This is a genomic window from Cellulomonas alba (genome assembly GCF_030362835.1).
GTDB lineage: Bacteria > Actinomycetota > Actinomycetes > Actinomycetales > Cellulomonadaceae > Cellulomonas > Cellulomonas alba.
Window position 1 is genome coordinate 1 of sequence record NZ_JAUCGQ010000004.1, and the last position, 162,443, is coordinate 162,443.

Sequence of the window (162,443 nt, forward strand, 5' to 3'; positions counted from 1 at the left end):
CGGAAGCTAAGCCCTTCAGCGCCGATGGTACTGCACCCGCCAGGGTGTGGGAGAGTAGGACGCCGCCGAACACCCTTCAGAAAGAGCCACCCCACACCGGGGTGGCTCTTTCTGTTTCCCCGGGATTGTTGCCGGCGCTCGATCGGCGCGTCATTCGCCGGGCATGAAGTTGCGGCGAATGCCGCCGCGGCGTTCGATGCCACCTGATGCCGTGGCGCGTCGCCGGCACCGACGTACGCGAGTGCCTCGGCCGCGTTCCAGCGACTTCGTCGAGCGCGTTTCAGGTGGGTCAAGCCCCGGCGGTCCGATGATTTCCTGGGCGCGACATCGGCGCTGAGTCGGGGCGTTCTGGCGGGCGTTCAGTCGGCCAGGAAGATGACCGCACCGAGAGGCGGGATGCGGACGGACGCCGAGTACGGGCGGCCGTAGTGGGGCACGTCCTCGGCGTCGATGGCGCCGAGGTTGCCGACACCCGAGCCGCCGAACTCGACCGAGTCGGAGTTGTAGATCTCGCGCCATCGGCCGCCGCGCGGGAGGGCGAGGCGATAGCCCTCGTGCGGGACGCCGGCGAAGTTGACCACCACCGCCACGGGGGGGACGTGCTCGCCCTTCCGGATGTACGCGAGGGTGTTGCGGAACGCGTCGTCGGAGTCGATCCACTCGAAGCCGTCGGGGGTGTTGTCGAGCTGCCAGAGAGCGGGGTTGGCCCGGTAGACGCGGTTGAGCTCGCGCATCGCGTTCTGGACGCCGCGGTGGCCGTCGTCCTCGAGGTTCCACCAGTCGATGGAACGCGACTCCGCCCACTCGTCGCGCTGGGCGAACTCCGAGCCCATGAAGAGGAGCTGCTTGCCGGGGTGCGTCCACATGTAGGCCAGCAGCGCGCGCACGCCGGCGAGCTTCTGCCAGTGGTCGCCCGGCATGCGCCCGTAGACGGAGCCCTTGCCGTGGACGACCTCGTCGTGGCTGATCGGCAGGACGTAGTGCTCCGAGTACGCGTAGACCATCGAGAAGGTGATCTCGCCGTGGTGGTACCGGCGGTGGATCGGCTGCTCCTGCAGGTAGCGGAGCGTGTCGTTCATCCAGCCCATGTTCCACTTGAGCCCGAACCCGAGCCCGCCACCGTCGGTGGGCGCGGTGACGCCGGGCCACGCTGTGGACTCCTCGGCGATCATCATGATGCCGGGGGTGCGCTTGTAGGCGGTGGCGTTGGCCTCCTGGAGGAATGCGATCGCATCGAGGTTCTCGCGGCCGCCGTACTTGTTGGGGCGCCATTGGCCGGCCTGCCGCGAGTAGTCGAGGTAGAGCATCGAGGCGACGGCGTCGACGCGCAGGCCGTCGACATGGAAGTCCTCGAGCCAGTACGTCGCGTTCGCGACGAGGAAGTTCCGCACCTCGGCGCGGCCGAAGTTGAAGATGTAGGTGCCCCAGTCGGGCTGCTCGCCGAGCAGGGGGTCGGGGTGCTCGTAGAGCGGCGTGCCGTCGAACCGCGCGAGCGCCCAGTCGTCCTTGGGGAAGTGGCCCGGCACCCAGTCGACGATGACGCCGACGCCGGCGCGGTGGAGCGTGTCGACCAGGTAGCGGAAGTCGTCCGGGTGGCCGAACCGGCTCGTCGGGGCGAAGTAGGACGTGACCTGGTAGCCCCACGAGCCGCCGAACGGATGCTCCGCGACGGGCAGGAACTCGACGTGGGTGAAGCCGAGGTCGACCACGTACTCGGTCAGCTGCTCCGCGAGCTCGCGGTAGGACAGGCCCTGGCGCCACGAGCCGAGGTGGACCTCGTAGACGGACACCGGGCCGGTGTGCGGGTCGCGGCCGCGGCGTTGCGTCATCCAGTCGTCGTCGCTCCACGTGAACGACGACTCGACGACGACGGACGCGGTCGCGGGCGGGATCTCGGTCGCGCGGGCCATGGGGTCCGCCTTCTGGCGCCAGCCGCCGTCCTGGCCGAGCAGCTCGAACTTGTAGCGGGCGCCCGCGTCGACACCGGGGACGAACAGCTCCCAGACGCCGCTGTCGCCGAGCGAGCGCATCGCGTGCGTGGCGCCCTGCCAGTAGTTGAAGTCGCCGACGACGCGGACGGCGCGCGCGTTGGGCGCCCAGACGGCGAACGCCGTGCCGCGCGCGTCGCCGAAGACGCTCGGGTAGGTGTGGAGGTTGGCGCCGAGCACGGTCCAGAGCTGCTCGTGCCGCCCTTCGCGGATGAGGTGGCGGTCGAGCTCCTGGACGGTCGGGAGGTAGCGGTACGGGTCGTCGACGACCGCAGGCGTGCCGCCGTACGTGACCTCGATGCGGTAGTCCGGAACGGTGTCCGTGTCGAGCAGCGCGACCCAGATGCCGTCCTGCTCGTGCGTCGCCTCGATGCGGCCGTCCGACGTCACGACGACGACCTTCTCGGCCAGCGGCTTCAGCGTGCGGACCGTCAGGCCGCCGTCGGCGAGGTGGGGGCCCAGGATCCCGTGCGGGTCGTACCACGCACCGTGAGCGACGGCGGCGAGCACCGAGCTGTCGACGGGGACCGGGGAGAGGGCGGCGTCGGTCATGGTCCTACCCAACCACCGTCGGTGCGTTGCCGCAGATGGTGGCGCCGGGAGGGTTCGACGAAGTGCCGGCCGACCCGCGTCGGGATCAGGACCGGGCGGCGAGGAGGCGGTCGAGGCCGGCGAGAGGGATCGGGAGCCAGTCGGGGCGGTTGCGCGCCTCGTAGACGGACTCGTACAGCGCCTTGTCGAGCTCGAGCGCGGTGAGGAGCAGGCTCGTCGCGTCGGGGCTCAGGTCGTCGGTGGCGGACTGCGCGTAGCCGGCGCGGAGGGCGGCACGGGCCGGTGCGGTCCAGGCGTCGGCGTCGGCGTCTCGCAGACCCCCCACCGCGGCTGCGTAGTCGATCGAGCGGAGGATGCCGGCGACGTCGCGGAGCGCGAGGTCCGGTCGCGTGCGGAGCTCGAGCGGGGCGGCGGGCTCGCCCTCGAAGTCGAGGACGTACCAGCGGTCCGGCGAGCGGAGGACCTGGCCCAGGTGCAGGTCGCCGTGGACGCGCTGCCGCGGCGGTACCCCGGGCAGCGCGCGCACGGCTCCGAGGACGGCTGCCACGCCGTCCGCGTACCCCGCGAGGCGCGGGAGTGCCGCCGTGGCCCAGGCGAAGCGGTCGGCGATCGACGCGGCGACGTCGGCGGGGCTCGCCGGCGTGACGGGGTACGCCTCGCGCAGGGCGGCGTGCAGCCCCGCGACCGTCGCGCCGAGCTCGAACGTCAGGTCGGCGAACGGCCGACCCGTCCGGGCCAGGTCGCAGGCGAGCTCGAAGCCGTCGGCGGCGCCGGGGACGAACTCGGCGAGCACGCCGAGATGGCCGTGCCGGTCGGTCGCGCGCGACACGGCGGCGTCGGCGGACGCGCGCGGCACGGTGTGGGCTGGGGAGGTGGCAGGCGTGGCCGCGTCGACCGAGGCGGCGGGGATGCCTTCCGGGAAGGTGGCCGGTGCCGAGGTGTCGGGGGAGGGGGCGCGGGGCGAGGCGGGGGAGGACCAGTCGCCCTCGAGCCAGGCGATCGGCGCGGGGACGTTCGGCCAGCCGAGCGCGGCGAGCCGGCGGGGGACGTCGATGTCGGGGTTGTCACCCGGGGCGAGCGTGCGGAGCACCTTGAGCATCGCGGTCGGCGCAGCGCCGGGGGCGGCCGCGAGCAGCACCGAGGTGTTCGACTGCTCACCCGTGATCGCGCGGGCGGTCGCCGGGTCGACGTCGAGCGACACCCCGGGGGTGCGTTCGGCGGTGTCGAGCCACGCCGCCACGAACCGGGGATGGGCCGCGCCGTCGACGACCGCACGCCCGCCGTCGCGGGCGAGGACCGCGATCGTGCCGGGGGCGTCGATCCCGGCTCCACGCGGTGCGACCACGACCGGCACCTGCAGGAGGTGCTCGGCGAGGTCGCGTCGGGCGCGGACGAGCAGCACGCGGACGGCGCCCTCGGCGGGCGGCGTGCCGGCGACCTCGCGCGCATCGGCCTCGGGCTCGTCGTCGAGGTGCAGTGCCTCGGTGACCGTCAGCTCGACCCCCGTCGCGCCCTTGAGCGGGAACCAGCGCCGCACGGCGAGCCACTCCGTCAGGGACCGCAGCAGGAGGACGTCGAGCTCGTCGGCGGGCCGTCGCACGAGCCGGCTCATACCACCGCACCCGTGTCCGGCTCGAGCGGCCCGACCTCGATCCAGTAGAAGTCGCGCGAGCCGAGCGTGAACCGGGCGATGCCGTCGGCGCCCACCTCGCCGAGCGGTGCGCCGCCGAACACGTCACGCAGCGGGCGGCCCGCCAGGTCGGGGACCGTGACGGCGCCCGCACGCGCGGTCGACGCGAGGTTGGCGACGACGAGCAGCGTCTCGTCACCTGCCGTCCGCGTGAAGGCGAGGACCGCCTCGTTGTCGCACGGGACGATCGTGAGGTCGCCGAGGCCGAGCGCCGGGTGGGCGCGACGGACCGCGAGCATGCCGTGGACCCAGTGCAGGAGCGACGTGGGCTGCGCGAGCTGCGCCTCGACGTTCGTGTGGCCGTAGTGGTGCACGAGCGACTGCACGAGGGGCAGGTAGAGCTTGCCGGGGTCGGCCGTCGAGAAGCCCGCGTTGCGGTCGGGCGTCCACTGCATCGGCGTGCGCACCGCGTCGCGGTCGGGCAGCCAGATGTTGTCGCCCATGCCGATCTCGTCGCCGTAGTACAGGCACGGGCTGCCGGGCAGGGACAGCAGCAACGCGTGCGCGAGCTCGATCTCCTTGCGGCTGTTGTCGAGCAGCGGTGCGAGGCGTCGGCGGATGCCGACGTTGGCACGCATGCGGGAGTCCGGCGCGTACCACCCGTACATCGACGCGCGCTCCTCGGTGGAGACCATCTCGAGCGTCAGCTCGTCGTGGTTGCGCAGGAACGTCGACCACTGGGCGCCGCGGGGGATCGCCGGGGTGTCGGCCATGATGTCGACGATCTGCGTGGCGCGCTGGTCGCGGATCGCGAAGAAGATGCGCGGCATCACGGGGAAGTGGAAGCACATGTGGCACTCGGGCTCGTCCTCGGTGCCGAAGTAGGCGACGACGTCCTCGGGCCACTGGTTGGCCTCGGCGAGCATGATGCGACCCGGGAACTCCTCGTCGATCATGCGCCGCACCGTGCGCAGGAACGCGTGGGTCTCGGGCAGGTTCTCGCAGTTGGTGCCCTCGGCCTCGAACAGGTACGGCACCGCGTCGAGGCGGAACCCGTCGACGCCCGCGCGCAGCCAGAACCGGGCCACGTCGAGCATCGCCTCGACGACGCGCGGGTTCTCGAAGTTGAGGTCCGGCTGGTGGCTGAAGAAGCGGTGCCAGAAGTACTGGCGGCGCACGGGGTCGAACGTCCAGTTGGACGTCTCGGTGTCGACGAAGATGATGCGCGCGTCGGGGTAGCGCGTGTTGTCGTCCGACCACACGTAGAAGTCGCCGTACGGGCCCTCGGGGTCGGAGCGCGACGCCTGGAACCACGGGTGCTGGTCGCTCGAGTGGTTCATGACGAGGTCGACGATGATGCGCATGCCGCGCGCGTGCGCCGCGGTGACGAGCTCGGTGAAGTCCGCCATCGTGCCGTACTGCGCCGCGATCGCCGTGTAGTCGGCGACGTCGTAGCCGCCGTCACGCATCGGGCTCGGGTAGAACGGCGGCAGCCAGATGCAGTCGACGCCGAGCCACTGCAGGTAGTCGAGCCGGTCCACGAGGCCCCGGAGGTCGCCGGTCCCCGCGCCCGACGAGTCGGAGAACGAGCGGAGCATGACCTCGTAGAACACCGCGGTGCGGTACCAGTCGGGGTCGTCCGACAGGCCCGAGCCCTCGACGCCCGGCACGTGCGGCTGCCGGCCGACGGGCAGGCCGGTGAGCGCGAGCTGCGCCGTGCTCGGCGGGGGCTCGCGACGGACGGACGGGATCGCGGTCGTCACGCACCTCCGACGTGGACGACGTGCGCGACCCGGTACCACGGGTCGAGCCGCACGTAGGCCTGCTGACCCCACGCGTACGTCTCGTCCGACAGGACGTCGCGCACGAGGGTGGTGCGGGACGGGTCGAGGCCGAGGCTCGAGAGGTCGACGACGCCCTCGCGGGCGTTCTCGGTGTCGAGGTTCACGACGACCGCCACCGTGTCGGCGACGCCCGTCGGGGAGTGCTCGGCGTCGAGGTGCTTGGCGAACGCCACCAGCGAGTCGTCGGTGGTCGGCAGCACGTGCAGGTTGCGCAACTGGCGCAGCGCGGGATGCGCCGCGCGGATCTCGTTGAGCCGGCGCAGCAGCGTCGCGATGCCGAGCGGCTCGGCGTCGACCCAGTCGCGCGGCTTGAACTCGTACTTCTCGTTGTCGATCTGCTCCTCGACACCCGGCCGCGGCACGTTCTCGACGAGCTCGTAGCCCGAGTAGATGCCCCATGTCGGCGAGCCGAGCGCGGCGAGCACCGCGCGCACCGCGAACCCGCGCACGCCCGTGGCCTGCAGGTACGGCGGCAGGATGTCGTGCGTCGTCGGCCAGAAGCTCGGCCGCATCCAGGAACCCTGCTCGCCCGAGACCTCCTGGAGGTACTCCTCGAGCTCGTCCTTGGTGTTGCGCCACGTGAAGTACGTGTACGACTGGTGGAAGCCCACCTTGGCGAGCGTCTGCATCATTGCCGGCCGCGTGAACGCCTCCGACAGGAACACGACGTCCGGGTGGGACGCGCGGACGTCGGCGAGCAGGCGCGCCCAGAAGTCGAGCGGCTTGGTGTGCGGGTTGTCGACGCGGAACGCCGTGACGCCGTGGTCGATCCACACCTGCAGCACGCGGCGGATCTCGTGCTCGATGCCGACCGGGTCGTTGTCGAAGTTCAGCGGGTAGATGTCCTGGTACTTCTTCGGCGGGTTCTCGGCGTAGGCGATCGAGCCGTCGGCGCGCGTGGTGAACCACTCCGGGTGCTCGCGCACCCAGGGGTGGTCGGGGCTGCACTGGAGCGCGACGTCGAGCGCGACCTCGAGCCCGAGCTCGCGCGCGCGGGCGACGAAGTAGTCGAAGTCGTCGAACGTGCCGAGGCTCGGCTCGATCGCGTCGTGGCCGCCCGCCTCCGAGCCGATGGCGTACGGCGAGCCCGGGTCGTCGGGATGCGCGTCGAGCGAGTTGTTGCGGCCCTTCTTGAAGGTGCTGCCGATGGGGTGGATCGGCGTCAGGTACACCACGTCGAAGCCGAGGCCCGCGATGCGGGGCAGCGCCTCGGCGGCGGTGCGCAGCGTGCCGGACACCCAGGTGCCCGTCTCGGGGTCGAGGTGCGCGCCGTGGCTGCGCGGGAAGATCTCGTACCACGCGCCGGCCAGCGCGAGCGGGCGGTCGACGACGAGCGGGTAGGTGGGGCTGCTCGTGACGAGGTCACGCAGCGGGTGCCGGGTGAGCGCGTCCCGCACCTGCGGCGACAGCCCGGTCGCCAGCCGCGTCTGCGGGTCCGGGTCGGGGTCGCGGAGCGCGTGGGCCGCGTCGGCGAGCGTCTGCGCGTCCTGCGCCGAGAGGTCCGGCTGCCGCGCGGCGCGGTCGAGCACGAGCGCGCCCTCGGTGAGCATCAGCTCGACGTCGACACCCGCCGCGACCTTGATCGCAGCGTCGTGCGACCACGTCCCGTACGGGTCGGACCAGCCCTCGACGCGGAAGCCCCAGCGCCCCTCGCGGTCCGGGACGAGGCGCGCCTCCAGGCGGTCCAGCCCGGGAGCGATGTCGACCATCCGGGCCCACGCGTGGTCGCGGCCGTCGGGGTCCACGAGGACCGCGGTCGCGGCGACGGCGTCGTGACCCTCGCGGAACACCGTGGCGCGGACCGGGACGGCCTCGCCGACGACCGCCTTGGCCGGGAAGCGGCCCTCCTCGGCGACGGGGGACACGTCGACGACGGGGATGCGGCCGATCGCCACCGGGACCGCGTGGGGGGCGGGGGCCGGTGCGGCCTCGGCGGGCTTCGCGGCTGCGGGCGTCGCGGCGGGCGCCGGTTCCGCGGCTGCTGACGGCCCCTGCGGCGTCGCCGCGGCCGGCGTCGCGGGGCTCGGGACGGGGGCGGTGGTCCGGGCGTCCGGGGAGCCGGACCCGGCGGCAGGCACGGTGCGGGGGCGCCGGCCGCCGCCACGTCGTGCCGGGGGAGTCGTCACGTCCCCGAACCTAGCCGCAGGTCCGGGCACCGGGCATCTGCAGCGACCCCGCGTCGGCCGTCCCGCGCGGGCGCAGGCGGTGCCCGGGGCGTCTCGCGGGGGAGGGCGCCGGGTGGACCGGCGTCAGTCGAGCGTCTCGACGAGCGCGCGCCCGGCGGTGCGGCCGCTGAACAGGCAGCCGCCGAGGAACGTGCCCTCGAGCGCGCGGTGGCCGTGCACGCCGCCGCCGCCGAACCCTGCGGCCTCGCCGACCGCCCACAGGCCGGGCAACACCTCGCCGTCGGGTCGCAGGGCGCGGCCCTCGAGATCGGTGTGCAGGCCGCCGAGCGTCTTGCGCGTCAGCACCGAGAGGCGCACCGCGAGCAGCGGCCCGTGCTCCGGGTCGAGCAGGCGGTGGGGCTTGGCGACGCGGATCGCCTTGTCGACGACGTACCGACGGGCCATCGCCGTCGCGGTGACCTGGAGGTCCTTGCCGAGCCCCGTCGCGACCTGCGCGTCGCGCTCGCGGATCGTGTGCTCGAGCGCACCGGCGTCGATGCGACCCTCGCCCGTCAGCGCGTTCATCCCCGCCGCCAGCTCGGCAGGCGTGTCGGCCCAGACGAACTCGGGCGAGCGCTTCGCGAACGTCTCGACCGGCCCGACGGCGCCGGGGAGCACGCGCTGCAGCAGCAGCGGGACGTCGCGGCCCGTCAGGTCGGGGTTCTGCTCCGAGCCCGAGAGGGCGAACTCGGCGCCCATGATCGTCTTGTCGAGCACGAACCAGGAGTGGTCGTCGCCGCGGCGCGTGATGTGCTGCAGCGCGCCGTGGCAGTCGAAGCCGGGGAACAGCGGCACGGGCAGGCGGTGGCCGTCGGCGTCGAGCCACAGCGAGCTCGGCCCGGGCAGGATGCGGATGCCGTGGTTCGGCCACACCGGCGAGTGGTCGGCGACGCCTTCGGGGTAGTGCCACATGCGGTCCTCGTGCACGACGGCCGCGCCCGCGGTCCGGGCCGCCTCGATGCCCGAGCCGTCGACGTGTGCCGGCACGCCCGAGAGCATGCGGTCGGGCAGGCGGCCCGCCGACGCCGGCCAGAGCTCGCGGACCAGCTCGTGGTTGCCGCCGATGCCGCCGGTCGCCACGACGACCGCGTCGGCGCGCTCCTCGAAGGAGCCGGCGACCTCACGCGAGGTGGCCTCGGCGCGCGGCGCGTCGTCGGGGGCCAGGACGTCGCCGCGCACTCCCGTGACGCGCCCGTCCGTCGTCACGAGCGACGTGACGCGGTGCCGGAACCGGACCTCGACGAGCCCAGCGGCCCGGGCGTCGAGCAGCGCGCGCACGAACGGCTCGAGCACGCCCGGGCCCGTGCCCCACGTGATGTGGAAGCGCGGGACCGAGTTGCCGTGGCCGTCGGCGAGGTAGCCGCCGCGCTCGGTCCACTGGACGAGGGGGAACCACCGGACGCCGAGTCCGTGCAGCCACGGCCGCAGCTCGCCCGCGGCGAAGTCGACGAAGCCCTCGGCCCACGCGCGGCCCCAGCGGTCGGAGCCGTCGTCGGAGAACTGCGCCGAGCCGAGCCAGTCGGCGAGCGCGAGCTCGGCGCTGTCGCGCACACCGAGGCGGCGCTGCTCGGGGGTGTCGACGAGGAACAGGCCGCCGAACGACCAGTAGGCCTGGCCGCCCAGCGAGCGGCGGTTCTCGGCGTCCAGCAGCAGGACCCGGCGGCCGGCGGCGGTGAGCTCGGCGGTCGCGACGAGGCCCGCGAGCCCCGCACCGACCACCACGACGTCGTGGCGGTTCGTCATGCGCGGCACCCTACCGCTGCTGGACGCGCGTCCAGGTGGCGACGGGCGTCGCGGCGCGTCACGGCTGGACGTAGATCCGCATGCTCAGCGGCTCGACGACGGTCGTGGTCCCGGGCGCGGCGTGCAGGGTCCCCGCGATCGCGGCGGCGCGCTCCTCGCGCGGGTGCTCCCAGACCGAGTCCCACGCGAGCCGCCAGGCGCCGCCCTCGTCGGGCGCGAGGGTCACGTCGACCTCCGACAGGGCGCCGTTGACGACGAGCAGCACGGCGTCGACGTCAGGGGGCGGGGCCGTGCGCACCATCTGGAACGTCCGCACCGACGCGTCGTGCCAGCGTGCGTGGTCGAACGGCGCGCCGGCGGCGTCGTACCACGCGAGGTCGGCACGCAGGCCCGCGCGCGGCGGTCGGCCGGTGTAGAACCGCGTGCTCCGCAGCGCCGGACGCTCGCGCCGCAGGGTCAGCAGCCACCGAGCCGTCGAGAGCAGGTCGTGCCGCCAGCCGGTCGTGTCCCAGCTGAGCCACGACAGCTCGGTGTCCTGGCAGTACGCGTTGTTGTTGCCGCGCTGCGTGCGGCCGAGCTCGTCGCCGGCCGTGATCATCGGCGTGCCCGCTGCCAGCACCAGGCTGGCGAACAGGTTGCGGATCGAGCGCCGCCGCAGCGGCGCGATGTCGGCCGCCGGGGAGTCCGGCTCGACCGGGCCCTCGACGCCGTGGTTCCACGAGCGGTTGTCGTCGCTGCCGTCGCGGTTGTGCTCGCCGTTGGCGAGGTTGTGCTTGTGGTCGTACGCGACCAGGTCCGCGAGCGTGAAGCCGTCGTGCGCCGTCACGAAGTTGATCGACGCCACGGTGCCGCGGGCGAGCGGCGGGTCGCCGTGGCCGAAGAGGTCGACGCTGCCCGACAGGCGGGTCGCGAGGTCGCGCACGCGATGGCCGGGCAGGCCCTGCGCGGCGCGTGCGGGGTCGGCGAGCCAGAACGAGCGGACCGCATTCCGAAACCGGTCGTTCCACTCCGCGAACGGCGGCGGGAACTGGCCGGTGCGCCACCCGCCGGGCCCGACGTCCCACGGCTCGGCCACCAGCTTGAGCCCGTGCAGGGCCGGGTCCGTCGTCATGGCGACGAGCACCGGGTGGTCGGACGTGAACCCGACCGCGTCCCGGCCGAGCGTGACGGCCAGGTCGAAGCGGTAGCCGTCGACGCCGACCACCTCGGCCCAGTGGCGCAGCGAGTCGAGCGTCATCCGCACGACCTCGGCACGGCGGAAGTCCAGCGTGTTGCCGGTTCCCGTCACGTCCGCGAGGCGCGCCGGGACGCCGCCGTCGTGCGCGTAGTAGTGCGTGCTGTCGAGGCCGCGCCACGACAGGTGCTGGCCCGGCAGGCCGCCCTCCGCGGTGTGGTTGTAGACGACGTCGAGCAGCACCTCGATGCCCGCCTCGTGCAGCGCGTGCACGGCCGTGCGCAGCTCGGTGAGCACCGCGGCCGGCCCGGCAGCCTGTGCGGCCTTCGTGGCGTACGCCGCGTGCGGCGCGAAGAAGCCCAACGTCGAGTAGCCCCAGTAGTTCGTCAGGCCCTTGGCGACGAGGTGCGGCTCGGTCGTCGACGCGTGGATCGGCAGGAGCTCGAGGGCCGTGACGCCGAGCCCTAGCAGGTGGTCGACGACCGACGGGTGCGCGAGGCCCGCGTAGGTGCCGCGCAGCTCGTCGGGCACGTCCGGGTGCAGCATCGTCAGACCGCGCACGTGCGCCTCGTACACGACCGTGCGGGACCACGGCACCCACGGCCGGTTCGCCGCCGGGTCGGGGCCGGGCAGGTCACGCAGGTCGACGACCACGGAGTGCGGCACGTGGGCCGCGGAGTCGCGGCGGTCCGCCGCGCCGTACGGGTCGCCCACGAGCTTCTCGTCGACGACGTGGCCGTACGTCTCGGGCCCGTAGCCGAGCTCGCCCAGCAGGCCGAGCGCGTAGGGGTCCACGAGGAGCTTGGCGGGGTTGTAGCGCAGGCCGTTCGTCGGGTCCCACGCGCCGTGCGCGCGGAAGCCGTACCGCTGGCCGGCCCGGACGCCGGGGACCGACGCGAACCACACGCCGTGCACGGGCCCCTGCATCATGACGCGGCGCTCGGTGCGGTAGCCGTCGGGGCCGTCGAGCAGGCACAGCTCGACCGCGGCCGCGTGCGGCGCGAGGACCGCCGCCTCGATGCCCTCGTCCGTGACGTGGACGCCGAGCCGCGGCGGGCGGCGGCGGGCGGCGGTCGGGGTCACGGGCCTCATTGTGCGCGATCGGGCTCCGCCGTCGGAGGGCGGTCCCGTCAGGCGAACCGTTCGGCGGGCGGCCCGCCGGCAGCCGGTAACGTTCCGCGGGTGAGGATCGTGGTGTGCGTGAAGCACGTGCCGGACATCCAGTCGGAGCGGGCCCTCGGGCCGGACCACCGCGTCGTGCGCGACGGCGGGGACGGCACGCTCAACGAGCTCGACGAGAACGCGCTCGAGGCGGCGCTGACGCTCGTCGAGGCCGCGGGCGAGGGCTCGGTGACGGCCCTGACGGTGGGCCCCGACGACGCGGTCGACGCGGTCCGCAAGGGCCTGCAGATGGGCGCGGACGAGGCGGTCCACGTGGTCGACGACGCGATCGCCGGGTCGGACGCGATCGGCACCGCGCGTGTGCTCGCGGCCGCGATCCGCCACCTCGGCGGCGCCGACCTGGTCGTGACGGGCATGGCGGGTCTCGACGGGCTGACCTCGCTGCTGCCGACCGCGCTCGCCGAGCTGCTCGACGCCGCCGCGCTGCCGCTGGCCGCGGAGGTGACCGTCGACGGCGCGACCGTGCGCGTGCGTCGCAACCTCGACCACGCGACCGAGGTGCTCGAGGCCGAGCTGCCTGCGGTCGTGTCGGTGACGGACCAGGCCAACGAGCCGCGTTACCCCAACTTCAAGGGGATCATGGCGGCCAAGAAGAAGCCGGTGACCACCCTGACGCTCGCGGACCTGGGCCTCGACGCGGCCGAGGTCGGCGCCGCGGGTTCCCGGACCGAGGTGCTCGACGCCGCCGCCCGGCCCGCCCGCGACGACCGCGTGCTCATCAACGACACGGGTGACGCGGGCGTGCGGCTCGCGGCGTTCCTTCTCGACAACCAGCTCGTCTGATCCCGGAAGGCCGACCCGTGAGCGTCCTCGTCCTGCTCGACCACACGCCCGACGGCGCGCTGCGCGCCCCGGTCCGGGAGCTCCTCACGCTCGCGCGCGACATCGCGGGCGCCGACGTCCACGCCGCGTGGCCCGCGAGCGGCGCCGAGCCGACGGAGGAGACCGTCGCCGAGCTCGGCGCGATGGGCGTCGGGCACGTGCACCGGCTCGTCGCCGACGCCGACCTGCGCCTCTCGGCCGTCGTCGCGACGGGGCTGGCGTCGCTCGTCGGCGCGATCGGCGCCGACCTGGTGCTGGCGCTGTCGACGTTCGAGAACAAGGAGGTCGCCGCGCGGCTCGCGGTGGCGACCGGCGCGGGCGTCGTCACGGACGCCGACGCCCTGACCGTCGAGGACGGCCGCTACGTCGCGGGCAAGACGGTGTTCGCCGGGACCTGGACGACGCGCTGCGCCGTCACGACGCCGCTCGCGATCGTGCTGGTCAAGGCGAACTCGGTGGTCGCGTACCCGGCCGAGGACGCGGTACCCGTCGCGATCGACGACCACGCGTTCCAGGCCGACGACGCCGCGCGCCGCGTGCGGCTCGTCGAGCGCACCGAGCGCCCTGCGAGCGGGCGGCCCGACCTCGCGAGCGCGCACGTCGTCGTCGCCGGCGGCCGCGGCACCGAGGGCGACTTCTCGGCGGTCGAGGAGCTGGCCGACGTGCTGGGAGCCGCCGTGGGCGCGACCCGCGTCGCCACCGACGAGGGCTGGATCGGCCACGACGCGCAGATCGGCCAGACGGGCGTCACGATCTCGCCGCGCCTGTACATCGGTGCCGGCATCTCCGGTGCGGTCCACCACCGCGGCGGCATGCAGGCGTCCGGCACGATCGTGGCGATCAACTCGGACCCCGACGCGCCGATCTTCGAGATCGCCGACTTCGGCGTGGTGGGCGACCTGTTCCAGGTGCTGCCGCAGGCCGCCGCGGAGCTGCGGGCGCGCAAGGGCTGAGCACCCGGGCGTCCGCGGTCAGCGGGGGTCAGCGGGGCTGTGTCACGGCCGCGGCGTGGCGGCGTCGTCCGCGTCGCGGTCGCCGTCCGACGCGCGCACCGCGGCCGAGGTCGGAGCGCTCGGGTCGACGAAGACCTCGACGCCGCGCGTGTCGACCGCCAGCCGGCGGCCCTCCATGATCGCCGTGATCGTCGAGCCGGAGAACCCGTCGCCCGGGCCCCCGCGCGCGATGATCGTCGCGACGCCCGCCGCGAAGTAGCTCGTCGCCTTCTTCTGGAACGCGACGTTCTCCCACCGCTCGACGGGCGCGCCGCCCGCCGTCCGGTCGCCCTCGTCGAAGGACTGGCCCGACAGGTCGACGGGGAGCTCGCAGCCCTCGTCGAGGTCGCGCGACAGGACGCCCGCGAGCGCGAGCGCACCGGGCGAGTCGGCCTGGACGCACCCCTCCGCGGGCAGCGCGGCACTCACCTGGGCGAGCGGGAACGGACGGGTCGGTGGCTGGCTCGCGACAGCTCCGGCGGCCACGACGAGCACCGCGCACGTCGCGACCGCCACGGGCGCCCGGACCTCCGCGCGGACCGTCGACACCCCGGCCGCGACGACGAGCACGACGGCCGCCGTCGCGAACGCCGCGTAGTGCTGCAGGAACGAGGGCGACGCGAGCAGCACCGCGACCTGCACGCCCAGCAGCACGACCCAGAACCGGCCGCGACGCCGGCGCCAGGCCGCGACCGCCGCCGCGACGACGGCCGCGAGCACGAGGGCCAGCACCGGGCCGCGCGGCCCCGGCAGGGGCGAGGTGTCGAGACCGAGCACGTGGACCATGCGCCAGCCGAGGCCCTCGACGTACCGCGGCCGCGAGAGCTGGTCGCGCAGCACGAGGCGGAACATGCGGTCGGGTGCGGCCAGGGCGAACGGCCCGGCCACGAGGAGGGCGGCGCCGGCCGCACCGCCGGACACGCGCGCGGCGACCCGCGGTCCGCGCGACCACGCCTGCCACGCGACCACCACCACGAGCGGCACGACGCCCCAGATCTTGACGAGGCTGCCCAGCCCGAGCACCGCTCCGCCGAGCCACAGCAGCGACGCACGGTCCTGCTCGCGCGCCTTGACGAGCAGCAGCACGCCGCCGAGCAGCGTCAGCGTGCCCCACGGCTCGAGGAGCGTGGTGCGCTCGGCGTACGCGGCGCTCGACGCGAGGGCGTACAGCACGCCGCCGACGACCGACGCCGCGACGCCCCACCGGCGCGCGAGCCGCATGACGAGGAGCGCGTTGACCGCGCCGACCAGGATGACGCCGATCCGCGCGGCGACGAACCCGTCGGCGTCACCGAAGAGCCGTCCGACCACAGCGAACGGCGAGAGCGCGAGCACGACGCCCGGCGGGTGCACCAGCGTGAAGTCGCGGTAGGGCATCCGGCCGTGCACGAACGCCGCGGCGGCGGAGTAGTACACGCCGTCGTCGTACCCGTGCAGCGCGCGCACGCCGACCCAGCCGCCCACCAGCCGCCACCTGACGGCGACGGCGAGCAGCGCGACGAGCACGGGCGCGCCACGCCCACGGATGAATGCCCCCACGGGACAAGCGTAACCAGCGCGCGCGCAGGTCAGGCGAGGTCGCGGAGCCACCTCAGGGTCGCCACGGCCTGGGCGGCCTGGAAGCTGCGCAGGTTCGGGATGCCGCGCGGGGCCGGCTGCTGCGAGCTCCACGCGAAGTAGCCCGCGAGGCCGGCGAGCCCGGCCAGCAGGTCGGCCTCCGGCACGTCGCGCGAGATGCTCTGCGCGGCGAACAGCGTGGCCGGGTCGCCGCCGCCCTGGAGCGCGACGCTCGGCAGCATGAACGCGAGGTCGAGCCAGGGCGCGCCGACGCCGGCGTGCGGCCAGTCGATGAGCCACACGCGACGCTCGTCGGGGTCGACCAGCACGTTGTCGGCGCGCAGGTCGCCGTGCACGAGCACGTCACCGTCCAGGACGCGCGGCGCGTCGGACTCCCAGGCGAGCAGGTCGTCGAGCCGGTCGTCGGCCCACGCGCCGAGGCTGCCGCCCAGGCTCGCGAGCCGGTGCCGATCGGCGACCTCGAGCGCCGCGAGCCGGGCCCAGCCGGTGAACTCGTCGGCGAGGAGGTCCGCGGTCCGCGGAAGGGCGTGGCCGTCCGCCAGGGGCGCGGTCGCCACGGTGGCCACCGCGTCGAGCACGGCCTCGAGCACCTGGGGGCGCCACGGCAGCTCGGGGGAGCGGCCGTGCGCGACCTCGAAGCCGAGCAGCACCCAGTCGCCGTCGTCGGACCACCAGAGCAGGCGCGGCGCGCTGACCTGGGGCGGGAGCGCCGCCGCCACGCGGATCTCGGCGCGCGCGAGCTCGGGCGACACGGAATTCTGCTCGGCGGAGACGGCCTTGACGAAGACCCCGCGCCCGTCGGCGAGCTCGAGGACCGCCGCGAAGCCGGGGCTGAACCCGCTCGTGGCGCTGATCTCGGCCGTGACCTGGGCGCCCGCGAGCTCGGTGATGCGGGTGCGGACGTGCCGGGGGAGGTCGCGCCAGTCGAGCCGCTGGCCGCTGAAGGCAAGCGGAAGCGCGATGACCTCGTCGGCACTCACGCGCACATCCTGCCAGCCGGGGGCGCCCGCGCGGAGCGCGTATCGGGGACGATCCGGGCTGATCCGGGCTGATCCGGGCGACATGAGGCGGAGGTCACGTGCGTGATCGGCGCCCGACGCCGGGCCGGGACAGGGCGACGACGTTCGTAGACTGCTGCGGTGACCGCGTACCTCGACCATGCGGCGACCACGCCCATGCTCCCCGGTGCGGTGCGCGTGCTCACCGAGCAGCTCAGCCGCACCGGCAACCCGTCGTCGCTGCACGCCGCGGGGCGGGCCGCGCGACGCGTGGTCGAGGAGTCCCGTGAGCGGCTCGCCGCGTCGCTCGGCGCCCGGCCGAGCGAGGTCGTCTGGACCGCCGGGGGCACCGAGGCCGACAACCTCGCGCTCAAGGGCCTGTTCTGGGCGCGCCGCACGCAGGACCCGGGCCGCCTGCGGGTCGTCGTCTCCGCCGTCGAGCACCATGCCGTGCTCGACCCGGCGTTCTGGCTCGCGGAGCACGCGGGCGCGGAGCTCGTGCTGCTGCCGGTCGACGGCTCCGGCGTGGTCGACGTGGACGCGCTCCGCGACGAGCTCGCGACGAACGGCGACCGCGTGGCGCTGGTGTCGGTGATGTGGGCGAACAACGAGGTCGGCACGCTCCAGCCGCTCGACGACGTCGTCGGCCTCGCGCGCCGGTACGGCGTGCCCGTGCACGCGGACGCGGTGCAGGCCGTCGGCCAGGTGCCTGTCGACTTCGCACGGTCCGGCCTGGACGCGCTGACGGTCTCCGGGCACAAGCTCGGCGGCCCCGGCAACGTCGGCGCGCTGCTCGCGCGGCGCGGCCTCGAGCTCACGCCCGTGCTGCACGGCGGCGGCCAGGAGCGCGGCGTCCGGTCGGGCACGCTCGACGCGCCCGTGCTCGCGTCGGTCGCGGAGGCGGTCGTCGAGGCGACGGGCGCCCGTGACCGGACAGCCGCGCGGGTCGCCGCGCTGCGCGACGACCTCGTCACGCGCGTGCGCGCCGCCGTGCCCGACGCGGTGCTGCGCGGGCCGGCCGACGCCTCGACCGGGGGTGCGGCCGACGCGGCGCACCGCCTGCCGAACAACGCGCACTTCACGTTCCCCGGCTGCGAGGGCGACTCGCTGCTCTACCTGCTCGACTCCGCGGGCGTCGAGGCGTCCACCGGGTCGGCCTGCCAGGCGGGCGTGCCGCGGCCGAGCCACGTGCTGCTCGCGATGGGCGTCGACGAGGTCGACGCGCGCGGTGCGCTCCGCTTCTCGCTCGGTCACACGTCGAGCGCCGCCGACGTGGACGCGCTCGTCGAGGCGCTGCCGGGCGTCGTCGAGCGCGCGCGGGCCGCCGGCCTGGCGGTGGTGCGCTGATGCGCGTGCTCGCGGCGCTGTCCGGCGGGGTCGACTCGGCCGTCGCGGCCGCGCGCGCGGTCGACGCGGGCCACGACGTGGTCGGCGTCCACATGGCGCTGTCCCGCACGCGCGACCAGTTCCGGACCGGCTCGCGCGGGTGCTGCTCGATCGAGGACGCGGGGGACGCGCGCCGTGCCGCCGACGTGCTCGGCATCCCGTACTACGTGTGGGACCTGTCGGAGCGGTTCGAGGAGACGGTGGTCGCCGACTTCCTCGCGGAGTACGAGGCGGGCCGGACGCCGAACCCGTGCGTCCGCTGCAACGAGCACATCAAGTTCGCGGCGCTGCTCGACAAGGCGGTGGCGCTCGGCTTCGACGCGGTCTGCACCGGTCACTACGCGCGGATCGAGACGGCCGCCGACGGGTCGCGCGAGCTGCACCGCGCGCGGGACGCCGCCAAGGACCAGTCGTACGTGCTCGCCGTGATGGGGCCCGAGCGGCTCGCGCGGTCGATGTTCCCGCTCGGCGACGTCGCGTCGAAGTCGCAGACGCGAGCCGAGGCAGCGGCGCGCGGCCTGTCGATCTCGGCCAAGCCGGACTCGTACGACATCTGCTTCGTCGCCGACGGCGACACGCCGGGCTTCCTGCGCGACCGGCTCGGCTCCCGGCCGGGCGACGTCGTGGACACCGACGGCACGGTGGTCGGCACGCACGACGGCGCGTACGCGTACACGGTGGGGCAGCGGCGCGGGCTCGCGCTCGGACGGCCCGCCGCCGACGGGAAGCCCCGGTACGTGCTGGCGATCGAGCCGGTGAGCAACCGTGTGGTCGTCGGCCCGGCGGACGAGCTCGCGGTCGACGAGCTGCTCGGCGGCGACGTCGTCTGGTTCGGCGCGCCGCCCGCGGGCGAGGTGGCGTGCGAGGTGCAGGTCCGCGCCCACGGCGCGCCGGCCGCGGCCCGCGCCCGCGTCGAGGACGGCGCCGTCGTGGCCCGGGTCGACGGCGGGTTGCGGGGCGTCGCGGCGGGCCAGTCGCTCGTCCTGTACGCCGGCACTCGCGTGCTCGGGCAGGCGACGGTGACGGGCACGCGCCGGCTCTCGGGCGTCGCGTCGTGACGGACGCTGCGGACGACCGGCGGTCGCGCGTGCCCGCGGTCACCGGCGCCGGTGGGTGGCCCGGGCTCGACGCGCTCGAGGCAGCGAGCGTCGTCGTGGGCGACCTCACGAGCATGCCGTCCGAGGTCGACGGGCTGCCGTTCGCGCCGCTCCTGCCGGCGCGCGGGCCGTGGGGCGACCGGCTGGGCCGGACCGTCGCGCGGCTCGAGGAGCTGCCCGCCGAGCTGGGCCCGCACGGCTGGAGGCTCGCGGACCGGCCCGGCGGCGACCTGGCGCGCGCCCGCGCGTACGGCCGCGAGGACCTGGACGCGCTCGCGGTCGCGGCCCACGGGTACGACGGACCGCTCGTGCTCAGCGCGCTCGGGCCGGTGAGCCTGGCAGCGTCGGTGTACCTCGCGCGGGGTGACCGCGCGCTCGGCGACGCGGGTGCGGTCCGCGAGCTGGCGGCGTCGCTCGCCGCCGGGCTCGTCGAGGAGCTGGCTGCGGTACGCCGGGCCGTGCCCGGCGCCCGGCCGACGGTGCTGCTGCACGAGCCGCTGCTCGCACCCGCGGTGGCCGGCATGCTGCCGTCGTTCTCCGGGTACGCGCGGCTTCGTTCGGTGCCCGCGCCGGTCGCGGCGGAGCGGATCTCGGCCGTGGCCACCGCGGTGCGCGGCGCGGGTGCGCGGGTCGTCGCGCACGGCGGGGCGTCGTGGGCGTCGCTCGCGGCGCTGCGCGACGCGCACCTGGACGGCGTCGCGCTCGAGACCGCCGGGCTGGGCGAGCAGGGTTGGGAACGCGTGGCCGAGGCGGTCGAGGGCGGGCACGCGTTCTGGGCGCAGCTGCCGCCGCAGGCGTCGTCGCAGTGCGCGGGACCCGACGTCGTCGGCCAGGCGGACGCGCTGACGCGACCCTGGCGCTCGGTCGGGCTACCCGTGGCAGGGCTGAACGACGTCGTGCTCGTCGCGGGCGACCCGCCGGCGGGCTCCGGGCCGGACGGCGCCCGGGCCGCGCTCGCGGGGCTCGTGCGGGCCGCGCAGGTCGTGGCCGAGCGGGCGGCGCAGTGAACGAGGGGCAGGGCGTGGACGAGGGGCAGGGCGTGGACGAGGGGCAGGGCGTGGACGAGCGGAGGCACGTGGACGAGGTGAGCGGGGCGTCGGAGCCGGTCGGCAGCCTCGGTGCGTCGGGGGCCGGTGCGCCGAACGTGCGACGCGCGCTCGCGCTGCTGGTGTCGTCGTTCCTGGCGCTCGTCGGGATCGTGATGGTCGCCGGGGTGTACGTCGGGCTCGTCGCGTCGACGTCGCGCGCGACGGCGGACGCCGACGTGCCGTGCCTCGCCGCGTTCTCCGCCGGTACCGACGGCGCGCACGTGGGGTACGAGCTCGCGCCGCCGCGCGCGGTGTGCACGTGGTCGCCGTCGGGCGGGTCGCAGGAGCGGGTCGACGTGGCGCAGGGCTCCGGCGCGCTGCTCGGGGTCGGGCTCGGTCTCGCGGGCGTGGGTGTCGCGGGGGTCGTGGTCGTGCTGGTCGCCGGGCGCAGGGGCGCCGCGACGGGTTCCTCCACGTCGGCGGACTGACGCGCGCGCTCGCGGCGGTCGGTGACCGTTCGGGCGGCGCTGCGGACGCGGCGGGTCGATGTCGGTGGTCGTTGCCATGATGGGCGGGTGACCGACGCCGCCGCCGACGCCCACGAGATCCCCGCCGAGGCTCGCCACCGGTGGGAGGAGCTGGCCGAGAGCATCCGCGCCGACCAGTTCGCCTACTACGTGCGGGACGCGCCGTCGTCGTCCGACGCGGAGTACGACGCGCGCATGCGCGAGCTGCAGGCGCTCGAGCAGGAGCACCCGGGCCTGCGGACGCCCGACTCGCCGACCCAGGTGGTGGGCGGCACGTTCTCGACCGAGTTCACCTCGGTCGCGCACGTCGAGCGGATGCTCTCGCTCGACAACGCGTTCTCCGACGAGGACGTGGCGGCGTGGGCGGACCGGGTGCGGCGCGACCTCGACCAGCCCGACGCGTCGGTGCACTACCTGTGCGAGCTCAAGATCGACGGTCTCGCGATCGCGCTCCTGTACGAGCGGGGCCGGCTCGTGCGCGCCGCGACGCGCGGCGACGGCCGCACGGGAGAGGACGTCACGCTGAACGTCCGGACCATCAGCACGATCCCGCAGCGGCTCGGCGGCGACCCCGCGACGCACCCGGAGCTCATCGAGATCCGCGGCGAGGTGTTCCTGCCCGTCGAGGCGTTCCGCGAGCTCAACGAGGGCCAGGTCGCCGCGGGCAAGGCGCCGTTCGCCAACCCCCGCAACGCGGCGGCGGGCTCGCTGCGGCAGAAGGACCCGCGCGTCACGGCGAGCCGCCCGCTGCGCATGTACGCGCACGGCATCGGCGCGCTGCGCTGGGGCGACGCCGACGGCACCGGCATCGAGCGTCAGTCGCAGGTGTACGACCTGCTGGCCGGCTGGGGCGTGCCGGTCTCGAGCCACACGCGGGTGGTCGCGGGCCTCGACGGGGTGCGCGAGATGATCGCGTACTACGGCGAGCACCGGCACGACGTCGAGCACGAGATCGACGGCATCGTCGTCAAGGTCGACGAGATCGCGCTGCAGCGCCGGCTCGGTGCGACGAGCCGTGCCCCGCGCTGGGCGATCGCGTACAAGTACCCGCCGGAGGAGGTGAACACCCGCCTCCTCGCCATCGAGGTCGGCATCGGGCGGACCGGCCGGGCGACGCCGTTCGCGGTCATGGAGCCCGTGTTCGTCTCCGGCAGCACGGTGCGCCAGGCGACGCTGCACAACCAGGAGGTCGTCAAGGCGAAGGGCGTCCGCATCGGCGACATGGTGGTGCTGCGCAAGGCCGGCGACGTGATCCCTGAGATCGTGGGGCCCGCCCCGGCGGCGCCCGACGACGACGTGCCGCGCGTGACGTGGCACATGCCGAAGGACTGCCCGGAGTGCGGGACCCCGCTGCGACCGATGCGCGAGGGCGACATCGACCTGCGTTGCCCCAACGCCCGCTCCTGTCCCGCCCAGGTGCGCGGCCGGCTCGAGCACATCGGGTCGCGCGGCGGCCTCGACGTCGAGGCGCTCGGCGAGGTCACGGCCGCGGCGCTGACGCAGCCCGAGGTGCCCGCGGACCCGCCCGTGCCCACCGAGGCGTTCCTGTTCGACCTCGTCGGATACCCGCCTGAGGCGAGCGCCGACGAGCGCGAGCGCGTGCGTGCGCGCAGCCTCGAGCTGCTCGCGCAGGTCGAGGTCGTGGTCCGCGACCCCGAGACCGGCCTCCCGCGCGAGGACGACGACGGCGTCGTGCGCACGCGCACGCCGTTCCGGCGGCAGCTCAAGCACACCCGCGCGGCGCTCAAGGCCGCTGCCGACGCCGGGACGGCGCTGCCCGACTGGCAGGCGTCGGAGGCGGCGCGGACGCTGCTCGACGAGCTCGACGCCGCCAAGACGAAGGACCTCTGGCGCGTGCTGGTGTCGCTCAGCATCCGCAACGTCGGCCCGACCGCCGCCCGCGCGCTGGCCACCGAGTTCGGCTCGATGGCCGACCTGCGCGCGCTGCTCGACGACCGTGACGCCGCGCTCGCGCGGCTGTCCCAGGTCGACGGGATCGGGCCGGTGATCGCGGAGTCGATCGTGGACTGGTTCACCGGGCCCGAGTCCGACTGGCACCGCGAGATCGTGGACCGGTGGGCGGCCGCGGGCGTCGCGATGCGCGACGAGCGCGACGAGTCCGCGCCACGCACGCTCGAGGGGCTCACGGTCGTGGTGACGGGCAGCCTCGAGCGGTTCAGCCGTGACGAGGCGAAGGAGGCGATCCTGAGCCGCGGTGGCAAGGCGGCGGGGAGCGTCTCGAAGAACACCGACTTCGTGGTGGTGGGCGAGAACGCGGGGTCGAAGGAGACGAAGGCGCACGAGCTCGGCCTGCGGATCCTCGACGAGGCGGGGTTCGTCGCGCTGCTCGGCGGCGGTGCGGCCGCGGTGGGCGACGCGGGTGCTGCGGGCGAGCCGGCGGCGGACGAGCCGGGCGACCCCGCGTGAGCCGCGCCCCGCACACCGGGGTGGTGGTCCGCGTCGCGACGGGGGACGAGATCGCCGACGCGGGCGCCGTCACGGCGGCGGCGTATGCGGCCGACCGCCTGCTCGCACCCGACGACGACTATGCCGACGAGCTGCGCGACGCCGCGGCCAGGGCACGCGACGCGACGCTGCTCGTGGCCGTGCTGCCAGGCGACGAGCGCGACGGCGAGGTCGTCGTCGGCACGATCACGGTGGCCGCGTACGGCTCGCCGTACGCCGAGGTCGCGCTGCCCGGTGAGCACGAGGTCCGGATGCTCGCCGTCGCGCCCGAGGCACGGCGGCACGGCGTCGCCGACGCGCTGATGTTCGCCGCGCTCCGCGAGGCCGTCGCTGCCGGTGCGGAGCGCGTGGTGCTCTCGACGCTCGACGCCATGCACGCGGCGCACCAGCTCTACGGACGGCTCGGGTTCGTCGCCGAGCCCGAGCGGGACTGGACGCCGGGCCGGGACAAGCGCCTGCGCGTGCAGGCGTGGACGCGGCCCGACGCGCCGGGCGCGGCGGTCGAGGTGGCGACGTGGCCGCCGGCGAGCGAGCTCGACGTCGACGGGTGGCGGGTCGGGCTGTCGGGCGGCGTCACGCGGCGCGCCAACTCCGTGGTCCCGCTCCGCGCGCCCGCCGACGCCGAGGACGCGATCGAGCGGGTCGAGGCCGCCTATGCGTCCCACGGGCAGCCGTCGGTGTTCCGCGTCGACGGCGGCGCCCAGCCAGCGGGGCTCGACGCGCTGCTCGAGGAGCGCGGGTACCGGGTCGCCGCCGACACCGACGTGCTCGTCCGCGGCCTCGCGGGCGCGGCGGCGGCTGCGGGGCGGGACGGCGTGGCGATCGACGTCGCGGACGCGCCGGACGACGAGTGGCTCGCGCTCTGGTCGGGGAGCAAGGCCCCGCTGGCGGCGGGCGTCGGCGGCGTCGACGAGCAGTTCGTGGCGACCGTGCTGCAGGGCGCGCGGGCGCTGTACCTCACGGCGCGCGACGACGACGGGGCCGTGGGGGTCATCCGCGCGGCGCTCGAGGCCGACTGGGTCGGGCTGTCGTGCCTCGTCGTCGACCCGCGCGGCCGGCGGCGCGGCCTCGGTCGTGCGCTCACGCTGGCGGCCATGCGCGCGGCGGCCGGACGAGGCGCGACGCGGGCGTTCCTGCAGGTCGAGGTCGAGAACACGGCCGCGGCGACGCTGTACGCGCGGCTCGGCTTCCTGCCGGCCGCGCGGTACCACTACCGGCAGCGGCCCTGACGGCGGCCGCCCGGGCCGACATCACGCGCGCGTCGAGGCGCGTCAGGCGATGAGCGAGTCGATCGCAGCCGCCGACAGCACGTGGTCGGCCGCCATGGCCGAGGCGCCGAGCACGCCGGCCCGGCCCATCGTCCGCGACGCCACGATCCTCAGGTGCTGCGTGGCCAGCGGCAGCGACCGCCGGTAGACGACCTCCCGGATGCCTGCGATGAGGTGCTCGCCCGCCTCGGCGACCTGGCCGCCGATGACGATGACCGACGGGTTGAGCATGCTCACGCACGCGGCAAGGACGCCGCCGATCCGTCGTCCGGCCTCGCGGACGGCGCGGCTCGCCTCGAGGTCGCCCGACCGCACCAGGGCGACGACGTCGGCGCCGTCGGCCGCGTCGAGCCCGAGCGCGGCGAGGTCGGTCGCGATCGCGGGGCCGCTCGCGACGGCCTCGAGGCAGCCGGTGTTGCCGCAGCGGCAGGGCCGGTCGGAGCCGCCGGGCACCGCGATGTGGCCGACGTCGCCCGCGGAGCCCTGCGCGCCGCGCCGCAGCGAGCCGTCGGCGATGATGCCGGCGCCGATGCCGGTCGCGACCTTGACGAAGAGCAGGTGGTCGACGCTCGGCCACTGCGTGCGGTGCTCGCCGAGCGCCATGATGTTGACGTCGTTGTCGACCAGCACGGGCACGTCGAGCGCCCGCCCGAGGATGCCCGGGACGTCGGCGTCGTCCCACCCGGGCATGATCGGCGGGTTGATCGGCCGGCCGGAGGAGTGCTCGACCGGCCCGGGGAGCCCGACGCCGACGCTGGCCAGGTCGCCGACCGAGCGGCCCGCCTCGCCGATGAGACGCCGGCCCAGCTCGACGACGCGCGCCAGGACCGCCTGCGGCCCGTCGGCGATCGCGATGCCCTCGGCGTGCTCGGCCAGCACCTCGCCGGCGAGGTCGGTCACCGCGAGCCGGGCGTGCGTCGCGCCGAGGTCCACCGCGAGCACGACGCGGGCCGCCGGGTTGAACCGGAACGTCGACGGCGGCCGTCCGCCGGTCGACGAGGCCTCGCCCGACGGGCTGACCAGGCCGGACGCGAGCAGTGCGTCGATCCGGGCGGCGATGGTCGAGCGGGACTGGCCGGTGACGACGGCGAGGTCGGCGCGCGTACGGGGGCGACCGTCGCGGAGCAGCTGGAACATCTCGCCCGCCCCGGTCGGCCTCGGGGCGACCTTCAGCAGCTCGTCCATGCGCACAGTGAACCACCCCCGTGACCCGTCTTCTGACGTCACCGTGACCGCGTTTCGCATGTCACGTTCCCGTAACCCTGTCAGAAGTATCGTCACTTTTGCTTGACGAGTGACAGAAGTCCCTTCTAGGTTCGCGCCATGGTCAACGAGGACCGCACCGGGGACGGCCACGTGCCTCCCGACGCGAGGCACCGGCCCGAGGCCGCCGACGAGCAGCCCGACACCGGCGCGCTGCTGCTCGCCATGCGCGGCATCCAGAAGTGGTTCCCCGGCGCCCGCGCGCTCGACGGAGTCGACCTCGAGATCCGGGCCGGCGAGGTGCACTGCCTGCTCGGCCAGAACGGCGCCGGCAAGTCGACGCTCATCAAGGTGCTCGCCGGTGCGCACCAGCCGGACGCCGGCGAGATCCTGCTCGACGGCCGGCCCGTCACGATCCCCGACCCGGTGGCGGGGCTGCGGCTCGGCATCGCGACGATCTACCAGGAGCTCGACGTCGTCGACGGCCTGACCGTCGCCGAGAACGTCTTCCTCGGGCACGAGCCGGCGCGCGGCGGCTTCTCGCAGCGCCGCGCCACGACGGCCCGGACCCGCGAGCTGCTGCGGCGGCTCGGCCACGGCGACCTCTCGCCGCACCGCGAGGTCGGGCGCCTGTCCGCCGCCGGCAAGCAGATCGTCAGCCTGGCCCGGGCGCTGTCGCACGACGCGCGCGTGATCGTCATGGACGAGCCCTCGGCCGTGCTCGACTCGGAAGAGGTCGTCAACCTCTTCCGCGTGGTGCGTGAGCTCACGGCGCAGGGCGTCGCGGTCGTCTACATCTCGCACCGGCTCGAGGAGATCCGTCAGATCGGCGACCGGATCACGGTCGTCAAGGACGGCCGGACCGTGGCGTCCGGCCTCGCCGCCTCGACGCCGACGGACGAGCTGATCCGCCTGATGACCGGACGGTCGGTCGAGTACGCCATCCCGCGCCGACCGGCCGTGCGCGACGACGCACCGGTGCTGCTCGACGTGCGCGGGCTGACCCTGCGCGGCGCCTTCCGCGACGTCTCCTTCCGGGTCCGCGGCGGCGAGGTCCTCGGCCTCGCCGGACTCGTCGGGTCCGGCCGGTCGGAGGTGCTCGAGACGGTCTTCGGCGCGCGGCGTGCGACCGCCGGCTCGGTCGAGGTCGCCGGCGAGCTCGTTCGGCCCGGGTCGGTGCCGCACGCGGTGGCCGCGGGGATCGGGCTGTGCCCGGAGGAGCGCAAGAGCCAGGGCCTGCTGCTCGACGAGCCGCTGTTCCGCAACGTCACGCTCTCGACGTTCACGCGCGCCGCGCGAGCCGGGTTCCTCGACGAGGGGGCCGAACGACGCGAGGCCGACGCGCAGGTGCGGGCCCTCGACGTGCGCCCCGCCGACGTGGAACGGCCGGCACGTGCCCTGTCGGGCGGGAACCAGCAGAAGGTGCTCCTCGCGCGCTGGCTCGCGCGCGGCTGCCGCGTGCTGCTGCTCGACGAGCCGACCCGCGGCGTCGACGTGGGCGCGCGCGCCGAGATCTACGCGCTGATCGCGCGGCTCGCCGCGGAGGGCGCGGCGGTGGTCGTCGTGTCGAGCGAGATCGGGGAGGTGCTCGGCCTGTCCGACCGCGTCCTCGTGCTGTCCGAGGGACGCGCGGTCCACGAGGGGCCCGCGACCGGGATCGACGAGCACCGCGTGCTCGACCTCGTCATGGAAGGGAGTGCCGCGTGAGCGAGCAGCACGTCACGAGCGAGCAGCACCTCGCACCCGAGGTGCCGAAGGCCGACGAGACGGCGCGCGTCGAGGCCGAGGCGGGCGAGACGCGTCGGAGCCGGCGTCCGAGCATCCTGCGCGGCGCCGCCGGGCGGAACCTCGGCCTCGTCGTCGCCCTCGTCGCGATCTGCGCGGTCGGCGTCATCACCGCCGGCGACCGGTTCGCCAGCGTCGACAACCTGCTGACGATCCTGCGCCTCGCGTCGATCATCGGCGTGCTGAGCATCGGCATGACGTTCGTGATCATCGGCGGCGGCATCGACCTGTCGGTCGGGTCGGTGCTCGGGCTGTCGTCGGTGTGGGCGAGCACGCTCGCCACTCAGACGCTCGCGGCGAACACGCACTGGATCGTCATGGTGCTCTGCGCGCTGGCGGTCGGCCTGGGGGCCGGGCTCATCAACGGCCTCCTGGTCGCGTACGGCAAGGTCGTCGCGTTCATCGCGACGCTCGCGATGATGGTCGCCGCGCGCGGCCTCGCCGAGATGATCTCGAACCGCCGCACGCAGATCGTCACGGTCCGCGGCTTCCTCGACTTCTTCCGCGGTGACTTCCTCGGAGTGCCGACGCTCGTCTGGATCTTCGCGGTCGTCGCGGTCGCCGGGTGGGTGCTGCTCAACCGGACGACCTTCGGCCGTCGCACGATCGCGGTCGGCGGCAACCCCGAGGCCGCCCGGCTCGCCGGCATCAAGGTCAGGCGCCACACGATGTACCTCTACGCGCTCGCGGGCCTCGCGGCGGGCATCGGCGGCGCCATGATGCTCGGCCGCACCACGGCGGGCAGCTCGACGAACGGCCAGCTCTACGAGCTCGACGCGATCGCCGCCGTGGTCGTCGGCGGCACGCTCCTGGCCGGCGGCCGGGGCACGATCGTCGGCACGGTCTTCGGCGTCCTCATCTTCACGACGCTCAGCAACGTGTTCACGCAGAACAACCTGTCGATCTCGGCCCAGGCCGTCGCCAAGGGCGTGATCATCGTCGTCGCCGTGCTGCTTCAGCAGCGCTTCGCCGAGCGCTCCCGAGCCGGGACCTGACCCGCGCCCCGACCAACCCTCACCCGCGGCGCCCCGCCGCACCCTCGCTCGACCCGACCAGCGCGCCACCCGATCAAGGAGGATCGTCATGTCCGCTCCACTGCGTCGTCGTCACCTGGTGCTCGCCGGTGCCGCCGCATCGCTCGCCCTGCTCGTCGCGGGGTGCACGTCGAACCAACCGAAGGACACCGCGACGCAGGCCGCCCAGACCCAGGCGGTCAGCGACAACGACGCCCCGGGCAAGCAGGTGACGATCGGCTTCTCGGCCCCCGCGGCCGACCACGGCTGGATGTCGTCGATCACCAAGTCGGCCGTCGCCGAGGCCGGCAAGTACCCCGACGTCAAGCTCGTCCAGGCCGAGGCCACGAACGACGTGAACCTGCAGATCTCGCAGATCGAGAGCTTCATCAACGACAAGGTCGACGCGATCGTCCTGCTGCCGTTCGACGGGGCAGCGCTCACCGAGGTCGCGACCAAGGCGATGCGCGCCGGCATCCCGGTGATCAACGTCGACCGCGAGTTCTCCGACCCGAACGCCGCGCGCGTCACGGTCCTCGGCGACAACTACGGCATGGGCGTCAGCGCCGGCAAGTACATCTGCGACCAGCTCGGCGGCAAGACCGACGCGAAGGTCGCCGAGATCGCCGGCATCGACTCGCTGCCGCTGACGCAGGACCGCAGCAAGGGATTCAAGGACGCGCTCGCCACGTGCGGCCTCAGCGTCAGCAACCGCGTCGCGGCGGACTTCACCGTCCAGGGCGGCGAGGAGGCGGCCGCGAACCTGCTCCAGGCCGCGCCGAAGCTCGACGCGATCTGGAACCACGACGACGACCAGGGCGTCGGCGTGATGGCGGCGATCGAGAACGCCGGCCGGCACGAGTTCTTCATGGTCGGCGGCGCGGGCTCCAAGCAGGTCATGAACCAGATCAAGGCCGACAACACCGTCATCAAGGCCACGGTCATCTACCCGTCGACGCAGGCAGCCGACGCGGTGCGGCTCGCGCGCCTGCTGGTCCAGGGCAAGGCGATGAGCGACCTCGTCGAGGTCGAGGTGCCCCGCAAGGTGCAGCTGTACGCGCCGGTCGTGACCAAGGCGAACGTCGACAAGTACCTCCCGACGGCCTTCGAGTCCTGAGACCCACCGCGCGGGCGGGCCACCCACACCCGCCCGCGCGGTGGCGACGCCGTCACCAGCAAGAAGGGTTCCGTCATGACAGATCCGCACGTCCCCGCACCCCGGCTCGGCGTCGGCATGGTCGGCTACGCCTTCATGGGGGCAGCCCACTCCCAGGCGTGGCGCAACGCGCCCCGGTTCTTCGACCTCCCGATGGCCGTCGACATGGCCGTCGTGGGCGGGCGGGACCGCGACCGGGTGGCCGCCGCGGCCCGGCGCCTGGGCTGGCGCGACACGGAGACCGACTGGCGCGCGCTCGTCACCCGGGACGACGTCGACCTCGTCGACGTCTGCACGCCCGGCGACACGCACGCCGAGATCGCCGTCGCGGCCCTCGCGGCCGGCAAGCACGTGCTGTGCGAGAAGCCGCTCGCGAACACGGTGGCCGAGGCGCGGACGATGGTGGAGGCGGCGCAGGCCGTGCCCGACCGCGTCGCGATGGTCGGGTTCACGTACCGCCGCGTGCCGGCGATCCAGCTGGCCCGGACGCTCGTCGCCGACGGCCGGATCGGCACGGTCCGGCACGTCCGGGCGCAGTACCTGCAGGACTGGATCGCGGACCCGCAGGTGCCGCTGTCGTGGCGCCTCGACCGGCAGCGCGCCGGGTCGGGTGCGCTCGGCGACATCGGGGCCCACGTCGTCGACCTCGCGCAGTTCATCACGGGCGAGCGGCTCACGGGTGTCGCCGCGATGCTCGAGACGTTCGTGCACGAGCGGCCCGTCGCCGACCGGTTCGAGGGCCTCGCCGGGTCCGGCTCGACGGACGGCGCGACCGGACCGGTCACCGTCGATGACGCCGCGGTCTTCCTCGCGCGGCTCTCGGGCGGCGGCCTCGCGACGTTCGAGGCGACGCGGTTCGCGTACGGCCGCAAGAACGCGATCAGGCTCGAGGTCAACGGCTCGCGCGGCTCGCTCGCGTTCGACTTCGAGGACATGAACGTTCTGCACTACTTCGACGCGAGCGACCCTGCGGCCACGGCCGGGTTCCGGCGGATCGTCGTCACCGAGCCCGAGCACGCGTACGTCGCCGCATGGTGGCCCGCGGGCCACGGGCTCGGCTACGAGCACGCGTTCACGCACCAGGTCGTCGACCTCGTGCGCGGCGTCGCGGCGGGGGAGCACCCCGCGCCGACGTTCGCCGACGGGCTGCAGGTGCAGCTCGTGCTCGACGCCGTCCAGCGGTCCGCCGCCGACGACGCGCGGTGGACGCCCATCGCCGACGAGGGCGCGCGGAACGACGGCCTGCCCGTCACCGTCCCGGCCGGCGCGTCCGGCTCGACCCCCGACCGTCAGGAGGCCTGACATGACACGTCCGATCACGCTGTTCACCGGCCAGTGGGCCGACCTGCCGCTCGAGGAGGTCGCGCGCCTCGCCGCGACGTGGGGCTACGACGGGCTCGAGCTCGCCTGCTGGGGCGACCACCTCGACCCGTGGCGCTGGGACGACGACGAGTACGTCGCGGGCCGGCTCGAGCTGCTCGAGCGGCACGGGCTCAAGGTGTGGGCGATCTCCAACCACCTCAAGGGCCAGGCCGTGTGCGACGACCCGATCGACCAGCGCCACCGCGACATCCTCCCGGACGTCGTGTGGGGCGACGGCGACCCCGAGGGCGTGCGGCAGCGCGCGGCCGAGGAGATGAAGCACACCGCCCGCCTCGCCGCGAAGCTCGGGGTGAAGACCGTCGTCGGGTTCACGGGCTCGTCGATCTGGAAGTACGTGGCGATGTTCCCGCCGGTGTCGGCCGCGGCGGTCGACGCGGGCTACCAGGACTTCGCGGAGCGGTGGAACCCGATCCTCGACGTCTTCGACGAGGTGGGCGTGCGGTTCGCGCACGAGGTGCACCCGTCGGAGATCGCGTACGACTACTGGACGACGCAGCGCACGCTCGAGGCGATCGGCCACCGCGAGGCGTTCGGGCTCAACTGGGACCCGAGCCACTTCGTCTGGCAGGACCTCGACCCCGTCGACTTCATCGTCGAGCACGCCGACCGGATCTACCACGTGGACTGCAAGGACGCGAAGCGCCGCCTCGGCAACGGCCGCAACGGCCGCCTCGCGTCGCACCTGCCGTGGGGCGACCCGCGCCGCGGGTGGGACTTCGTCTCGACCGGGCGCGGGGACGTGCCGTGGGAGGCGTCGTTCCGGGCGCTCAACGCGATCGGGTACGACGGGCCGATCTCGGTCGAGTGGGAGGACGCCGGCATGGACCGGCTCGTGGGCGCGCCCGAGGCGCTCGAGTTCGTGCGGCGGAACGCGTTCGACGCCCCGGAGGCGGCGTTCGACGCGGCGTTCAGCTCGCGCTGAGGAGGCGCCCGCGTCGTCTCGCTGGGACGCGGCGCGGCGCGGCGGCGGGGTCGTCGTCGGTCGGAGGGGGCCGGCGGCGACCTCGACGCGTGCCACCTGCGCGCTCCGGCTCGCGGCCGGACGTGGCCCGCGCGGCGCGACGCTGTGCGGACCGGCGGCGGCGGCCGATACTGGGGCATGATCTCGACGGATCTCGCGCTCCTGCTGCGCAGCGCCGGCCTGCGCTGGCACCCCGCGTCGGGCGACCGGTTCGCCGTCCTGCAGGCGGCGCTCGCGGGCGAGGTGTTCACCATCAGCGAGATGACGATCGAGGCGCGCGACTACCCGACGGGCACGATCCTCGGCTTCAACGGCACGACCGAGTGGGCGCTCGACTCGGTGGCGCAGGAGGACGCGCTCTGGCTGCCGCGCGAGGACCAGCTGCGCGAGCTGCTGGGGCGCGCGTTCCGCAGCCTGGCCCGCTCGACCGACGGCACCAGCTACCAGGTGCTCGCGGAGCTCCCCGGACGGCCGGAGCAGGTCTTCACCGCCGAGACCGCCGACGACGCCTACGCGCACGCGCTGCTCGCGCTCGTCACCGCGGCCGTCGACCCGGTGCGCTGACTCCGGCGCGCCGACCGGGCCCCTGACCCGGTCGACCCACCCCTGCGTCGAGCCCCGGCCCGGCGGACCGTCACCCGCGGCCCCCTAGACTCGGGGCCATGTCCTCCCTCTCCCGCGACGAGGTCGCGCGCGTGGCGGGCCTGGCCCGGATCGACCTGACGCCCGCCGAGATCGACCGCCTGGCGGGCGAGCTCGACGTCATCGTCGAGGCGGTCGCGAGCGTCAGCGAGATCGCGACGCCCGACGTGCCGGCCACGAGCCACCCGCTGCCCATGACGAACGTGTTCCGCACCGACGAGCCGGTCGCCCCGCTCGACCGCGACGCGGTGCTGGCAGCAGCGCCGGCCGCGCAGGACGGCAAGTTCCTCGTGCCGCAGATCCTCGGGGAGGACGCGTGAGCACCCCCGACCTGACCCGCCTCTCCGCGGCAGCACTCGCCGACCGCCTGGCCGCCGGCGACGTATCGAGCGTCGACGCGACGCAGGCGCACCTCGACCGCATCGCCGCCGTCGACGGCGCGGTGCACGCGTTCCTGCACGTCAGCGCCGAGCAGGCGCTCGACACGGCGCGCGACGTCGACGGCCGCCGGGCGCGTGGCGAGGAGCTGCACGCGCTCGCGGGCGTCCCGATCGCCGTCAAGGACGTCGTCGTGACGGAGGGTCTGCCGACCACGGCGGGCTCGCGGATCCTCGAGGGCTGGGTGCCGCCGTACGACGCGACGCTCGTCAGCCGCATCAAGGCCGCGGGCCTGCCGATCCTCGGCAAGACGAACATGGACGAGTTCGCGATGGGCAGCTCGACCGAGCACTCGGCGTACGGCGACACGCACAACCCGTGGGACCTCGACCGGATCCCCGGCGGCAGCGGCGGCGGCAGTGCCGCGGCGGTCGCGGCGTACGAGGCCCCGCTCGCGATCGGGACCGACACGGGCGGCTCGATCCGCCAGCCCGCCGCCGTCACCGGCACGGTCGGCGTGAAGCCGACGTACGGGAGCGTCTCGCGCTACGGCCTCATCGCGATGGCGTCGTCGCTCGACCAGGCCGGCCCGGTGACGCGCACGGTCCTCGACGCGGCGCTGCTGCACGAGCTCATCGGCGGCCACGACCCGCTCGACTCGACGTCCATCCCCGAGCCGTTGCCGAGCCTCGTCGAGGCCGCGCGTGCCGGTGCGTCGGGCGACCTGACGGGCGTCCGCGTCGGCGTCATCACCGAGCTCCAGGGCGAGGGCTACCAGGCCGGCGTGCTCGCACGTTTCCACGAGTCGCTCGAGCTGCTGCAGCGGGCCGGCGCGACGCTCGTCGAGGTGTCCTGCCCGCACTTCCGGTACGCGCTCGGCGCCTACTACCTGATCATGCCGAGCGAGGCGTCGAGCAACCTCGCCAAGTTCGACGGCATGCGCTTCGGCCTGCGGGTCGAGCCCACCGACGGCCCCGCGACCGCGGAGCGCGTCATGGCCGCGACGCGCGGCGCGGGCTTCGGCGACGAGGTCAAGCGGCGCGTCATCCTGGGCACCTACGCCCTGTCCGCCGGGTACTACGACGCGTACTACGGCAGCGCGCAGAAGGTCCGCACGCTCATCCAGCGCGACTTCGCCGCCGCGTTCGCGCAGGCCGACGTGCTCGTCTCGCCCACTGCCCCGACCACGGCGTTCAAGCTCGGCGAGAAGCTCGACGACCCGCTCGCGATGTACCTGAACGACGTCGCGACGATCCCGGCGAACCTCGCGGGCGTGCCCGGCCTCTCGCTGCCGAGCGGCCTGTCCGACGACGGCCTGCCGGCCGGGTTCCAGATCCTGGCGCCCGCCAAGGCCGACGACCGGCTGTACCGCGTGGGCGCGGCGCTCGAGGCGCTGCTCGAGCAGTCGTGGGAGGGCCCGCTGCTCGCGAAGGCCCCGGAGCTGGAGGTGGCCCGATGACGAGCACGACCACGGAGCTCGTGGACTACGACGACGCGATCGCGCGGTTCGACCCGGTGCTCGGCATCGAGGTGCACGTCGAGCTCGGCACGCGCACCAAGATGTTCGACGGCGCACCGGCCGGCTTCGGCGAGGAGCCGAACACCTCGGTGACGCCCGTGTCCCTGGGGCTGCCCGGCAGCCTGCCGGTGGTGAACGGCACGGCCGTCGAGTACGCGATCCGCATCGGCCTCGCGCTCAACTGCCAGATCGCCGAGAGCTGCCGGTTCGCGCGGAAGAACTACTTCTACCCGGACGTCCCGAAGAACTTCCAGACGAGCCAGTACGACGAGCCGATCGCGTTCGAGGGCCACGTCGACGTCGAGCTCGAGGACGGCACGACGTTCCGCGTCGAGATCGAGCGCGCGCACATGGAGGAGGACGCGGGCAAGAACACCCACGTCGGCGGCGCCACGGGCCGCATCCACGGCGCCGAATACTCGCTCGTCGACTACAACCGCGCCGGCATCCCGCTCGTGGAGATCGTGACGAAGCCGATCACGGGTGCGGGGGAGCGTGCGCCCGAGGTGGCGCGGGCCTACGTCCAGACGCTGCGCGACCTGTTCCGCGCCCTCGAGGTCTCCGAGGCGCGCATGGAGCGCGGCAACGTGCGGGCGGACGTCAACGTCTCGCTCCGTCCGACGCCGGACAGCCCGCTCGGCACGCGCACCGAGACGAAGAACGTGAACTCGTTCCGCTCGGTCGAGCGCGCGGTCCGCTACGAGATCAGCCGCCAGGCCGGCGTGCTCGACGCGGGCGGCACGATCGTCCAGGAGACCCGCCACTGGCACGAGGACACGGGCATCACGACGTCCGGGCGCATCAAGTCCGACGCCGAGGACTACCGGTACTTCCCCGAGCCGGACCTCGTGCCCATCGCGCCCGACCGTGCGTGGGTCGAGGAGATCCGGGCCTCGCTGCCCGAGCTGCCGGCCGCGCGGCGCCGCCGCCTCCAGGGCGAGTGGGGCTACGCCGACGCGGAGATGCGCGACGTCGTCAACGCGGGTGCGGTCGAGCTGATCGAGGCGACCACGGCCGCGGGCGCGTCCCCGGCGGCGGCGCGCAAGTGGTGGATGGGTGAGCTGGCGCGCACCGCCAAGCAGCAGGAGGTCGAGCTCGCGGAGCTGCCGATCACGCCCGCGCAGATCGGGCAGCTGCAGCGCCTGGTCGACGAGGGGCGCATCAACGACAAGCTGGCGCGCCAGGTGCTCGAGGGCGTGCTCGCGGGCGAGGGCGACCCCGAGGCGGTCGTGCAGGCGCGCGGCCTCGAGGTCGTCTCCGACGACGGCCCGCTGCTCGCGGCGATCGACGACGCGCTCGCGGCGCAGCCGGACATCGCCGACAAGATCCGGAGCGGCAACCTCGGCCCGGTCGGCGCGATCATCGGCGCCGTGATGAAGGCGACGCGTGGTCAGGCGGACGCGGGCCGCGTGCGCGAGCTCGTGCTCGAGCGGGTCCAGGCCGGCTGACCGTCACGCACGGGTCGGCCCTCGCGGCGCGGCGGCCGACCCGTGCGCAGCCCGGTCGTTAACGTCGTCGGAACGCGGCCGCCGTAGCATCCCGACGGCCCTGCGGGGCGAGGAGGTCACCGTGGACAAGCCGACGTTGCAGGGCGAGATGCTCGTGCTGCGGCCGGTCCGTGCCGAGGACGCCGACGCGATGTGGGACATGGTCAGCGACGCCGAGGCGATGCGGCTGATGGGCGAGACGCACGTCTACACGCGCGACGAGGTCGAGGGCTGGTGCGCCTCGGCGGCGGCCCTGCCGGACCGCATCGACCTCGCCGTGACGATCGGCGACGCCGACGAGTACCTCGGCGAGATCGTCCTCAGCGCGATCGACCAGGTGGCCGGGACGGCGCGCCTGCGGCTGGCGATGCGCCCCAAGTACCGCGGGCGCGGCTACGGCACCGAGGCGATCTCGCTCGTGCTCGGGCTCGCGTTCGACGGGCTCGGGCTGCACCGCGTCGAGATCGACGTGCTGAGCATCAACACCCGCGCGCGGTCGATCTACGAGAACCTCGGCTTCCAGGTCGAGGGCCGCCGCCGGGACGCCTACCGCGACGGCGACCGGTGGTGCGACGGCATCGTCATGAGCGTGCTCGAGGACGACTACCACGCGAGCTGACGACTCGGGGGCGGCACGCCAGGCAGGCGCCTGACGCCTGACGTCGCGAGGCGCCGCAACCCGGAGCGGGCGCGGCGCCTCGTGCGCACGTCGACGGTCAGCGCAGCCAGCCGTGAGCCTTCACGACCGGCAGGTTCGCCCACCACTTGCCGAGCCCCCATGTGTCGCCGGCGAGCGTCAGAGCCGTCACGACGGCGACCAGCGCGTAGACCACGTGGTAGTCGACGACCGGGTTGTTCGACTCGGCCCCTGCGACCCACGGCGCCTCGGCGATCCACATGAACGCCATGAGCAGGGCGCCGGTGACGCCGGCGATCCGGACCCCCATGCCGAGGATGAGCGCGAGGCCGATGCCCGCGAGGCCGAGCATGAACAGGGCGTCGCTGACGGGGCTCGCGATCGCGCGGTAGAAGCCGCCCAGGAAGTACCCGGTGCCCTCGGGGGCGTGCGAGAGGAAGCCCTGGCTCGGCTGGCCTCCGTTGATCCACGCCTTGGCGGGCAGCGTCGCGTAGTGCAGCCCGAACAGCTTGTCGACGAAGGCCCAGAAGAAGACGAAGCCGACCGCGAGCCGGCTGAGGGCGAGCGCGCGGCGGGCGCCCACTGACGTGACGATCGAGTCCTGGAGCACGGCGTCGCCGGTTGCCGCGGCGACCTGAGGGGTGCTCACCACTGCTGCGCTCATGGCTGACCTCTTTCGAGTCGGGGCGTCTTCGTCGACGCCTGAGTCCAGCGAACTGCGGCGGCACGCCGGCCTCGCGGGACATAGGTCCCCGCGATCCGCGCCGCGGGCCCGGGCGTGGCGCCCCCTAGCCGTGGACCAGGACTTTCGTCACGATGAGGGACATGGCGGACGTGGTCGAAGGTCCCCGGCAGGAGGCGCAGGAGCCGTTCATGCCGCGCGACCGCGCGTTCTTCGGCCATCCGCTCGGGCTCTTCACGCTGTTCGGCACCGAGCTGTGGGAGCGGTTCAGCTACTACGGCATGCGCGCGATCCTGCTGTACTACCTGACCGACACGGTCGCGAACCACGGCCTGGGGATCGACAAGACGTCGGGCACCGCGCTCGTCGCGGCGTACGGCGCGTCGGTCTACCTCGTGTCGGTGCTCGGCGGGTGGATGGCCGACCGCGTGGTCGGCGCGCGGCGCTCGGTGCTCTACGGCGGGATCGTCATCGCGGCCGGCCACGTCGCGCTCGCGGTGCCGACGGCCGGGTTCTCGTACCTCGGCATCGTGCTCGTCGCGCTCGGCACCGGTCTGCTCAAGCCCAACGTGTCGTCGATGGTCGGCGAGCTGTACCGCCGCGACGACCCGCGGCGCGACTCGGGCTTCTCGATCTTCTACATGGGCATCAACATCGGCTCGCTGAGCGCGCCGTTCGTGGTCGGCGCGGTCCAGGAGGCGTGGGGGTACCACGCGGGCTTCCTCGTCGCGGCGATCGGCATGGGCGCGGCGCTCGTGGTCTACGTGGCGGGCCGGCGCTACCTGGGTGGCGCGGGCGACGTGCCGCCGAACCCGCTGACGGCGGCCGATCGTGTGCCGGTCGTGCGGCTGTTCCTGTCGGTGATCGTGGGGATCCTCCTCGCGCTGCTCGTCGCGTGGCTCGTCCGCGGCGACTTCACGCTCGACACGTTCGTCGACGCGCTGTCGTACATCGCGCTCGCGGCGCCCGTCGCGACGTTCTGGGTGATGTTCCGCTCGCCGAAGGTGACGGCCCACGAGCGCCGACGGCTGACCGCGTACGTGCCGCTGTTCGTCGCGGCGATGCTGTTCTGGATGATCTTCGAGCAGGCGGCGAGCACGCTCGCGGAGTATGCGAAGGACGACACGGACCGCGTGATCGGCGGCCTGCACGTGTCGCCGGTGTTCTACCAGTCGCTCAACCCGGCGTTCATCATCGTGCTCGCGCCCGTGTTCGCGTGGATCTGGATGAAGCTCGACGACCGGCCGCCGACCGCCTACAAGTTCGCGCTCGGTCTGACGTTCGCCGCGCTGAGCTTCGTTTTCCTCGCGGCGATGTCCGCGGCGGCGGGCGACGGGAAGTCGCCGTGGTGGGTTCTCGTCGTCGTGTACTTCGTCCAGACGCTCGGCGAGCTGTGCCTGTCTCCCGTCGGGCTCGCGGCCACGACGCTGCTCGCGCCACGCGCGTTCCGCGGTCAGGCGATGGCGCTCTGGTTCCTCGCGACGTCGGCCGGGAACGCGATCACCGCGCAGCTCGTGCAGGCCACTGAGGGTGCGTCGAACGCGCAGTACTTCGGGTGGATCGGCGCGGTCGCGCTCGTGTTCGCGGGCGGCATGTTCGCGATCGCGCCGTGGGTGACGAGGCACATCCGCAGCGGAGCCGAGTCGGAGCGCGAGGCGGCGCTGGAAGGGTGACCGCGGGTGGGTCCACCCCCGGTACGGTGCGGGACGTGAACGCTCACACCGTCGTGAACCCGATCCTGCCCGGCTGCCACCCGGACCCGAGCATCTGCCGGGTCGGTGACGACTACTACCTCGTCACGTCCACCTTCGAGTACCTGCCCGGCCTGCCGGTGCACCACTCGCGCGACCTCAGGAGCTGGCGCGTCGTCGGCCACGCGACGCCGAGCGTCGACCTGAGCGAGGTCCGCTCGTCGGGCGGCCTGTACGCGCCGACGATCCGCTTCCACGACGGCCGGTTCTACGTCGTCTGCACGGTCGTCCAGGAGCCCGGCGCGACGGGACGATCGGGCAACTACGTCGTCACCGCGACCGACCCCGCCGGGCCGTGGTCCGAGCCGGTGTGGCTGACCGGCGCCGAGGGCGGGTTCGACCCGTCGCTGCTGTTCGACGACGACGGCCGCGCCTGGTACTGCGGCACCCGCCCGGCGCCGGCACCGCAGTTCGAGGGCCACACCGAGGTGTGGTTGCGCGAGCTCGACCTCGACGCCCTCGCGCTGGTCGGGCCGGAGCACGTGCTCTGGGAGGGCGCGGTCCGCGGCGCGGTGTGGGCCGAAGGCCCGCACGTGTACCGGATCGGCGACTGGTACTACCTCCTGTCGGCGGAGGGGGGCACGGCCGAGCACCACGCGATCGTGGTCGCGCGCTCGGACTCGGTCACCGGTCCGTACGTCGGCGACCGCGCGAACCCCGTGCTGACGCACCGCCACCTCGGGCGCGCGTACCCGCTGTACGCCGTGGGTCATGCGGACCTCGTCGAGCTGCAGGACGGCTCGTGGTACGCGGTCCTGCTCGCGGTCCGCCACGGCGCGGCGCTCGGCCGCGAGACGCACCTCGTGCCCGTGACCTGGGAGGACGGCTGGCCCGTGTTCGCGTCGGGCGTCGGGCTCGTGACGGCCGAGGTGCCCGCGCCGGCGCTCCCCGAGCACCCGTGGGACGACCCGCGGGCCCTCGTCGACACGTTCGAGGCGCCCGAGGTCGACCCACGCTGGGACGCGGTGCGCGCGCGGCCGTCCGAGGTGTCGAGGCTCGAGCCCGGTGCGCTCGTGCTGCCGCTGCGCGCCGAGACCCTGCACGACCGTGCCACGCCCGCGTTCGTCGGCCGTCGCCTCGAGCACGTCGCGGCTGACGTGGACCTTGTCGTCGACGTCGTGCCGCGGCCGGGGGAGCTCGCGGGTCTCGCCCTGCGCCTGTCCGACGACGACCACCTCGCGCTCGTCGTCGCGCTCGACGACGAGGGTCGGCGCGGCGTCCGCGCGCTGCGTACGTGCCGCGGCGAGCGGTCGACGCACGGGTGGCTCGCGGTCGAGGACGGGCCTGTGCTGCTGCGCGCCGCGGTGCGCGGCCGAGCCGTCGCGTTCTCCGCCGGCGCGCCCGGCGCGGCGCCGCAGGACGTCGCCGCGTTCGACGACGACACCCTCGACCCGCTGCCGAGCGTCCACTTCACGGGCACGTGGGTCGGCGCCTACGGCACCAGCGACGGACGCCCGACGAGCACCGAGCTGCGCGTGCTGCGTTACGAGGTCCACCCCGCCTGACGGCCACCACGCGGACGGCCGACGCACCGCCACCAGCGACGACGTACCGTTGCCCGGCGCTGCGTCGGCGACCGGTCCGGTCGTCGACCGCCCGATCCGCCTGAAGGAGCTGACCCGCGATGAGCCGTCCTCTGCGCTCTCGGACCTCCACCCACGGCCGCAACATGGCCGGCGCCCGCGCGCTCTGGCGCGCGACCGGCATGGGCAGCGAGGACTTCGGCAAGCCGATCATCGCGATCGCCAACTCGTACACGCAGTTCGTCCCGGGCCACGTGCACCTCAAGGACATGGGCGACCTCGTCGCCTCGGCCATCCAGGAGGCCGGCGGCGTCGCCAAGGAGTTCAACACGATCGCGGTCGACGACGGCATCGCGATGGGCCACGGCGGCATGCTCTACTCGCTGCCGAGCCGCGACCTGATCGCCGACTCGGTCGAGTACATGGTCAACGCGCACTGCGCCGACGCGCTCGTCTGCATCTCGAACTGCGACAAGATCACGCCAGGCATGCTCAACGCGGCGCTGCGCCTGAACATCCCCGTCATCTTCGTGTCCGGCGGCCCGATGGAGGCCGGCAAGGCGGTCGTCGCCAACGGCGTCGCCTCGACGCACCTCAACCTCATCAACGCGATCAACTACTCGGCCGACGACAACGTGTCGGACGACGCGCTGGCCAAGGTCGAGGAGAACGCCTGCCCCACGTGCGGCTCGTGCTCGGGCATGTTCACGGCGAACTCGATGAACTGCCTGACGGAGGCGCTCGGCCTGTCGCTGCCGGGCAACGGCTCGACGCTCGCCACGCACACCGCGCGCCGCGAGCTGTTCCTCGAGGCGGGCCGCACCATCGTCAGCCTGGCCAAGCGGTACTACGACGACGAGGACGACTCGGCCGCCCCGCGGTCGATCGCCACCAAGGCGGCGTTCACCAACGCGATGGCGCTCGACGTCGCGATGGGCGGCTCGACCAACACCGTGCTGCACATCCTCGCCGCGGCGCAGGAGGCGGGCGTCGACTTCACGCTGCACGACATCGACGCGCTGTCCCGGCGCGTGCCGTGCCTGTCGAAGGTCGCGCCGAACCACCCGAACTTCCACATGGAGGACGTGCACCGCGCGGGCGGCATCCCCGCGCTGCTCGGCGAGCTCGACCGCGGCGGGCTGCTCGACCACGGCGTGACGTCGGTGCACACCCCGACGCTGCGCGCGTGGCTCGACGACTGGGACATCCGCGGCGGCAAGGCGACCGAGCGCGCGCTCGAGCTGTTCCACGCGGCCCCCGGCGGCGTGCGGACCACGCAGGCGTTCTCGACGAGCAACCGCTGGGACGGCCTCGACACCGACGCGGCGAACGGCTGCATCCGCGACGTCGAGCACGCCTACACGGTCGAGGGCGGCCTCGCGGTGCTGCGCGGCAACCTCTCGGAGGACGGCGCGATCATCAAGACCGCGGGCATCGACCCCGACGTCTTCCACTTCGTCGGCACCGCGATCGTCTGCGAGTCGCAGGACGAGGCCGTCGAGAAGATCCTCACCAAGCAGGTCCAGCCGGGCCACGTGGTCGTCGTGCGCTACGAGGGCCCCTCGGGCGGTCCGGGCATGCAGGAGATGCTGTACCCGACGTCGTTCATCAAGGGCCGCGGGCTCGGCAAGGTGTGCGCGCTCATCACCGACGGCCGGTTCTCCGGCGGTTCGAGCGGCATCTCGGTCGGGCACGTCTCGCCGGAGGCGGCCGCGGGCGGCACGATCGGCCTGGTCGAGGACGGCGACGAGATCGAGATCGACGTCGAGACGCGCGTGATCCGGGTCAACGTGAGCGACGAGGTGCTCGCCGAGCGCCGCGCCAAGATGGAGGCCCGCGAGAACCCGTGGCAGCCGGTGAACCGCGACCGGTACGTGTCGCCGGCCCTGCAGGCGTACGCCGCGATGGCGACCTCGGCCGACCGCGGCGCGGTGCGCGACGTGAGCCGCCTCCGCCGCGGCTGACGCGGCGCCCTCGCGGGTCCACGTCTCGCCCCGCCGCGGGGCCCGCGTCCGTCGCCTCCTGTGCTCGTGCGCGAGACCTGTGCCTCCAACCACGGGTCTCGCGCGCGAGCACAGGGCTCGCCGCGATGACGCCGGGCGCGCCGCGCCCGCGCAGGAGCCGGGCCACGCTCCTACAGTGAGCCGCATGACGAGCAGCGACGCGCGCCCGGACATCAAGCCGCGCTCCCGCCAGGTCACGGACGGCATCGAGGCGACCGCGTCGCGCGGCATGCTGCGGGCCGTCGGCCTCGGTGACGAGGACTTCGCGAAGCCGCAGATCGGCGTCGCGAGCTCGTGGAACGAGATCACGCCGTGCAACCTCTCGCTCGACCGGCTCGCGAAGGCGGCCAAGAGCGGGGTGCACGCGGCAGGCGGGTTCCCGCTCGAGTTCGGCACGATCTCGGTGTCCGACGGCATCTCGATGGGCCACGAGGGCATGCACTTCTCGCTCGTCAGCCGCGACATCATCGCGGACTCGGTCGAGACGGTGATGTCGGCCGAGCGGCTCGACGGCTCGGTGCTCCTCGCGGGCTGCGACAAGTCCCTGCCCGGCATGCTGATGGCGGCCGCGCGGCTCGACCTCGCGAGCGTGTTCCTCTACGCCGGCACGATCGCGCCGGGCTTCGCCAAGCTCGAGGACGGCACCGAGAAGCAGGTGACGCTGATCGACGCGTTCGAGGCCGTCGGCGCGTGCGCGCGCGGGCTCATGAGCGAGCACGACCGCGACGCGATCGAGCGCGCCGTCTGCCCGGGCGAGGGCGCGTGCGGCGGCATGTACACCGCGAACACGATGGCGTCGGTCGCCGAGGCGATGGGCATGTCCCTGCCGGGCTCGGCCGCGCCGCCGAGCGCCGACCGCCGCCGTGACCAGTTCGCGCTGCGCTCGGGCGAGGCGGTCGTCGAGCTGCTCCGGCAGGGCATCACGGCGCGCGACATCATGACGAAGCCCGCGTTCGAGAACGCGATCGCCGTCGTCATGGCGTTCGGCGGCTCGACCAACGCGGTGCTGCACCTGCTCGCGATCGCGCACGAGGCCGAGGTCGACCTGACGCTCGACGACTTCGACCGCATCGGCTCGCGCGTGCCGCACCTGTCCGACGTCAAGCCGTTCGGGCGGTACGTCATGAACGACGTCGACCGGATCGGTGGCGTGCCCGTCGTCATGAAGGCGCTGCTCGACGCGGGCCTGCTGGACGGCGACGCGCTGACCGTCACGGGCCGGACCGTCGCAGAGAACCTCGAGGCGCTGACGCCGCCCGACCCCGACGGCAAGGTGCTACGTGCGGTGGGTCAGCCGATCCACCCGACGGGCGGCATCACGATCCTGCACGGCTCGCTCGCGCCCGACGGCGCGGTCGTCAAGACGGCGGGGTTCGACACCGACGTGTTCGAGGGGACGGCGCGGGTCTTCGAGCGCGAGCGGGCGGCGCTCGACGCGCTCGAGGACGGCACGATCCAGTCGGGCGACGTCGTCGTCATCCGCTACGAGGGCCCCAAGGGCGGCCCGGGCATGCGGGAGATGCTCGCCATCACCGGCGCGATCAAGGGCGCGGGCCTCGGCAAGGACGTCATGCTGATCACCGACGGCCGCTTCTCGGGCGGGACGACCGGGCTCTGCATCGGGCACATCGCGCCTGAGGCGGTCGACGGCGGCCCGATCGGCCTCGTGCGCGACGGCGACCGCATCCGGCTCGACGTCGCCGCCAAGACGCTCGACGTCCTGGTCGACGCCGCCGAGCTCGAGGCGCGGCGCGCCGACTGGGCGCCCGTGGCGCACGGCTACACGCGCGGCGTGCTGGCCAAGTACACGAAGCTCGTCCAGTCGGCGTCGAAGGGCGCGATCCTCGCCTGAGCCTGAGCCTGAGCCTGAGCCTGAGCCTGAGCCTGCGTCGTGCAGGGCTCGCGGGCGAGATCGCTCACCGCGGGCGACGGAACGGCCGCTCGTTCTGCACGATCTCGCCCGGACGCCGCGATCCCGCCCGCCCGCCGCGATCCCGGACGCCGATCCCGGGCGCCGCGATCTCGCCCGCCGCGATCCCGCCCGGACCCCGCGATCTCGCCCGGCCGCCGCCACCTCACGCTCGACCGGCGGCGCGCCGCCACCACGTGCCAGGCGCGCCGGCCGCCGGGGCGCGGGCTCGCGCCGGACCAGCGAGGATCGACGCATGGCCTGGACCGTCGACGACGCACCGTGGTGGACCCGCGCGGTCGTCTACCAGATCTACCCGCGCAGCTTCTCGGACTCCGACGGCGACGGCACCGGCGACCTGCGCGGCATCCTCGACCGGGTCGACCACCTGGCGGAGCTGGGCGTCGACGTGGTGTGGCTGTCGCCGGTGTACGCGTCGCCGCAGGACGACAACGGGTACGACATCAGCGACTACCAGGACGTCGACCCGATGTTCGGCACGCTCGCGGACCTCGACGAGCTGCTCGCGGCGCTGCACGCTCGCGGGATCAAGCTCGTCATGGACCTCGTCGTGAACCACACGAGCGACGAGCACCCGTGGTTCCGCGCGTCGCGGGCGTCGCGCGACGACCCGAAGCGCGACTGGTACTGGTGGCGTCCGCCGCGGCCCGGCCTGCCGCCGGGCGGTCCGGGTGCCGAGCCGACCAACTGGGGCTCGTTCTTCTCGGGACCGGTCTGGACGTACGACGAGCCGACGGGGGAGTACTTCCTCCACCTGTTCAGCGCCAAGCAGCCGGACCTCAACTGGGAGAAACCGCAGGTCAGGGAGGCCGTCTACGCGATGATGCGATGGTGGCTCGACCGCGGGATCGACGGGTTCCGCATGGACGTCATCAACCTGATCTCGAAGGCCGTGCGACCCGACGGGACCCTGCCTGACGGGCGCGGGCAGGACGGCGTGCTCGCCGACGGCACCCCGTTCTACACGTGCGGCCCGCGCATCCACGAGTTCCTGGCGGAGATGCACCGCGAGGTCTTCGCCGGCAGGCCGGACCGGCTGCTCACCGTCGGCGAGATGCCCGGCGTCACGGTCGACGAGGCGATCCTGTTCACCGACCCGGCGCGCGCCGAGGTCGACATGGTGTTCCAGTTCGAGCACGTCGGCCTCGACCACGGCCCGGGCGGCAAGTTCGACCCGCGACCGCTGCGGCTCACCGACCTCAAGGCGACGTTCGGCCGCTGGCAGTCGGGCCTCGCGGAGACCGGCTGGAACAGCCTCTACTGGGACAACCACGACCAGCCGCGCATCGTGAGCCGGTTCGGCGACGAGTCGCCGGCCTCCGCCAAGGCGCTCGCGACGCTCCTGCACCTGCACCGCGGGACGCCGTACGTCTACCAGGGCGAGGAGCTGGGCATGACGAGTGCGCACCTCACGTCGCTCGACGAGTACCGCGACATCGAGTCGCTGCGCTGGGTCGCGCAGGAGCGCGCCGCGGGCCACACGGACGACGAACGGCTGCTCGCTGCTCTCGCCGCGATGAGCCGCGACAACGCGCGGACGCCGATGCAGTGGGACGACGGCCCGCACGCCGGCTTCACGACCGGCACGCCGTGGCTGCCGGTCAACCCGAACCACGCGACGATCAACGCGGCGGCGCAGCGCGCGGACGACGGCTCGGTGCTCCACCACTACCGGCGGCTGATCGCGCTCCGCCACGACGACCCGGTCGTCGCGCTGGGGGACTTCACCATGCTGCTGACGGACGACGAGCACGTGTACGCGTTCACGCGGCGGCTCGGCGACGACGTGCTGCTCGTGGTCGTGAACGTGACGGCCGACGCGCGGTCCGTGCCGCTCGCCGACCTGGGGGAGGCCGCCGCCCACCTGCGCGCCGACCACGCCGTGCTCACGCACCTCGGCGAGCCGGTCGTGGACGGGCAGACGCTCGGGCTGCGGCCGTGGGAGGCCGTGGTGTTCCGGCGCGGGGCGCGCGGCCCGCAGGATCACCCGAATGCCGCGCCGGAGGACGCCCCGGGGTCGCCCCGCGATCGATAGCCTCGGGCGCCACCGACGCCGAGGGGGACGACGCCATGGACGAGCTCGCGGTCGAGCTGCGCGGGCTCACCAAGAGCTATGTGCGCTTCCCGCTGACCCGCGTCCCCGTGGTCCGGGGCCTGAACCTCGACGTGCCCGCCGGCGGGGTGCACGCGCTGCTTGGCCCGAACGGCTCCGGGAAGACCACGACCCTGCGGATGCTGCTCGGGCTCGTGCGGCCGGAGTCCGGGACGGTCCGCGTGCTCGGCCACGCCGTCCCCGGCGCGCTGCCGGCGGTGGTCGGCCGCATCGGCGCCGTGGTCGAGCAGCCCCGGCTGTTCCCGGCCTTCTCCGGCCGGCGCAACCTCGAGCTCCTCGCACGCGCGGCCGACGTCCCGGCGGCGCGGGTCGACGAGGTGCTCGACGAGGTCGGGCTGCGCGACCGCGCGCGCGACCCGGTGCGGCGCTACTCGCTCGGCATGAAGCAGCGCGCGGCGATCGCGGCGACGCTCCTCAGACGGCCCGACCTGGTGGTGCTCGACGAGCCGACGAACGGCCTCGACCCGCAGGGCGTCCACGACGTGCGCGCGCTCATGCGCCGCCTCGCCGACCAGGGCCGGACCGTGCTCGTGTCGAGCCACGCGCTGGGCGACCTGGAGCAGGTCGCGGACACCGTCTCGGTGCTCGCCGCGGGCCGGCTCGTCGCCCAGGGGCGGCTCGACGACCTGCTCGCGTCCCGCGGCGCGCCGCGCCTGCGCGTCCGGGTGGCCGATCCGGAGCGCGCCGCCCTGGCGCTCGCGGGGCACGGGTGGTCGGCGCACGTCGACGGCGGCGCCGTCGTGGTCACGGACCCGCCGCCGGCCGCGGACGTGTCCCGAGTCCTCGCCGGGGTCGGGCTCTATCCCGAGGAGCTGACCGTGCTGCGACCGGACCTCGAGAGCGCGTACCTGGCGCTGACGGCGGGTTCCGGGCCGGCCGCGGTGCGCGACCCGGCGGAGGTCGGCTCGTGAGCGGCGTGCTGCGCGCCGAGCTGGTGCGTCTGCGCGTGCGACGCTTCACGTGGCTCGTCCTCGTCGTGGTGGCAGCGGTCTCGGCCAGCGTCGCGGTCTACGCCTGGCGCGAGGCCCGCACGCCGACTCCCGCCGAGGTGGCCGCCGCGCACGAGAGCTACCAGCAGGACCGGGCGGCGTGGCTCGACGGCGGTCGCGACGACTGCGAGAAGCGGAACCGCGACATGAAGGCCAAGGGCTTCGAGCCGTTCGACTGCGACCTCTTCGCGCCGGAGCTCGAGAACTACGTCCCGTACGAGCCGACGTGGGACGACGACGGGATGCCGTACCTCGGCTCTCTCGCGAGCCCCGTGGTGATCGGCGCGCTGCTGCTCGGCGCGAGCCTCGTGACCGCGGAGTTCGGCGCGGGCTCGATGGGCCTGTGGCTGACGTTCGTCGCGCCGCGTGGCCGGGCGTTCCGGGCCAAGGTCGCGGCCGCGGGGGTCGGGGGTGCGCTCGTCGGGCTGCTGGGTGCGCTGGTCGGCGCGGGCGGGACGCTGGCGGCGTTCGCGGTGCTTCACCGGCTGCACGGGAACGGCTGGGCCGCGTCCGGCGTCGCCGGCCGGCTCGCGGTGCTCGGGGCGCTCGCGGCCGTCGTCGGCGCGGGCCTCGGCTTCGCGCTGCGCCACGTCGCGGCCGTGATGGGCATCGCGCTGTGGTGGGTGCTGTCCGTGGAGGTGGTCGCCCCACTGGCCTGGGCGCGGGCGCGGCCGCTGACCCTCGGGCTCAACGTGCGCGCGTGGGTCGAGGGCAGCGCGCCGTACACGGTGCCGCAGTGGGTGGCCGACCCCCAGCTCACCGGCGGCGGCTCGGTGCAGGACGTCGAGCACGTGGTGAGGGGGCTGCAGGGCGGTCTCGTCCTCGCCGTCGTGGCGGCCGTCGTCGCGGTCGCGGGTCTCGTCGTCTTCCGCGTCCGCGACGTCTCCTGACGAGCGACGGTCGAGGCGTCGGCCTGGCGGGCGGCGCGAGCGTCACCGGACCGCCGGCCGCGCCCCGACCTCGTCTGCATCCGGATCGCGGACACGTGAACCACGATCTGAGACGGCGTGACATCCAACCTACGGTGACGTAAGGTCGACCGCGTGCAGACGATCCTCCTCGTAGTACTTCCTGAGCGCGCCGGCTGAGGCCCTCGCACAGGTCTCGTCGCGCGCGCTCACCCCTCGATAGGCCGTCTGTGGCCCGAGGGGTTTTTGTTTGTCCCGCACACCTCGCATCGACCCCAGGGAGACAACGATGGTCCAGGGCCCCCACCCGGCACCGCCGCGTACGCCCGCCCCGCCCGCGCCCGGCGCGCCGGCGGCCGGCGCGAGCACCGCAGGCGTCGGCCAGGTCGTCGCCCAGCGGGCCGCCGCGCCCGCTGCGCCGTCCGCCTCGTCCGCGCCCGCGGGCGAGGTCGTCACGGGTGCGCAGTCGATCGTGCGGTCGCTCGAGGAGGCCGGCGTCGACGTCGTGTTCGGCATCCCGGGCGGCGCGATCCTCCCCACGTACGACCCGCTGATGGACTCGAAGAAGGTCCGCCACATCCTGGTGCGCCACGAGCAGGGCGGCGGCCACGCTGCCGAGGGGTACGCGTCGGCGACCGGTCGCGTCGGCGTCTGCATGGCGACGAGCGGCCCGGGCGCGACGAACCTCGTCACCGCGATCGCGGACGCGCACATGGACTCGGTCCCGATGGTCGCGATCACGGGCCAGGTCGGTGCGTCGCTCATCGGCACGGACGCGTTCCAGGAGGCCGACATCGTCGGCATCACGCTGCCGATCACGAAGCACAACTACCTCGTCACCAACCCGGACGACATCCCGCGCACCATCGCCGAGGCGTTCCACATCGCCGGCTCGGGCCGCCCCGGCCCGGTGCTCGTCGACATCGCGAAGTCCGCGATGCAGGCGATGACGACGTTCTCGTGGCCGACCGACATCAACCTGCCGGGCTACCACCCGGTGACCAAGCCGCACGCCAAGCAGATCCGCGAGGCGGCCCGCCTGCTCGCGACGGCGCGCCGTCCCGTGCTGTACGTCGGCGGCGGCGTGATCCGGGCCCGCGCGGCCGCCGAGCTGCGCGCGCTCGTCGACGCGTCCGGTGCGCCGGTCGTGACGACGCTGATGGCGCGCGGCGCGCTGCCCGACACGCACCCGCAGCACCTCGGCATGCCGGGCATGCACGGCACGGTGGCGGCGGTCGCGGCGCTGCAGAAGGCGGACCTCGTCGTGGCCCTCGGCGCCCGCTTCGACGACCGCGTCACGGGTCAGCTCTCGAGCTTCGCTCCGGGCGCGACGATCGTGCACGCCGACATCGACCCTGCCGAGATCGGCAAGAACCGTGCGGTCGACGTGCCGATCGTCGGCGACCTCAAGGAGGTCCTCGGCGACCTGCTGCCCGAGCTCCAGCGCGAGCAGGGTCAGCACGGCCTGCCGGACCTCGAGGCCTGGTGGAAGCAGCTCGACGCGTGGCGCGAGACGTTCCCGCTCGGCTACGAGGAGCCCTCCGACGGCCACCTCGCGCCGCAGTACGTGATCCAGCGCATCGGCGAGCTGTCGGGACCCGAGGCGATCTACGTCGCCGGTGTCGGCCAGCACCAGATGTGGGCCGCGCAGTTCATCAAGTACGAGCGCCCGAACGCGTGGCTCAACTCCGGCGGCGCCGGGACCATGGGCTACTCGGTGCCCGCCGCGATGGGCGCCAAGGTCGGCCAGCCCGACCGCACGGTGTGGGCGATCGACGGCGACGGCTGCTTCCAGATGACCAACCAGGAGCTCGCCACCTGCACGATCAACGAGATCCCGATCAAGGTCGCGGTGATCAACAACAGCTCGCTGGGCATGGTCCGGCAGTGGCAGACGCTGTTCTACGAGTCGCGGTACTCGAACACCGACCTGCACACGGGCCACGGCACCGTGCACATCCCGGACTTCGTCAAGCTCGCCGACGCCTACGGCGCGGTGGGCCTGCGCTGCGAGACGAAGGCCGACGTCGACGCCACCATCAAGCGCGCGCTCGAGATCGACGACCAGCCCGTCGTCGTCGACTTCACGGTGTCCCGCGACGCGATGGTGTGGCCGATGGTCGCCGCCGGCGTGAGCAACGACGCCATCCAGTACGCCCGGGGCATCAGCCCGGCGTGGGACCGGGAGGACTGAGGCGAGATGACGCGGAACGCAGCCCCAGCTCGACCCACGGACACGGAGGACTGACCACCATGACGAGGCACACGCTGTCGGTTCTCGTGGAGAACAAGCCGGGCGTCCTGACGCGCGTCGCGGGCCTGTTCGCGCGCCGCTCGTTCAACATCCACTCGCTCGCCGTGGGCCCGACGGAGCACGACGAGATCAGCCGCATCACGGTCGTCGTCGACGTCGACCAGCTGCCGCTCGAGCAGGTGACGAAGCAGCTGAACAAGCTCATCAACGTCATCAAGATCGTCGAGCTCGAGAACGACGCGTCGGTCCAGCGCGAGCTGCTGCTCGTCAAGGTCCGCGCCGACGCGGCGTCGCGCACGTCGGTGCTCGAGGTCGTCCAGCTGTTCCGCGCGCACGTGGTCGACGTCGTGCCGGACACCGTCGTCATCGAGGCGACCGGCGGTCCGGGCAAGCTCGACGCCCTGCTCGCGGCGCTCGAGCCCTTCGGCATCCGTGAGATCGTGCAGTCCGGCACGGTCGCCATCGGCCGCGGTTCGCGCTCCATCACCGACCGTGCGCTCGAGCGCGTGTCGCGCTCCGCCTGAACTTCCGATCCCGCAGTCCAGAAGAATCAACCGAGGAGACCCATCGTGGCCGAGCTGTTCTACGACGACGACGCCGACCTGTCGATCATCCAGTCCAAGAAGGTCGCCGTCATCGGCTACGGCAGCCAGGGGCACGCGCACAGCCTCAACCTGCGCGACTCCGGCGTCGACGTGACCGTCGGCCTGCGCGAGGGCTCGGCGAGCCGCGAGAAGGCCGAGAACCAGGGCCTCAAGGTCGCCACCGTCGCCGACGCGGTCCGCGAGGCCGACGTCGTCGTGATCCTCGCGCCCGACCAGGTGCAGCGCATCGTCTACCGCGACGAGATCGAGCCCAACCTCAAGTCCGACGCCGCGCTCGTCTTCGGCCACGGCTTCAACATCCGGTTCGGCTACATCAAGCCGGCCGAGGGCCACGACGTCCTCATGGTCGCCCCCAAGGGCCCGGGTCACCTGGTGCGCCGCGAGTACGTCGACGGCCGTGGGGTGCCGGTCATCGTCGCGGTCGAGCAGGACGCGTCGGGCAACGCGTGGGACCTCGCGCTCTCGTACGCCAAGGCGATCGGCGGCCTGCGTGCCGCCGGCATCAAGACCACGTTCACCGAGGAGACCGAGACCGACCTGTTCGGCGAGCAGGCCGTCCTCTGCGGTGGCGTGTCGCAGCTGATCCAGTACGGCTTCGAGACGCTCACCGAGGCGGGCTACCAGCCCGAGGTCGCGTACTTCGAGGTGCTGCACGAGCTCAAGCTGATCGTCGACCTCATCTTCGAGGGCGGCATCACCAAGCAGCGCTGGTCGGTCTCGGACACGGCCGAGTACGGCGACTACGTCTCGGGCCCGCGCGTCATCACGCCGGACGTCAAGGCGAACATGGGCGCCGTGCTCGCGGACATCCAGTCGGGTGCCTTCGCGCAGCGGTTCATCGCGGACCAGGACGCGGGCGCCCCGGAGTTCCAGGCGCTGCGCGCGAAGGGCCAGAACCACCCGATCGAGCCGGTCGGCCGCGAGCTGCGCAAGCTGTTCGCGTGGGTGAAGCCCTCGGACAGCGACTACACGGAGGGTTCGGCGGCGCGCTGACCGGAGGTACGGGCCGCGCGCAGCGCGGCACGTGCCGGAGGTCGGCGCAGAGCCGAACCCGACCAACAAGCACGGAGGGTTCGGCGGCGCGCTGACCGGAGGTACGGGCCGCGCGCCTTCCCGACCGACAAGCACAGCGGGCTGCCCAGACGGCAGACGCCACGGCCGAGGGCCGGTCCCCACATCCCGGGGGCCGGCCCTCGGCATACCCCTAGCCTGTCGCCATGAGCCCCGCCGCCCGGCCGCACGGCCTGCGTCGGATGGTCGGCCGCGACCCGGCGGAGACCGGCCGGACGGCGACCCCGCTCGAGCTGCTGTTCGACCTGACCTTCGTGGCGGCCTTCGCCGTCACGGGCGACGAGGCGGCGCACCTCGTCGCCGAGGGGCAGGCGGGCCGGGCGGCCGTGGCGTTCCTGTTCGTCGCGTTCGCGGTGTGCTGGGCGTGGGTCAGCTTCTCGTGGTTCGCGTCGGCGTTCGACACGGACGACTGGTCGTTCCGGGTCGCGACGCTGGTCCAGATGGTCGGCGTGCTGGTCGTCGCGCTCGGCGCGCCGGCGGTCTTCGACTCGATCGGCCACGGCGAGCGGCTCGACAACGGGATCGTGGTCGCGGGCTACGTCGTCATGCGGGTCGCGATGCTGGCCCAGTGGGCGCGCGTCGCGCGGGAGGACGCGATCTGGCGCCGGACGGCGGTCACGATGGCGGCGTCGATCGGTGTCGCCCAGGTCGGCTGGGTGCTCGTCGCGGTGACGCGACCGCCGTCGGGCGTGCTGCTGCCGGCGCTCGTCGTGCTGTACGCGCTCGAGCTCGGCGGGCCGGTCGCCGCGCAGCGCGTCGGCGGGCTGCCGCCGTGGAACGCCCACCACATCGCGGAGCGCTACGGGCTGTTCGCGCTCATCACGCTCGGCGAGGTCGTGCTCGGCACGATCACCGCCGTGTCCGCCGTCGTCGGCCGGGCCGGCTGGAGCGTCGAGGCGGTGCTCGTCGTCGTGGCCGGGACGGGTCTGGCGTTCGGCATGTGGTGGAGCTTCTTCGTCGTGCCCGCAGGCGCCATCCTGCAGCGGCATCGCGGCCGGGCGTGGGCCTGGGGCTACGGCGGCATCGTCCTGTTCAGCGCCATCGCCGCGATGGGGGCGGGGCTGCACGTCGCGGCCTACGTCGTCGAGGGGGACGCCGCGATCGGCGTACCCGGCGCTGTGCTCACCGTCGCCGTCCCGGTGCTCGTCGCCACGGTCGCCTACTTCGTCCTGTACGCGGCGCTGGTCCGGTCGCTCGACCCGTTCCACCTCGTCCTGCTCGCGGGCACGACCGCGGTCCTGGCGCTGGCGCTGGGGCTCGCGTTCGCCGGCGCGAGCCTCGGGTGGTGCCTGGTCGTGACGGCGCTCGCGCCGGCCGTGGTCGTGGTCGGGTACGAGACGGTCGGCTACCGGCACATGGACGTCGCGGTCGAGGCGGCGCTGCGCTGACCCCGCGGACGAGGGCATCCCGGGCGCGACCGGCCCGGGCGGTGCGCCGCGCGCCGTGCTGCGCAAGGATGGGCCGCACCGACCAGGAAGGGCGACGATGACCGACGACGTGACCATCCCGACGGACGACGACGAGTACGCCGACGCCGGCATCCCCGCCGACGGGGACGACCGCATCTCGGCGTTCTGGCAGGCCGCGCGTGGGCACCTGGGCTTCGGCAAGCTCGAGCCGATCCTCGGCGGCGAGCCGTCGGGCGTCGTGCCGCCGCCCTCGTTCTCGTACGGCGTGGGCGCGGAGGCAGATGCGGCGGCCGCGGAGATCCTGGCGGGGGCGCGGACGTCGTCGTCGGCGCCGCGCGCCGAGTTCGGCCCGGACGACCTGCCGCAGGTGGGTGCCGTCGCGATCGTGCTCGACGCCCAGGGCGAGCCGCGCGCGTTGATCCGCACCACCGACGTCGTGGTCACGGACGAGACCGTCACCGAGACCTACGAGCTCGTGTACCCCACGGCGGGACCGACGCCCCCGGTGGACTGACCCGGCTCAGCGGTCGCGCGGGACCCAGCGCTCGCCGAGCTCGGCGCCCGTCGGCGCGCTCGCGGGCAGCGGCGCGCTGGCGGCGGCCGGGCGCACGGCGTCGAGCAGCAGCTCGGTGTAGCGCCGGCGCAGCTCGGTCGTGCGGGCGGCGTCGGCGACCCGCACCGCGGTGACCTGCTCGAAGATCATCGTGACGTCGCCGACCTCGAGGCCGTCGCGCAGCACGCCGGCCGCCACGGCCCGGTCGAAGATCTCCTCGCCGAGCGTGATCGCCTGCTGCGACAGCTCGCCGAGCGCGGGCGTCGGCGTGAACGTCCCGGCGAGGTGCACGGTCAGCGAGTGGACGTCCTCCTCGATGACGCCGCGCACCCAGGCGGCGAACGCGTCCCACGGGTCGTCGTGCTGCTGCGCGGCGCGCGCGACCGCGATGAAGCGGTCGAGGCCGTCGGCGCAGAGCGTCGCGAGCAGCTCCTCCTTGCTCGCGTAGCGCCGGTACAGCGCGCTGACGCCGACGCCCGCCTCCTGGGCGACCGCCGCGACGGGGGCGCCGGGGGAGCGCATGAACACCGCGCGTGCGGCCGCGAGGATCGTCTCGTCGTTGCGCGCGGCCTGCGCCTTGCGGCCGCTCAGCGGAGTCGTCACGAGCGTGACGATAGCACTTGAACGGAACGATCCGTTCCGCTAGTCTCAAGTCAAACGGAACAATCCATTCCGTTCCGCACACGAGGGAGACGGCGATGTCCGCGACGACCACCAGCACCGAGATCCGCCCGTTCCGCGTCGAGGTCCCGCAGGCCGACGTCGACGACGTCCTCGACCGCCTCGCGCGCACGCGGTGGTCGCCGGAGATCCCGGGCGCCGAGGAGGCGTACGGCGTGCCTGTCGGCCGCGTCTGCGCGTGGGCCGACCACTGGCGCACCGCGTTCGACTGGCGCGCCCTCGAGGCGCGGCTGAACGCGTACCCGCAGCGCGTCACCGAGATCGACGGGCAGCAGATCCACTTCCTGCACGTGCGGTCCGGACGCCCGGACGCCGTCGGCCTGGTGCTCACGCACGGCTGGCCCGGGTCCGTCGTCGAGTACCTCGACGTGATCGACCCGCTCGTCGCGGCGGGCTACGACGTGGTCGTGCCGTCGCTGCCTGGCTTCGGGTTCTCCGGCCCGACCGTCGAGCAGGGCTGGGGGGTGCAGCGCACGGCGCGCGCCTGGGTCGAGCTCATGCGTCGCCTCGGGTACGAGCGGTACGGCGCGGTCGGCAACGACGGTGGCTCGATGATCTCGCCGGAGGTCGGCCGGCTCGACCCCGAGCACGTCGTCGGCGTCCACGTCACCCAGCTCTTCTCGTTCCCGTCGGGCGACCCGGCCGAGCTCGCCGACCTGACGGAGGAGGAGCAGGCGGCGCTCGCGCAGCTGGGCTGGTTCTGGGAGAACCTCGGTGCGTTCAACGTGCTGCACTCGCAGCAGCCGGCGACCGTCGGGCACGCGATCGTCGACTCGCCCGCGGGGCTGCTGGGCTGGAACGGTCAGCTGTTCATGGACGTCGACCCCGAGTTCGTCGTCGCGAACGCGGCCCTGTACTGGTTCACCGGCACGGCGGCGTCCGCGATCCGCTTCTACAAGGACACCGCCACCCAGGGGCCGGCGCCCGAGGGGCCGACCACGGTGCCGATCGCGCTGCTCGGCTCGACGCACGACTTCTTCGGCATCCGCCGGTTCGCCGAGCGCGACCACGCGAACATCGTGCGGTGGACCGTCGCGGACACGCCGGGGCACTACGCCGCGCACCAGGCGCCCGACGTGCTCGTGGCCGACGTGGTCGCGTTCTTCGACGGCCTGCGCTGAGACGCGGAGGCGGCGGGCGCGGGAGGCCGCGTCCCGCCGCCGGCGCGTCCGTGCGCTGAGACGGCCGTTTCATGAGGTGGGACGCGGGTTAGGGTGGGCACATGTCCGCGAGCACCGCCCCCCGCACCCTCAACCTCGCCGTCGTCGCCGGTGACGGCATCGGCACCGAGGTCGTCGAGCAGGGCCTGCTGGTCCTCGACGCCGCGCTCGCGGGCACGGGCACCACGGTCAGCACGACCGACTTCGACCTGGGCGCGCGCCGCTGGCACGCGACGGGCGAGACGCTCTCGGACGCCGACCTCGACGCGATCCGCACGCACGACGCGATCCTGCTCGGCGCGATCGGCGACCCGAGCGTCCCGTCGGGCGTCCTCGAGCGCGGCCTGCTGCTGAAGCTCCGCTTCGCGCTCGACCACTACGTGAACCTGCGGCCCGGCAAGCTCTTCCCCGGGGTGACGAGCCCCCTCGCGAACCCCGGCGACGTCGACTTCGTCGTCGTGCGCGAGGGCACCGAGGGCCCGTACGTCGGCAACGGCGGCGCGATCCGCGTCGGCACGCCGCACGAGGTCGCCAACGAGGTCAGCGTCAACACCGCGTTCGGCGTCGAGCGGGTGGTGCGCGACGCGTTCGCGCGTGCCGCGGCCCGCCCGCGCAAGAAGCTGACGCTCGTGCACAAGCACAACGTCCTGGTGCACGCGGGCCACCTGTGGCGCCGCACCGTCGAGGCCGTCAACGCCGAGTTCCCGGACGTCACGGTCGACTACCTGCACGTCGACGCCGCGACGATCTTCCTCGTGACGAACCCCAGCCGGTTCGACGTCATCGTCACGGACAACCTGTTCGGCGACATCCTCACCGACCTCGCCGCGGCGATCACGGGCGGCATCGGCCTCGCGGCCAGCGCGAACATCAACCCGGACCGCACGGCCCCGAGCATGTTCGAGCCCGTGCACGGCTCGGCCCCCGACATCGCGGGCCAGGGCAAGGCCGACCCGACCGCCACCGTGCTGTCCGTCGCGCTGCTGCTCGACCACGTGGGCCTGCCCGAGCAGGCGCGTCGCGTCGAGGCCGCCGTCGCGGCCGACCTCGCCGAGCGCGACGGCCGAGTACGGTCGACGGCCGAGGTGGGCAAGGACCTCGCCGCGCGCATCGCCGGCTGATCGCCGACGGGCCCGCGCGGGCCCGACCAGCTCCACCCCGGCCGTCTCACCCGGTTCCTCGTCGACCCGTGTGAAAGGCCCGATCATGACCACCACCGCACCCGCAGCACCCGTGTTCCCGCTCCGCCGGTCCACTTCGCCCGCCTCCGACGAGGCCCGCGCGGCCGCGCTCGCCGAGCCGGGCTTCGGCCGGTACTTCACCGACCACATGGCGCGCGTCTCGTGGGACGCCGAACGCGGCTGGCACGACCACCGCGTCGAGCCGTACGGACCGCTGACGCTCGACCCCGCCACCTCGGTGCTGCACTACGGCCAGGAGGTCTTCGAGGGCCTCAAGGCGTACCGCCACGCCGACGGCTCGGTGTGGGCGTTCCGCCCGCGGGAGAACGCCCGGCGGCTGCGCGAGTCGGCCCGGCGGCTCGCGCTGCCGGAGCTGCCCGAGAGCGACTTCGTCGCGGCCGTCGAGGCGCTCGTGCGTGCGGACGCACCCTGGGTGCCCGCGGGCGACGAGGCGAGCCTGTACGTGCGGCCCTTCCTGTTCGCGTCCGAGCCGTTCGTCGGCGTGCGCGCGTCGCGGCGCGCCGAGCTCGTCGTGATCGCCTCGCCGGCCGGACCCTACTTCCCGCGCGGGCTCGCGCCGGTGTCGATCTGGGTGAGCCCCGACCAGCACCGCGCGGCACGCGGCGGCACGGGGGCCGCGAAGGGCGGCGCCAACTACGCGGCGAGCCTCGCGCCCCAGGTCGACGCGGCCGCGCGGGGGTTCGACCAGGTCTGCTACCTCGACGCCCGGACCGGGTCGCTGCTCGAGGAGATCGGCACGATGAACGTCGCCGTGGTGCGCGCCGACGGCGAGGTGGTGACTCCGCCGCTCGGCGGCACGATCCTCGCCGGCGTGACGCGCGCGTCGCTGCTGCGGCTGCTGGCCGATGCCGGACACCGTGTGTCCGAGCGGCGGCTGCCGCTCGCCGAGGTCGTCGACGGCTTGCGCTCGGGCGAGGTCGTCGAGGTGCTCGCGTGCGGCACGGCGGCGGTCGTGACGCCGGTCGGCCGGCTCGCAGGAGACGGGTTCGACCTGACGGTCGGTGACGGCTCACCGGGTCCGTTGACGGCCTGGGCGCGCGCGACGCTGACCGACCTGCAGCACGGCCGCGCGCCCGACCCGTACGGCTGGCTGCACCGCCTCGTGTGACCGCCCCGCCCGCCGTCCGGCCGCCGCCCGCGCGCCTGTCCAGGTGAGCGCCGTCCAGGTACCGTCTCCGTAGCCCCTGCTGAAAGGCCCCCGACATGAGCACCGTCGCCTCGTCAACGTCTGCCGAGCTGTTCGACGTCCGTCGCACCGACACCCCGACGCCCGCGGCCGACCGCGAGGCCGCGCTGGTCTCGCCCAAGTTCGGCACCGTGTTCACGGACCACATGGCCCGCATCTCGTACCTGCACGGCACGGGCTGGCACGACCGTCGCGTCGAGAAGTACGGCCCGCTGCTGCTCGACCCCGCGACGGCGGTGCTGCACTACGCGCAGGAGATCTTCGAGGGGCTCAAGGCGTACCGGCACGAGGACGGGTCGGTGTGGACGTTCCGGCCGGAGGCGAACGCCGCGCGGTTCGCGCGGTCGGCGCGGCGGCTCGCGCTGCCGGAGCTGTCCGAGGCCGACTTCCTCGGGGCGATCGAGGCGCTCGTCGCCGCGGACCTCGACTGGGTGCCCGCCGGGGGCGAGAAGAGCCTGTACCTGCGTCCGTTCATGTACGCGTCGGAGAGCTTCCTCGGCGTCCGTCCGTCGCTCGAGGCGGAGTTCCTCGTCATCGCCTCGCCCGTCGGCCCGTACTTCGCCGGCGGCGTGAAGCCGGTGTCGATCTGGGTCGCGGAGGACTACCACCGCGCAGGTGCAGGCGGCACCGGCGCGGCGAAGTGCGGCGGCAACTACGCCGCGAGCCTCCTGCCGCAGCAGCAGGCGTACGACAAGGGCTTCGAGCAGGTCTGCTTCCTCGACGCCTCGACGAACACGTTCGTCGAGGAGCTCGGCGGCATGAACGTGTTCACGGTCCGGGCCGACGGCTCGGTCGTGACGCCCGCGCTGTCGGGCTCGATCCTCGAGGGCGTGACGCGCTCGTCGATCCTGCGGCTGCTCGCCGACGCCGGCCACGAGGTGCGGGAGGCCGAGCTGCCGCTGGCGCAGCTGCGCGCCGACATCGCGTCCGGCGCGGTCCGCGAGGTGTTCGCGTGCGGCACTGCCGCGGTGATCACGCCGATCGGCCGCCTCGGCGGCGCGGACTTCGACCTGACGGTCGCCGACGGCGGCGCGGGCGACGTGACGTCGCGCGTGCGTGAGCAGCTCACGGACATCCAGTACGGCCGCGGCGCCGACCCCCACGGCTGGATGCACCGCCTCGCCTGACGGCCGCCTTTCCCGCGCCGAGCCGCTCAGACGGTCGTCGTCTGCAGCCGTCCGGTCCAGGCGAGCACGCCCGAGAGCAGCGACCAGATCGCGATGCCCATCACGAGATTGAGCAGGCCGGTCGCGACCGCGCGCTCGGTCGTGCTCGTCCAGGTGAACGGCAGCAGGGCTGCGACGACCGTCGCGAGCGCCATGATCCAGCCGAAGAACGCGGTGGGGCGCGGCGCGGCGATCGCGAGCAGGTACAGCAGCACGCCCGCGACCGCGCCGGCGACCGCGCCCCCGAGCGTGTACTCCGCGGTGTGCGAGTCGGAGAAGACCGACTGGGTGACGAGCTGGATGTCGATGATCTGCTCGACGACCAGCACGCCGACCGCGCCGATCAGAGCGCCGACGACGGCGGTCGCGATGACGCCGGCCCAGTACCGGCCCGCGTCGATGACGAGGCGCGACGACGCGACCGGCCGGACGACCGGGGCGGGCTCGGGGTACGCGGGGTCGCCGTAGGCGGCGGGGGCGGGCGCGGGCGCGGCGTAGCGCGGGTCGGCGTACCCGGCGGGCTCGACCGACGGCGGCGGCACGGCCGGCTGCCTGCGCGTCGGCGGCAGCGGGTCGCGAGGGTCGGGGGGGACGGACATGGCGTGCCTCCTCGTCGTTCGGCCGAGCGGCGGGAGGGCGACGCCCGGTCCGATCCACGCTAACCGGGACGGGCCGGGCGCGCCGCCCGGCGCAGCGCTCCCACCCGGACGGGCGACCTCCCGCCCGGCCGGTGGGGCCCGCCCGCGCTGCCGGGTCGCGAGGCCGGTGGTCCACCCAGCGGAACGCGTGACCGCATCGTGCGCCGTGTGCCACGATGAGCCCGTGACCGCCTTCACCTCGATTATCGAGTAGCGCGTCGGCCCACCCGCCGACGCGCTGACCTCCCGTACCCCGGGGGGTCTTTTTGTTGGTGGCGCCACCCCGGCCGCCGACGATCGAGCAGCACCGCCCCGAGCACCGCGCAGCCCCCGCACGAAGAGAGCACACCGTGAGCCTCACGAGCCCGTTCCACGTCTACGACACGACGCTGCGCGACGGCGCGCAGCAGGAGGGGATGAACCTCTCGGTCGCCGACAAGCTGGCGATCGCCCCGCTGCTGGACGAGCTCGGCGTGGGCTTCATCGAGGGCGGCTGGCCGGGCGCGGTGCCGAAGGACACCGAGTTCTTCAAGCGCGCCGCGAAGGAGCTGGACCTGCGCAACGCGGAGCTCGCGGCGTTCGGCTCGACGCGCAAGGCGGGCACCCGTGCGGCGGACGACCCGCAGGTGCGTGCGCTGGTCGACTCGGAGGCGCCGGTCGTCGCGCTCGTCGCCAAGAGCGACCTGCGGCACGCCGAGCGCGCGCTGCGCACGACGGGCGAGGAGAACCTCGCGATGTGGTCGGACACGGTGCGCTTCCTGGTGCGCGAGGGGCGCCGCGTCGTGGTCGACGCCGAGCACTTCTTCGACGGGTACCGGTTCGACCCCGCGTACAGCACGGCCGCCGTGCTCGCGGCGTTCGAGGCCGGCGCCGAGGTCGTCGCGCTCTGCGACACCAACGGCGGCATGGTCCCCGCGTGGGTCGCGGAGATCGTCACCGAGCTGCGCGACAAGGTCGGCCCCGACGCGATCCTCGGCATGCACGCGCACAACGACTCGGGCTGCGCCGTGGCGAACACCCTCGCCGCGGTCGAGGCGGGCTGCACCCACGTGCAGGGCACCGTCAACGGCTACGGCGAGCGCACGGGCAACGCCGACCTGCTGTCGATCGTCGCGAACCTCGAGCTCAAGTACGGCCTGCCGGTGCTCGCGCGCGACGACGAGCACCCCGGCGGCCTGGCGGAGCTGACGAGGATCGCGCACGCGATCGCCGAGATCACGAACATCTCGCCGTTCGCCCGGCAGCCGTACGTCGGCGCGAGCGCGTTCGCGCACAAGGCGGGCCTGCACGCGTCGGCGATCAAGGTCGACCCCGACCTCTACCAGCACATCGACCCGGCGCGCGTCGGCAACGACATGCGGATGCTCGTCTCCGACATGGCGGGGCGCGCGTCGATCGAGCTCAAGGGCCGTGAGCTCGGCTTCGACCTCTCGGGCCGCCCGGAGCTGCTCTCGCGCGTCACCGACCGCGTCAAGGCCGCCGAGGCCGAGGGGTACACCTACGAGGCCGCGGACGCGTCGTTCGAGCTGCTGCTCGTCGAGGAGATCGACGGCCGGCGCCCGCAGTACTTCAGCGTCGAGTCGTGGCGCTCGATCGTCGAGCGCGTCGGCGGCCGAGGAGCTCCCGCGACGGCCGAGGCGACGGTCAAGCTGCACGCGGGCGGTGAGCGCATCGTGACGACGGGCGAGGGCAACGGCCCGGTCAACGCGCTCGACCACGCCCTCCGCCAGGGCCTGATGCGCGTGTACCCGGAGCTCGAGCCGTTCGAGCTGATCGACTTCAAGGTGCGCATCCTCGACTCCATGCAGGGCACCGACGCCGTCACGCGCGTGCTCATCGAGATGACGGACGGCCAGACGTCGTGGAGCACGGTCGGCGTCGGTCCGAACCTCCTCGAGGCGTCGTGGGAGGCGCTCACCGACGCGACGATCTGGGGCCTGCGCAACGCCGGCGTCGGCCCGCGCTGACCCGGCGCGTCCACCCGCGCTGACGCGCGCGGGAGTCCACCCGCACGGGCGCTGGCACGGTTCGCGCCGCGCGGCCTAGCCTCGACGAGAGGCGCCCCCGCGCCGCGAGCGAGCGAGAGGAGCCCCTGTGTCGGGCACGGACCCGCGGACGCCCGACGCCCGCGGCAGGTCCCGCTGGTGGTGGGTGCTCGCCGTCGTGGCCGTCGTGGTCGGGCTCGCGCTGCTCGTCGTGCAGCCGTGGGAGGGCATCGAGACGGAGCCGCAGGTCACGGGCACGCACGCGTCCGAGACGACGACGCCGGCCACCCCGTCGCCCACGCCGACGGAGACGACCCCGGCGCCACCCCCGGGCTCCGACGCGCGGTTCGACGCGAAGACGCTCGCGACCCTCTTCGTCCCGCCTCAGCAGCTCGTCGCCGACGTGCCGGCGGCGGCGCCCGGCGTGGTTCCCGGTGTCACCGCGGGCAGCCGTCCGTGGGGCCTGCCGGCGGGGTCCACCGTCACGCCCTCGACGTGCACGACGGCGGTGACGGTCGTGGCGGCCAAGCCCGCGGCGTTCGACGCCCGCTCGTGGACCAACCCCGGCTTCGCGTTCGAGCAGAGCGTGACGCTCCTGCCGACGCCCGCGGCGGCGCAGACCGCGTTCAGCAGGCTCGTGACGACGATCGACGCGTGCCCGACGTTCACCGTGACGACCACGTCGGGCGCGACGGACCCGTGGGACGCCCAGCCCGCCATCGAGGGTCAGGGCGTGTACCCGTCGATCGTGCAGCAGGTGCTGCGCGGCACCGCCCAGACGCCCGGGTTCCACGGTCAGATGCTCGTGGGGAACGCGATCGTGACGTGGACCGCGTCGGCGCCCGGCGGCACGGACACCGACTCCGCGCTCGCGACGCTCGGCGACCCGCTGTCGCTCTCGGCGATGGTGCAGAAGCAGGCCGTCGCGGCGGTCGCGACGCTGCCCTGACGAGCCCACCTAGGGTGGAGCCGTGCACGGTGAGTACAAGGTGCCCGGTGGCAAGCTCGTGGCGGTCGACGTCGACGTGGTGGACGGGCGGCTCGCGAACGCGAGCGTGAGCGGCGACTTCTTCCTCGAGCCCGACGAGGCGCTGGGCGTGCTGTCGGGCACGCTGGACGGGCTCGCGTCCGACACGCCGACCGGCCGGCTCGCCGACGCGCTGACGGCGGCGCTCGACGGCGCGCAGGCCGACGGCGCGCTGCCCGGTCCCGTGGCGATGGTCGGCTTCGACGCGCGCGCTGTCGCCGTCGCGGTGCGCCGTGCGCTCGGCCACTCGACCACCTGGGCCGACCACACGTTCGAGCTGATCCACCCCGGGCCGCTGCCGCCTGCGCTGCACACCGCGCTCGACCAGGTGCTCACCGAGGAGCTCGCCGCCGGCCGGCGCGGCCCGACGCTGCGGTTCTGGGAGTGGGTCGAGCCGGCGGTGATCATCGGCTCGTTCCAGTCGCTGCGGAACGAGGTGGACCTCGAGGCGGCGCAGCGGTACGGCGTCACGGTCGTCCGGCGCATCTCGGGCGGCGGCGCCATGTTCATGGAGGCGGGCAACTGCATCACCTTCTCGCTGGTGGTGCCCGGGTCGCTGGTCGACGGCATGTCGTTCGAGGAGTCGTACGCGTTCCTCAACCAGTGGGTGCTCGGCGCGCTCGCGGACGTCGGCGTCGACGCGTCGCTGAGCGGACTGAACGACATCGCCTCGCCGGCGGGCAAGCTCGCGGGCTCGGCGCAGAAGCGGCTCGCCGGGGGAGCGGTGCTGCACCACGTCACGATGTCGTACGACATCGACGCCGCGAAGATGCTCGAGGTGCTCCGCATCGGCCGCGAGAAGCTGTCCGACAAGGGCACGGCGAGCGCGGCCAAGCGCGTCGACCCCGTCCGCTCGCAGACGCAGCTGCCGCGCGAGGACGTGATCGAGGCGTTCGCGAAGCACTTCCGCGGTCGGTACCCGACGATCGACGGCGAGCTCCGCGCCGACGAGCTCGCGCGCGCCGAGGACCTGCGCCGGACCAAGTTCACCGACCCCGCGTGGACCGCGCGCGTGCCCTGACGCCCGCGCCGACCCGCGTCAGAACAGCTGCCGGCCCCCGAGACCACCCGTGAGGACCACGACGAGCGCGCCGAGCCCGACGAGCACGAGCCCCGCCGCGCAGACGGTGACGAGCCGCCCGCCGGCGCGGCCCGCGTGCGAGTCCGGCGACCGCCGGTAGGCCGCCGCGACGAGCGTCGCCGACGCAGCCGACGCGACCACGGCCAGGACCCACGCCGCCGCGCCGATCACGTCCTGCAGCATCCGGCCGATCGCGACCGACCCGACCGCGAGTGCGAGCCCCGTCCGGCGCCACGCGAGGCGCGTGCGCTCCGGCGCGAGGCCGCCCGGCCGGTCCTCGTCCGCGCCGCTCATGCGGCGACGAGCCCGATCAGCACGAGCAGCCCCGCCACCAGGACGCCGACCACGAGCAGCGCGAACCCGGTCGGCGCGGGCAGCGGCCGCCCCTGGCGCATGGCGCGCTCGCCCCGGGCCCAGCCGAGCCACGCCGCGACCGGCGCCAGGACCCCGAGGCTCACGAGCACGATCGACGCAGCGAGCCGCACGTGCCGCTCGATGGGCAGGTCCAGCGCCTCGAGCGCGACGCCGGCCGCGAGCAGCGCGAGCGACGTCCGGATCCAGGCGAGGAACGTGCGCTCGTTCGCGAGCGAGAACCGCGCGTCGGGCTCCTGGCCGACGCCGAACACCCAGCGGGGGAAGCGGTGATCGTCGGCCACGAGCCCATTGTGCTGGTCCGGCGCAGGGGTCGTGGAGCGCGCCCGGCGCGACCGGCCGAGCGACCGGCGTCGACGTCGTCGTTTCACCCGGCGAGCGATGTATCAGGCCCAGCGGCGGCTGCTCCTGGTCGTGCGCAGAGGGGGGCGGGCATGGCGATCACGCAGACGACCGCGAGTGTCGGACGGGAGCAGGGGCCCGTGCCGGAGTCCGGTGTCGAGCGCGACCTGCGCCGGCTGGCGCTGCTGCAGGACCGCGAGGTCCGTGCGGCACGCCGCCGGCGCTCCGCCGCCCTTCGGACCGTGGTGCTGCGCGGCGGGACCGCCCGGGGTGCGAGCGGGCAGCCTGGGCGGACGTTCCGCTAGACCGTGGCGCGGGCGCCGAACACCGCCGTGCCGACGCGCACGATCGTCGCGCCCTCGGAGATCGCCGCCTCCAGGTCACCGCTCATGCCCATCGACAGCTCGAGCGCGTCGTCGGTGCCCGGCGCACCCGATGCGAGCACCTCGTCGCGCAGGGCCCGGAGCCGCGCATAGCCGGCGCGCACGAGCTCGTCGTCCGGCGAGCGGGCGCCGATCGTCATGAAGCCGCGCAGCCGCAACGACGGCAGCGACGCGACGCGCATGGCCAGGTCGACGGCGTCGGCCGGGTCGACGCCGTGCTTGGTCTGCTCGCCCGACACGTTGACCTGCACCAGCACGTCGAGCTCGCGGGGCGCGCGGGACGAGAGCCGCTGCGCGGGCTCGAGCGACTCGACCGTCTCGACGCACGTCGCCCAGCGCAGCGCGGCGTTCACCTTGTTCGACTGCAGCGGGCCGATCAGGTGCATCGCAGGCGCCGCCGGACCGACGTGCGGCCCCTTCTCGACGAGCTCCTGCACGCGGTTCTCGCCGACCAGCACGCGCTGCAACGCGGGTTCGGCGGCGCAGGCAGCCGCGTCGGCGGCGAGCGCCGCGAGAACCCGTTCGGCTGGCTGGGTCTTCGTCGCCAGCAGGATGCGCACGTCGGCCGGCTCGCGCCCGGCGGCGCGCGCTGCGGCCGAGACGCGCCGACGCACAGAGGCGAGGCGGTCCGCGATCGCGTCGTCGACGGTGACGGGCTCGGGCATGGTCGTCGACGCTACCCGTGCTCAGCCGCGTGCCACGTCGGCGACGGTCGCGGACGTCAGCCGCACCAGGTCGTCGGGCGCGAGCTCCACGTCCAGCCCCCGACGTCCGCCCGAGACGAGCACCGTGTCGAACAGCCAGACCGTCTCGTCGACGACCGTCGGCAGCGCGGTCCTCTGCCCCAACGGCGAGATGCCGCCCGCCACGTAGCCGGTGGCGCGCTCCGCCGCGGCCCGTTCGGCCATCGCCGCCTTCTTGCCGCCCGCGGCCGCGGCGAGCGCCTTGAGGTCGAGCGTCGTCGTCACGGGCACCACGGCGACGACGAGCTGCCCGTCGACGGTGGTCAGCAGCGTCTTGAACACGCGCTCCGGCTCGACGCCGAGCGCGTGCGCGGCCTCGAGGCCGTACCCGAGGGTGCTCGCGGGATCGTGCACGTACGCGTGGGCGGTGTGCGCGACACCGGCGGCCGTGAGCGCGACGAGCGCCGGCGTCCCGGCAGGGCTGCGTGCGTCCTTGGCCACGGCGCAACGGTAGGCGACCAGGTGCCGCCCGCGGGCCGACGGCTCAGACGACGCCGCCGAACGCGACGCCGAGACCGTAGGTGACCGCCATCGCGATCGAGCCGGCCACGACGTTGCGGAGGACCGACCGGCGGCCCGAGGCCCCCGTGAACCGCGACGAGGCCCAGCCGGTGAGCACGAGGGCGACCAGGACCGCGCCGAACGTGGCGGGGACCCGCGCCGCGATGCCCCACGGCGCGATGACGACGAGCAGCGGCACCAGGCCGCCGAGCGTGAAGGCGACGAGCGACGCGATGGCCGCGTGCCACGGGTTGGTGAAGTCGGCCTCGTCGTCGGCGCCGGCGACGGGACGGCCCGCGGCGGCCGCGACGCGCTCGGCATCACGCTGGCTGCTGACCGACGCGTACTCGCCGGCCGCCATCGACAGCGCGCCCGCGACGAGCGCCGCGCCACCGGCGAGGGCGATGGTGCTGGGTGAGGCCGCGGCGCCCGCGACCCCGACGACGGTCGCGGCGATCGACACGACGCCGTCGTTGGCGCCGAGCACGCCCGCGCGCAGCCGGTTGAGCGACGCAGACGACACCGGGCCGGCCGGGTCGGAGGGCCGCAGCAGGGCCGTCGAGAACGTCGTCATGCAGCCACGGTAGGTCGCTTCCGCGCGCTTGTCACCGCAGGAAAGGCTCCCCTGACCTGCGCAGATGCAGGTTTGCCTTACCTTGGTCGGAGCCCGTCGAGTCGCGGCTCAGAGCGGTCCGACGGCCGTGATCCGGAGCCGCACCTCGCCTGCCTCGTCGCTCTCCGCGAGGTCGACGACGGCGTCGATCCGCCAGTCGTGGTCGGCGGCGGGGTCGTCGAGGAGCTGGCGCACCTGCCACGTGGCCGGGCCGGGCGTCACGAGGAACAAGCCCGGGCCGCGGGCGGGGGCGCCGGTGAGGATCTCGTCGTGGTCGTCGTAGAACGGGTCGAGCGCGGTGGCCCAGCGGTCGGCGGTCCAGCGGTCGCCGTCGGCGTCGACGTCACCGAGGCCCTCGAGCGCGCCGTACGCCTCGCGCGCGGCGAGCTCGACCCGGCGGAACATCGCGCCCCGCACGAGCGCGCGCAGCACGCGCGGGTTCGCGGTGACGGGCTCGGGGGTGTCGTCGTCGACCGCGCCCGGCGCGTCCGCACCCGGCTCGTCGATCGGGTTGGACAGGCGCTCCCACTCGTCCAGCAGGCTCGAGTCCGTCCGCCGGACCAGGTCGCCGAGCCACTCGATCACCTCGGCCAGCTCCTCGGTGCGCGCCTCCGGCGGGACCGTCTGGCGCAGCGCGCGGAACGCGTCCGCGAGGTAGCGCAGGAGCACCCCCTCCGTGCGGTCGAGCTGGTAGAAGCTCACGTACTCGGCGAACGTCATGGCGCGCTCGTGCAAGTCGCGCACCACGGACTTGGGGGACAGCGCGAGGTCCGCGACCCACGGGTTGGCGCGGCGGTACGTCGCGAACGCCGCCTCGAGCAGCTCGGCCAGCGGCTTCGGGTAGGTGACGTCCTCGAGCAGCGCCATGCGCTCGTCGTACTCGAGACCCTCGGCCTTCATCGCCGCGACCGCCTCGCCGCGCGCGCGGTTCTCCTGCGCGGCGAGCACCTGGCGCGGGTCGTCGAGCGTCGCCTCGATGACGCTGACCACGTCGTGCGCGTACGCCGGGTCCTCGCGGTCGAGCAGGTCGAGCGCGGCGTAGGCGAACGGGGACAGCGCCTGGTTGAGCGCGAAGCTCGGCGGGAGCTCGTGCGCGAGGGACACCGCCCGGCGGCGGCCCTTCGGCGCGGCGGCGTCGTCGACCCACGGGCGCTCGACGACTCCGGCCGCGCGCAGCGAGCGGTAGACCGCGATGGCGCGGCGCACGTGCCGGCCGCGCGCGGCGTCGGGCTCGTGGTTGTCGGTGAGCAGGCGCGTCATCGCCGCGACGGGGTCGCCCGGGCGGGCCAGCACGTGGAGCACCATCGCGTGGCTGACGGCGAACTGCGAGGTCAGCGGCTCGGGTGGCGCGTCACGCAGGCGCTCGAACGTCTTGTCGGTCCAGTTCACGTGGCCGGGCGGCGCTTGCTTGCGGACGATCTTGCGCTGCTTCTTCGGGTCGTCGCCCGCCTTCTCGAGCGCCTTGCGGTTCTCGATGACGTGCTCGGGCGCGAGCACGATGACCTCGCCGACCGTGTCGAAGCCCGCACGGCCCGCACGGCCCGCGATCTGGTGGAACTCGCGCGCCGAGAGGTGCCGCATGCGCACGCCGTCGTACTTGACGAGGCTCGTGAGGACGACGGTGCGGATCGGGACGTTGATGCCGACGCCGAGGGTGTCCGTGCCGCACACGACGGGCAGGAGCCCCTTCTGCGTCAGCCGCTCCACGACCCGGCGGTACTTGGGCAGCATGCCCGCGTGGTGCACGCCGACACCGTGGCGCAGCAGGCGGGACAGCGTGCGGCCGAAGCCCGGGCCGAACCGGAACGCGCCGAGCTCGTCGGCGATGCGGTCGCGCTGCTCGCGGCTGGCCAGCGGAGTCGACAGCAGCGACTGCGCGCGCTCGACGGCCTCCTTCTGCGTGAAGTGCACGACGTAGACGGGTGCCCGGTGGGTGTGGACCAGCTCGTCGAGGAGCTCGTGCAGCGGCTCGACCGCGTAGGAGAACGTCAGCGGCACCGGGCGCTCGGCGTCGGCGATCACGGCGACCGTGCGGCCGGTGCGGCGTGTGAGGTCCTCCGCGAAGAAGCCGACGTCGCCGAGCGTCGCCGACATGAGCACGAACTGCGGGCGCGGCAGCTCGAGCAGCGGTACCTGCCACGCCCAGCCGCGCTGCGGGTCGGCGTAGAAGTGGAACTCGTCCATGACGACCTGGCCGACGTCGGCGTCCGCGCCGTCGCGGAGCGCGAGGTTGGCGAGGATCTCGGCGGTGCAGCAGATGATCGGCGCCGTCGGGTTGACCGACGAGTCGCCCGTCATCATGCCGACGTTCTGCGAGCCGAACGCGGCCGCGAGGGCGAAGAACTTCTCGCTGACGAGCGCCTTGAGCGGGGCGGTGTAGAACGTGCGCCGGCCCTGTGCCAGCGCGACGAAGTGGGCCGCCGTGGCGACGAGCGACTTCCCCGAGCCGGTCGGCGTCGAGAGGATCACGTGCGCGCCGGTGACGAGCTCGAGCAGAGCCTCGTCCTGGTGCGGGTACAGCGTGAGCCCCTGGCCGGCGGCCCACCCCGTGAACGCGTCGTACAACGCGTCGGGGTCGTACGGGTCGGCGGGGACGGCGTCGGCGAGCGTGCCAGGGGGCGTCGCGGTGCTGCTCATGGTGGGTCGATGGTCGCACGGAGCGCCTCGGCGCCCGCGCAGAGCAGGGCGAGGCCGCGCGCGAACGTCTCGTCGTCGTCCACGCCCGCGGCCTGCTCGAACGTGACGGGGAACGCCGCGCGCAGACGCGCCCACGCGTGCGGGTCGAGCTCGACGTCCGGCCCGCGCTCGGCCTGCTCCTGGAGCACGAAGCCGGTGACGTAGCCGAGCACGGTGTCCGCGACGACGCCCGCGTCGGTGCGGGTGAGGCCCGCGCCCGTGAGGGTGCTCAGGAGGCGCTCCACCAGCGTCAGCGCGCCGGTGCTCGCGAGCGACGGCGCGGCCGCGAGGAGCTCGGCGCCGCCGCTCTGGCGGCGGATCGTGGCGCGCACCGCGGTCGCCTGTGCCGTCAGGGACGCGCGCCAGTCGGCGGGGTCGGCGAGTGCCGCGAGAGCCGTCGTGCCGGCGTCATGGGCCTCGAGCGCGATGCGGTCGGCCATGAGGCGCAGGAGGGCCGCCTTGTCGGGCACGTGGTAGTAGAGGCTGCCTGCCTGGGCGTCGAGCCGGGCGGCGACCGCGCGCATGGACAGGCCCGCGGAGCCGCGCTCGGCGTACACCGCGAGCGCCGCGTCGACGATGCGCTCGGCGGTCAGCTTCACGGCGTCAGCGTAGACCGGCGTTTCGAACACTGTTTGAATTGTGTGCCGGACACGCGTAGCGTCGACCCGCCGGACGCGCGCAGGGGGCGCGACCGCACCGATCGGAGGGCGTCGATGCTCGTCGTCACGGCTGCGCTCATGGTGGTCCTGCTGCTCTGCGGGCTGCTGCTGGTCGACGGCGACACCATCCCGTCCCGGACCGTGCCGTGGCTCGCGGTGGCCCTCGGTGCGCTCGCGGTCGGCGGAGTCGTGCTGCAGCACGCGTGGCCCGGGGCGACGGCTGCGCTCGACGCCGACCCCGCGCGGAGCGGCTGGTGGCGGCACGGGACGGCCGTGCTCCTGCAGGACGCGGGGTGGCCGGGCGTGGTGTTCAACGTGCTGACGCTCGCGGCGGTCGCCGCGCTGGTGCAGTGGCACTGGGGGTGGCGGCTCGCGCTCGGGCTCGTGATCGGGGGCGCTGCGGTCCCGGTGCTCGTCGGGGCCGTCGCGGGGGCCGTGGCCGGGTCGCAGGACGCGCGCGACTGGGCCGGCAGCTCCGGGCTGACGTTCTTCCTCGCGGGGTCGCTCGCCGGCGCAGCACTCGTGGTCGGGCACGCCGGCGCGCGGGCGCTCGGGGTGCTCGCGGGCGTCGTCGGGCTCGCGGCGTGGCTCTGGCTCGCGGACGCGCACGGGCTCGTCGCGGTCGAGGGGCTCGTCGTCGGGGCAATGTGCGCCGGTGTGAGCGCGGCCGTGCGCCGCCGTCGTCGCCTGGTCGATGCTGCGACCTCCGAGCCGCGCGCCGTCGGGGAGCGGTCTGCCGCCTAGGGTGTGCGCGTGACCGACGACCTTCCCCGGGTGGAGATGTGGACCGACGGCGCCTGCAAGGGGAACCCGGGCGTCGGCGGGTGGGGCGCGTGGATGCGGTTCGGCGAGCGCGAGCGCGAGCTGTTCGGCGGCGCGCTGCTGACGACGAACAACCAGATGGAGCTGACGGCCGTCATCGAGGGCCTGCGTGCGCTGAACCGGCCGTGCGAGGTCACGCTGCACGTGGACTCGCAGTACGTGATGAACGGCGTGACGAAGTGGGTGCACGGCTGGAAGCGCAACGGCTGGCGCACCGCCGACAAGAAGCCCGTCAAGAACCAGGAGCTGTGGATGGCGCTCGACGCCGAGGTCGCGCGGCACACCGTGCACTGGGTGTGGGTCAAGGGCCACGCCGGCGACCCGGGGAACGAGCGTGCGGACGCGCTGGCGAACAAGGGCGTGGACGCGGTGCGCGCCGGGGCGCTCTGACGTTCAGGAGCCCGGCGGGCCCCAGTGCCACGTCGACAGCATCGCCTCGGCGGCCGCGACCGAGTCGGCGGCGACGGCGTCCGGGCTCAGGACGCCGGCCGTGACGATCCAGCCGTCGCGCTCGACCCACCACTGCGTCAGCGTGGTCGTGGGCGCCATCCGCTGGTCGGTCCGGGTCGCGGCCCCGAACGCGCTCACCTCGACCACCGGCTCCCGCACGAGCTGCGGCCCGGAGGTCGCGCGGCGCATCGCGTCGACGACGGCCTCGAGCCCGCCGGCGTCCGCCGACTTCACGCACGACACGTTGAAGCCGACGACCTTCGTCCCCGAGCGGCTCAGGGTGACGGACCAGCTGCGTGCGCTCGCGGTGTGGTCGCCGTCCGGGGCCAGGAACGTGAACGCCGGGCACGCGTAGCCGCGGTTCTCGATCTGCTGCGGCAGCGCGTCGTCGCCGATCGTCGTGGGGTCGAACGTCGACGTCTGCGTCACGAGCCGGGGGAGCGGGGGCTCGTCCGCGCGGGCGCCGACACCGAGCCCGGTGACGACCGCGCCCGTCACGCCGCCCACCACGAGGGAGCCGACGGCGGTCGCGACCATCGTCCGCCGGTCCGTTCGCACGGGCCCCATGATCGGGCCTGCGGGGCGTCGCCGTCACGAGGGTTCGTCCGCCTCACCCGCTCAGCGCAGCCCGCGTCGCCAGAATGGCGCGCGGCGACGCAGGATGGGGCCATGGGACTGCGGGCGCGGATCGGGGAGTCACTGTTCGCGCGCGTCTCCGGTCCGGACGGCGTCGCGAACCGCGCGCGCATCCACGGGGCGCCGGGCGAGCGGTGGTTCGCGGCCGGCTCGCCGGTGCAGCGCGTGCACGGTGACGCGTCGATGTTCGTCGGCGGCCTGCGCGCACTGCTGCTCCAGACGCTGCACCCGGCGGTCATGACGGCCGTCGCGCGCCACTCCGACTTCCGCGAGGACCCGTGGGGCCGGCTCGCCCGGACCAGCACGTTCCTCGCCGAGATGGCGTTCGCCGCGGACGGGGACGCGCAGGCCGCGGTCGACCGGGTGCGGTACGTCCACGAGCGGATCCGCGGCCGGACCGCCGGAGGACAGCCGTACCGGGCCGACGACCCGCACCTGCTGCTGTGGGTGCACGTCGCGGGCACGGACAGCTTCCTGCGCGCGCAGCAGCGGTTCGGTCAGCGCCCGCTCCACGCCGCCGGTGCCGACGAGTACGTGCGTCAGGCGGGGGTCGTGGCGCGCGCGCTCGGTGCGACCGACGTGCCGACCACGGTGGCCGAGCTCGACGCGGCGATCGAGCGGTTCCGGCCCGAGCTGGGCGCGGGGCCCGACGCCGCCGAGACCGTCGCGTTCCTGGTGCGGAACCCCGCGATGCCGTGGACGCTGCGGCCCGCCTACGCGCTGCTGCGCCGAGCGGCCGTCGCGTCGCTGCCCGACTGGGCCGTCGCCGAGCTCGGGCTGCGGGTGCCCGGCCCGGCGCGGCGGCGGATCGCGCTCGCGGGCGGCGCGTTCGTGACGCGCGTGGTGCGGTGGGTGCTCGGGCCGGACGACGCGCGCCGGGTCGCACGGCGGCCCACGGCTCCCGCGGCGCACGTCTGAGCCGCGGTCGTCACCTCCGCCGAGCGCGCGCGTGCGGCGCGCCCTAGCGTCGGCCACGTGCTCCCGTTCGTGCTGCTCGCGTCGCGCGCCGAGGACCTCGCCGCCGACGGCGAGTACGAGCAGTTCCTGAGCTGCGGTGGCCTGACGCCCGAGCAGCTCGTGCGCGTGCGACTCGAGGCCGGTCCGATGCCGCGCCTCGACCTCGACGCGATCTCGGGGGTCATCGTCGGCGGCAGCCCGTTCGACGCGGGAGCGGCTCACAAGTCGCCGCTCCAGCTGCGCGTCGAGGCCGAGATGTCGGCGCTGCTCGACGAGGCCGTCGCGCGCGACCTGCCGTTCCTCGGCGCCTGCTACGGCGTCGGGACCCTCGGCGTGCACCAGGGCGGCGTCGTCGACCGGACCTACGGCGAGCCGATCGGCGCGGTGCGCGTCAGCCTGACCGACGAGGGCCGTGCCGACCCGCTGCTCGCGGACCTGCCGGATGAGTTCGACGCGTTCGTCGGCCACAAGGAGGCCTGCAGGGTCCTGCCGCCGGACGCGGTGCTGCTCGCCAACTCTCCTGCCTGCCCGGTGCAGATGTTCCGCGTGCGGTCCAACCTCTACGCGACGCAGTTCCACCCCGAGCTCGACACCGCCGGCATCGTCACGCGCCTGACGATCTACCGGGACTACGGGTACTACGCGCCGGACGAGCTCGACGAGGTGGTGGCGCGCGTGCGGTCGGCGACGGTGACGGAGCCGCACCGGATCGTCGCGGCGTTCGTGCGGCGGTACGCGCGGGACTGACGCATGCCGGCGCCGGCGGGGTCACCCGCGCGGGTGCTGTGCGCGGGCTGTGCCGTCTGGGACGGTGTGTGCCGGTCTCGCCGGTGTGCGGCGTCCAGGGGGCGGGGTTGACGTGCGCAGGATGACGACGGCTGTCGTAGCGCTGGCGGTGCTCGGCGCGACTCTCGCGGCGACGCCCGCGGCTGCGGAGGACGCGACGCACGTCGTCGCGATCACGCTCACCACCGAGCACGGGACACCGTTGCCGAGGCAGCCGGTCGACCTGCAGGTCAAATATGGGGGCGCGACGTGGTCGGCGACGTCCGACCAGAACGGCGTCGTCAGCTTCCCGGGCCTCGCAGCCGGGGACTACCTCATGGTGCTCGCGCCGGCACCCGCTTCTGTTCCGTACATCTACCGCACCATCACCGTGGCCGACACCGACGTCAGTCTGACTGTCGCCGAACCCGGCGTCTCGCTCGTGACTGGCACCGTCGTCGACGCGGCGACTGGCAACCCGATGAGAGCCTCGGTCGACCTCTCGTCCGACGCGGGAAGCTCCGACGTCATATCCGCCGAGTCCGACGGCAACTTCGTCGCCCCGGTGGCCACCGGGTCCTACTACGTCACCTACACGGCCTACGACAACGGCTACGAGCGGGGGTACTACGACGACGTGATCTCGGGTGGTCGAGCCACGCGGCTCGATCTCACGACGCACGACTCCACGGGCCTGCAGCTCCGGATGCACCGCCCGGGCACGCTTGCCGGAAAGGTCACGCTTGCAGGGACCCCCAAGGCCTCGGCCGTCGTGGTGGTGCCCGGTGTGAACTCGGTCTTCACGAGCTCGACCGGCACCTGGTCGGTGACGAGCGCGTCGGTCGGCACCTACCGTCCGTACGTCGAAGGAGTCGACGGCGCCACCTTCACGACCTACTACGGCAACACGGTGCGGCGGCCCGATGCACGTTCCGTCACGCTCCAGCTCGACCATGCCGCGGCCGGCGTCGACATCGCGATCGTCGCGCAGGCGACGATCAAGGGCAGCGTCCTGACAGCGTCGGGCAAGCCGGCGAAGTACATCGACGTGGAGGGGTTCAACACGACCCGCGCCGGTCATGCCACGGCAAAGACGGACGGCCACGGTCGGTACGTGCTGCGCGGGCTGGCGACAGGACCAGTGGCCGTGGCCGCGTATGCCCAAGGCGCGTCGAGCCCGGTCCGCACGGTCGGCGCCGTGCAGGGCGCGACCGTCAACGCGCCGACGCTGAAGACGTCGGACGACGCCCGGCTCGCGGTGACGATCCGCACCGTGGGCTCGAGCCCCACGAAGCAGGACGTGTCGCTGTTCGACGCGCACCACGCGATCCTCGGCACTTTCCGACCCGACTCGACCGGCAAGATCTCGCTGTGGTCGCTCGCGGCCGGGACGTACTACCTGACGATCGACGGCAGCAACGTCCAGAAGAAGCTCACGCTCAAGGCGCACCAGCACCTCAACCTCGGGACGCTCACGCGCGGGCGGCTCGTCACGGTCTCCGGCACCGTGAAGACGGCCGCCGGCAAGCCCGCGGTCGGCGCCCTGGTGCTGGTGATGGACGCGCGGAAGACCGTCTACAAGAGGACGCGCACCGACGCGCACGGGCACTACTCCGTGAAGGCTGCGGTGTCGGGCAGCTACCGGGTGACCGTCGACCCCACGTCGGTGACGGTCGACGCCTACGGCACGGTCGCACTCAAGGTGACGGCCGGGCACGCGGCGAAGGCGAACGTGCGGCTGACGAGGCCGGGCACCGTGACGGGCCGCGTGCTGAACGCCCAGGGCAAGCCGGCGGTCGGCGTCCACGTCCTCACCCTCAGCGGCCGCGACGTGCGCACCAACGCGTCGGGCGTCTTCACGATCACGGGCCTGCACGCGGGCACGACGTACCTGTTCGAGACCGACCGGGACTATGTCGGCGGGTACCGGAACGCGTCCGAGGTCGTCACGGTGCACGCCGGCCGCACGACGACGGTCGCGACGATCCGGATCCCGTAGCCGCGCCGACTCAGGGCAGCGCGTCGGGGTGCTCGGTCAGCCAGGCGGCGCTGACGCGCTTCGGCGCCTGGTGCAGCCACGCCTCGACGACGACCTCGGTCAGCTCGTCGCTGCCGATCTCGGCGAGCCGCACGAGCACGGCGGGGTAGCCGTCGAAGTGCGGCGTCGTGAAGAACACCTGCGGGGACGACGCGAGCAGCGCGTCCTTGGCGTCGAGGCCGGCGGTCCGCACGCCGAGGATGTCGCCCGTGGGCGCGGCGTCGCCGAGCGCCTCGTGGTCCGCGCGCCGCAGCGGTCGCTCCCAAGCGAGCGACCTGCCGTGCACCTTCCAGGCGTGCTCGGACGGCTCGTCGGTGTCGGGCAGCGCCGCGACGACCGCTCGCACGTCGTCCCAGGTGGCCACGCGGCCACGGTAGGCGCCGGTCGCGAGCGGCGCGAGACCCGGGTGCGTCAGACCGGCGTGCCCTGCCGCGCCACGAAGTCGCTGAGCGCGTCGCGCGCTGCCGCGAGCCGGCGGACCTTGTCGTCCATGTCGTCGCGGAGCTCCGTCGCGCGCGCCATGAGGGCCGTGCAGTCGCCGACCGGCCCCGCCTCGCCCGTGCACGGCAGGATCTGGGCGATCAGCTCGGTGGGGAAGCCGAGGTCGAGCAACGAGCGGATGGTGCGGACGTCGCCGACCGTGGCCTCGTCGTAGCGGCGGTACCCGTTCGGCTCGCGCTCGGAGCGGATCAGGCCGTGCTCCTCGTAGTAGCGCAGCGCCCGTGGGCTCGAGCCCGTCGCGGCGCTGAGGTCGCCGATCCGCATCGTCGCCTCCCGGGGCTTGACCTTGACGCTGACGTCAGACTTTAGCGTCACCCCGTCCGGGTCGTCCGAGCGGTGGGAGCAGTCATGCAGGTCTTCGTCACAGGTGGCACGGGGTACGTCGGGGGAGTGCTCGTCGAGCACCTGCTCGCGGCGGGGCACGACGTGCGGGCGCTCGCGCGCTCGGAGCACGCGGCGCAGGCGCTGGCCGCGGCAGGCGCAGCGCCGGTGCGCGGTTCGCTGGCCGACCTCGACGTCCTGCGCGATGCGGCGGCGAACGCGGACGCCGTGGTGCACGCCGCGGTCGAGCAGCCGGGGGCACCGGACGCGACGGAGGCGGAGCTGCGCGCGGTCGCCGCGCTCGTCGCGGGTGCCGCCTCGTCCGGCGGCGACGCCGGCAGGACCGCGGCGCCCGTCGTCTACACCAGCACGGCCCTCGTCTACGGGTTCGACCCCGCGCAGGACACGAGCGAGGACGCGGCGCTGCCGCAGATCAGCGCGCAGCCGTTCAAGGCGGCCGCCGAGCGGCTCGTGCTCGAGTCGGCGGGTATCACGCCGATCGTGCTGCGGCCGGGACTCGTCCACGGGCGCGGCGGCTCGGGGCTCGTCAGGAGCCTCGTCGAGGGCGCGGCCGTGGCCCGGGTCGCCGCGTATGTCGACAGCGGGGAGAACGCGTGGTCGGCGGTGCACGTCGACGACCTCGCGGCGCTGTACGTCACGGCGGTGGAGCGCCCCGTCGCGGGAGTGTTCAACGTGGCCGAGGGAGCGCACTTCACGTTCCGGGAGCTCGCCGAGGCGATCGCGGACCTCACCGGGACCGTTGCGGCGTCCGTCCCGCTCGCCGTCGCGGAGCAGCGGATGGGTCCGCTGGCCCGGGTGCTCGCGACGACGAGCCGACTCTCCGCCGAGCGCGCCCGCGAGGCGTTCGGGTGGCGGCCGGCCGGGCCGATGCTGCTGGACGACGTGCGGGCCGGCAGCTATCGCGCCGCGGCGGTCACCGTGGGGTGAGCTCGGGGCCCGCGCTCCCGGATGGCTCCGCGCGCGGTGGGTCGAGCTGCGGGATCAGCCCCAGCTGGGCGGGCGCTGCGTCGGGTCCGTCGGGCCGGGCTGCGCGCTGCCCGGGTAAGGCGGCTGCTGGCCGTACTGCGGCGGCTGGCCGTACGCCGGTCCGCCGGCGGGCCACTCGGGTGCGGAGCCCTGAGCGCCGTACGGCGTCGTCGGAGCCGCTCCGTAGGGCGCCGTCGGGGTCGAGCCGTAGGCGCCCTGGCCGTACGGGTCGCCGTAGCCCGGCGCGGGCGGGCCGTAGGCGCCGGCGGTGTACGGGACGTCCCCGAACCGCGCCGGGGAGATCGACCGCCCGCCGGCGACCGCGGCCTGGAGCCGGAGCGCGCGCAGCTCGCGCTCCACCGGCCACTCCTTGGCGGCGAAGAGCACGAAGGCCACGAGGTTCGCGAGGGGCACGAACACGATCAGCACCCACCAGCGGCTGTAGCCGGCCTTGCCGACGATGCGCGCGTACAGCCAGAGGGCGAGGCCGAGGATCACCACGTAGCCGATGAGCATGCCGATGAGGTACCCCGTGCCCTCGGCGGACGTGCAGGTCCCGTACGCGCAATCCGTGGCCGCGATCATGGCCCCTCCTCCTGTTCGGCGCACCACACGGCGCACTCACCCATCGGCACCCGTGCCCGGCGACTTGACGCTCGGGCCGCTGCCGTCGCGGCGGCTGTCACAGATCGGCCGCGGGCGGTGTCTGGATGTCGTCAGCACCCCACGAGGAGGAACGATGACCACCAGCACCCGTGTCCCGCCCGCCGAGATCGACGGCCTGTACGGCGCGCTCGTCACGCGCATGAGCCGCAGGACGTTCGGCAAGGTGCCCGACGGGCTGGGCGTCCTGTGGCACCACAGGAAGGTCCTGAACTTCAGCTTCGGGCTCGGCCGGAAGGCGGCGAAGTGGCACGCGTGCGACGAGCAGCTCAAGACGTTCGCGTCGATGGCGGCCGCCGCGAGCATCGGCTGCGGGTTCTGCCTCGACCTCGGCTACTTCGCGGCGCACACCAAGGGCCTCGACCTCGACAAGGCCCGCGAGGTCCCGCGCTGGCGCGAGTCCGACGTCTTCACGCCGCTCGAGCGTGACGTGCTGGAGTACGCCGAGGCCGTGACGGCCACGCCGCCGACGGTGACCGACGAGCTCTCGGCGCGGCTGCTGGACGCGCTCGGCGCGGCCGGCCTGGTCGAGCTCACGGCGACGATCGCGCTCGAGAACCTCTACTCGCGGACGAACAACCCGCTCGGCATCACGTCGGCGGAGTTCGCGGACTCGTGCGGCCTGCCGCCCCTCGCGCAGCCGAGCCGCGTAGCGTCGCGCGCATGACCGACGACCCGTTCGTCACCCACCGGCGCCTGCTGTTCACGGTCGCCTACGAGGTCCTCGGCTCGGCCACCGACGCCGAGGACGTCGTGCAGGAGACGTGGCTCCGGTGGGCGGCGCTCGACGACGAGGCTCGCGCCGACGTGCGCGACCCGCGCGCGTACCTGGTGCGGATCGTGACGCGGCAGGCGCTGAACCGGCTGCGGACGCTCGCGCGCCGCCGCGAGGACTACGTCGGGGAGTGGCTGCCCGAGCCGCTGCTGGTCGCGGGCGACGTGGCGGACGACGTCGCGCTCGCCGAGAGCGTGTCGTTCGCGATGCTGACGGTGCTCGAGACGCTCGAGCCCGTCGAGCGCGCCGTGTTCGTGCTCCGCGAGGTGTTCGACACCCCGTACGACGAGATCGCGGCCGCCGTCGACCGCTCGCCCGCGGCCGTCCGGCAGATCGCGCACCGGGCGCGCTCGCGCGTGGCGGAGCGGCGGCCGCGTCGTTCCGTGAGCCGGGCCGAGCAGGAGGCCGTCGTCGCACGGTTCATCGCGGCCGTCGAGGGCGGCGACATCCAGGCGCTGCTCGACCTGCTCGCGCCCGACGTCGTGGTGGTGTCGGACGGTGGCGGCATCGTGTCGGCGCTCCCGAGGCCGATCCGGGGCGCGGGGCGCGTCGCGGCGTTCCTGTCGATGCTGCGCGAGTACACGGACGACTTCGTCACGGTGCCGATGCGCGTCAACGGCGGCCCGGCGGTGCGCGTCGACATGGCGGGCGAGCTCAACACCGTCATGAGCCTGGTGGTCGCGGATGGTCGCATCGGTGCCATCTACGCCGTGCGGAACCCGCACAAGCTGGCGCGCGTGGACCAGGAGACGGCGCTCAGCCGCTGACGCCGCGCGGGGGAGCGGGTCCGAGTTGCCTCGACCCCTCGGCAACACGGCTGCCGGGAGGCAGAGTGGGCGCATGACGAGCCTCACCCGCGTGTGCCGCCCGTGACCGACGCGCCATCGGGGGCCTCGGCCCCGGCGGGTTCGCGGCCCGCGATGCTGACCGTCGACGACGACCCCGCGGTGTCCCGCGCCGTGGCCCGCGACCTGCGGCGGCGGTACGGCGAGGAGTTCCGGATCGTGCGCGCCGAGTCGGGCGCCGAGGCCCTCGACGCGCTGCGCGAGCTCAAGCTGCGCGGCGACCAGGTCGCGGTGCTGCTCGCGGACCACCGGATGCCGGGCATGACGGGCATCGAGTTCCTCGAGGCCGCGATGGACGTGTTCCCAGCGGCGCGGCGCATCCTGCTCACGGCGTACGCCGACACCGACGTCGCGATCGACGCGGTGAACGTCGTCGACCTCGACCACTACCTGCTCAAGCCGTGGCAGCCGCCCGAGGAGAAGTTCTACCCGGTGGTCGACGCGCAGCTCGACGCGTGGCGCGCGGTCGCGCCGGCCGCCGTGGCGGAGGCCAAGCTGGTGGGGCACCGCTGGTCGGCGCGCTCGACGCAGGTGCGCGAGTTCCTCGCGCGCAACCAGGTGCCCTACCGCTGGTTCGCGTCCGACAGCGCGGAGGGCGAGCGGCTGCTCGAGGCGGCGGGTGTCGGCGCCGACCGGGTGCCGGTGGTCGTGACGGCGGACGGTGAGGTGCTCGTCGGACCCGGCGACGCCGAGCTCGCGCAGCGCGTCGGGCTCCAGGTCGCGCCCACCGACGACTTCTACGACCTGCTGGTCGTCGGCGGCGGTCCCGCGGGGCTCAGCGCCGCGGTCTACGGCGCGTCGGAGGGCCTGCGCACGGCGCTCGTCGAGCGCGTCGCGACGGGCGGGCAGGCGGGCCAGAGCTCGCGCATCGAGAACTACCTCGGGTTCCCCGACGGCCTCTCGGGCGCGCAGCTCACGGACCGCGCGCGCCGCCAGGCGGTGCGCTTCGGCGCCGAGATCGTGCTGGCGCAGGAGGCAGTCGAGCTCGAGGTGACGGGATCGTCGAAGACCGTGCGGTTCGCGGACGGCCGCGTGATCGGCGCGCACTGCGTGCTGCTGGCGAACGGCGTCGAGTACCGCGAGCTCGGCGCGCCGGGCTGCGCGGAGCTGACGGGTCGCGGCGTGTACTACGGCTCGGCGCTCACGCAGGCCGCGGCATGCGAGGGCCAGGACGTCGTGGTCGTCGGCGGCGCGAACTCCGCCGGCCAGGCCGCGCTCTACCTCGTCCGCGGTGCGCGGTCGGTGACGATGCTCGTGCGCGGTGACTCCCTCGCGGCCGGGATGTCGCACTACCTCGTCGAGCAGATCGAGGCGCACCCGCGGATCACGGTGCGGACCGGCTCGCAGGTGGTCGCTGCCCGCGGGGACGACCACCTCGACGCCGTCGTGGTGCGGGACGCCGCCGGCGCCGAGGAGGTGCTGCCGACGAGCTGGGTGTTCGTCTTCATCGGCGCTCGCCCGCGCACCGACTGGCTCGACGGGATCGTGGCGCGCGACGACTTCGGGTTCGTGCTGGCCGGCCACGACCTGCTGGTCGACGGGCGCGGTCCCGCGGGGTGGGCGCTCGACCGGCCGCCGTACCACCTCGAGACCAGCACGCCCGGGGTGTTCGTCGCGGGCGACGTGCGCTCGCAGTCCGCCAAGCGCGTCGCCTCCGCCGTCGGCGAGGGCGCGATGGCCGTCATGCTCGTCCACCGCTACCTGGAGCAGCTGTGAGCATCGAACCCTGCGACATCGACGAGCTCCGCACCCTCTTCCTGTTCGAGAAGCTGTCGGACCAGCAGCTCGTCTGGCTGTGCGAGCACGGGCACATCGAGTGGCGCGAGCCGGGCTGGCTGCACCGCGAGGGCGAGCCGGCGACGACGTTCTTCGTCATGCTGTCCGGCGAGGTCGCCGTGTACCGGCAGGTGGGCGGCGACGACATCGAGATCAGCCGGACGTCGCAGCGCGGGGTCTACGCGGGTGCGTGGGGCGCGTTCCTCGGCGAGCGCGGCGGCGACACCTACTACAACTCGATCCGGGTGCTCCAGGGCGGTCGGTACTACGTGCTGCCCGCCGCGGACTTCGCGTGGCTGATGCAGGAGTGGTTCCCGATGCCGGTGCACCTGCTCGAGGGGCTGTTCCTCGGGCAGCGAAACGCGCAGTCCGTGATGGGCCAGCGCGAGCGGCTCGTCGCGCTGGGCTCGCTGTCGGCGGGCCTGACGCACGAGCTGAACAACCCGGCCGCCGCGGCGCAACGGGCCACCGCGACGCTGCGCGAGCGCGTCGCGGGCATGCGGAACAAGCTCGGGCACGTCGCGTCCGGCGCGTTCGACGGCGAGACGCTCGTCGCGCTCATCGACCTGCAGGACCGCGCGGTGTCGGCGCGGCGCGAGGCGCGCGGGACGAAGCCGCTGACGGCCATCGAGGAGAGCGACGCCGAGGAGCGCCTGGTCGACTGGTTCGAGGATCACGGCGTCAAGGGCGGCTGGGACCTCGCGTCGGCGTTCGTCGGGGCGCGGCTCGACGTGCCGTGGCTCGAGAAGGTGGCCGACCACGTCGGCGAGGGCGTGCTCGACGGCGCGATCCACTGGCTCGGGTACACGCTCGAGACCGAGGCGCTGATGGACGAGGTGCAGGACGCGACGACGCGCATCTCCGACCTGGTCGGCGCGGCGAAGCAGTACACCCAGCTGGGCCGCGCGCCGGACCAGACGGTCGACGTGCACACGCTGCTGGACTCGACGCTGACCATGCTCGACGCGCGGCTCGCGGGCATCCGCGTGGTCCGCGACTACGACCGGACGCTCGAGCCTGTCCACGTCTACGGCGCCGAGCTCAACCAGGTCTGGACCAACCTGGTCGACAACGCGATCCAGGCGATGGACGGCGTGGGGACGCTCACGGTGACGACGCGGCGCGCGGGAGCGGGCATCGAGGTCGAGATCGCCGACACCGGCCCGGGCATCCCGCCCGACGTGATCGGGCGGATCTTCGAGCCGTTCTTCACCACGAAGCCCGTCGGCTCGGGCACGGGCCTCGGGCTCGACATCTCGTGGCGGATCGTCGTCGGCAAGCACCACGGCGACCTCTCCGTCAGGTCCCAGCCGGGCGACACGCGGTTCGTCGTGCGCCTGCCCTTCGACGCGCTCCAGGAGGACGCATGACGACGATCGACCCGCTCGCACCTCCGAGCGGCACGGGCTGCGCCGACTGCGACGCGACCGGTGGCTGGTGGCTGCACCTGCGTCGCTGCGCGACGTGCGGGCACGTCGGCTGCTGCGACAGCTCGCCGTCGCAGCACGCGACTGCCCACTGGCGCGAGCGCGGGCACCCGCTCGTCCGGTCCTTCGAGCCGGGTGAGGACTGGTGGTGGGACTACGACGCGGGCGAGTACGCGGAGGGGCCCGAGCTGGTGCCGCCGGCGAGCCGGCCGGTCGACCAGCCGAGCCCGGGGCCCGACGGGCGCGTGCCGGCCGACTGGCGGCGGCACCTGCACTGAGCCGGTCGCCGCCTCGGGGGACCCTGACCCGAAGATCGGGGTGTCACCCGAGGGACGGGCACCCCGCGTCGGGCTAGCGTCGGGGCTCGCCGGTCCCCACGGGCCGGCCAGGCTTCCCGACGAGGGGCCCCGCGGCCCGGTCGCGCCTCGTCGCCACCCGAACCCGAGGTGACCCGTGAGCGCCGTGCGACCCGTCCTCGACCCGACGTCCGGCCGGGCGGACGGGCGGCGCGTGACCTTCCAGCGGCTGCTGCGGTCGGAGCAGATCAAGCTCTGGAGCGTCCGTTCGACGCCGTGGGTCCTCGGCGTCACCGTGCTCACGATCGTGGGACTCACGGCGCTCTTCAGCGCGGTCGTGACCCACGATGCCGAGCGGGGACCGGATGCGCACGCCCTCGCCGTGCAGGCCTTCACGGCCGTGGCGCAGACGGCGCAGCTCGCCGTCGTCGTGATCGGCGCCCTGACGATCACCGGCGAGTACTCGACGGGCATGATCCGCACCAGCCTGACCGCGGCGCCTCGGCGGACGCCCGTGCTCTGGTCGAAGCTGCTGGTGCTGTTCGCGAACGTCCTCGTCGTGACGGCGGTCGGTGTCGCGCTCGCGCTGGGCGTCCAGGCGCTGATCGTCGACTCGCGTGGGTTCTCGGTCGACTTCTCCGACCCGGTCGTCCAGCGGATGGTCGTCGGGACGCCCCTCTACCTCGCGACCGTCGCGGCGCTCGCGTTCGCCGTCGGTGCGCTCCTGCGCAACAGCGCGGCCGCCCTCGCGACCGTCCTCGGGCTGCTGCTCGTCGTGGAGAACCTGTTCTTCATCCCGTGGAAGCCGCTGTCGTACGTGCACCCGTTCCTGCCGTCGACGGCAGGGCTGAAGCTGACGTACAACGAGGTCACCATCGCGTCGCTCAACGACCAGATGCACGGCCCGGACCTCACCGCCTGGCAGGGGTACGGCGTCCTCGTCGCCTGGGTCGCCGTGCTGCTCGGGTTCGCGCTGTGGCGGATGAAGAAGGCCGACGCCTGAGCGCGCGCGACCGAGCCCCGGGCCGTCAGCCTCCGGACGCGACTCCTGCGTCAGCAGGACCGCCGCTCGGCGCCGTCGGCCGTCACACCGCGCGGGCGCGCAGCGCGAGCGTGGGTGCGGTCACCGTCGCATCCGTGCGGGCAGTCACCACCAGGCCGCGCGTGAGGTACCCGCCGGTGTACGGGTCGGTGACGACGAGCTTGCGCTGGCCGGCCGTCAGGCCCTGCACCGTGTACCGCCCGTCCAGTCCGGCCGTGGCGGACACGGTGTGGCCGCCGGAGGTCACCGAGACGACGGCCCACGCGACCGGTCGACCGTGCGCGTCGACGACCTTGCCCGTGACCGCGGCGCCGGCGCGGAGCGTGAGCGCGGCCGTCGCCGGCGTGCCGGCGTGGACCGTGAACGCCTGGGTGGTCACGGCGTACGGGCTCTCGTCGACCGCATAGGCGACGACGGTGTAGCGGCCGGGCCGCAGCGAGAAGACGGCGCGGCCGTCCGAGCCCGTCCGGTCGGAGAACTCGGCCACGGTGCCGTACGAGTCGAGGACGTCGTACAGGACGTCGGCGTGGGCGCCGGCGGGCGTGCGCACGTCGAGCGTCGTGCTCGTCGACGGCGGGAGTCGCAGGGCACCGGCGCTCGTGGTGCGCCCCGAGCGGACGGCGACCTTCGTCGACACGTTCGTGCCGCGCGCGACCACGCGGTAGGTACCGGAGCGCAGGCCGGTGAAGGTCGCCTTGTGAGTCGAGGCGCTCGTGTACTTCTGCATCACCTGCGTGCCGTGGGAGTCGAGCACGACGACGGGTGCGCGCTGCGAGGTCGCCACGCGGATCGCGCCCGAGCCGGGCGCCCGGGGCACGAGCGTCTTGACGCCGACCGTGCTGCCTTGGCGGGCGGTGACCACCGCACCGGCGGACCGGTTCCCGGACCGGTAGACGGCGACCTTGACCTTGCCGCCCGCGAGGCCGGTCAGCGTGTAGTGGCCGCGCTTGTCGGTCGTGCCGAACGCCTCCCCGGTGCGGTCGAGGTTCGTCGCCGTCACCGTGACGCCGACGACCGGCGTGCCGTGCGTGTCCTTCACGTAGCCCGCGACGCGTGCGGCGCTGACGGCATGGATCGTCACCTGGCTCGTCTTCTCGTCGACCAGCGTCACCGTGCGGGCGTCCGGCCGGCGCACCGTGTCGCCGTACCAGGTCGCGAGGGTCGTGTCGGTCGCCTGCACGTACGGCGAGGCCGGTCCCGCGGCGACGTAGGCGAGGGTCGCGTCGCCGTGCGCGTCCGTGGTGGGCAGCTCGTCGTCCCAGCAGTCGATCGTGCCGCCCGAGACGTACGTGGGCGCCTTCGCCAGCGGCTTGCCGCCGGCCGTGGCGTGGACCACCACCCTCGCACCGGGCACGAGCGTGGCGTCGATCCCCGTCGTGTCGGCGCCCGCCTCGACGGTCACGGCGTCGGGGCCGCTGCCCGAGGTCGCGGGGTCGTCCCAGTACCGCGCGTCAAACACGACGCAGGACACGAACCGCACCCACCACCGGCCGGGCGCGACGGGCAGCGAGTACGTGCCGTCGTCGTCGACGGCGGCCTGGACGACGTGCTCGCCGCTCGTGTCGCCCTCCGGGACCGCGACGACCTCGAGCTCGTAGTCGTCGAGCCCCTCGGCGACGCCCTTCAGCGTGACCGTCCCGGTGATGTGCTGGGCGACGGGGTCGGCAGCGCCCGCGGGGCTCGCGAGCAGCGGTGCGCCGAGCAGCAGCGCTGCGGTGAGAGCGGTCAGTCTGGCGGCCGTGCGGTGCGACATGGGGGCGTCCCTTCGCGGGATTGCGGCGGGGGGGGGCGAGCGGGGCGCGCGCGGCCTCGATGCCGACGTCGTGCTCGCAGCATGCCAGGGATCGGGTGCCTGCGGCAGCGATTCGACGGCTGACGGCCGGCGTTCGTCGTGTTTCCCCGGGCCGCGACCGCCATCCGGGTGCTTGCACAGCGCTCGCTCAACCGTCGTCCAGCGGGGGCCGAGGACTTCGCCATGAGGCGGAGCCGAACGGTCGCAGCAGCGGTGGCGGGCCTGGGCGTCGCGGCGCTGCTCGCCGGGTGCGACATGGCGCCGCACGCCGACCCGGACGGCGCCGCGGCGTCGCCGCAGCACTCCGCGCCCGCGGCCGCTCCGACGCAGGACGCGGCTGTGACGCCGGTGCCGACCGCGGCACCCGTGCCGACGACGACGCCCACCACGCCCGCGCCGACGGTGACGAAGCCGCCGAAGCGGCCCGTCAAGCACTCCGCCGCGCTCGACGAGGTCGTCGCGACCACGCGCCCCAGCCTGGCGGCGCTGCTGAAGTCGTCGGGATCGACCTACGTCGACATCGACGTGGTCGCCGTCCAGCCGGCCACGCTCGAGTACCGGTTCACCTACGCGGAGACGATCGACCCGGCCGCGGTCGCGGACTACTTCGCCTCGATGGTCCCGACGCTGCAGGGCGTGGTGGACGCTGCGGTCGGCCCGGCGATGGTGTCGGCGGGCGTGAGGTCGCCGAAGGTCCGCTACACGTACCTGAACCCGGACGGGTCGACGATCTGGACGCACACGTTCACCGTCTCCTGACGTCGCGCGTCGGGCTCAGGGCCGGCTTCCGGGACGGCAGACCTCGACGAGCCGTCGTCGCAGCGCGCTCGATCGCTCGGCGAACCCGCGCTGCCGGTGCACGTACTCCGCCTTGCCGGCCGGCGTCTCGATGGCGACGGGCTCGACCCCGTACGACGACACGTCGTACGGCGACGCCTGCATGTCCGTCCGCCGGATGTCCATCGCGAGGTCGAAGCAGTCGAGCAGCAGGTCGCCCGGGACGAGGGGGCCGAGCTTGGTGGCCCACTTGTAGAGGTCCATGTTCGCGTGCAGGCACCCTGGCTGCTCGAGCGCGACCTGCGCCTCCCGCGTCGGCGTGAGCGTGTTGAGCGGCTCGGCCTCGGGCGTGAAGAAGCGGAACGCGTCGAAGTGCGTGCACCGGATGCGGTGGCCCTCCACGACGGCGTCGGTGCCCGCGGCCCCGAGCCGCAGCGGGAGCGGGTGCCGGTGCGCGTCCCCCTCGCGGTAGACCATCGCCCACTCGTGCAGGCCGAAGCAGCCGGTGGCGGCGGGGCGTGCGGCGGTGGCCGTCAGGAGGCCCACGACGAACTGCACGGTGTCGCCGCGGTCCGCCAGGAACGCGTCGAGGTCGAGCGAGACGCCGCCGTCGGCATCGGGCGCGTACCAGCGCCACCGCGCCTGCGGCGCCGGCCCGTCGGCGTCCGGCAGCAGCGTGACGCCCGCGCCCGGGTGCCAGCGACGCAGCTGCGCGGGCTTCGTGGGGTAGTACTCGAAGAGGAAGTCCTCGATCGCGTGGCGCTCGCTGCGGGACCGGCGCTCGCGGTGCCCCGCGGTGAGCGCGTCGGCGCGCGCGGCGTGCGACGACGCGAGGGCGCGCCACGTGGGGGCGGCCAGGGCGACCGTGCTGCGGTCGTGCGTCGTCGTCGGGGTCACCGTTCCAGGGTAGGTCGGGCGTGACGCGGTCCGGCGCGCCCGACAGACTGGCCGCATGCTCGTCGTCGCGCTCGTCCTGGCCGCGCTCGCGGCGCTGCTGCACGTCGTGATCTTCCTGATGGAGGCCGTGCTCTTCGCCCGGCCGGCGGTGCACGAGCGGTTCCGGACGCGGGCGGAGGACCTCGCGGCCGTGCGGCCGTGGGCGCTCAACCAGGGCTTCTACAACCTGTTCCTCGCGGTCGTGGCGGTCGTCGGCGTGGTGCTCGCGGCCGCGGGCTCGCACGAGGTGGGGCTCGCGCTGGTGCTCGCGGCGTGCGGGTCGATGGTCGCCGCGGCGCTCGTGCTCGCGGCCACCGACCGGCGCATGGTCCAGGCCGCTCTGACGCAGGGGACGGTGCCCGCGCTGGCGGTCGTCGCCGCCGTCGCGGCGCTCGCCCAGGGCTGATCCCGGGCCGACCATCTCGACATACGAGCAGGTACGTCCCGCAACATGGACGATCGAACGGTTTCGACGCCAGAATGGCGACGTGAGCACGCGCGAGGACGTCTACACCCACGGCCACCACGAGTCGGTGCTGCGCTCCCACCGGTGGCGCACCGCCGAGAACTCGGCGGCCTACCTGCTGCCCGCCCTGGTGCCCGGCACGAGCCTGCTCGACGTCGGCTGCGGCCCGGGCTCGGTGACGATCGACCTCGCCGCGCGCGTCGCACCGGGTGCCGTCGTCGGCGTCGACCAGTCCGAGGCCGTCGTGGAGATCGCACGGACCGCCGCGAGCGAGGCTGGCCGGGGCAACGTGACGTTCGAGGTCGGTGACGCGTACGAGCTGCCCTTCGAGGACGACACCTTCGACGTGGTGCACGCCCACCAGGTGCTGCAGCACCTGACCGATCCGGTCGCGGCGCTGCGCGAGATGCGCCGCGTCGCGCGGCCCGGCGGCATCGTCGCGGTGCGCGACTCCGACTACTCCGCGATGACGTGGTACCCGCCGTCGGCGGGGCTCGAGGAGTGGAACGCGCTCTACCACGAGGTCACCGAGGCCAACGGCGCGGAGGCCGACGCGGGCCGCCGCCTGCTCTCGTGGGTGCGCGAGGCGGGGTTCGACCCGTCGGGCATCGTGCCCACCGCGGGTGTGTGGTGCTACGCCACGCCGCACGACCGCGAGTGGTGGGCCGACCTGTGGGCGGAGCGCGCCGTCGCGTCGAACTTCGCGCAGCAGGCGATCCAGTACGGGCTGGCCGACGAGGTGGGCCTCGAGGAGCTCGCCGAGGCGTGGCGCGCGTGGGGTGCGCAGCCCGACGGCTGGTTCGCGGTGCTGCACGGCGAGGTGCTCGCCCGCGCCTGACGCGGAGCCCCCGCGCGGGCCGGCCCGGCGCCGCGCGGCCACGTCGTCGCCACGCGACTACCCTGGCGGCCGTGCGCATCGCCCGTTTCACCACCGGTCAGGACCCCCGCTACGCCGTCGTCGAGGGGGAGGCGGGCAGCGAGGAGCTCGTCGTCATCTCCGGCGACCCGATCTACACGCCGATCCAGCCGACGGGCGAGCGCATCCGGCTCGACTCGCCCGGCGTGCGGCTGCTCGCACCCGTGATCCCGCGTTCCAAGATCGTCGGCGTCGGGCGCAACTACGCGGACCACGCGGCCGAGATGGGCAACGAGCTGCCGCCCGCGCCGCTGCTGTTCCTCAAGCCGAACACCTCGGTGATCGGTCCGGACGACCCGATCGTGCTGCCCGACTTCTCGGACCACGTCGAGCACGAGGCCGAGCTCGCGGTCGTCATCGGCAAGGTGACGAAGGACGTGCCGCCGGACCGTGCGCTCGACCAGGTGTTCGGGTTCACCGTCGCGAACGACGTCACCGCGCGTGACGCGCAGCGCACCGACGGCCAGTGGGCCCGCGCCAAGGGCTTCGACACCGCGTGCCCGATCGGCCCGTGGATCGTGCCGGGGCTCGACGTCGACGACCTCGCGGTCCGCGCGCGCGTCAACGGCGAGACCAAGCAGGACGGCCGCACCTCGCAGCTCGTCTTCGACGTCGCGTACCTCGTCTCGTACGTCTCCGAGGTGTTCACGCTGCTGCCGGGCGACGTGATCCTCACGGGGACGCCCGCGGGGGTGTCGCCGATCGTCGACCGCGACGTGGTCGAGTGCGAGATCGAGGAGATCGGCGTGCTGCGGAACCCGGTGCTGCGCCGCTGACGGCCGCGCCGGGCCCGGCGCGAACGTCGACGGGAGTTCACCCGCGCGGCACACCGTTCACCCGGCCGCCGGTGACGTTCTCCTGACGTGTTCCTCGGCGTCGCCGACGCGTCGAACGCCGTCGTTACGTTCGCGGCGTGATCGAGCAGACGATCGAGCAGCTGACGCCGGAGGACGCGCCGCGCACCGCGGTCGTCGTCATCCCGGCGCGCGGCGGCTCCGTCGGCGTGCCGCTCAAGAACCTCGAGCCCGTCGGCGGCCGCTCGCTCGTCGCGCGGGCGGTGACCAGCGCGCTCGCCGCGCGCCGCGTCGCGATGGTCGTCGTCTCGACCGACCACGAGGGCATCGCGGAGGAGGCAGAGCGGTACGGCGCCTGCGTCGTCCAGCGGCCTGCCGACCTCGCGGGCGCCTCCGCGTCGTCCGAGTCGGCCGTGCTGCACGCGCTGGACGCGCTCGCGGACACCGAGGCGCTCGCCGCCGAGCCCGACCAGACGGTGCTCCTGCAGTGCACGTCGCCCTTCGTCGACCCGGACGACCTCGACGCCGCGATCGCGCGCGTCGCTGACGGGACGTCCGACGTCGCCGTGGCGGTCGCCCCGACGCACGACTTCCAGTGGACGCTGCGCGACGGCGCGGCGGCGCCGGTCGGGCACCCGCTGCACGAGCGCCCGCGCCGCCAGGACCGTGCGCCGCACTTCCGCGAGACGGGCGCGTTCTACGTCATGCGCACGGCGGGCCTGCGCGCCGCCGGGACGCGCTTCTTCGGCCGCATCGGCCTGCAGGTCGTCGACGCCGCGACGGCGATCGAGATCGACGAGCCCGCCGACCTCGAGCACGCCCGCCGGCTCGCCGCAGCGGGGGACCGCGAGCCGCTCGACGTCGACGCGCTCGTCACGGACTTCGACGGCGTGCACACCGACGACCGCGCGTACGTCGACGAGCAGGGCCGCGAGTCGGTCCGCGTGCACCGCGGCGACGGGCTCGGCGTGCGGCTCGTGCGCGAGGCCGACGTGCCGGTGCTGGTGCTCTCGACCGAGCGGAACCCGGTCGTGCGCGCCCGCGCGCACAAGCTCGGCGTCGACGTGCTGCACGGCGTCGACGACAAGGCGGCCGCGCTCGCGGACTGGCTCGCCGTCCGCCGCCTCGACCCGGCCCGCGTGGCCTACGTCGGCAACGACGTCAACGACCTGCCCGCCATGGCGCGCGTCGGCTGGCCCATCGCGGTCGCCGACGCCCACCCCCGCGTGCAGGCGGTCGCCCGGCTCGTGCTCGACCGCGAGGGCGGCTCGGGCGCGGTCCGCGAGGTGTGCGACCGCATCGTCGCCGGCCGGGAGCACGCGCTCGGCGGCGCACCCGTCCTCACCGAGGAGCTCGCCTCCGAGCTCGTCGCCGTACCGACCCTCCAGACCCGTCCCCCCGCCCGCTCCACGACAGGGAGAACGTCCATGACCATCACCACGAACCAGGCGACCGTCGCGATCGGCGACCAGCTCGTCGGCGAGGGCCAGCCCGTCTATGTGATCGGCGAGATCGGCATCAATCACAACGGTGACGTCGAGCTGGCTCAGCGCCTGATCGACGTGGCCGCCGAGGCCGGCGCGCAGGCCGTCAAGTTCCAGAAGCGCACGCCCGAGATCAGCACGCCACCGGACCAGCGCGACAAGCTGCGTCAGACGCCGTGGGGCGAGATGACGTACCTCGACTACAAGAAGCGCGTCGAGCTCGGCCGCGCCGAGTACGAGAAGATCGCGGAGCACGCCGCCGACCGCGGGCTGCACTGGTTCGCGTCGCCGTGGGACGTGCCGTCGGTCGCGTTCCTCGAGCAGCTCGACGTGCCCGTGCACAAGGTCGCGTCGGCGTCGGTCACCGACCTCGAGCTCCTGCGGGCCCTCGCCGAGACCGGCAAGCCCATCATCCTCTCGACCGGCATGTCGACGATCGAGCAGATCGACCGCGCGGTCGAGACGCTCGGCACGGACCGCCTGATCCTCATGCACGCGACGTCGACGTACCCGCTGCCGCCCGAGGAGGCGAACCTGCGGTCGATCCAGACGCTGCGCGAGCGCTACGGCGTGCCGGTCGGGTACTCGGGCCACGAGCGCGGCCTGCAGATCTCGCTCGCCGCGGTCGCGCTGGGGGCCGTGACCGTCGAGCGGCACATCACGCTCGACCGCACGATGTGGGGCTCCGACCACGCGTCGTCGCTCGAGCCGACCGGCCTGCAGCATCTGATCCGCGACATCCGCATCCTTCAGGACGCGATGGGCGACGGCGTCAAGCGCGTGTTCCCCGGGGAGCTCGCGCCGATGTCGCGGCTCCGTCGGGTCGAGGGCTGACGTCGTGGCCGGGGCGGTGGCGGGGTCGTCGGGCCCGGCGACGCCGCGGAGGGGCGAAGGGGTGCCGTCATGACGCTGCTCGACGCGATCGCCGCGGTGGAGTCGCCGCTGCAGCTGCTGGGTGCGCTCGAGGCCCACGCGGCCGGGCTCGGCGGCGTGACGACGACGGTCCACGTCCGCGCGGACGTGCCGGCGCTCGACGTCGCTGCGGCCGCGATGCGGGGGGTCGGGCTGCCCGGCGGGCTCGAGCTGACGAGCCTGCCCTCCCCGCGGCCCGGCTCGGCCCACTGGCTCGTGGGCGACGCGTTCTCCGGGCGGTGGCAGGCGCAGCTCGCCCGGACCGCGCCGCACGGCGACGTCGTCCTGCTCGACGACGGGCTCGCGACCGTCGCGCTCGCGCGGCTGCTCGTCGCGGGCCGACCGCTGATCCGCCCGAGCCGATCGTCCACGGGTGCGCCCGCCGCGGGTCGGCGCGCGCTCGGCGGTCTCGTCACGCACCGGCTGCGCGCCCTGGCCGGGGCGGGTCGCCTGCGGCTGTTCACCGCGATGCCGCTCGACCCGGGGCTCCTGGGCGGGCTGCGCGACCTCGGCGTCGACGTGATGACGCACCGCTTCGAGTGGCTGGCCGGCCGGCCCGTCGTGCCGGCGCCCGCCGAACGGACCGTCGTGGTCGGCTCGGCGCTCGTCGCCGACGGCTGGGTGCGACCGCAGCCGTACGTCGAGTGGGTGCGCGCGGTGGGCGCGGGCGAGCCGCTGCTGTACCTGCCGCACCGGCGCAGCGACACGCGCACGGTCGGCCGGATCGCCTCGATCGACGGCGTGCGCGTCCAGCCGCCGGGACTGCCCGTCGAGATGCTGCTCGGGGGGCTGCGGCCCCCGCAGCGCGTCGTCTGCCTGCCCTCGACGGCGTACGTGCTGCTCGGCGCGCTGCACGCGAGCACCGGCGTCCGGGTCGACGCCCAGCCCGTGCCGGACGACTGGTGGACGGGACGCGCGGCGCCGCTGGTGCGCGAGCACCTGTCGAGCGTGCTCGCGCTGCGGCCGAGCACGCACGCCGGGCCGACCGCGTCCGAGGAGAGCACGGTCGACGTCGACGGCCGCCTCGACGTCGAGGGGCTCCGCCCGTGACGGTGCACGTCCTCGCCGTCGCGGACTCCGACGCGTACCTCAAGTGGGCCGTGCACACGCTGTCCGCGCTCGGCCCGTCGCTCGGCGGTGAGCCCGTCGAGGCGCGCGCGGTCGTGCTGCGCAGCCCGGTGCTGCCGACGCCGGCGCAGGTCGCCGCCGCGACCGCGGGCTCGACCGTCGGCCGCACCGAGGTCGTGTCGGTCTGGCAGCTGCACCGGCTGCTCCGGCGCCGGCCGCCGGACGTGCTGCTCGTGGCCGCGACCGGGCCGGTCGCGCAGGTCGTCGGGCGGCTCGCGCAGCGCGCGCGGCGCCGGCCGGCGCTCGTCACCGGCCTGCCGGGCCTCGCGCTGCCGGCGACCGCGGTCGGCGTGCGCCGGCGCACGTGGTGCGACGCGTTCGTGGTGCACAGCCGGGCGGAGCGCTCCGCCTACGGGGCCGCGTTCGCGGCCGCCGGCACCGCACCGGCGGTCGTGCTCTCGCACCTGCCGTTCTTCCGCCCTGCGGGCCGGGATGCGCGCGCCGCGAGCGGCTCGTCCGCACCGGTCGTGTTCGCCGCGCAGCCGTCGGTCCCCGCGGCGCGCCACGACCGCGTGCGCCTGCTCGCGGGCCTCGCGGGCGTCGCGGCGGCCGGGCACGACGTCGTCGTCAAGCTGCGCGCCACGACGGGGGAGCGGCAGACGCACCACGAGCCGCACCCGTACGCGGACCTTTGGGAGCAGGAGCACGCGCGCCTCGGACACCCGCGCGAGCTGCTGCGGTTCGCCACGGGTGCGATGTCCGACTGGCTGCGGCCCGGCGCGACGCTCGTGACCGTGAGCTCGACGGCCGCGCTCGAGGCGATCGCCGCCGGGGTGCCGACCGCGCTCGTCGCGGACCTCGGCGTCGCCGACGCGCTGCTCAACCCGCCGTTCGCGGGTTCGGGGCTGATGACGCACCTCGCCGACCTCCCCGCGGCGCTCGAGCGCGGGCTCCCGGCGCCGGACCCGTCCTGGGCCGACGAGCACGGCTTCCACCCCGAGCCGTCCGAGCTCCCGGCGGCGCTCGCGCGGCTCGTCGCGCGCTCGCGGGCGAGCGTGCTGCCCGCCCAGCGGGTCCCGGTGCCGCGCCGGTCGGTGCTGCGCCTCGTGGTGCCGACGACCCTTGCCGCCCGCGCGCGCTGACGCGCGGACGAGCGCGCCCGTGGGGCGCCCTAGGCTTGACGCCATGACCTCCGACGTGCCCGTCCGCGTTCGTTTCTGCCCGTCGCCGACCGGGACCCCGCACGTCGGCCTCATCCGCACCGCTCTGTTCAACTGGGCGTACGCGCGCCGCACGGGCGGCACGTTCGTGTTCCGCATCGAGGACACCGACGCCGAGCGCGACTCCGAGGAGAGCTACCTCCAGCTGCTCGACGCGCTGCGCTGGCTCGGCCTGGACTGGGACGAGGGCGTCGAGGTCGGCGGCCCGCACGAGCCGTACCGCCAGTCGCAGCGCGGCGACCTGTACGCGGATGTCGTGCGCCGGCTGGTCGAGGGCGGCTACGCGTACGAGTCGTTCTCGACGCCCGAGGAGATCGAGGCCCGCCATCGCGCCGCCGGCCGCGACCCGAAGCTCGGCTACGACGGCTTCGACCGCGCCCTGTCCGACGAGCAGAAGGCGGCCTACCGCGCCGAGGGCCGCTCGCCCGTGCTGCGCCTCCGCATGCCCGACGAGGACGTCACGTTCACCGACCTGGTGCGCGGCGACGTGACCTTCAAGGCGGGCTCCGTCCCGGACTACGTCATCGTCCGCGCCAACGGCCAGCCCCTGTACACGCTGGTGAACCCGGTCGACGACGCGTTCATGGGCATCACCCACGTGCTGCGCGGCGAGGACCTGCTCTCGTCGACGCCGCGCCAGGTCGTGCTCTACCGGGCACTGCTCGAGCTCGGCGTCGCGAACGTCATGCCGCTGTTCGGCCACCTGCCCTACGTGATGGGCGAGGGCAACAAGAAGCTGTCGAAGCGCGACCCCGAGTCGAACCTGTTCCTGCACCGCGAGCGCGGCTTCACGCCCGAAGGTCTGCTCAACTACCTCGCGCTGCTCGGCTGGTCGATCGCGCCGGACCGCGACGTGTTCTCGCTCGACGAGCTCGCGCACGCGTTCGACGTCGCGGACGTCAACCCCAACCCGGCGCGGTTCGACCTCAAGAAGGCCGAGGCGATCAACGCCGCGCACGTGCGCCTGCTGGCGCCCGACGACTTCCGCGACCGCCTCGTGCCCTACCTGCACGCGGCGGGGCTGGTGCCGACCGACTCCTACGCCGACCTCGCGGCCGAGCAGCGCGCGCTGCTCGACGCGGGCGCGCCGCTCGTCCAGGAGCGCATGACGCTGCTCGGCGAGGCGGTCGGCATGCTCGGGTTCCTGTTCGTCGGGGACGACGCGGTGACGGTCGAGGACGACGCGCGCGCGGCGCTCCGGGACGACGCCGCGGCCGTGCTCGACGCCTCGACGGCCGCGCTCACGGCGCTCGAGGAGTTCACGACGGCCTCGACGCAGGACGCGCTCCAGGCCGCGCTCGTCGCCGCCCCGGAGGAGGGCGGCCTCGGCATCAAGCCGCGGTTCGCGTACACGCCGCTGCGCGTCGCGCTGACCGGCCGCCGCGTGTCGCCGCCGCTGTTCGAGTCCATGGAGATCCTCGGCAAGGACGCGACACTGGCCCGCGTCGCGCGGCTTCGGGCGAGCCTGTGACCTCGAGCCCGGCGCGGCCGGTCGACGGCGTCCTGTTCGACATCGACGACACGCTCGTCGACACCCGGGGTGCGTTCGGTCGCGCGCTGGGGGCGTCGGCGCGGCGCTGGCTCCCGCCCGTGCCGGACGCCGCCGCGGAGGCGGCCCGCGAGGCCGAGCTCGTGCGCGTGTGGCGCGCCGACGTCAACGGCCACTACGCCGCCTACACCCGCGGCGAGGTGTCGGGCCGGGCGCAGCGGATGGCGCGCGCGAACGAGCTGCACGCGCAGTTCGGCGGGCCGGCGCTCGACGACGCGGCCTACGACGAGTGGGACGCGCACTTCGACGCGCAGTTCCGCGCCGCGTGGGCCGCGCACGCCGAGGCGCTCCGCGTGGTCGACGCGCTGGTCGCGGCCGGCCTGCGCGTCGGAGCGCTCTCCAACGCGGGCACGCGGTACCAGGTCGACAAGCTGACCCGCGTCGCGCTCGTCGACCGCGTGCCGATGCTCGTCGGCGTCGACACGCTCGGCTTCGGCAAGCCCGACCCGCGCGTGTTCCTCGAGGCGTGCCGGCGGCTCGGCACGGACCCGGCGCGCACGGCCTACGTCGGCGACGAGCTCGACGTCGACGCGGTCGCCTCGCGCGACGCGGGCCTGGTGGGTGTCTGGGTCGACCGCCCCGGCGGTCGGCGGCACCCGATCAGCGACGCGCAGATCGCCGCGGCCGCCGTGGTGCGCATCGAGTCGCTCGACGAGCTGCCCGCGGTGCTCGGCGTCGTCGACCAGACCGACGCGGCGGCGCACCACCTCTAGCGTCGCGTCGCGCGCCAGCAGTGCGTGACGTAGGGGAAGTCGACGACGTCGCGACCGCGCAGGGCCGGGTGGATGGCAGCGAGCTCGTCGACCTCGTCGAGGATCGCGTCGCGCTCCGCCTCGGGGAGCGTCAGCAGGTGGCTGCGGCTCGCGGCGAGGCCGCGCAGGTCGGTGGGCCGGAACGGCTGGCTCCACCGGAACGTGGCGCCCTCGACGGGCCCGAACGCGTCGCCCACCACGGGCGCCGGTCGCGCCGGGTCGAGCGCGTCGCCGCGATGCAGCAGCACGCTGAACGCGGCCATCCAGTCGACGGCCTCGTCGCGCAGGTTCCACAGCACGGCGAGCACGCCGCCCGGGCGCAGCACCCGTGCGCACTCGGCGGCCGCGGCCGCCTCGTCGAACCAGTGCCACGCCTGGCCCACGGTCACGACGTCGACCGACGCGTCGGGCAGGCCGGTCGCCTCGGCGGTCCCGGTGCGCGCGTCGACGCCCGGCAGCACCGCGACGAGCTCGCCACGCATCGCGTCGGACGGCTCGACCGCGACGACGTCGAGCCCGCGCGCGACGAGAGACGCGGTCAGCTTGCCCGTCCCGGCCGCGAGGTCGAGCGCGTCGCGCGCTCGTGCGGGGACGCACCAGGCGACCGCGTCGTCCGGGTAGCTCGGGCGCGTCGCGGCGTACACCGCGGCACCGCGCTCGAACGACGCCGCCCGCTCCTCCCGGTGCCGGTCGGTCACGGGCGCGCGGCGTCGCCGTCGGCGACGTGCCGGGGCTCGCTGTGCGGCTCGGGCAGCGGGTCGAGGATCGCGAGCACCTGCTCGTGCAGCAGCCCGTTGGTCACGAGCGCGGAGCCGCCGAACGGCCCGGGCACACCCTTCGCCGACGTGAACGTGCCGCCGGCCTCGGTGACGATCGGGACGAGCGCCGCCATGTCGTGCAGCGCGAGCTCGGGCTCGGCCGCGACGTCGACCGCGCCCTCGGCCACGAGCACGTACGACCAGAAGTCGCCGTACGCGCGCGTCCGCCAGACGCCCCGCATCAGCTCGAGCACCTCGCCCATGCGGCCGCGCTCCTCCCAGCCCGTCAGGCTCGAGTACGAGAACGACGCGTCCGACAGCCGGTCGACGCGCGAGACGTGGATGCGGGTCGCGGACGAGAGCGAGCGGCCCGTCCAGGCGCCCGAGCCCTTCGCGGCCCACCAGCGGCGACCCAGCGCGGGCGCCGACACGAGCCCGACGACCACCTCGTCGCCGTCGAGCAGCGCGATGAGCGTGGCCCAGACCGGCACGCCGCGCACGTAGTTCTTCGTCCCGTCGATCGGGTCGACCACCCAGCGCCGCGGCCCGTGGCCGGTGTCCGCCAGCTCCTCGCCGTGCACGGCGTCGCGCGGCCGCGCACGCGAGAGCTGCGACCGGATCAGCTCCTCGGCGGTGCGGTCGGCGTCGGAGACAGGCGACAGGTCGGGCTTCGTCTCGACGCGCAGGTCGAGCGCCTTGAACCGGCTCGTCGTCAGGGCGTCGACCTGGTCGGCGATCACGTGGGCGAGGCGCAGGTCGTCGTCGTACCCGGTCCGCAGGCTCATGGCGGACACCGTATCGGCCGGGTGAGGTGCCGGGGCGGGCGGCCCACGGCGGTGCGCGCGAGCCGCGACGGCGGGCGCGCTCGCCTCAGGGCCGGGCGCCCTCGCGCGGGTCGGGCTCGGCCGTGCCCAGCCGCGAGGCCAGCAGGCGCCGGAACGAGTCGACCCGGGCCGCCCGCGCGGGCTCGTCGGGCGCCGCCGCGACCCACTCGTCGAGCGCGCAGTCGGGGGCGTCAGCGGCGTGCGTGCAGCCGCGCGGGCACTCGCGCGCCACCTCGGACAGGTCGGCGAACGCGGCGAGCAGGTGGTCGGGCTCGACGTGCGCGAGCCCGAACGACCGCACGCCCGGCGTGTCGATGACCCAGGTCGGCTCGTCGTTGCCAGGCACACGCAGCGCGATCGCGGAGGTCGACGTGTGCCGCCCGCGGCCCGTCACGTCGTTGACGGCACCCGTGGCGCGCCCGGCCGACGGGACCAGCGCGTTGACGAGCGTCGACTTCCCGACGCCCGAGTGGCCCACGAGCACCGACGTGCGCCCGGCGAGCGCGGCGCGCACCTCGTCGAGCCCGACGATCTCGTCGCCGGCACGGTGCGTGACGACGATCCGCACGCCCACCGGCTCGTAGAGCGCGACGAGCTCCGCGGGGTCCGCGAGGTCGGCCTTCGTCAGCGCGAGCAGCGCGTCCATGCCGGCGTCGTACGCCGCCGCGACGCAGCGGTCGATCATGCGCGTGCGCGGCTCGGGGTCGGCGAGCGCGGTGACGATCACGAGCTGGTCGGCGTTCGCGACGATGACGCGCTCGATCGGGTCGGTGTCGTCCGCGGTGCGGCGGAGCACGGTGCGCCGGTCGCCGATGCGGACGATGCGCGCGAGCGTCCCGTCCTCGCCGGTCGTGTCGCCCACGACGTCAACCAGGTCGCCCGGCACCACGCGGTCGCGGCCCAGCTCGCGAGCCTTCATGGCGGTGACCGCGTGCTCGCCCGGCCCGTCCGGGTCCACCAGCACCGCGTAGCGCCCACGGTCGACGCCCGTGACGAGTGCGGGCAGCGCGTCCTCGTGCGCGGGTCGCTGCTTGGTGCGCGGTCGCGTGCCGCGACCGGGACGGATCCGCACGTCCCGCTCGTCGTAGCGCCGCGTCGCCATCAGGCGGCCCCGGGGCCCGAGGTCATGCGGCGACCCGCGCGCCGAGCATGCCCGTCCACAGGCCGACGAAGTCCGGCAGCGTCTTCGCGGTGGTGGCGACGTCCTCGACGAGCACGCCGGGCACGCGCAGGCCGATCAGCGCGCCGGCCGTCGCCATCCGGTGGTCCGCGTACGAGCGCCACTCGCCACCCGTCAGCGGCGCGGGCTCGATGCGCAGGCCGTCGGCCGTCTCCGCGCAGCGACCGCCGAGCCTCGTGATCTCCGCGGTCAGCGCCGCCAGCCGGTCGGTCTCGTGCCCGCGCAGGTGCGCGATGCCGCGCAACCGGCTGGGGAAGTCGGCCAGCACGAGCAGCGCCGCGATCGTCGGTGCGATCTCGCCGGCGGCGTGCAGGTCGAGGTCCGCGCCGCGCACCGCACCGGTGCCGCTGACCGTCAGCACGTCCCCGTCGAGCCGTGCCGTGCCGCCGAGCTGCTCGAGGATCCCGGGCAGCAGCCCGCCGGGCTGCGTCGTGCTCGCGGGCCAGCCCGGCACGCGCACGGTGCCCCCGACCGCCAGCGCGGCGCACAGGAAGGGCGCGGCGTTGGACAGGTCGGGCTCGACGCGCACGTCGCGGGCCGCGACCGGTCCTGGCTCGACGCGCCACGTGCCGGGCACGGAGTCGTCGACCTCGACGCCGGCCGTCCGCAGCAGCGCGACGGTCATCTCGATGTGCGGCACCGACGGCAGCGTCGCGCCGGTGTGCCGGACGGTCAGCCCGCGCTCGAACCGCGGCGCGGCGAGCAGCAGGCCGGACACGAACTGGCTCGAGCCCGACGCGTCGACGTCGACCGCCCCGCCGCGCACGGCCCCCTCGCCGTGCACCGTGAACGGCAGCCGGCCGGGCTCGCCCTCGTCGTCGACCCGGACGCCCAGCGCGCGCAGCGCGTCGAGGATCGGCCCCATCGGCCGGGCGAGCGCCTCGACGTCGCCCTTGAAGTGCACCGGGCCGTCGGCGAGCGCCGCGACGGGCGGCAGGAACCGCATCACCGTGCCCGCGAGGCCGCAGTCGACAGTGACGTGGCCCCGGAGGGCCCCGGGCGTGACGAGCCAGTCGGTGCCCGTCTCGACGCCGACGCCGAGCGTCTCGAGCGCGGCGCCCATCAGGCGGGTGTCGCGCGACGACAGCATCGCGCGCAGGCGGCTCGGACCGTCGGCCAGCGCCGCCAGCACCAGGTACCGGTTGCTGAGCGACTTCGAGCCCGGCACCTCGACGGTCGCGTCGAGCGGACCGTCGGCGACGGGGGCGGGCCAGGCGGTGCTCGTCATGCGGCCAGGGTAGTGGCGGCGTGCGACCCGGTTCGGGGCCGTCCAGCCGCCCCCCGGGCCTGCAGCCCGCGCGTCAGTCGTCGCTCGCCTTGGCCTTGGCGTGCTCGGCCCGCGCGTGCTGCACCCGCCAGCCGATCGACGGGCGGCCCTGGCTGTCCGCGCCGGCGAGCACGGCGCCGCCGGTGAACGCGAGCGACCGGATCAGCCGCGCGCGGCGCGCCCGGCGCAGCAGCTTGTCCCCGGCGTCCGCCTGCTTGTCGGGCAGCGCGGCCACGACGAGGGGCGCGGTGAGGATCGCGAGCACGAACGAGACGGTCCTCGGCGCCCGCCCGAGCCCGAGCAGCATGCCCGCCACGGCCAGCGCGCCGCCGTGCGCGCGCACGATCGTCGTCAGCTGCGCGTCCGTCAGAGGGGTGGCGAGCGCGGACCCGACGGGTGTGCCGGCGGCCTGCGCCGGCAGCCGCCGGTTGAGCCGGTCGAGCACCGCGCGCATGTCCGCGACGTGCGGCGCCGGCGACCGGAGCACGTCGACGCCCTCGTTGACGAACCACGAGGCGAACATGGGGCGGGCGAGGCGGCGCAGCAGCACGGTGTCCTCCCGGTCGGCGGGGCTGATCCTGCCACGCTAGTGCGGGCGACGGGGGACCGCCCGGGGACGGTCACGGGCCGCCGCGGCAGCGCGAGCGGCGCGGCGGGGCGCGCGTGCGGGGAGCCGTGCCGGGACGTGTGCCGGAGGCGGGCCGGGAGGCGGGCCGGGAGGCGTGCCGGGAGGCGTGCCGGGAATGCCGTGACCCGTGCGTCGGTTGTGCGACGCATGAGTGCCGCCCTCCCGGCCCCCGACGTGCCCGGACGCATGCTGCCGCCGCGCGTCGCGCTGTGGTCGGCCGGGGTCGAGCTGTCCGGTGGCCCCCACCTGCCGGGGCTAGGCTCGGCGGCGATGAGCGAGGACACCCACCGCGCCCCCGAGTCCGAGGACGACGCGGCACGCACCGAGCGGTTCGAGGCCGAGGCCCTGGTCTACCTCGACCAGCTCTACGGTGCCGCGCTGCGCATGACGCGCAACGCCGCCGACGCCGAGGACCTCGTCCAGGAGACGTTCACCAAGGCGTTCGCGGCGTTCCACCAGTACCGGCCGGGCACCAACCTCAAGGCGTGGCTCTACCGGATCCTGACGAACACGTACATCAACTCCTACCGCAAGAAGCAGCGCGAGCCGCAGCAGTCGCGGTCGGAGGAGATCGAGGACTGGCAGCTCGCGCGTGCGGAGTCGCACACGTCGACGGGTCTGCGCTCGGCCGAGGCCGACGCGCTCGACCACCTGCCCGACTCGGACGTCAAGGACGCGCTGCAGCGCATCCCCGAGGACTTCCGCATCGCGGTGTACCTCGCCGACGTCGAGGGCTTCGCCTACAAGGAGATCGCCGAGATCATGGGCACGCCGATCGGGACCGTGATGTCCCGGCTGCACCGTGGTCGCGCCCAGCTGCGGGACCTGCTGGCCGACTACGCGCGCGAGCGTGGCCTGGTGCCGGCAGCGTCCGCTACGGAGGAGACGCGATGAACGACGAGGAGCAGCGCACGGTGGCCGCCCGGGAGTGCGACGGCGACTGCACCGACGCGCTCGACCGGCTCTGGGAGTACCTCGACTCGGAGCTGACGGACGTCGACGCCGAGACCGTCCGGCACCACCTCGCGGAGTGCCGCGGCTGCCTCGAGGAGTACGACGTCGAGATCGTGCTGAAGAAGCTCGTGAAGCGCGGCTGCCAGGAGGTCGCGCCCGACACGCTCCGGGTGCGGATCCACGAGCAGCTCGTCGTCATGCGGGCGACGGTCCGCGACTCGTGAGCGCGGGCCGCGCGAGCGGCCAGCCACGACGAGTCACCGAGAACGACGAAGGCCCCGGTCGGACGACCGGGGCCTTCGTGCTGCGTGGGGTCCCACGCCGAGCGTGCTGCTCAGGCGTTGGGGCGCTTGCCGTGGTTGGCGTTGCTCCCCGCACGCGAACGACGCTTGCGGCCGCGCTTGCTCATGGGGTTCTCCTTGCGTGTCGGTCCTCGGCCCTGCCTGTCCGGCGAGCCAGTGCCGTCGACCATGGTCCCACACGTCGGACCTGCTCAAGTCCACGGCGGCGACGTCCGATATCTGCCAGGTGAGCCAGCAGACGCAGTCCGTCATCCCGTTCCTGCACGCCCTCGCGAGCACGGGCGGCTCCGACCTGCACTGCAAGGTGGGGTCCGCGCCGCGGGTGCGCGTCGACGGCCGCCTGCGCAAGCTCCAGGTGCCGGACCTCAAGCCGGCGGACACCGAGCGCATGCTCGAGGAGGTCCTGCCGGACGACCTCGTGGAGAAGTTCCGCGAGACGCACGAGGCGGACTTCGCGTACTCGCTGTCGGGCGTCGGCCGGTTCCGCGTCAACGCGTACCAGGCGCGCGGCACGTACGGCCTCGTCTTCCGCCGCGTCGCGGTCGGCGCCTCCTCGCTCTCGGAGCTCGCGCTCCCGGAGGTCGTCGGCGAGCTCGCCCTCGAGCCCCGCGGCCTCGTGCTCGTCACGGGCCCGACGGGCTCCGGCAAGACGACGACGCTCGCCTCGATGGTCGACCTCATCAACAGCTACCGCGAGGTCAACATCGTCACGATCGAGGACCCGATCGAGATCCTGCACCAGGACAAGAAGGCGATCGTCAGCCAGCGCGAGGTCCGCCAGGACACCGCCGACTTCACGGTCGCGCTGCGTGCGGCGATGCGGCAGGACCCCGACGTGATCCTCGTCGGCGAGATGCGTGACGTCGAGACGGTCCGCGCGGCCCTCTCCGCGGCCGAGACGGGGCACCTGGTCCTCTCGACGCTGCACACCATCGACGCCGCCGAGACGATCAACCGCATCGTCGACTTCTTCCCGCCGCACGAGCAGAAGCAGGTCCGCATCGCGCTCGCGCAGGCGCTGCGCGGCATCGTGTCGCAGCGTCTGGTGCGCCGCGCCGACGGCGCCGGCCGCCGCCCCGCGATCGAGGTCATGGTCAACACCGGCCGCACGGCCGAGGCGATCATCGACCCGCTCAACGCGCCGCCCATCCTCGACCTGATCAAGGAGGGCGACTTCTACAAGATGCAGACGTTCGACCAGCACCTCTTCCAGCTCGTGCGCGACGACGTCGTCACGTACGAGGAGGCGATCGGCATCGCGTCGAACCCGCACGACCTCACCGTCGAGCTGCGGCAGGCCGGGCTCGTCGGCTGACGCCCGCGGATCACCCCCGCGACACGGCCCGCGAGGCGGCCCGAACCCCTACCGTTCGGCCATGGTCGCGCGCACCGTCATCCCGCCCGTCCGGGAGTTCACCTGGCTGATCGTCGGCGGGCTCGTCGTCGTGCTCGTCGGCGCCATCATCGTCGCGCTCTCGCTGCTGAGCGCGTCCGACAACGACACGCGGTTCGCCGCGGTGATCGGCGGCGCCGTCGCGCTCGCGGGCTTCGTCATGGTCCTGTTCGGCCTCGCGCGTCTGCTCGACGCGCTGTTCGACTTCCTCGCGGAGGCGCGTGACCGGCGCAACGCGTCCTCCTGACTTGCCTCGCGACATGACGCGATATAACGTGTCTCTCAGACACGAGATATATCGCGATTGGAGCGCGTCATGGCCACCGAGTCCTGGGTCGTCGCCGGCCCCCAGATAATCGAGATCGAGCAGCTCGCCTCGCTGCGCGTGCAGCTCGTCGGCGGGCGCGCGGACGTCGTCGTGCACGACGAGCCGGGCGCGCGCATCGAGGTGCACGACGTGCACGGCAAGCCGCTCGAGATCAGCCTCGTCGACGGCGAGCTGCGCGTCGGCTACAGCTCGACGCTCGGCAGCTGGGAGGGGTTCGTCGACCGGTTCCTGACCTTCCGCGGCCGCGACCGCGCCGACGTCCACGTCGCCGTGCCACGCCACGTCCCCGTCAAGCTCGGCACCGTCTCGGCCGAGGGGCTGCTCGCGGGCGTCCAGGAGGACGCATCGGTGTCGACCGTCTCGGGTGCCCTCGTGGTCGACGGCACGCACGGGCGGCTGAGCGCGAACACCGTGTCGGGCGAGATCGCCGTGCGCGCGCACGACGGCGACCTCCGCCTCAACACCGTCTCGGGCGAGATCGCCGCGTCGGGCGCGCTGGCCGTCGTGCAGGCCAACTCGGTCTCGGGTGCGCTCACGTTCGACGTCACCTCCGGCACGTCGTCCGTCACCGCCCAGACCGTCTCGGGCGACGTCACGGTGCGCCTGCCGCAGGGCCGCGGCGTCAACGTCAAGGCGCAGTCGCTCTCGGGGCGCATCGTCGTCGACGGCGAGGAGCACAAGGGCAGCAAGCCCGGCAAGCGGCACGTCGACCTGCGCACCGGCGACGGTGCGTGCTTCCTGTCCGCGTCGACCGTCTCCGGGCACGTCACCGTGCTGCGCGGCCAGGGATCGCGGGTCGCGTGATGATGGCGCCCGTCTTCGCGCACGGTCAGCTGCGCCTGTACCTGCTGTCGCTCCTCGAGGGCGGCCCGAAGCACGGCTACGAGCTGATGACGGCGCTCACCGACCGGTTCGGCGGCACCTACCGCCCGAGCGCCGGCACGATCTACCCGCGACTGGCCCGCCTCGAGGAGGAGGGGCTCGTCGAGCGCGTCGACACCGACCGCAAGAGCGTCTACGCGCTGACGCCCGCCGGACGGGCGGAGCTCGAGAGCCGGCGCGACGAGCTCGGCCAGCTCGAGGAGGGCATCGCCGAGACCGTCCGCGAGCGCGCGGCCCAGGTCCGGGACGACGTGCGGGGCTCGATGCGCGGCCTGCGTGCCGACCTCGCCGCGGCGGCCCAGCAGGCGCGCGCGTCCGCCGTGCCGCACGGCACGCCCGGCAGCGACGACCCGCGCCTGGCGTCGCACGTGCGGTTCATGGACGCGGAGGCGATGATCACGCGGTTCCGCGACGAGGTCCGGGCCGACCTGCGCCGGGCCGACGCGCACGCGAAGGTCGACCAGCTCACCGTCGACACGCTGCGCACCGTGCTGGACACCGCGCTCGCCGCGGTCCGGGCCACCCTCCGCTGATGCTGTTCTGGCGACCGATGCTCGGGTCAGGCGCCGTCGTCAGGCAGCCCCAGCCACGCGTGCCAGCCGGTGTGCAGCACGAGCCAGGCGATCAGCCCGTAGCCGGCCTGGCGGGGCAGCACCCCGTCGCCGGACGCGAGGTCCGACAGCCACTGGTCGTGGGTGGCGAGCGGCGCGAACGTGTCGACGTACGGCACCCGGCGACGCGTCGCGACGTCGGCGTACGCGGCTGAGAGCTCCGCGAGCTTGTCGCCGTCGGCGACCGCACCCGGGGGCGGCCCGACGACGAACGCCGGGATGCGGCGCTGCTCGGCGACGTCGAGCACGTTCGCGAGGTTGAGCCGGCTGCGCGCGAGCGAGAGTCCCGCCGCGACGTCCGCGCGTCCGAGCCCGATCACCAGCCGGTTGTCGGCCTCGGGGGACAGGCGACGGTCGACCTCCGCCTCCCAGCGTGCGCCCAGCCCGGTGCTGGTCTCGCCCGGCACCGCGAGCGTCAGCGCCGTCACGGGCTCCGCTGCCGGGGTGCGCGCCACGACGCGACCCACCCAGCCGAGCCCCTTCGGGTCGCCGACGCCGGCGACGAGCTCGTCGCCGATCACCGCGAGCCGCAGCGGCAGCTCACCCACACGCATCACCCTCCCGCATCACTGGCGTCAGTCTCGCGGCTCGCGCCGCCCGGCGCCCTCTGCCGCGCCGTCGTGGTCGAAGACGGCGGACCCGGCCGCGCGGGGGCGACCGGGTCCGCTGTGTCGTGCTCGGGGGTGGGGCGTCAGCGCGCGAACGCCTGCTCGACGAGCGCCGCCTGCTGGACCGCGTGCTTCTTCGCCGTGCCGGTCGCCGGGGACGCCGACTCGGGGCGCGACACCACGCGCAGCGTCCGGTTGATGAGCTGCGGGAGGTGGAGCGTCAGGAACGACCACGGGCCCTGGTTCTGCGGCTCGTCCTGCACCCACACGAGCTCGGCACCGTCGAACGGCGCCAGCTCGCGGCGCAGGGACTCGCCGTCGAGCGGGTACAGCTGCTCGAGCCGGACGATCGCGGTGGACTGGTCGCCCGACTTGACGCGGTGCGCCAGCAGGTCCCAGTACACCTTGCCGGAGCAGAGCAGCACGCGGTCGACCTGGCCCGCCTTGGCCGCCGCGAGGTCGTCGCCGATCACCGTGCGGAACGTGCCGGTCGTGAAGTCCTCCACCGCGGACGACGCGGCCTTGAGGCGCAGCATCGACTTGGGCGTGAAGACGACGAGCGGCTTGCGCGGGCGCTGGTACGCCTGGCGGCGCAGCAGGTGGAAGTGCGACGCCGGCGTCGACGGCTGCGCGATGTACATGTTGTCCTGCGCCGCGAGCTGGAGGAACCGCTCGATGCGTGCCGAGCTGTGGTCCGGCCCCTGGCCCTCGTAGCCGTGGGGCAGCAGCAGGACGACCGACGAGCGCTGGCCCCACTTCTGCTCCGCCGACGAGACGAACTCGTCCATGACGGTCTGCGCGCCGTTGACGAAGTCGCCGAACTGCGCCTCCCAGAGCACCAGCGCGTCGGGCCGCTCGACCGAGTAGCCGTACTCGAACCCGAGCGCGGCGTACTCCGAGAGCGACGAGTCGTAGACCCAGAACTTCGCCTGGTCGCCCGACAGGTACAGCAGGGGCGTCCACTCGGCGCCCGTCTCGCGGTCGTGCAGCACCGCGTGCCGCTGCACGAACGTGCCGCGCCGCGAGTCCTGGCCCGCGAGCCGCACGGGCGTGCCCTCGACGAGCAGCGAGCCGAACGCGAGGAGCTCGCCGTAGCCCCAGTCGATGCCGCCCTCGCGCGACATCTGCTCACGCTTCTCGAGCAGCTGCGCGAGCTTCGGGTGCACCGTGAAGCCGGCCGGCGGGCGCACGTGCGCCGCGCCGATGCGGGCCAGCACGGACGCGTCGACGGCGGTCTTCCAGCCGATGATCACGCCAGCGTCCTCGAGCTGCGACTCCGGTCGCTCGAGGCCTGCGACGGCCTCCGCCTGCGGCGGCGGCGGCGTCCAGCCGTCCTCGCGCGTCTCGCTGAACACCCGCTCGAGCTGCGCCTGGTAGTCGCGCAGCGCCTGCTCCGCGTCCTCCATCGACAGGTCGCCGCGCGCCACGAGGGTCTCGGTGTAGAGCTTGCGGACCGAGCGCTTCGCCTCGATGAGGTTGTACATGAGCGGCTGCGTCATCGACGGGTCGTCGCCCTCGTTGTGGCCGCGGCGGCGGTAGCAGAGCATGTCGATGACGACGTCGCGGTCGAACTGCTCGCGGTACTCGAACGCGAGCTCCGCGACGCGGACGACGGCCTCGGGGTCGTCGCCGTTCACGTGGAACACCGGCACCTGCAGGCCCTTGACCACGTCGGTCGCGTACTGCGACGAGCGCGACGACGACGGGCCGGTGGTGAACCCGACCTGGTTGTTGATGATCACGTGGATCGTGCCGCCGGTGCGGTACCCGCGCAGCTGCGCGAGGTTCAGCGTCTCGAACACGACGCCCTGGCCGGCGAACGCCGCGTCGCCGTGGATGAGGATCGGCAGCACCGAGAAGCCGTCGCCGCCGAGGTCGATGCGGTCCTGCTTGGCGCGCACGACGCCTTCGAGCACCGGGTCGACCGCCTCGAGGTGCGACGGGTTCGCCGCGAGGTACACCTTCGTCGTCGCGCCCGACTCGGCGGTGAAGACGCCCTCGGTGCCGAGGTGGTACTTCACGTCGCCGGAGCCCTGCACCGACTTCGGGTCCTGGTTGCCCTCGAACTCGCTGAAGACCTGCGCGTACGACTTGCCGGCGATGTTCGCGAGCACGTTGAGACGGCCGCGGTGCGCCATGCCGATGCCGACCTCGTCGAGCCCGTTCTCGGCGGCCTTCGACAGGATCGCGTCGAGCAGCGGGATGACCGACTCGCCGCCCTCGAGCGAGAAGCGCTTCTGGCCGACGTACTTCGTCTGCAGGAACGTCTCGAACGCCTCGGCGGCGTTGAGGCGGCGGAGCACGCGCAGCTGGTCCTCGCGCGGCGTGCGGGCGTAGCCGGACTCGAGGCGCTCCTGCAGCCAGCGGCGCTGCCGCGGGTCCTGCAGGTGCATGTACTCGATGCCGACCGTGCGGCAGTACGAGTCGCGCAGCAGCCCGAGCACCTCGCGCAGAGACGCGCGCGACTTGCCGGTGAACCCGCCCGAGGGGAACTTCCGGTCGAGGTCCCACAGCGTGAGGCCGTGCGTCTGGATGTCGAGGTCCGGGTGCTTGCGCTGGCGGTAGGCGAGCGGGTCGGTGTCCGCCATCAGGTGGCCGCGCGAGCGGTAGGCGTGGATGAGCTCGGCGATGAGCGCCGGCTTGAGCGCCTCGGTGTCGGGGTCGGTCGAGACGTCGCGGACCCAGCGGATCGGCTCGTACGGCACGCGCAGCGCCGAGAACACGCGGTCGTAGAAGCCGTCCTCGCCCAGCAGCTTGGTGGCGAGGATGCGCAGGAAGTCGCCCGACTGCGCGCCCTGGATGATGCGGTGGTCGTAGGTGCTCGTCAGCGTGAGCACCTTCGAGACGCCCATCCGGTTGAGCTGCTCCTCGGACGTGCCCGCGAACTCCGCCGGGTAGTCCATCGCGCCGACGCCGATGATCGTGCCCTGGCCCTGCATCAGGCGCGGCACCGAGTGGACCGTGCCGATCGTGCCGGGGTTCGTCAGCGAGATCGTCGTGCCCGCGAAGTCGTCGACGCCGAGCTTGCCGCCACGCGCCCGGCGCACGACGTCCTCGTAGGCGTTCCAGAACTGCGCGAAGTCGAGCGTCTCGGCCTTCTTGATGCTCGGCACCAGCAGCTGGCGCGTGCCGTCCGGCTTCGCGAGGTCGATCGCGATGCCGAGGCCGACGTGCGCGGGCTGCAGGACCCCGGGCTTGCCGTCGACCAGCGTGTACGACGCGTTCATCGCGGGCATGTCCGCGAGCGCCTCGACCACGGCGAAGCCGATGAGGTGCGTGAAGGACACCTTGCCGCCGCGACCGCGCGCGAGGTGGTTGTTGATGACGATGCGGTTGTCGACCATCAGCTTGGCCGGGACCGCGCGCACCGACGTCGCGGTCGGGACCTCGAGCGATGCCTCCATGTTGGTGACGACGCGCGCGGCGGGGCCGCGGAGCTTCTCGACGTTGTCCGCCGCGTCCTGCGGCTGGTCGGCGCCCGCCGCGGTGCGCTGGGCCTGCTCGGCGTAGGGCGCGGTGGCGGGCTGGGAGATCGCGATGGGCGAGGTCACGGGTGCGGGCTCCGCGGGGTGGGTGCTGGTGACGGGCTGGGTGGGGGCCGGTGGTGCCGCTGCCGCGGCCGCGGGGGCCGGCGGGGCAGCGGGGGCCGGGGCGGCCGGCGTCGGCGGAGCGCCCGGCGGCGTCGCGCCGTTCGCGTGGCCGGTGGGGGCACCGTTGCCCGGCCGGTCAGGCCTGTAGCCCTCGAAGAAGTCCCACCACGCGGGGTCGACCGCGTTCTTGTCCTTGAGGTACTGGTCGTACAGCTCGTCCACGAGCCATTCGTTCGCACCGAAATCGGCGCGCGAGTGCTCTGGCTCCGCCTTCTGGGTCACGCGAGGTTCGCCCACTTCCGCTGCGGCCGCCAGCCGCGTCGTCGCTGGATCTGTTGACACCAAGATTACGGCCCTCCAGGGGTCCGACCTGAGCCGGGACGCCCTCCCTGACCAGTGTTCGGACGGTTTTTCACGCGGTCCGCACCTTCGGGTCAACGTCGGCAAAAGTGCCTGTTGGGCGCGCGTCAAGGAGAGGTCGGCGGCACCCCTTGCGGGTCATGGAACGGAACCTGCGTGCGCGGCGGCGCACGGCCGCGCGTGACGAGGGTCACGTCGAGCGGTCCGGTCGCGGCACGGCCGCTCAGGTGATGTCGCGGCGCAGGGTCGCGAGCCGGCCGGCGATCGCGAGCACCGCGACGTAGCCGAGCAGGACGAGCAGGCCCGCCCACCAGTCGAGCACCGGCCCGGACGCGACCGCGGTGTACAGGCTGCCGCCCGTCAGCGCGTCGCTCGCGGCACCCGGCAGGTAGGCCACCAGGTGCCCGCCCCACGAGGTCGCACCGAGCGCGATGCGCGCGATCGGCTCCACGAACTGCGTCCATGCCAGTACCACGACGACGACCGCGACCTGGTTCGTCAGCACCGTCCCGACGCCCACGCCGAGCAGCGCCCACAGCGCCATCGCGACGACCGCGAGCCCGACGTAGCGCCAGGTGGCCGACTGGTCCAGGAGCGTCGGGCTCCCGGTAGCCGAGAGCACGGCGGCGCCGACCCCGGTCGCGACCGCGGTGCCGACGACGCCGAACACCAGCCCCGCCCCGAGGCCGGCCGCGAGCTTGCCGAGGAGGAACACCGTGCGGCGCGGCTCCGCGAGCAGCGTGGGCGTGACGGTGCGGTGCCGGAACTCCGACGCCACCGCGAGCGCGCCGATCACGAGCGGGAACACGTATCCGACCGAGCTGCCGACGGTGTAGACGGACCGCACGGTCTCGTCCACGGACAGGGGCGCGGAGCCCGAGCCGCCGAGTCCCTCGGGGCGCGACGCGGTCCAGGCGATGACGCCCGCGAGGAAGCCGACGTACGCCGCCATCGCCGCGAGCAGGATCCACCACAGGCGCGTCGTCACGAGCTTGCGGTACTCGGCGACGAGGGTCGCGCGCATCAGCGGGCCGCCTCGGGGCCGACCTCCGTCGGCGCGCCCCGGGGATCGCTCGCCGCGGCGGCCACCGGCCCCGCCGCGATGCCCGCCGGGCCGCCCGCCGCGTCGCCGGTGAGGCCCAGGAACACGTCCTCGAGCCCGACGTCGCGGGTCGCGAGCTGGTGCAGCTCGAGCCCGGCCGCGAACGCCGCCGCGCCGACCGCCGCGGCGGGCACGTCGACCACCTCGGCCTCGCCGCCGCGCTGCGGTCCGGCGAGCGTCCAGCCCGCCCGGGCCACGAGCGCCGCGAGCCCGGCCGCGTCGGGCGAGACCACCTGCACGCGCGGCCGCGTCAGCCCGGCCAGCTCGGCGAGCGACGACGAGTGCACGAGCCGCCCGCGCGAGATGATCACCACGTCGTCGACGGTCTGCTCGACCTCCGAGAGCACGTGGCTCGACACGAGCACGGTGCGGCCCTCGGCGGCGAGCGCCCGCAGGAAGGCGCGCAGCCAGCGGATGCCCTCCGGGTCGAGGCCGTTCGCGGGCTCGTCCAGCAGCAGCACCGGCGGGTCGCCGAGCAGCGTCGTGGCGAGCGCAAGGCGTTGGCGCATGCCGAGCGAGTACCCGCCGACGCGGCGCCCACCGACCTCGCTCAGCCCGACGAGCGCGAGCACCTCGTGCGTCCGGGAGTCGGGCACGCCGACCTGCGGCGCGTACACGCGCAGGTGGTCGAGCCCCGTGCGGCCCGGGTGGAAGCTCGCCGCCTCGAGCGCCGCGCCGACGACGCGGCCGGGCCGCGTCAGCTCGGAGTAGCGCCGGCCGCCGATCGTCGCGGTGCCGCTGGTCGGCGCCACGAGGCCGAGGAGCACGCGCAGCGTCGTCGTCTTGCCTGCGCCGTTGGGGCCGAGGAATCCCGTGACGCGCCCCGCGCGGACCGTGAAGGAGAGGTGGTCGACCGCGCGCACCGCGCCGAACGACTTCGAGAGCCGGTCGACCTCGACCTCGGTCATGCCGCGCGTGCCGGGTCGGCCGGCAGCGTGACGCGCATGGTGCAGCCCTCCTCGGAGTCGGCGACCTCGATGCGGCCGCCGTGCAGGTCGACGGCCCACCGCACGATGGCGAGCCCGAGCCCCGTGCCGCCGGTCGACCCGCCGCCCGTCAGCGCGGGGGTGTTGCCGCGCACGAAGCGCTCGAACACGTGCGCGCGCTGCTCGGGTGCGATGCCCGGGCCGTGGTCCACGACGTCGATCCGCACGTCGGGACCGACGAGGCTGGCCTCGAGGCGCACCTCGTCGTCCGAGGGGGAGTGGCGGACCGCGTTGTGCAGCAGGTTCGCGACCACCTGGTGCAGCCGCTCGGGGTCGGCCGGCACGGTCAGGTCGGGCGGCTCGACGACCACGGGGAAGCGCAGGTGCTTCTCGGCGCCCACCAGCGCGGCGCCCTCGGCGGCCTCGTGCAGGAAGTCCGCGAGCCGCACGTCGGTGATCGCGAGCGGCACGGCCCCGGCCTCGAGCCGCGACAGGTCGAGCAGGTACGTGACGAGGCGCCCGAGCCGCTCCGTCTGCGCGAGCATCGCCTTCATCGTCCCGGGATCGGGCGCGCTGACGCCGTCGACGATGTTCTCGAGCTGCGCCTGCAGCGCGGTGATCGGGGTCCGCAGCTCGTGCGAGACGTTCGCGACGAGCTCGCGCCGGAACGTGTCCGCCTGCTCGAGGTCGTCGGACATCGTGTTGAACGCGACCGCGAGCTGGCCGACCTCGTCCTTGCTGGTCGCGCGGACGCGCTGCGAGTAGTCGCCCCCCGCCATGCGCCGCGCCGCGTGCGTCATCTCGCGCAGCGGCGACGTCATGCCCCGCGCGAGCACCTGCGTGAGGACGAGCGACACCACGATCGCGAGCGGCAGCGTGCGCGTCGGGCCGAGGTGGTTGTAGAGCCCGATCCACGTGATGAACGCCGCGAGCGTCACCGTCGCCGCGACGAGGACGCCGAGCTTGACCTTGATCGAGTTCAGCCGGTCGAGCGGGCGCACGTCCGGCAGCCACGACGAGCGCCCGGCCTCGCCGCGGACGTGTCGCGGACCGCTCACGCCCCGGCGGGCCCGCCGCCCGCGGCGTCGGCGGTGTCGCCGCCACCGGCCGGCTCGAACGCGTAGCCGACGCCGTGCACCGTGCGGATCAGGTCCGGGCCGAGCTTGCGGCGCAGCGCCTTGATGTGCGAGTCCACGGTGCGCGTGCCGCTCGCGTCGACCCAGTCCCAGACCTCGGCGAGCAGCTTCTCGCGCGTCAGCACGGTCTTGGGGCTCGACGCGAGCTCGACGAGCAGGTCGAACTCGGTGGGCGTGAGGTGCACCTCGTTGCCCGCGCGAGTGACGCGGCGCTGCGCGCGGTCGATCACCACGTCGCCGAGCTCGATGGGGGGCACGGGCTGCTCGGCCGCGGCGATCTCCGCGGCGCGCGTGGCGCGCTCGGTGCGGCGCAGCAGCGCCTTCGTCCGGGCGACGAGCTCGCGCATGCTGAACGGCTTGGTCATGTAGTCGTCGGCGCCGACGCCGAGACCGATCAGCATGTCCGTCTCGTCGTCGCGCGCGGTCAGCATCAGCACGGGGACGGGGCGCTCGGCCTGGATGCGCCGGCAGACCTCGAGGCCGTCGATGCCCGGGAGCATGACGTCGAGCACCACGACGTCGGGCTGGAGGCGGGACGCGAGCGCGACGCCCGTCGGCCCGTCGTGCGCCGCCTGGACGCGCCAGCCCTCCGCGGAGAGCCGGTGGACGATGGCCTGCGCGATGGCCGGCTCGTCCTCGACCACGAGCACCGTGGTGGCCGACGGACCGCGCGGCGTGGGCGTCTGTGCCGTGTTCGCCATGACCCCAGCGTGGCACAGCGCGCGCCGGTTCGAGCGGCGACGCGGGGCGCGACCTGCGCGAAGACCCGCGTCCCGGTGGACGGCGAGCGGCAGCCGGCGCCGAGCCCCCCGTATGATGGCGCCACCATGCTGACCGAGTGGCTGCTCGTTGCGCTCGGCGTGCTGCTCACGTTCGGCACGGCGGTCTTCGTCGCGAGCGAGTTCTCCCTCGTCACGCTGGATCCCGGCGTCGTCGCCAGCCAGACCGCGCCTGACGACCGCCGCGGGCAGTCCGTCGTCGCCGCGCTGCGCCGGCTGTCCACCGAGCTCTCCGGGGCCCAGGTCGGCATCACGCTCACCACGATCCTGCTCGGCTACACGACGCAGCCCGCCGTGGCCCGCCTGATCGGCGGCATGGGCGGGGGAGGGACGACCGCCACCGTCATCGCGGCCGTCCTCGCGCTCGTGCTCGTCAACGGCTTCTCGATGGTCGTGGGCGAGCTGATCCCCAAGAACTTCGCGCTCGCCGTGCCGCTCGCGACCGCGCGGGCCGTCGCCCCCCTGCAACGCGGGTTCACCACGGCGCTGCGGCCCGTCATCGGCCTGCTCAACGGCAGCGCCAACGCGCTGCTGCGTCGCGTCGGGGTCGAGCCGCGCGAGGAGCTGTCCGGCGCGCGATCCCCGCAGGAGCTCGCCGCGCTCGTGCGTCGCTCGGCCGAGGTCGGCACGCTGGACGAGTCGACCGCGACGCTGCTCACCAACTCGATCGAGTTCAGCGAGCTCACCGCGGTCGACGTCATGACGGACCGCCAGCGCATGGTCGTGGTCCGGCGCGACGACTCGGCCGCCGACGTGGTCTCGCTCGCGCGCCGCACCGGCCACTCGCGGTTCCCGGTGATCGGCGGCTCGAGCGACGAGATCGACGGGCTCGTGCACCTGCGGCAGGCGGTCGCCGTCCCGTTCGAGCGTCGCGGCGACGTGCCCGCGGCCGCGCTCATGGTCGAGGCGCCGCGCGTCCCCGAGACCGTGCACCTGGGCCCGCTGCTCGTCGAGCTGCGGGCCCAGGGCATGCAGATGGCGGTCGTGGTCGACGAGTACGGCGGCACGTCGGGCGTCGTCACGCTCGAGGACGTGGTCGAGGAGCTCGTCGGCGAGGTCGCGGACGAGCACGACCGCCGGCGGTCGTCGGCCGCGCGCGCCGCGGACGGCTCGTGGCTGCTGCCCGGCGTGCTGCGTCCCGACGAGCTGACGGAGCTCACCGGCCTCCGCGTCCCGGACGACGGCCCGTACGAGACGCTCGGCGGCCTGCTGATGGCGCGCCTGGGTCGCATCCCCGTGCAGGGCGACGAGATCGAGGTCGAGGGCGTGCGCGTCACGGTCGACCGGATGGCGGGCCGCCGCGTCGAGCGGGTGCGCGTGCAGGAGGGCGGGGGTGCCGATGCCTAGCTGGGTCGCACTCGCGCTCGGCGTCGCTCTGCTCGCGGGCAACGCGTTCTTCGTCGCCTCCGAGTTCGCCGTGATCTCCGCGCGCCGCAGCTCGATGGAGCCGCTCGCCGCGGCCGGCAACCGCAGCGCCCGCACCGTGCTCTGGGCCATGGAGCACGTCTCGCTGATGCTCGCGTGCGCGCAGCTGGGCGTCACGATCTGCTCCACCAGCCTCGGCGTCGTCGCCGAGCCCGCGATCGCGCACCTGATCGAGGAGCCGCTCGAGGCGCTCGGCGTCGACTCGTCGTGGACGCACCCGATCGCGTTCGTCATCGCCCTCGCGCTCGTCGTGTACCTGCACGTGGTGCTCGGCGAGATGGTGCCGAAGAACCTCGCGGTGTCGGGCCCGGACCGCGCCGTGCTGGTGTTCGGGCCGCCGCTGGTCTGGCTCGCGCGCGGGCTGCGGCCCGTGATCGCCGCGCTGAACTGGCTCGCCAACCACGCGCTCCGCGTGCTCGGCGTCGAGCCCCGCGACGAGGTCGCGTCGGCGTTCACGGCCGAGGAGGTGCAGTCGATCGTCGAGCGCTCGCAGGCGGAGGGGCTGCTCGAGGACTCGCAGGGGCTGCTGACGGGTGCCATCGAGTTCTCCGACCGCACGGCCGGCGACGTGATGGTGGTGCCGGACCGGCTCGTCGCGGTGACGGCGGCGGGCACGCCGGCCGAGGTCGAGCGGCTCGTGGCGCGCACCGGCTTCAGCCGCTTCCCGGTGCTCGACGACGACGGGCGGCCGGTCGGCTACCTGCACCTCAAGGACGTGCTCTACGCCGACGAGACGAGCCGCGACCTGCCCGTCCCCACGTGGCGCGTGCGCTCGTTCGCGGTCGTCGCGCCGGAGGACGAGGTCGAGGAGGCGCTCGCCGCGATGCAGCGCTCCGGCGCGCACCTGGCCCGCGTCGAGCACGACGGCGAGACGGTCGGCATCGTGTTCCTCGAGGACATCCTCGAGGAGCTCGTGGGCGAGGTGCGCGACGCGATGCAGCGCGACCAGCAACCCTGATCGCGACGTTCACCCGGCGTTCATCGGCGTGTCGTCACGGCGTGTCGCCACGTGAGACCGATTCGTCCGACTGGACACCCGTCCAGGGGCTTGGACCGCGGTCCAACGTGCCGTTATGGTTTCGTGACCGCTGCTCCGGGCGGCCCCTCCACATCGGGGTCCTTGCCGTGCGCCGCGGGTGAACGACGACGTAGCGCAAGGAGGTGCAGTGGCGGACGAGCAGGTCCCTTCGGGCTCCTTCCCGACGCGGCGCGCCCTCCGAGAGGCGGAGCGCCGCGCCGCTGCTGCAGCGGCCGCGCAGCACGCCGAGCCGGCCGTCGTCGGTGCGACCGTCGCCGACGGGCCGCTGGGTCGCAGCGCCTCGGCCGAGGGCGGCCACGGGCACGGCGGCTCCGGGTCGTCCGTCGCGACAGCCGTCGCCGCGCCGCCCGCCACGCGCCGGGCCGCACGCACCGCCGGGCAGGCGCCCTTCGCGCCGGCTTCTGCGCCGTCGTCCTCGACGTCCGCTCCCGCGGCCGAGACCCGCCGGTCGCGCGCCGCCTCGACCCCGGCGCCCGCCGCGTGGTCCGCGGCGCAGCCCGCACCTCGCACGGTCGCGACGCCGCCGACCAGCACCGCCACGCCGGTTCGCCCGACGTGGGCGTCTGCGCCGTCCGCCGCCCCGGCCGCGTCGTCGCTGCCGGGCGCCGCCTCGGACGCACGGAGCGTCGCGGTGGCCCCGGCCCGGCCGGCGCCGAGCATGGGCGAGACGGCGTCCGGGCCCGCAGCAAGCGCTGCCGAGAAGGCGGTCCTGCTGGCGCCGAGCGCCGACGAGACGGCGATGCTCCCCGCCGTGCGCGCCGAGGCCGAGCCGGCCGACGCGCGCGTCGCGCCCGCCTTCGCCGCGACGTCCGCCAGCCCGTTCGCCGAGCTGCGCGAGGCTGCGGCAGCGGCCCGCGACGCGAAGCGTCAGCAGACCGTCGCACCCGTCGCCGCGCCGTTCGCCCCGATCCACGAGCCTGCCGCCCCGGTCCACGAGCTCACCGCTCGCGCCGCGGAGCAGACTCCCGCCGCCGCGCAGCGCCCCACCTCGCACGGTGTCGCCGCGCACCACGCCACCGCGCACGACACCGCCGCGCACGGTACGACCGCGCACGACGCCGTGCCGCACCCCACGCCGGCCGCGCAGCCCCAGCCGACCCGCGCCTCCGGCGCGTCCTCCTCGACCCGCCGCGCCGCCACCGCCCCGGCCGGGCGCACGTCGAGCGGCCACCGTCGGCCCAGCCGCGCGGTCGCACGCCTCGGCGTGCTCGGGTCGCTCGCAGCGGTGACGGTCGTCATCCCCGTCGCGCAGGGCCTCGTGCACAGCGCGGCCGCCGACGAGGGTCCGGTCACGGCGTCGAGCGACTCGCACCTGCCGAGCACGGTCATGGCGCTGACCGGCAGCGTGCTGGGAGCGGAACCACCGGCGTCGCTCATCGTCCCGGCGGGCGCCGTGGCGGTGCGCGACACCGAGGTGAGCCGCGACCTGACGCGCTCGCCGCTCGAGCACTGCTCGGGCCTGGTTCCGGACGAGAAGACGTCGACCAACGGCCACGTCCCCGCGCGCGACCTGTGCACGCTGTGGGACGGCCACACGCAGATCCGCGCGGATGCCGCGGTCGCGCTCGCCCAGCTCAACAGCGCGTACGCCGCGCGGTTCCACCGGAACCTCTGCCTGTCCTCGGGCTACCGCAGCCTCGCCATGCAGTACGTCGTCAAGGCGGAGCGCGGCGGCCTCGCCGCCACCCCGGGCACGAGCAACCACGGCTGGGGCCTCGCGATCGACCTCTGCAGCCAGGAGACCGGCGGCGAGGCCTGGACCTGGATCAACGAGAACGCTCCCGTCTACGGCTGGAAGCACCCGGCGTGGGCGCTCCCGGGCGGCGTCGGACCGCACGAGCCGTGGCACTGGGAGTTCGCGTCGGGCGTCGAGGCCGACGGCTCGTTCTCGGGCTACTGACGGCCGGACCGGCGCGTCGGCGCTCGTGACGGCACGCCGCCCTCACTGACGCCGGACGGCGGCCGCTGAGCCCGCCGGCTCACTCCAGCCGCAGGCCCCAGCGTGCCTCGTGGGTGTCGCCCGGCTCCAGGCGGATCAGGTCGGTGCCCGTGCGGAACGCGTCGGCGACGCACGTCATCGGCTCCGCGGCGACCGCGGTGCGCTTGATCGCGTCGACGTGGTCGCCCGTGCAGACCTGCCACGCGCGGAACGCGCCGTCGGCCCACATGGCCACCGTCGAGCCGTCCGGTGCGCCGAGCCGGATCCACGACAGACCCGCGTCGTCGCGCCGCAGGCCGACCCACGCGTCGTCGAGGTCGCGCCCGCGCAGCGAGGCCTGCTCGCGCAGGTCGTAGACGCCCGCGACGGGCTCGAAGCCGGTCGGCAGCAGCCGGCCGTCGACCGTGACGTGCTCGTCGGCGTCGACCCGCAGCGTGCAGTCGTCGACCGCCGCGCCGCCCGTCGAGAGCCACGGGTGGAACCCGAGCCCGTACGGGGCCGCCGACGTGCCCCGGTTCGTCGCGCGCGTCGTGACCTCGAGGCCGCCGTCCGTCAGCGCGTAGGTCACCGCGATGCGCACCGGCCAGGGGTAGCCCGTGCTGGGCACGATGGTGTGCTCGAGCGTGACGTCGTCGTCGCCCTGAGACGTCGCCTCGAACGACACGAAGGGGAGCAGACCGTGCAGCGCGGTGTGCCTGCCGTGCTCGCTGACCGGCACCTGGTAGCTCGTGCCGTCGAACGAGTACTCCCCGTCGCGCAGGCGGTTCGGCCACGGCGCGAGCAGCTTCCCGGCGAACGCGGGCGCGAGCTCGTCGGCGTCGTGGGGGAGGACGAGGTCACGGTCGCCGACCGCGTAGGTGCGCAGCCCTGCGCCGACCGACGCGATGATCGCGGTCTGGTCCCCGCGGGTCAGGACGTGCTGGGTACCGGAGACAAGGCTGGCCGTGTTCGTCACGCGCACACGGTAGTGGCCCGACGGGGCGCGAGGTGCACCAGCCGGGCCCGGCGAGGTCTGGCGCGTCGCAGACCGGCGCACGCCGTCGGGTCCTGGGCCGCCGGGCTCGCGTCCCGTCTGTGGACAGGGCGCTGCGCAGGGTCGCCCGGATCGTCTACAGTCCGCGTGCATTCGGACATGACGGACATCACGGGCGCGCTGACCAGTGCCGGGCAAGGGGGCAGGCATGGACGGCGTCGCCATCCTCGAGGGCGAGGTCCGTGAGCTGATCCGGCGCCGCGGCGTCGATCCCGTCCGCGACCGCGCCGGCGTGGCCGCACTCGTCGCCGACGCGCTCGCCGACTACGACGAGCGGTCCGTCGCGGGTGCCGTCCCGCCGCTGCCCGACCCGTCCGCCGCGCACAAGGCCGTGATCGACGCCGTGTCGGGGCTCGGCCCGTTGCAGCGCTACCTCGACGACCCGGAGGTCGAGGAGGTCTGGATCAACGAGCCGTCGCGGGTCTTCGTGTCGCGCCGGGGCGAGGCCGAGCTGACGACCACGATGCTCACGTCGGCCCAGGTGCGCGACCTCGTCGAGCAGATGCTCAAGGTGTCAGGCCGCCGGCTCGACCTGTCCAGCCCGTTCGTCGACGCGTCCCTGCCGGGCGGCGAACGGCTCCACGTCGCGATCCCCGACGTGACGCGTCGCGACTGGGCGGTCAACATCCGCAAGTACGTCGTCCGGGCGCACCACCTCGACGAGCTCGTCTCGCTCGGATCGCTGACGCCGCACGCGGCCGCGTTCCTGCAGGCGTCCGTCCGCGCGGGGCTCAACGTGCTCGTGTCCGGCGGGACGCAGGCAGGCAAGACGACGGCGCTGAACGCGCTCGCAGGCGCCATCCCGGCGCGCGAGCGCATCGTCTCGTGCGAGGAGGTCTTCGAGCTCCGCCTGGCGGCGCGGGACTGGGTCGCGCTGCAGTGCCGGCAGCCCAGCCTGGAGGGCACAGGCGAGATCTCGCTGCGGCGGCTCGTCAAGGAGGCCCTGCGGATGCGACCGGGGCGGCTGATCGTGGGGGAGGTGCGCGAGGCCGAGGCGCTGGACCTGCTGGTGGCGCTGAACTCGGGCATCCCCGCGATGGCGACGATCCACGCGAGCTCGGCGCGCGAGGCGCTCGTCAAGCTCTGCACGCTCCCGCTGCTCGCGGGGCCGAACATCTCGGACCGGTTCGTGGTCCCCACCGTCGCGTCGGCCGTCGACCTCGTCGTGCACCTCGAGCTGGACGCGACCGGCCGACGCCGCACGCGCGAGATCGTCGCCGTGCCGGGTCGCGTCGAGCGGGGTGTCGTCGAGACGACGGACGTCTTCACGACGCGCGACGGGCGGCTCGTGCGCGCTGACGGCTTCCCGCCGCATGCCGAGCGGTACGCGCGTGCGGGCACCGACGTCGTCGCGCTGCTGCGCGGGCGGGAGTGACCGTGGGCGTCGTCGTGGGTCTGCTGCTCGGGGCGGGAGTCGCCTGCCTGTGGTGGTCGTGCTGGCCGCCGCCGCCCCACGCGGCTGAGTCGCGCCGGCGTCGGGGGTCGCGCGTGGCGGACCTGCTCGTCCAGGCCGGCGTCGTGGGCGTCACGCCCGGCGCCCTCGTCGGCGCGAGCGTCGCGCTCGCGATCGCCGTGCTCGCGGTCGGCGTGGGGGTCACGCACGCGCCGGCGATCGCGCTCGCCTTCGCGCTGTTCGCCGGTGCAGCGCCCGCCGCGTACGTCCGCGGGCGTGCGCGCCGCCGGCAGGCGCGGCTGCGGAGCCTGTGGCCGGAGGTCGTCGACCACCTCGCGTCGGGCGTGCGGGCCGGGCTCGCGCTGCCCGAGGCCGTCGCGCAGCTCGGGGAACGCGGGCCGGTCGAGCTGCGACCGGCGTTCGTCACGTTCGCGCGCGACTACCGGGCAACGGGGCGGTTCGCCGACTGCTTGGACGCGCTCGCCGCGCGGCTCGCCGACCCGGTGGCGGACCGGATCGTGGAGGCGCTGCGGCTCACGCGCGACGTGGGCGGCACGGACCTCGGGCGGATGCTCCGCACCCTCTCGTCGTTCCTCCGGGACGACCTGCGCGTGCGCAGCGAGCTCGAGGCGCGGCAGAGCTGGACGGTCTACGCGGCGCGGCTGGCCGTCGCGGCGCCGTGGGTGGTGCTCGCGCTCCTCTCGACGCGGCCGCAGGCCGCCGCGGCCTACCGGACGCCGGGAGGCGTGCTCGTGCTGGCGGTCGGCGGGGTGTGCACCGTGGTCGCGTACTCGGCGATGCTGCGGATCGGACAGCTGCCCGAGGATCCGCGGGTGCTGCGGTGAGCCCCGCCGCGCAGGGAGCGCTCGTGGGCCTGCTCGGCGGCCTCGGCGCGCTGCTCGTCGTCAGCCGCCTGCGGGCACGGCGCATCCGCCTCGACGACCGGCTGGCGCCGTACCTGCGGGCGGCCCGCACCGAGTCCGCCCTCATCGCCGACGCGCCACCTGTCCGCGGCCCTCTCGCGGCGCTCGAACGCCTCGCGGCGCCGCTGCTCCTGGACGCGCAGCGGCTGGTCGCGCGGCTCGGATCGCCGGCGACGGAGCTCCGGCGGCGGCTGCAACGGGCCGGACGGACCGAGACCGTCGAGCAGTTCCGCGCCGGCCAGGTCGTCTCCGGGGCGCTCGGGCTCGCCGCGACGCTCACGGTCGCTCTCGCGCTCGCCGCGTCGCGGCCGGTGTCCGTGCTCGCTCTCGTCGTGCTCGTGGGTGTCGGCGGAGTCGCGGGCGTGCTCCTGCGCGACTGGTCGCTGACGCGCGACGTGCGGAGACGCGAGCAGCGGATCGTCGCCGAGCTGCCGACCGTCGCGGAGCTGCTCGCGCTGGCGGTGGCGGCGGGCGAGGGCCCGCTGGGAGCGCTGGAGCGCGTCGTCGCGAGCGCGCACGGTGCGCTGGCCGCCGAGCTGGGGCTGACGCTCGCCGACGTGCGGTCGGGCGTCTCGCTGGTGCCGGCGCTCGACGCGCTGGCCGCCCGGACCGGGGTCTCGTCGCTCGCCCGGTTCGCCGAGGGCATCGCGGTGGCCGTGGAACGAGGCACGCCGCTCGCGGACGTGCTGCGGGCGCAGGCCCAGGACGTGCGGGAGCACGGGCGGCGCGAGCTCATGGAGTCGGGCGGGCGCAAGGAAGTCGCGATGATGGTGCCGGTCGTGTTCTTGATCCTGCCGGTCACCGTCGTGTTCGCCGCTTTCACATTGTGGGCAGGTTAGGGGCGGCGCTACGCGCTCGATCCGCCTGATCGCGCGCGAGTCTCCGTCGGGCTAGTCCTCGTCGCCCTCGTCATCACCCGCGTCCTCGTGGAAGCGAATGCCATGCAAGCGCCACCAGAGCGTGGCCATTTCCTCGCTCATCTTCTCGCGAGGCCACTGCTCCTCTGGGACCCGGGGGATCGACCAGTGGAACCGCAGCCGCTCAGGCGGCCACGGCAGGTCGTCGTCACCGTCCACCAAAGAGGCGTTGAGGTCGTGTGGCGGTGTGACGCCCGCGTTGACAAGGCATCCGGTCAACGACTCGGTGACTTGGACCAACCAGATCCGAATGTCAGATAGTGCGACGCCGTCCGGGCCGCCGATTGCGGCGTCACGCTTATCGAAGGCAACGAGCCCGGCCTTGATGTTGGGGTGGTTCTCGGCAAGGTTCCGCGCCGACGGACCCCACTCCTCGTCATAGTGCTCGGTGATGTTGCGCAGCAGCCCAGCAACGTCCTGGTTCCCGATCTCAGCACGAACGTCGGCCGGCAGCCGGTCGACAGCGCGGCTGACGTTGTTGACCGCGACGAGCAGGAAGTGCATCTCCGCCGTCTGCTGCATCCACAGCGACGCGGTTGGGACGCGAAGCGGGCGCTCGGGATCGTGCTGCTCGTACCTGTCGAAACTCGCCCTCCACTGGCGGGTCAGGGCGGTGTCCTCCGCCAGCCTCGAACGCATCTGCGCGTCCAGGTCTGCTGACTCGATCTCGCGCAATACCTCCTGCAGGCGGTACGCCTGCATGTGGGCCGCTTCGACCCACAGGAGGCCCTGCCACCAGACGTCGGCGTCGGTCGCCCTACGTCGCTTGGGAGTCGCACTCAAGGCGTTCGCTCCATCCCGCTCTCGGACCGCGACTCATTTGTAGTCGAGGCGCTCGTCCCATGGCGTCTCGCTCAGCCGCCCCCGTTCTTCTTCGGTCGCCGCGGTGTACAACTTCACCGCCTTGAGTCATGGCCATCGCTCCCTCACGTGGCAGGGGTGACGCGGAACCGGCGGGGCAGCCGAGCCCGGCCTCGTCTCGCCGGTAGGTTCCGACCCATGTCCAGCGCCGTGCCCGACTGGCTCCAGGTGGCCCAGGCCGTCGGGGAGACAATCGCCGGGGTCGGCGCGGTCGCCGCAGTGCTCATCTCGCTGGTGGTCCTCAAGGCCGAGTCGAGGTCCCGGCGTGCAGAGATGAACGACCGCAAGGAGGCGGCCGCGCGGCTCGTCACCGTCGCACGGGACAACACAGACGCGAGCACGATGTTCGGTGGGGGCCGGGTCAAGGTCAGCCGTCCCGTGATCGTGCACAACCGAGGCGTTGAGCCGGTGCGGGAAGTCGTCCTGAGGTGCGACCTCGTAACTTCGGACGACGCGCCTGAGGCGATGAAGTTGTGGTCCGTTCGACAGTCGACGGAGTGGGACGTCATCGCCGGGGGCGACTCGGAGGTCTTCGCCCCGGCCTGGTCCTGGCCGACCGATCGGACGCAGATCGAACAGATCATCGTGCACGCGACCGTCGAGTTCACCGACGTGAGCGGCCACCGGTGGTTGAAAGCGCTCGACGGCACATTGTTCACTCTGGACGTTTCGACCGACCGCTAAGTCGCGCCGCTGCTCGGCGCGTCTCATGAGACGGCAGCCCGCCGGGGATCACCATCGGCGAGTGGCGATCTTTGAGGACGAGACCCTCCGAGCGGTCGGTGAACTCCTGGCGCTCGGCGAGCAAGAGGGGTACGGCATCACGTTCGAGCCCGACACCGAGGGCTGGAAGGTCGGATACGTGCGCGGCATGAGCGGCGGCGATCTCAGCGTCGGCTACGACCTCGGGGAGACTGCCCGCGCCGCGCTTCGACCCCTGGTCGAGTTGGCGCGACGGCATGAGCGAACGCGCGAGGGGCGCGACGGCTGAGCCCTCAAGTCCGCGCCAGGTCGTCCAGCAGTGTGGCACGGAGGGCACGCAGGCTCGACCACTCGGCGTTGGACGGCTGCGGCGACGACGGCAGAGTGAGCACGGTGCCGTCGGCGTACGTCACGGTGAAGCGCGGGTGGGTCTCATCCGGCTCGTCCTCAAACGGGTCGAACCACCCGTCGCCGACCTCGATGCCCGTGAGTAGGCGGCGAGGAAGCGCTCGCACCACGGACGATCCGTTGCCGCCCGTGTAGCCATTGCTCTCGACCTCAGCGATGACGACCAGGTCCGCCGTGTACATGACGAGGCGCACCTGCAGCGGCTGCCCGGTAGGCGTGGCGGCGACGCTGCCGGAGACGTACGCGGGCGCGTCGAGCTTCGTCAACAGCAACATCTTGCCGAGCGCGAGATGCAGCCAGCCGGGGTAGGGGTCGGGCTGCTGCTGGGGGTGTCCCGGACGAAAGACGCCCGAGTCTGCCAGCGCCTTGGCTGTCGAGCGTGCGATGTCGCGGACGGTCTGTCCCGGATCGTCGGTCATGGTCGGACCGTACTGGCCGCCTCTGACATTCGCGGGCGATTCGGGCGTCTCGCATCGCTGGACGCGGGCGCGCGCCGCGCGTACGGTCGCAGACACCGGCGACCGGTTGAAGTGAGCCTCCGGGCTCCGCCGTCGTGGCATGGCGCGCAGGGTCGCGCCGGACGTTCCTGGGTAGACAGTCGCCGTACCCCAGGGCATCTGCCTGGCGCGCCCCACCGCGAACACCGCGAGAGGCACTGCCATGCGATCACTGCCGCTGCCCGGCCACGTCCCGGGCCACATCCGCGACGCCTTCACCGAGGCGATCGAGGACGCCGACCCGGACGCGCTCTGGCGTGCAGCCGGACGGGTCTGGTCTTGCACCGACATCCTGCCGTCGTCGTGCTGCACGCTGCTAGACATCCCGCTCGGCTCGACGTACGCGCAGGCGGCCCGCCGCGTGCGCAACGACCGGTAGGCGTGCTGAACCGGGGCGGCGGCCGGCAGGAGTGAGCCGTCGCCGCCCCGGTCCCCGCGCGTCACCGGCGGGAAGCGGCACGTCGGTTCGCGCTGGGCTGACCCCGGAACAGGTCAGCCGCCGGTGCCGGTCAGGTGAGCCACAACGAACGCCGTCGGTTGCGTGATATTGAAACCGATTCTCGTTTCACTTCTGAACCGAACCGTGTTCGTCTCGAAGAGGTCCCCACCGTCCGACCAGGACACGTCCATCTGCCCGCGCTCGGCCAGCACCCCGGCACGCCAGTCCGCGAGGATCGCGGTCCCGGCGGGCACGACGTCGGCGATGACGACCGGGACGCCGAACAGCATGGGCTGCACCCCGACCGCGAACGAGGAGGCGTACAGCAGCCGCCCCTGGGTGTCGCGGAGCAGTTCGACGGCCTCCCAGTCGGTCGGGTTGACGGCGTACGCGGTCGGGGTGAAGGCGTCGTTCTGGAGCACCGTCAGCGCCTTGCGCAACGTCGTCAGGGCGTCGGTCGCATACGCGACGTCCTGGACCCCTTCGACGTTGAGCACGCCGTCGAACTGGTCGTCCGTGGTCGCCGCGTCGTCGCCGTTGATGACGGCCCAGTCGATGCGCCGGATCACCCGCCGGGCCAGTTCGCCGCCGACGTCGTCGCGGAGGTCGGGGACGTCCTGCAGGTCCTGGAGCGGGATCGGGTCCGAGAGGACGGCGACGGTGCGGACGTGGTCGACCGTCTTGGCGTACTCGAACTCGGTTGAGGCCTTGGGCTGCTTGGGCGGCACGAACTGGGCGGCCATGTCGTCGCGGCCGGTCTGCGCCCAGAACGAGTAGTCCGCGCCGGAGGTCATGTCGACCTGCGAGAGCAGTGGGACGATGCGTGCCCCGTTCTCCGGCAGGAGGAACACCGACCGGTCGTCGGTCGTGCGCAGAGTCGGGACCGAGGTGAGCCCGGCCTTGACGTTGAGCGCCGACGCCTTGGGGAGGTGGTCGTACCCGTCGGCGTCGGTGAACCGGCGGCCGGTGTGCCGCTGCGAGAGCAGCCCCGACGGGTTGTAGTCGCCCTGAGCCTTCGGCCCGAACAGCGCTCGGGCGATGTCCCGTCCGAGCGGGGTCGGGGCACGCGATGCGCGGGACGCGGCCTTGGCCGCTCCGGTGCCGGTGCGCGGGTTGGAGTCCGAGCCGGCCATGAACTTGTCGACCTCGGCCTTGGTCGCGGCCAGGGACTTGTACCGGTCGACCTCGGCACCGAGCGTCAGGTACTCGCCCTTGAGTTCGTTGACCTGGGCCAGTTCCTCGTCGGTGAAGTTCCCGTCGTTCGTGGCCTCGGCGTGGGTGGCGATGGACTTCAGTCGTCGGGCGATGTCCGCCCGGCGCTCTTCGAGCTGTTCGATGAAGGTGGGCATGGTGGCGCTCCGCCAGGGGAGCCGCCCGCACGCGGGTACGACGAACCAACCGCGGGGGCGGGGGTGGACGTGGCCGCATGAGCGCTACGCGAACGCATCGGCAGGCGTCCGGGCCTGCCGCGTCGGCGGCGCTGAACTGCGGACGTCCTCGGAGACGGTGCTCCGACCTGGCGGGCCCTCACGGGCCTTCGCGGACGACGGCGGCGGCGGAGTGGGCTGCCCGGGTTCCTGGCCGGGCGGTCGTCTCGCGACCGGCATCAGACGAGGTCGTCAGAACAAGCGTACGACTCAGGGCAGATCGTTCACCAGATGGCGCTTGGCGAAGTCGATCCACCGTTCGAGAAACCCAGCGCCAACGACGGTCGCCGTCACGGCGATCAGGTAGAGCAGCCGGTAGGCGAGGGCTGACAACTCGTCGCGGTCGAGCCGCGAGAAGACCTCCATGCCGGTGCTCGACGGGTCGTTGCTCGCCGCGTCACGGACGAGCGCGAACGCGTCGTCCCACGACAGGCTCTTCAGGAAGTCAGGCACGGCAATCTCCGATAAGGGCAGTAGGGATTCTGTGCACGCGCGCGCCGGATCGGCCGTAACGCGCTGCTGGCGGGCGTGGGCGCTGTGACGACGTGGCCCTCTACCGGGGTGCGGGGGTGGCTGGTGTTCGCCCCGTCGGTGGTGGTCGTCCCCGGTGGCGCGTCGCTGCTTCGTGACGCCCGTGACGGGCCGTCTGCGCGGTCGCGGCGACTCGTCGGGGCCGCCGGTTGGGACGGTCGCGCACGACGCGGCTGCGGGCGCTGACGGCGGCGCGAGGCGGCGGCGCGGTGACGCCGGAAGGCGCTCATGACGCCTGCTTGTGCGGTGCGCTCGCGCGCCACGCGACGCGGCCCGTTCGGTCGGTCCTGCGCGCGAGGTGCGGGCGGCAGGTCGGGCACGGCGTCGGGTGGTCGGGATCTCCGGTCCACCCGTCGTCGCACACGTGTTCCGGCGGTGGGCTGACGCGGATGCCCAGGTCGGTCGGGTCGCGCTCTTCCCACAGCCGTCCGCCCGGCTGAACGCCGCTCACCACGGATCACCCGAGACGACGAGCGTGGGTGAGCAGTCTGGGTGCGTGGTAGCCCCGTCGCCCACCGGGAGCATCGGTTGGCCGCACACCGCGCACGTGTAAGCCCCCGCCATCAAGGCCTGTCCTTGTCCTGTCCTTGTCCTAGTGGTGTCCGGCGGGACGTCCTGGGGGACAGGCGGGGGGACGTCCGGCGGGACATCCTGGGGGACGTCGGCCGTGACAGCCGGTGGGCTCGGGTTCTTCGAGCTAGTGGCGCGTCGAGCGCGCTGCTGTCGCTTGCGGTCGCGCTCGATGCGACGGGCATGTTCGGCTGCGGCCAGGACTTGGCTTGTCGATTGAGTCTCGTCGAAGCCCACGATCCGCCAGCCGCGCGGCTGGGCAGTCGGCTCCCAGACGCCGGCATCGACGAGGGCGGCCGCGTTTCGCGGGTCGACGCGGTGGAGCAGGTTGAGGTCGTCGCACTCCAGCAGGCCGTCGGTGCGGTTCGCGACGGACCACATCAGCGCGAGGGTGTACAGCCGCCAGGCCGCGTCGGAGAGCCGCATGAACCGGCGGTCGTTGAGCCACCGTTCGGGTAGGCGTGCGTCGGTCATGGCTCGCCACCGCCTCGGCTCAGCGATGGCCGGGCCTGGTCCATGTCGTCGCGGGTCATGCGGCATCGCCGCCCGGCGGAGCGTGGAGGGCGTCCCGGATGATCTGCACCTGACGCGGACTCAGCGGCGGGTAGTCGGCAACGTTGGCAGCCGCGGCTTGCTTGATGCGCTGCCATGTCTCGTCGTCGGTGTCCGGGGGGCGGTGCGGAGGCCAGTTCGGGTCCTGGCTCCCGACCGACGCGGCGGTCACGACGCGGCTCCGGTGAGCACACCCGCGATCGCGCGGCGCTGATTGATCGTGAGGCCGGGGTTGGCGTCGAGGGCATGCCGCACGTGTCGGAGTAGTACCGCGGCGGCGAGTTCCCGCCGGGCGTGCAGCAGGTCCGGGTCGTCGGGCTGGCGACGGCGTGCGAGCGACGCGACGACGTTCCGCAGATGGACGAGGTCGTCGGGCTCGGTGACGGGGGAGGTGGACATCGGCGCTCCGGGCGAGGCGGGTCATCCACCCTCATCAGGTGGCTTCCCTGCCCCGAAGAGGCGTCCTCGCTCGAGGATGCCGACCGTCTGGGAGCGCGGTCCTAGTTATCAGGCTAGTGCTGGCGGACGGCACCGTCCACGGTCGGTGGCGGGTCAGTCAAACCAGGACATGTCCAACTCAGTGAGCCCGGCGGCGACGGCCTTGCTGACCCGCTTGCGGGTGTCCTCCGGCGACCACTTCGGTAGCCGCGGGCAGTAGTGGCAGTAAGGCTCCGTTAGGTAGCCGGTCGAGTTGCCGAGCCGGTACGGGATCGGACCGGGCGGGAGCGGCGGAAGTGGGTCTGGGAGCGGCGCTTGGCCGCGGCGTCGCTTGAACGCGAACCCCTCCAGCACCTCTCCGTCGCCACGACCGATGCCCGGTGGCACCCAGTGCAGGACGGTCGCCGTGATCGCCTTCGGGTGCTGCCCGCGGTCGGTGCACACGATGACCACGGCCGGGAAGTGCGCCAGGACGACGTCCTGGCGAACGTCGCGCCACGGATCGTCGTCGTGTGCATCGGCGTTGGACGGCATGGCCCGGACGCTAAGGCCGCCACCAGGGTCGAGCAACGGGTGGCAGTGCCCCTACGGACGTCCAGCACTGCCGGACAGAGGCTAGGCCGCGACGGCGTCGTCCGTCCGCCTCGGCTTCACCTCGATCAGGCTGGGGTCGAACGGCCCCCGTGCGTTCCGCCCAGCGGGTAGCGGGTGTACGCGGATCGCGAACAGTGCCTCGATGATCGCTCGCTTGCGGCTGATCGGGAGTGCGCTGAAGCGGTCGGCCGCTCCCGGTCCAACCACGTCCTCCATGAGATCCCGGTAGCGCGTACTGGTCGCCCTTGCCGCGCGCTCAGCCTCCTCCAACTCCGCCTGTAGGTCGGGCACAATCCGCAGCCACTCCTCACGGCTCACCAGCCGGTTACGGCGGTCGGTGTTCCAGTTCGCGATCTCCGCGGCGATCTCCGTCGCCCGGCGCGTCGCGTCGGCCACCGCCGCGTCGTCACCGCAGAGCAGCCCGTTGATCTTGTCGCGGTCAACGAGGAGGTCGACCACGGTCTCTGTGACGTACCAGTCCACCTTGGAGGCGACGCGGGCGGTGTGGCCCGCCGGGCACAGGTAGCGCAGCGTCGTCTCGCCAGTGATCCGGCGGGCGCGCATGCCTCGCTCGCAGACCGCGCACTTCATGATCCCGGAGAGCAGGTGCCGGACCCGGTTGTCGGAGACGGTCCGGCGGCCCGGGTCGTTGAGCGTCGCGACGACGCGGTCCCAGTCGCCGCGCGCCAGGATCGCGGGTGCCTCTGCGTCGAACTGCGGTCGACCCTGATACACGCGGAGCCCGGCGTTCGCGGGCCGCAGCAGCAGCATCCGCAGGCTCGCCGCCTCCCACTCGTACCGCCTGCCGGCCTGGTCCATGACCTTCGGTGTCGGCACGCCACGGGCGTTCAGCTCGCGGGCGAGCGCCTTGATGGACTCCCCGGCGAGCACCCGGCGCGCGCACTCGCGGATGATCGCCGCCTGCTCGGGGTGGATCTCGTCGTGCCACTGCCCGCGGATCTGCACTCCACTGCCGTCGAACGCGTAGACGCGCCTCCAGCCGTAGAGCACCGCCCCGTGCGCGCGCCCCTGCATCGCCCGGTGCCTAGCGGCCACCTCGACGCGCTCGGCCTTGTGCTCGGACTCGTGCCGCGCCATGACGGCGTTGAACCTTGTCTGGGTCCTGCCGTTGACGGTGGTCAGGTCCATCTCGCCCGCGGTGCGGAACACGATGCGGGTGCCCGTGCTGCGGCAGGCCTTCAAGAAGCCCTCCCAGACGCCTACGTCGCGTGCGACTCGGTCCTGGTCCCAGGCGTAGACGGTCGACACGCGCCCCGCCAGGACGTCGCGCAGAAGGTCGTTGAACCCCGGCCGCTCCACGCCCTCGTCGTAGGCGGACTTGTCGTTGTCGACGTGCCACAGCGCGTCGGTCAGGACGTCACCGCGGGCAGCAGCGAACGGCTCGATCTCAGCGCGCTGCCGCTCGACCTTGACGGTGGTGCCGTCGCGGGCCTGCGAGATGCGGGCGTAGCCGCGGGGTGTGCGGGAAGCGGTCGGCGGGTGGTATGTCCGGTTCATATCTCAAACCTACCCACAACTGCGCGATGGCGTTCGCCGTCTTCCCGAGCCTGCTCGTGATGCGCATCGGTCTGTGACGACGAAGAGGGGACACGCATGACGACGAACGACCCGCACGGGAGCGACTCGGGGCGCCGTGGCGCGCCGCTGCTGAGACGCGGCCCGCTCTGGAGCGACCGAGCCGCGGCGTGGGCCGCGAGCCGGTTCGCGGCCGCCCGCGGTGACCGGGGCGACGTGCCGGGGTGGGTGCTCGTCACCTTGATGACCGCGGGGCTCGTGACCGCGCTGTGGCTCATCGCCGAGCCGGCGCTCAAGGGCGTGTTCAGCTCGGCGATCAGCGACGTCACCAAGAAGTGACCGCCGCGCGCGACCGGGGCTCCGCCGTCGTCGACTTCGTGCTCGTCGGCGGGCTGCTCGTCCTGCTCTTCGTCGCGGTCCTGCAGCTGGCGCTGGTGCTGCACGTGCGGAACGAGCTGATCGACTCGGCGGCGCAGGGCGCGCGGTACGGCGCGCTCGCGGGGCATGGCCCGCAGGACGGCGCCGCTCGGACACGGGAGCTCGTGTCGGCGGAGCTGAGCGCGCGGTACGCGGCGGACGTCAGCGCGCAGCGGCAAGACGCCGGTGGCGTGGCGCTCGTCGACGTGCAGATAGCCGCACCCCTGCCGATCGTCGGCCTGCTCGGGCCGTCCGGGCGCCTGGTGGTGCACGGTCACGCGCCGGTGGAGGGACCGTGAGCGTCGGGATGCGTCCGCGGTGGGCCCGCGCGGGCGGCGCCGGCCAACAGCCGAGCGGTGGCCGCGACGACGGCAACGCGCAGATCGAGTTCCTCGGCGTCGCGCTGCTGCTCCTCGTCCCGCTCGTCTACCTGGTGCTCGTGGTCGGGCGCGTCGAGGCGGCGTCGTTCGCTGTCGAGGGCGCGGCACGTGAGTCGGCGCGGGTCGCGGCCGCAGCGGACACACCCGAGGAGGGCGCCCAGCGGGCCGAGACGGTCACGCGATTCGCGCTGCGCGACCAGGGGTTCGACGCCGACCCGTCGAGCGCGCTGCGGCTCTCCTGCTCGTCGACGCCGTGCCTGGTGCCCGGCAGCACCGTGACGGCCCGGGTCGAGGTCGACGTCGACCTGCCGTTCGTGCCGTCGTTCGTCCGGAGCGTCGTGCCGCTGGAGATCCCGGTGACGGCGGAGCGCGTCGCCGCGGTCGACGAGTACCGGGCGGCGCACCGGTGACGCCGCCGGGCGGCGGCGCACGCGCGCACGCGGGTCTGCTCGCGCGGCGGCTGCCGCGCACCGACCGAGGTCGCGACGACGGGCAGGTCACGATCCTCGCGATCGGCTTCGCGGTGCTCGCGATCGCGCTCGTGCTCGTCGTCGCGGCAGCGGCGAAGGTCCACCTGGAACGGACCCGGCTCCTCGCGCTGACGGACCTCGTCGCGCTCGACGCGTCCGACGCGGTCGACCAGGCGGATTATTTCGCGGGCCGGGGCGGCGCCGAGGGCGTCCCGCTGACCGATGCCGACGTCCGCGCGTCGGTCGAGCGCTACCTGACGACGCACCCGGGAGCGACCCAGGGCCTCGGTCACGTCGTCGTGCTCGAGGCCGACAGCCCGGACGGCAGGTCCGCCCACGTGCGCCTCGGCGCGGTCGCGCGCCCGACGGGCGCGGGTCGTGTGCTGGCGGCGTGGCACTCCGGGGTACGGCTCGAGGCCGACGCCGTCGCGCGCGCATCATGACGCCCCGTACGGTGCCAGCGGGCCGTCGAGACCCTCGGGCCCGCGGCGCGCGCACGGGACTACAGGGTCAGCTCCCAGTTCTGCCCGACCAGGTCCACGCCGAAGCTGCGGTGCGGCGACTCGTCGACAAGCGTGAAGCCGGCGCGTTCGTAGAGGTGACGGGCCGTCTCCAGGACCGAGTTCGTCCACAGCACGACCTTCACGTAGCCCCGCTCACGCGCGAATCCCGTGACCTCCTCGACCAGCCGGCTCCCGACCCGCCGGCCGCGACCGTCGGGCGTCACGAGGAGGATGCGCAGCTGGGCCCGCTCGCCGCCGGCGTCGACGCACAGCACGCAGCCGACTCGGCGGCCGTCCAGCTCGGCGATCCACGCCCGCTCACGCTGCACGTCGTGGCGGGCCGCGAAGTCCGCGACGATCCGAGCGACGAGCGCTTCGTAGTCACCGTCCCACCCGAACTGCTCCGCGTAGGTCTCGGCGTTGGCCAGCACCATCCAGCCGAGGTCGCCGGGCCGGTCGGCCGGCCGGATCACGACGTCGTCAGTCCCGTCGTGTCGCGGCGCATCGTCCGTCATGCGAACGACCGTCGCGCGCACCCCGGCCGGCCGCAACCGGCAGAGCCGGACGCTCGTCGGGACCGCGCAACGCTCGGTCGCTTCAGGGCGAGCAGGTCACCGCGCTGGCACGAGTCCATCGCCCCCTCCCAGGCCGACCGGCCCCCAGACGGACCCGGCCGACCGGGTAACCTGGACGGTCGTGGCCACCACCGACTTCCCCGCCGAGATCCGCGACCTGCGCACGACCCTCGAGTCGATCCAGGCGGTGAGCGACCCGACCGCGCTCCAGGCGAAGATCGCCGAGCTGTCGGAGCAGGCGAGCGCCCCGGACCTGTGGGACGACCCCGAGAAGGCGCAGAAGGTCACGAGCGCGCTGTCGGCGACGCAGGCCGAGCTGGACCGCGTCCGGAAGCTCCGCGGCCGCATCGACGACCTCGAGACCCTGGTCGAGCTCGGCACCGAGATGGGTGACGAGGAGAGCCTGGTCGAGGCCGAGGGCGAGCTCACCGGCATCCGCCGCGACCTCGGCGAGCTCGAGGTCCGCACGCTCCTCAACGGCGAGTACGACCAGCGCGAGGCGGTTGTCACGATCCGCTCGGGGGCCGGTGGCGTCGACGCCGCGGACTTCGCGGAGATGCTGCTGCGCATGTACCTGCGCTGGGCCGAGCGCCACGGGTACCCGACGGCCGTGCTCGACACGAGCTACGCCGAGGAGGCGGGCCTCAAGTCCGCGACGTTCGAGGTCAAGGTGCCGTACGCGTTCGGCCACCTGTCCGTGGAGGCCGGCACGCACCGGCTCGTGCGCATCTCGCCGTTCGACAACCAGGGCCGCCGGCAGACGTCGTTCGCGGCCGTCGAGGTGATCCCGCTGATCGAGGGGACCGACTCGATCGAGATCCCCGAGTCGGAGATCAAGGTCGACGTCTTCCGCTCGTCCGGCCCCGGCGGGCAGTCCGTCAACACGACGGACTCCGCGGTGCGGATGACGCACATCCCGACCGGCATCGTCGTGTCGATGCAGAACGAGAAGTCGCAGATCCAGAACCGCGCGGCCGCGCTCCGGGTGCTCCAGTCGCGCCTGCTGCTCGTCCGCAAGGCCGAGGAGGACGCGAAGAAGAAGGCGCTCGCGGGCGACATCAAGGCCAGCTGGGGCGACCAGATGCGCTCCTACGTGCTGCAGCCGTACCAGATGGTCAAGGACCTGCGCACCGAGCACGAGGTCGGCAACCCCGCCGCGGTGTTCGACGGCGACATCGACGACTTCATCGAGGCGGGCATCCGCTGGCGCCGCGCGCAGGAGCTCGCGGCGTCCTGACGACCGCTCGGTCGCCGGCCTGACGACCCGCCCGCCGCCGACGCCCCGGCGCAGGCGGGCGGGCCGCCCGTCTCAGGCCGTCTGGCTCTCCGTCCGCTCGACCGCCGCGCGCCCGCACTCGAGCCGCGCGATCGGCACCCGGAAAGGCGAGCACGACACGTAGTCCAGCCCGACGGCGTCGAAGAAGTGGATCGAGTCGGGATCGCCGCCGTGCTCCCCGCAGACGCCGAGCTTCAGCTCGGGCTTCGCCGCGCGGCCGCCCTCGACGCCCGCCCGGACGAGCGCGCCCACGCCGTCGATGTCGAGCGTCTCGAACGGCGACACCGTCAGCACGCCGTTCTCGAGATACCGCGTGAAGAACGCCGCCTCGACGTCGTCCCGCGAGAAGCCCCACGTCGTCTGCGTCAGGTCGTTGGTGCCGAACGAGAAGAAGTCGGCCTCCTGCGCGATGCGCCGGGCGGTGAGCGCGGCGCGCGGCAGCTCGATCATGCAGCCGATCGGGATCGACAGCGTCACCCCGGCGGCGCGGGCCACCTCGGCGATCACGTGCTCCGACTCCTCGCGGACCAGCTGGAGCTCCCGCTGCGACCCGACGAGCGGCACCATGATCTCCGGCCGCGGGTCGAGCCCGTCGCGCAGCAGCGCCACCGTCGCCTCGGCGATCGCGCGCACCTGGAGCGCGAACAGGCCGGGCACCGCGAGGCCGAGCCGCACGCCGCGCAGCCCGAGCATCGGGTTCTGCTCGTGCATCCGGCGCACCGCGGTGAGCACGTCCTCGTCGTGCGGGTCGACCTGCCCCCGCTCCTGCGCGACCGCCACGCGGACCGCGAGGTCGGTGAGGTCGGGCAGGAACTCGTGCAGCGGCGGGTCGATCAGCCGGATCGTGGTCGGCAGCCCGTCCATCTCGCGCAGCAGCCCGACGAAGTCGTCGCGCTGCACGGGCAGCAGCGCGTCGAGCGCCGCCTGCCGCTCGCCGTCGGAGGTCGCGAGGATCAGCTGCTCGACGAGCTTGCGGCGCTCGCCGAGGAACTGGTGCTCGGTACGGCACAGGCCGATGCCCTGCGCGCCCCGCTGCCGCGCGCGGCGCGCGTCCTCGGCGTTGTCGGCGTTGGCGTGCACGCGCAGCCGGCGGATCGAGTCGGCGTGCCGCATCACGCGGTCGATCGCGGTGACGAGCGCGCGCGCGTCCTCGTCCCCAGCGTGGTCGAGCGCCGCGTCGTACCCGTCCGCGACGTAGACGGTGGCGGGGGAGTCGACCACGGCGACCTCGCCGAGGTAGACCTCGCCGGTCGCGCCGTCGATCGCGATGAGGTCGCCGGCGTGCAGCACCCGGCCGTCGACACGGACCTCGCCCTTGGCGACGTCGATGTCGAGCTCGTCGGCGCCGACGACCGCGCACTTGCCCATGCCGCGCGCGACGACGGCGGCGTGCGACGTCTTGCCGCCGCGAGCCGTGAGGATGCCGTCGGCCGCGATCATGCCCGCGAGGTCGTCGGGGTTGGTCTCGCGCCGGACGAGGATCACGCGCGCCCCGGTCGCCGAGCGGTCGAGCGCCTGCTCGTTGTCGAGCACGATCTCGCCGACGGCCGCGCCGGGGGAGGCGCCCATGCCGGTCGTCAGGACGGTCCGCTCCACGGTGGGGTCGAACTGCGGGAACATCAGCCGCGCCAGCTCGGCGCCGGAGCAGCGCGAGAGCGCCTCGTCCATGGTGATGAGGTCCTCGTCGACCAGCGCGGTCGCGATCCGGAACGCGGCGGCGGCCGTGCGCTTGCCGACGCGTGTCTGCAGCAGCCAGAGCTTGCCGCGCTCGATCGTGAACTCGATGTCGCAGAGGTCGCGGTAGTGCGTCTCGAGCCGCCGCATGCAGCCCATCAGCTCGGCGTACGAGGCGGGGTCGAGCGTCTCCAGCTCGGTGAGCGCCATCGTGTTGCGGATGCCGGCGACGACGTCCTCGCCCTGCGCGTTCGGCAGGTAGTCGCCGTACACACCGGTGCGCCCGGTCGAGGGGTCGCGCGTGAAGCAGACGCCCGTGCCCGAGTCGGGGCCGAGGTTGCCGAACACCATCGAGACGACGTTGACCGCGGTGCCCAGCGTGTGCGGGATGCGCTCGCGGCGCCGGTAGATCCGCGCGCGCTCGGTGTCCCACGAGCCGAAGACGGCCTCGATCGCCATGTCGAGCTGCTCGCGCGGGTGCTGCGGGAACTCGCGACCGGTCTGCGTGCGCACGATCTGCTTGAACTCGTCGACGAGCGCCTCGAGGTCGGTGGTCGTCAGCTCGACGTCGCTCGCGGCGCCGACCTCCCGCTTGCGCGCCTCGAGCGCGTCGGAGAACAGCTCGCCGTCGATGTCGAGCACCGTCTTGCCGAACATCTGGATGAGCCGCCGGTAGGAGTCCCACGCGAACCGCTCGTCGCCGCTGAGCTCGATGAGGCCGCGGACGGACGCGTCGTTGAGCCCGACGTTGAGCACCGTCTCCATCATCCCGGGCATCGAGAACTTGGCGCCCGAGCGGACGGAGACGAGCAGGGGGTCGTGGAAGTCGCCGAGCCGCCGGCCGAGCTCGTCCTCCATCTGCCGGATCGCGAGCGTGACCTCGACGCGCACCTCGGCGGGCACGACGCCGTCGCGCATGTACGCGCGGCACGCGTCGGTGGTGATCGTGAAGCCGGGCGGGACGGGGAGGCCGAGCCGGGTCATCTCGGCAAGGTTGGCGCCCTTGCCACCCAGGAGGTCCTTCTGGTCCTTGTCGCCCTCGCTGAACCGGTAGACGTACCGCACGGCCCCTCCTCGGTGTCGACGCTGACCCGTCCAGTCTTCCGCCGCCGTGCGCGGCGGGACCCGGGACGTTCGGCGCATTCGTGGGCGAGCGCGACGCCGCACGGCGCGGCCCCGGGAGCCCCGTCCAGGCTGCGGGGGTCCGTCCGGTTCGTCCACCTGCGCAGATGTGTGTCCGGGAATTGTTGTCGCCCGCAACATGAACGGCCCTCCGGGGTCATCCATCCGGGTGGTGAGAGCGCGACCACACCCGCCATGCGCCGCATTTCGGTACCCGGATGGTCACAGTTCGAGCACGGAGAACGCGTTCGTGCTTGTCACGGTGCAGGTCGGGCCATATGTTGTCGCCCGCAACATAGTCCGAGCGCCCAGCAAGCTCGGGTCCAAGACGAGCGCGATGGGGCGTCGTCACGAGAGGGAGCACGATGCGACGGAGCATGATCCTGGCGACGGCGGCCGCAGCGGCCGCCGGACTCCTCCTGGCAGGCTGTTCGAGCAACAACAACAACAACTCGGGCTCGTCGGGCACCGAGACCGGCAAGGGCGGCGGGGCGACGCCGTTCGTCGGCGTGATCCTGCCGGACACCAAGTCGTCGGCCCGTTGGGAGACGGCTGACTCCAAGTACCTCAAGGCTGCGTTCGACGCAGCCGGCGTCAAGGCGGACATCCAGAACGCCCAGGGCGACAAGACGCAGTTCCAGACGATCGCCGACCAGATGATCACCGAGGGCGTCAACGTCCTCATGATCGTCAACCTGGACTCGGGCTCCGGCTCGGCCGTCCTGCAGAAGGCCAAGGCGCAGGGCATCGGGACGATCGACTACGACCGCCTGACCCTGGGCGGCGGCGCCGACTTCTACGTCTCGTTCGACAACACCAAGGTCGGCGAGCTGCAGGGCACGGGTCTGGCCAAGTGCCTCAAGGACGACGGCAAGACCTCGGCCAACATCGTGTACCTCGACGGGTCGCCGACGGACAACAACGCGACGCTGTTCGCGGCCGGCGCGCACAAGATCCTCGACCCGATGACGCAGTACAAGAAGGTCGCCGAGCAGCCCGTGCCGGACTGGGACAACCAGCAGGCGGGCACGATCTTCGAGCAGATGTGGACGCAGCAGAACGGCAAGATCGACGGCGTCCTCGCGGCGAACGACGGTCTCGGCAACGCGGCCATCGCGATCCTCAAGAAGAACCAGGTCAACGGCAAGGTCCCGGTCACCGGCCAGGACGCGACGGACCAGGGCCTGCAGAACATCCTCGCGGGTGACCAGTGCATGACCGTCTACAAGGCCGTCAAGAAGGAGGCCGACGCGGCCTCCGCGCTCGCCATCGCCCTCGCGAAGAAGCAGGACACGGCCAGCCTCGCCACCGGTTCGGTCGAGGACTCGCAGTCCAAGCAGACGGTCAAGGCGGTCCTGCTGGACCCCGAGGCCATCTACTTCGACAACGTGAAGGACGTCATCAACGACGGCTACACCACGAAGGACAAGGTCTGCACCGCGGCGCTCGCTGCGCAGTGCACCAAGGCCGGCATCTCCTGACGCACCACACCGGGGCGGGCGTGCTCACGCGCGCCCGCCCCGGTGGCCGCGCCCGGCTGGGCCGGTCCGCAGCTGCGGCCCGGCCCGCCCGCCGTCCGACCTGACGGCACCCCGGAACGGCCCCGCGAGGCGGGGCACCCAGCACACGACGAGGTGGACGATGACAGACCCCGCGACCCACGCCCCCGACCTGGTGCCGCCGCCGACACTCGAGGTGCGTGGCGGACTCAAGAACTTCGGCGCCGTGCACGCCCTGCGCGGCGTGGACCTGGTCGCCCGCCCGGGCGAGGTGACCGCGCTCGTCGGCGACAACGGCGCCGGCAAGTCGACGCTGATCAAGTGCATCGCCGGCATCTACGCGTTCGACGCGGGCGAGGTGCTCTTCGAGGGCCAGCCGGCGCACATCGCGGACCCGAGCAAGGCCAACGAGCTCGGCATCGAGGTCGTGTACCAGGACCTCGCGCTGTGCGACAACCTCGACATCGTCCACAACATGTTCCTCGGGCGTGAGCTCAAGAAGGGCATCCGCCTCGACGAGTCGACCATGGAGCGCCAGGCCGCCGAGGTGCTCGCCTCGCTGTCGGTCCGCACGGTCCGGTCGATCCGCCAGCACGTCGCGAGCCTCTCGGGTGGCCAGCGGCAGACCGTCGCCATCGCGCGCGCGGTGCTCTGGAACTCGAAGCTCGTCATCCTCGACGAGCCGACCGCTGCCCTCGGCGTCGCGCAGACCGAGCAGGTCCTCCAGCTCGTCCGCCGCCTCGCCGACGCCGGCCTCGCGGTCGTGCTCGTCAGCCACAACATGAACGACGTGTTCGAGGTCGCGGACTCGATCTCGGTGCTGTACCTGGGCCAGACGGCCGCGCAGCTCCGGGCCGCCGACACGACGCGCGCGCAGATCATCGAGCTCATCACGAGCGGCTCGCAGGAGAGCGGCGGGCCGGTCACCGTGCCGCCCGCGCCCGGCACGGCCGCCGCCAAGCTCGACACCAAGAACGGGAGCACCCAGGCATGAGCACCTCCACCGTGTCCTCCTCGGCACCCTCGTCGCCGCTCACGGCGGCCGTCGAGCAGCCGACCTTCGGGGAGGCCGTCTCCAACTACGTCACCAAGGTGCGCGGCGGCGACATGGGCTCGCTGCCCGCGCTGCTGGCCCTGGTCGTGCTGATCTTCGCGTTCATCGCGCTGCGGCCGCAGACGTTCCCTTCGGCGCTCAACTTCGCGAACCTGTTCCAGCAGGGCGCCGTCATCTCGACGATCTCGATGGGCATCGTGTTCGTCCTGCTCATCGGCGAGATCGACCTCTCGGCGGGCTTCACGTCCGGCCTCGCCGGCTCGACGATGGCGATCCTGCTGCTCAACCACGGCTGGGCCTGGTACCTCGCGGTGCTCGCCGGTGTGGTCGCGGGCGCGATCGTCGGCCTCTGGAACGGCTTCCTGGTCGCGAAGGTCGGCATCCCGTCCTTCATCGCGACCCTCGCCGCGTTCCTGGCGCTGCAGGGCGCGGTCCTGCTGATCATCAGCAACGGCGGCAACGTCCCCGTGCACGACAAGGTGATCCTCGCGATCGAGAACAAGAACCTGCCGGTGATCTGGGGGTGGGCGCTCGGCGTCCTCGCCGTGCTCGCCTACGCGGCCGGCTCGCTCAACACGTGGGCGTCGCGCCGCCGCAACGGGCTGCTCGCCGTGCCGCTCGGCCTGGTCGTCGTGAAGATCGTGGTGCTCGCGGCCTTCGTGCTCGGCGCGGTCGCCCTGCTGAGCCAGGAGCGCAGCCGCACGACGTTCGTCTCGATCAAGGGCGTGCCGATCGTCGTCCCGATCATCGTGGTCCTCGCGCTGCTGCTCGGCTTCGTGCTGACGCGGACGGCCTTCGGCCGTCACATCTACGCGGTCGGCGGCAACGCCGAGGCCACGCGCCGGGCGGGCATCCCGGTCGCGCGGGTGCGGATCGCCTGCTTCATCATCTGCTCGACCATGGCGGCGATCGCCGGCATCTTCGCGGCGTCGCGCGCCACGTCGGTCGACCCCAACGCGGGCGGCTCGAACACGCTGCTCTACGCGGTGGGCGCGGCCGTGATCGGTGGCACGTCGCTCTTCGGTGGCAAGGGCCGCGTGATCGACGCCCTGATCGGTGGCGCGGTGATCGCCGTCATCGACAACGGCATGGGTCTGCTCGGCTACTCTGCGGGCGTCAAGTACATCGTCACCGGTGCCGTGCTGGCCGCCGCTGCCGCCGTCGACGCGCTCTCGCGTCGCCGGGCTCGGGCGACGGGACGCGTCTAGCCAGGTCACAGGCCGAAGAGGGGGCAGCGGTGCGGCTCGGCGCGGGCCCGTCGGTTCGACGGGCGGATGCGTCCGGCCCCGACGAGGTACGGCGGGCCAACCTGTCCGCCGTGCTGCGCCGGCTCCACTTCGGGGGCGCCGCGACCCGGTCGGACCTGGTCGCCGCCACCGGCTTCAACCGCTCGACCGTCGGGTCGCTCGTGTCCGACCTCGCCACCGCGGGGTTGGTACGCGAGCGACCCGGCGTCGTCCGGGGCAAGGGGCGGCCGTCGAACGTCGTCGAGCCGGTGCCGACGAGCGTCCACGTTCTCGCGTTCGACGTGACGCCGTCGAGCGTCGGCGCCGCGCGCGTCGGGTTCGGCGGCTACATGCTCCAGGTGCGGCGGCGCCTGCACACCACCACGTCGCACGACGTCGGGAACGTCGTCGAGCTGATCGCGACGCTCGCACGCGAGATGGACGCGCGGGCCGTGCCCGGGTCCGTGTGCCTCGGGCTCGTCGTGTCGGTGCCGGGCAGCGTGCACCAGCCGGACGGCGTCGTCCGCCGCTCGCCGCCGCTCGGGTGGCACGAGGTGCCGCTGGCCGACCTGCTGCGCACCGCGACGGGCGGGCGCTACCCGGTGACCGTCGGCAACGACGGCGACCTCGGCGCGGTCGCCGAGTACCTGCGCGGCGCCGCGCGCGGCGAGCCGGACCTGCTGTACGTGCGCGGCGAGGTCGGCGTCGGTGGCGGCGTCGTGGTCGACGGCGAGCTGCTCAAGGGCGCCGGCGGGTACGCGGGCGAGGTCGGGCACATCGTCGTGAAGCCCAACGGGCGCGTGTGCTCCTGCGGCGCGCGCGGGTGCTGGGAGGCCGAGATCGGCGACGCCGCGTTCATCCGCGCGGTGGGGCGCGACCCCCGCGAGTCCGAGATCGAGGACGTGGTCAGCGACGTCGCCATCGGCAACCGGCGGGCGATCGCCGGCGTGCGCAAGACGGGGGAGTGGGTCGGCATCGGCCTCGCGAGCCTCGTCAACGTGTTCAACCCGCGCGTCGTGGTGCTCGGCGGCACGCTCGGCGCGCTCTACCCGACCATGGAGCCGACGCTGCACGCGGCGTTCGCGCGCGCGCTCGGACCGATCCGCGAGCAGGCGCTGCTGCTGCGGTCCGAGCTCGCCGGGGACGCGCAGATCGTCGGTGCGGCGGAGGTCGCGTTCGCCGACGTCCTCGAGGACCCGCTGGGCACGCTCGAGACGCGGCGGGCGGAGATCGCGGACGACCCGCCGGAGCGCAAGCTCCGCCACGCCTGACATCGGCCAGCGCGTCCGGCGGACAACTCGGACGAAACGGTCGCTGACCAGCGTCTTCGCGTCAGCGCGACCGCGGCGCGACGACTCACAGGTCGGCATCGGCGTGTCACGCGCCGGTCGAGCGCGGACGTCTGCCTACTCTCGACGAGGCCGGCAGCACCACCCTGACCCGTCCCCGAACCTGGCCGCCGAGCGTCGTGATCCGATTCGAGAACGTCACCAAGGTCTACGCCCGTGGCGCCCGACCCGCGCTGGACCGCGTGACCCTGGACGTCGAGCGGGGCGAGTTCGTCTTCCTCGTGGGGGCGTCCGGGTCCGGCAAGTCCACCTTCCTGCGGCTCGTGCTGCGCGAGGAGCGCGCGTCCGCCGGGCGCGTCTTCGTCGCGGGCAAGGAGCTCGGCGGCCTGTCGAGCTGGAAGGTGCCCGCGCTGCGCCGCGGCATCGGTGCGGTGTTCCAGGACTTCCGCCTGCTGCCCAACAAGACGGTCTTCGAGAACGTCGCGTTCGCGCTCCAGGTGATCGGCAAGCCGCGTCACCACATCCTGTCGACCGTGCCCGACACGCTCGAGATGGTCGGCCTCGCGGGCAAGGAGAAGCGGCGCCCGCACGAGCTCTCCGGCGGTGAGCAGCAGCGCGTCGCGATCGCCCGCGCGTTCGTCAACCGCCCGCAGATCCTGCTCTGCGACGAGCCGACGGGAAACCTCGACCCGACCACGTCGCTCGGGATCATGCGCCTGCTGGACCGCATCAACCGCACGGGCACCACCGTCGTCATGGCGACGCACGACGACGAGATCGTCGACCAGATGCGCAAGCGCGTCGTCGAGCTGTCCACCGGCGAGCTGGTCCGCGACCAGTCGCGCGGCGTCTACGGCTCGGACCGGTGAGGGGCGCGCGATGAGACTCCAGTTCATCCTCTCCGAGATCGGCCTCGGCCTGCGGCGGAACGTCACGATGACGATCTCCGTCATCCTCGTCACCTTCGTCTCGCTCACGTTCGTCGGCTCCGCGGCGCTGCTGCAGGGCCAGATCGGCAAGATGAAGGACGAGTGGTACGGCAAGGTCGAGGTCTCGGTCTTCCTCTGCCCCAAGACGTCGTCCGCGCCGACGTGCGCGGGCGGCGCCGTGAGCGACTCGCAGAAGAGCGACATCAAGGCGGCGCTCGACTCGCCGGAGATCAAGCCGTACGTGCAGCACGTGTACTACGAGTCGCAGGAGCAGGCGTACAAGGAGTTCCAGAAGGAGTTCAAGGACCAGTTCTGGGCGTCGGCCGCGACGGTCGACGACATGAACTCCTCCTACCGCATCAAGCTCACCGACCCGAAGCAGTACGAGGTCGTCGCCGACGTGGTGTCGGGGCGCCCCGGCGTGGAGGACGTGCAGGACGAGCAGAAGCTGTTCGACAAGCTCTTCCTGGTGCTCAACCGGGCGACGCTGCTCGCCGGCGGGCTCGCGCTCGTGATGCTGCTCGCGGCGGTGCTGCTGATCACGACGACCATCCGGCTGTCCGCGCTGTCGCGGCGGCGCGAGACGGGCATCATGCGGCTCGTCGGCGCCTCGACGACGTTCATCCAGCTCCCGTTCATGCTCGAGGGCGCGATCGCGGCGACCGTCGGCGCGCTGCTGGCGGTCGGCGGCCTGTGGGTCGGCGTCCAGTACCTCGTCACCGACTGGCTCGGTCAGTCCGTGCAGTGGATCCCGTACGTGACGACGCAGGACGTGCTGACGGTGGCGCCGTTGCTGATCGGCGTCGCGATCCTGCTGGCGCTCATCTCGTCGGTCGTCACGCTGAGCCGGTACACGAAGGTCTGAGCGCGTGCCGGCCCGCCGTCGTCCGTTCCTGCCGCGCCTCGCGCGCCGGCTGGGGCTGCCCGCTGCGCTGATGTGCGTCGCGCTCGGCCTCGGGGTGGTCGCCGCGCCCGCGTCGGCCGACAGCATCGACAACCGCATCAAGCAGGCGCAGAAGGAGCAGAAGGCCAACGCGCGGAAGAAGGCGGCCGCCGACGACGCGCTGGAGGGCGTCAAGGCGAGCCTCCAGAAGCTCTCGGACCAGCTGCTCGACACGCAGGCCAAGATCCCGGCGGCGCAGCGCGCGCTCGACGCGGCGCAGGCGTCGTACGACTCGGCGCAGCGCGCGGCGGCGCTCGTCACCGCCCGGCTGCAGGACGCGCAGGACGAGAACAAGGCGCTGACGACGACCATCGCGTCGGACGGCAAGAAGGCGACCGCGATGCGCGCAGCCATCGGCGAGATGGCCCGCGAGGCCTACCGCGGCGGCCCCGAGGTCTCGACCGTCGGCGTGCTGCTGGGCGCCGACTCGACGAGCGACTTCATCGAGCGGTACGGGCTGATGACGACCGCGATGCGCACGCAGTCGCAGGTGCTCGACCAGCTCCGCGAGGCCAAGGCGACGGACCAGAACTCGCAGGTGCGGCTCGGCGCCGTGCAGGACCGGATCGGCGAGCTCAAGGTCGAGGCGGAGCAGAAGGTCAAGGTCGCCGACGCGGCGCGCGACAAGGCGCAGCAGGCGAAGGCGGCGCTCGACTCGCTGCTGGCCACGCAGAAGACGCAGCAGAACGCGCTGCAGGCGCAGAAGGCCGCGCTCAAGCAGGAGCTCGCGCAGATCGACGCCGCGGCGAAGAAGGTGTCGAACGACCTCAAGAAGGCCCTCGCCGAGCAGCGGGCGCGCGACGCGAAGAAGCACCACTCGTCGGGCCCGCCGCGGCCGATCGTCGGCGCGATGTTCGGCAACCCGACGAGCACGAACCCGATCTACGTGACGTCGCCGTACGGCTGGCGGTTCCACCCGATCCTGCACTACTACCGCCTGCACGCCGGGATCGACCTGCGCGCCCACTGCGGCACGCCCATCTACGCGGGCCGCTCGGGGACCGTGCTGTGGGCCGAGTACCGGTACGGCTTCGGCAGCCAGGTGATGGTCAACCACGGGATCGTCAACGGGAACGGCCTCGCGTCGAGCTACAACCACCTCGAGCGGATGGTCGTCCACAGCGGGCAGCACGTGTCCCAGGGGCAGCTCGTCGGGTACTCGGGCTCGGAGGGTCTCTCCACCGGGTGCCACCTGCACTTCGAGGTGTACGTCAACGGCAACACCGTGAACCCGGCGCCGCTGCTGGGCCTCTGACGACGTCGCCCACCGGGTCCCCGGTTCGCGGTTGCCCGCGCCGGTAGGCTCGACCGGTCCGGCTCGCGCCGGGCGCCATCAGCAGGGACACCGGACCGTCGGATCGTCGGTCGACGGGATCGGGAAGGGGTGCGACGTCGTGGCCAAGGAGACCGGGCGCAAGCTCGTCGCGGCCAACCGCAAGGCCCGGCACGACTACGTCATCGAGGACGTGTTCGAGGCAGGCGTCGTGCTGACGGGCACGGAGGTCAAGGCGCTGCGCGCCGGGCGCGCGTCGCTCGTCGACGGGTGGTGCGAGGTCGACGGCGACGAGGTCTGGCTGCAGGGCGTGCACATCCCCGAGTACTCGCAGGGCACGTGGACCAACCACGCGCCGCGCCGCAAGCGCAAGCTGCTGCTGCACCGCGACGAGATCGACCGGCTCGCGTCCCGCACGCGGGAGAAGGGGCAGACGATCGTGCCGCTCTCGCTCTACTTCCTCGACGGCCGCGCGAAGGTCGAGATCGCGCTCGCCCGCGGCAAGAAGGACTGGGACAAGCGCCAGGCGCTGCGCGAGCGCCAGGACAACCTGGAGGCTCAGCGCGCCATGCGCGAGAAGCGCGACCGGTGAGGCGCGCACTGCTCGCCGCGGCCGCCGCGGCCGTCGTGGCGCTCGGGACGCTCGCGCTCGCCGGGCCGGCTGCGGCCGCGCCGCCTGTCGCGGGTCGGGCGTCCGTCGTCGCCGGCCCGCAGACGTCGGGCCGCGAGATCACCCGGTACGACGCGACCGCGACGCTCGACGCCGACGGCAAGGCGCACGTCGTCATCGACTTCGACTTCGACTTCGGCGACAACCCGGGGCACGGACCGTTCCTGACCCTCGTGACGCGCCAGGGCTACGACGACCAGCACGACCGCGCGTTCCGCTACTCCGACATCACGTCGTCGAGCTCGACGGGCGCGCCCGCCAAGCTCAACCGCGAGGACACCGACAACGCGATCATCCTGCGCATCGGCGACCCCGACCGCGGCGACATCTCGGGCACGCAGACCTACCGCGTCAGCTACACGGTCGACGGCCTCGTGAACCCCGCGAACCCCGACCACTCGGGTGACGAGCTGTACTGGAACGTCATCGGCTCGGGGTGGGAGGTGCCGCTCGACGCCATCTCGGTGAAGGTGACGGGCCCCGCCGACGTCGAGGGTGCCGCGTGCTTCGCGGGGCCGTCGGGCTCGACGGACTCGTGCACGTCGGCGCAGCACAGCGGCCCGACGTCGACGTTCACGCAGGACGCGCTGGCCGTCGGCGACCAGCTCTCGACCGTCACCGGCTGGCCGGGCGGCACGTTCCCGGGCGTCGAGCCGATCATCGTCGCCAAGCCGGACCCGGCCGCCGCGTTCCGGCCGCTGACGCCGTGGGGCGCCGTGGCGCTCGCGCTGCTCGTGGCCGGCGTGGTGCTGGCCGTCCGGCGCATCCGGCGGGTCGGCCGCGACCGGGCGTACCTCGGCCTGACGCCGGGCCTGCGGCCGGGGGCCGGTCAGACGTCGGGCTCGGGCTACCGCGACAAGCGGGCGCCGATCGCGGTGCAGTTCACGCCGCCGGACGGCGTGCGGCCGGGGCAGGTCGGCACGCTCGTCGACGAGAAGGCGGACCCCGTCGACGTCACGGCGACGCTCGTCGACCTCGCGGTGCGCGGCTACCTCCGCATCGAGGCCGTGCCGCGCTCGAACCCGGAGAAGGCGCCGAAGGACTGGACCCTCGTGCAGCTCGAGCCGCCGCCCGGTGAGCTCCACCCGTACGAGGCCACGCTGCTCAACGCGCTGTTCACCGGCCGCTCGTCGGTGCGCCTCTCCGACCTGCGGACGACGTTCGCGTCGTCGATGAAGCAGGTGCAGGACGGGCTGTACGAGGACGTGACGCGGCTCGGCTGGTTCCGCTCGAACCCGTCGTCCGTGCGCGCGGGCTGGGTCGGCGGCGGCATCGCGCTGCTCGTCGCGGGCGGTCTGATCGGCTTCTTCCTGCTGGCGGCCGGGATCGACTGGCGCGGCGTCGCGCTCGTGCCGATCGCGCTGGTCGTCATTGGCATCGTGGTCGCGGCGATGGCGAAGTGGGCGCCCGCGCGCACCGAGGACGGCACGGCCGTGCTCGCGCAGACGTTGGGCTTCCGGCAGTACATCGCGACCGCCGAGGCGAACCAGATCCGGTTCGAGGAGGGGCAGGACGTCTTCAGCCGGTACCTGCCGTACGCGATCATCTTCGGTCTGACCGACCGGTGGGCCCGTGTGTTCGCGGAGCTCGCCGCGCAGGGCCGGGCGGTCGCGCAGCCCAGCTGGTACGTCGGCGGCGGGTTCTACCCCGGGCCCGGGCTGTTCTGGGCGACGGGGCTCGCGAGCTCGATGGACCGGTTCTCGTCGATCGCGACGTCGTCGCTGTCCGCGCCCACGCCCGGCTCGTCGGGCGGGTCCGGGTTCAGCGGGGGCGGGTTCTCCGGCGGCGGCGTCGGGGGAGGCGGCGGCGGGGGCTGGTGAGCCGGCTGCTCGTCGGACGTTTGAGGGCGTCGGGGCGTCGCGGCGTCAGGCCTCGGCGCGGAGGATGTCCGAGAGCTGGAAGCTGACGGGCTCCTCGAGCTGCGCGTAGGTGCACGACGCGGCGTCGCGGTCCGGCCGCCACCGGCGGAACTGCGCGGTGTGCCGGAACCGGTCGCCCTCCATGTGGTCGAACGCGACCTCGACGACGAGCTCGGGCCGCAGCGGCACGAACGACAGGTCCTTCTTGGCGTTCCAGCGGCTGACCGCCCCCGGCATCCGGCGATCGGCGTGCGCCTCCTGGTCCGCCCACGCGCCCCACGGGTGCTCGGGGAGCTCCACGTCCCGGTACGGCGCGAGCTCGTCGAGCAGCGACTTGCGCCGCGCCATCGGGAACGACGCCGAGACGCCGACGTGCTGCAGCCGTCCGTCGTCCGTCCAGAGGCCGAGCAGCAGCGAGCCGACGACGTCACCCGTCTTGTGCCAGCGGAACCCGGCGACCACGCAGTCGGCCGTGCGCTCGTGCTTGATCTTGAACATGGTGCGCTTGTCCGGCGCGTAGACGCCGTCGAGCGGCTTGGCGACCACGCCGTCGAGCCCCGCGCCCTCGAACTGGCGGAACCACTCCTGCGCCTCGGCGAGGTCGGACGTCGCGGGCGTGACGAAGATCGGGTCCTGCGCGTCGGCGAGCGCCTCGACGAGCCGCGCGCGCCGCTCGCGGAACGGCCGGGCCATCAGGTCCTCGTTGCCGAGCGCGAGCAGGTCGAACGCCACGAACGACGCGGGCGTCTGCTGTGCGAGCAGCCGGACCCGGCTGTCGGCCGGGTGGATCCGCTGCTGCAGCGCGTCGAAGTCGAGCCGGTCGCCCGCGACCACCACGATCTCGCCGTCGAGCACGCACCGCTCCGGCGTGTTCGCCTTGATCGCCTCGACGAGCTCGGGGAAGTACCGCGTCATCGGCCGCTCGTTGCGGCTGCCCAGCTCGACCTCGTCGCCGTCGCGGAACACGATGGTCCGGAAGCCATCCCACTTGGGTTCCGTGTGGCCGACGTCCGGGATCGTCGGGACCGACTTGGCCAGCATCGGCGCCACCGGGGGCATCACGGGCAGGTGCATGTGCTCATCTTGCTCGACGGCGTGCGAGCCGTCGCGGGTTCGCGCAGCCTGGACGCGGACGAGGTTTCACAGGTTGCTCTCCGGATCGGTCCAGTCCACGTTCGGGTCGGGGGAGTCTGATTCTCGTCAGACGCCGAGACCCGGCGGCGACGAGGAGGAGACGGCGATGGACGAGCAGCGCACCCCGGAGCGACCCGAGCACGAGCAGCCCACGGGCGCGCAGCAGCCGGCCGGGCAGCAGCCGACGCAGCCGCTGCCTGCTGCGCAGCCGACCCAGCCGCTGCCGGTGTCGCAGCCGACGCAGCCGCTGCCGCCGGTGCCCGGGCCGCCGCAGGCGTACCCGCGTCCGGCCTACGTGCCGCCGGCCTACGGCCAGGCGGGCGCGCACCCGTACGGAGCGCAGGGCCACGCGCCGCAGGGCCAGCCGGGGTACGGCCAGCCGACGCACCCGTCGGGCGCCCACCCGCAGGCCGGCCACCCGCAGGCCGGCCACCCGCAGGCCGGCCACCCGCAGGGCATGCCGACGCCCTGGCCGCCGGCCGCGCCCTACGGCGGGCAGCAGCAGTACGGCGCGCACCAGTACGGCCCGCACGTCGCGGGGCAGCCTGGTGCGTACCCCGGCCACCCGGGTTATGGCACGCCGGGGCAGGCGGGGCACGGCGCGCAGCAGCGTCGCGGCGTCTCGGCGGGCGTCGTCGCCGGCGTGACGGCGGGTGCGCTCGCGTTCGGCCTGATCGCGGGCGGCGGCGGCGTCGCGCTGTACGAGTACCTCGACGGCCAGTCGCAGTCCCCGCAGAGCTCCGCGCTGGACCAGGGTCAGGGCGCGCCCTCGGACGGCTCCGGCTCCGACGGTTCGGGCTCGGACGGCTCGGGCTCCGACGGCACGTCGCCGTTCTCCGGTGGCGGCTCGGGCGGCGACTCGACCAGCCCCTGGGGCCAGCAGGGACTGCCCGGTGGCGGCTCCGACCAGGGCGACCAGAACGGCACCTCGCAGGGCACCACCGAGCCGACGTCGGCGCAGACCAAGGGCGTCGTCCTCATCGACTCGGTGCTCGGATACCAGGGCGCGGAGTCGGCCGGCACGGGCATGGTCCTGACGTCCGACGGCCTGGTCCTGACGAACAACCACGTGGTGCAGGGCGCGACCTCGATCAGCGTGACGATCGGCGCCACCGGCAAGACGTACCAGGCGGAGGTCGTCGGCACCGACAAGTCGAAGGACGTCGCGCTCCTGCAGCTCAAGGACGCCTCCGGCCTCACGACGGTGAAGCTCGACGACGACCAGGGCGTCACGCGCGGTGACGACGTCACGGCGGTCGGCAACGCGCAGGGCGGCGGCTCGCTGGTCGCGGCGCCCGGCTCCGTCACGGCGACCGACCAGTCGATGACCGCGTCCACCGAGAGCTCGGACGGCAGCGAGACGCTCAACGGCCTGATCGAGTTCTCCGCGGGCGTCGTCTCGGGCGACTCGGGCGGCCCGCTGCTCGACTCGGAGGGCGAGGTCGTCGGCATGACGACGGCCGCGTCGTCGGGCGGCACGAGCACGGTCGCGTACGCGATCGACATCACCGACGCGATCGCCGTCGCGCACAAGATCGACCAGGGCCAGGCGGGCAACGGCATCGTCATCGGCACCCCGGCGTTCCTGGGCGTCGCGTTCACGGCGGGCTCGACCGGTGGCTCCGGCGGCGCGACGGTCGGCCAGGTGCTGCAGGGCACGCCGGCCGCGCGGGCCGGGATCACCGCGGGCGACGCGATCACCAAGGTCGGCTCGAAGGCGGTCTCGTCGGCCGACGCGCTCTCGAAGGCCCTCGGCAAGTACGCGCCCGGCGACAAGGTGAAGATCACCTGGGTCTCGGGCACGAGCGGCAAGACGCAGAGCGCCACCGTGACGCTCATGGCGGGGCCGGCGGCCTGATCCGCCGGCAGCGGCGCGGTCGTCCGGAGGGGGACGGCCGCGCCGCTGGTCTGCGTCGGGGGCGGGCGCTCCCACGTCGGGACCGACGGCCCACCCGCGCGAGCCGCCGCGTCGCCAGGCTGGTCGCATGGTCGAACGGCTGAGCGGCACGGACCTCGCGGAGCTCGCGCTCGACGTCGGCCCGCAACCGCGGGTCGTCGGCGCCGTGGTCGAGCTGGCGCCGCCGCGCGTGACGGCCGAGCAGGTGCGCGCCCTGCTGGCGGACCGGGTGTCGGGCTCGCGCGTCCTGGGCCGGCGGGCGGTGCGCGTACCGCGGGGCTGCGGCCGTCCGGTGTGGGCCCCCGCGGTCCCCGACCTCGACGCGCACGTCCGCGCGGCGTCCTGCGACGACGGCGATCGCGCGCTGCTCGCGCTCGCGGCGCGCGCGATGATCGCCCGCCTGCCGCGGGGACGGCCGCTGTGGCGGCTCGTCGTCGCGGACCGCCCGTCGGGCTCCACCGCGCTGATCTGGGTGAGCCACCACGCGGTCGCCGACGGCCCGACGACGCTGCACGCGGTGCTCGAGGCCCTTGGTGCCGACGAACCGGCGCCCGTGCGCGCGGCACGGTGGCCGGTGGAGCGTGGCGAGCTGGCACGTGACGCCCGCGCCTCGCGGGTTCGCGCCGTCCGCCGCTGGCGCGTCGGGCTGGGGATGCTCCGCGAGGCCGAGCGCGACCTGCGCGGCGCGAGCGGCCCGCACGCGCCGGCCACGTCGTTCAACCGCCCGTCGGGTCCCGGCATGCGGTTCGTCGTCGCCCGCGCTCCGCTGGCGGAGGTGCGCTCGGGCGCGGCGGCCTGCGGCGCGACCGTCAACGACGCAGTGCTGTGCGCCGTCGGCCGCGCTCTGGGGGAGGAGCTCGAACGACGGGACGAGCCCCGCGTCGACCTCGTCGCGACCGTCGCCGCCACCTTCCGCGCTCGCCACGGCGCGGCACGCCCGCGCAACGAGGTCGGCGGCCTGCTCGTGCCGGTCCCGACCGACGTGCGCGTGCACGCGTCGTCCCGCCTCCGGGCGATCGCGGACGAGACCCGCCGGCGCAAGGAGCTCGCGTCGCCCGCGACGCCCGTCGTCATGGCGCCGGTGCTGAGAGCGCTGGCGACCGTCGGGCTCGTGCGCCGGTTCTTCGCGCGCCAGACGATGGTGAACGTCGCGGTGACGCGGCTGCCCGGACCGGGCGCGGTGCCTCCGCTCTGCGGGCGCGAGGTGCGCGCGATCGTGCCGCTCAGCCCGATCGTCGGCAACGTGCCGGTGACGGCCGTCGCGCTGTCGACGGGCGACGACCTCGTCGTCTCGCTCTGCGTCGGCGACGTTCTGTGGCCGTCGTCGGACGCGCTCGCCGCCGCGGTGCAGGACGAGCTCGCGACGATCGGCGCGCTCGCCGGGAATCGTCGTGGCAGCACGCTCGTTGGGTAGGTAGTCTGTGCGGGCTGCGGCTGCTTCCGGGCCTCCCGGTCGCGCACAGCGGTTGATAACTCAACACGGGGGTGATCGGTTTCGACGGTGATCGTCGAGCCAGGAGAAGCGGGTCGAGGACGCACGGTTATCTCGTCAACGCTCCGTGCAAACCCATAGGTGCCAATTCCAACCGCACCGACTTCGCCCTCGCCGCCTGAGCGAGCCCCGAAGTCCGTTGGCCTGAGTACGCTCTCGACTCAGTAACCAGCGTCATCTAGAGAGCCACTGCTGAATCCCGTCGTCAGTGCGGTATTCGGGACTTTTAGCTGACTGAGCCCGTTCACGACTTGCCTGCGTGATCGTGAGGGCCGAGAAAATCGCAGCAGGCTGCACCCGGAGAATCCCTGGTTCCACGTCATCGGACGCGGGTTCGATTCCCGCCACCTCCACTGCTCTGACCTGCGGAAACGCGGGTCTTGTTGACAGGAAGGTAGCCATTCGTTGACACGGATGGCTACCTTCTTCTGTATGGCCTCGATCCGGGAGCGCCGACGCAGCGACGGGACGCGCGCCTACGCCGTCCTGTGGCGGGACCCGGACACCGGCCGGCAGACGTCGCTCACATATGACGATCGCAATGACGCGGTTGTGGCGCTGAAGCTGATCGAGGCCGCCGGAGGCCATGCTGCCGAGGCGGCCCGGATCGCGGACGCGGTACGCCAGCATGGGCCTTCTGTCGACGATGTCATCTCGGAGCACATCGACCTGCTGACGTCCGTCGGGGCTGATACTCGCGCGCACTATCGGCAGCAGCTCGCGTCGCATATCTCGCCGGAGCTCGGTGCCTATCCCGTGGCCTTCATCAGCTACCGGCATGTCTCGACGTGGGTGCGCTCGATGAGCGCGCGGGGCTACTCGCCCAAGACGATCGCGAACGTGCACGGGCTGTTCTCCGCGGCGATGTCGACCGCCGTGCGGCTCGGCTACCGACCCGACAACCCTTGTGCGCGCGTCGAGCTGCCGAAGTCTCAGGCGACGCACGACGACATGACGGTGCTGACGCGAGACGAGTTCGCGCTCCTGCTGTCGAAGATCCCCGCGCACTACCAGCCCCTGGTTCTGCTCCTCGTGGCGACCGGGCTGCGATGGGGCGAGGCGACCGCGCTCACCGTCGGCGACGTCGACCTGGTGTCGCAGCCAGCGACCGTGCGGGTGACGAAGGCCTGGAAGCGGGACGAGAACCGGGCATGGTTCGTTGGGCCGCCAAAGACGCGGCGGGCGCGGCGGACGGTGTCGCTGCCCGACGACCTCGTCGACGTGCTGTTGCCGCTGGTGGCGTCGAAGGCTCCGGACGAGCTGCTGTTCCCGAACACTGTGGGGCGCCAGCTGTCGTCGTCGCGGTTCTGGACGACGACATGGACACCTGCGCTCGAGGCGGCTATGAACCCACGCCTGCCCGACGGATCGCCGGATCCGGCCGCGCCCAGGCTGACCAAGCGGCCTCGGGTGCACGACCTGCGGCACACCCATGCGTCATGGATGATCGCCGCCGGTGTCGACCTCTTCGTGCTGCAGCGCAGACTCGGGCACGAGTCGATAACGACGACGACGGAGACTTACGCGCACCTGCTCCCGGACCAGCAGCGGGCTGCGGCCGATGCCGCGTCACGCGCTCTGCAGGGAATCTCGCTGAGGCCAAGGGACGGCGCACCAGCCGCGGCGCAATAGTGATGCGCGGGCCTGACGATCCAGGTCCGCGGACGCCTGAGTGTGGGCTGGCTAGAGCCAAGGTCCATGCTCGACGCATTCGGAGCAACGAGAATCTACGACGAGCGTGGCGACGGCGTGGTCCTACTAGAACCTCTGCGGATCGCCAGGGACGTGCGGGCGACGGCGGTGGGCTCGGATCGATCCAGTCGTTGGGCCCAGCGAGGTGAGATCTGCCGACGCACTGGCCGACGCTTCGAGGTCGACCGAGGGGCCGGCGACGGTCGCGAGTGAGACGAGTGCCTCGACGTGCTCGGGGAGGAAACGGATCTTCCCGCGACCGAAACGCAGATGCGGCACTCGGCCGCGACGGACCTGTTCACGGACCCAACCGACGGAGATCCCGAAGGAGTCGGCCACCTCCTCAGGAGTGACGGCCCATCTCCCGCCTGGTCCCAGACTTGCTGCGCTCATCTCAGGTCCCCCCGCTTGTCTTTCCGCCGCTCGTCGTACTCGTCCGGCGACGCTGCTCGGCTCGCCACCTTGCGAACTCACGAGCCCGTGAAGCTGCCGCGTCGGCGAGCACCTTGTCACCGGAGCGTGGCCAACCGGAGCCCATGTACGCCCACGCCGCTACCACGAGCGTGCTTTCCTCGTCGTCGGTCATCAACCGCGCCTCGAGCTCGCGAGGCTCGAGGGCAGAAGCGAGGCGGTGCCGCTCGATGCCCAGACGCTGGAAGCGGTAACGCGCGCGCCGGAGGGCACCGAGCGTCACGGAGTAGTGGCGGGATTTGGTCGAGAAGTGGCCGCGGAAGCCGAGCATGGCGGACCACCGGCCAAGAAGCGCGTAGGGATTCCGGGCGCAACGCCCGCACAGCCGTGGGCGTCGCTCGAACGCACGCTTGCCGCACCCGAAGGGGCAGTCCGCCAGTGCTCGCGCGGCGAGAGCGCGGCAGGAGTCGACGAGCCGCACGAGGTGCGGGACCGGGTTTCTGGGGTCGACGCCGGAGGACTTGGTCGCGTACTTGGCCAGGTAAGCCGCGACCTGCTCGGCTGTGATCTCGCAGTCGGTCCTGCCGTCCCGGACGATCCTGACGTCCGTCTGCGTTCCGAAGCGCAACGCTCGCTCGACGTCGCCGCCGTCGACAGGCGGCGCGGTCAACGCGACGGCGCTCGCCGCGGCACGCACGGCGGCTTCGAGAGTCGCTGCGCTCACGGGTGCGGGAGAGCCGGGCCCATCAGGCCCGTCGATACGCACAAGCGCGTGGAAGTGGACCAAGCCACGGGCCTGAAACTCGGCGACCTTCGCGTATTCGAGCCGGCCGTGATGCGCGAGCTCGCGGTCTTGCACCCCTATAAGGGTCGCGAGGTGGCGACGGAGCGCGATGGTGAAGCGACGCCACAGTTCGGGTGCATGCCACTGCCAGACCGTGGCCGACATCGTGTCGTAGCACTCCGGGCACAGCGGCGCGCCGATCACGGAGTCCTCGGCGGCGTGCCGTGCCCAACAGGCCGTCCGTCGACCGTGTGAGCACCTCTCGCCTCGGGCGCCGGGATGGCACCACGCCCGGCCGTCGCGGACGCCGTGGACGCGGCCGAACGAAGGCGCTGTGAGAGTCACGAACAACAACGGGTTCGAGTTCACGGCCGCTGGAACGCCCTTGCCGCCGTGCAGACCTGTAGAAATCAGCTCGAAGGTGTCACGCGCGTAGATCCGCGAGCACGCGGGGCACACCTGTTCTCGGCGGTTGCCGCACGGCTTGTACAGCAGCCCCATCGGCTGATCGACCGAGCGGAACGTCTTCAGGATCTCGCCGCTGTGCGCATCGACGGTGTCGGACCGCCCGGCGAGACGGACCGGGTGAGCGCAGTTCCCGGCCTTCGCCAGCGTCGTGGCCAGCGCGTTCATCGTGCCGTCCGCGATGCGACTCAACATCGATTCGACCTCACGCGAGCTGACGCTGAGAAGCTCCAGGGGAGCGTCGGGCCCATGCCCAGGAAAGCCGGCCCGCGAGGACGTCCGCATCACGCCGCCTCCGGATCCTCTGGGTCGCGCGGGGTGCGCGGATCCCGCCGACCAGCGGCCGGGAAGACGGTGAGCTCGGGCACCGGAAGACGCAGAAGCTCGCCGGGAGCCGCGCCGTGGTCGGCGAATCGCGCTTCGCGCGCCGCCGGGTATCGGTCGGCTACCGACCGGATGAGTTCGTCGGACCAGAAATCAGCCCGTACTCGCTCGACTACGCCGTCATTCCTGACCACGTAGCCAGCGCCGGGCATCGTCCGGTCGATTCGATGCGCAGGAGCGAGATCTCCGTAGCCGTCACCGAGCACCATCCGGGTCTCCGACGCTGACGCCACCCGCAGCGCGATCGTCTGCGTGAAGAGCTCACGCATGCCGACCGTCTCCTTCCGAGGGTCCTGCACGAACGCGACGACCATCACGCCAAGTGCTCGGCCCTGCGTCAGGATCCGCTTGAGCAACGCCGTACCTTGATTCACGACGTCGCGCGATGCGTAGCCGGTCAGCACCGCCAGCTCGTCGATCAGAAGCACATGAGCCGGGTCACCTGGGGACGGCGTGAACTCGCGAGATCGGCCGCGCATGGCTGCCTGCCGCTCGACGATGACCCGGTGCAGATCGTTCAGCAGGCCGAGTGCCGCCTGCTCGTCGATCGCCACGGATGAGAACATCGCTTCGCCCACCGACAGCTCGACGCCGCCCTTGAGGTCGATTCCCCATAGGCGCACCAGACCGGCGTTCGCGGACGGAGCGAGGTTGCCGGCGACGCCCCAGAAGACCGATCCCTTTCCTGCGCCGGACCGCCCCACGACGAGGGTGTGCCGCCCAGCAAGCTGCAAGCGCCAGGCCGACCCGTCTGCACGCCGACCGACGGTGACAGCCTCGGTCTCGAGCTCGTAGGGCATCCGTGGCGTCGTCGGCTCATGCAGCAGTTCGCACATCGTCAGATCCAGCTCGACGACGCCCGGAGCCACCCGACGGGACTCGGCGGACTCCGCCTCGAACGCTGTGGCGATCGCCTCGATGGTCCCGGTCAGGTCGTCCACGGTCTGGCCGACGGCGGCACGGACCCGGAGCGTGAGCGTGTTTCCGCTCGTGCTTACCCGCAGGAGCCGGGGGAGGGAACGACGCCGGTCGTCAGCCCACGGCCAGATGAGCCCGCACCGCCGAGCGACGTCCTTCCACTCCTTCCGCACTCTGTGCCGCCAACCCCGCCGCCGCAGAGGAGCGCCCAGCATCGCTTCGTAGGTCAGCGGACTCACGGCGTCCCAGACGGCTCGAACGACGCTGCTCGCGGGGATCACTGCGATTGCGATCACGCCGGCAGCCTCGAGATCGGCGATGAAGAGCACGTTGCCGATCACCAGGCAGACCAGTACGGCGCGCCACGCTCGCGCGGTCCAGAGGATGACGTTCCAGGACGCCACGGCAAGGCGGCGCAAGACGAGCCCGAAGAGCCGGACAGCAGACATCACGCCGCTCCCGCGACCGCCGCGGCGTCATCGGCACTCACGCGGTCACGGCGCGGGAACGCTCGCAACGGTCGCACGAGCTCGCCACCGCAGAACACCTTGAACTCGGCTTCCGGCCACGTGCCGCCGCTCCATACAGCGAAGCCCGCGCACGTCCTCGTCGCTTCGTAGTCGGCGACCTCACCGAGGGCGAGACGCCACGCCAGGTACTCGGCGTCCGTCTGCGTGTTCGCTCGCACCGACACGACGCCGTGACCGACGCCAGCCCACTCGACTTGGCCGTTCACCATTGCCACCATGTCGGCCGCCATGGTCAGTAGCTCCGAGATTGTCGGACCCACCTCGGCCACGACGGTCTTTCTGGCCTCACCCCGGGACATCACGCCGCCGCCTTTGGCTCCGAGTGGCCGACCTGCTGGCCCGGCGTGACGAAGCCCTGGGCGCGGAACGACCATGCGATCCGAGGCCGGCGGCCTGAATCATCGACGTACGGCAACGCGGTCAGCCCGACGAACTCCACCGGCGTCCACGGCAACGCCGAGGTGTTCTTCGGAGGCACAGGCTGGTGCTCGGCCGCGAACTTGACCGTCACGCCGATCTCACGGCGACCTGCCTCGTCGTCACCGTCGATGACCGTGCACTGCCAGAGCAGCCGGCCTGTCTCCTTGTCGCGCTGCTGAGGTCGCGAACCGTCGGGGCGCTGCTCGGCCTGGAAGTCGGTGACGGGCTCGACCGGCCCGCGGAGGAAGGCGCCCTTGGGGAACGCCGTCTGGTGCGTGATCTCGAAGCGCTTGGCCATGGCCATTTCGACTCCAGGTGTTCTCGTGTCCTCTCCTGACGGGCTGAACGCCCACCAACCACGACACGCCCAGAACGCAGGACGTCGTCACCACGCTGCGGGACGTCTTGGGACGTCCTAGACTGACCGAAACGTCCCAAGACGCCTCCGGAGGCGTGTGATGACGAACGAGCGACTACGCGCAGCGATTGCAGACGCAGGGCTCTCGCTTCAGGAGTTTGGCGAGAAGGTCGGAGTCGACCCCAAGACCGTCGAGCGCTGGATCAGCACCGATCGGATCCCGCACCGGACACATCGGATCAATGCAGGCAGCGTCCTCGGCAAGACTGATGTGTACCTCTGGCCGGCGACCGATTCTGACCCCCGAACGAGGTCGGCTACGCGAGCCGAGTTCATCGACCTCTACCCGAGCCGCGCATCGGTGCCCGTCTCTACCTGGGAACAGCTGATCGACAACGCTCGCGAATCGATCGACCTCCTTGCGTTCGCGGGCAGCTTCCTGCACGACAGCGTCCCGGAGTTCGCCGAGCGTCTGGCGGCGCGCGCCAAGAACGGCGTGCGGGTGCGGCTGCTCTTCGGGGATCCGGAGAGCCAGGCCGTAGCCCTGCGCGGCGAGGAAGAAGGCATCGGAGAACTCCTCGCCGCGAGGTGCAAGTTGACGTGGAACTACCTGAGCCCGCTGCTACAGGGCGTTCCCGGCATCGACGCCCGAAAGCACGGCTCGACGTTGTACGCCTCGCTCTTCCGCTTCGACGACGAGCTACTCGTAAACGCGCACGCTCTCGGGGCTCCGGCTGGACACTCGCCGCTGATGCACATCAACCGCATCCCCGGGGGCCGGCTCTTCGCGCACTACATGGACTCCTTCGAGCGCACGTGGCAGGCCGCCAAGCCAGCGTGACGGCCCGTACGCTCGGAAACATGGCGCGCATCGACTACATCGATGACCCGAACGCTCCGGAGATCAACTCCGTGGTGCCCTCGGTCGTGGCGATCGTGCAGGACGACGAGGGCCGTGTCCTCATGATCCACAAGACCGATAACGACAAGTGGGCGCTCCCCGGCGGTGGCCATGAGCCCGGCGAGAGCATCGCCGACACCGTTGTGCGGGAGGTCAAAGAAGAAACCGGCTACGACGTCGAGGTCGAGACGATCACCGGGACGTACACGAACCCCAACCACGTCATGAAGTACGACGACGGCGAGGTGCGCCAGCAGTTTTCGATCGCCTTCCGCGCCCGATTGGTCGGCGGCGAGCGACGCACGAGCTCGGAAAGTGACGAGGTCGAGTGGCTGTCCCGCGACCAGATCGACTCGCTGGACCTTCACGCATCAATGCGCCTGAGGCTCGAGCACGCCCTACGCGGCTCCGACCGGCCATTCATCGGGTAGTCCCAGCTGTTCGCGAGCGCGCGCAGCGGAGGCGAGCAGTCGTGTGCACGCGCGACTGACGGACCGGTGCACGGGACTAGAAGTTGGGTACCGGCTCAGGATCTCCGCGATCCGAGTCTCCGGGTCAGTAAGTGATCCATCGGGGGCCGTGACCAGGTCGAGCAGCGTCAAAACGTCCAACTCGGAAGGCTCCGCCGGTGGCATGTTTGCCAGCTCCCTCGTCAGGCCGCGCTCCTCAGCCTCGAAGACCGCGCCCGTGTGGTGCGCCACGAGGCCCACAACACCGGTCGGCGCACCTTCGTCCGCGAGGAAGGCTGCTCCGTCGAGTGCGTGGAGGCCAGTTGTGGACAGCTCCTCCGCATAACCAAGGTCGTGCAGCCACGCCGCAGCGGCCACGTCAGCTGAGATTGCACCGACGGCTGCCAGCTCGTCCGCGAGCCGACCCACAGTCCGAACATGCTCCCAGCGCCGGCCAAGGCCGGATAGATACTCGGACGCCACCTTGGCGGCGTGCTCGGCGCTCCACATGTCACCTCACATCTTGCCCCACCGACTTCTGCCCTCGTCCCAACTCCGAGAGCGGTCCGTGGGTGGCTTGTTCATGACAACCCGCTCAAGGGCGAGCCGCCACAGCACCGAATCGGCTGCCCTCGCCCGGCGCCCCCCTGCATCGTGATGGCTGGGCTGCCGACGGCCGAGGTGGTAGACGATCAAGTGAACCGCCCCGGGTTCAGTGGAGGCTCGGTTCTCTGGTTTCGGCCGTCGTGACGGCCGGGTTCTGACGGTAGTAGTTCGCTTCGTGCTCGGCTGGCGGGATGTCGCCGAGCTCGGTGTGCAG

General features: G+C 73.5%; 148 protein-coding genes, 1 other RNA gene and 1 pseudogene. 95 read left to right on the plus strand and 55 right to left on the minus strand.

Annotated elements, in window-relative coordinates:
• Positions 1 to 359: 359 nt before the first annotated feature.
• The 6 genes from glgB to glgX all read right to left on the minus strand — a co-directional run bounded on the left by glgB (position 360) and on the right by glgX (position 12,188).
• A complete protein-coding gene (gene glgB, locus QRT04_RS16370; RefSeq protein ID WP_289456746.1) occupies positions 360 to 2,540 on the minus strand; it encodes a 1,4-alpha-glucan branching protein GlgB in 2,181 nt (726 codons plus the stop codon).
• 85 nt (positions 2,541 to 2,625) lie between these two features.
• Complete coding sequence (locus QRT04_RS16375; RefSeq protein WP_289456747.1) at positions 2,626 to 4,152, minus strand: aminoglycoside phosphotransferase; 1,527 nt, start codon at positions 4,150 to 4,152, stop codon at positions 2,626 to 2,628.
• Positions 4,149 to 5,921, minus strand: coding sequence for a maltose alpha-D-glucosyltransferase (treS, locus tag QRT04_RS16380; protein ID WP_407653662.1), 1,773 nt, complete (start codon positions 5,919 to 5,921; stop codon positions 4,149 to 4,151). Before treS ends, QRT04_RS16375 begins: the two co-directional genes overlap by 4 nt.
• 8 nt (positions 5,922 to 5,929) lie before the next feature.
• Positions 5,930 to 7,909 carry an alpha-1,4-glucan--maltose-1-phosphate maltosyltransferase gene (locus QRT04_RS16385; RefSeq protein ID WP_289456949.1) on the minus strand — a complete coding sequence of 660 codons (1,980 nt, stop codon included), beginning with the start codon at positions 7,907 to 7,909 and terminating at the stop codon, positions 5,930 to 5,932.
• A 354-nt stretch (positions 7,910 to 8,263) separates the two neighbouring features.
• A complete protein-coding gene (locus QRT04_RS16390; protein WP_289456750.1) occupies positions 8,264 to 9,922 on the minus strand; it encodes an FAD-binding dehydrogenase in 1,659 nt (552 codons plus the stop codon).
• 58 nt (positions 9,923 to 9,980) lie between these two features.
• The gene (gene glgX, locus QRT04_RS16395) at positions 9,981 to 12,188 is read right to left on the minus strand and encodes a glycogen debranching protein GlgX (protein WP_289456751.1); all 2,208 of its coding nucleotides are present in this window, start codon (positions 12,186 to 12,188) and stop codon (positions 9,981 to 9,983) included.
• A 90-nt stretch (positions 12,189 to 12,278) separates the two neighbouring features.
• Between glgX and QRT04_RS16400 the strand changes: the two genes are divergently transcribed.
• Both QRT04_RS16400 and QRT04_RS16405 read left to right on the plus strand, forming a co-directional pair.
• Entirely contained in the window at positions 12,279 to 13,061 is a 783-nt protein-coding gene (locus QRT04_RS16400; RefSeq protein ID WP_289456752.1) for an electron transfer flavoprotein subunit beta/FixA family protein, read from the plus strand.
• Between the two features lie 17 nt (positions 13,062 to 13,078).
• The gene (locus QRT04_RS16405; RefSeq protein ID WP_289456753.1) at positions 13,079 to 14,053 is read left to right on the plus strand and encodes an electron transfer flavoprotein subunit alpha/FixB family protein; all 975 of its coding nucleotides are present in this window, start codon (positions 13,079 to 13,081) and stop codon (positions 14,051 to 14,053) included.
• Positions 14,054 to 14,095: 42 nt separating this feature from the next.
• Here QRT04_RS16405 and QRT04_RS16410 read toward each other — a convergent pair whose 3' ends face one another.
• Positions 14,096 to 15,631 (minus strand): glycosyltransferase family 39 protein, encoded by a 1,536-nt coding sequence (locus QRT04_RS16410; protein WP_289456754.1) that lies wholly within the window; start codon positions 15,629 to 15,631, stop codon positions 14,096 to 14,098.
• Positions 15,632 to 15,660: 29 nt separating this feature from the next.
• Positions 15,661 to 16,650 (minus strand): phosphotransferase family protein, encoded by a 990-nt coding sequence (locus QRT04_RS16415; RefSeq protein ID WP_289456755.1) that lies wholly within the window; start codon positions 16,648 to 16,650, stop codon positions 15,661 to 15,663.
• A gap of 159 nt (positions 16,651 to 16,809) precedes the next feature.
• On the opposite strand from QRT04_RS16415, the gene QRT04_RS16420 reads away from it, so the two are divergent.
• The 6 genes from QRT04_RS16420 (at position 16,810) to QRT04_RS16445 (ending at position 24,401) form a co-directional block, all read left to right on the plus strand.
• Complete coding sequence (locus tag QRT04_RS16420; protein WP_289456756.1) at positions 16,810 to 18,015, plus strand: cysteine desulfurase family protein; 1,206 nt, start codon at positions 16,810 to 16,812, stop codon at positions 18,013 to 18,015.
• Complete coding sequence (mnmA, locus tag QRT04_RS16425; RefSeq protein WP_289456757.1) at positions 18,015 to 19,112, plus strand: tRNA 2-thiouridine(34) synthase MnmA; 1,098 nt, start codon at positions 18,015 to 18,017, stop codon at positions 19,110 to 19,112. The genes QRT04_RS16420 and mnmA overlap by 1 nt, the downstream gene beginning before the upstream one ends.
• Entirely contained in the window at positions 19,109 to 20,158 is a 1,050-nt protein-coding gene (locus QRT04_RS16430; protein ID WP_326522479.1) for a uroporphyrinogen decarboxylase/cobalamine-independent methonine synthase family protein, read from the plus strand. The genes mnmA and QRT04_RS16430 overlap by 4 nt, the downstream gene beginning before the upstream one ends.
• A gap of 14 nt (positions 20,159 to 20,172) precedes the next feature.
• Positions 20,173 to 20,667 (plus strand): hypothetical protein, encoded by a 495-nt coding sequence (locus QRT04_RS16435; protein ID WP_289456759.1) that lies wholly within the window; start codon positions 20,173 to 20,175, stop codon positions 20,665 to 20,667.
• An 87-nt stretch (positions 20,668 to 20,754) separates the two neighbouring features.
• Complete coding sequence (gene ligA, locus QRT04_RS16440; protein ID WP_289456762.1) at positions 20,755 to 23,133, plus strand: NAD-dependent DNA ligase LigA; 2,379 nt, start codon at positions 20,755 to 20,757, stop codon at positions 23,131 to 23,133.
• A complete protein-coding gene (locus QRT04_RS16445; protein WP_289456764.1) occupies positions 23,130 to 24,401 on the plus strand; it encodes a GNAT family N-acetyltransferase in 1,272 nt (423 codons plus the stop codon). Before ligA ends, QRT04_RS16445 begins: the two co-directional genes overlap by 4 nt.
• Positions 24,402 to 24,443: 42 nt before the next feature.
• Here QRT04_RS16445 and QRT04_RS16450 read toward each other — a convergent pair whose 3' ends face one another.
• A complete protein-coding gene (locus QRT04_RS16450) occupies positions 24,444 to 25,625 on the minus strand; it encodes an ROK family transcriptional regulator (RefSeq protein ID WP_289456767.1) in 1,182 nt (393 codons plus the stop codon).
• Positions 25,626 to 25,868: 243 nt separating this feature from the next.
• Between QRT04_RS16450 and QRT04_RS16455 the strand changes: the two genes are divergently transcribed.
• The 10 genes from QRT04_RS16455 to QRT04_RS16500 all read left to right on the plus strand — a co-directional run bounded on the left by QRT04_RS16455 (position 25,869) and on the right by QRT04_RS16500 (position 36,586).
• The gene (locus QRT04_RS16455) at positions 25,869 to 27,350 is read left to right on the plus strand and encodes a sugar ABC transporter ATP-binding protein (RefSeq protein WP_289456951.1); all 1,482 of its coding nucleotides are present in this window, start codon (positions 25,869 to 25,871) and stop codon (positions 27,348 to 27,350) included.
• On the plus strand, positions 27,347 to 28,423 hold the full coding sequence (locus QRT04_RS16460; protein WP_407653658.1) for an ABC transporter permease: 1,077 nt from the start codon (positions 27,347 to 27,349) through the stop codon (positions 28,421 to 28,423). Before QRT04_RS16455 ends, QRT04_RS16460 begins: the two co-directional genes overlap by 4 nt.
• A gap of 88 nt (positions 28,424 to 28,511) precedes the next feature.
• Positions 28,512 to 29,558, plus strand: a complete 1,047-nt coding sequence (locus tag QRT04_RS16465; protein WP_289456768.1) for a substrate-binding domain-containing protein — start codon at positions 28,512 to 28,514, stop codon at positions 29,556 to 29,558.
• Positions 29,559 to 29,633: 75 nt separating this feature from the next.
• Positions 29,634 to 30,899: a Gfo/Idh/MocA family protein gene (locus QRT04_RS16470; protein WP_289456770.1), complete on the plus strand. Its 1,266-nt coding sequence runs from the start codon at positions 29,634 to 29,636 to the stop codon at positions 30,897 to 30,899.
• A 1-nt stretch (position 30,900) separates the two neighbouring features.
• Positions 30,901 to 31,902: a sugar phosphate isomerase/epimerase family protein gene (locus tag QRT04_RS16475; protein WP_289456773.1), complete on the plus strand. Its 1,002-nt coding sequence runs from the start codon at positions 30,901 to 30,903 to the stop codon at positions 31,900 to 31,902.
• A gap of 177 nt (positions 31,903 to 32,079) precedes the next feature.
• Positions 32,080 to 32,505: a pilus assembly protein CpaE gene (locus QRT04_RS16480; RefSeq protein ID WP_289456776.1), complete on the plus strand. Its 426-nt coding sequence runs from the start codon at positions 32,080 to 32,082 to the stop codon at positions 32,503 to 32,505.
• A gap of 98 nt (positions 32,506 to 32,603) precedes the next feature.
• Positions 32,604 to 32,903: an Asp-tRNA(Asn)/Glu-tRNA(Gln) amidotransferase subunit GatC gene (gene gatC, locus QRT04_RS16485; RefSeq protein ID WP_289456777.1), complete on the plus strand. Its 300-nt coding sequence runs from the start codon at positions 32,604 to 32,606 to the stop codon at positions 32,901 to 32,903.
• The gene (gene gatA / locus QRT04_RS16490; protein ID WP_289456779.1) at positions 32,900 to 34,420 is read left to right on the plus strand and encodes an Asp-tRNA(Asn)/Glu-tRNA(Gln) amidotransferase subunit GatA; all 1,521 of its coding nucleotides are present in this window, start codon (positions 32,900 to 32,902) and stop codon (positions 34,418 to 34,420) included. The genes gatC and gatA overlap by 4 nt, the downstream gene beginning before the upstream one ends.
• Complete coding sequence (gatB, locus tag QRT04_RS16495) at positions 34,417 to 35,928, plus strand: Asp-tRNA(Asn)/Glu-tRNA(Gln) amidotransferase subunit GatB (protein WP_289456781.1); 1,512 nt, start codon at positions 34,417 to 34,419, stop codon at positions 35,926 to 35,928. The genes gatA and gatB overlap by 4 nt, the downstream gene beginning before the upstream one ends.
• A 121-nt stretch (positions 35,929 to 36,049) precedes the next feature.
• Positions 36,050 to 36,586 carry a GNAT family N-acetyltransferase gene (locus QRT04_RS16500; RefSeq protein ID WP_289456782.1) on the plus strand — a complete coding sequence of 179 codons (537 nt, stop codon included), beginning with the start codon at positions 36,050 to 36,052 and terminating at the stop codon, positions 36,584 to 36,586.
• A gap of 97 nt (positions 36,587 to 36,683) precedes the next feature.
• On the opposite strand, the gene QRT04_RS16505 is transcribed toward QRT04_RS16500, so the two are convergent.
• Positions 36,684 to 37,268 carry a DoxX family protein gene (locus QRT04_RS16505; RefSeq protein ID WP_289456785.1) on the minus strand — a complete coding sequence of 195 codons (585 nt, stop codon included), beginning with the start codon at positions 37,266 to 37,268 and terminating at the stop codon, positions 36,684 to 36,686.
• A gap of 161 nt (positions 37,269 to 37,429) precedes the next feature.
• Here QRT04_RS16505 and QRT04_RS16510 point away from each other — a divergent pair, with 161 nt between their 5' ends.
• The 12 genes from QRT04_RS16510 to QRT04_RS16565 all read left to right on the plus strand — a co-directional run bounded on the left by QRT04_RS16510 (position 37,430) and on the right by QRT04_RS16565 (position 54,356).
• Positions 37,430 to 38,959 carry a peptide MFS transporter gene (locus tag QRT04_RS16510; RefSeq protein ID WP_289456786.1) on the plus strand — a complete coding sequence of 510 codons (1,530 nt, stop codon included), beginning with the start codon at positions 37,430 to 37,432 and terminating at the stop codon, positions 38,957 to 38,959.
• 35 nt (positions 38,960 to 38,994) lie between these two features.
• Positions 38,995 to 40,542, plus strand: a complete 1,548-nt coding sequence (locus QRT04_RS16515; RefSeq protein WP_289456789.1) for a glycoside hydrolase family 43 protein — start codon at positions 38,995 to 38,997, stop codon at positions 40,540 to 40,542.
• A 119-nt stretch (positions 40,543 to 40,661) separates the two neighbouring features.
• Positions 40,662 to 42,524: a dihydroxy-acid dehydratase gene (gene ilvD, locus QRT04_RS16520; RefSeq protein WP_289456790.1), complete on the plus strand. Its 1,863-nt coding sequence runs from the start codon at positions 40,662 to 40,664 to the stop codon at positions 42,522 to 42,524.
• A gap of 184 nt (positions 42,525 to 42,708) precedes the next feature.
• A complete protein-coding gene (gene ilvD, locus QRT04_RS16525; protein WP_289456791.1) occupies positions 42,709 to 44,415 on the plus strand; it encodes a dihydroxy-acid dehydratase in 1,707 nt (568 codons plus the stop codon).
• A gap of 313 nt (positions 44,416 to 44,728) precedes the next feature.
• A complete protein-coding gene (locus QRT04_RS16530; protein ID WP_289456793.1) occupies positions 44,729 to 46,528 on the plus strand; it encodes an alpha-glucosidase in 1,800 nt (599 codons plus the stop codon).
• Between the two features lie 35 nt (positions 46,529 to 46,563).
• Positions 46,564 to 47,517, plus strand: coding sequence for an ABC transporter ATP-binding protein (locus QRT04_RS16535; RefSeq protein ID WP_289456794.1), 954 nt, complete (start codon positions 46,564 to 46,566; stop codon positions 47,515 to 47,517).
• Positions 47,514 to 48,485, plus strand: a complete 972-nt coding sequence (locus QRT04_RS16540; protein WP_289456795.1) for a hypothetical protein — start codon at positions 47,514 to 47,516, stop codon at positions 48,483 to 48,485. The genes QRT04_RS16535 and QRT04_RS16540 overlap by 4 nt, the downstream gene beginning before the upstream one ends.
• Positions 48,486 to 48,792: 307 nt before the next feature.
• Positions 48,793 to 50,697, plus strand: coding sequence for an acetolactate synthase large subunit (locus tag QRT04_RS16545; RefSeq protein ID WP_289456796.1), 1,905 nt, complete (start codon positions 48,793 to 48,795; stop codon positions 50,695 to 50,697).
• Positions 50,698 to 50,756: 59 nt separating this feature from the next.
• Positions 50,757 to 51,281 carry an acetolactate synthase small subunit gene (ilvN, locus tag QRT04_RS16550; RefSeq protein ID WP_289456797.1) on the plus strand — a complete coding sequence of 175 codons (525 nt, stop codon included), beginning with the start codon at positions 50,757 to 50,759 and terminating at the stop codon, positions 51,279 to 51,281.
• Between the two features lie 45 nt (positions 51,282 to 51,326).
• Positions 51,327 to 52,355 (plus strand): ketol-acid reductoisomerase, encoded by a 1,029-nt coding sequence (gene ilvC, locus QRT04_RS16555; protein WP_289456799.1) that lies wholly within the window; start codon positions 51,327 to 51,329, stop codon positions 52,353 to 52,355.
• Between the two features lie 224 nt (positions 52,356 to 52,579).
• Positions 52,580 to 53,821: a low temperature requirement protein A gene (locus QRT04_RS16560; RefSeq protein WP_289456800.1), complete on the plus strand. Its 1,242-nt coding sequence runs from the start codon at positions 52,580 to 52,582 to the stop codon at positions 53,819 to 53,821.
• 97 nt (positions 53,822 to 53,918) lie between these two features.
• Complete coding sequence (locus QRT04_RS16565; RefSeq protein WP_289456801.1) at positions 53,919 to 54,356, plus strand: ASCH domain-containing protein; 438 nt, start codon at positions 53,919 to 53,921, stop codon at positions 54,354 to 54,356.
• Positions 54,357 to 54,362: 6 nt separating this feature from the next.
• Here the strand turns inward: QRT04_RS16565 and QRT04_RS16570 are convergent, their stop codons facing one another.
• Complete coding sequence (locus tag QRT04_RS16570; RefSeq protein ID WP_289456802.1) at positions 54,363 to 54,998, minus strand: TetR/AcrR family transcriptional regulator; 636 nt, start codon at positions 54,996 to 54,998, stop codon at positions 54,363 to 54,365.
• Positions 54,999 to 55,093: 95 nt separating this feature from the next.
• Here QRT04_RS16570 and QRT04_RS16575 point away from each other — a divergent pair, with 95 nt between their 5' ends.
• The 4 genes from QRT04_RS16575 (at position 55,094) to QRT04_RS16590 (ending at position 59,751) form a co-directional block, all read left to right on the plus strand.
• The gene (locus tag QRT04_RS16575) at positions 55,094 to 56,197 is read left to right on the plus strand and encodes an epoxide hydrolase family protein (protein ID WP_289456803.1); all 1,104 of its coding nucleotides are present in this window, start codon (positions 55,094 to 55,096) and stop codon (positions 56,195 to 56,197) included.
• A gap of 101 nt (positions 56,198 to 56,298) precedes the next feature.
• Entirely contained in the window at positions 56,299 to 57,357 is a 1,059-nt protein-coding gene (locus QRT04_RS16580) for a 3-isopropylmalate dehydrogenase (RefSeq protein ID WP_289456806.1), read from the plus strand.
• Positions 57,358 to 57,442: 85 nt separating this feature from the next.
• On the plus strand, positions 57,443 to 58,546 hold the full coding sequence (locus QRT04_RS16585) for a branched-chain amino acid aminotransferase (protein WP_289456807.1): 1,104 nt from the start codon (positions 57,443 to 57,445) through the stop codon (positions 58,544 to 58,546).
• A gap of 95 nt (positions 58,547 to 58,641) precedes the next feature.
• A complete protein-coding gene (locus QRT04_RS16590) occupies positions 58,642 to 59,751 on the plus strand; it encodes a branched-chain amino acid aminotransferase (RefSeq protein ID WP_289456808.1) in 1,110 nt (369 codons plus the stop codon).
• A 26-nt stretch (positions 59,752 to 59,777) separates the two neighbouring features.
• Here QRT04_RS16590 and QRT04_RS16595 read toward each other — a convergent pair whose 3' ends face one another.
• Entirely contained in the window at positions 59,778 to 60,389 is a 612-nt protein-coding gene (locus tag QRT04_RS16595) for a DUF6069 family protein (RefSeq protein WP_289456810.1), read from the minus strand.
• A 389-nt stretch (positions 60,390 to 60,778) separates the two neighbouring features.
• On the opposite strand from QRT04_RS16595, the gene cimA reads away from it, so the two are divergent.
• The 3 genes from cimA (at position 60,779) to QRT04_RS16610 (ending at position 64,461) form a co-directional block, all read left to right on the plus strand.
• Positions 60,779 to 62,395 carry a citramalate synthase gene (gene cimA / locus QRT04_RS16600; protein ID WP_289456811.1) on the plus strand — a complete coding sequence of 539 codons (1,617 nt, stop codon included), beginning with the start codon at positions 60,779 to 60,781 and terminating at the stop codon, positions 62,393 to 62,395.
• A gap of 127 nt (positions 62,396 to 62,522) precedes the next feature.
• Entirely contained in the window at positions 62,523 to 63,362 is an 840-nt protein-coding gene (locus tag QRT04_RS16605; RefSeq protein WP_289456813.1) for a sensor domain-containing protein, read from the plus strand.
• Between the two features lie 22 nt (positions 63,363 to 63,384).
• Positions 63,385 to 64,461 carry a lipoate--protein ligase family protein gene (locus QRT04_RS16610; RefSeq protein WP_289456814.1) on the plus strand — a complete coding sequence of 359 codons (1,077 nt, stop codon included), beginning with the start codon at positions 63,385 to 63,387 and terminating at the stop codon, positions 64,459 to 64,461.
• A gap of 18 nt (positions 64,462 to 64,479) precedes the next feature.
• Here QRT04_RS16610 and QRT04_RS16615 read toward each other — a convergent pair whose 3' ends face one another.
• Both QRT04_RS16615 and QRT04_RS16620 read right to left on the minus strand, forming a co-directional pair.
• A complete protein-coding gene (locus QRT04_RS16615; protein WP_289456815.1) occupies positions 64,480 to 64,815 on the minus strand; it encodes a DUF202 domain-containing protein in 336 nt (111 codons plus the stop codon).
• Positions 64,812 to 65,177 carry a YidH family protein gene (locus QRT04_RS16620; RefSeq protein ID WP_289456816.1) on the minus strand — a complete coding sequence of 122 codons (366 nt, stop codon included), beginning with the start codon at positions 65,175 to 65,177 and terminating at the stop codon, positions 64,812 to 64,814. The genes QRT04_RS16615 and QRT04_RS16620 overlap by 4 nt, the downstream gene beginning before the upstream one ends.
• A 150-nt stretch (positions 65,178 to 65,327) precedes the next feature.
• Between QRT04_RS16620 and QRT04_RS16625 the strand changes: the two genes are divergently transcribed.
• Complete coding sequence (locus QRT04_RS16625) at positions 65,328 to 65,540, plus strand: hypothetical protein (protein WP_289456817.1); 213 nt, start codon at positions 65,328 to 65,330, stop codon at positions 65,538 to 65,540.
• On the opposite strand, the gene QRT04_RS16630 is transcribed toward QRT04_RS16625, so the two are convergent.
• From QRT04_RS16630 to QRT04_RS16650, 5 genes are all read right to left on the minus strand, one after another.
• On the minus strand, positions 65,537 to 66,283 hold the full coding sequence (locus QRT04_RS16630) for a YggS family pyridoxal phosphate-dependent enzyme (RefSeq protein ID WP_289456818.1): 747 nt from the start codon (positions 66,281 to 66,283) through the stop codon (positions 65,537 to 65,539). The two genes, QRT04_RS16625 and QRT04_RS16630, sit on opposite strands and share 4 nt — an antisense overlap.
• A 21-nt stretch (positions 66,284 to 66,304) precedes the next feature.
• A complete protein-coding gene (gene ybaK / locus QRT04_RS16635) occupies positions 66,305 to 66,802 on the minus strand; it encodes a Cys-tRNA(Pro) deacylase (RefSeq protein ID WP_289456819.1) in 498 nt (165 codons plus the stop codon).
• Between the two features lie 43 nt (positions 66,803 to 66,845).
• A complete protein-coding gene (locus tag QRT04_RS16640) occupies positions 66,846 to 67,436 on the minus strand; it encodes a VIT1/CCC1 transporter family protein (RefSeq protein WP_289456820.1) in 591 nt (196 codons plus the stop codon).
• Positions 67,437 to 67,544: 108 nt separating this feature from the next.
• Positions 67,545 to 70,112: a DEAD/DEAH box helicase gene (locus QRT04_RS16645; protein WP_289456821.1), complete on the minus strand. Its 2,568-nt coding sequence runs from the start codon at positions 70,110 to 70,112 to the stop codon at positions 67,545 to 67,547.
• The gene (locus QRT04_RS16650) at positions 70,109 to 70,750 is read right to left on the minus strand and encodes a TetR/AcrR family transcriptional regulator C-terminal domain-containing protein (RefSeq protein ID WP_289456822.1); all 642 of its coding nucleotides are present in this window, start codon (positions 70,748 to 70,750) and stop codon (positions 70,109 to 70,111) included. The genes QRT04_RS16645 and QRT04_RS16650 overlap by 4 nt, the downstream gene beginning before the upstream one ends.
• Positions 70,751 to 70,864: 114 nt before the next feature.
• Between QRT04_RS16650 and QRT04_RS16655 the strand changes: the two genes are divergently transcribed.
• Positions 70,865 to 71,554 (plus strand): hypothetical protein, encoded by a 690-nt coding sequence (locus tag QRT04_RS16655; protein ID WP_289456823.1) that lies wholly within the window; start codon positions 70,865 to 70,867, stop codon positions 71,552 to 71,554.
• A 9-nt stretch (positions 71,555 to 71,563) separates the two neighbouring features.
• Complete coding sequence (rnhA, locus tag QRT04_RS16660; protein WP_456064477.1) at positions 71,564 to 72,022, plus strand: ribonuclease HI; 459 nt, start codon at positions 71,564 to 71,566, stop codon at positions 72,020 to 72,022.
• Positions 72,023 to 72,025: 3 nt separating this feature from the next.
• On the opposite strand, the gene QRT04_RS16665 is transcribed toward rnhA, so the two are convergent.
• On the minus strand, positions 72,026 to 72,640 hold the full coding sequence (locus QRT04_RS16665) for a hypothetical protein (protein ID WP_289456824.1): 615 nt from the start codon (positions 72,638 to 72,640) through the stop codon (positions 72,026 to 72,028).
• A gap of 111 nt (positions 72,641 to 72,751) precedes the next feature.
• Between QRT04_RS16665 and QRT04_RS16670 the strand changes: the two genes are divergently transcribed.
• The 3 genes from QRT04_RS16670 (at position 72,752) to QRT04_RS16680 (ending at position 76,439) form a co-directional block, all read left to right on the plus strand.
• Entirely contained in the window at positions 72,752 to 73,636 is an 885-nt protein-coding gene (locus QRT04_RS16670; RefSeq protein WP_289456825.1) for an oxygenase MpaB family protein, read from the plus strand.
• Between the two features lie 57 nt (positions 73,637 to 73,693).
• Positions 73,694 to 74,422, plus strand: coding sequence for a glutamine amidotransferase (locus QRT04_RS16675; protein WP_289456826.1), 729 nt, complete (start codon positions 73,694 to 73,696; stop codon positions 74,420 to 74,422).
• 121 nt (positions 74,423 to 74,543) lie between these two features.
• A complete protein-coding gene (locus QRT04_RS16680) occupies positions 74,544 to 76,439 on the plus strand; it encodes a carboxypeptidase-like regulatory domain-containing protein (protein ID WP_289456827.1) in 1,896 nt (631 codons plus the stop codon).
• A gap of 10 nt (positions 76,440 to 76,449) precedes the next feature.
• Here the strand turns inward: QRT04_RS16680 and QRT04_RS16685 are convergent, their stop codons facing one another.
• The gene (locus QRT04_RS16685; protein ID WP_289456828.1) at positions 76,450 to 76,842 is read right to left on the minus strand and encodes an MmcQ/YjbR family DNA-binding protein; all 393 of its coding nucleotides are present in this window, start codon (positions 76,840 to 76,842) and stop codon (positions 76,450 to 76,452) included.
• A 47-nt stretch (positions 76,843 to 76,889) separates the two neighbouring features.
• The gene (locus QRT04_RS16690) at positions 76,890 to 77,294 is read right to left on the minus strand and encodes a MerR family transcriptional regulator (RefSeq protein ID WP_289456829.1); all 405 of its coding nucleotides are present in this window, start codon (positions 77,292 to 77,294) and stop codon (positions 76,890 to 76,892) included.
• Positions 77,295 to 77,327: 33 nt separating this feature from the next.
• Here QRT04_RS16690 and QRT04_RS16695 point away from each other — a divergent pair, with 33 nt between their 5' ends.
• Entirely contained in the window at positions 77,328 to 78,248 is a 921-nt protein-coding gene (locus QRT04_RS16695) for an NAD-dependent epimerase/dehydratase family protein (RefSeq protein ID WP_289456830.1), read from the plus strand.
• A gap of 54 nt (positions 78,249 to 78,302) precedes the next feature.
• Here QRT04_RS16695 and QRT04_RS16700 read toward each other — a convergent pair whose 3' ends face one another.
• Entirely contained in the window at positions 78,303 to 78,872 is a 570-nt protein-coding gene (locus tag QRT04_RS16700; RefSeq protein WP_289456832.1) for a hypothetical protein, read from the minus strand.
• Positions 78,873 to 79,026: 154 nt separating this feature from the next.
• On the opposite strand from QRT04_RS16700, the gene QRT04_RS16705 reads away from it, so the two are divergent.
• The 6 genes from QRT04_RS16705 to QRT04_RS16730 all read left to right on the plus strand — a co-directional run bounded on the left by QRT04_RS16705 (position 79,027) and on the right by QRT04_RS16730 (position 85,072).
• The gene (locus QRT04_RS16705) at positions 79,027 to 79,617 is read left to right on the plus strand and encodes a carboxymuconolactone decarboxylase family protein (RefSeq protein WP_289456833.1); all 591 of its coding nucleotides are present in this window, start codon (positions 79,027 to 79,029) and stop codon (positions 79,615 to 79,617) included.
• On the plus strand, positions 79,614 to 80,492 hold the full coding sequence (locus tag QRT04_RS16710) for an RNA polymerase sigma-70 factor (protein WP_289456834.1): 879 nt from the start codon (positions 79,614 to 79,616) through the stop codon (positions 80,490 to 80,492). The genes QRT04_RS16705 and QRT04_RS16710 overlap by 4 nt, the downstream gene beginning before the upstream one ends.
• A gap of 153 nt (positions 80,493 to 80,645) precedes the next feature.
• Complete coding sequence (locus QRT04_RS16715; protein WP_289456836.1) at positions 80,646 to 82,286, plus strand: FAD-dependent oxidoreductase; 1,641 nt, start codon at positions 80,646 to 80,648, stop codon at positions 82,284 to 82,286.
• Positions 82,283 to 83,716, plus strand: a complete 1,434-nt coding sequence (locus QRT04_RS16720; RefSeq protein ID WP_289456837.1) for an ATP-binding protein — start codon at positions 82,283 to 82,285, stop codon at positions 83,714 to 83,716. Before QRT04_RS16715 ends, QRT04_RS16720 begins: the two co-directional genes overlap by 4 nt.
• The gene (locus tag QRT04_RS16725; protein WP_289456838.1) at positions 83,713 to 84,051 is read left to right on the plus strand and encodes a UBP-type zinc finger domain-containing protein; all 339 of its coding nucleotides are present in this window, start codon (positions 83,713 to 83,715) and stop codon (positions 84,049 to 84,051) included. Before QRT04_RS16720 ends, QRT04_RS16725 begins: the two co-directional genes overlap by 4 nt.
• Before the next feature lie 175 nt (positions 84,052 to 84,226).
• Positions 84,227 to 85,072, plus strand: coding sequence for an ABC transporter permease (locus QRT04_RS16730; protein WP_289456839.1), 846 nt, complete (start codon positions 84,227 to 84,229; stop codon positions 85,070 to 85,072).
• A gap of 82 nt (positions 85,073 to 85,154) precedes the next feature.
• On the opposite strand, the gene QRT04_RS16735 is transcribed toward QRT04_RS16730, so the two are convergent.
• Positions 85,155 to 86,864 carry a carboxypeptidase regulatory-like domain-containing protein gene (locus tag QRT04_RS16735; RefSeq protein ID WP_289456841.1) on the minus strand — a complete coding sequence of 570 codons (1,710 nt, stop codon included), beginning with the start codon at positions 86,862 to 86,864 and terminating at the stop codon, positions 85,155 to 85,157.
• A 222-nt stretch (positions 86,865 to 87,086) separates the two neighbouring features.
• Here QRT04_RS16735 and QRT04_RS16740 point away from each other — a divergent pair, with 222 nt between their 5' ends.
• The gene (locus tag QRT04_RS16740) at positions 87,087 to 87,662 is read left to right on the plus strand and encodes a hypothetical protein (RefSeq protein ID WP_289456843.1); all 576 of its coding nucleotides are present in this window, start codon (positions 87,087 to 87,089) and stop codon (positions 87,660 to 87,662) included.
• A 15-nt stretch (positions 87,663 to 87,677) separates the two neighbouring features.
• Here the strand turns inward: QRT04_RS16740 and QRT04_RS16745 are convergent, their stop codons facing one another.
• Positions 87,678 to 88,577: a 3-methyladenine DNA glycosylase gene (locus tag QRT04_RS16745; protein ID WP_289456844.1), complete on the minus strand. Its 900-nt coding sequence runs from the start codon at positions 88,575 to 88,577 to the stop codon at positions 87,678 to 87,680.
• Positions 88,578 to 88,632: 55 nt separating this feature from the next.
• Here QRT04_RS16745 and QRT04_RS16750 point away from each other — a divergent pair, with 55 nt between their 5' ends.
• The 9 genes and pseudogenes from QRT04_RS16750 (at position 88,633) to QRT04_RS16790 (ending at position 97,738) form a co-directional block, all read left to right on the plus strand.
• Positions 88,633 to 89,022 carry a DUF1304 family protein gene (locus tag QRT04_RS16750; RefSeq protein WP_289456846.1) on the plus strand — a complete coding sequence of 130 codons (390 nt, stop codon included), beginning with the start codon at positions 88,633 to 88,635 and terminating at the stop codon, positions 89,020 to 89,022.
• 82 nt (positions 89,023 to 89,104) lie between these two features.
• A complete protein-coding gene (locus tag QRT04_RS16755; protein ID WP_289456848.1) occupies positions 89,105 to 89,920 on the plus strand; it encodes a methyltransferase domain-containing protein in 816 nt (271 codons plus the stop codon).
• Between the two features lie 71 nt (positions 89,921 to 89,991).
• Positions 89,992 to 90,774, plus strand: coding sequence for a fumarylacetoacetate hydrolase family protein (locus QRT04_RS16760; RefSeq protein WP_289456849.1), 783 nt, complete (start codon positions 89,992 to 89,994; stop codon positions 90,772 to 90,774).
• A gap of 227 nt (positions 90,775 to 91,001) precedes the next feature.
• Positions 91,002 to 91,991 (plus strand): annotated as a pseudogene (locus QRT04_RS16765) (cytidylyltransferase domain-containing protein); the annotation flags it as partial.
• Positions 91,992 to 92,219: 228 nt separating this feature from the next.
• A complete protein-coding gene (locus QRT04_RS16770; protein ID WP_289456956.1) occupies positions 92,220 to 93,110 on the plus strand; it encodes an N-acetylneuraminate synthase family protein in 891 nt (296 codons plus the stop codon).
• Positions 93,111 to 93,179: 69 nt separating this feature from the next.
• On the plus strand, positions 93,180 to 94,238 hold the full coding sequence (locus tag QRT04_RS16775) for a hypothetical protein (RefSeq protein WP_289456850.1): 1,059 nt from the start codon (positions 93,180 to 93,182) through the stop codon (positions 94,236 to 94,238).
• Positions 94,235 to 95,398: a DUF6716 putative glycosyltransferase gene (locus tag QRT04_RS16780; RefSeq protein ID WP_289456852.1), complete on the plus strand. Its 1,164-nt coding sequence runs from the start codon at positions 94,235 to 94,237 to the stop codon at positions 95,396 to 95,398. Before QRT04_RS16775 ends, QRT04_RS16780 begins: the two co-directional genes overlap by 4 nt.
• Positions 95,399 to 95,441: 43 nt before the next feature.
• Positions 95,442 to 96,947 carry a glutamate--tRNA ligase gene (gltX, locus tag QRT04_RS16785; RefSeq protein WP_289456853.1) on the plus strand — a complete coding sequence of 502 codons (1,506 nt, stop codon included), beginning with the start codon at positions 95,442 to 95,444 and terminating at the stop codon, positions 96,945 to 96,947.
• Positions 96,944 to 97,738 carry an HAD family hydrolase gene (locus QRT04_RS16790; RefSeq protein ID WP_289456855.1) on the plus strand — a complete coding sequence of 265 codons (795 nt, stop codon included), beginning with the start codon at positions 96,944 to 96,946 and terminating at the stop codon, positions 97,736 to 97,738. Before gltX ends, QRT04_RS16790 begins: the two co-directional genes overlap by 4 nt.
• On the opposite strand, the gene QRT04_RS16795 is transcribed toward QRT04_RS16790, so the two are convergent.
• The 5 genes from QRT04_RS16795 to QRT04_RS16815 all read right to left on the minus strand — a co-directional run bounded on the left by QRT04_RS16795 (position 97,735) and on the right by QRT04_RS16815 (position 102,356).
• Positions 97,735 to 98,475, minus strand: coding sequence for a class I SAM-dependent methyltransferase (locus QRT04_RS16795; protein ID WP_289456857.1), 741 nt, complete (start codon positions 98,473 to 98,475; stop codon positions 97,735 to 97,737). The two genes, QRT04_RS16790 and QRT04_RS16795, sit on opposite strands and share 4 nt — an antisense overlap.
• A complete protein-coding gene (gene hisN / locus QRT04_RS16800) occupies positions 98,472 to 99,320 on the minus strand; it encodes a histidinol-phosphatase (protein WP_289456859.1) in 849 nt (282 codons plus the stop codon). Before hisN ends, QRT04_RS16795 begins: the two co-directional genes overlap by 4 nt.
• Positions 99,321 to 99,405: 85 nt before the next feature.
• Positions 99,406 to 100,461 (minus strand): ribosome small subunit-dependent GTPase A, encoded by a 1,056-nt coding sequence (rsgA, locus tag QRT04_RS16805; RefSeq protein WP_289456861.1) that lies wholly within the window; start codon positions 100,459 to 100,461, stop codon positions 99,406 to 99,408.
• 22 nt (positions 100,462 to 100,483) lie between these two features.
• Positions 100,484 to 101,767: a 3-phosphoshikimate 1-carboxyvinyltransferase gene (gene aroA, locus QRT04_RS16810; protein WP_289456862.1), complete on the minus strand. Its 1,284-nt coding sequence runs from the start codon at positions 101,765 to 101,767 to the stop codon at positions 100,484 to 100,486.
• Between the two features lie 73 nt (positions 101,768 to 101,840).
• Positions 101,841 to 102,356 carry a DoxX family protein gene (locus QRT04_RS16815; protein WP_289456865.1) on the minus strand — a complete coding sequence of 172 codons (516 nt, stop codon included), beginning with the start codon at positions 102,354 to 102,356 and terminating at the stop codon, positions 101,841 to 101,843.
• A 225-nt stretch (positions 102,357 to 102,581) separates the two neighbouring features.
• Here QRT04_RS16815 and QRT04_RS16820 point away from each other — a divergent pair, with 225 nt between their 5' ends.
• The gene (locus QRT04_RS16820; protein WP_289456866.1) at positions 102,582 to 103,328 is read left to right on the plus strand and encodes a sigma-70 family RNA polymerase sigma factor; all 747 of its coding nucleotides are present in this window, start codon (positions 102,582 to 102,584) and stop codon (positions 103,326 to 103,328) included.
• Positions 103,325 to 103,612 (plus strand): mycothiol system anti-sigma-R factor, encoded by a 288-nt coding sequence (rsrA, locus tag QRT04_RS16825; protein WP_289456868.1) that lies wholly within the window; start codon positions 103,325 to 103,327, stop codon positions 103,610 to 103,612. The genes QRT04_RS16820 and rsrA overlap by 4 nt, the downstream gene beginning before the upstream one ends.
• A 110-nt stretch (positions 103,613 to 103,722) precedes the next feature.
• Here rsrA and QRT04_RS17225 read toward each other — a convergent pair whose 3' ends face one another.
• Positions 103,723 to 103,797 (minus strand): 50S ribosomal protein bL37, encoded by a 75-nt coding sequence (locus QRT04_RS17225; protein ID WP_407653663.1) that lies wholly within the window; start codon positions 103,795 to 103,797, stop codon positions 103,723 to 103,725.
• A gap of 119 nt (positions 103,798 to 103,916) precedes the next feature.
• On the opposite strand from QRT04_RS17225, the gene QRT04_RS16830 reads away from it, so the two are divergent.
• From QRT04_RS16830 to QRT04_RS16845, 4 genes are all read left to right on the plus strand, one after another.
• Positions 103,917 to 105,005, plus strand: coding sequence for a type IV pilus twitching motility protein PilT (locus QRT04_RS16830; RefSeq protein WP_289456869.1), 1,089 nt, complete (start codon positions 103,917 to 103,919; stop codon positions 105,003 to 105,005).
• Positions 105,006 to 105,066: 61 nt separating this feature from the next.
• The gene (locus QRT04_RS16835) at positions 105,067 to 105,330 is read left to right on the plus strand and encodes a hypothetical protein (protein WP_289456870.1); all 264 of its coding nucleotides are present in this window, start codon (positions 105,067 to 105,069) and stop codon (positions 105,328 to 105,330) included.
• Positions 105,331 to 105,399: 69 nt separating this feature from the next.
• The gene (locus tag QRT04_RS16840) at positions 105,400 to 106,215 is read left to right on the plus strand and encodes a DUF4097 family beta strand repeat-containing protein (RefSeq protein ID WP_289456871.1); all 816 of its coding nucleotides are present in this window, start codon (positions 105,400 to 105,402) and stop codon (positions 106,213 to 106,215) included.
• 2 nt (positions 106,216 to 106,217) lie between these two features.
• On the plus strand, positions 106,218 to 106,826 hold the full coding sequence (locus tag QRT04_RS16845) for a PadR family transcriptional regulator (RefSeq protein WP_289456957.1): 609 nt from the start codon (positions 106,218 to 106,220) through the stop codon (positions 106,824 to 106,826).
• Positions 106,827 to 106,852: 26 nt separating this feature from the next.
• On the opposite strand, the gene QRT04_RS16850 is transcribed toward QRT04_RS16845, so the two are convergent.
• The 6 genes from QRT04_RS16850 to QRT04_RS16875 form a co-directional block, all read right to left on the minus strand.
• The gene (locus QRT04_RS16850; protein ID WP_407653660.1) at positions 106,853 to 107,452 is read right to left on the minus strand and encodes a GDSL-type esterase/lipase family protein; all 600 of its coding nucleotides are present in this window, start codon (positions 107,450 to 107,452) and stop codon (positions 106,853 to 106,855) included.
• Positions 107,453 to 107,595: 143 nt separating this feature from the next.
• Positions 107,596 to 111,384, minus strand: a complete 3,789-nt coding sequence (locus tag QRT04_RS16855; protein WP_289456873.1) for a multifunctional oxoglutarate decarboxylase/oxoglutarate dehydrogenase thiamine pyrophosphate-binding subunit/dihydrolipoyllysine-residue succinyltransferase subunit — start codon at positions 111,382 to 111,384, stop codon at positions 107,596 to 107,598.
• 301 nt (positions 111,385 to 111,685) lie between these two features.
• Positions 111,686 to 112,486 carry an ABC transporter permease gene (locus QRT04_RS16860; RefSeq protein ID WP_289456876.1) on the minus strand — a complete coding sequence of 267 codons (801 nt, stop codon included), beginning with the start codon at positions 112,484 to 112,486 and terminating at the stop codon, positions 111,686 to 111,688.
• On the minus strand, positions 112,486 to 113,472 hold the full coding sequence (locus tag QRT04_RS16865; RefSeq protein WP_289456877.1) for an ATP-binding cassette domain-containing protein: 987 nt from the start codon (positions 113,470 to 113,472) through the stop codon (positions 112,486 to 112,488). Before QRT04_RS16865 ends, QRT04_RS16860 begins: the two co-directional genes overlap by 1 nt.
• Positions 113,469 to 114,548, minus strand: coding sequence for a sensor histidine kinase (locus tag QRT04_RS16870; protein ID WP_289456879.1), 1,080 nt, complete (start codon positions 114,546 to 114,548; stop codon positions 113,469 to 113,471). Before QRT04_RS16870 ends, QRT04_RS16865 begins: the two co-directional genes overlap by 4 nt.
• Positions 114,545 to 115,327 (minus strand): response regulator transcription factor, encoded by a 783-nt coding sequence (locus tag QRT04_RS16875; protein WP_289456880.1) that lies wholly within the window; start codon positions 115,325 to 115,327, stop codon positions 114,545 to 114,547. The genes QRT04_RS16870 and QRT04_RS16875 overlap by 4 nt, the downstream gene beginning before the upstream one ends.
• A gap of 126 nt (positions 115,328 to 115,453) precedes the next feature.
• Between QRT04_RS16875 and QRT04_RS16880 the strand changes: the two genes are divergently transcribed.
• The 3 genes from QRT04_RS16880 (at position 115,454) to QRT04_RS16890 (ending at position 119,769) form a co-directional block, all read left to right on the plus strand.
• A complete protein-coding gene (locus QRT04_RS16880; RefSeq protein WP_289456881.1) occupies positions 115,454 to 116,752 on the plus strand; it encodes a hemolysin family protein in 1,299 nt (432 codons plus the stop codon).
• The gene (locus QRT04_RS16885; protein ID WP_289456883.1) at positions 116,745 to 117,788 is read left to right on the plus strand and encodes a hemolysin family protein; all 1,044 of its coding nucleotides are present in this window, start codon (positions 116,745 to 116,747) and stop codon (positions 117,786 to 117,788) included. Before QRT04_RS16880 ends, QRT04_RS16885 begins: the two co-directional genes overlap by 8 nt.
• A gap of 208 nt (positions 117,789 to 117,996) precedes the next feature.
• Positions 117,997 to 119,769 carry a M15 family metallopeptidase gene (locus QRT04_RS16890; RefSeq protein ID WP_289456884.1) on the plus strand — a complete coding sequence of 591 codons (1,773 nt, stop codon included), beginning with the start codon at positions 117,997 to 117,999 and terminating at the stop codon, positions 119,767 to 119,769.
• A 79-nt stretch (positions 119,770 to 119,848) separates the two neighbouring features.
• On the opposite strand, the gene QRT04_RS16895 is transcribed toward QRT04_RS16890, so the two are convergent.
• Positions 119,849 to 120,763 (minus strand): aldose 1-epimerase family protein, encoded by a 915-nt coding sequence (locus QRT04_RS16895; RefSeq protein WP_289456885.1) that lies wholly within the window; start codon positions 120,761 to 120,763, stop codon positions 119,849 to 119,851.
• 226 nt (positions 120,764 to 120,989) lie between these two features.
• Here QRT04_RS16895 and QRT04_RS16900 point away from each other — a divergent pair, with 226 nt between their 5' ends.
• Genes QRT04_RS16900 through QRT04_RS16910 form a run of 3 tightly spaced genes read left to right on the plus strand, consistent with a single transcriptional unit; the run spans position 120,990 to position 123,996 of the window.
• Entirely contained in the window at positions 120,990 to 122,216 is a 1,227-nt protein-coding gene (locus tag QRT04_RS16900; RefSeq protein WP_289456886.1) for a CpaF family protein, read from the plus strand.
• Positions 122,217 to 122,218: 2 nt separating this feature from the next.
• Positions 122,219 to 123,079 (plus strand): type II secretion system F family protein, encoded by an 861-nt coding sequence (locus QRT04_RS16905; protein WP_289456887.1) that lies wholly within the window; start codon positions 122,219 to 122,221, stop codon positions 123,077 to 123,079.
• Positions 123,076 to 123,996, plus strand: a complete 921-nt coding sequence (locus QRT04_RS16910) for a type II secretion system F family protein (protein ID WP_289456888.1) — start codon at positions 123,076 to 123,078, stop codon at positions 123,994 to 123,996. Before QRT04_RS16905 ends, QRT04_RS16910 begins: the two co-directional genes overlap by 4 nt.
• Before the next feature lie 51 nt (positions 123,997 to 124,047).
• On the opposite strand, the gene QRT04_RS16915 is transcribed toward QRT04_RS16910, so the two are convergent.
• Positions 124,048 to 124,776, minus strand: coding sequence for a hypothetical protein (locus QRT04_RS16915; RefSeq protein WP_289456889.1), 729 nt, complete (start codon positions 124,774 to 124,776; stop codon positions 124,048 to 124,050).
• Positions 124,777 to 125,073: 297 nt separating this feature from the next.
• On the opposite strand from QRT04_RS16915, the gene QRT04_RS16920 reads away from it, so the two are divergent.
• Both QRT04_RS16920 and QRT04_RS16925 read left to right on the plus strand, forming a co-directional pair.
• A complete protein-coding gene (locus tag QRT04_RS16920) occupies positions 125,074 to 125,619 on the plus strand; it encodes a hypothetical protein (protein ID WP_289456890.1) in 546 nt (181 codons plus the stop codon).
• A gap of 61 nt (positions 125,620 to 125,680) precedes the next feature.
• Entirely contained in the window at positions 125,681 to 125,926 is a 246-nt protein-coding gene (locus QRT04_RS16925; RefSeq protein WP_289456892.1) for a hypothetical protein, read from the plus strand.
• A gap of 4 nt (positions 125,927 to 125,930) precedes the next feature.
• Here the strand turns inward: QRT04_RS16925 and QRT04_RS16930 are convergent, their stop codons facing one another.
• Positions 125,931 to 126,464, minus strand: coding sequence for a hypothetical protein (locus tag QRT04_RS16930; protein ID WP_289456895.1), 534 nt, complete (start codon positions 126,462 to 126,464; stop codon positions 125,931 to 125,933).
• Positions 126,465 to 126,705: 241 nt separating this feature from the next.
• On the opposite strand from QRT04_RS16930, the gene QRT04_RS16935 reads away from it, so the two are divergent.
• The gene (locus QRT04_RS16935) at positions 126,706 to 126,921 is read left to right on the plus strand and encodes a hypothetical protein (protein ID WP_289456896.1); all 216 of its coding nucleotides are present in this window, start codon (positions 126,706 to 126,708) and stop codon (positions 126,919 to 126,921) included.
• Between the two features lie 113 nt (positions 126,922 to 127,034).
• On the opposite strand, the gene QRT04_RS16940 is transcribed toward QRT04_RS16935, so the two are convergent.
• The 6 genes from QRT04_RS16940 to QRT04_RS16965 all read right to left on the minus strand — a co-directional run bounded on the left by QRT04_RS16940 (position 127,035) and on the right by QRT04_RS16965 (position 132,611).
• On the minus strand, positions 127,035 to 128,330 hold the full coding sequence (locus tag QRT04_RS16940; RefSeq protein WP_289456897.1) for a phage major capsid protein: 1,296 nt from the start codon (positions 128,328 to 128,330) through the stop codon (positions 127,035 to 127,037).
• Between the two features lie 288 nt (positions 128,331 to 128,618).
• The gene (locus tag QRT04_RS16945; protein ID WP_289456899.1) at positions 128,619 to 128,861 is read right to left on the minus strand and encodes a hypothetical protein; all 243 of its coding nucleotides are present in this window, start codon (positions 128,859 to 128,861) and stop codon (positions 128,619 to 128,621) included.
• Positions 128,862 to 129,386: 525 nt separating this feature from the next.
• Positions 129,387 to 129,983 (minus strand): hypothetical protein, encoded by a 597-nt coding sequence (locus QRT04_RS16950; RefSeq protein ID WP_289456900.1) that lies wholly within the window; start codon positions 129,981 to 129,983, stop codon positions 129,387 to 129,389.
• A gap of 246 nt (positions 129,984 to 130,229) precedes the next feature.
• A complete protein-coding gene (locus QRT04_RS16955; protein ID WP_289456902.1) occupies positions 130,230 to 130,460 on the minus strand; it encodes a hypothetical protein in 231 nt (76 codons plus the stop codon).
• Positions 130,461 to 130,613: 153 nt separating this feature from the next.
• Complete coding sequence (locus tag QRT04_RS16960) at positions 130,614 to 131,033, minus strand: hypothetical protein (protein ID WP_289456903.1); 420 nt, start codon at positions 131,031 to 131,033, stop codon at positions 130,614 to 130,616.
• 81 nt (positions 131,034 to 131,114) lie between these two features.
• A complete protein-coding gene (locus QRT04_RS16965) occupies positions 131,115 to 132,611 on the minus strand; it encodes a recombinase family protein (RefSeq protein WP_289456905.1) in 1,497 nt (498 codons plus the stop codon).
• Positions 132,612 to 132,707: 96 nt separating this feature from the next.
• Here QRT04_RS16965 and QRT04_RS16970 point away from each other — a divergent pair, with 96 nt between their 5' ends.
• Genes QRT04_RS16970 through QRT04_RS16985 form a run of 4 tightly spaced genes read left to right on the plus strand, consistent with a single transcriptional unit; the run spans position 132,708 to position 134,339 of the window.
• Positions 132,708 to 132,968: a hypothetical protein gene (locus QRT04_RS16970; protein WP_289456962.1), complete on the plus strand. Its 261-nt coding sequence runs from the start codon at positions 132,708 to 132,710 to the stop codon at positions 132,966 to 132,968.
• Positions 132,965 to 133,345 (plus strand): TadE/TadG family type IV pilus assembly protein, encoded by a 381-nt coding sequence (locus QRT04_RS16975; protein ID WP_289456906.1) that lies wholly within the window; start codon positions 132,965 to 132,967, stop codon positions 133,343 to 133,345. Before QRT04_RS16970 ends, QRT04_RS16975 begins: the two co-directional genes overlap by 4 nt.
• The gene (locus QRT04_RS16980) at positions 133,342 to 133,836 is read left to right on the plus strand and encodes a pilus assembly protein (protein WP_289456908.1); all 495 of its coding nucleotides are present in this window, start codon (positions 133,342 to 133,344) and stop codon (positions 133,834 to 133,836) included. Before QRT04_RS16975 ends, QRT04_RS16980 begins: the two co-directional genes overlap by 4 nt.
• On the plus strand, positions 133,833 to 134,339 hold the full coding sequence (locus QRT04_RS16985; protein ID WP_289456910.1) for a hypothetical protein: 507 nt from the start codon (positions 133,833 to 133,835) through the stop codon (positions 134,337 to 134,339). Before QRT04_RS16980 ends, QRT04_RS16985 begins: the two co-directional genes overlap by 4 nt.
• Before the next feature lie 59 nt (positions 134,340 to 134,398).
• Here QRT04_RS16985 and QRT04_RS16990 read toward each other — a convergent pair whose 3' ends face one another.
• On the minus strand, positions 134,399 to 134,914 hold the full coding sequence (locus tag QRT04_RS16990) for a GNAT family N-acetyltransferase (RefSeq protein WP_289456912.1): 516 nt from the start codon (positions 134,912 to 134,914) through the stop codon (positions 134,399 to 134,401).
• Positions 134,915 to 135,095: 181 nt separating this feature from the next.
• On the opposite strand from QRT04_RS16990, the gene prfB reads away from it, so the two are divergent.
• Entirely contained in the window at positions 135,096 to 136,211 is a 1,116-nt protein-coding gene (prfB, locus tag QRT04_RS16995; protein ID WP_289456915.1) for a peptide chain release factor 2, read from the plus strand.
• A gap of 72 nt (positions 136,212 to 136,283) precedes the next feature.
• Here prfB and ppdK read toward each other — a convergent pair whose 3' ends face one another.
• The gene (gene ppdK / locus QRT04_RS17000; RefSeq protein ID WP_289456917.1) at positions 136,284 to 138,989 is read right to left on the minus strand and encodes a pyruvate, phosphate dikinase; all 2,706 of its coding nucleotides are present in this window, start codon (positions 138,987 to 138,989) and stop codon (positions 136,284 to 136,286) included.
• A 422-nt stretch (positions 138,990 to 139,411) separates the two neighbouring features.
• Between ppdK and QRT04_RS17005 the strand changes: the two genes are divergently transcribed.
• The 9 genes from QRT04_RS17005 (at position 139,412) to QRT04_RS17045 (ending at position 149,749) form a co-directional block, all read left to right on the plus strand.
• The gene (locus QRT04_RS17005) at positions 139,412 to 140,527 is read left to right on the plus strand and encodes a sugar ABC transporter substrate-binding protein (protein WP_289456918.1); all 1,116 of its coding nucleotides are present in this window, start codon (positions 139,412 to 139,414) and stop codon (positions 140,525 to 140,527) included.
• Between the two features lie 160 nt (positions 140,528 to 140,687).
• Positions 140,688 to 141,539 (plus strand): ATP-binding cassette domain-containing protein, encoded by an 852-nt coding sequence (locus QRT04_RS17010; RefSeq protein WP_289456919.1) that lies wholly within the window; start codon positions 140,688 to 140,690, stop codon positions 141,537 to 141,539.
• Positions 141,536 to 142,807 (plus strand): sugar ABC transporter permease, encoded by a 1,272-nt coding sequence (locus QRT04_RS17015; protein WP_289456920.1) that lies wholly within the window; start codon positions 141,536 to 141,538, stop codon positions 142,805 to 142,807. Before QRT04_RS17010 ends, QRT04_RS17015 begins: the two co-directional genes overlap by 4 nt.
• 110 nt (positions 142,808 to 142,917) lie before the next feature.
• On the plus strand, positions 142,918 to 144,096 hold the full coding sequence (locus tag QRT04_RS17020) for an ROK family transcriptional regulator (RefSeq protein WP_289456922.1): 1,179 nt from the start codon (positions 142,918 to 142,920) through the stop codon (positions 144,094 to 144,096).
• Between the two features lie 197 nt (positions 144,097 to 144,293).
• Complete coding sequence (ftsE, locus tag QRT04_RS17025; RefSeq protein WP_289456925.1) at positions 144,294 to 144,983, plus strand: cell division ATP-binding protein FtsE; 690 nt, start codon at positions 144,294 to 144,296, stop codon at positions 144,981 to 144,983.
• 10 nt (positions 144,984 to 144,993) lie between these two features.
• The gene (gene ftsX, locus QRT04_RS17030; RefSeq protein WP_289456926.1) at positions 144,994 to 145,908 is read left to right on the plus strand and encodes a permease-like cell division protein FtsX; all 915 of its coding nucleotides are present in this window, start codon (positions 144,994 to 144,996) and stop codon (positions 145,906 to 145,908) included.
• A gap of 4 nt (positions 145,909 to 145,912) precedes the next feature.
• The gene (locus QRT04_RS17035) at positions 145,913 to 147,241 is read left to right on the plus strand and encodes a peptidoglycan DD-metalloendopeptidase family protein (protein ID WP_289456928.1); all 1,329 of its coding nucleotides are present in this window, start codon (positions 145,913 to 145,915) and stop codon (positions 147,239 to 147,241) included.
• A gap of 139 nt (positions 147,242 to 147,380) precedes the next feature.
• On the plus strand, positions 147,381 to 147,851 hold the full coding sequence (gene smpB / locus QRT04_RS17040) for an SsrA-binding protein SmpB (protein WP_289456930.1): 471 nt from the start codon (positions 147,381 to 147,383) through the stop codon (positions 147,849 to 147,851).
• The gene (locus tag QRT04_RS17045) at positions 147,848 to 149,749 is read left to right on the plus strand and encodes a DUF2207 domain-containing protein (RefSeq protein WP_289456932.1); all 1,902 of its coding nucleotides are present in this window, start codon (positions 147,848 to 147,850) and stop codon (positions 149,747 to 149,749) included. Before smpB ends, QRT04_RS17045 begins: the two co-directional genes overlap by 4 nt.
• Positions 149,750 to 149,794: 45 nt before the next feature.
• Here QRT04_RS17045 and QRT04_RS17050 read toward each other — a convergent pair whose 3' ends face one another.
• The gene (locus QRT04_RS17050; RefSeq protein WP_289456934.1) at positions 149,795 to 150,862 is read right to left on the minus strand and encodes an ATP-dependent DNA ligase; all 1,068 of its coding nucleotides are present in this window, start codon (positions 150,860 to 150,862) and stop codon (positions 149,795 to 149,797) included.
• Between the two features lie 166 nt (positions 150,863 to 151,028).
• Here QRT04_RS17050 and QRT04_RS17055 point away from each other — a divergent pair, with 166 nt between their 5' ends.
• The 4 genes from QRT04_RS17055 (at position 151,029) to QRT04_RS17070 (ending at position 155,943) form a co-directional block, all read left to right on the plus strand.
• The gene (locus QRT04_RS17055) at positions 151,029 to 152,780 is read left to right on the plus strand and encodes a S1C family serine protease (protein ID WP_289456936.1); all 1,752 of its coding nucleotides are present in this window, start codon (positions 151,029 to 151,031) and stop codon (positions 152,778 to 152,780) included.
• 127 nt (positions 152,781 to 152,907) lie between these two features.
• Entirely contained in the window at positions 152,908 to 154,233 is a 1,326-nt protein-coding gene (locus QRT04_RS17060) for a wax ester/triacylglycerol synthase domain-containing protein (RefSeq protein WP_289456938.1), read from the plus strand.
• A gap of 67 nt (positions 154,234 to 154,300) precedes the next feature.
• Positions 154,301 to 154,667: a transfer-messenger RNA gene (ssrA, locus tag QRT04_RS17065) on the plus strand.
• Between the two features lie 76 nt (positions 154,668 to 154,743).
• Positions 154,744 to 155,943, plus strand: coding sequence for a tyrosine-type recombinase/integrase (locus QRT04_RS17070; RefSeq protein ID WP_289456939.1), 1,200 nt, complete (start codon positions 154,744 to 154,746; stop codon positions 155,941 to 155,943).
• A 126-nt stretch (positions 155,944 to 156,069) separates the two neighbouring features.
• Here QRT04_RS17070 and QRT04_RS17230 read toward each other — a convergent pair whose 3' ends face one another.
• The 5 genes from QRT04_RS17230 to QRT04_RS17090 all read right to left on the minus strand — a co-directional run bounded on the left by QRT04_RS17230 (position 156,070) and on the right by QRT04_RS17090 (position 160,219).
• Positions 156,070 to 156,396, minus strand: a complete 327-nt coding sequence (locus QRT04_RS17230; RefSeq protein WP_407653661.1) for a helix-turn-helix domain-containing protein — start codon at positions 156,394 to 156,396, stop codon at positions 156,070 to 156,072.
• A 1-nt stretch (position 156,397) separates the two neighbouring features.
• On the minus strand, positions 156,398 to 157,858 hold the full coding sequence (locus QRT04_RS17075; RefSeq protein WP_289456940.1) for a replication initiator: 1,461 nt from the start codon (positions 157,856 to 157,858) through the stop codon (positions 156,398 to 156,400).
• 89 nt (positions 157,859 to 157,947) lie between these two features.
• Complete coding sequence (locus QRT04_RS17080; RefSeq protein WP_289456960.1) at positions 157,948 to 159,414, minus strand: FtsK/SpoIIIE domain-containing protein; 1,467 nt, start codon at positions 159,412 to 159,414, stop codon at positions 157,948 to 157,950.
• Complete coding sequence (locus tag QRT04_RS17085) at positions 159,414 to 159,764, minus strand: hypothetical protein (protein ID WP_289456941.1); 351 nt, start codon at positions 159,762 to 159,764, stop codon at positions 159,414 to 159,416. The genes QRT04_RS17080 and QRT04_RS17085 overlap by 1 nt, the downstream gene beginning before the upstream one ends.
• Before the next feature lie 29 nt (positions 159,765 to 159,793).
• A complete protein-coding gene (locus tag QRT04_RS17090) occupies positions 159,794 to 160,219 on the minus strand; it encodes a plasmid replication, integration and excision activator (protein WP_289456942.1) in 426 nt (141 codons plus the stop codon).
• Between the two features lie 154 nt (positions 160,220 to 160,373).
• On the opposite strand from QRT04_RS17090, the gene QRT04_RS17095 reads away from it, so the two are divergent.
• Together QRT04_RS17095 and QRT04_RS17100 are read left to right on the plus strand one after the other, a co-directional pair.
• Entirely contained in the window at positions 160,374 to 161,114 is a 741-nt protein-coding gene (locus QRT04_RS17095; RefSeq protein ID WP_289456944.1) for an XRE family transcriptional regulator, read from the plus strand.
• Between the two features lie 20 nt (positions 161,115 to 161,134).
• A complete protein-coding gene (locus QRT04_RS17100) occupies positions 161,135 to 161,605 on the plus strand; it encodes an NUDIX hydrolase (RefSeq protein ID WP_289456946.1) in 471 nt (156 codons plus the stop codon).
• Here QRT04_RS17100 and QRT04_RS17105 read toward each other — a convergent pair.
• Positions 161,573 to 162,133, minus strand: coding sequence for an HD domain-containing protein (locus tag QRT04_RS17105; RefSeq protein ID WP_289456947.1), 561 nt, complete (start codon positions 162,131 to 162,133; stop codon positions 161,573 to 161,575). The genes QRT04_RS17100 and QRT04_RS17105 overlap by 33 nt on opposite strands.
• Positions 162,134 to 162,443: the final 310 nt, after the last annotated feature.

Bases quoted from the DNA above. Each gene is read 5' to 3' on its own strand.
- glgB (WP_289456746.1), bottom strand. From the start codon at position 2,540: ATGACCGACGCCGCCCTCTCCCCGGTCCCCGTCGACAGCTCGGTGCTC.
- QRT04_RS16375 (WP_289456747.1), bottom strand. From the start codon at position 4,152: ATGAGCCGGCTCGTGCGACGGCCCGCCGACGAGCTCGACGTCCTCCTG.
- QRT04_RS16390 (WP_289456750.1), bottom strand. From the start codon at position 9,922: ATGACGAACCGCCACGACGTCGTGGTGGTCGGTGCGGGGCTCGCGGGC.
- glgX (WP_289456751.1), bottom strand. From the start codon at position 12,188: ATGAGGCCCGTGACCCCGACCGCCGCCCGCCGCCGCCCGCCGCGGCTC.
- mnmA (WP_289456757.1), top strand. From the start codon at position 18,015: ATGCGCGTGCTCGCGGCGCTGTCCGGCGGGGTCGACTCGGCCGTCGCG.
- QRT04_RS16450 (WP_289456767.1), bottom strand. From the start codon at position 25,625: ATGGACGAGCTGCTGAAGGTCGCCCCGAGGCCGACCGGGGCGGGCGAG.
- QRT04_RS16455 (WP_289456951.1), top strand. From the start codon at position 25,869: ATGCGCGGCATCCAGAAGTGGTTCCCCGGCGCCCGCGCGCTCGACGGA.
- QRT04_RS16465 (WP_289456768.1), top strand. From the start codon at position 28,512: ATGTCCGCTCCACTGCGTCGTCGTCACCTGGTGCTCGCCGGTGCCGCC.
- QRT04_RS16470 (WP_289456770.1), top strand. From the start codon at position 29,634: ATGACAGATCCGCACGTCCCCGCACCCCGGCTCGGCGTCGGCATGGTC.
- QRT04_RS16475 (WP_289456773.1), top strand. From the start codon at position 30,901: ATGACACGTCCGATCACGCTGTTCACCGGCCAGTGGGCCGACCTGCCG.
- QRT04_RS16480 (WP_289456776.1), top strand. From the start codon at position 32,080: ATGATCTCGACGGATCTCGCGCTCCTGCTGCGCAGCGCCGGCCTGCGC.
- gatC (WP_289456777.1), top strand. From the start codon at position 32,604: ATGTCCTCCCTCTCCCGCGACGAGGTCGCGCGCGTGGCGGGCCTGGCC.
- gatB (WP_289456781.1), top strand. From the start codon at position 34,417: ATGACGAGCACGACCACGGAGCTCGTGGACTACGACGACGCGATCGCG.
- QRT04_RS16505 (WP_289456785.1), bottom strand. From the start codon at position 37,268: ATGAGCGCAGCAGTGGTGAGCACCCCTCAGGTCGCCGCGGCAACCGGC.
- QRT04_RS16510 (WP_289456786.1), top strand. From the start codon at position 37,430: ATGGCGGACGTGGTCGAAGGTCCCCGGCAGGAGGCGCAGGAGCCGTTC.
- ilvD (WP_289456790.1), top strand. From the start codon at position 40,662: ATGAGCCGTCCTCTGCGCTCTCGGACCTCCACCCACGGCCGCAACATG.
- ilvD (WP_289456791.1), top strand. From the start codon at position 42,709: ATGACGAGCAGCGACGCGCGCCCGGACATCAAGCCGCGCTCCCGCCAG.
- QRT04_RS16530 (WP_289456793.1), top strand. From the start codon at position 44,729: ATGGCCTGGACCGTCGACGACGCACCGTGGTGGACCCGCGCGGTCGTC.
- QRT04_RS16535 (WP_289456794.1), top strand. From the start codon at position 46,564: ATGGACGAGCTCGCGGTCGAGCTGCGCGGGCTCACCAAGAGCTATGTG.
- QRT04_RS16545 (WP_289456796.1), top strand. From the start codon at position 48,793: ATGGTCCAGGGCCCCCACCCGGCACCGCCGCGTACGCCCGCCCCGCCC.
- ilvN (WP_289456797.1), top strand. From the start codon at position 50,757: ATGACGAGGCACACGCTGTCGGTTCTCGTGGAGAACAAGCCGGGCGTC.
- QRT04_RS16560 (WP_289456800.1), top strand. From the start codon at position 52,580: ATGAGCCCCGCCGCCCGGCCGCACGGCCTGCGTCGGATGGTCGGCCGC.
- QRT04_RS16565 (WP_289456801.1), top strand. From the start codon at position 53,919: ATGACCGACGACGTGACCATCCCGACGGACGACGACGAGTACGCCGAC.
- QRT04_RS16575 (WP_289456803.1), top strand. From the start codon at position 55,094: ATGTCCGCGACGACCACCAGCACCGAGATCCGCCCGTTCCGCGTCGAG.
- QRT04_RS16580 (WP_289456806.1), top strand. From the start codon at position 56,299: ATGTCCGCGAGCACCGCCCCCCGCACCCTCAACCTCGCCGTCGTCGCC.
- QRT04_RS16585 (WP_289456807.1), top strand. From the start codon at position 57,443: ATGACCACCACCGCACCCGCAGCACCCGTGTTCCCGCTCCGCCGGTCC.
- QRT04_RS16590 (WP_289456808.1), top strand. From the start codon at position 58,642: ATGAGCACCGTCGCCTCGTCAACGTCTGCCGAGCTGTTCGACGTCCGT.
- QRT04_RS16595 (WP_289456810.1), bottom strand. From the start codon at position 60,389: ATGTCCGTCCCCCCCGACCCTCGCGACCCGCTGCCGCCGACGCGCAGG.
- QRT04_RS16615 (WP_289456815.1), bottom strand. From the start codon at position 64,815: ATGAGCGGCGCGGACGAGGACCGGCCGGGCGGCCTCGCGCCGGAGCGC.
- QRT04_RS16625 (WP_289456817.1), top strand. From the start codon at position 65,328: ATGGCGATCACGCAGACGACCGCGAGTGTCGGACGGGAGCAGGGGCCC.
- QRT04_RS16630 (WP_289456818.1), bottom strand. From the start codon at position 66,283: ATGCCCGAGCCCGTCACCGTCGACGACGCGATCGCGGACCGCCTCGCC.
- QRT04_RS16640 (WP_289456820.1), bottom strand. From the start codon at position 67,436: ATGACGACGTTCTCGACGGCCCTGCTGCGGCCCTCCGACCCGGCCGGC.
- QRT04_RS16645 (WP_289456821.1), bottom strand. From the start codon at position 70,112: ATGAGCAGCACCGCGACGCCCCCTGGCACGCTCGCCGACGCCGTCCCC.
- QRT04_RS16655 (WP_289456823.1), top strand. From the start codon at position 70,865: ATGCTCGTCGTCACGGCTGCGCTCATGGTGGTCCTGCTGCTCTGCGGG.
- QRT04_RS16670 (WP_289456825.1), top strand. From the start codon at position 72,752: ATGGGACTGCGGGCGCGGATCGGGGAGTCACTGTTCGCGCGCGTCTCC.
- QRT04_RS16680 (WP_289456827.1), top strand. From the start codon at position 74,544: ATGACGACGGCTGTCGTAGCGCTGGCGGTGCTCGGCGCGACTCTCGCG.
- QRT04_RS16695 (WP_289456830.1), top strand. From the start codon at position 77,328: ATGCAGGTCTTCGTCACAGGTGGCACGGGGTACGTCGGGGGAGTGCTC.
- QRT04_RS16700 (WP_289456832.1), bottom strand. From the start codon at position 78,872: ATGATCGCGGCCACGGATTGCGCGTACGGGACCTGCACGTCCGCCGAG.
- QRT04_RS16705 (WP_289456833.1), top strand. From the start codon at position 79,027: ATGACCACCAGCACCCGTGTCCCGCCCGCCGAGATCGACGGCCTGTAC.
- QRT04_RS16710 (WP_289456834.1), top strand. From the start codon at position 79,614: ATGACCGACGACCCGTTCGTCACCCACCGGCGCCTGCTGTTCACGGTC.
- QRT04_RS16715 (WP_289456836.1), top strand. From the start codon at position 80,646: ATGCTGACCGTCGACGACGACCCCGCGGTGTCCCGCGCCGTGGCCCGC.
- QRT04_RS16725 (WP_289456838.1), top strand. From the start codon at position 83,713: ATGACGACGATCGACCCGCTCGCACCTCCGAGCGGCACGGGCTGCGCC.
- QRT04_RS16735 (WP_289456841.1), bottom strand. From the start codon at position 86,864: ATGTCGCACCGCACGGCCGCCAGACTGACCGCTCTCACCGCAGCGCTG.
- QRT04_RS16740 (WP_289456843.1), top strand. From the start codon at position 87,087: ATGAGGCGGAGCCGAACGGTCGCAGCAGCGGTGGCGGGCCTGGGCGTC.
- QRT04_RS16750 (WP_289456846.1), top strand. From the start codon at position 88,633: ATGCTCGTCGTCGCGCTCGTCCTGGCCGCGCTCGCGGCGCTGCTGCAC.
- QRT04_RS16770 (WP_289456956.1), top strand. From the start codon at position 92,220: ATGACCATCACCACGAACCAGGCGACCGTCGCGATCGGCGACCAGCTC.
- QRT04_RS16775 (WP_289456850.1), top strand. From the start codon at position 93,180: ATGACGCTGCTCGACGCGATCGCCGCGGTGGAGTCGCCGCTGCAGCTG.
- gltX (WP_289456853.1), top strand. From the start codon at position 95,442: ATGACCTCCGACGTGCCCGTCCGCGTTCGTTTCTGCCCGTCGCCGACC.
- hisN (WP_289456859.1), bottom strand. From the start codon at position 99,320: ATGAGCCTGCGGACCGGGTACGACGACGACCTGCGCCTCGCCCACGTG.
- rsgA (WP_289456861.1), bottom strand. From the start codon at position 100,461: ATGGCGACGCGGCGCTACGACGAGCGGGACGTGCGGATCCGTCCCGGT.
- aroA (WP_289456862.1), bottom strand. From the start codon at position 101,767: ATGACGAGCACCGCCTGGCCCGCCCCCGTCGCCGACGGTCCGCTCGAC.
- QRT04_RS16820 (WP_289456866.1), top strand. From the start codon at position 102,582: ATGAGTGCCGCCCTCCCGGCCCCCGACGTGCCCGGACGCATGCTGCCG.
- rsrA (WP_289456868.1), top strand. From the start codon at position 103,325: ATGAACGACGAGGAGCAGCGCACGGTGGCCGCCCGGGAGTGCGACGGC.
- QRT04_RS16835 (WP_289456870.1), top strand. From the start codon at position 105,067: ATGGTCGCGCGCACCGTCATCCCGCCCGTCCGGGAGTTCACCTGGCTG.
- QRT04_RS16840 (WP_289456871.1), top strand. From the start codon at position 105,400: ATGGCCACCGAGTCCTGGGTCGTCGCCGGCCCCCAGATAATCGAGATC.
- QRT04_RS16845 (WP_289456957.1), top strand. From the start codon at position 106,218: ATGGCGCCCGTCTTCGCGCACGGTCAGCTGCGCCTGTACCTGCTGTCG.
- QRT04_RS16860 (WP_289456876.1), bottom strand. From the start codon at position 112,486: ATGCGCGCGACCCTCGTCGCCGAGTACCGCAAGCTCGTGACGACGCGC.
- QRT04_RS16865 (WP_289456877.1), bottom strand. From the start codon at position 113,472: ATGACCGAGGTCGAGGTCGACCGGCTCTCGAAGTCGTTCGGCGCGGTG.
- QRT04_RS16875 (WP_289456880.1), bottom strand. From the start codon at position 115,327: ATGGCGAACACGGCACAGACGCCCACGCCGCGCGGTCCGTCGGCCACC.
- QRT04_RS16880 (WP_289456881.1), top strand. From the start codon at position 115,454: ATGCTGACCGAGTGGCTGCTCGTTGCGCTCGGCGTGCTGCTCACGTTC.
- QRT04_RS16885 (WP_289456883.1), top strand. From the start codon at position 116,745: ATGCCTAGCTGGGTCGCACTCGCGCTCGGCGTCGCTCTGCTCGCGGGC.
- QRT04_RS16900 (WP_289456886.1), top strand. From the start codon at position 120,990: ATGGACGGCGTCGCCATCCTCGAGGGCGAGGTCCGTGAGCTGATCCGG.
- QRT04_RS16915 (WP_289456889.1), bottom strand. From the start codon at position 124,776: ATGCAGGCGTACCGCCTGCAGGAGGTATTGCGCGAGATCGAGTCAGCA.
- QRT04_RS16920 (WP_289456890.1), top strand. From the start codon at position 125,074: ATGTCCAGCGCCGTGCCCGACTGGCTCCAGGTGGCCCAGGCCGTCGGG.
- QRT04_RS16930 (WP_289456895.1), bottom strand. From the start codon at position 126,464: ATGACCGACGATCCGGGACAGACCGTCCGCGACATCGCACGCTCGACA.
- QRT04_RS16935 (WP_289456896.1), top strand. From the start codon at position 126,706: ATGCGATCACTGCCGCTGCCCGGCCACGTCCCGGGCCACATCCGCGAC.
- QRT04_RS16940 (WP_289456897.1), bottom strand. From the start codon at position 128,330: ATGCCCACCTTCATCGAACAGCTCGAAGAGCGCCGGGCGGACATCGCC.
- QRT04_RS16950 (WP_289456900.1), bottom strand. From the start codon at position 129,983: ATGACCGACGCACGCCTACCCGAACGGTGGCTCAACGACCGCCGGTTC.
- QRT04_RS16955 (WP_289456902.1), bottom strand. From the start codon at position 130,460: ATGTCCACCTCCCCCGTCACCGAGCCCGACGACCTCGTCCATCTGCGG.
- QRT04_RS16960 (WP_289456903.1), bottom strand. From the start codon at position 131,033: ATGCCGTCCAACGCCGATGCACACGACGACGATCCGTGGCGCGACGTT.
- QRT04_RS16965 (WP_289456905.1), bottom strand. From the start codon at position 132,611: ATGAACCGGACATACCACCCGCCGACCGCTTCCCGCACACCCCGCGGC.
- QRT04_RS16970 (WP_289456962.1), top strand. From the start codon at position 132,708: ATGACGACGAACGACCCGCACGGGAGCGACTCGGGGCGCCGTGGCGCG.
- QRT04_RS16990 (WP_289456912.1), bottom strand. From the start codon at position 134,914: ATGACGGACGATGCGCCGCGACACGACGGGACTGACGACGTCGTGATC.
- QRT04_RS17005 (WP_289456918.1), top strand. From the start codon at position 139,412: ATGCGACGGAGCATGATCCTGGCGACGGCGGCCGCAGCGGCCGCCGGA.
- QRT04_RS17010 (WP_289456919.1), top strand. From the start codon at position 140,688: ATGACAGACCCCGCGACCCACGCCCCCGACCTGGTGCCGCCGCCGACA.
- QRT04_RS17015 (WP_289456920.1), top strand. From the start codon at position 141,536: ATGAGCACCTCCACCGTGTCCTCCTCGGCACCCTCGTCGCCGCTCACG.
- ftsX (WP_289456926.1), top strand. From the start codon at position 144,994: ATGAGACTCCAGTTCATCCTCTCCGAGATCGGCCTCGGCCTGCGGCGG.
- QRT04_RS17050 (WP_289456934.1), bottom strand. From the start codon at position 150,862: ATGCACCTGCCCGTGATGCCCCCGGTGGCGCCGATGCTGGCCAAGTCG.
- QRT04_RS17055 (WP_289456936.1), top strand. From the start codon at position 151,029: ATGGACGAGCAGCGCACCCCGGAGCGACCCGAGCACGAGCAGCCCACG.
- QRT04_RS17060 (WP_289456938.1), top strand. From the start codon at position 152,908: ATGGTCGAACGGCTGAGCGGCACGGACCTCGCGGAGCTCGCGCTCGAC.
- QRT04_RS17070 (WP_289456939.1), top strand. From the start codon at position 154,744: ATGGCCTCGATCCGGGAGCGCCGACGCAGCGACGGGACGCGCGCCTAC.
- QRT04_RS17230 (WP_407653661.1), bottom strand. From the start codon at position 156,396: ATGAGCGCAGCAAGTCTGGGACCAGGCGGGAGATGGGCCGTCACTCCT.
- QRT04_RS17075 (WP_289456940.1), bottom strand. From the start codon at position 157,858: ATGTTGAGTCGCATCGCGGACGGCACGATGAACGCGCTGGCCACGACG.
- QRT04_RS17080 (WP_289456960.1), bottom strand. From the start codon at position 159,414: ATGTCTGCTGTCCGGCTCTTCGGGCTCGTCTTGCGCCGCCTTGCCGTG.
- QRT04_RS17090 (WP_289456942.1), bottom strand. From the start codon at position 160,219: ATGGCCATGGCCAAGCGCTTCGAGATCACGCACCAGACGGCGTTCCCC.
- QRT04_RS17095 (WP_289456944.1), top strand. From the start codon at position 160,374: ATGACGAACGAGCGACTACGCGCAGCGATTGCAGACGCAGGGCTCTCG.
- QRT04_RS17100 (WP_289456946.1), top strand. From the start codon at position 161,135: ATGGCGCGCATCGACTACATCGATGACCCGAACGCTCCGGAGATCAAC.
- QRT04_RS17105 (WP_289456947.1), bottom strand. From the start codon at position 162,133: ATGTGGAGCGCCGAGCACGCCGCCAAGGTGGCGTCCGAGTATCTATCC.